Here is a 230,686-nt window from a genome sequence, read left to right as displayed (position 1 = left end):
TGGGGAATTGGGGAAGTGGGGAATTGGGGAAGTGGGGAATTGGGGAATTGGGGAATTGGGGAATTGGGGAAGTGGGGAAGTGGGGAATTGGGGAATTGGGGAAGTGGGGAATTGGGGAAGTGGGGAAGCTGTCTCATCACCCTATCACCCCAAAACCCTATCACCCCAAAACCCTATCACCCTATTTCCTGACTCCTGCCTACCGACGGCTAAAATAACTGACTTCGTCTCCCTCCCCGGTCAAGATGGAAAGCGATAAGCTAGAGTGTGAGGAGTGAAAACTTTTTAATCTCGTTTCGCCCCTAGAGGATAATAGCTCGATGTTGCGAATTATCACAGAGCCATGGTCAGCCAGAACGGAACTGAGACGAATTCGGGAACGGTTCGACGATCCGGAAATTCGGGAAAAAGAATCGCTTGTCCGAGAGATTGTCGAGCAGGTGCGACTTTCTGGCGATCGCTCGTTGGTGGATTACACGGAAAAATTCTACCAACAGTCCCTTAATCTACAACAACTGAAGGTGAGTGGCTCGGAACTCGATGCTGCTTATCAACAGGTGTCGCAGGATTTATTAAATGCGATCGCCGTTGCCTGTGAAAAAATGGAGGCTTTTCATCGTCAGCGTCTTCCCAAAGCTTGGGTCCAGTTTCCTGAGGATGGTACGGTTCGGGGGAAACGTTATCAACCGGTTAACAGCGTGGGAATTGTCGTTCCCGATGGGAAACGGGCCTATCTCAGTTTATTGCTCCAACAGGCGATTCCAGCCAAAATAGCGGGGGTTAAACGGATTGTCATGGTATCTCCTGCCGATGAGGATTTACGCATCCATCCGGCGATTTTAGTGGCAGCCCAATCGGTGGGTATTAGTGAGATTTATCGGGTGGCTGGACCACAGGCGATCGCTGCTTTAGCCTACGGCACAAAAACGATCGCTCCCGTGGAGATGATTGCCGGAATAGGTGATTTTTATACTAATTTGGCTAAAAAACTGGTTTCTGACCATGTAAAAATCGATTATCTCTCTATTACTTCTGATTTGGTTATTATTGCCGATAGTCAAGCCAATCCTAGACAGTTGGCCCTAGATCTATTAGCGCAAGCGGAACAGTATTCCCTAGCGGCAGCGATTTTATTGACGACGGATAAGGCTTTGGCCCTAATAGTACAGGAAGAAGTGCAAAAACAGTTACAGGTACATCCCCAGAGATTGTTAACGGAAAAAGCGATCGCTCATTATGGTTTAATCGTGGTGGTGGAATCATTGGAGAAAGCGATCAAATTATCGAATCTTTTTGCTCCCACCCATTTATCTTTGATGATCGATGAGCCTTGGGAAAAGCTATCTTCTGTGAGACAATCGGGAACTATTCTCCTCGGTTCCACTACTCCAAAAGCGGTGGCTGATTATTTGGGTTGTCCCGTGGGAGTGGAAACTTTTCTCGATTCCGCCACTTTAATCGAATATCCTGCCGATTCTTTCGCCCCCATAGCCCACAATCTGCAAATATTAGCGCAAGCGGAGGGATTTACGGCAACGGACGGGGCTATAGAATCCCGAGGTCAGGACAAGAGCTAGAAAAAGTATAGACCTCTTGTAAAAATCGAAAATCTGGCTCTTCGTTACTATTTATGCTAAATTAACAGACAAAATGCCAAGACAACATACTTCTAACCAAAAAATTACGAAAGTTTCTCAAGCCATAGCCTCTCCGTTTTATTAGTTTAAGTTTATTGTTGATTCCCTCGACCCGACCTTCGTTGTTCTTCGCTCGAAATAACTAATGATTTCTCCACACCAGTTTCGGATTGTTTGACAACTCTTGGTAAATATACTGGCCGATTTTGCCCACCATTCCGAGATGGATAGCGGTTCTTCTATCCTGTTCTTCGAGGTTTCATAAATCTTTCTAAATTCTTCCTTTAATTCCTGCATCTCTTTCAAATTTGGGAACTTTTCTTTGATAGCTTCTAGTTTAATTTTTTGGGGTTCCGTTCAATCTTCTTGATTTTTTAACAGGCTATATTTACTTGGCTTTAAAACTTCTAGCTTCGCTTCTTTTTTTTGCTTCATATTTTTTATATTTCTGCGCTTCTGATGATTTTGGGGTAGTTTATCCCTCTCTAACCCACAACGAGGGCAGGTCGCTTTTTTATTTTTCGATTCGCTCCGGAAGACTATAGGGATGGAAGCGTCTGGGCTCTTCTCGACTTTGTGTGATAATTTTTGCTTATAGAATCGTGAAATGTTTACTGGGAAAGACTTTTAGGACTATTTTGCTGAAGAAACTATCAGTATAGACCCCGTTTCCACACAGAAACCAGAAGAGCCGCGTCTGCGGCGGGCGGACAATGGGAGTTCTCTGAGTTACGATTGACTTTCTCGGAAAGCTGCTCTTGAGATGATTGTAATTCTTTGAGATGCTGCTCTAGCTGTTCTATCTTCAAACCTCACCCCACTACTAGCTGTCTGACGCTGGCGGTCGGTTGGTCTGACCCAATCCTCTGCGCCAATTCCTGGTATCAACCGTAGGTGTTTCTCATCCATAGGTCTGAGATTACCAGATTTCGTTCCCCTCTGAACGGTTACAGCAGATTTTTTCTGGAATCAAAAATCTCCTCATGTATTAAGCTATATTACGACCAAATTACATTCGTGACCAGATTGACTACAATGGAAAACGAGGATGGGTGGCCTGCTTATAGGAATAGGGATGAATTCGAGTTCGACAATTCGTTGGCAAAAATCGACATCAGTTTGTCAGTGATTTCCCCAACTAAGCAATTTGCCCTAGTTACCTTTATCTGGAGAAAAATCAGCGGCTTTGGCATAGAGCAAATCTCAGTGTGATGGTCAGAAAGTCAAAGCCAAAGCAGATAAGTATTTTTCGGTCAGCCTCTCCAAATCCTTGCTAGTTACTGGCTGGTGCTGACTAGGGGCTGTTTGACCGTAAGTGTTGAAAACATGAAAAAATAAGATTTTCTTTGAATTCAAGGAGTTGATCATGGCTAGTAATATAACTCAACAGGGAAGCTTGACTCTCAATGATTTTATCTTTATACAAGGAGCAAATCCCACCAGAGCAGATGAATATCTGGTCACTTTTACTGCTTTTAACCAGCCCGTGCAGATATCTTTAATTTCTGCTAACAATACCACTTATGATCCTATCGTCCAAATTATTGATGCCAGAACCAACACAATAGTTGCCAGCGATGACGATAGCGGTAACGGCAATAATTCACTCATTGCTAATTTTCTGCCCCAAGGCGGAGTTGTTTATAAAATTCGAGTCACCAGCTTCAATACTATTAACACAGAGATCGAACATCCCTACACCTTACAGGTTAACTCTGTAGTGGGCGATGTGGTGCTTGAGGAAAGATTATCGAGCTTCGGCAACCCCCAAACAGGTCAAGTGGTTACTTTTCAGGGGGTATTAGACAGCAGAGACTATACTTTTCCCTCTCCTAGCACAGCTGCACCCTCTTTGGCGGATGAATATAAGTTGGCAGTGACTGCCTTTAATCAACCCATCCAAGTATCACTTACGTCCTCAAACACCGGTGTTTACGATCCCTTCCTACAGATTGTCAATGCCAGAACAGGGGCTGTAGTGGCTTTCGATGATGACAGTGGTGACGGACTCAATTCTTTAATTGCCAATTTCTTACCGCAAGGTGGGGTGGATTACCGGATTCGGGTAAGTAGTTTCAATACTATCACGCTGCCGCAGACCAATCCCGCCACCTATACATTGCAAGTGAGCGCTCAAGTGGGACAGGCAGCCGTAACCCCAAGAGTCCCCGGTATTATTCCTCCACCCAATACCAGTCCCCTAACCCTGACTGGTGACACGGCGCAAATCGCTTACGTTGTCTATTATGGACGACCGGCGGATAATTCTGGACTCACTTTCTGGGACACTACCTTGACGAGTGCTGGTATTAGTTATTCTCCGAGACAGGGAGATGGATTAACTGGCAGTGAAGCTGGTGCTTATAATCAAATTGTCAACGACTTTGGCAACTCGTCCGAAGCTGATAACCTTTTCGGTCAATTGAATAATCGGGACAAAGTGAATAAAGTTTATAACTTTGCTTTTAACCGTAACGCAGAACAAGAAGGTTTAAACTATTGGGCAGAGCGCCTAGATAGTGGTGCCATCACCCTAGCTAATTTTGCTCTGGAGATCGGATTGGGTGCCCAGGGCGACGATATTATTGCCCTACGCAATAAACTGACCAGCGCCGATCTGTTTACGAATTCACTGGATTTGCCCGAAGAAAGGGCGGCCTACTCGGGCGAAAGTGCGGCACTTTTCGGACGCAATTGGCTCAGTGATTTCGGCACGACCGTAAGTACCCAGGCTTGGGTTGATGCCGCTATCTCTAGCTTAGTAAGCTAAACGGCGCTTAACCTGCATGATCCAACAGCTATAACCCTTTTGGAGTCTATATCGGTGATCCGAAGTAAAAGCCGTTTAGCTTATCTATCTAGGGCGGGCTGAATATCAGTAGAAGCTTTGCTAGAAAAGGGTTTTGGTCTTTTTTTACCCAAAAAGTGCCAGAAACAAACGTTGAGAAATCGAAATAGGGACTCAAAACCCTGGCACTTTTGTGAGCGATGGCGAAGGGTTCCGCTTTGCAGTACGCGAGGTCATTCTGTTATTCTGACTTCCCCGACCGACGACCGACTCGGAGACTGATGACTCCTAACCCCACCAGCCAACTTTTTCAGCAAGCCCTAGATATTCTGATACCATTTTTCTAAAGTAATGGCAGAGATAGTTAATTACCCTCACCCCCCCCCAACCCCCCCCCTGACAGGTGTAGGTATTTTACAAGTAAGAGGAAGGGGAGTAGTAAAAAGCGTCAACGGGGGTGGGAGGGAAAGAACTCCAACGATGAAGGTGAATCGACAAACCTTTTAGTAAATCAGCAATTAGGGTAATAGAACCCACATTCCGCACCCTAGTCGGTTGAAACCAACAGTTGCTCTAGCCCTTGTATAGCTGGACTTCCCCCATACAGAAATACTAAAAAATCAACAAAACCCTTACTGCCTGGAGCTTCTCAGAAAAAATTGACAAGCCGCTACTGGGTACATTTTTCGCTTGAAAATGGCTGTACCGTTGACTGTATCTGGAGTAGAGCGATTCCGTAGAGTTGGCTGTATAGTGATCGCTAACCTCATTGTAACAGATGGTGTCATTAATCTCTAGAGTCAGCGATTCCCTCTGTAGCCATGTTTTTGATGGTTTTCTGCCCCGAAACAAGCTATAATGGTCGAAAGGTCAAATTTGAAAATTTTTGCCTCAAACCCTATCAGCGTAAGGACTTCAGGAGTTTGTGTCCAGTAGTCCATTAGTATTATATGGCTTTAACTCAGGCTCTATAAGACTTTTAGCCATAGCTAGTATGTTTATACGGGGGAAGTCCAGGTATAGTAAGACTTTTAGCGATTACTAAGAATCGTGAAGTGTCACACTCTAGTCAGCGCTCGCCAGCTTAATGAGAGTCCATCTCAATAATTTGGTATCAGAGCTATCAGATTTTTAGCGCCAATTGTGCATCTGCTGGGCAAACAAATTAGCCTGTAATTCAGAGCCGGCAATCGTTTTGACGATTTAGATAAAATTTTCAATGTGACACTTTAGGGTGCGGAATGTGGGTTTGTTGTTTAGCATTGTCTTTCGCTATGCTCCTCTAAATCTCTAGCTTGATTTTCTCGCCATGAGTGTGTGACTGCTCACCTCTTTGTAATAAACCTACACCTGTCAGGGTGGGAGAGGGGACTATGATGCCTGCCACGAATAAGGAAAAATGGTATGACCTGATAGCAGCTCAAGAGCTTACTTTTGTCAGAAGTCCTATAATCTTCTCAAAGCAACGATTGGATCTAATTTAGCGGCACGATGAGCGGGAACAACACCGAAAATCAGACCGATGGCACTAGAAACTCCTAAAGCGAGAATTATCGCAGGGATTGAGACACTGGTGGTTAAAGCGGCAAAAATTCCCGCTAGATACATTCCTTGAATGCCGACAAAAATCCCGATAATTCCGCCAGTGGTAGCTAAAATCACCGATTCAATGAGAAATTGACCTTTTATATCCCCTTCTTTGGCTCCTAAAGCCTTTCTTAACCCGATTTCTTGGGTTCTTTCCGTGACTGACACGAGCATAATATTCATGACACCGATTCCCCCGACAAAAAGGGAAATACTGGCGATCGAGGCTAACATTCTAGTTAAACTATCGTTAGTCTCTTTGGCCATTTCTAAGACTGTGGTTTGGAGGAAAACCTGCACATAATTCTCGTCGCTGACCTGATGACGCATTTGCAGCAGGTTGCTAATCTGAAACTGAGCGGCTTTAATTTGGGCAGAGTTTTTGGCCAAGACAGAAATATGAGTCAGGGGAATGCCATAGATAGAATTGCGCCCTAAAACCTGATTAGACATGGTAGTTAGGGGAATTAAAGCTCGATCGTCCTGATTAGCCTCAAATAAGGAGCCTTTCGCCTGTAAAACTCCAATGACTTGAAAACTAAGATTGCCGATGCGAAGATTTTCGCCGACGGGATTGCGATTACCAAAGAGATTTTTAGCTAATTCCGATCCCAAGACAATCACCCGATTATCCCGTTTCAGGTCAGATTCCATAATAAATCTACCTTTAGACAGTTGACGGTTACGCACATTTAGGTATTCGGCTCCCACCCCAATCAGGGGGCTATTACTGGTTCTATTACCGAAGGATAAAATTCTTTTACCGCTCAATTCGGGAGAAATGGCGGCAATGGCGGGAACTTGAGATGCGATCGCTTGAGCATCTTCGTAGGTGAGAGGCCGGGGATTAGGAATTGTCCGCCGGACATTGCGCGAGGAGGTGGAAACAAATAAAACATTCGGTCCGAGAGCTTCAAACTGCTCGAGGGCGACTTTTTGCGCTCCTTCACCCACCCCCACTAGGGCAATGACGGAGGCGTTACCGATAGCAATTCCTAGCATGGTCAGACCACTACGCAGTTTATTGCCCATCAAAGCGGAAAAAGCCATTTTCAGGTTTTCTAGCATTTCCATGGTTGGTTACATTCAGTGATCAGTAAACAGGGATAAAGATAAAGATAACTAACTAATTAACTTAAAACTTACATCTGATAACTGATAACTGATAACTGATAACTGATAACTGATTAGCGGGTAGAGATTTGGAGCGTTTCCGGTTTGCTTAAATCGCCGGTAATAGTTAAACTGCGCCGATTAGCGTTGAGATGACGGACAATTTTATAGATAGCTTCAACTTGGTCACTAGCGCCGATTTTGGCCGCTAGAGTGGCTAGGTCGAGAGAAGTTCCCGTTTCCCGAACAACTTGCACGATTTTTCTTTGTAAATCCAGAATAGAAGCGGCGGCTTTTTTCCCTGCTTCTACCCCGGGTTGATGGTAGGCGTTAATATTAACTAAACTAGCATAGAAACTAACGGCCCGTTCGTAGAGGGCAATTAAAGCCCCTACCTGACGGGGAGTGACCTCTGGGATAGTGATAGTGATAGAGTGACGACTATTTTCGTATAAAGCTTGTCGAGTACCTTGCAGTAATCCTGAGAGGAAATCGCCGGCAGTGGAGCCAGTTTCCACTTCTATCGAATCTCCTTGCCGGTCTTTTAACACTTCAATAAAAGTGGCGAAGAAATTGGGAACACCTTCTCGTAATTGTTGGACGTAGGCGTGTTGGTCCGTAGAACCTTTGTTACCATAGACGGCGATCCCTTGGTACACCTTATTACCATCGAGGTCTTTTTCTTTACCGAGGGACTCCATTACCAATTGTTGCAGATAGCGGCTAAAGAGATAGAGACTGTCTTTGTAGGGCAGAATCACCATATCTTTCTCTCCCTTGCCCTTGCCCTCATGATACCAAGCTAGAGCAAGTAGGGCGCTAGGGTTTTTTTTCAGGTTATGGACGCGGGTGGCCATGTCCATTTCTTTGGCCCCGGCTAACATTTCATCAATGTCGATACCCTGCAAAGCGGCCGGGAGAAGACCGACGGCGGATAGTTCTGATGTACGACCACCGACCCAATCCTGCATGGGGAAACGAGTTAGCCAATCTTGGGCGTATTTGTCTAGTTGGCTACCCGGCATAGTGACGGCGACTGCGTGTTGCGGAAAGTCTAAATCCAGTTTTTCGTAAGCGTTGCGGACCTCTAACATTCCGTTTCTCGCTTCGGGAGTGCCGCCGGATTTACTGGTGACGATAACGAGGGTGGTAGCTAAGGGTAAATGGGCTAGGGTGCGATCGATACCTTTGGGGTCGGTATTATCAATAAAAGCAATCTCTAAGGGGGGATTAAGGGGGGATAGAGCCTCGGCAACGAATTGGGGACCCAAAGCAGACCCCCCGATGCCTACACAGAGAATATGGCTAAATTTTGCCCGATTGGGCGGCTTAATCGCTCCAGAGTGAATTTTCTTGACAAATTCTTTGATCTGTGCTATCGGTTCGGTGATTTCGTCCCGCAATTCCTGGTTAGGAGCGAGTTCAGGAGCGCGCAGCCAGTAGTGGCCGACCATACGCTGTTCGTCGGGATTTGCGATCGCACCCTGTTCTAAAGCTGCCATATCTTGGAAAGCGCGCTCAAATTTTGCTTCTAGACCTTTGAGAAAAGCCTCATCGAAGGGAATCCGACTGACATCGAGATAAAGTTCTAGGTTAGGGTGATAGTATAACCAATCTTGGTAACGTTGCCAGAGTTGCAGATTATCCATAAAAAAAAGCGAAATTTTTGTTTAATTACTCGTTTAGGGGAGATAGGATTCTATCCTCTCCAATCATCATACAGGTAGTTTTAGACTAGAAGATGACGGTTAAGCATATATTAGGGGTTGGCAAAATACTAACAGTGACGGACAGTGACGGAACTATCCCCTAATTGTTCGGTTTGCTGGTGTTGGCTGTTGATTTTTTAACTGGTTCTATGGCTATCTACTCATCCCCTCTCAAAATCGGTAACTTAGAAGTGCATAGCCGCGTCTTGCAATCACCTTTATCCGGTGTCACCGATTTAGTTTTTCGGTGCTTGGTGAGACGCTTTGCTCCTGATTCCATGCTCTATACCGAGATGGTCAATGCGACAGAAATCTCCCGGCTGCAAGAGTTACCGCAATTGATGGTTAAGCTAAAACGCACTTAAACCACCTAAAATAGAAATAGTAATTTTAGAAAAATCCTACTTATGCCAGCAAAAGATTTCCTAGACTTAGAAGAAAAGAAAAACTTACAAAAAGCTCTTAAAGAAGAAGAAAGAGCAGAGGTTAGGGAAAGAATTTTAATGTTTCTCTTGCTAAACGACGGAAAAACTCAACGAGAAATAGCTGACTTTATTGGCTGTTCACTCAAAACGGTCGCCCCTTGGTGTGTTCACGGTGATCCTAACAATTTAGAAAGTCTAGAAGATGGGAGAAAAAATGGAAATCATAAAAAAGCCACAGAGGAATATATTAATTTACTATTAAAAATAGTTGATGAAGACCCGAAGGAATTTGGATATGAATTCGGGAGATGGACAGCGGCAAGATTAGCAGAGCATCTAGAAAAGGAAACAAGAATTAAACTGAGTGGCTCGCAAGTGAGAAGAATATTGAGAAGAAAAAAGTATGTGTATATCTGGGCGAAATATAGTCTAGAAGATAAGCAAGACAAGAAATTAAGAAAAGCATTTAAAGAAAAATTAGATGAATATTTAAGGTTGGCTAAAGAAAAGCCAGAGTCAATCCAGGTATGGTTTTGGGACGGGGCTTTCAAGGTGGCGACGCAGGTTCGCCACACAGCCCCTCATGAGTGTGGATTTAGTTTGAGAGTAATAAGAAGGAGAGCTTGGACAAAAAAAGGAAAGCGAAAAAAAGTGAATGGACAAAGAAAAAGAGGAAGGGTGAATGTGATGGGAGCCTTAAGATATAATGACAAAAAACGAGTCTGTTTTATGATCAAAAAAGGAAATTCAGAAACTTTCCATGAACAATTAAAGAAACTTCATGAAGAGATTCGTCAAGAATGGATAAACTTGGGAAATCTGCCCGAAGATTTTCGAGAAAAAGGACCGAAAATTATCATCATATTAGACAATGCTAGTTATCACAAAAAGAAAGATGTTATTGAGCAGGTGGAAAAAGAGTTGCCCAATATTAGGCTAGAGTTTTTACCAGCTTATAGTCCAGATTACAACCTAATAGAATTAGTGTGGCATTCCGCTAAAGAGTACATAGCTAATCGAGAATTTGAAAATAAAGAAGAACTGGAAAAAGTAGTCAATCAGCTTTTAAATGAAGGGGGATTGATTATTAAATGGAGTAGAAAACTTAAAAATAAGGGTAATGCTGTCAATGTAACTTAAATGCGTAAAAGCTTATCGGGGACAAAGAACAACCAATTAGTATGCAATTATTTGATTGCCGTCCCGATTTTATGGCTGTGGCGGCGGAAAAAGCGGTTAAAGAAGGAGCGATGACCATCGATATTAATATGGGTTGTCCAGTTAATAAAATTACTAAAAAAGGCGGCGGTTCTTCGCTTTTACGACAGCCAGAAATTGCCGAGCAAATTGTTAGGGAAGTGGTGGGAGCGGTATCGGTGCCGGTAACGGTGAAAACTCGCTTGGGATGGAACGCTCAGGAGATTAATATTATCGATTTTGCCCGTCGTTTGGAAGATGCGGGAGCGCAAATGTTGACCCTGCACGCACGCACTAGGGAACAGGGTTATCACGGGCCGGCCGATTGGCAATGGATTAAACGGGTGAAGGAGGTTTTATCGATTCCTGTCATTGCTAATGGTGATATTGTTTCTGTGGAAGCGGCGATTAATTGTTTGGAATTTACCCGGGCCGATGGGGTGATGTGTTCGCGGGGAACTCTCGGTTATCCCTATTTGGTGGGGGAAATCGATTATTACCTCAAAACAGGCAAAAAGTTGCCGAAACCCACCTCTATTGACCTGTTAAGCCTAGCTAAAGAGCATTTACAGGGGCTATGGCTATACAAGGGACAACGCGGTATTTGGCAAGCACGGAAACATCTGGCTTGGTATTGTCAGGATTTTACCGGTGCGGCGGTTTGGCGCGATCGGTTTTCGCGCATCGAATCCCTGGCGGAGGGCTGTGATTTAATTGATAGAGCTATTGCCCAATTAAACCTTGAAAACGAGAATATTTAGGTAACGGTGCTACAAGCTGTAGGACCTGACGAACCTTTTGCTGGTTCGTCAGCATCATCGACAAGGTACATTGAATACCTAAGCCCGCTCACGGGTTTCAGCCTTATGGCGCAATTGGCTTGCCTGCTCCTGACTATCGCTAATATCAGGTCGGGGGCCAATAACCCCAACGCTTTCCCAATAAGCAACTAGCTCCAGCCCTGTTTTAGGAGGATTTTGAAGATAACTCATTCTCTAGCTCTGAAGGTAGATCTAGGCTGATGTTCACGGTATTTCCTTAACGTTCAATGACTTGTCTTTGATCATCGAAAATTTGGGTCTGAAACCCCGTCGTTCTACGACGGCTTTACTGTTAAATATTAGCACATTTACGAAATATATGCTAAAATGTGAGGTATGGAAAAAGCCTATTCGTTTCGATTTTACCCCACACCAACACAAGAGTCGCTATTGCGGCGCACATTGGGCTGTGTAAGATTGGTTTACAATAAGGCACTCCATCTCAGAACACAAGCTTGGTATGAAAGACAAGAAAGAGTAGGATATACTGAAACTTCTTCAATGTTGACCGATTGGAAAAAACAAGAAGAATTAGACTTTTTAAACGAAGTTAGCTGTGTACCTTTACAACAAGGGTTAAGACATTTACAAACAGCTTTTACTAATTTCTTTGCTGGTCGGACTAAGTATCCTAACTTTAAGAAAAAACATCAAGGAGGAAGTGCCGAATTTACCAAATCTGCTTTTAAATTTAAAGACAGACAAATCTATTTAGCTAAATGCACAGAACCTTTACCTATTCGATGGTCAAGACAAATACCAGAAAGCTGTGAACCAAGCACAGTAACAGTCAGATTACATCCCTCAGGACGTTGGCATATCTCAATTAGATTTGATGACCCAACGATTAAGCCATTACCAGTAACAGATAAAGCCATTGGAATTGACTTAGGAATTAGTAGCCTCGTGATTACCAGCGATGGCGATAAAGTGTCTAATCCCAAGCATTTTAAAAAGCATTATCGGAGACTGCGAAAGGCCCAAAAAAGCCTTTCTAGAAAACAGAAAGGGTCAAAAAATCGGGAAAAAGCAAGAATCAAAGTAGCCAAGATTCACGCTCAAATCACCGATAGCAGAAAAGACCATTTACATAAGCTAACCACTCAATTAGTTCGTGAAAACCAACCGGTTGTGGTTGAGAACTTAGCCGTCAAGAATATGGTCAAAAACCCGAAATTATCTCAGGCAATATCTGATGTAAGCTGGGGAGAAATTACCCGACAATTAGCCTATAAATGCCGTTGGTATGGAAGAAATTACATCGAAATAGATAGATGGTTTCCTAGCTCTAAAAGATGTAGTAATTGTGGGCATATTGCTGAGAAAATGCCGTTAAATGTTCGAGAGTGGGACTGTCCAGACTGTGGGACGCACCATGACCGAGATATTAACGCGAGTAAAAATATTTTGGCCGCAGGGCTTGCGGTGTCAGTCTGTAGAGCGACCATAAGACCAGAACAGAGTAAATCTGTTAAGGCAGGTGCGAAAAATCCTTCGGGAAAGAAGCAGAAACCCAAATCGTGAGGTTTGGGAATCGCCGTCCGTTTTACGGCGGCGAGGATGTCAAATCCGATATATTCAGTTAAACGAAGGGGTTGGGTTTCCTTGCGTCAAACCAGCCTAGGGCTGTGATTTAATTGATAGAGCTATTGCCCAATTAAACCTTGAAAACGAGAATAAGCTTTTACGCATTTAAGTTACATTGACAGCATTACCCTTATTTTTAAGTTTTCTACTCCATTTAACCCACATTCCGCACCCTCAACTGTCACATTGAAAATTTTATCTAAATCGTCAAAACGATTGCCGGCTCTGAATTACAGGCTAGTTTGTTTGCCCAGCCGATGCACAATTAGCCCTAAAAATCTGATAGTTCTGATACTAAATTATTGAGAGAAACTCTCATTAAGCTGGCGATCGCTGACTAGAGTGTGACACTTCATAATTCTTAGTAATCGCTAAAAGTCTTACTATACAAGGGCTAGAGCAACTTTTGATTTCAACAACTAGGGTGCGGAATGTGGGATTTAATAATCAATCCCCCTTCATTTAAAAGCTGATTGACTACTTTTTCCAGTTCTTCTTTATTTTCAAATTCTCGATTAGCTATACTTTAGACGTTCATAATCTGAGATTTATTAAACTTCTGAAATCGTAGAGTGAGCAAGGAATCCAGTTCTTTTTTATGTTTCAGGTGGGCATCATTCAGACATTCATAAATAGCTGAAGAAAAGTCAGAAAAGTTTTCATAATATTTACCATACAAACATTTCTTTTTGACAAATTTCCACAGCCTTTCAATTAAATTTAGATTAGGCGAATAAGACGGAAGATACAGTAGCTCTATTGACAAAGAAAGAGCCAATTCTTCAACAATTTTACATTTTTGATAGCGGGCATTATCTAAGACTAGAGTGATGGGAATAGTTATTCCTAAAGCAGCTATTTTTTTAAGAAGTTCACAGACTTGAGCTGCTGTAATATAAGTGTCATTAGTAACCAGAATAACTTCATGAGTTATCGCATTTAATGCTCCTAAAACATTGAAGCGTTTACGCCCGCTCGGTGACTTAACGAAAAGTCTCTCAAAACACCAAACAAAACCGAGAAATGCTCCCATGACGAAGTGAGCGGCATCAACAAAAAAAACAGCCCTTTTTCCTTCTTTAGCCTCATTTAGTCTGGGTTCTAGCTTTTTTTCTTTGTAGTCCTCTTGTTCATCTGGGTCAGCTTTAGAAGGAAGAGAACCTACTTTTAAACATTTCATTCCCAAGGATTTTAAGAATTTTCTCACTTGGGTAGGACTTCGTTTTATTCCTGTCAATTTTTCTCTTCTATATACAGCTTCATTTATTGTGGCTGGTGGATTTTTCTCGAAATATTTTTTGAGCGTTTCTCTTTGAGACTCTAATTCACTTTTAGGGCGATATAAGTTGATTTCTTTTAATTTTTCTATTCCGCCTTCTTCATAATCTCGAAGATAGGTTAATAAGGTATTTGGCGAGATTCCTGCTAACTGACAAATTTTTTTGTGCGGTATCTTTTGGCTCTTTAACCAGAGAACTTCCATCTTCAGTTGAACCCGGGGATGGGGATGATGAAATCTTTCATAATACAGTGAGTTCTTTTCTTCTTCCGTGAATTCTAGGTTAATCATGTTTTTAATGAGTGCTTTGCTTCTAATTATGACTCTTAAACTATATTATTGTCCTTGAGGAAAAAATGCAAGTTGTAGCCGTGCAAAGTATATGTATTCTTTAGCGGAATGCCATACTAATTCTATTAGGTTGTAATCTGGACCTCAGTACAGGACAAAAAGCTTGAAAAGTAGGCGAGAGTAGTGTTTTATGAGAAATAGAACCAATCTCTAAAACCCTATGAACCAGTATAGCGCCTTAAAGCAAGCCCTTAAACCCCATCTGGCATGGCATGGAGCCAGGCTCTCGTTTCTAGCACTGTTCCTACTAGCCTTAATTAAAGTCAAAACCGTCAATCTGAGCGAGTTAGCAGTAGGATTTGGAGGTAAAGCCCTCAAAGAATCCAACTACAAGAGATTACAACGCTTTTTCCGCAACTTCGAGCTTGATTATTCTGAAATTGCGAAAATTGTCGTGGGTTGGTTGAAGCTCCCCCAGCCTTGGGTGTTGAGTCTTGACCGGACTACCTGGGAGTTGGGCGAGCATTGCTAAGCTTTTACGCATTTAAGTTACATTGACAGCATTACCCTTATTTTTAAGTTTTCTACTCCATTTAATAATCAATCCCCCTTCATTTAAAAGCTGATTGACTACTTTTTCCAGTTCTTCTTTATTTTCAAATTCTCGATTAGCTATGTACTCTTTAGCGGAATGCCACACTAATTCTATTAGGTTGTAATCTGGACTATAAGCTGGTAAAAACTCTAGCCTAATATTGGGCAACTCTTTTTCCACCTGCTCAATAACATCTTTCTTTTTGTGATAACTAGCATTGTCTAATATGATGATAATTTTCGGTCCTTTTTCTCGAAAATCTTCGGGCAGATTTCCCAAGTTTATCCATTCTTGACGAATCTCTTCATGAAGTTTCTTTAATTGTTCATGGAAAGTTTCTGAATTTCCTTTTTTGATCATAAAACAGACTCGTTTTTTGTCATTATATCTTAAGGCTCCCATCACATTCACCCTTCCTCTTTTTCTTTGTCCATTCACTTTTTTTCGCTTTCCTTTTTTTGTCCAAGCTCTCCTTCTTATTACTCTCAAACTAAATCCACACTCATGAGGGGCTGTGTGGCGAACCTGCGTCGCCACCTTGAAAGCCCCGTCCCAAAACCATACCTGGATTGACTCTGGCTTTTCTTTAGCCAACCTTAAATATTCATCTAATTTTTCTTTAAATGCTTTTCTTAATTTCTTGTCTTGCTTATCTTCTAGACTATATTTCGCCCAGATATACACATACTTTTTTCTTCTCAATATTCTTCTCACTTGCGAGCCACTCAGTTTAATTCTTGTTTCCTTTTCTAGATGCTCTGCTAATCTTGCCGCTGTCCATCTCCCGAATTCATATCCAAATTCCTTCGGGTCTTCATCAACTATTTTTAATAGTAAATTAATATATTCCTCTGTGGCTTTTTTATGATTTCCATTTTTTCTCCCATCTTCTAGACTTTCTAAATTGTTAGGATCACCGTGAACACACCAAGGGGCGACCGTTTTGAGTGAACAGCCAATAAACTCAGCTATTTCTCGTTGAGTTTTTCCGTCGTTTAGCAAGAGAAACATTAAAATTCTTTCCCTAACTTCTGCTCTTTCTTCTTCTTTAAGAGCTTTTTGTAAGTTTTTCTTTTCTTCTAAATCTAGGAAATCTTTGGCTGGCATAAGTAGAATTTTTCTCAAGTTACTATTTCTATTTTAGGTGGTTTAAGTGCGTTTTAGCTTAGCAGCATCCACCTTACCCATCCAAAGAAAAGACTTGACCTCCTCAATCCTCTGGAATGACCCCCCAACTTTATAGAGGTTTTCGATTAAATGATACCAATCCAATATTTCAATTCTTTCCTGTTTCTCTCCTATCTCACGAAATAAATTCCAGATACCATCATGTCCATCTCCTAAACAAATTAAAGGTTTAGCCAAAACTTGAGAATCAACCAAATCTAATAAAGCCGAGTTATCTTGAAAAAAAGCCGCTACCCCCAGTTGATGAAAACTCACTGCTTTATAATCACGCCAAATTAAGGCTTCTCCCTTGGCAGTTCTCAGTCGTACCTTACCGCCATCTATGCTCATTTCTTCGACTTCGACTTCTGGGTTAGACGGTAATTCTCCAAAAGCATAGCGATGCACGAGGCGTTGTTGGGTACTGTGAGAAACAGCAATCCCTGTCAATGATTTGATTTTCTGCGCCGATTTCTCGTAGGATTCATCGCCACTTAATAGCAAACAGTTCTTCTCTAACATTGGACTCATCTGAGTCCGAGGCTTTACTTCTAACTTCTTCGCTTGTTTTTCTGTAGTTGGTAATTCCCCCAAAATACTTTTCACTTTTCTCGTCCGACCGGCGGTTTCTTCTGTGCTTGTTTTGACAAAAAAATACCGATTTCTGGGTTGACATAATGAATCATTAAATCTCTGACTGTCTCCTCTATCTCTCCCAAGTTATTAAATTTCTTAATTTGGGATTGCTCATAGAGACATTGCCCTAACTCTTGACATAACTCTTTAATTCTTTTTTCATTTTCTGATAACATTGAATTATTCCTCCCATCGAGCCATATTCTGAATTGTAAGCTATAACTATTATAATCTCATTTCTCTTTGTGATCAAGTTGAAGATTTTCTAGTTGTTGACGGCTATAAGCATTAATACTCATTGCATAAGTGAGATGCTCCCCGACTGTTTTGAGTGAACAGCCAATAAACTCAGCTATTTCTCGTTGAGTTTTTCCGTCGTTTAGCAAGAGAAACATTAAAATTCTTTCCCTAACCTCTGCTCTTTCTTCTTCTTTAAGAGCTTTTTGTAAGTTTTTCTTTTCTTCTAAGTCTAGGAAATCTTTGGCTGGCATAAGTAGGATTTTTCTCAAGTTACTATTTCTATTTTAGGTGGTTTAAGTGCGTTTTAGCTTACAACATCCTGACTGTAGGCATAGTCTCCGAGGGGGTTGCCATTCCCGTACTGTGGTGGATGCTCAAAAAAAAAGGAAACTCGAACAGTGATGAGCGTATGCGTTTCTTGGAGGAGATGCTCAAAATTTTTCCCGACGCTCAAATTCGTTGTCTGTGTGCCGACCGGGAGTTGATCGGTCAAGCTTGGTTGCGTTATTGGGACTTAAACAAATTTCAAGCCCAAACAAAGCCTAAACTGGCTTTGTAAGCGGCAAACACATCCCGATTCTCGGTCAGCCACTCAAAGAAACGGAAAGACATCGCTGTCCGAAAAGCTTCCAAGGCTTCCACAAAAGTGTTTAAAGGTCGATTCGCCCACCGCCTTTGCAATCCCCCAGTTAACTTATGCCACAGGATAAATGTATAGGCACAAAACACCAGGATAAAATGACGAAGTAAGCTTCGTTTATCCCTGACTTGATATTCCCTTAACCCTAACCATCCTTTGGCTTCTCGGTAGAATACTTCCACCCAATTTCTTTCGGTGTAAGTCCTCACTATCCACGAAGCTGTTACTGTATCTGCCTCAACTACATTGGTGATGAAATAGTCCACCTCTGTGGCTTTTTCCATTGAACTTGCATTCATGACGATCGCCAAGTTCCTTTCTCCTTCTAGTTGAGATATTTTCGCTCTGAATACCGCTACCCAAACCGTTTTTTCTTTATCTAGATTTAGGGTGATTTTCTCCCAATCCTTTTCTGATAGGCTTTTTGCTAGTTGCTCAAGCTGGATTGTTTCTTCCACACCCCCTTCTTTTTCAATAATTACTTTTCGATTTTTTGCCAATCCTCCTAAGTATTTTAGCTTTCTTTCTTCCAGGGCTTTGAGAAAATTTGTGTTGTTGCCATAACCAGCATCTATTAAGACGATTTTCGGTCGATAGCCTCTGGTTAAGCTCCGGTCAATTAAATCTATCGCTATCTCTGGTTTCTTCTTAAATTCTTTGTCTTCTTTCCCCTCGGCTAAGGAACTAGCCGGTTGATAAATTTCAATGTCTAGGGGGACACTTTTTTTGCCGTCGTAGAGATGGGTAGTGACGGCGACTATTCCGTTGTCTGTCTTGCCAATTTCTCCTAGGTACTGCCTGCCAACTCCGGCGGTCAGATTGCCACTTTTTCGATGTCCTGAGTCATCGACAATCAGGGAAAATCCTCGGGGGATTTGCGTCTGGCGGCATTGGTTCATCACTTGCAACCGACATTCATTCACCTGACGGTCTGACCAGGGAGATTCGGTCAAAAAGTGATGTAATCGGTTATAAACTACTCCGACGGCATTATTGGCCATTTGAGTGAGGTTTTTCCGCTCACTTTCCCCTAATAATCCTCCTAAATATTGTCTGAAGCCGTTTTTTTGCGCTTCGTTTTTGAAGCAATTGTCAAACCGCCGACACCATCGGTCAAAGCATGGGGGCATCGCGGCTGGGGTTGTCTCTTTCATCGCTGATCTTTCAACGTAAAGTGCTTACTCTTTAACGATTATACTCGATTTGATCTTTATTTGGCGTTTAAGTCCCATTATCTTCTCCTCGAACCTTCTCTGCCTTTCCGAATCCGGATTCGGGCTACCGACAAGATCGAACGGTCCGGGAAAGCCTTAGCCGCTCAAGTCGTTTTTGCCCATCTGGTTCGGGGAGAATCTCAACAACTCCAAGAGGATTGTCGGGTGTGGGGTGATCAGGTTTCCGTTGAAGCTCTGCGTTTGGACGACGGAGACCTCTTGGTAGTGATCGCTCCGACCCATACGGTCGGACTTGTTCGCGATTACGCTCTACGCTGGGGGATTGAAACCCTTTTCGGGATTCTCAAGACTCGTGGGTTTTGTTTGGAATCTACTCACTCTACTGATCCCGAACGCCTTCGTAAGTAGGTGGGTGGAATTAAATATAAGATGAACGTAGCGACTGTCTTGATTGTCAAGGGGTAACTCAAAAAACAATCAAGGAGTTGCTGTCGAACCTAAAATCTCAAGCCAGAAAAAAGCGCAGCAAAAACTAAGTCGCTCAGGTTAAACCAAAGCAAGCGCAACCCTTGATCAGAGATAACAAAAAGTGTGAATCTCTAGTGGGACTTAGGCGTTTTCGGTCAGCAAAAAAGGCTCAAACCATTACGGGACAAAGGGTTAACCTCGATTTATGATTTTCCTTGATATATCTGGGTTTCAGCGATTTTGGGCTTCTCGAAGTAAATCCCAAGCGGGGATTGGAGTTGAGGCTTTTCTCGATTTGTTTTTTGTCTAAGTCCCAATAGGAGATCAATTGGACAAAGAAGTTGCTGTAATAACAGTTATTTGTGCAGAAAAGTGATTAGTTTTGCTTGTTCCAAGGTTCTGCCTTGGAACATATCAAACCAATTTGGCAGCGATCGCCCTTGACAATCACAAAAAGGTTAGAAGAACAAGGAAATAATCATCCTGTTGCTTGGCTACGGAATATGGCGCAACAGTTGGGGACATATCTCAACCGTCAAGCGGGAACTATAGAGGAATATCAGGGGTTTTTATTAGAAGTATTACAAGCAGAAGCAGAGATTAATGATGGCCGTGCTATAATAACTGACAACGATTATTATTATAAAAATATGCAGTATAAAGTCAGTCTTAAGCAAACAGAAGAAGGATATGCTGTTTGGTGTCCCGGTTTACCCGGCTGTGCTTCTCAAGGTACAACAAAAGAAGAAGCTCTCAATAATATTCAAGATGCTATTGTGTCTTATTTAGAAGTTGCCGAGGAATTGAATCAAGGTGTAGAATCTTGTTATGTGGAAGTTGAATTAAATCATGCCTAGTCTTCCCAGAATTAATCATCAACGAGCCATTAAAGCCTTTGAAAAAGCAGGATTTAGGATTGTTCGACAGGGTAAACATATTACAATGACTGATGGAGATCATATCTTAACAATTCCCAGAGCTAATCCAATTAATGCTTATACAATGGGAACAATTATTAAAGGTGCCGGAATGTCTATTGAAGAATTTAAAAAACTTTTGTAAAAGCGTCGGATTAAGGTTATGGACGAAAAACGCACTCAAGCTTATCTAAATATCATCGAATCAGCCTCAAAAAAAAATCACAGTCTATCACATAATCACATCAATCACAGTACAGACAATGGATGAACAACGCGCCCAAGCTTATGTTAATTTAATTGAACAGTTACTCGCTTGTACTGAGGGTGAGGAACCCAATATCCTGCAAGCTAATCAGGAATTGATTGACCCCGAATTTTTGCAGATGATGGAAAACTATGCAACAGGGTTAGAATAATAAGGATACAATAACCATGCAGATTGATTTAACACAACACTTTGGGCAATATCTCAACCCTCAAGCGAGAAATATAGAAGAATATGAGGCGTTTTTAACTGTTGGGGACATTGACAACAGGCTAAGGTGTTGTTAGTATATCCAACATGAAGGCTACCGCTCTCATTCGTCGTCGCGTCATCTTGGCCCCAGACGCATTCGCAGAAGTCACTGTCTGGCGTGTTTCCCAACCAGTTCTGCCATCGGAGCATCCTTACAAATATCGTCTCGCTTACATAGTCAACGGCAAATGTGTGTTGCGATATGATAACGAACGCGGTAAAGGCGATCACCGTCATTTCGATGGTGTGGAGTCTCTTTATGCTTTCTCTTCGCCAGACCAATTGATGGCCGACTTCAACTCTGACATTTTGAGGTGGAATTATGAACACGGTCGTTCTTGAAGTTCGCTCCTTGACTGACACCCTTGCCGATGCCGTTCAAGCGATGAAAACTGGTCGAGCAGAAAAAGAAGTTCGTATCAGTTTTGCTACCCCCGAACTTCTCTGGAAAGTTCTGACTGCCAAGCGGTGGGAACTCCTCAAAGCTATGTGCGGTGCTGGCCCCATTTCTATCCGTGAGGCGGCGAGGCGAGTACATCGGGATGTAAAAGCAGTACATGGAGATATTACGGCACTTTTAAATGTCGGTATTCTGAGTCGTGTAGCAGATGGGAGCGTAGAGTTCCCTTTTGAAGCGATCAAGGTTGAATTCATGTTGCAAGCCGTTTGATCGCCGGATTAGTAGCGATCGCCAATAAAGAGGATACCTGAAGCAAAAGTATTATCATTCTCTCGAAATTATTAAGGATATCCTAAGAATAAATTTTGAAAAGTATGGGTATCCTGCCAGCGATAGATTGAAAAATCGCGGCGATCTGACGTTAAAATTTTCCCATGCCCTAAGTTTTCAGCTAATACTACTAATGAAGCATCAGCTAGATCCATTGGTATATCTTCATAACGTTTCATAAGTTGTTGCATTCGTCTAACATGATTTGATTGTAATTCAAATACTTCAAAACCACCTGCTAAGAAATTTTGGATAAATAGCAGTTGAGCATGATTACCGATACGAGTTAGCAAAAGGTAACAAGTTTCGGTGACAACACACCAGGTTGTTATTAGGGGTTCTCGCAATCTTTGAATTACAAGCTGTGCTTGTTGATGATGATTATCTTGCTCATTGGCGAGGGCCAACCAGAAGCCTGTATCAACTATAATCATGTTTGGCTGACCATTCTTCCTTGAGGATGGTTTTATAGTTAGTAGAAAGATCGGGCGAACCTTGTCCACACCCAATAAAACCGCTTTCTTTCAGCACTTTAAGAGGCTCTGAGTTACGCGGGTGTAGTTTGGTATATTGTTGCTCAATAACTTGATTGAGCAGGGTAGTGATATCCTGATCGCTATGTTGTTGGATGTAGGCGAGTTTTTCCCTTTGTTCTTGGCTAAGATGAATGGTGATGTCCATAGTCCTTCTCCTTAATAATGTCTAAACTATGATTAGAATGATTGAATGATCGACTATGATTAGGTTATCCTTTGTCCTTGACAATCACGAATATTTATTGTATCACACTATATCATAAGGTCGCTCTCTCTCAAAAAAAATCACAGTCCATCACATAATCACATCAATCACAGTACAGACAATGAATGAACAACGCGCCCAAGCTTATGTTAATTTAATTGAACAGTTGCTCACTTCTGCTGATGGTGAGGAACTCAATAAGATTCTGCAAGCTAATCAGGAATTGATTGATCCCGAATTTTTGCAGGTGATGGAAAACTATGCAACAGGGTTAGAACAACAAGGACATAATAATCCTGCGGCTTGGTTACGGAACATAGCGCAACAGTTGGGGCAGTTTCTCAACCCTCAAGCGAGAAGTATAGAGGAATATCAGGGGTTTTTATTAGAAGTATTACAAGCAGAAGCAGAGATTAATGATGGCCGTGCTATAATAACTGACAACGATTATTATTATAAAAATATGCAGTATAAAGTCAGTCTTAAGCAAACAGAAGAAGGATATGCTGTTTGGTGTCCCGGTTTACCCGGCTGTGCTTCTCAAGGTACAACAAAAGAAGAAGCTCTCAATAATATTCAAGATGCTATTGTGTCTTATTTAGAAGTTGCCGAGGAATTGAATCAAGGTGTAGAATCTTGTTATGTGGAAGTTGAATTAAATCATGCCTAGTCTTCCCGGAATTAATCATCAACGAGCCATTAAAGCCTTTGAAAAAGCAGGATTTAGGATTGTTCGACAGGGTAAACATATTACAATGACTGATGGAGAGCATATCTTAACAATTCCCAGAGCTAATCCAATTAATGCTTATACAATGGGAACAATTATTAAAGGTGCCGGAATGTCTATTGAAGAATTTAAAAAACTTTTGTGAAAGCATCGGATTAAGGTTATGGACGAAAAACGCACCCAAGCTTATCTAAATATCATCGAGTCGTTCTCTCGAAAAAATCACAATCCATCACATAATCAGATCAATCACAGTACAGACAATGAATGAACAACACGCCCAAGCTTATGTTAATTTAATTGAACAGTTGCTCACTTCTGCTGATGATGAGGAACGAACTAATATTCTGCAAGCTAATATGGAATTAATTTACCCTCAATTTTTGCAGGTGATGGAAAACTATGCAACGGGGTTAAAATAATAAGGATACAATAATAACCATACAGATTGATTTAACACAAAACTTTGGGCAATATCTCAACCCTCAAGCGAGAAATATAGAAGAATATGAGGCGTTTTTAACTGTTGGGGACATTGACAATAGGCTAAGGTGTTGTTAGTATGTCCAACATGAAGGCTACCGCGATCATTTGTCGTCGCGTCATCTTGGCCCCAGACGCATTCGCAGAAGTCCCTGTCTGGCCTGTTCCCCAACCAGTTCTGCCATTGGAGCATCCTTACGTCATATACTTAAAAGTAGGATAAGAAATTGTTTAGAGAGTGATCCAAAACTTTAAAGATAAAGAAGCTCAAAAAGTTTTTGAACGTAAACATTCGCGTAAATTGCCATTAGATATCCAACAAGTGGCATTGCGAAAATTGCGGATGCTTAATCGTGCGGAAACCCTGCAAGATCTTCGTGTCCCACCAGCAAATCGATTGGAACGTCTGGTTGGTGACAGGGAAGGTCAATATAGCATTCGGGTTAACGATCAATGGCAAATTTGCTTTGTCTGGCAAAACGGTGATGCTCTAGACGTAGAAATCGTTGATTATCATTGAGGTAAAATAATGAATGAAGATAAACTAATGCCAATTCATCCCGGTGAGGTTCTTTTAGAGGAATTTATCAAGCCAATGAACCTTAGTCAGAATCAAATAGCTCTGGCTCTTGGAGTTCCTGAACAATGTATTAACGAAATCGTTCACGGAAAGCGGTGTATCACGGCGGATATAGCTCTTCGGTTAGCTCGTTATTTTGATATGTCACCGCGATTTTGGCTGGGATTACAAATGGATTACGATCTGGACGTTGTTGAAGATGAAATAGGAGATCAATTGGACAAAGAAGTTGCTGTAATGACAGTTATTTGTGCAGAAAAGTAATTTGTTTGATATGTTCTAAGGCAGAAACTTGGAATATATCAAACAAATTTGGCAGCGACCCCCCTTGACAATCACGAATATTTATTGTATCACGTTAAATCATAAGGTTGGTCTCTCTCAAAAAAAATCACAGTTCATCACATAATCACATCAATCACAGTACAGACAATGATGGAAGACTATGCAACAGGGTTAGAAGAACAAAGAAATAATACTCCTGTTGCTTGGTTACGGGATATAAAGTATAGAATCTTGTTATGTAGAAGTCTAAAGCATGATCTATATGATTATTTAATTGACTGTCATTCTAGCCTGACCTATAATCATGGAAAGCTCAATCAGGAAAGTGAAAATGAGACAGGTACTTACAGCGAGAATTTTTCAAGAAGATAATTGGTTTGTTGCCCAATGTTTAGAGGTTGATGTTGCTAGTCAAGGGGAAACAGAAACCGAGGCGTTAAACAATCTGCAAGAGGCTTTAGAATTACATTTTGAACCGCCTTGTGCGACAGTTATTCCCCAATTACAGAAGATAGAGGTAGAAATCAATGCCGCTTAAGCCTTTATCTTATCGTGAGATTAAACGCAAGTTGGAAGCGGCAGGGTTTGAAGTTATTAGTCAAAAGGGGAGTCATGTTAAGTTTGCCAAGGATACTCCCGAAGGAAAAATGACAACGATTGTTCCCTGTTATAAGGAGGTAACAATCGGTACAATTAGCAGTATTTTAAGGCAAGCGGGATTAAGGGTTGATGAGTTTGAGCGTTTATAGTTAATATCCTCTATAGCATTCTGTGTCATAATCGCCCTATATCAAGGGGACTCATCCTATAATAGAGTCATCCGCCAAAAAACATCATAGTCCCTCATTCAATCATTCTAATCACAGTACAGACAATGAATGAACAACGCGCCCAAGCTTATGTTAATTTAATAGAAAAGTTGCTCGCTTGTACTGATGATGAGGAACTCAATAATATTCTACAAGCAAATCAGGAATTAATTGATCCCCAATTTTTGCAGGTGATGGAAGACTATGCAACTTGGTTAGAACAACAAGGAAATCATAATCCTGTTGCTTGGTTACGGAATATGGCGCAACAGTTGGGGCAATATCTCAACCCTCAAGCGGGAAGTATAGAGGAATATCAGGAGTTTTTATTAGAATTATTACAAGCAGAACATGAGAGTAATGATCCTGCTCCTGCGGTGGTTTATCCTATCCTACAACGCTGTCAACATCTGTTAGATGATACTTTTGCCCAAGTGTTGCAACAATACGCTAGAAATGTGTTTTCTCAAAGGAAGGCAGAAGATGTGGCAGTTATTGCTAGGGTGATTCAAAATTTATGTAATAAGATTAAACAGTTTCCCTTGGGAAGTCGGGCTAATAATCTGGAAATTGCTATTACAGGTTATCACACCCTGTTAGAAGTTTATACCCGTGAAGCCTTTCCTAAACAATGGGCAATGACACAAAATAATCTGGGGACTGCTTATAATTATCGCATCAGAGGGGAAAGGGCAGATAATCTAGAGTTAGCGATCGCAGCTTATAACCTATCTTTAGAAGTCTATACCCGTGAAGCCTTTCCTTATGAATGGGCAAAGATACAAAATAATCTGGGGTTTGCTTACGGAAATCGCATTAGAGGGGAAAGGGCAGATAATCTAGAGTTAGCGATCGCAGCTTGTAACCAGTCATTAGAAGTATATACCCGTGATGGCTTTCCTTATGAATGGGCAAACACACAAAATAATCTGGGGAATGCTTATCTATATCGCATCAGAGGGGAAAGGGCAGATAATCTAGAGTTAGCCATCGCAGCTTATAACCAGTCATTAGAAATATATACCCGTGAAGCTTTTCCTGAAGATTGGGCAAGGATACAAAATAATCTGGGGTCTGCTTATGGAACTCGCATTAGAGGTGAAAAGGCAGATAATCTAGAGAAAGCGATCGCAGTTTATAACCTGTCATTAGAAGTATATACCCATGAAGCTTTTCCTGATGAATGGGCAAGGTCACAAAATAATCTGGGTAATGCTTATAGAAATCGCATCAGAGGGGAAAGGGCAGATAATCTAGAGTTAGCGATTAAAGCTTATAACCTGTCTTTAGAAGTATACACTCGTGAAGCTTTTCCTGAAGATTGGGCAGGTACACAAGATAATCTGGGTAATGCTTATAGAAATCGCATCAGAGGGGAAAGGGCAGATAATCTAGAGTTAGCCATCGCAGCTTATAACCTGTCTTTAAAAGTAAGAACCCGTGAAGCTTTTCCCGAATATTGGGCAACGACACAAAATAATCTGGGGTTAGCTTATACAGATCGCATCAGAGGGGAAAGGGCAGATAATCTAGAGTTAGCGATTAAAGCTTATAACCTGTCTTTAGAAGTCTGTACCCGTGAAGCCTTTCCTGAAAATTGGGCAAGGTCACAAAATAATCTGGGGAATGCTTATCTATATCGCATCAGAGGGGAAAAGGCTGAAAATCTAGAGAAGGCGATCTCAGTTTATAATCTGTCATTAGAAGTAGATACCCGTGAAGCCTTTCCTGAAGATTGGGCAAGGTCACAAAATAATCTGGGGGGTGCTTATCTATATCGCATTCTTGGGGAAGAGGCAGATAATCTAGAGTTAGCTATTGCAGCTTTTAAACTGTCTTTAGAAGTATATACCCGTGATAGCTTTCCTGAACAATGGGCAAAGTCACAAAATAATCTAGGGACTGCTTATCTATATCGCATTCTTGGGGAAAGGGTAGATAATCTAGAGTTAGCTATTGCAGCTTATAACCTGTCTTTAGAAGTATTTACCCCGACTGCTTTTCCCATAGACTGTTTACGAACAGGACGTAACTTAGGAATTACTGCTAACCTGATCGAAGACTGGGAAACCGCCATCAAAGGCTACAACTTAGCCATCGAAGCAGTAGAAAATACCCGACTCCAAGCCTTAAACCCCCAACGACAACAAGAAATCCTCTCCGATGCAATGGATGTTTATCATGGCATCGTTCAATCCTATCTCAACCTCAATCAACCAGATCGCGCCTTAGAATACGTTGAACGCAGCAAAACCCGCTATCTAGTCCAATTGCTTACTGACCGAGATATCTATCCTAAAGGTAATATCCCCCCAACTATTATTACCGAATTAGATCGCCTCCGTCGTGCCATTATTGGGGAAGAACAACAGTTAGCGATCCAAGAACAAACCCGCAATCGGGGAGTAACTTTAACCCTAGATGAACAAAAACAACCCATCTTAAATGACTATACTCACCTTAATCATTTAAAACAAGAATTAAATCAATTCATTGATCGTGAAATAACCCCCATAGATCCCACTTTTAGCTTAACTCAAAAAGTTCAAACCATTCCCTTAAGTGAGATTCAATCCTTAATTGATCAAGATACTGCCATCTTAGAATGGTATATTGCAGGGGATAGTATTATGGCGTTTATTGTTACTAATGAGGGTTTGATCCCCCCTAACCCCCCTTCAAAAGGTTTGATCCCCCCTAACCCCCCTTCAAAAGGTTTGATCCCCCCTAACCCCCCTTCAAAAGGGGGGAATAGTGAGGTGAAAGGGGTTAAAGTTTGGCAATCTTCAGCAGAAGATCGAGAAAAATTGATTAATTTTATTAAAAATTATCGTGATGCTTATGAAAATAATAAAACCGAGTGGATTAATAATCTTAATGATTGTTTAAATCAACTCTCAGAAATTCTCCACATTGATGAACTGTTAGAACTGATTCCTCAATCTTGCTCTCGTCTCATCCTAATTCCCCATTGGTTTTTACATATTATTCCCCTTCATTGTTTACCAATCGAAAACGGACAATTTCTCTATCAATGCTTTTCTAAAGGGGTAGGATATGTTCCCAGTTGCCAACTTTTAAAACTGGTAAAATTATCACAGCGAGAAAACTTTACTCGTCTTTTTGCCATTAAAAACCCCACCAGAAAAGACCTAAAACCTCTCTTAGGTGCAAATCTAGAAATCGAGAGAATTAGTCAAGGATTTGCCACTGAAAAAACCATTATTATTGGGGAATTAGAAGCATCAGAACAAACCCTAGAAAACCGTCGTCAAGAATTACAAGCATCCCATTGTCTTCACTTTTCCTGTCATGGTAAATTTGATGATGACTCCCCTAGAGACTCTGCTTTATTCTTAGCAGATCCAGAAGGTAATTTAGGAAAATCAGCTAACCTAACCCTAGCAGAAGTATTTGAAAAATTTGACTTAAGAGAATGCCGCTTAGTTACTTTTTCTGCTTGTGAAAGTGGTATAATTGAAAGTAAAGCTGATAGTATTAGTGATGAATATGTGGGTTTACCTAGTGGTTTTCTATTTGCAGGTAGTTCTAGTGTTGTTAGCACCCTTTGGACAGTAGATCCCCTAGCAACTACGTTATTTATGACTAAATTTTATCACGATCTTAAACGGATTTCTATCCAAGATCAAGGAAGTATTGCCATTGTTTTAAATAATACACAAACATGGTTAAGAACATTGAACAGTAAAAAATTAGCCAGAATTAAAAATAGTCAAAAATTCCAACAATTACTCGATCGAGTCTTTGAAAGTAAACGGGATAGAAGAAAATTCCAAGACTTATTAGAAGCTGCGGTTAAACGTGAACCCTATCCCTTTGCCAATCCCTATTATTGGACGGCATTTATCGCAACAGGGGTTTAATCTATTGTTCCTTGAGAATACAATTAAGTTGAGGTATTCTCCCCCCTTTTTAAGGTGGGTGGGGGGGGATCACTTTGATTTAAGAATCGGAAGAAGTTTGACAAAATTTATCCATTCCTTCCTCTTGAATATAAATAGCAACTGGAGTTGATAAAAGTCCTGCTACTCCAGGCGGACACATAAAACATCCTGCGATAATATCTGTTAAAGGGGGAATAAGTGCAGGTAAATATGTTTCTCGCAAAGTTTCATACTTCGGTTGACAAATAGAATCACGACATTTATTAAGAATAATAACAAACCAACGAAAATTAGCATTATCTTCTACCCCTTCAATCCCGTTACGAGTGGCAATAGACTCAGCAGCATCTGCTAAATCTCCCTCCCATTCCTCAATAACATCAAGTGCAATTAAAGCGTTCTCATTGTCCGCAAATTCAATACGGTACTGAGCAATTTTTTCCGGTGTTAACTGCGTTGCGTCTGACATAATACCATCCTTAAAGCTAAAACCAATTTTTTCCCATTATCTCACCTTATAATCGTCTCGTCGCTAAAGGTTTTGACTTTACCGATGGCAAGTTAATCCAGTCAAGATTAGCTTAGAAGACTAAGAATAAGCTAATTTTTTGGGGTGAGAATTTACTTTTGTCAAAAATCATTACATATTCGCAACAAAATAAACTTTTTTGGTCAAACTAATATACCCTACTTAGACAAGGCGATCGATTATTTTGTCCCAAGAATTACGCGCTAAACTTATCTCCTGTTATCCCGAAAGTCAGGAAAAAGAGGAAGTCTTAATGAAGATGATTTCTGAACATTAATCAATTGAGGATAGGGAGAGGTTGCTAACGGTCAATATTGCCACCTGAATCGCTTTTTCAATGGCCTGTTGTTTGCTTTCTAAACTAATCCCTTCCTCTTTGTTTCTTTGGGCAATCACAGCACAAATACAAGCGGCAGTAAATCCATAAACCCCCGCCATTTTAAATAAAGTTCCCGCTTCCATTTCATAATTGAGAATATTTAAACGTCGATATTCTTCCGTAATTCCCTCTAAGTGACGCTGAAGATAAGGGTTAGCAGAAGACAGGATTCTTTCTTGTCCTTCATAAAAACTATCCACAGAAGCGGTAATACCTACATGATAATTTACTCCCAAAAATTGAGCCGATTTGACTAGAGCAACTGTTAAAAAAGGATCCGCCACTGCTGGATATTCCGGAGGAGCAATATCATTAGCTGCACCTTGCCTACATAAAGCTGCTTGCGAGATAATAATATCACCAATTTTTATTCTATTTTGAATTGCGCCACAAGTACCAATACGAATAATAGTTTTAATTCCCACCTGTATTAATTCATTAACCACAATACTCAAAGATGGCGCACCCATGCCACTGGTAGCCAGAAGAATTGGGGTAGAATTATCTAGATAGCCAAGATAACTATTTAATCCGCGATAATCCGATAGTAAACGTGCATTTTGTAAATAAGTTTCAGCAATATAGCGCGAGCGTTCTGGTTCCCCCGATAATAGGGTGATAGTCGGTTTTGCCGTGCCTAAATCCTCACTGCTAAAGTTGAGATGATAGGGTTTTTGGTGGGATAAGTTATTGGACATTTAAATCAAATTAAGAGCAGTTACTTTGGTTAAATAGGCTTTTAGTTATTATAACAACTTTAGGTTTTAATTAAAATTAAATATTTAATTATTGACAAAAGAGAATCAAGCTTAAGGACGACTATTGATGTTAAGTTCTTGCACTAATTCCTGTACTGTGGTTGAGGGATTGGCATCAAAAGGATGTTTTTTGGCTTCATCTCTATCTTGAATAAGTTTTGCTGCATTAGTGATTGCTGTTGTCTGGTATGGCTTTAATTTTTCGTACATATCCTCTCGATTTTTTGCATATTGTTCTTTTTCGTTTAATAATTTACACTTTTTCATCTGAGTATTTAAAATTTTTGGGTATTCACTTCGGGATGTGGCAATATCCAGATATTGAAAGTGTAAAATAAACCAAATTTCAAAAGCTTCATTAGAATAGGCAATCTTGATATTTTGTTCTTTAGCCAGTCCTTCTGCTTGATTAAATTGCTCTTTAGAACAGTTATCTTTATCAAAAACACACCAGATTTGATCGAATGAGTCATCTTGTTTTAGATTATCTATAATCTGAATAGCTTTGTTGACTAAACTCAAGCTATTTTTACCTTCACCTTTCACCGTAACTGCAATTTTCTTAGGAACAGTAAAAGCCTTAAAATAGTTAACTTCAGTTTTTTCTCCCTCGCAAACAATTAAAAATCTTTTTCTTGTTTCTCTAGTCTTAGTTTGGCGACGCAAATAATCGGAAGTATTCCTGTTGTTACTCATACTAATTACCAATAATTGTACTTAAATCACCAATAAAAGGTATTGCTCCATAACGACCTTGAATATAATCTTTTTCAAAGGTATTATTATTATTAATATCAGCAAATTCCACCAAAGAATATAAATCTGTTGCTCCTTGATGATTTTTTTCGGTAAACCAAATTTGATCCCTCCTTAAAAATTTATGACTAAGTAAATTAATATCGTGAGTAGTAAAAATAAGTTGAGCATTTTTGGGATTAGTTTTCTGAGAATTAAATAATTCGATTATATTTCTAGTCATTAAAGGATGAAGTCTGGCATCCAATTCATCAATTACTAAAACTTCCCCTCTTTGCAAAGTGTCTAAAATCGGTGCTGACAGAGCCAAAATCTTTTTAGTTCCATCAGATTCATGTTTGTCCATATCAAAAATTTCTAACTCAATCATTTTACCTGTTGAGTCATACTTTGGATGATAGGTTTTTATGGTAGCGGACTTTATTTCACCGCTAGAGTGACTGATGATATTTCTGACAACATCCGGTAGATCTTGCGGGAGACTGTCTAAGGAAATTTTTCTGGTTTCTGTTTCTAGGTTGAGATTGTCAATACTTAAATCTAATTTTTTAATTAACTTAGTCACATCATCAATCAAATCTTGTCTATTAGAAAGATGCTCAAGCGTAATCGCTTTTAATAATTCCACATCTAAAAAAGACACAACACCTAAGTGACTAAACCAAGAGACAATTTCCACCGCTAGAGAATTATTAAATTGAGCCGCTAGTGATAAAAACAGAGTATTTTTTTTTGTCAATCCTCTTAGTATATTACCTTGTTCAATATTTTTGCTATATTCTATTTTATCGCCTTGCCGATTAAAAATTTGAGTTTCACGACTTCTGGGCGTACAAAATAACCATTCGGAAACTACTCGCTTTTGAGTTACTTCAAATCCATATCTATAAGTTTTGTTTTTTAGCTGAAAAACTATTTCAAAAAAGGATGATTTATCAACAGTTTCGGTACTTAATCTAAAGTCTTCCACATCTATTTTGTCAGTGATTTGTAATTTTGCAGAATTCATGACAAACCGTCGCATAAAATTGAATGCCAGAATTAAATTACTCTTACCACTGGCATTTGCTCCATAAATAGCGGCACTTTTCAGTAAACTAAATTGTTGATTAACCTTAAAAACATTATTTTTATCAAGCTCATCATTACCACAGGCATCCTCCGCAGCTACCATGCTGAGAGTGACTACATCTTTAAAAGAGCGATAATTGCCGACACTAAATCCGATGAGCATTGCATATTAACCCTAACAGTCTCTAAAGAATAAAGGAGACGATACTTTTATTTTATGCACTTGTTGAGCATTTGAACAAGAATTGTCCTCAGAATCAGCAAACAATCACTGAAAAAGGTAAGGAATTGATTTTCCTTACCTAAGAATTGTACACTTTTGACAACAAATTTACACTTTTGCTGACTCTTTAACTAACTTATCCCAACCCAATTCCTTGAGGTTATTGTTGCGACGCAGGGGACGAGTAGCTAATTCTAAAATATCTCGCGCATTGGTAAAACCATGAATTTGAGCAAAAGTAAATTCTACCGACCATTTAGTGTTAATTCCCCGCGCTTCTAAGGGATTTGCATGGGCCATTCCTGTAATCACTAAATCGGGTTTTAACTCGTAAATGCGCTGAATCTGATTGTAGTTATCAGGTTTTTCGATAATTTTCGGGATGGGAACACCCATATCATTACAGGTTTTTTCTAGTAATGCTAATTCGGCCGCTTGGTAGCGTTTATCCATGTAAGGAATACCGATTTCATCACAAGTCATCCCGCAACGAATTAGGAAACGTGCCAGAGAAATTTCTAGTAAATTATCCCCCATAAAGAAGACCGATTTACCGCGCACAAGTTGCAGATAATCCTCTAAACTTTCCCAAATTTTTGCCTCTCTTTCTTCTAATCCCTGCGGTTGTACTCCCAAAACCGAACAGATTTTTTCTATCCAAGCGCGGGTTCCATCCGGACCGATGGGAAAGGGTGCGCCAATTAATTTACACTTACGACGACGCATTAAAGTGGTGGCAGTTCGTGATAGAAAAGGATTGACACCAGCCACATAATAACCTTCTTCAATTACCGGTAATTCAGTAAAGCGCTTGGCTGGCAACCAACCATCTATTTTAACTCCTTGTTTCTTTAATTCTAGGGTTAAATTGGTCACAATCGGGTCGGGAACAGAACCAAATAAAACTAAAGGAGGATGGTCTTTATATTCCGATTCTTCCTGTTTAATTTCTTCTTTTTTACGTCCAAAAGTTAAGAGTTTCTGGATGGCATTCCGTTCTTCTTTTTCATCTTCGTGCTTAACTTTTTCGGGACATTTATGCACCATGGAAGCGAGGACGGTATCTTCCCCTTGGGTAAAGGCATAATCTAAACCATTAGCGCGCGCTGTCACAATAGGAATACCGATTTCTGACTCCAGTTTTGGTGCTAATCCTTCTAAGTCCATTTTGATGATTTCGGTGGTACAAGTACCAATAAAAACGATAACGCTAGGGTTTCTATCTCGTTTAATTTGTAAGCAGAGGCGTTTTAGTTCTTCGTAGTCTTTTAGTTGAGCGGAAATATCCCCTTCTTCTAATTCAGCCATAGCATAACGCGGTTCAGCAAAAATCATCACCCCCATAGCATTTTGCAGGAAGTAACCACAGGTTTTTGTGCCGATAACAAGGAAGAAACTATCTTCGATTTTTTGGTATAACCAAGCAACACAGCTAATCGGACAAAAGGTGTGATAGTTGCCAGTTTCACAATCAAATTGTAAAGCGCTCGGTTCTTGGGTGGCGGTCATGTTTTTGGGTTCTCCTTTAACTTGGTTTATTTAGGTTTTCTCGTTGTAACTCTTGGCGGATTTTTTGCAGTACAGGATCCTCAGTAGGATATAAAGAATTACTTAATTCTCTTTCTTTCTTTTCTAGTTGTTTTTTCTCAGGATCAAAATTTAATCCTAAAACTTCTAGAAGTTTGTCTCCATCGGAACTAAGTTGACAAAAGGGATACATCCACACTGATAATTGAGATTCTAAAACGGTCATTGCACCTATAATGATGTCGGAATTCGGACGTTTACCACCGTCGGGAGTTTTTCGCCACGAATCTTTAGAATCCATTAAAGACTTAATCCACGGTTGATTGTTTTGGTAGTAATCTAACCATTTATCTGGTAAGATTTTTAGCAATTCCTCAAAAATAATTACTTTGTTTTTTTCGACTGATAATTGTTTTTCTCGGAATCCGTTGAGATATTCAGTGTGCGAATTAGAAATCAGTAATTCTTTTTCCGATTTTTCCAACTCCTTTTTTTCAGAATCAAAATTTAGTCCTAAGACTTCTACCAGTTTGTCCCCATCGGAACTAAGTTGACAAAAGGGATACATCCACACTGATAACTTAGGTTCTAAAGCTGTTGCTGCCGCTATAATTATGTCAGCACTGGGACGTTTACCACCGTCGGGAGTTTTTCGCCACCAGCCTCTAGAATCCATTAAAGACTTAATCCAAGCTTGATTATTTTGGTAGTAATCTAACCATTGCCGCGGTAAGGTGGCTTTTAATTCCTCAAAGTTGCTCATTTTGTCCCCTTGGCTAAATAATGATGTTTTCCCTATTAGAATTCCCAATGAGAGGAAAAAATGATCATTATCAAGTCCTCGATAAAATTCGTGGGTAGGGTGGGTTAGGTGACGATAAGTTAGGCTATTAACTAATAAGTTAATTCTTCGCCGTAACCCACCCAGAAAAAGAGTTTATTGGTGATTATTGGTGGTTATTGGTGGGTTACGCTGTCCCTAACCCACCCTACAAAATAATCTAAACCATCATCAGGTCTAATTCTTCCTCGGCGTTAACTTTGGGTTTATCGGCATTAAGATAGAAATCCGATAATAAAGTGAATAATTCCCGGTCGGCAGATTCTTTGGGAATAACTCCTTCTGGTTTGGCTAAAATCTGATCGGCAATGTTGAGATAATAGTCACAAACATAACTTAACATCGGATCCTTGTCGGCCATTTCAAAGAGAGTTTGACCTTTAACTCTGGAGACGCGAATATCTTCAATTAAGGGTAAAACTTCTAACACTGGCATGGGAACATGATCTACATATTTATTAATTAAATCCCGTTTTGAGGTGCGATTACCAATTAATCCGGCTAGTCGCAGGGGATGGGTGCGCGCTTTTTCCCGGACGGAAGCGGCGATGCGATTGGCGGCAAAAAGAGCGTCAAAGCCGTTATCTGTGACAATTATGCAGTAATCGGCGTAATTTAAGGGTGCGGCAAATCCTCCACAGACCACATCCCCCAAAACATCGAACAAAATCACGTCAAATTCATCAAAAGCGTTCAATTCTTTTAATAATTTCACCGTTTCCCCGACGACGTAACCGCCACAACCGGCACCGGCCGGAGGGCCCCCCGCTTCCACGCATTTGACACCACCGTAACCGTCATAGATAACGTCTTCAGGCCAGATGTCTTCGTAGTGAAAATCTTTTTCTTGCAGGGTATCGATGATTGTGGGAATCAGAAAGCCTGTCAGGGTGAAGGTGCTATCATGCTTGGGGTCACAGCCTATTTGTAGGACTTTTTTGCCTCTTTTGGCTAAAGCAGCCGAAATATTACAGCTTGTTGTCGATTTACCGATGCCACCTTTTCCGTAGACTGCGAGTGTTAAAGGCATGGAAGTTCTCCTAAATGTGCGCTTGAATGGTGAGTTTGTTTATCAGTGCTTTGATCCCAATTATTGACCATCTCCCCACCCCTTGGAAAGAGGCTCAATTTTTATCTGCTATAGCTAGAGTGAGATTAAACGCTTAAAAATTATATAAATAATTTTTTAGAGCTTATAAAGTTTTTTAAAGTCATAAAAACTTATAAAAACAGCTTTGTTTATACATTTACTTTAAATACAAACAATAAACAAAAAATCGCCAAAGCTTTACAAAAACTCGATAAACAGGGTTTTACCGTGCCAAACCCAGACAAAAAAGGTCAAGATAGAGGCAGTCTAGAGACTGATGTCAGATTTTCGTGAATAATCATTACAATTTTCCCCGTCAGCAGATTAAATAAATCGATCCTGAAAAGGATGCTGAAAAAAGCTGTAGTACAATTAGAACAAAGTACCTGTAGGGTTTCCTATGCGAGTTAAGCAAAAAACGCTGACTACACTCTTATTAGAAAATAAGGCTCCTAAATATCGTCCTTTTCTGGCGTTTTTTCTCGCTGGTTTTCCCTTGCTGTTTTTAGCATATTTGGTTTCCTTCCAGCGCGCTTATCTCAACTGCATGAGGTTAGGCACAAAAAGAATAGATTGTCAATATGTCCAAGAGTATAATTTTCCTGTTTCTAGTCGGGAAAATTTTTCTTTAACTCACATTAAAGCTACGGCTGTCTATCAAGAAGTTTTTATCAGTGTTGAGCAGAAAAAAACTGTTAATAACACGGTTTTATTGGTCGGGAGAAATAACTATCTCTACATCGAAAATTTTCGGGATGTGCAGTCAGCTAGTGATTTTAAAACTCGATTTGAGAGTTTTGTGAATAGATATCAAGCTCAGGAAATTATTGCCAAAAGTCCCCTAGATACCTTGTCAGCACTGCTAGAACACCACCATAATTATCCCTATTATCTCTGGGGTATGTTATGCTTATTGTCAGGTCTGTTATTACTTTATGATGTCAGCTATTGGGAGAGTTATGTCTTTAATCAGGGTACCGCTACCCTAACCCGTAGGCGACAACATTTAACTTTTAGAAGTGAAAGTGATTATCTTCTAGAGAGAATTGTTGAGGCAAAAGTAGAAGAGTACAAAGGCTTTTTGGGGTCTAATTACCGACGGATTATTTTAACCTTATCCAACGGGGAAAAAATTATCCTCAATTGCCGGTTACTGGAATCTATCAGTAACGGAAAAAGGGAAGAAAAAATCCTAGCAATGATTGTCGAAAAGTTAAACTTAAGTCAAGAGGAACTGTTAATCTAAGTAAATGCGCTCTAGTTATTTAAAGTCTCTTTTTTTCGGTTTCCTATTAGTGACCGTGTTAGTTTATATATTGCGCGGCATGGGAATATTATCTTTTTTACCCGGAGGATTAATTTTGTTATTAATTCTCTCTTCCATGGTGACGGGAATTATCTACGGAATCGATAAAACCCGCCGTTTTTAGGAAAATATTGGCTCTTACGAGAAGAGCCGAACGGTTCTAACGTCAATGTCAAGATTGCGGTAGTTACAGCGTTTCTCAGATAGATGAGGTTCGTTCTTGCGTCTAAAACACTTGATTAGCAAGGATTACTGTATGCTTCACCTTTACGAGAAAGGTTGTAGGGTTTGCTGAATAAATCTGATACCAAATCCCTTTTTAATAGTGTGATTAACTCTCAAGTTATGAATTGTTTCTCCCCACACCCCACACCCCACACCCCACACCCCACACCCTGTCCCCATGAAAAACTTTTTCAGCAGACCCTAGTTAGTTTCTGAGCAATCCCACTGAGAAAAATATCAGCTGCATCTCCTATTTTTGCTATGAGATGCAGCCGTTGCCAAAGGCTAACACCTAGGCTACTTAACCGGGGACTAAAGAAGATTTGAACGCAAAAATTTTCTCGATTACCTCTTCTACCACCTTATCAGGAGTGGAAGCGCCAGAAGTCACTCCGACGACAATTTTTCCCTCATTTAACCAGTTATCAGTGATAATTAAATCGTCCCCTAAAGGTTTATGTTCGATGCGATTACCGGGGAGAATGCGCTCGGCACTATCGATATGATAGGAGGGAATGGCACGCTCGATCGCTATTTCCTGTAGGTGAGTGGTATTAGAGGAATTATAACCGCCAATTACCACCATTAAAGAAAGCGGTTCTTTCACCAGTTCAAAAATGGCATCTTGACGCTCTTGAGTGGCATCACAGATGGTATTAAAACTCATGAAATGATCTTTAAAATCGATCGGTCCGTACTTTCTCAACATAGTATGCTCGAAGAGTTTGCCAATTTCCTCCGTTTCACTTTTCAGCATCGTGGTTTGATTGGCAATACCGATATAATCTAGATCGCGATCGGGATCGAAACCCTGGGAATGGGCATTTTTAAACTTCTCTAAGAACTCATTTTTATCGCCACCGTGGAGAATATAATTAGCGACATAATTAGCTTGATCCAAATTTAAAACGATTAGATAAGTGCCAGCAAAAGAGCTAGTGGCGATCGTTTCTTCGTGATTATATTTGCCGTGAATAATCGAAGTGTGGTCGCTTTTTTTGTGCTTTTCCACGGAATTCCACACCTTAGAAACCCAGGGACAAGTGGTGTCCACAATCATGCAACCCTTATCGTTAAGTATTTGCATTTCCGAGACACTGGCCCCAAAAGCAGGTAAAATCACCACATCCCCCGATTCCACCACAGTAAAGTCTTTTTGGCCATTTTCGACCGGAATAAAACCCACGGCCATGGAGCGCAGACGCTGATTAACCGAGGGATTGTGAATAATTTCGTTAGTAATCCAGATACGTTCCTGGGGAAAATGTTGACGAGTTTCGTAGGCCATGGCGACAGCGCGTTCTACCCCCCAACAAAAACCAAAAGCTTGAGCGAGATAGATCGTCACGTCCCCCCGTTGTAAACGATAATTATTTTCACGAATTTCTTGGATCAGGTCGCTTTGATACTCATTGGTCATCGCATCCATTACTTCCTCTTTATGACCGAATCCCTTGCGGTTATAGTTATCCGATTGCTGTAGGGTACGTTTAAAGGATTTTGTATCCATGATTCTCTGATAGGGGTATTGGTGGCGCTAAATTGGGCGAGACAGTAGCTTGTCATATATTAAACATACCTTATCTAGTCAGCGCAGGAGGCTTTTAGAGACTAGAGAGAAATTCCTCGTCGATATCGTAACCAAACTGTTGAGCGAAAAATTTTAAGCGAGATAAAGCAGGAATTTGCTGACTTTTCAGCCAATCAGACAAAATAAAGAGTTTTTGCATCACAAAAATCTCTAAAGCTTCGGGGTTATATTGAATTCCTTCCCCGCGATGGAATTGATGGGGGACCAACATAGCAGCATAACGGGCGATTTCTCCCTGTTTTGGGTCAAGAATAAAAATTAGCCAGGGATAAACCGCATCTAAACGCAGAAACCACAGCCTAACTTCCGCTATCTCCGATAATTCCCGCATATCACCCTCCGCGCGAGGATAATCTATCTCTAATTGTAGAGCTTGTTCCAGTTCGGCGATCGCTGATCGGGACCGATAATCTTGAATAATAGTCTCTAAAGATGATAGATCCAGATTTTGAATCTGATTGGGGTTAAGAGCGATTTTGACAGTCATAGGGGCAAATAAAAGGTTATATCGGGCAAAATTACGGTTTTTTATCCCCAGATCGGCAATGATCTATCTCAGAAAATACTCTCGATCGGGACAAAAAAACTAAGTATGACTATTCTCTCACTCCGGAGCGAGAGAGGGAAACTGGACTAAAATAGACCTCTTGTAAAAATCAAAAATTGTTGTTAGGGTTAGGAGTCAGTAGTCAGTAGTCAGTAGTCAGGAGAATTAAGAATGAATAATAATCAATTAAATGGTCTATTTACAAATTTTATGCAATTTAATCCTTATTTTTGCCGTTTTTGAACCATCAAAAATTAATTATGCAAGAGGTTTAATCCTCATGATTGGATTTCTCCTACAATTTAACCTCGGTTGAACACTGGGGTTTTTTACTCGGCAAAATCGGGAACTCAGGTTATTGATAACTATTAGCTTGACGGGTAAACATAAGGTGATATTGTCCTCGTTTGCTCATCAGTTCCCCTTGACAAAGAGCTAATCGATGACTAATTAGGGTTTGCTGAAAAAGCTTTTCCTAGGGGCAGGGTGTGGGGTGTGGGGTGTGGGGTGTGGGGTTTTACCGATTTTCAGGTGGTCAACTACCTAATTTTCAGGGAAAAAGTACCTGAATTTTCCCCCGATCCCCGCAATGGCTGGCACTTTTTGAGGGGAAAAAAGTCCAAAAGTCTTATCCAACAAGGTTTTTAGATTTATTCAGCAAACCCTAATTACTATTGATAGATTTCCTATTCTGCATTAGCAGCAGGGGAGGCTGTCGGTTCCTCAAAAATGACCAATTCTCAGGATAATTATTCTAGAGAATTTAACCCTTTTTCTCTTAACTTAATTAAGGGCAATCCATCGGTATTATCAAAGAGAGTGATATCGGGGAAATTAGCTACTTTATCAATTACTTTACCCCAGACAAATCCTCGAACTTGATCGCACAAAGAGGCAAAGAGTAAACCGGTAATCGTGCTGAGGGAATCGGTCAACAAGCTAAGGAAAATTAATCCGCTTACACTTGCGACTACCTTTAAAACAAACAACGGTTCAGTCTTGTCTGACGAATAATACACATTATTACAGTCCCCGGCACTCGAACCAGGGATAAAGGTACAATAGAACTGTAGAGATCTGGAGGGTTGCTATGTTTACACACAACTTAGATGACAAAAAACTGTCCCTCGATCTAGAAGGGAAAGCACCGCAAAAACTCACCTATCGTTCACCAAAAATCTACCACCTCGATCGCCCTAGCAATTTATCAACAGAAAGGAATTCAAGGACTGCGGGATTTAGAAGGAAAATTTGCCCTCGTTATTTTTGATGGAAGTCCTGCGGCAACATTCCCTAGGCATTGCTGATGTCGAAAGTGGCAGTCGCATCGGCAGTTCCCTAGCTGTGATCCCATGGTTGCCACCAAGCAACTGAAGTAGGACGGGGATATCATCCCGGAGCGGGAAGGGAAACTGGACTAAAATCGCCAAGGTTTGGATTTCTCCTACAATTTAATCTCCCCTGCACACCGGGGGTTTTTTAGTCAGCAAAATCGGTAACTAGGGACACGAATAAACCAGTCAATTTATGGGAAAATAAGCTCATCTTCTCCGCTTTTATCCCATGCAAGCCGACTTTTTTACTAATATCCTCTTACCCGTTGGCCTAGGCGTTTTAATGTTAGGCATGGGATTGGGATTAATTCTCGCCGATTTTCAGCGTATCACCCGTTATCCCAAAGCAGTCCTGATCGGTTTAGTCAATCAAATTATTATTCTACCGATCGTCGGCTTTATTATTGCTTCTCTTTTGCCTCTCCGGCCAGAAATTGCCGTCGGTTTAATGATTGTCGCCATTTGCCCCGGCGGTCCTTCCTCCAATGTTTTAACCTATAGTCATTTCAATTAAGATTGAGAATATCAATGCCAGAGTTCATAAGGGTTTAACTGGTCTAGAGTGTATCAGACTTATCTGAAATGACTATATTTAGCTAAGGGAGATGTGGCTCTTTCTGTTACTTTAACCGCTTTTAGCAGCATCATCACCATTTTCACAATACCTTTTTTAGCTAGTTTCACTCTCCAGCATTTTATGGGTGAAAGTGCCGCCATCTCCCTACCCATTGGTTCCACTATGGCGCAGATATTTTTGATTATAGTTTTACCCATGGTTATGGGTATGACTATCCGCCATTACTTCCCTTTACTGGCGACAAGTCTCGAACCGATAACTAATCGTTTAGCCGTGATTTTTCTAGCAGTTATTATCTGCTTATTAATCCTGAGAGAATGGCAACGTTTACCTTTATTTATCGCTCAAACTGGCCTGGCAGTGATTATTTTAAACACGATTGCTTCCCTAATTGGCTTTTTCAGTGGTCGTTTATTTCAATTAACTATTCCCCAAAGAATTTGTATTGCGATTGAAGTGGGTATTCAAAGCGGCACTTTAGCTATTGGCATCACTGCCGGTTTATTAAAGAATCCCGATCTGGCTATTCCCGCAATTGTCTATAGTTTATGGATGTATGTCAGCGCTTTTGTCGCTGTTTATTATGGTCGCAAAAAAGCAGCTTTGGCAAAATAGCTAAATCGGGTGATAGGATCTAGCTAAAAACTGATAACTGATTATGTTAATTGGTAAATATTTAACCCTAGAAGAATTATCTACCTGTTCCCAAACCTATCAAAAGTACGCAGCACAAATCGATCCCTACCCAAAAAATCCCGCAACGATAACCGCTTGGCAAAATCTCGCTCACTTTATTATCGATCCAATTATTGATAATTTTGGTCGAGAAAAATTTCAATTAACCTATGGATTTTGTTCCAATGATCTGAGAAAATTTCTCCAAAAAAAAGACCCAATCACTGGCTTAAAAAACGGTAGAATCGATCCCAGTCGTGATCAACATTGCGCCCACGAAATTAATCAAAAAGGTCAATATTATTGTCAGCGATTGGGGGCAGCCTGTGATTTTCGGATTATCGATTTAACTAGCGATCGCCTGATAGATTGGATTTTAAACCAAAAATTACCCTTTGACTCTCTCTATTTTTACGGAATTAATCGCCCGATTCATATCAGCTACGGACCCCAACATAAACGAGATCTATGGACTTTTACCACTAAAGGAACACCGACTAAAAAAGGTTTACAATCATGGTTAGAAGCCGCTCAATCTGGGTAAAATCTCGGTTTTTCCCCAAGTATTACCTAATTAGGGTTTGCTGAATAATGGTAAAACCCTTTTAAAATGTCGTAGTATAATTTGGTATCGACGACTGGCCCCCCAAAACAAAAACTTCCTACCTCACTATACTATTAGATAACTGATATAACTAGCCTCAATCGCTTTTAATATTTATTCCATAGTAGTGGATTTTGAGATCATTTTTGTCTCTAAAAACTGTAATCCATAACCTCCACAACCAGCAAGGATAAAGGACACAATAATCTGAATCTCTGGAGAAACAATATCCAGAGAAAAAGGGCCCGGTAAACGGGTAGAATAGGGTTGAAGTTTTGTCAATAAATCAGACAGATCAGGATACTTTTCTTTGACTTGAGACAGTAATTTCTCGAAAGATTGCTGCTGGACTTGTTGCATTTCCCGTTTTTGAGGTATTTGCACAACTAAAACAAGACTAAACATAATAGCTGTCAGAAAGGAAATACTATTCATCACTGGGTAAAATTTGCCCATAATGCTAAACCTCAAAAGCAATCAATCTAGATCAAATCAAAATTACTGTCTATAGCCAACTAATTAGGGACTGCTGCCAGGATTAGCAATCGTTTTAGGTTTAGTAGGTGCAGATTGCGACCCTGTAGCTTCCGCAAATTTCTGAACAAATTTCCCACCAAAAGCTGCTCCCAGAAAAGCGTAAATAATTGCCATTCCTTCTTCACCTTTTTCTGTTTGATTGAGTTGGTCAAGTCGCTCCACACTGCTTATTATTCGCTCTAAATCAGGAGCGTCTTTCGAGACTTCTTGCTCGATTAACTTAAGGTATCTACCTTGCTCTGTGGCTTTTTCTGTATAGTTTTGATTGATGCGCCAAAACACTGCACAGCTAAAGGCGATCGCTGAACATAAAGAGATAATTGCCATCAACCTCATAGATGAATTATTACCCTGATCATCTTGTAAAAATCCTACCGGTTTTGTTGCAATGTTAGTATCTTGTGGCGTACCGACCATGATATAATTCTCCTGTCTAGAGTAAAAATGATGAATTATTAACTAAGAATTTAGTTGACTGATTTCGAGGTTCTTTGAACAATTTTGGAGCCAAAAGCCGTCCCTAATAAAGCATAGGTTGCCTCTGCTTCTGCTGCCTGAGTATGACCTAAAACTGTCAATCCTCCCAAGATAATTGCTGCCAAGAGTGCCGTAAAACTGCCTAATCTGACGGGAGAGAGAGCATTATTAAGTTGATCATCTTCAAAAAAACCAGCTGGTTCCCAGAAATCTTCCTCATTATCAAGGGGAATTGAGGAATTTATCGGTGGTAACTGCACTATTTTTGCATCGGGGTTTACCACAGGAGTAGTAATTAGTTTTGCCGATGAACCAGGGGTTGGTTCCCAGATTTCCTCCTCTTCTTCATAATCAGAAACTGGCTCTGAGTTTTCTAATTTAGTATCCTCACCCGATTCGATCAATTCTTCTTCTTGAGATTCTTCCTCTCCAGAAAAAGATAAATCCTGAGCGGAATGATCATTGTTAATTACACAACCTGGTTCCATAACTTCTTCGTCCTCATCGGCAGTAATCACCTCCGATTCTATTGGGTTTAGGTTGACATTATTGTGATGATGACCACTAATCAAATCTCCGATTTTATCTAGAAAATTTTTTAGACAGGGAATCTGCAAATCGGAATTTTCTAAGGTTATTTGTCCCGTATAGCTCATGAGTAAAACCCTCCTGAATTGACTCGGTTAATCGAGCTTTAAACCTGCCCGTTGACAATAGAAAATCTCGATTAACCCTTTACTATTTTCTGAGAAAATCTCTCTTGTTGGATAGAAATTAAGACTGCTTACACAAATCTTTGACTAACTTTTTTGGTGGCATCACCCACAGTAACAAATCCTTTTACTGGTGGACCATCTAACCCTCGATTTTGCTGATAACTGATAGTACCTTGGCGGAAAAGCACATGATTTGGCCCCTTGCCAATAGCGGCAGGATAGAGAATTGCCATATAGACATCTTCTAAAGTTTTAAGGCGATTTCTGTAAGGCCAGAAGTATTTTTTAACATAATCGAGTTGTTCTTCTGGACTCATTTTCGCTAAGGCAGTGGTAGTTGTTCCTAAAGAATGGGCTGTGGGTCTCATAAATTGAATTAATCCCGTGGCACCACTACCGGAGAAACTGCGGATAGCAGGGCTAAAAGTACCGCCAGTTTCAAAACTCATAGCGGCCATGAGGTAATTAGGATCAACTCCCAATTCTTTAGCAATTTCAACAACTTTATTGCGGAAGGAAATTGAGGTTTTGTCTATGCCAACAACCCGACGCAAATTGGGAGCGCTTACACCAGCAACAGATGCCGATTCTTTGGATTTGAGAACAATTTCAATGGCGGCACTATCGATTAGACGACCAGAGGCATCAATTCCTTCTGCAACAATTTTGCGAGTGCCTCCCGTGCTGAATTTAAATTCGTGTTGCCAACGCCCATTATCTACGGGGATGTCTTTTCCTAAAAAGAAATTTTTATTAGCAAAGGGAGTTCTCAATTTAATCGTCTGGATGAGAGGATCCTCGGCAACCCCCTCAAATATGACTGACGATTCTAAATCTAATTCTTGATTAATTTTGGGACTGGTAATACGGACAGTATCCACATCGTTATTACCATCGGGATCGAGATTAATGATCACATCTGTGCTGTCAATAACCTGATCGTTGCTATCTAGTCCCTCGATAAAAATTTTGCGATCACCACCCGTTTGAAATTGATAGGAGGAACGCCATTGACCATTAATAACGGGTACTTTTCCGCCTAGGAGAAATTCTGCCCCACCCCAAGTGGTGCAGAGTTGAATTTTGACTACACCATTTTTGGCACTACCACTAAATTGTACGGGATGGTGCAGGGGATAACGAACGCGATCAACGGGTTGGTCAACAGATAAATTGCCTTGAGATTGCTTGGGTTGTCGCCAAGAGGCGTTCCAAGTGTCTCGACCGATAACACCATCCACTTCTAATTTCATTTTTGCTTGGAATTCTCGGCAGATTCGCTCTGAATTCGGTCCATACTCGCCATCAACTTCGATGGGATAGCCCCGTTCTTTCATGCACTTCTGCCAGAGACGAATACTTTCCGATTCCATCGGGGGACTGGTCAGAAATATATATTCTCCATCCCAAGAGGTAATTTCTCCCGCTTGAGTGTGCGCTGTGCCATTATAATCTGGTCGTCCGTAACCGAGAATCTGATTTCTCGTTCTTGTCCGTCGCATGACGGTGCCGCCGTTATCGTTGCTGGAAGTGCTGGTATTGCCTTCAATAGCTTGAATTTGACCATTTCCTAGCACTTTCTCCACAATACCCACATGGTCAGATACCCCTCCTCTTTTATTAAACATATAGAAGACGACATCGCCGGGGCGGGGGTTTTCCGTGTGCCATCGGCCTTGGTCTTTAAACCACTTTACCCCATAGGGACAATAGGCAAATCCTTTGCTCGTTCCTAAATCTTTTGGGAATTTGAAGGTTAAACCGGCATTATCAAAACAGTAGGAAACAAACATGGCACACCAAGGGGCGCGGTCCATGCCGTACCACTTGCCATATTTGTTACTATTCGTACCCGGAGGACTTTCTTTTGTACCTATTTGTCGGCGGGCAACTTGCAAAACGTCTTCTGCTGTAGTCATTGAGATTACCTCGACTTTCCTCTGTGTTGCTTATAAGTAGTCGGACATAAGTTTTCGCTGCTGTATAAAGTTTTGTAAATAGGGTAGAAAGCTGTATGCAGCACCGAAAACCGCCTATTTTACATTTCTTAACATAGTGTTGTTTATTTATGTCCGACTAATTACTCCAGATTATAAAAGATGATTCCAGAAGACTTTTGAAAACAACTATATCTTTTAAGAATTCTTGATTATCTCCTCGGAATTATCGCTATTTTTTAACATTACTTTTCTCTGATTGATATTTTTTAATCTTTTTGGGTTCTTCGGTTTGTCTTATGCAACGGACAGGATTATAAGAGATGAAACCCTTATAGAGAAAGACATTTGGTGATTTTTGTCAATTGTTTTCGCTCTAGAGCGAACTAATCAATTAAATCTCTTGCCAGATAAGGATTTAGTCGATTTATGCCCCCATATCGAACCATACCAAGTAACGAAGAGCCTCTTTTTGATTGACAAATTTTAAGATAAGTGGTTTACAAAATAAGTTTTTTAGTCCTGAGATGCACAAGGGAACGGCCAACAGAAAAGAAATAGAGCGATTCCAGCCGTAGGAGGAAATAGGCAATTAATTTTGTTTAGGAATATTCTAAACCTAAGGAGTAGCACTATAGAATTGCCATGATCTAGTCCAAAAAAATCCCCCAAAATAGGGGGATAACCAAGACCTAAAACCCTCTTCTTTTAGATTTCTGGTTCCTCATCGTCCCCCTCGTCCTCATCGGCAGGTTCCGTGGGGAAAGGAACCGAACCCATGTCTAATTTATCCCGCAATAACTTCTCAATTTCTGCCGCTACTTCTGGCCTTTCTTCGAGATATTTAACGGCATTATCGCGACCCTGGGCAATATTTTCGCCATTATAGCTATACCATGCCCCTTTACGAGTAACCACGTTAGTTTGTTCGGCGATATCGAGCATACAACCCACTTGGGAAATGCCTTTACCGAAGATAATATCAAATTCAGCAATCCGGAAAGGAGGCGCAACTTTATTTTTAGCCACCTTAACTTTAGCCCGAATTCCGTATTCCCCTTCCGTGCCTTTTTTCAAAGTTTGAATGCGACGGATATCTAAACGCACCGAGGCATAAAATTTTAAGGCCGTTCCTCCGGTGGTCACTTCAGGATTGCCGTAGGTGACACCGATTTTTTGCCGCAGTTGGTTGAGGAAAATCACCACACAACCGGATTTACCAATATTACCAGCAATTTTTCGCAGGGCTTTACTCATCAAACGGGCCTGCAAACCCACCTGATTATCCCCCATTTCCCCTTCAATTTCCGCCCGCGGCACTAAAGCGGCCACCGAGTCGATGACAACGATATCCACGGCCGAAGAACGCACTAACTGGTCAACTATTTCTAAGGCAGCCTCCCCCGTATCCGGTTGTGCCACCAGTAAATTATTGATATCTACCCCTAAATCTTCCGAATAGGTGGGATCTAAAGCGTGTTCCGCATCGACAAAGGCCGCCACTCCCCCAGCTTTCTGCACTTCTGCGATCGCATGGAGGGCTAAGGTGGTTTTTCCAGAACTTTCTGGCCCGTAAATTTCGACGATACGGCCTTTCGGTAAACCGCCACCCAAGGCCATATCTAGGGTTAAAGCACCACTAGGCACGGTTTCCACCCGCATCCGGGTGGCGTCTCCCAAACGCATGATCGAACCTTTGCCAAAGTTGCGCTCGATTTGATTTAAGACTAGGCCTAAGGCTTTATCTCGATCGGAATTATTTGTCATTGTCGCCATTAATTTTCTCCCCAGTTTTCTTAAGTAGTACAGCAGTATGCAAAGATTGTAGCCTGTTTTAATCTTGATCACCAAAAAGTTAGAGACTTTTTCCAGAATGGTGATCAAAAATCAAAAGTTTTGATTTTTACAGCCAAGGCCGGCTCATCTGTTCTAATTGCGTCACCTCTCGCGCTTCTAAACTCCATCCTAACGCCCCGGCATTTTCCCTCGCTTGGGCCGCAGTTTTTGCCCCCGGGATGGGAATTACATCCCCTTGGGCGATTAACCAATTGAGGGCGACTTGTGCGGGGGTTTTTTGGTATTTTGCGCCCAATTCTTGCAGTACCCTTAAAATTGGGGCTATTTTCTCCAAACCTTCTTTTTTGAACCGTGAGTCAACTTTTCTGGCTCCATCGGGCAAATTCTGGCTTTCTGGGCTATATTTACCAGTCAGTAGTCCTTGAGCGAGGGGGCTGTAGGCGAGGATGGTGACACCTAATTCCTTGGCCGTGGCTAAAATTCCCTTAGTTTCTATTTTGCGATACAAAAGCGAATACTGCACCTGATTGACCGCTAAGGGAACCTCTTTTTTCGCCAAAATCTGGCTTGCTTGACGCATTTGCTCGGCGGAATAATTACTTACACCCACGGAACCAATGCGGCCGCGTTTTACTTCTTCAGCTAGGGCATTCATTAGGGTTTCTTGGCTAATCAGGAAGGTGAAGGGCCAATGTACTTGGTAAAGGGCAATTTTATCGGTTTGTAGACGGTTTAAGCTCTCGGTAATGGCATTATGAACCGCATTCGCCCCAAATCGCCACGGTACGGGGGCAAATTTGCTGGCAATATCGATGGGAATATCGGTCTGTTGGGTAAATTTTCCTAAGAGTCGTTCCGATTCCCCCAGTCCATAGACTTCGGCAGTGTCAAAAAAGGTGATTCCTGCCTCTACTGCCGCTTTAAAGGCCTCCTCTACCTGACTAGCTCCGTATTCCTTGCCATAGTTCCAGAATAGTTTATCTCCCCATGCCCAAGTCCCGATTCCCAAAGCACTGACGGCAATTCCTGTTTGTCCGAGATTAGCGGTTTGTCTAGTCATATTCCCTACAAAGAATGACAGCGTTTCCCTTTTAAAGATGAAGTGTAACCTATATTTGGTCTGACTCACCACTAACCCCCTTTTTTGATTCCGGGAAATTCGCACCCATAAGTAATGGGAAAGGACTTGACTTTGCCGGCGACTTGCGCTATGCTTTTCTTATAATGGAAATCTGTGCAATTTTTTTTTAGACGCAAAGATTTCCATTATGAATAAAATCCTTTAAAAATATTATCGCAAAATCTCCCGATAAAAGCAAGCGAAATTTTGCCGATAATTGTTAAGTTTTGTTAACAAAGAAATACAGAAAGGTAAAAAAATCGAAATCTCTTGCTGATCTTGTTTGTCGCTTAACCTATGATTAGGTTAGGCGAATTTTGCGCTTTGACTAATTGTTAGTGCTAACTTCCGTGGTTTCAACAATTGCCGTCGGACAGACATTGCTGAGATTTTTGTCAATTGTTTTCGATAATCTTTCTAAATTTTTCTCCTGTTGAGCTTATTTTAAGTAGCTGGTTATAATTAAATTAAAAATGGATTTTAGGTTCGATCCCCCCTGCCCCCCTTGATAAGGGGGGTGCCGATAGGCGGGGGGATCCCCCTTGATAAGGGGGGTGCCGATAGGCGGGGGGATCCCCCTTGATAAGGGGGGTGCCGATAGGCGGGGGGATCCCCCTTGATAAGGGGGGTGCCGATAGGCGGGGGGATCCCCCTTGATAAGGGGGGTGCCGATAGGCGGGGGGATCCCCCTTGATAAGGGGGGTGCCGATAGGCGGGGGGATCCCCCTTGATAAGGGTAGGGTTGATTCATTTAAATTAAGTACAGCTGATTTTGAGTCAATAAATTTGAATGAAAATTCTCAAGTTTATCTTTTTCTAATCAAAAGAGTTAGTGACAATAACTAATCTTTAATCCTCTGCCAATATTGATTATGAATAAATTGATAAAGCTTGTTTCCAAGCCACTAAAAGCCTATCTCTCTTCAAATTTTCTGAGAGTACATCCTGTTAATTTAGCTAATTTTTCTGCTTCTTACGTCGATAAAACTATCAGTTTTTCCCAACGTTCAGCTAACCACCTCTGTCCCTCTGTTATTGAGAGAAAACCCAAACCTCTGAAAAGATTCAATCCTATAGTTGTGAGAATTGACCAATTGCTGGCCGCTTGAAAATCACTTATCTCGCTTTTATCTTCCTCAAAAATTACATCTTTTACCCAATGTAACTGATTTTCTATTTTCCAATGTCCTCGAATAATTTTAGCAAATACTTGGGCGGATTCGGTTAGGCTACTGATATAGTAAGCTGTTTCTTCATAAGTTTTATCCCCGCGACTACCCCTTCTTTCTACTTTAATAATTCGGCGCAGATTTTCAAACCCTTGTCTTTCATTTTTCCTCACTTTAAAAACTTCTATTTTTCTGGATATTTTTCGTCCATGACTATTGTCTTGTTCAAGAAAACAACTTTCTGGCTTTGAGGAATTACTCAGGTCTTGTATTCGCTTATAAAGATTTTTCTGATTTCCTTTAACGGTGATAACATAGTCATTTTTACTCTTGGCTATTAAGCTGATTGTTTTTTTCTGACAGTGTAAAGCATCCCCAGTAAAAACTTTATTTTGAAGAGTGCAATCCTCAATTATAGCTTGACCTTCGTCGATTTCAGACCCTTTTTTGTTTTCAATTCTTTTTAAGTGTAATACCAAGCCACTTTCTTGACTAAACAATGAGACAAACATAATAAAATTTTCTTGTTCATTGTTAGGATTCTTTAGAGTGTTTTTGAGACTTTTTCCATCTATGTCTAGCCAATTTATATCACTTCTTTGTCCATATTCTTGTAATGCCCATTCCTTAAACATTTTTAACAAAATCTGCCATTCAACTCCCATCATTACCCTTCTAATTGTTGAATAGGATGGGACTCTTTCTGGAATTATGTTAAATTCTTGACTGAGCCTGTGCCGATTATTTTTAGCAAACTCTCCTAGCTCTCTATAACCTGAGTATCCTAGCATTGTTCCCCGTATTATTACTACTAATACTATCCATAAAGGGTGTCTTTTTCCTTTATCTTTCCGAAAGTCCTTGACTTGTTTCAGTTTTTCTATTAAGCTCAACATATATTTGAAAAGTTGCCGGTCACTCCTCATTTTACAAAGACAGTGATCGCTTTTACTTTTGATATTCTGATGGGAGAATGAAACAGCCCTACCTTGATAAGGGGGGTGTCTGATAATTTTTAACGCCTACCTACTTATGACAATAATGTTGTCAACTTTCTCTGATTAAGATTAACCCACCGCAAACCCTGTATATTCTCTGACTAGGGGTTCATGAAAGGCTAAAACAATATCCTCTTTAGGAACACCTAAATTAACTAATTCATTGGCAATTCCCACCTCAGTGCCATCATGTTGTATCCAGATTTTACCCTTTTTAATATCGAGATGCAAAACACAACCATGATATCTTCGTCTATTTTTCCAGCCAACATACATCAATTGATAGTGATCGCCAACTGTATCAAAAATCAATTGTTGTTCAATCGGATCTTTAGATGAACCTATCTGAGAATATTCAGTAATGACTTGCTTGACATAGTGACGATATTGTTCTAATTTTTCCATTCGACAATTACCTCCCCAATCGGATCATAAATAATCAGGTAAATTTGAAATCTTTTAACGACAGTTTGAATAAATCGCAATTCAAAAAAACTATAATAAATATCTAAGGGAACAGCTAAATATAACTGTCTTTTAGGTTCTTTTTCTTCTAAAGCAACACGATAATTAAAGAATTGTCCAATGGCAGTATGAAATTCTGAAATGCTGGATTTACCGATAAAACTTTTAATTTCAACGGCTATCTTTTCATTGTCTTTTTCTGCGGCTATCAGTTGCTCTGCTCCTAAATCGACATACATTTCTACATCACCCACTTCAATCCTTAAAGGGTCATCCGTAATGATCCAACCCTCTTTTTCTAATCCTTTTCTCACTGCACCATGAAAACGATCTTTAGCAGACATGAATCTTGAGGTTAGCAGGCATAATAATTATTAATTATAACATTTAAGTAAGTAGGCGTTAAAACTTATCAGATGCCCCTCTTATCAAGGGGGATCCCCCCGCCTATCGGCACCCCCCTTATCAAGGGGGGCAGGGGGGATCGAACCTAAAATCGATTTTTAATTTAATTATAACCAGCTACTTAGTCTTGACATCCTCACCGCCGTGAACGGACGGTGATTCCCAAACCTCACGATTTAGGTTTCTGCTTCTTTCCCGAAGGATTTTTCGCACCTGCCTTAACAGATTTACTCTGTTCTGGTCTTATGGTCGCGACCCGGACTGACACCGCAAGCCCTGCGGCCAAAATATTTTTACTGGCGTTAATATCTCGGTCATGGTGTGTTCCACAGTCTGGACAGTCCCATTCTCGAACATTTAACGGCATTTTCAAGGGCAATATACCCGCAATTACTACACCTTTTAGAGCTAGGAAACCATCTATCTATTTCGATGTAATTTCTTCCATACCAACGGCATTTATAGGCTAATTGTCGGGTAATTTCTCCCCAGCTTACATCAGATATTGCCTGAGATAATTTCGGGTTTTTGACCATATTCTTGACGGCTAAGTTCTCAACCACAACCGTTTGGTTTTCACGAACTAATTGAGTGGTTAGCTTATGTAAATGGTCTTTTCTGCTATCGGTGATTTGAGCGTGAATCTTGGCTACTTTGATTCTTGCTTTTTCCCGATTTTTTGACCCTTTCTGTTTTCTAGAAAGGCTTTTTTGGGCCTTTCGCAGTCTCCGATAATGCTTTTTAAAATGCTTGGGATTAGACACTTTATCGCCATCGCTGGTAATCACGAGGCTACTAATTCCTAAGTCAATTCCAATGGCTTTATCTGTTACTGGTAAAGGCTTAATCGTTGGGTCATCAAATCTAATTGAAATATGCCAACGTCCTGAGGGATGTAATCTGACTGTTACTGTGCTTGGTTCACAGCTTTCTGGTATTTTTCTTGACCATCGAATAGGTAAAGGTTCTGTGCATTTGGCTAAATAGATTTGTTTGTCTTTAAATTTAAAGGCTGATTTGGTAAATTCGGCACTTCCTCCTTGATGTTTTTTCTTAAAGTTGGGATACTTAGTACGACCAGCAAAGAAATTAGTAAAAGCTGTTTGTAAATGTCTTAACCCTTGTTGTAAAGGTACACAGCTTACCTCATTGAGAAAGTCTAATTCTTCTTGCTTTTTCCAATCGGTTAGCATTGAAGAAGTTTGAGCGTAGCCTACTCTTTCTTGTCTTTCGTACCATGCTTGTGTTCTGACATGGAGAGCTTTGTTGTAAACCAATCTTACACAGCCCAAAGTGCGCCGCAATAGCGACTCTTGTTCGGGTGTGGGGTAAAATCGGAACGAGTAGGCTTTTTCCATGTCTCACATTCTAGCATATATTTCGTAAATGTTCTAATATTTAACAGTAAAGCCGTCGTAGAACGACGGGGTTTCAGACCCAAATTTTCGATGACGAGCGACAGGGTGAGAGCATCTCAAACCCTATTGACAATTGGCCAATTTTGTGATCCGCGTGGGCATTTCAAGTGATAAGCTAAGACGTATTTAAACCGCTTATTCTGAGATTAGCCCCCCCTTGCCTGATCTCAACAAGCAATTTGAATTAAGAACAGCTTAACTAGCTGACATCCATCGTGATAAAATCGGCCTTGTCTTTCTTCTGCCAGCGCAACGCCGAGCGGCGGTATGTTGAGCTTATTTCCCCTTTTACTTTTTACTTGGTATAACTCGTGCAGGTTTTCATTTATCATACTCCCGAACTTACCCCCGTCCATACTCTACCCGATTGCGCCGTCGTTATCGATGTTTTAAGAGCAACAACCACGATCGCCACTGCCCTCAATGCCGGTGCGGAAGCAGTGCAAACCTTCAGCGATCTGAAAACCCTGATGCAGGTGAGTGATACCTGGCAACCGGAAAAACGTCTCCGAGCAGGAGAAAGAGGTGGCGCGAAAGTGGAAGGCTGCGATCTGGGCAATTCTCCCCTCGATTGTACCCCTGATTTAATGAAAGGTCGTCGTCTGTTTATCAGCACCACTAACGGCACTCGCGCTCTGCAAAGGGTGGAAGAATCCCCGATCGTGATCACTGCGGCTATGATCAATCGGCAAGCTGCCGTTAATTACTTATTGGATAAGCAGCCCGATACCGTCTGGATTGTTGGCTCTGGTTGGGAAGGGGGTTATTCTCTGGAAGATACGGCCTGTGCTGGAGCGATCGCCGATGCGCTACAAGAACAATCGGGGCAAATGGCGATCGGGAATGATGAGGTTATCGCCTCGATCGCTCTTTATCGTCAATGGCAAAATGATCTTTTAGGAATGTTCCACAGTTGTAGTCATGGTCAGCGCCTCTTGCGTCTCCACTGTCAAGAAGATTTAAAATACTGCGCTAATATTGACTCTCTTGATGTTTTACCGATCCAAAAAGAACCGAGCATTTTAGTCAAACTTTAGACATTATCACCCACAGAAAGGGTCATCAGTGCCGGTAGGAGTATCGATCCTAGCCGGATTCCTTTATTTAGGGTCTGCTGAATAAATCTAAAAACCTTGTTGGATAAAACTTTTAGACCTTTTTGAAATCCAAAAGTGCCTCGTCTGGGAGTGATCAGGGGGAAAATCCCTGGACTTTTTCCCTGAAAATTAGGTAATTGAGCAGATGAAAATCGGTAAAACCCCACACCCCACACCCCACACCCCACACCCTACCCCCACCGAAAAACTTTTTGCCGCAAACCCTATTTATAGTTTGCCAACCATGACTATCGATTCTTTACTGCAACCTTTTCAGCGTTTTGGTGTCAATCTCGGTTTAGAAAGAATAAAAAATCTGCTGGAGATTTTAGGCAATCCCCAAGATAAAATTCCGATTATTCATGTCACGGGAACTAATGGCAAAGGTTCAGTTTGTGCCTATCTATCCTCTATTCTCAGTACCGCCGGTTACAAAGTCGGACGTTATATTTCTCCCCATTTAATTGCTTGGACAGAAAGAATCTCTATTAATGGCGAAAATATTGAAACCGCGACTTTAGAAAACCTGCTTAAATATATACAATCGCTTATCGATCCCCAGCAGGAAAGTCCTACTCAATTTGAGGTAATTACTGCCGCTGCTTGGCTGTATTTTGCTCAGGAAAAGGTGGATATTGCCGTGATGGAAGTGGGTTTAGGAGGAAGATTAGATGCGACTAATGTTTGCGCTCAACCTTTAGTTACTGTCATCACTTCTATTAGTCGGGAACATTGGCAAAATTTAGGTCACACGGTTGCCGATATTGCCGGGGAGAAAGCGGGGATATTAAAAGCGAATTGTCCCGCAGTTATCGGACAATTACCGGAATCAGCGCAGGGAGTAGTTAGGGAGAGAATCAAGCTGTTAAATTGTCCGACGGTATGGGTAGAAGCTGCCGAAAAAATTGCCGATAATCGGGCCAAATATCAAGGGTTGGAATATCCTTTATCCTTAGCGGGAGATTTTCAATTAACTAATTCCGCTATAGCGATCGCTGTTGTTAATATTTTACGTCAGCAAGGTTGGCAAATTAGCGATGAAGTCGTGCAAGAAGGAATGGCAAAAACTCGCTGGTTAGGACGTTTACAAACCGTTAATTGGTGTCAGCGAGAAATTTTAATAGATGGCGCTCATAATCCCGCTGCTGCCATGGGTTTAAGGCAGTATGTAGATAGTTTAAAGGCTCCAAAAATTATCTGGGTGATGGGTATTTTATCGACTAAAGATCATCGAGAAATATTCCAAGCTTTATTAAGAAAAGGCGATAGTTTATATTTAGTTCCTGTCCCAGATCATAGCAGTGCCAATCCTGAAACCTTAGCGGAATTAGCGGCTTCAATTTGTCCAGAATTATCTCACCTAGAGACTTGTTCCGATGTATTTTTAGGACTAAAAAAAGCCATCCAAGAATCTGCCGATAGTCGGATAATTCTCTGTGGATCGCTTTATCTAGTCGGTTACTTTTTAGGGAGTTTGTTTCAGGGAAAATAAAACATCAATTTTACTGGTGGTTTTATCAGGCATAGTGGCAGTAATTCCGATCCCGCGTACCGATTCTAAAAAGGCCTTTGCTTCCGGGGTTAATTCCGTGGCAGGAAGATTATTAATTCCCCCTGCTTTAGCAATAATTTGCTCCACATCGATGAAAAAATAACCGAGATTATTTTTAGGCAAATTTGCGATCGATGCTTGGAAATTCTCACTTTGGCTAATCGGTTGATTCGGTTGCGGTTGATAGGGAATTCCGACGGTCATTTTTAGGGTATCATTATTAGGCCAAGCATAGGTTAAAATCGCTTGTTCTTCCGCTTTCCATTCAGTCACATCTTGGCCAGAAATTTGACTGTTTTTTATGGTGATAAAGGGAACAGTTTTCACCAATTCATTTAACTTATCGAGGGTAGTTTTTGCCGCTTTATGATCGCCGGTTTGCCAGATCATCATTCCCCCAAAACCTAACCCTCCCACTGCTTGCTGGTTGGGGATAATTCCGAAGGCAAATTCTCGATCCATCCAGTTAAAAACTTCTTTATCCGCGTCAAGGGTTGCCATCTGAAAATTCTCACGGATCTGACGCAGAAAAACTTGTAATTCTGGGTTAGTTTGGGACTGTTTTTCTGCTTCTTCCCATCCCTGTTTAAGATTATTACCACTCCAAAGTGCGATGGTATCTCCGGGTAAATAATTTAAAACTTGATTTTTGCTAGGGGAAGGTAGGGTAGAAATAGTTTCAGGGGCCAATTTAGCCACCATTTGTAACTGTAATCCCGTATCGGTGACACCCACTCCTGCGACAACATCTTGAATTTTTGCTAATTCTTGCCGACTTTGGGGAGATAAATTAGCATCTGGTCCCAAGATTGCGGCATAATCATCGATATAAATTGTCGCTAGGGTATTGGGGAGGTTGAGGGATTGGGAAAGCAGTTTTCTCACTTCCGGTTTACTGCTAAAAGATGGCTGTCCTCGGTAGGTATCGATCGCCGCTTCTAACACCTTTTTATCGTAGGATATCAACAAAAAATCGCCAGTAACAGCAGTATAAATAGTGGTGTTATCCTGCCAATCTATAGCAGTAATTTTAACACCTTTGTAGTCACTGGTGCTAGTTTTGCGATTAACTTGTTGTCCTAGTTTTTTCTCGAATTCTGACGCTTTAATTTTATCTTTGATGCCGATAACCGTTAATAATCCCGATTGTCCGGGGGTAGTTGCGGGAAGGAAAGCAAAGCTGATACTACCGATCCAAGGTTCGATATCCCGTTGATAATCAATCTTATCGGTGAAGATATTTTTTTGTAATTCTTCTAGTCCTTGACTAACCGCAGTTCGCGATTCTGGTGTACCATATTTAGCTAACACTGACCAAGCTTTTGCATCCGTGGAGACAAAACTACTAGCAAAGGCAGTTTCTGGGATAACTTTTGCCGATTCTAAGGGGGTGAATCTTTGCCAAGGAAGTTGTCCTCGTAGATAAAGATAGACACCTCCTGCGGTTACTGCTGTTAGTCCTAGGACGACTAAACAACCGGGTAAAAATGATTTTTTTGACATAGAATTGTGGTTTGGTTAAAAAGTTCAATACTTGGCGATCAATTTTTATCTAGCTGTAGTCTCTAGATCAGTCCTATTGTAGTTATCTTAATTATCTTATCTTATCCCCAAAGGTAACAGATAACATTTTAGCTAATTTTTGCGAAATTATTGCTAATTACCGGAGAAAATTGGCTCATTCTTGGTTAGCTTGCCAACCCACCGCTTGATTAATATTAGTCAACCCATTAGCCTCTAATTTTTCTGTTAATCCTTGTAAAATATTTGATACTAGCCAGGGTCCTCGGTATAACCAACCGGTATAAATCTGTAATAAACTCGCACCGGCGGTAATTTTTTCCCAAGCATCATCGAGAGAAAAAATTCCTCCCACTCCAATTATTGGTAAATTGCCTTGGGTTTGCCGATAGATAAAACGGATCACTTCCGTGGCACGTTCCCCCAAAGGTTTGCCACTAATTCCCCCTGCTTCTTCAGTGATTGGTTTACCAGTTTCAGGCAGAATTGTGGTTTTTAATCCCGTGCGTTTAGTGGTGGTATTAGTAGCGACAATTCCGGCTAACTCATAGGAGAAAGCTAGATCAATAATTGTTCTGATATCTTCCCATTCCAAATCGGGAGAAATTTTCACTAATAGGGGTTTTCTGCCTTGATTTTCTGTTTGTAAAATGTCGAGAATTTTATCGAGTTGTTCACCACTTTGCAGGGAACGCAAACCTGGAGTATTGGGAGAACTAACATTAACGACAAAATAATCAGCATGGGGGAATAAATAGCGAAAACTGCCTAAATAGTCCTCCGGAGCCTTTTCTAGGGGCGTATTTTTCGATTTACAGAGGTTAATGCCGATGGGAATCTGTCGGGGTTGTCGTTGCCAAGATTGTTGGAGGGTTGCCGCTAGAACCGGCGCACCGAGGTTATTTGCCCCCATACGGTTTAATCCGGCCAAATCTTCCGGTAAACGAAATAATCTCGGTTTTGGGTTGCCCGGTTGCCCTTCTAGGGTGACAGCACCCACCTCGGCAAAACCAAAGCCGAAACTAGGCCAAAGTCCTGCCCCTAAACCGTCTTTATCGAATCCTGCCGCTAATCCGACGGGATTGGGGAAATTTAACCCCCAGAGGCTTTGAGATAGGCGAGAATCGCTAAAACAGAGGGATTCTGCTAATTGGGAGATTAACCATTGTCCCCAAAATTCCCCCCGCGAGCGATCAATTTTTTGCAGAGTATTTAATAATTGTTTTTGTGTTCCCTCTAAATTGCCCCGAATAGCCTTGAAAGCTAGAGGATAAAAAGGTTTAATTGTGTCAATTATATTTGTCATAAGAAGACAGGAATTAAGGGTTAGGTGTAGGGTGGGTTAGGCAAGAACAAGTTATGTTTTTGACAAAAAATTTCCAATTTGCCGTAACCCACCCCTAGCATAATCTTTATAAACCTTGACGAGGATTAAAAGTTTCGATCGCCCGTATTTTTTGATAAAGTTCTAATTCTTCAGGGCTAGGATTGGGAGGATTAACTAATATAATTTCCACTAATTGATCGCCCCTTTCTCCTTGGGAAGTGGGATAACCTTTGTTAGCCAAACGTAATCTTTGACCACTTTTTAATCCCTTAGGAATCATCATTTTAACTAACCCGTCAATGGTAGAAATTTCCACAAAACCGCCCACAATTGCCTCGCTAGGAGTAATCGGTACTTGACAGACAATATCAGAACCTTGAATCCTAAAAAAAGGATGCCTAGCGATAGTTATTTTTAAATATAAATCACCCCCTTCAATACCCTGACCTTTGAGACGAATTTTCTGCCCATCGATCATAGCTGCTGGCATATCAACCTCTATTGATCTACCATCTTCCAGACGAATTCTTTGTCTGCCACCTTGATAGGCTTTCTCTAAAGGTAAAGTTAATTTTGCTTCCACATCTCGACGAGTTAAACGGGGAGAGGAGGCAATTTTAGCGCGCTTAGTATTAGGGTTATTAAAATCTCTAAACTTCCATAAATCCTGTTCTGTACGGGGTATTTTTCCATTCCCGTTACTATTGGCTTTTTCCCCCGGACGTATCCCGCGGCGTTTATTTCCTGTCAAGGAACGATTATACTCAACCCGTTTTTCTTCATCGGAGAGAACATCATAAGCTTCATTAATATCTTTAAACTTTTCTTCGGCCGATTTATCCCCCGGATTAACATCAGGATGATATTGACGCGCCAGTCGTCGAAAAGCCTTTTTGATCTCGTCACCAGTAGCCGTGCGAGATACTCCTAAAACATCATAATAATTAACTAATTGTGGCATATATTCAGTTATCAGTTATCAGTTATCAGTTATCAGTTATCAGTTATCGGTTATCAGTGATCAGATTTGAGTTCTAAGTGAGCAGTATGTATTAAGCGAGCAGTATTAAATAGTAGTTTCCCACTGTCTTTTTACTGATTACTGTTTACTGATTACTGTTTACTGTTTACTGATCACTGTTTACTGATCACTGATTAAAACCAATCATCATCGTCATCATCCCAGTTATTTTGGGGGGGAATATTGCGGGAACGATTGCCGCCGCTGCGGTTACTTTTACTATTGTTATAACTTTTTTCCTCCGAACGGGGGGAACTTTGCCAATCGCTATCGCGGCCATTGTAGTAATTGTCCTGATTGCGGGGGCGATAACTATCTTGATTAGCCGAATAATTGGGTCGATAATCACTTTGATAACCCGGTGTACTGGGACGATAATCCTGGCGATAACGATCGCGGCGCGGTTCGGAGGGAAGATCATCTTCCTTATCCCCGGTAAAAGTCTTGCGAATAGCGCTAAAAAAGCCCTCATCTTCCTCGTCGTATTGTAGCCGTACCTCGCGATTTAATTCATAGATAACATCCTGTAGATCCGCCTGGGCGCGATCAAGGCGACGGTCATCATTTTTCTCCAAAGCGTCGATAATTTCCGTACTCAAAGACTCAATTTGACGACGATAGGAACGGGTAAACTCATTACCAAAATCGAGAGTAACATCTTTTAAGCGTCGTTGGGCTTGATCCACCAGAGAGCGGGCGCGATTGCGTTTATCGACCTTTTCGCGACGGGTACGATCTGCTTCGGCAAATCGGGCAGCATCGCCGATCATGCGGTTAATTTCCCCTTCGCTGAGGGTAGAAGCGCCTTGAATGGTGACACTTTGCTCCCGTCCGGTCATTTTATCCCTAGCGGTGACTTGTAGAATACCGTTAGCATCGATATCGAGGGACACCTGCACTTGCGGAATACCCCGGGGCGCGGGGGGGATACCGGTTAATTTAAAACGTCCCAGGGATTTATTATCGCTGGCCATTTCCCTTTCCCCCTGCAAAACGTGGATTTCCACCACAGTTTGATTATTTTCGGAAGTGGAAAAAAGGTCAGCTCTGCGGACGGGAATAGTGGTATTGCGGGGGATTAACTTTTTCATCACACCGCCGATGGTTTCTAAACCCAAGGATAAAGGGGTAACATCGAGGAGCAGCACGTCTTTGACCTCGCCGCCCAAAATTCCCGCTTGAATAGCCGCCCCGACCGCTACAACCTCATCAGGGTTAACATTTTGATTGGGTTCCCTATCGATAAAACTCCGCACCAAATCCTTAACCACCGGCATCCGCGTGCCGCCGCCCACCAGTACCACTTCGTCTAGTTGGACGGGGGACAAACCGGCATCAGAAAGGGCGCGTTTGAGAGGACGACGGAGACGACTGATTAAATCGCCGCATAATTCCTCAAATTGGGCCCGACTCAGGCGAGTTTCGATGTGTTTGGGTCCGTCTTCCGTGGCGATGATAAAGGGCAGATTAATATCGGTGACGCTGACACCAGACAGTTCTATTTTGGCTTTTTCTGCCGCTTCTGTGAGTCTTTGTAGGGCTTGCCGGTCTTGGCGCAGCTCCACGCCTTCCTGTTCCAAAAATTGATTGGCTAACCAATCGACGATTCTTTTATCGAAATCATTTCCGCCTAATTGGGTGTCGCCACTGGTGGCTTTCACCTCAAAAACGCCGTCACCCACTTCCAGGATAGAAACATCAAAAGTACCGCCTCCCAGGTCAAAAACGAGGATTTTCTTGCTTTCTTGTTCATCGAGACCGTAGGCCAGGGCGGCGGCGGTGGGTTCGTTGAGAATCCGCATCACTTCTAACCCCGCAATTCGGCCCGCATCCCGGGTGGCTTGACGTTGGGAGTCGTTAAAATAGGCGGGGACGGTGATTACGGCCCCGGTAACTTCTTCCCCCAGATAACGGCTGGCTTCTTCGGCTAATCGGCGTAAAATTAGGGCGGAAATTTCTTCGGGGGCGAATTCTTTTTGCAGACGGGGGCATTTAATTTTGATATTGCCCATCTCGTCCCGGCGGATGGTGTAGGGGACGCGCTTCGATTCGGGGTTTAATTCCGAGTAGCGACGACCTATGTAGCGTTTGACTCCATAGTAGGTGTTTTGGGGATTGAGTACCCCTTGTCGCCGGGCCATTTGACCGACCACTAACTCCCCATCTTTATTAAAACCGACCACAGAAGGGGTGGTTCTCATGCCCTCCGAGTTGGCGATGACCACTGGCTTTCCGCCTTCCATCACGGCGACGACGGAGTTAGTTGTCCCTAGATCAATGCCTACTACTCTACCCATGCTTGTTTTTGTCTCCCCCTAGATTTCGATAACTTCGGGACTTTTACCTTCGATCGATAGTTTAAATCGCTTAATGCTTGTTGACAATATTGTATCGAATTGTCTTAGTTTCTCGCTCTCGGTTCGGGGCGATTGAGGGTGTGATTACCGAAGTGGTCTTTTAGTGATCGCTGGCGATCGGGCTTGGGGGGTTTTCAATAGGGTCTGCGGCAAAAAGTTTTTCCTGGGGGCAGGGTGTAGGGTGTAGGGTGTGGGGTGTGGGGTGTGGGGTGTGGGGTGTGGGGTGTGGGGTGTGGGGTGTAGGGTGTAGGGTTTTAGCGATTTTGAGGGGGTCAATTACCTAATTTTCAGGGAAAAAGTACCTGAATTTTCCACCCGATCACTCCGGGATCTGGCACTTTTTGGTTTCCAAAAAGTCTAAAAGTCTTACCCAACAAGGTTTTTAGATTTATTCAGCCAGCCCTATCCACTAATTCCGGCGGGGCCTGACAACAAATAGAGATTCTTTCCCCTGTACTGGGATGATTAAAAACGATTTGATTGGCATGGAGATAATAACCACAATCTCCCGGTACTGCATCCGGTCGCGGTAATCCCCCCAGACCATACAAGGGATCACCGATTAAAGGATAGCCAAAAAAGGCCAGATGAATGCGAATTTGATGGGGTCTGCCCGTAAAAATTCTTACTTCTAATAGGGTACTATCGGGATGTTTTTTTAAGACTCGACCATCACTGCGGGCCGATAACCCATCTGTGAGCGCACCGTAAACATGGCCTAAAATGGGATGGGCGATTTTCCCGATCGCTTGATTAATAGTAAAATTATCTGGTATGTCGCCCTGACCAACTAAAGCTCGATATATTTTAGTAATTTTCCCCTCCCGCATCTGTTGACTCAATTTAGCTCTAGCGGGCTTTGATTTCGCCATTAAGACTATGCCCGAAGTGCCGCGACCAAGACGATGAATTGGATAGGGAGTGACCTCGGCATAATGCTGATGTACCAGATGGATGAGAGTATGTTCGAGAAATCCACCCCCCGCTAACACCGGTAATCCCGAAGGTTTCGCCACCACTAACACCTCGGCATCCTCGTAGAGTACCTCAAAAAAGAGCGGCACTTCCGGTTCTGTCCACGGCGGGCGCTGATAGGTCAATTGCTGCCCGATTTCCAAGACTGTATCGGGGCAAGCGGGACGACCGTTGACTAGAATTGCTGCCGATAAAATGCGATCGAGCCATTCTTCTGGGCTAGAATGGCAATATTTGCCCGTATAGTAGGCTAATAAGCTTAATCCTGCCTGATTTTTGCTAATTTTATCTCGATAAATCCAACCTTGATTGGGCATTGGGGTAGTGGGTGTGGGGTGTGGGGTGTGGGGTGTGGGGTGTAGGGTGTGGGGTGTGGGGTGTAGGGTGTGGGGTGTGGGGTGTAGGAAGAATAAATAAAAATAATCTCCTGACTCCTGACTCCTGACTTCTGACTCCTATCTCCTAACTCAATGTTCGACAAAGATAAGCAAAAATTATTTATTGACCCCAAAAGCTTGAGAATATTTAAATTAACATTCCGCAATATTTACAAATTCTTAAGAATTAATTGAGAAAGATTTTTATTTAACAACGATGTTACAATGGTTACAGCGATTTTACTGAATTTCATAATGGGTTATTCTTGGCTTTTTTGGACAGCAATGGTTGAAACCCTTGCCACACCTACAAGGTAATCCCAATTAAGACAGGTAAATCAGTCAATTTCACCCACAACGATGATCTTTTTTTTGTGTAGTTTTATTGCAAAGAAAAAGTTTTTTTGACAAAAAGCACAAAGTATGTAGGAGTAGTTATGGCAGAGTGGGAAGTGGGGAAGTGGGGAAGTGGGGAAGTGGGGAAGTGGGGAAGTGGGGAAGTGGGGAAGTGGGGAAGTGGGGTGTGGGGTGTGGGGTGTGGGGTGTGGGGTGTGGGGTGTGGGGTGTGGGATGTAGGGTGTGGGGAGACGGAGTAGGGGAGCAGGGAGAAAAAACTGATGACTGATGACTGATTACTGATAACTGATTACTGATAACTGATAACTGACCCCTCATAGATTTTTACTTAACTTTATGTCTTTGGTAATTTGTACGGGTTTTCATGATTCTAGATTGACCGAGGATTTTTTAGGACATCTGGGGAGCAAATCGGTCAAATTACCTTCCTATATTATTATTTCGCCTTTTTCTTGCTTAAATGAAGCTTTTTCACCGGGAGAAGCTCTAACCTTGATTGGGTTTAGTGCGGGGGTGGTAAATGCGATCGCTTTAGCTCATTATTGGCAAGCTCAAGGGGCAAAAATTGCCGCTTTAATAGCTCTGGACGGGTGGGGAGTGCCATTAATCGGTAATTTTCCCATTTATCGCCTTAGTCACGATTATTTTACCCATTGGAGTTCCTGTTTATTGGGTAGCGGTCAAGAAAATTTTTATGCAGATCCACCTGTAGATCATCTTAGCCTCTGGTCGTCCCCCGATCGAGTGACTGGTTGGTCTATCAATGGTAATTTTGTCCAACGCACCACAGCGTTAACTTTTTTATTAAATCGGTTAGGCAAGAATCAATTAACTATAATTAGGTAGTCCCCTCCCTATCTTTCCTATTTCTTTACCGCTGCTGATTTATGAGTACATCCGTTCCGAGTTCTTCAATTCTCTTGGTGGGAATTGAGGAGAATATCGCTAAACTAGCTAGTGCGGACTTGAAAGAAGCAGGTTATCGTCCCCTGATCGTGCCTAGCATTGATATCGCTTTCCCAGAAGTGAAAAGTTGGCAGCCAGCGATGATTATACTCGATCGCTTCCTCGCAGCGGAGGCCGGTGTGAATTTTTGTAGTCGTTTACGTTCCCAGGGAAGTCGCGTTTATATTATTTTGTTAGTATCTCAAGAAACCCTAGAAGAACGTCTCGCCTGTTTGGAAGCGGGAGCCGACGATTATTTTCTCAAACCCTATAATTCGCAATCTTTTCTCAAATTAATCCGTTTTTACCTGCAACCTCTGGAAATTACCCCCGAACAATTGGGTTTCGGTGACTTAGTATTAGATTTAGCCAGTCGTCGTCTCTCCTATAAAAACAAAAATATTGAGTTGACGATGAAGGAATTTGAACTGCTGCGCTACCTCATGATTCACCCCAAAGAAGTATTATCGAGGGATCAAATTCTCGAAAATGTCTGGGGAGACGAATTTCAAGGAGAATCAAACGTTATTGAGGTGTATATTCGCTATTTACGCCTGAAGATGGAGGCTGGTGGTCAAAAACGCCTCATTCATACCGTGCGTGGTGTGGGCTACGTTTTACGGGAATCTTAACAGTAATCAGTAATCAGTGATCAGTGATCAGTGATCAGTAGATTGCTTTTATTTAATCTCCCGTTACAGTAGAGCAGGAAGTCGCCTTCCCACCCCCTGCTTCAAAACCGGACTTACGACTTTCGCCGTATCCGGCTCCTGAGTAACTAGGCTACTGTCATTAGTAGAATAATAATGGGAATTATTATTTCCTTGTCTATTCAACCCTCTTGGCTGTATCCCCACCAGACAAGATTGTTGGTTTTAGGGCGTATATGACCGTTGATTGTTGCTTAGACTTCCTAGTTACCCGTCCTTTGTCAGCATATCTTTGATATTACTCAAAGCCTTGGCTTTTAAGGACATCCTCTCCCTCTATTGACTTGCGGATGGTTTCCTACTGCCCCGAACGGGCAGAGTCAATCAGGGTTACTTCGTTCCCTATAACCATTGGTTGAACCCTTAGGATGATACTGTCCACAACAGAGTAACGGGAATGCCTTACTGATAGTGGTATGAGCTATCAGCCCCAACTCTGTTAACTTTTGTTTCGAGCCTGTCAGCCTTTTGGCTCGTGGGTGTTGACGATGGTTAATTCGTATCTTCGCCCCAGGGCTATCCATAGGTTCTGGCTCAACGGGTTTCTGATTTAGGCTATCAGATACCGCTTTTTTTTCCTCGCTCACTACCTCAGATGTACCAAGTCTAAAGCAGCAGGAAATGCCGTCACTCTAGGCATCTAGAGGACAGGACTAAGGTTATTACTAACCCGCACCTGTAGGGTTATAAAGTTATCAAGGTACTACATTTACCAAGCGGCTAATCCTCTAAACGTCTTACTGTCTAGTTTCTAGCCAACGAATCGCACGTTACAGTAGAGCAGGAAGTCGCCTTCCCACCCCCTGCTTCAAAACCGGACTTACGACTTTCGCCGTATCCGGCTCCTGAGTAACTAGGCTACTGTCATTAGTAGAATAATAATGGGAATTATTATTTCCTTGTCTATTCAACCCTCTTGGCTGTATCCCCACCAGACAAGATTGTTGGTTTTAGGGCGTATATGACCGTTGATTGTTGCTTAGACTTCCTAGTTACCCGTCCTTTGTCAGCATATCTTTGATATTACTCAAAGCCTTGGCTTTTAAGGACATCCTCTCCCTCTATTGACTTGCGGATGGTTTCCTACTGCCCCGAACGGGCAGAGTCAATCAGGGTTACTTCGTTCCCTATAACCATTGGTTGAACCCTTAGGATGATACTGTCCACAACAGAGTAACGGGAATGCCTTACTGATAGTGGTATGAGCTATCAGCCCCAACTCTGTTAACTTTTGTTTCGAGCCTGTCAGCCTTTTGGCTCGTGGGTGTTGACGATGGTTAATTCGTATCTTCGCCCCAGGGCTATCCATAGGTTCTGGCTCAACGGGTTTCTGATTTAGGCTATCAGATACCGCTTTTTTTTCCTCGCTCACTACCTCAGATGTACCAAGTCTAAAGCAGCAGGAAATGCCGTCACTCTAGGCATCTAGAGGACAGGACTAAGGTTATTACTAACCCGCACCTGTAGGGTTATAAAGTTATCAAGGTACTACATTTACCAAGCGGCTAATCCTCTAAACGTCTTACTGTCTAGTTTCTAGCCAACGAATCGCACCACACCCCACACCCTACACCCCACACCCTACACCCCACACCCCACACCCTACACCCCACACCCCACACCCCACACCCTACACCCCACACCCTACACCCCAAACCCCACCAGCCTAGTCAAGCGCTGCTATTCAATCTGGATGGAGTTGGGGGAATCGATAGGAGGGGTGGAACTTCCCGGGGTGATAGTTTGACGGTATTGACTATAAAGACGGTCGCGCCAAGCAAAAAAGCCCTCGTAGGCGCTATTATCGGCTAACCCCGGAATCCCCTTGCCTTGCAATTCCCTGGGCAAGTTGAGATAGGAACCCTGGGGAAACTGAAGCAGTACACTTAATCCCGCCACGGCTAAATCGGCTAAAGTGGGCTGATCACCGACTAAATAGGGACGATTGGTTAAAATGAGGTTCAAAGCCTCTAAATCCTGTTGTAGCCCCTTTTTCGCTGTATTGATAGCATCTTTTCCCAGACCTACACCTGCCCCCAAAATATCAATTAATTCCCCCGGCATAGAACCCAGCAACAAGCGCATAAAACCGGGAGTTTCCTGGGGTAAAAAAGCGGTACGAAAGTTTTGATTTTGGGCAAAAGCGCCGAGAAAAGCGGTTCTTCCTTTTAATCCCAGGGATTCATCGGCCCATTCTTCGATTAATAAACATTGACCCCGTTGTAGGGGATCTGTGGGGATAATTGGTTTTTCAGGATACTTGCGATCGAGATAAAAAGCAATCTCCGTCGAGTCAGCAATATAAGTATCGCCATCCTTGAGGACGGGAACCTGTCGCTGTCCGGAAAGACGGAATAATTCCAATTGTCCCACCCCCGGCACCACGTCCCTTTTTTTATAGGCAAGTCCTTTATAGTCGAGGATGAGACGGACTTTCTCACAATAGGCAGATAATTCAAATTGGTAGAGTTCTAGCATGGGATGATATGGCCTCTCGATAAATCAGTTTCTCCCTGATTACTCTAACCCTATCGGGCATCGGTCGTCTAAACTTAAAGACTTTACTCCGATTTTGTCTGAACATTTGTACTAAAAACGAGCCAGGCGAAAAAATAATCGTTTGCTAATTTTAGGAATTAGGCTGGGTACTCTTAGGGAAGATAGACCAGATCCAGCAACCCCAACTCAATAGTGCCACGCTTTTAGGTTAGGATATTTTCAGGCACTAAAAGCGAGGAATAACTTATATATTCTGGCAAGCTGACTCGCGAGAGACCAATAGCATACCGCTATAGTAGAGGCGTGCGAGGGCTGGCTCCTTTCTCGGATCAGAGGTTACTATGCAATTATCCATCGACGTTTTTAATGATGTAGTTCGCTATCTCGACAGCCACGAAGAAAAATTACGGATCAAAAAATTAATCTTTTGTATCTGTAAAAAATATTGGGAAAATGAGCCTAATATTTTGAACACTGTGGCTATGGAAGACTTGGTGAAGGAGTTAGTGCAACTGAAAACCAATAAAGAACAATTAACTTTTTCTGTTTATAAATTAGTTAAAACCCTCAATCGTCCTAAAGTTTATCTGGGAGTAGCCACGGTTATTATCGAGCAAATCAGTCAATTATATAGTAATATTGCTGCCGCCTACGACAATCAATTATTACTGGTAGAGCCAGAAGTTAACCCTAGCTTCACCACCGTTAATAATGATGTCAACAACGAGGAAGATAATTTATTAAGACAGGTGGTTAGTGGAATAGAAAATCATCGAGAGACAGCGAGAATTCAAAAATTAATGTTTGCCGCTTGTAAAAATCGTTGGGAAAACGATCAAGCGGTGATTAATAATTATGGCTTAAAAAATATTGTTTTAGAACTTCAGCGAAACAATCCCAATTTCCTAAGCTTGCGACAAACTTTCAAGCAAGTTGCCGAAAAGATTAATAAAAAAGCTCTCTACCTAGCCCTAGCCGATATTATTCTTACCGAACTAGAGCCTCTTTACGATAATGATAACGATGACGAAGAAGAGGATAATGAGTCAAAAAGTCAAATCTTGAACAATCAAATAGTTCATCTAAAGAATGATTCTGATTCTGCGGCTAAAACCAGATGTTTCTCCCCCTCTAGAAGTGAACCTGTGGATTTTGCCTCTTCGATTATCAATCTAAATGAACCGCAAGTAGGAATGGAATTGCCCTTGGCCGAGCCGGCTTCCTCAAATAACAATACCAGTAATTTCCCACAAATTACCGCCTATGACCCCTTTGAAACTCGTTTAGAAATTTTCCAGTATGCTAATCCTTTACGAGCCAAAATATTGATTTTCTCGCTCCTATTTCATCCTTGGGATCGGAGCGGTCAAGATTGGTCAACTCTGCGAAGTTATACCCTAGAAGATTTACTACAACAACTCATCCAAAGTGGGAAATCTCTCAAGGATATCGAAATTCAACTATACAATATTGCTCAAACCCAAATGGATCCGGATGCTAACGTTCAAACCGTCAGTATTCTGGTGCAAACTTTACGAAAAATTCTTTAATTTTTTACTAAAATTTATCTGGATATTCTACCTATGAAACCCAACGAATTAATTGCACGTTATGCCGCGGGAGAAACTCAATTTAGTGGCTTAAAATTACCAGGAGTTAATTTAGTTGGTGCTGACTTAATTGGCATTGTTTTAAATGAAGCAGATCTGCACGGAGCCAATCTTCTCTTTACCTATCTTAACCGGGCTAATCTCGCTCAAGCTAATCTTGTGACAGCTAATTTAAGCGGTGCTAGTCTCAACCAAGCTGACTTAAATGGGGCAGATTTACGCAGTGCCAATTTACACGGAGCGATGCTACAAGGGGCTAATCTTCGTGATACCGATATAACCCTAGCGACGTTACTTGATGCTAACTTAATCGGGGCGGATTTACGGGGGGCTAATTTAAGTGGTGCTAACCTCACTGGTGCTTGTTTGCGGGGAACAAATATGCGTCAGGAAAATAAAAATCATAACACTAATTTACAAGGAGCTAATTTCTCCTGCGCCGACCTGCAAGGGGCTAATATGAAAGGGGTTGATCTGGTGCGAGCAAATCTAGTAGGAGCCAATTTAAAGGAGGCTAATTTGTGCAATGTTGACCTCAGAAAAGCGGATTTAACTAATGCTAATCTCCAAGATGCTTTACTTACTGATGCTAATTTAATCGGGGCGCATTTAGTGGGGGCAAATCTAGCGGGAGCCAATTTAGTGCGGTCAAAAATGACCGATACGGAAGCAATGCAGGCAAATTTCCATAGTGCAATTATGACTCAAATAAAATTCGAGCGAGCTAATCTTAGTCAAGCTAATTTTCAAGCAGCAAGAATGAATCATGCTGACTTAAGAAGGGCTAATCTTTCAGGAGTTAATTTCAGCGAAGCGTATTTAGTCGATGCTTTCTTGGCTAGAGCAAATCTCACCGGTGCCGATTTAAGCAATGCTAATCTAACTCGTGCCGAGTTAATGAGTGCTAATCTGATGGGAGTTAACTTCCGCGGTGCAATTATGCCCGATGGCCGGATTAATAATTAAAATTACCAGACAGTGTTGTTGGCAATTATTCCGGTATAATTGAAGGTAGAATTGAGGGTAATCTTATGGTTGAGCCAGCAGTTATTACAGAAGATATGGGCAAAATCTACACCAGCATTACAGTTATTAATCGCGCCGATCAAATTCGTGCGGAGGATGGTATGATCGCACCGGAACAAATTCGCTCTCTTACCCTAGAAAATGTCTTGGTGGATACGGGGGCAACTACTCTTTGTCTGGTGCCGGAAGTCATCTCCCGCTTGGGTTTACAGCTTTTAAAAGAAGTAGATGTGGCTACGGCTAAAGGCATAGGAAAAGCGAGAATTTTTCGCGATGCCACCTTGATTATTGCGGGACGGGAAGGGACTTTTGAATGTTTGGAATTACCTGGAGGTCAAAACAACTTATTAGGAGTAATTCCTTTAGAAGCTTTGGGATTAGAACCAGATCTTCGCAGCCAAAAACTACGAGTTTTACCCACGGAATCTAACGAGACTTATTTAACAATTTTATCGAACAAAATAGCTCTATAAAATCACTTTTTGTCTGACTGTTCCGGCTCTTTCAGCTATAGCGATAATCTCGATTTCTTGACCAGAAACTCCTTTAATCACCCATTCCACCGTACAGCGATAATCTAAACCATGAGCGAGGCTACTATATACTTTATTTGATCGCCCTTCTAAGTGACCGATTTCCTGCTCTAATTTTCCCACTATTAAACTCACCTCATCGGCTAAATTTAACTTGACTTGAATGGGACGAACGATCTTTCTTTCCAGTGCCTTTTTACTGGTATAAGTGGGTAAAAATCCCTGATTTTCTAACTGTAAAACCAGATGATAAATACCATTTCCCTCCGACTTAAGATCAAGACGAGAGATAGCTAAAAGAGGTGACATTAAAGCATGGGCAATAGTAAACTGACATTGTTTCTCACATAAATCTGGTAAATACTTTTCTGGGGCATTTTGCCAGACATTTTTAAAGTCCCAACCGCCAATTTCCACCTCTCCCAATTGGGGGTGATCAAAACTTTGCCAATTAATAAAACCCTTTCCCGCCAAATTCTCATCATTCCAACGCTGTAACTTCAATTCATCTTCCAAAGGATGCCAGCGAAACCATTGAATATAATCATCTTTTTTCACTCCCGCTTGGGTGGGTGCATCCCATAACTCCACCGTAAAACCATACCAACCAAAATGATCGTAACCGTAATCATCCATGGCACCGTTAGTCACTTCTTTGGGATGATAACGAAAATCGTGATAGACAGAAACGCATTCATAACCAGTCATTGCTTTTCCCTTGTCAGCAATATATTTATACATTTCTAAGTCTTCCACGGGGAAATATTCATCGGGATGGGTGCTATAGGGACGCAACATGACTGCTGAATAGGTATGATAGGTAACGAAGCCATTAATATTAGTGTTATTTGCCCAAAATTCCGCTTCTGCACGGGTTTCTGGCTCCGAAAAAGGAAAATCTCCGGCCCCCTGTTGTTCCCCTTCAGGAACCCAATAAACGGGATAATTGCGGTTAAAATCCAGGCCCTCTAGGGTGGGGGCAGTGGTAAAATTATAGCCATCGTAATCGCGGATTAAACCTTCGGTGAGCAAAGTGTAAAAAGTTCCCTCAAATTCCTCCGGTTCGCGACGCACCATAATGCGAGGATCTTGTTCAGAAATTTTCCAAGCGCCACAGGTATCTTTTTGGCGCATTTGTAGAATTAAACCATCGCCGTTAATATCTTCAGGATATAGCCCCGGTTTCTCATCCGTGTGGGGATAGGGGCGAATACTCGAGCGTAACAGATAGGGAGTAGTGAGATATTTTTCCGCTCCATCCACGGCTAATCGCGGCAAAATATAGACAGTGTAATGGTCAAGAAGTCTGGTAATTTGGGAATTATGACCGTATTGGCGCAAAAGATGGGAGATAGTGTAGAGAGCGACGGCAGAGCCTGTTACTTCCCCCGCATGGGTGTTAGCATCGATCCAATAGGCAGGTTTTTCTAAATAATGGCCTGTGGCTTGATTTGTTAGGGTAGTTAACCAGATATCTCGATTTTCGTAGCTTTTACCGATCGAGGTGAGGCTAATTAAATTAGGATAGGATGAGGCTAGGTTTTTGAGGAAAGAAACTAATTCGGCGTAGGGGTAATAGTGGCTAAAATCAAACATAATCTTCTGCAACTAAAAAAAAGGAGTCTCAGGTTAATTTGACAAAATATAGGATAATAACAGTAAAAACTATGGATAGTCAGGATATTGCTCGCTATATTGAAGAAACTAACGGTATTTCTAAGCCTTGGCTGTTGGTGCAATTGCGTCTCAAAAAACTGCAAGAACGTCGCGCTAGTCTTTCCCAACAGGAATATATCCAAGAATTGGATGATATTCAGCAAGACTTAATGAAATTGGGCGAATGGTGGCGAGGAATCGAGTCAGAAGTCTTTAAACCCTAAGCGGTGGCGATAATCTGTAATACTCGCGGTAAATCCTCAAATTCGCCGATGATGCGTTTCACCGGTTGCGGCCAAACCCGGACTAAAGTGGGAATAGCAGAGACATGATTAGATTCCGCTTGTTCTGGATGCTTAGAGATATCGATCACTTTCAGGGTATAGGGATGGTGTAATTCTCGCTCTAGAAGCTGATGGATCGATTCTAGGGTGTGTTTAGTATTGGCATTATTGCCGGAGACAAATAACCGCAAAACATAACCCTTGGGACTAGGGTTAGTATAGTCAGAGTCAGCACTAATCCCCGAAGTCGTTGCGGGGCGCTCCTGATAACGGAGAATCAGATCGTGGGATTGCCAAAGTTGGGGAAACTGCTGACGATAGGTTTCTAAGATAGTGGGATTAGAGGATTGTTCCTGCCAAGGTACAGTAAACCAAGCTCGCTCGTCCGTGGCGAAAATAGCATTTAATAAAGGCTGATAGCGACGGACAAGGGGATAGACTTCGGCTCTAGTATGAATACGGTGACTGTAGGGATCTCGCCAGCGATCGATGGTAGCGGTAAAACTAGGAACTAAAAAATGGGGGGGTTCTGGCAACCCTAAAGCGGACTGGAGAGCAGCGCAGAGATTCAGATGCCAATGAGTTTGTTTATCAGGATCGATACAGTAAATCAGGTCGCCCCCGGGGGTAAACAGGGCGATGCCTTTAAAAATATCGGGCAACACAATCGCGGAAGTGGTCACTTGAGGGGTTCCCCTAGGGAATCAATAGGAGCTTCTATTTTTCTAGACTACTAAACTCTTGACCCCTCAAGGATTTCCTTCAGGGTTTTTCTAGATTCTACCCCGCAGCATCATCGCCATTTCATTGGGAACCGGGGACATTTCCAGGGCGACCTCATCGCTAATCCGTCCCTCTTGATAGAGGTTAAACAGAGATTGATTAGTGGTAATCATGCCATCATATTCGCCATCTCTCATTAATTCGATAATTTCGTCATTTTTGCCGCTGCAAATGTAATCTTTGACGGTTTCTGTGTTGACGAGAATATCGTGAAAAGCGGTCCGTTTACTGTCGGTGGTGCGACATAAACCCTGGGAAATAATACAAACCAAGGATTCTGCGATCGCCACCCGCATCGATTCCCGTTCCTCGGCGGTATAAAGAGTTAAAATCCGCTCCAGGGTTTTAACGGCGCTGTTGGTGTGCAGGGTTCCCATAACTAAGTGACCAGTTTGGGCAGCTTTCAGGGCAGTATTAACGGTGGATTTGTCCCGCATCTCCCCCACCAGAATAATATCTGGGTCTTCCCGCAAAGAGGCTTTTAGGGCATTATCGAACTCATGGGTGTGTATTCCCACTTCCTTTTGTTTGATCAAACTGCGACGACTTTGATGGACAAATTCGATCGGGTCTTCGATGGTGATAATATGTTTGGCGTGTTCTTTATTTATGTAATCGACCATGGCTGCTAGGGTGGTGGATTTCCCTGAACCCGTCGGACCGGTGATTAAAATCAATCCCTTATGCACATCGCACACATTCCGGAACACAGCCGGTAAGCCCAATTGTTCCACAGTGAGGATTTTCAGGGGAATTAGACGCAAAACCATCCCCGGACCGCGCAGACTTTCAAAGATATTAATCCGCACCCTAGCGAATTCGTACTGAGTTGCACCGTCAAACTCTAGATCTTTTTTAAAGCGAAGGATTTCTTCTTCTCCTAGGATTTCCCGTAACCAACTATAAAAAGTGTTGATGTCAATTTCAGGATAGTTGAGAATAATCATTTCACCACGATCCCGCATCCGGGGTTGTTCTCCAACTCCTAGGTGAACGTCCGAATAACCCCGATCAAAGGCCATCCGGATCAAATGTTCTAAGGTGGGTTGATTGGGAGCGCGACCCGGCCGGGGTGGGGTTTGGGGAGAAGCAGCCTGACTGGGAGCGCGATTTTGGGGAGGACGTGGGGCGTAAATTTGACCATTTTGCGGCATATTCGGCACGTTTTTGGTCGGTGTCGCCACTTGTTGCGTCATTTCTTGAGTTGTCCCCGTGCTGGTTCCCGTGATTTCTGAGGGAGGTATCGGCATGGAGGGAACCGGCAGCGGCTGCAGTGGTCGCGAGGAAGAATTGGGATTTTGACTCATGAGCAATAGGGGGTTTTTTCTTTACTATTCCCCGATTGTACTAACATCCTATCAAATCATCCTCAATTTCTCAATTCCTCACAGACGCTAGATTGAGGAGCAAGGAGCCAGTAGTCTCCGAGTCAAGAGACAGGAGACAGGAGACAGGAGACAGGAGACAGGAGACAGGAGACAGGAGATTATTTTTATTTATTCTTCCCACTTCCCTACTTCCCCACTTCCCTACTTCCCCACTTCCCCACTTCCCCACTTCCCCACTTCCCCACTTCCCCACTTCATAATTTATAATTCCCCCTCTCCTATACCTTTTAAACAGGATTTAGACCCTAAAATTGTTACAATCGAGGTTTAGGGCTGATGATTTTGACTACTCATTTCTGTTTGATCGTCAGTTTTAGGAGAGGTAAATACGTTGACATCCTCACCGCCGTGAACGGACGGTGATTCCCAAACCTCACGATTTAGGTTTCTGTTTCTTTCCCGAAGGATTTTTCGCACCTGCCTTAACAGATTTACTCTGTTCTGGTCTTATAGTCGCGACCCGGACTGACACCGCAAGCCCTGCGGCCAAAATATTTTTACTGGCGTTAATATCTCGGTCATGGTGAGTCCCACAGTCTGGACAGTCCCACTCTCGAACATTTAACGGCATTTTCAAGGGCAATATACCCGCAATTACTACACCTTTTAGAGCTAGGAAACCATCTATCTATTTCGATGTAATTTCTCCCATACCAACGGCATTTATAGGCTAATTGTCGGGTAATTTCTCCCCAGCTTACATCAGATATTGCCTGAGATAATTTCGGGTTTTTGACCATATTCTTGACGGCTAAATTCTCAACCACAATCGTTTGGTTTTCACGAACTAATTGAGTGGTTAGCTTGTGTAAATGGTCTTTTCTGTTATCGGTGATTCGAGCGTGAATCTTGGCTACTTTGATTCTCGCTTTTTCCCGATTTTTTGACCCTTTCTGTTTTCGAGAAAGACTTTTAGATGCTCTTCGCAGTCTCCGATAATGCTTTTTAAAATGCTTGGGATTAGATACTTTATCGCCATCGCTGGTAATCACGAGGCTACTAATTCCTAAGTCAATTCCGATGGCTTTATCTGTTACTGGTAGAGGCTTAATCGTTGGGTCATCAAATCTAATTGAAATATGCCAACGTCCAGAAGGATGTAATCTGACTGTTACTGTGCTTGGTTCACATCCGTCTGGTATTTGTCTTGACCACCGAATAGGTAAAGGTTCTGTGCATTTAGCTAAATAGATTTGTTTGTCTTTAAATTTAAAAGCAGATTTGGTAAATTCGGCACTTCCTCCCTGATGTTTTTTCTTAAAGTTAGGATACTTAGTACGACCAGCAAAGAAATTAGTAAAAGCTGTTTGTAAATGTCTTAAGCCTTGTTGTAAAGGTACACAGCTTACTTCATTGAGAAAGTCTAATTCTTCTTGCTTTTTCCACTCGGTCAACATTGAAGAAGTTTCAGTATATCCTACTCTTTCTTGTCTTTCATACCAAGCTTGTGTTCTGAGATGGAGTGCCTTATTGTAAACCAATCTTACACAGCCCAAAGTGCGCCGCAATAGCGACTCTTGTTCTGGTGTGGGGTAAAATCGGTAAGAATAGGCTTTTTCCATGTCTCACATTCTAGCATATATTTCGTAAATGTTCTAATATTTAACAGTAAAGCCGTCGTAGAACGACGGGGTTTCAGACCCAAATTTTCGATGAATAGTCTGCCAAGTTCAGTCGAACGGGAAAATTTAGGACAATTTTTGTTAGAAAATCTGCAAGATATTACAGATAAACTCGATCGAATTGTCACCGATTCTGATCGAATCATACTGGATAATTTACTACAAGAAACTAAAATTTTATTTGAGCAAGTTAAGGATAACTCTAAAACTTATCAAGCAAGAGCCGATATATTTTGTCAAATTAATCAACTATGGTTTCAGGTATGGGAACAATATAAGAATGAGGTTTCGGCACTGGAATTAATCCAATATATAGACCAATTTACTAATCAAATTACTGCCTATAATCAATTATTTATCAGCCTTGCTCAGATCAATGAGGGAAAGACTGGTGAGGAAAAAGCCGATTTAATCAGAGTGGTGGAAGGTTCACGCATTCTCTCGGAAACGATAGATGTGTTTATTGATATGTTTGCCGATTCAGAATTAGAGCAAATTTACCAGGGAGCTAAAAATGCTCTATCGGTTTCTCATCGTACTATAACCGAATATTTCCAAGATACTGACAAATCTTTAGTCACCCAACTGAGAGCCTATTACAGTTTAATAATTTTCAGAATTCAAGAGCGATTTAATCCTAAGAATGTATCCTCAGAAACTACCTCTCATTCCCTAACAGATAATTTCAATGATATTGATGCCTCTACACAAAATTTAACAGGTTTGGTCGATTTAGAAACTGAAAAATCTTCGTCTGAAAACTGGTTAGATAATCTTTCTGGATCAATTTCTGATCAGGAGGTTTTTGAGAAAGCATTAGAATATGGGCGTGTTTTTCGTCAGAATGTATCCTCAGAAACTACTTCTCATTCCCTAACAGATGACTTAAGCGATCTTGATCCTTGGACAAGAGACTTAGTGGGGGTTGTCGATTTAAGACCAGAAGACCCAAAAGAATCGTATATTGATTATTTAGTGGAGAAGTATCGGTGAAACGAGTCCTATTCGATAGTGATGTATTGCTAGATGTTTTGGGTAAGCGTGAACCACATTTTCAAGCATCTGTACAAGCATTAAATACAGTTAAGACAGGTAAAACTCAAGGATATATTTCTGGTCATGCCGTCACTAATATTTATTATATTTTGTCTAGAGAAAATGGAAGAGAAAGCTCAAGAAAGTTGGTGATAATTCTTCTAGAGAATTTGCAAGTTGCTAGGGTGACAGATGCAATAATTAGGCAAGCATTGGCAAGTCAGATGAAAGATTTTGAAGATGCCGTTACCAGTGCCGTTGCTGAATCGGAAAAGCTAGAAATAATCATAATGCGAAACCTAAGAGATTTTGCCGCTGCCCCTGTTCCCGCAATGCTACCAGCCGATTTTTTATCGATTCTTTAACTAATGCTTCGGTAAACGTAAACCATCCGAGCGCATAGGGATTAAAATCTGAGTTAAACTGCGTAATTGTTCGGCCGTTCCCATACAAATTAACAGATCCCCGGCCATTAATTCCGTATCGCCAGTCGGTCCCCCGATTAGCGTACCATCAGCGCGACGTATAGCCAAAACTAAAGCCCCCGATCGAGATCTTAAATGTGCTTGACTAAGACTTAAACCGACACAGGGACAAGTCCTCGGATCGATTAAAAATTCTTCCATATAAAATGATCGATCGGTTCCAGTTAAAATCCCATCAACAAAATCCATCACCTGGGGTCGTAGGGCCGCGGCCGCTAATCTTCTACCGCCGGTAATATAGGGAGATACCACCGCATCGGCCCCGGCCCGTTGTAATTTTTGTACTGCTTCTTCGGTACTGGCCCTAGCAATGGCGCGGATTTTCGGATTAAGAGTTTTAGCAGACAAAACTGTATATAAATTCTCCGCATCGGAAGTTAAAGCGGCCACAATACAAATAGCGCGTTCGATTCCTGCCATTTGTAAAGATTTATCTAAGGTAGCATCTCCTTGAACAACAATATAATTTAATTCTTTGGCCCGATTTACCTGTAGGGGGTCCGTATCAATAACTACAAAAGGAATATTTTCGGCGTAAAATTCGATCGCCACCTGTCTCCCCGTGCGACCCAAACCACAGATGATATAGTGTTCCGATAGTCGATCGATCACGCGTTTCTCCTGTCTCTGTTTGAGTCCCTCTTGAAAATAGCCTTGAATTAAAGCTTCGGTCAAGCGATTAACAATATAACCGATCGTGATTACTCCCATCACGATCAAAACCATTGTAAACAGTCGTCCCCGTTCACCTAGGGGATTAATTTCGCCAAAACCGACGGTAGCGAGGGTACTAATCGTCATATAGGCCGAATCTAGCCAACTCCAACCCTCGATCAGATGATACCAAAGCGTACCCAGCAAAAACACCACAATCAGGGCAAAAATTCCCCCGATTAATTCCTGACGCAGACGACGATATTTATCTTCACTGATGGACAAGCAAAATTCACCCCTAAGACTGTCTAGTAAATTACAATAAAATCAGTTTTTAATCTAAATAACCCGTCCTTCTCAGACGGATTTGATTATAATTTCCCCTATGTCTAATCGCGCAGGAGTTCCCCAGTGAGTCCAGAAACCCTTTTAGAACCAACCCTAGTTGATCCCACTCCCAATTTAAACCCGAATCAACCCTTCGATCGAGATAGTTTTAACAGCTATGTGATGAATACTTATGGTCGTTTTCCCATTGCGATCGCCAAAGGGTTAGGCTGTCTTCTCTGGGATACTTCCGGGAAACAATACCTTGATTTTGTCGCAGGAATTGCCACCTGTACCCTCGGTCACGCGCACCCTGCTTTAATTGAAGTGGTTAGTCAGCAAATCCAAAAACTCCATCATGTCTCGAATTTATACTATATTCCCGAACAAGGGGAACTAGCTAAATGGATTGTCGATCATTCCTGCGCTGATAAAGTCTTTTTCTGTAATTCTGGTGCGGAAGCGAACGAAGCGGCGATTAAATTAGTACGGAAATATGCCCATACGGTGCTAGATTTCCTCGAACAGCCAGTTATTTTAACCGCTCACGCTAGTTTTCACGGTCGGACTTTAGCCACCATCACCGCAACCGGTCAACCGAAGTATCAAAAAGACTTTGAACCCCTGATGCCGGGGTTTGCCTATATTCCCTATAATGATATCGAAGCGGTGGAAAATGCGATCGCTGATCTCGATGAGGGTAATCGTCGTGTGGCTGCGATTATGTTGGAACCCTTGCAGGGTGAAGGGGGAGTTCGTCCAGGGGATATCGAATATTTCCAACGTTTACGGCAAATTTGCGACGAAAATAACATTTTGCTTGTCTTTGATGAAGTACAGGTGGGAGTCGGAAGAACTGGTAAACTCTGGGGTTATGAGAATTTAGGAGTGGAACCGGATATTTTCACTTCTGCTAAGGGTTTAGCGGGTGGTATTCCCATCGGTGCGATGATGTGCAGAAAATTCTGTGATGTGTTTGAACCGGGTAGTCATGCGAGTACCTTTGGAGGTAATCCTTTCGCTTGTGCCTCAGCTTTAACAGTATTACAAACCATTGAACGGGATCATCTTCTCGAAAATGTCCAGCAGCGAGGGGAACAATTACGCAGCCGTTTACGCGTGATTGCTTCTCAATATCCCCATCTATTTGTCGATGTGCGCGGTTGGGGTTTAATTAATGGTATGGAAATTAATTCAGAAAGTGAGTTGGTTTCATCTACTATTGTTAATGCAGCCTTGGCAGAGGGTTTATTAATTGCCCCCGCAGGTCCGAAAGTTCTCCGTTTTGTACCTCCTTTAATTGTCTCGGAAACAGAAGTAGATGAGGCTATGGATAAGCTAGAAGCAGCCATCGCTAAAGTGGTTTAATGGGGGTCAGATGCGTTAGGCAATCATTGATTTTTTGGCAACAAAAATTATCTTTCTCTTGTCCTAACGCATCAGTTTGTTGTAGGATAAGAAGGCTGATGTAGAAACAGGATAAAAATATGAATGAGGAAATCAAGTATCATCTCAGAAACTTAGTCACTTTAAGAACGTTTGCTCCAAGATTTTCTGGCAACTTGTTTTTTATTTTTGGCTGTCAAAGAAGTGGAACAAATTTACTACTATCTATTCTCAACGCTCATCCCCAGATTCACAGTATAGATGAATCAGAATTTCCTAGTCCCTATCCTTTTCCCTCAGCTCAACGATTGATGTTAGCTAAGTTAAAGAAAGAGTACCTTTGCTTGAAAATGTTGGAGCATTCTAATAAACTAGACTTTTTGAAAAAGTTTTATCTTAAAGCAAAAATAGTTTGGCCTGTGAGAAATCCCTATAGCGCAATTGCCTCAATGCTTAATCTGGTTAATTCTCGTTCACGAACTAATTGGATTGAAAGATGTGCCAAAACAGAAATTGAGCGCCTCAAACCGTTTTATCCTGAAACTTTAGGACAGTACGATCTCGATAAACTATCAACAATTGAATTAGGAGCAATTTACTGGTCTTATAAAAATAGCTATACTAAGTTTATGGAAGATAGTGGCTTTAGTGTTTTTAAGTTGTCCTATGAAAATTTAATAACCAATCCTCGGGAAACTTTAGAAGATATAGTTAACTTTCTAGAGATTGAGTGGCATGATAATTTGCTTAATTTTCATGAGGTAAATCCTAGTAAATCTTTAGCCGGTGGGACAAGAACTTATCGACCGATCAATCCTACAAAAACCAATAGCTTAAAAGGTTTAAATGAACAAGATGTCGAGACAATTAATCAAATTTGTCAATCAGTGATGCAAGATTATAACTACCCAATACTTGACAAATTATCAAGTAATTAAATAAATTCTATCATTCCTCACTTATTTTTTTTGTAAGTAATGCACTAAGATTAAATATTTTCAAGGTGTGTTACAATTCGTTAACACACCCTAAGTTTTTTATGTGGCATCCTGACGCTTATCAAGCTTTAATTGCCGAAGATTATCCTCAAGTTGCGGCAATCTACGAGGAACTAATCGATAACAATTCCGAAAATATTTCTGACTATTGGTACTTGGGAGTTGCCTATCTTCTGCAAAATTTAGAAGCAGCAGCACAGGTAATGTGGCAAAGTATTTTAAGCGAAGGTAATCTGGAAGAAGTTAAGCAATGGCAAGCAGAATTAGAAGCGGTTTTAGACGCAGAAGCGCGACGACAACAAAGAAAAGGTGATCTGGCAGCTGTAGAATATTTTCGCTATCATCTACAGGAAATTGTTCCCAAGTCAATTAATAATTTATTAGCTTTATTCGACTTAGCTTTAGATTTAGAAATATTTGATCCTGAAGAACTACTTAATTATCCTATTCAAGAGAATCTCAGATCTAATCCCGATCGAGAATTACTTTTAAATGTAGTTCTCAAAAGTCTTTTATATCCCCATGAATTAACTTTAGACTTAGCTCAAGCAAGTTTACCCTACCTGGAGGAATTAGCCGATAGTTTTATCCCGCAAGCTTTTCAGATAGCAGCACGAGTCACCAACGAGCAACAAAGTCCCACTTTTGGAGTGGAAATTATTAAACTTTGTCTGCAATTAAGACCAAATGATCTGAGTCTTTTGGAACAATTGGTTAACCTCTATATTTTAGCAGAAGACTTTGATAATTCTTTGATAACTGCCTATCAATTCCGAGAAATTTGTCTAACTCCAACCCTAAAGTTATACAGTAATTATCTGATTTTGTTAATACTTTTGCGCTGGGGAGTTTGGCAAGAAATTGATCATATTTATCAAGAATATCATGATTTATTACAGGAATTAACCCGTCAGAAAAATATCACTTTAGAACCGATTATTAAAACTAGCTTTCTCAATGTTTCTAGTCCCCTACCCTACCTAGGCGATCGAGCTTTAGCCAATCGACAATTAACTAATCGCATCGCCGAAATTTTCCTTGATAATAATAGCTTAAAAACTCCTTTGGTTACTATCAAAAAAGTTCCAGAAAAACTAACGATCGGTTATCTTGCCAGTACCTTAAAACATCATTCTGTCGGTTGGTTAAGTCGTTGGTTAATTCACCATCATGATCGAGAAAAATTGCAAATAGCCATCTATACTATTAACCAAGAAGAAGATGAAATTACCCGTCAATGGTTCCGGGATAGCCGAGATATTATCCGTCATTTTCCCTACGCTCAAAATCCCCTAGAAGTTGCCCAACAAATTCAACAGGATCAGATAGATATTCTAGTAGATTTAGATAGTTTAACCCATAATCTCACCAATCAGATTATCGCCCTGAAACCCGCAGCAAAACAAGTGACTTGGTTAGGTTGGGATGCTTCTGGATTAGCAACTATTGATTACTATATCGCCGATCCCTACGTTTTACCCCAGCAAGCGGAGGAATATTATCGAGAAAAAATCTATCGTTTACCAGAGACATATTTAGCAGTGGATGGTTTTGAAATCGGTACTCCTAATCTCCGTCGAGAAGATTTAGAAATTCCCCCCGATGCTACCATCTATTTTTCCGTACAAAGTGGCATGAAACGTCATCCTGATACTATTAAACTTCAGATGAAAATTCTCGCACAAGTGCCTAATAGTTATTTTCTGATTAAGGGAGTCGGTAAGACTGAAAAAATTCAAGAATTATTTACTGAAATAGCGATTCTGGAGGGAGTTAATCCCCAAAGATTGCGATTTTTACCGAGAGATATAGATGAATATACCCATCGCGCTAATTTACAGATTGCTGATGTGGTGTTAGATACCTATCCCTACAATGGCGCTACCACCACCTTAGAAGTTTTATGGCAAGGAATCCCTTTAGTTACACTGGTAGGAGAACAATTTTCCGCGCGCAATAGTTATACTTTTATGATTAATGCCGGTATTGAAGCCGGAATTGGCTGGAATGAGGCAGAATATATCGACTGGGGAGTAAAATTAGGACTCGATCGCTCCCTTCGTCAAGACATCAGCCATCAACTGTTAGGAAATCGTGACACAGCCCCCCTCTGGCAAGGGAAAAAATTCGCTGAAAATATGGAAAATGCCTATTTAAAAATCTGGGAGGGAAGTTGATATTGACATCCTCGCCGCCCTAAAAGTGCGGCGATTCCTAAACCTCACGATTTAAGTTTCTGCTTCCACCACCGTCGCATACCACAGTTAAAAAACCATGTACTGTCTTACACAGAGTCCACAGACTTTCGCCCCATTTCAGAAGCCCGATTCCGTGTGTCCCACGGTACGTTGACCGCCTATAGCTTCTTGTACTTGTTGCGCGCGACTTTTTACCCGGCCAAGCTTTTCTGGTCGGAACCCCCTAAGCCGAGTTTTCAAGGTGCTGCGCCGTCCACTTGGTTTTCGAGACTGGCCTTTTAATTCTAACGTAAAGCCAACCTAGAACGGCGGGGTTTCAGACCCAAAATTTCCGATGAGAAAGTTATCCGCAATCAATAAAGTATCGAATCGGGGCAAGAAAAATTCAACTAAGAGGAGTTTAACTGATGACAGCCGCCACTGAAAAAGATTTAAAAAGATTGGAGGATTTAATTATCGGCATTGCCAACGGACAAAAAGCGATCGAAAACCGACTAACCACCATGGAAAACCGACTAACCACCATAGAAAACGGACAGAAGAATTTAGAGTTAGGGCAGTCGGAAATTAAAGGCGATATCCGAACCCTAGACGCGAAGATAGAGGGTTTAAGCGATCGAGTTAAAGTCAAAGAGAACGCGGCGGGAAAAACCACCGATCTCGCCGAAAAAGTCGGAGAATTGAAAAACTGGAAACAGATCGGGGTAGTGGTGATCACCGCTTCGCTCAGTTCGATCCTCAGTGGTGTTACGGGTGGGGTAATCGGTTGGCTAATCCGAGCGGCGAAAGTTAATCCCTAATGGGGTTGCTGAATCAAGAATATGAATGCTGATTTTGCACCTGTCCACCAGTCAACCTCGTCCTAGGTTTTAAAAATTGCCCAAAAAGACAGGTGATAATTAGACTTTGCTGAATAAATCTAAAAACCTTGTTGGGTAAGACTTTTAGACTTTTTTCCCCTTAAAAAGTGCCAGCCATTGGAGGGAGCGGGGGGAAAATTCCAGGACTTTTTCTCTGAAAATTAGGTAATTGACCAGATGAGAATCGGTAAAAACCTACACCCCACACCCCACACCCCACACCCTGTCCCCACGAAAAACTTTTTCAGCAGGCCCTAATTATCCCCAAAATACTCTAGGGAGTAACCTAAATAACCAACCTTAAAAAAACTCGCTGCTACACTTGAGTTAGTAGATGCACCCTGATGAAAAAGGAGAGTCAAAGAAAGCTCTCCTTTTTTTTTGAGAAAGCAATCCGGGGGGGATTTAGCCGCGGTTAGCAGGTAGTTTCGCTTTGCGCGCCATGTCTTTGAAACCATTCAAACTTGGACCAGGGCGACGGCGAGACATACTAGGAGTAATCAAGTATTTTGTCGCAAATTCCACTTCTTGCGGCTCTACTTTACCGTTAGTGGGGGCTACGGGGGCCGGTGCGCTCACAGGAGCGGCGGGAGTTTCTTTTGCTTGCTTTTCTTTCTTAACAGAAGTTTTTTTCGCTTTTTTCTCGGCTACAGGGGCGGCAGCAGACTCCACAGCAGGGGCGGGCGCTTCCACAACAGGCGCGGCTGCTGCCGTGGTTGCTGTTGCTTTTTGTTCACCATCGGTTTCTTTTAGTTCTAGGTAAAAGTCAGATTTTTTGCCACCAAAGAGATTTTTTAACATCGGGGATCACTCCGAGAGTTGGGAAAATGTAAAAGACTAGGTATTTTAAAATTTATCATTGACCGGGATCAGGCAGCAAACAAGATTATTGTCTTGACGATTTCTCTCTTTCATCTATTTTTTTCTGGATAATCCCTATCAGAAAAAGTGTTTTAAAACAAGTTAAATTTACAAAAATTTACAAAAATCTAGAACGAGAAACCCCGACGCAAACAATGGCAAAAACTGCTAGTGGGACTTAAACAAATTTCAAGCCCAAACAAAGCCTAAACTGGCTTTGTAAGCGGCAAACACATCCCGATTCTCGGTCAGCCACTCAAAGAAACGGAAAGACATCGCTGTCCGAAAAGCTTCCAAGGCTTCCACAAAAGTGTTTAAAGGTCGATTCGCCCACTGCCTTTGCAATCCCCCAGTTAACTTATGCCACAGGATAAATGTATAGGCACAAAACACCAGGATAAAATGACGAAGTAAGCTTCGTTTATCCCTGACTTGATATTCCCTTAACCCTAACCATCCTTTGGCTTCTCGGTAGAATACTTCCACCCAATTTCTTTCGGTGTAAGTCCTCACTATCCACGAAGCTGTTACTGTATCTGCCTCAACTACATTGGTGATGAAATAGTCCACCTCTGTGGCTTTTTCCATTGAACTTGCATTCATGACGATCGCCAAGTTCCTTTCTCCTTCTAGTTGAGATATTTTCGCTCTGAATACCGCTACCCAAACCGTTTTTTCTTTATCTAGATTTAGGGTGATTTTCTCCCAATCCTTTTCTGATAGGCTTTTTGCTAGTTGCTCAAGCTGGATTGTTTCTTCCACACCCCCTTCTTTTTCAATAATTACTTTTCGATTTTTTGCCAATCCTCCTAAGTATTTTAGCTTTCTTTCTTCCAGGGCTTTGAGAAAATTTGTGTTGTTGCCATAACCAGCATCTATTAAGACGATTTTCGGTCGATAGCCTCTGGTTAAGCTCCGGTCAATTAAATCTATCGCTATCTCTGGTTTCTTCTTAAATTCTTTGTCTTCTTTCCCCTCGGCTAAGGAACTAGCCGGTTGATAAATTTCAATGTCTAGGGGGACACTTTTTTTGCCGTCGTAGAGATGGGTAGTGACGGCGACTATTCCGTTGTCTGTCTTGCCAATTTCTCCTAGGTACTGCCTGCCAACTCCGGCGGTCAGATTGCCACTTTTTCGATGTCCTGAGTCATCGACAATCAGGGAAAATCCTCGGGGGATTTGCGTCTGGCGGCATTGGTTCATCACTTGCAACCGACATTCATTCACCTGACGGTCTGACCAGGGAGATTCGGTCAAAAAGTGATGTAATCGGTTATAAACTACTCCGACGGCATTATTGGCCATTTGAGTGAGGTTTTTCCTCTCACTTTCCCCTAATAATCCTCCTAAATATTGTCTGAAGCCGTTTTTTTGCGCTTCGTTTTTGAAGCAATTGTCAAACCGCCGACACCATCGGTCAAAGCATGGGGGCATCGCGGCTGGGGTTGTCTCTTTCATCGCTGATCTTTCAACGTAAAGTGCTTACTCTTTAACGATTATACTCGATTTGATCTTTATTTGGCGTTTAAGTCCCACTAGAGACGTTGCTGACAACGTCTCTAGATTATTTAGGGTTTGCTGAATAAATCTAAAAACCTTGTTGGATAAGGTTTTTAGACTTTTTTTCCCTCAAAAAGTGCCGACCATTGGAGTGATTGGGGGGAAAATTCAGGTACTTTTTCCCTGAAAATTAGGTAGTTGACCACCTGAAAATCGATAAAACCCCACACCCCACACCCCACACCCCACACCCCACACCCTGCCCCCAGGAAAAACTTTTTCAGCAAGCCCTATTTATTGGGGATTTGGTCGGATTTAGCTGGCTGCGGGTACACGGCTGCCGCTAACTCCGGGGACAGGACCACGACGAATGTTGGTTTCCGCTTCGATGGGAACGAATTCAATATGATTGAGGAGGGTAGTAACGAAAGCAAAGAGTAAAAAAGGCAAAGAGAGGACGACGACTAACCCCACGGTAGCGAGGGCGAAAATTTGTCTAGTGCTACTCCAAAGAGCTAGAGTGGAAGCGAGAGTGAGAAAAATAACGATTAACCAGACGATTATTTGTCCGTAAATATCTCCGAAGGTGAGGGTGCAAACCATGCGATAGTTACGAAAATCCTTATCCATAACAGTAAACCCGTAGATAGTCAGTTATTGTTTCAGGGTAAGTCTAGAATCGTCACCTTGGTCAATATTTAAAGGTTTTTATAAACACTTGTTGATAAATCTTTACAATTCTGCGCCGAGCGGGTGGCCAAATCTAGAAGTAAGAGCGGTATTGTTTGGTTGCCCTTCCGGAAAACTAAGTTGATATTATAAGAATTGATAAGAATTGCTAAGAATTACCGAAAAACTGGCCAGAATTTTGGCGAACGCTCTTTACAATTAAGTTAGAAAGGCAAGGAGGAGCAAGCCTAATGAAAACTTTTGTTGAGCGTTATTGGTCTTGGTTTAATTGGACAACCCTAGCCATGGTTGTTCTTGGTTTCTGGTTAAGTGCCAGTTTCGTCATCGATTTAATCATTATCCCCAGCTTATCCGTAGCTGGCATGATGACACAAAATGGCTTTGCCAGTGCCGGTTACTTGCTATTTGGCATTTTTAACCATCTGGAATTAGTTTGTGCGGCGATTGTGCTGTGTAGCTTTGTTGTCTTCCACCGCTATCATACCTTAATCCATCTCCCCGAACATCGATCGCTTCTATTCGCCGGTGTTCTCTTAGTAATCACCCTAATTTACACCTATTTTCTCACTCCCAATCTGAGCGCTATGGGTTTACTGGCTCCCGTTACTGCGTCGGGAATGTCGGGAGAAATGATGTCCTTGCAGATTGGTTACTGGTTTCTAGAAGTGGTTAAAGGTTTGATAGCTTTTACCCTGTTGCGCTGGTGTTGGCGAGATGCCTTTAAGTTGGCTTAGTTTTTGATGACAAGCGGGGTTCAACCCGCTTTTTTTAGTTCTAGCAATATAATCCGCCTATTGGATTCGTGAACGGAGTGGCACCACAACTAGGGAAGCCAAGAATAGAGGTCGTAAATATTTTACATTTCATTTAGGCAGACTAGGGACAAAAAGAATCAAGGAAATTTTTAAACCATACTTTCAGTGAGGACAAGGATTTTCTTCAGTAATGCCGATGGGGTAGGCGAATTGACAATTCCAGACACTGGCAAAGGAAAGATGGTTCTTCTCGTTTCTGTAGGGATAATTTTCTTTCCAGAAAGATAGTCTTCAAAGCCTTGCCTAGCAAGACTCCTACCAATGATAAGGGACCTGCGCTTTGATAATGTACCTTTTGGGCGAACGCAGTTCGCCCCTACATTGTGGACAAAATCCGTTACTGTAGGGGCGCAAAGCTTGCGCCCTCCGATCAATTGGGATATTATTCCCACGCAAGTCCCTAAGCAATGATTATCATACAGAGAACGCAACTTTGATAACTTGCTATCTAAAAATAAATCAGTTACAATTCTGGCCAATTAACTTCGTCTGTGAGGAAAGCTGGAAGTGTTATTAAAAAAAGCCAAAAGAAACAGCCAGATGAGACAGATATTTTCTGGAGGAATTTTCATCACATCCTGTGTGGGGACAGCCATACTTTGTGATGGGATGAAGGCCCTTCCTTCCCCCTTAGACATTGACGCTGCTTCTATTCGGGTATCCCGGGAAAAAATTATCCTTAATTCCCCCGTGGAATTAGAGAGGACGGACAGAATTCTGACCACCAATTCCTTCTCGACAACAGAGGGATTAGCCGATAGTAATCTGCCCTCATCCTTAGAAAATAAACTAGGGAAATCTTCCCTCGATACTTTAGCAACAGAAAAGACCGGGACAATTTCAACCCTAGAAGAATGGAAGGCGAATCTAGGGACAATGCAAGCGAGTCAGCTTTTCCCAGCAGGGGGTAATAACTCGCCAGAAGTCGAAAAATGGCAAGCGCAAGCATCCACCCCAGTTGATACCAATGTTTCCCCCGAATTACAGCGTTTACGTCAAGATTTTCTGATTGAGGAACCGAAAACCCTTTCTGCGAAACTGGCGGAATTTGTGGTTGCCCCTAGTGGCAGTATCTCTACTCCCATCGGTTTTGGAGCGAATTTTGGGCAGATTTTCGGTGGTTTCGCTTTCCAGTCGAGAACCCGTTTTACCAATCAAGCAGATGGCGGGTTAGCCCTAGGGGTCGGTTTAGGAGAACGCCAGAAAATTGTCGGTTTAGATGTAACTCTGGCGATTTTGAGCCTTTTTGGTGATAACGCCGGACGGGGTAGTTTTAGCTTTAAAATTCACCGTTCTCTGCCAGAAGGTTTTGCTGTGGCCCTAGGATTTGAAAACGCCATTCGCTGGGGTGGGACAGATGCCGGTAGCAGTATCTACGGGGTGGTGAGCAAATTTTTTCAGTTCACAGAAACAACGAAAGAACCCTTTAGTCAATTGACGCTCTCCTTGGGTGTTGGTGGTGGTCGTTTTCGCTCGGAAGGAGCCATCGAAGATGGGGTAAATTCCCTCGGTGTCTTTGCTAGTGCGGGTTTACGAATTGTTGAACCGGTCTCGGCCATTGTCGAATGGTCGGGTCAAGATTTAAACGCAGGTATTTCCCTGATTCCCTTCCCGAAAGTCCCCTTGACGGTTAACCTTGCCGGTGCTGATTTAACGGGCAATGCCGGGGACGGCGCTCGCTTCGTCATGAGTATCGGCTACAATTACTTTTTCCCCCGTTAGTCAGTTTTTAGATTGTCTAATTTAGCTTTTTGAATGAGGATTAAGACCATGTTGATGAAATGGTTGACTAATTGGCAAGTTTCCCTAGTGGCGGCGGTTTTGCTGACCAATGCCCTAGTCTCTCCCGCTATGGCGCAAACCGGCAACCAATCCGATGCCACTGGGCCAATTCTTTCCACCGGTGATTTTGCCGGTCAAACTTTCCCCAGCACCACGACGGTAACGGGATTTCAGGGGGGAGAACCGGCTCAAATCGCTGTTAATCAGGCGGCTGCTTCTCTGAATATTCTGTTAGCTGATAATAATTTAACCTCCCCCACGGGTACCCCGATTCCCGCAGCCGTTCAGCAATCGCTACTGAGCATCTTAACAGGGGATGCACAGGCGGGTAATAATATCAATGCTGTCATTGCCGCTCTTTACTCAGCCCCCGGCACAGCGCCTTTAAATGTTATTGAAGACTTATTGGCCAGCTTAGAGAAACTGACCAAAGATAAGAAGGTAGTTCCAGCTAAATTGCTGGCGGCGGTGCGGGCCTATAATGCGATGATTTTAGCCAGTAACGAAGAGTTTCTCCGCAATCCTCCCGCAGAACTACGAGCAATTCAAGCATTCTTAGCTAAATTGGTGCAACCCACTATTAGCTAACCGCATTTTCCCTACTCACTTCACCATAGTCTCCTTGGATTAGAGGGCTGTGGTGAAGGCTCCACGGTGGGCGCGGTGGTTGGCTGTGAGGGGGTTAGAGAAGGGGTATTTCTTCCCCCTAAAGATTCTTGGAGCTTGTCGCGCAGTTTTTTGGCGGTATCGGAGTCAGGATTAATTTTGAGAGCTTGTTCGTAGGCGGCCAGCGCCTCTTGGGAGCGTTTCCAGTAGGTCAAGACCAGACCTTTACCGTACCAAGCTTGATAGAGTTGAGCATCGAGTTGCAAGGCTTTTTCATAGGCGGCATAGGCGAGGGCTAATTGTCCTAACCGCCACATTTTATTGCCTTGATTAAGCCAGTTGAGGGGATTAGTATCGTTATTATTGGGAACTTCAAAAGCCTTGTATAATTCATCACCAATTTCTTGCAAAGATAAGGCATTGGGGGGCGAATTTTCGACATTTATCTGCCCTTGAATGCCAGACTGGGGTGCTAATTTCAAAAAAGTAGTGATGGGAATAGCGAGACTAAAGCCAATTGGCACGGGAACCTTTTCGATTTTTTCGGCTTCATTTTGTCCGTGAACCGCGATGACTCGTCCATTTATATCTAACACTGGACCGCCACTCATGCCCCCATAGGTGACACTGGTATAAACTATCTCATACCCCAACTCTGGGGGAAATATTTTCAGCAAGGGTGTAATGTATTTGGGCAGCACTTTCCCCACATTGAACAATCGTTTCCGCTTGCCGATAAATTTCGGGTCGGGCCATCCAGAAGCAAAAATAAATTGTTCGTCAGCTACTTGATAGTTAGCCAAGGTCGCTAACTGATAATTTTGGTCGCTCTGAAACTGCACGAGAGCTAGATCTACTCCGGGTAATTTTTTGATGCTATTGTAATCGAGCGGATATTGCTTGCCATCCCAGGTAATAATTTTAAGTTGATCGTAATAGAACTTGCAGGCATCTCTAGCATCTTTACAGATCACATGACTGGCAGTAAGAACAGTATAAACTTTTCCTTCTTTGGCAATAATTGATCCAGAGCCATTAGCAGTAATTTTCCCATTCGCCCCCTCTTCTTCTGAGGGGATTAAAACGGTAATCTTTTCAGCAATTTTTTCTATCTGCTCAGTTGTTGATGCCTTAGCAATCTGAGGAGAAACCACAAACACCGCTATACTAACTAGGGCGGCGGAAATTTTCAAGAAATTGTTGCTCATCTGGTTTAAAAATACAGTTGAGTGGAATTTACCAGAGGGGTGTGGGAGCGGGATTCTTTTCTCTTGGGGTTGACGAGGATGGAGAAGGAAAATCTTCCGAGAAAGTGGTTTCTCTATGGGTGGGAAGCGGTGGGGGTGACACTGCGGGCCGTTGCCGACTGGAAGCAGATGGAGAAGATGACCCCGATTGTAAAAAAGTCCCGATAGGAATCGCCCAACTTAATCGACTCATTTGTTCCCACAGTGCTGGTGAAGTCACTGTTCCATCAGCAAAAACGTAGGATTTACCCCAGAGAGGATAAGCATGAATCCCGTTAATACCAATAACTTTACCTTGCCGATTCAGCAGCGGTCCGCCACTCATGCCATTTTTAATCTTATTGGTGTAGCCGATTTGGTAGCCCCCCGAAAAGGATTTATCACTCAAAAGCGACACTTTACCCAGGGTGAAGGTAAATCCTTGTTCTGTCGGGCGATCGCCATCGAAGGGAAAGCCAGCGGCGAAAACTTCATCTCCGATAGCGAGATCATCGACATTAGCCAAATCAGCAATAGAATAAACTTGGCTACTGCGAAAAGAAACTAAGCCTAAATCATAATCATTCAAGCGAACTGTTCTGACCAACTCACCCCGATGTATCTTGCCGTCAGGGGTTTGTATTTGCCAACCCCGATAGCGATACCGCCCTAAAACATGGTCATTCGTGAGGACTTTGTAGGAAGCACCCTGCTTTTCAACTAAAATGCCCGAACCCCAGCCTTGCCCTGATAACACCTTAACAGTAATTGCTCTGGCTAACTGACGCAGCTGTTGTTCCGAAAGTTGTTGAGAGCTATAGGCATTGGCCTGGTTAGGTTCCAGAGCGGGAGCATAGCTTTGGACAGCAAGCAAAGGTGTGGACAGTCCCAATAATAAACTGCCCGCACCAGCCAAAATTCTTTTTATAGGCCGACTCACTTGATTACTATGCTCCTATCTATAGAACTAGAAAAGTTTACCAAACAGAACCGCCCGATGGTTTTTGGGGGGGTTGTTCGGGAGAAGTCTCCGGCAGTGGAGAGGGGGACGAACCAGTAGCCAGATTTGTTTCCACGGGAGCATTTTCTAGGAATTTATTGAAATAGACAATGACAGAATCCGATGAGCTTTCAAACAAAGGCTCGGTGTAGTGTCCCGCCCGGAGGTCAAATAGCAGTTGGATTTTCTGGGTTGCGTCTTCCCCTCTCTTGAGGGTAAATAACAGGTTACTGCTATTTGCCCGTTCTCGTCCATGACTAGGGGAATAGATGACCGGCAGACCATTGAGATAGCCAGTGGTAATAATATCAATTCCTCTAGGTCGAGCATCAAGGGTATTGAATCGTTTAGTTACTTCTAGACACCGTTGCTGGGGAGTGTAACCGGAACCGCTAGAATAACGAGAAACCCAACGAATCACAGGTTTGCGTTCATTAGAGCCGACTTTGGCATAGGTTGTGGGAACTCCTACATAGCGGCCTGTTACTGGTAAAAGACACTCGAATCTGGCTTGAGCTTGGCTCGGTGATTGTAAGGTCAAGGCAGGTCCTACACCAATCAGAGCAATAGTCAGAGTTTTTGTCAAAGTTTGTAATTTCATTGTCCTTATTCTAATCCTGCAAAGGGACTCTACTATACACTTCAAAGGTAGCTATTATCTCTCCGCAAAACCAACAAAAGCAAGGCTTTTGCAACAATTCTTATTTTTTGGGATTACCCTTTCTTCAAACTCCTTTAAGAGAGCAATCAGATGAGTTCGTTTACCCCAAGGCCGACCAAACTTCTAACTTACTGACCACGCGACGAATCACCTCATCGGTAAACTCACTCATGGTCATTTGTCCCCCTAAATCGGGGGTTTTTTTGCCCTCGTGAATAGTTTCAAAGACACTTTCATAAATTGCCCTGGAAGCTTTACGCGCTTCGTTAGTTTCGATATAACCTAACAAAGCTGCCGCGGCTAAAATCATCGCCATGGGATTAGCGATATTTTTGCCCTCTAAAGCGGGGGCAGTGCCGTGGGGAGCTTCTGCCATAATAGTTTTAACCGCTAAGGTCTCCTCATCAAATCCCAAAACTAAACTTTCGGCCCCGGCAATACTGCCATAGAGTTGCAAGACAAAATCAGATAATAAATCGCCATCGCGATTAAGTGCCGGAATCACCAAAGCTTCGCCGTCGGTTTGTAAAAGTAGGGCAAAAGTTGCATCAATTAACAGGGGTTGATAACGCACTTCCGGATGTCTTTGGGCCGCCGCGTCTAATTCCTCTTTAAACATCCCTTCGTAGGTGGCACTAACGGTGAATTTTGGGCCGCCAAATACCCGCGCCCCGGTTTTTTTGGCCTGTTGAAAGGTAAACTCGGCCACAGCGCGACTGGTAGCCCTAGAAATGCGCGAGGTGCGATAGGCAATTTCATCGCCGGTGGCAGTGGTTTCTCGCCATTCTTTGGCCCCATAGGCATCATCAACGGCCATGCGGACAATGGCAATGGGAGAATAAACGCCCCCAATCGGACGAATACCGGGGATACGGCGACCGATGCGGAGAATTACCTGAGAATTCATTGCTTCTCTTAAAATAGCGTTAGGACTGCCCACATCTCCTTTAATTTCTGGGGTAATGGTGGCAGCTTTGAGAGCTAATCCGGTTTTTAGAGTCGCTTCGGCGGCCTCATGAACCACTTGATTGTTACTCTGGCGACGCTGGGCTAAACTAAGATCAAAATCGGCAAAGTTAAGCGGTTGACGAATTATCGAGGGTTGCAATACTCTCAGGGCTTCTAGTAATAGTTCTTCTCCAGTTTGGTCGCCGTGCATGACCACAATAGTGGGGATATTTTCAGTCATAATTTTTGAGTTTTAATAAAAATTTTCAAGTATATCTTAATGCTTAATTGACCGTTTAATCGGCTAAAAAAGATACTTTTTACCTTAATTAATTCTGTAATTTTATCAATCTTGCAGAAAAAGATATATAATACCAAATCTGGTTATTAAAAACTGATTATTTATTCTCCCTTTTGCATAAGTGCCTCTTGCATGAGTGCCTCTTGCCTTAAACCCTAATTAATATTATGCCCGATCGCTAATTAAATTAGCAATCGGGCAGTGGTGAGAATTAATTAACCCAAGATTTAGAAAGCTTGTTCAACTTCGGCAATTTCGGGAATCACTTCCCGGAGACGACGTTCGATGCCCATTTTTAGGGTCATGGTGGAACTGGGACAGGAACCGCAAGCGCCTTGAAGACGCAGTTTGACGACTGGCCCGTCGATTTCGACTAATTCCACGTTACCACCATCCGCCATCAGGTAGGGGCGCATTTCATCTAAAACTTGTTCGACGTTATTGGGAGTCAGTGTTAAAGACATAATCAGCTTCTGGTCAGAGATTTATTACAGTGTAAGTAAGTGGTTTCAATTAAATTGAAGATAGATATTGTCTTTGATCCCCCCTGCCCCCCTTGATAAGGGGGGTGCCGATAGGCGGGGGGATCTACCCTTGATAAGGGGGGTGCCGATAGGCGGGGGGATCTACCCTTGATAAGGGGGGTTTGATCCCCCCTGCCCCCCTTGATAAGGGGGGTGCCGATAGGCGGGGGGATCCGACAATTTTTAACACCCACCTACTTAGTTACTTCGATCCTAACGCTTTTTGGGCGGGGATAACCCTTAAGATTCTAAAAGCTGCAGATTGATAAAAGTAAATTCTGTGGTGGATTTTTCGCCCCCGGCATCGATTGCGTTAATCACTTGACAGGAGGGTAAATAATAATTACCGATTTTTTCGTAGGTTTCCTTAAAGTCACGTTTTCCCTTTAATTCATCGGTTTTGGCATTGCGGAAAATGGCATTATAGCGAATAGAAATATAACCTTCTCCCGTATCGAGACTTTCCTCGGTATTAATAGTAAAAGCCATCGGTCCCATGACTCGACTGACTTGACAGATTTCCTGGCCGCGGACCTTATAATTAGACCCCATAGCATCGCCGGTGACAAGAATTTCTACTGCACCGGTGGGATCATCTTGCCCGAAATTAAACTGGTTTTTGCCGTGGGAGGCATCAAAATTGCCTCTTTTGCGGTGAGTAACGATGTCGCGCATTTGATTATAGATACTTTCTTGCACTTTCTCGTCATCAATGCCCGTTACTTCCACACTATAATCGGCATTAACTTGAATTTTGCCCGTATGGACTTCCTCTCCTTGGGTGAGGATAATATCAGCAGTGTAACCGGGGAATCGTTCATCCCAAGTGTAACGGTTTTCGTAGGCGGAGCGGAAAATATCTCGGGCGTTCGTCGTGGCTACAGTCATAATCGCTTTACTTGTGTTGATAACTCCATTTATATCATTGTCGCTGATTTTTTCGCCTCTGGCCGAGATTTCTAGAAAACTAGATGAATTTGACAACTTAACTACCTAGGCGTATCGCGATAGTATTTGATGATCAAAAATCGGACTAAAATAGAAAAAACTCACCCTCAGCGACCACGGCGATGGCAGAAGAAACGGCGAAAATCAAGCTTTATCGGAAAACCTATCAACTTCCCCAACTAAATCGCCCCGATTTATTAATTTTGCAGGATCAGATTCAAGAAAGACAGCAACTGATTAAAACTGGAAAACGGGTCCGCAATACATGGTTAGGATTGAGGAAAAAAGAAGAACCCCTCAATTTCGAGGAAACTTTTCAAGAATTAGAAAGATTAGTCGGGGACTATAACCAGTTAATCAGATTTCTCACCGACCATAAGGATGAATACCGGCGGTTTTTCCAGTCACTGACCGAGGAAATCAAGGAGGCAGTGGCGGTTAAATGCCAGAAATTGGCAGAAACAGAGCGAAAACGCCAATCTTTGGAGAATAGCATCGGCTCGGCTGAACTGCGAGATACCCTGAGACTACAGAAACAGCAGATTTTCCGCACTGTGATTCTTGTTGGTCGCGCCAGCTTGCTCATGCTCAAGAAAATCGACCTAATCAGCGAAAGTATCCAGAAATTAGCTGAAGATCAGGATACACAAAAACGGGTTTTCTCGAAAATGATCGGCGAGTTGAACGGGTACAAACAAGTGTATCAGTTGCAGCTGGAGTTAGATAATCTGGAAAAAGAAGCGATCGAAATGGCCAAAGTAGCCATTAATCTAGAACAATACCTAAAACCAATTATCGGACAGTTTCAAGGCTTAATCGATCAAGTAGCGACCATTGACGGGGAACTTTCCCGCAGTGTCAGCGAGGTGGAATCCCTTGTCCAGAACATTCTCAGTTCCGAATCGGCGGTATCTTTCCGCAAAAACGAGAATCTATCGGCTAGTTTGCTCAATTTCCTCGTCACCAGCGAAGAAAAGCGCGGCCGTTTAGCGATCGCACTAGAGCGAGCCGAGCAGGAAGGATGGCAATGGACGGAAGTGGAAATCCCCGACGAGGAAATCGAACTCGAAACCGCCATTCAACGCATCAACAACCATGTAATCGAGAGAGTTGGGAATTTTAGCACCTCCGTCGTCGGTGACTCTCCTATTCCTCCCCTTCCTCAACCAGAGACACCCCTAGACAATAAAACTCCTTCTTCTCCATCAGATTGGATGATTGCATCTAAATCTGCTCAACCAGAGACACCCCTAGACAATAAAACTTCATTTATCGAAAACCTACCCAATGGGATAACACTGAAGATGGTGAGCTTACCAGCAGGTCAATTTCTCATGGGATCTGCTGACAGTGATAATGAAAAGCCTCAACACCAAGTTAAAGTCAACAGTTTTGCGATTGGTAAATATCCAGTGACTCAGGCACAATATGAAGCGGTAATGGGAACCAATCCCTCTGAGTTTAAAAACAATCCCCAAAATCCGGTAGAAATGGTTAGTTGGAACGATGCTCAAGCCTTTTGTCAGAAATTGAGTCAAATAACAGGAAAAACCTATCGCCTACCGACGGAAGCGGAATGGGAATATGCCTGTCGTGCGGGGACTACTACTCGCTATTATTTCGGTGATGATGCTAATCAGTTAGGAAATTACGCTTGGTATAAAGGAAATTCTCAGGAGACAACTCATCCTGTGGGCCAGAAAAAGCCCAATGCTTGGGGACTGTATGACATGATTGGCAATGTTTGGGAGTGGTGCGAGGACGATTGGCATAGTACCTATGAGAATGCGCCAAGGGATGGCAGTGCTTGGATAAAAAATGGTAATGATAATTGTTCTCCAGTGCGGGGCGGTTCCTGGGGCTTCTATCCTATTCTCTGCCGTTCCGCGATTCGCAACTACTACTTCCGCCGCGTCAGCCGCAACAGCATTCTCGGTTTTCGGGTAGTCTGCGTATTCGGGAGGACTCTGTAGCCCTTTTTCCCTTTTTACCCTTTTTACCCTTTTTCTCTTTTTCTCTTTTTCCCGCCGCTAGGCGGGTCGATTTTTTTTTGAGCCGTAGGTTGGGTTGAGGAACGAAACCCAACCCAATTATTTAAAAGTGTTGGGTTTCACTATCGTTCAACCCAACCTTGTATCTTGAGAAGTAGGCAACCCGTCCCAACCTAGGTAAAAAATACCGCTTTGTAGCTTGGGTGCCTATATTCTGAAAAAGGGCGTGGACATCCAGTTCAACCGAGGTGCTTGACACCGTTGGGTAGCCACCGGAGCCACGCCGTCATCCCGATGAGACAAGCTCGAACAATCGCTGGAGGATTAACCTCGTATTCGCAAGGACGAGTTACCAAAGGGACAAAATAACTTAACCCCAGCATAAACGATGACAGAAGAAAAAACATGGGTAGGGATCGATGTCAGTAAAGAGGTTCTAGATATCTACGTGTTGCCGCAAGGTCTGACCTTGCAACAACCCAACAGCGACGTTGGCGTTCAATCGCTGATTGAACAATTACATCCTCTCTCACCGAGTTTGGTGGTGGTGGAATCGACGGGTGGATTAGAGCGCGCACTCGTATCGGGCTTACAAGCCGCCACAATACCGGTAGCGATCGCCAACCCCCGCAAGGTCAAAGGGTTTGCGACGGCATTGGGGAAAGCAAAAACGGACAAATTGGACGCACAGGTAATCGCTCAATTCGCACGAGCCGTGCAACCCCAACCCCAACCCGTGGTTGCCCCCCAAGCCCAACAATTGAGCGACCTAGTACGACGACGACAGCAGTTGGTGGAGATGCAGGTGGCGGAGAAAAACCGCCTCAGTCGTGCGTCTGAGACGGTGCAACTAGATATCAAAGCCCATATTGAGGAAATCCAACAGCGTATTGAAAGCCTCAACGAGCAGATTCAGTCCCTCGCCCAACAGCAAGCCGATTGGCAACGCAAAAATGAAATCTTACAATCCGTTAAAGGGATCGGCAAAGTTTCATCTGCCCTATGTTTGGCGGAATTACCCGAGATGGGAACACTCTGGCGAAAAACAGATTGCCCGGCTGGTCGGGGTCGCTCCTATCAACCACGATAGTGGCCAGCACAAGGGTAAACGCATGATTTCGGGGGGACGCACCTCGGTTCGCTGTGGCTTGTACATGGCCACATTGGTAGCCATTCGTCATAACCCGGTGATTCGGAAGTTCTACGAACGGTTGTTGACCAATGGCAAGTTGAAAAAGGTGGCCTTAGTTGCCTGTATGAGGAAATTGCTGGTTATCCTCAATGCCATGATTCGTGATAATAAATGCTGGCAAGCACCCGCTTAGTCCAGTTTTCCGAACAATTTCATCGCTGACAAAACGGATGACTGGTGCCGTTACTTTGTCTTGCCTATTTGGGGTACAAAAGATTTTCTTTATTCCCCTTGACTTTTAAGACAATCGCTACGATCTACTGATTATTTATTCCCCTTTTTGCATGAGTGCATGAGTAGAAAACGGGTTTCTCGGAGAAACCGGTTTTCTGTGGGTTACTCAAGGGATTTAGGATAATATTGGTGCGTTACGTCGCCTATGTAATTAATGTAAATTAAATAATATTGTCGCGCTCCTAACGCACCCTACTGGACTGTTTCAGCTAAAATAGGGCAATAGCTCGAACAAGCAGAGGACATCAATCATGGGAAGAGGTCGGCGAGATAAAGTCAATCTAACAGGGGAACAAAGAGAAAACCTCGAACAAATCAGTCGTAATGGCTATGCACCAGCTAAAAAAATTCTCCACGCTCGGATTTTGCTGATGTGTGACGAGGGAGAACAGGCGAAAAGGAAATGGACAGATGAAGAAATAGGCGAAGCTTTAGAAGTTCATAGAAATACAGTGGGACGTATTCGTCAAAGATTTCTTCAAAAAGGCGAAAAACCAGCATTAGAACGGAAATCGAGAAAAACTCCCCCCACTCCGGCAAAAGTTGATGGAGCCGCCGCCGCCCAAATCATTGCCCTGTGCTGTTCGGAGCCACCATCTGGCCGAGCCGAGTGGACAATCCGACTATTAACCTCGGAACTCAAACAAAGACAAATTATCACCGAGATTTCCAGTCCAACGGTGTGGCGTACTCTAAAAAAAACCAATTACGCCCTTGGAAAACCCAAAGATACTGTATTCCGGAACAGGATTTAGCCCGATTTGTTGCCCAGATGGAAGTTGTCCTTGACCTGTATGGCACTCAGCCATCGGAAGAAGAACCGTTAATCGCGATGGATGAAGCATCAAAGCAACTACTTGGAGAAGTTTACCCTCCGATACCCATGCAACCTGGACAAGATAAAAAAGAAGACTATCACTATAGTCGTGAAGGGGTTCAAGCCTTGTTCATGTTTTTTGACCCCCATCGAGGATGGAGACGGGTGAGTAACCGAGATAGTCGAACCCGAATAGATTGGGCAGAAGAAATTCGTCAATTATTGGATGTGGACTATCCAAAGGCTCGAAAAGTCAAGCTCGTCTGTGATAATCTCAACACTCATAACATAGCCTCGCTTTATGAAGCATTTCCAGCACCCGTTGCTCATCGTTTAGCTAGAAGACTGGAAATTTATTACACACCTCGTAATGGTAGCTGGTTAAATGTAGCCGAAACTGAACTAAGCGTCTTATCGAGGCAATGTTTAGATAGAAGGATTTCTAGCAAGGAAGAACTGAAAAGGGAGATAGAAACCTGGCAAAAAGAACGTAATCAGACTGCATCTACAGTAATATGGACGTTTACGACCAGCGATGCTAGGGTCAAGCTGAAACATCTTTATCCTGTGTTTGAGGAGGAGGAATCGGGAGAATCTATTGCACCAAATTAGCTGAAACAGTCCACTACCTACTCATTTCCCTTGTTTCAAGGCTCTGCCTTAAAGCAATATTCAGGTAGAACCGGGGAACGAGATAATGCTCTCATCGACCAACTCAAACAAGGAGCGATCGCCGATCTCGGAAGGGGGCGTTAATGTTATGTAATGCACCTCAACTAACCTATTTTAGCTAATCCTTGTAGTAAAATGAAACAGGACACTCGACTTAACCCTTAACCTTACAAAAGTCATCATGAATATTCAACTAAAACCCAATCAAGAACAATTTATCCAAAAACAGTTAAAAAGTGGCAGATTTAATAATTCAGAACAAGTCATAGATACCGCTTTTTACTTGCTAGAAATCCTCGGTCAAGATTACTTACAATGGGTAGAAGAAACTCGTCAAAAAATTGACGTTGCCATAGCAGAATTAGATAATGGAGAGGGATTAGATGGAGAAAAAGTTATAAATGATATACTCGAAAAATTTAAAAAAGCGCAACAAAAATAATTATGAATCGTTATATTATTGCGCCTTCAGCCAATCAAGATTTAAACAAGATTGCCGATTATTTTTTAGTAGTAAATATTGAAGCAGGTGAAAAACTATTCAGAAAATTTTACAAAAAGTGTCAACAATTAGTACAATTTCCCAAGTTAGGACGCAGCTATAGTCATATTAAACCATCCTTGAGAGGTTTACCTTTAGATGGATATATTATTTTCTATCGAGTAATTAATGAAACGGTGGAAATTTTAAGAATTGTTAATGGTCGTCAAGATTTAGATGCTTTATTCTCTGAGATCAAATAAAGGTTGAATGATGCAATCACCTGTAGGAGAAAAAGAACGCCTGAAAAAAGCACAGGAGATCGCAAAAGAGCAACAATAAATACCAAAAAGGAGATAAATGATTATGACAGAATATACTATTATTTCGGGAAACATTTTTGAAGACTTAGGCTTTGCTAATGCAGAAGAAAAACTCGCTAAAGTCAAGCTGGCTTCAGTGATTTACGATCTGATTACTGAACAAGAATTAAGCCAGCAGGAGGTCAGTCAAATTTTGGGGATTGACGAGGCTAAAATTTCTAACTTAAAAAATGGCAGATTGCAAAAATTTTCTCTTGAGCAGATGTTTGACTTTCTAGTAGCATTAGGTCAGAAGATAGAAATCTTAGTAACTCCCCAAGCCTTAGCAAACTCTAGTTTAAGTATCCAGGTCATGTATGATTCAGCAACGCCGACACAGCTAGTCTCTCTGCTATAGTATAAAAGTCGTTTAGCATGATACGCTAAGTAGCTGGTTATAATTAAATTAAAAATGGATTTTAGGTTCGATCCCCCCTGCCCCCCTTGATAAGGGGGGTGCCGATAGGCGGGGGGATCCCCCCTTAATCCCCCCTTAATAAGGGGGGCATCTGACAACTTTTAACGCCTACCTACTTATCTAACCTTAGTGCGATCGCGTTGAACTTTTCCTATTCCCCTTGAGTTGCTTGTCTAACCTGTTCGATTTCTAATTCTAAAGCCTGTGCTATCTGTTCAAAGTTTAATCCTAAGGCCAATAAACGAGGAATAGAGGCTAATTTTGCCGCTAATTCACCTTCTTGTCGGCCTTCTTCTAAAGCTTCCTGATACACTTTAGTTTGTTTTAAATCACTTAAACTAAACATCGCTTCTATCTCCTTTCTACTGACTTGGGGTAACTTATAAACCAAAATTGTCTCTATCAATTCTAAAAGTTCTTGCTGTTGTTTGACCTTAGGGAATTCTTGTCTAATCCGTGGAATTAATTGTTTTCCCTGCTCGATCGCTCTGGCGGTTGGTGCTATAATTAATTGTAACATCGATATTCCCAGGGATTCCACTTCCCTTAATTCCTCGAGATAAAAACGTAAAATTCTGCCTGAGTTGATTAACTCCCCATAACGAGCCGTCTCTACGCTTTCCACTGAACGCCGAGGATAAATAACTACTCCCTGCCAGTTGTTGCTTAAGTCCGTTTGGTGGAGATAGAGAAAGATTTCACTGAAGAAACGGGAATAAAACCTATTATCTTTCTGAAATTGTACTTCGAGGAAATAGATAGGCTGATTGGGTGTATCAGGCAAAAAGACTCCATCGAGACGAAAGGACAATTGTTTAACTTCCACCGAGGAGAATTGATAAGAATTGGCGGTTTCGGGAGGAAGGTTCAACAAATCAAAGAAACAAGCGGGAAATCTTTGTAAGAGTTGATAGAAAATACTGTCAGTTTTCACGCAATTAAACTCAAAAAGAGGCCTCTAGTTTAGCAGAAGTTTTTTATTGTGTTCTTCAGTAAGCTCCTGTTTTTGAGCAATTGGGATGAGGACTGTTACCCAACACCATCGGAACCAAGATTAAATAGGGTATGATGGACATTGGATAGATTTTCTCCTATCGCCGTGAGCGAAACCGTCTATATTGAAACCAGTATCTTAGGCTACCTCAACGAAATTTCACCTGGTTTCGGGTTCCTCAATTATATCTAATACCTCCTGCTCAACCAATCTAGAACGGAGAAGTTCTAACGCGTCTTGGTCTGCTAATTCGATAATCTCGACAAGATAACGTCCCACCTGTTCAACAGTTGCCGGTTGCCATTGACGCAGTTTAATTTCCAGTTCTTGAATCAGGGCATCCATATTTTAGTTTTGAAAGCCAATATTATCAGGATAACACGGCTATAACTACTAACTCTCAGGATAATGACTGTGGAAAATAGAGGAGTATTTTTTGCTCAAAGGTTAGTCAAGCTCTGGTTAAATATCATCTTCGTTTAAGCCCGCATCTTTTAAAATACCTTTGAGAGTTCCTATCGGTAAATCTCTATTGCCATGAATAGGAACAACGATAATAGTGGTCGTATTCTGTCTTGTATAGATATAATGACTGCCTTTAATTCTTACCAATATCCAACCAAGTTTCTCAAGAACTTTGCAGAGTTTTTTCCCCGAAATTGATTTCATAAGGAAATTTCCACTAATTTTTGTTCTGGATTAGGCAACTCCTGTTCATTAGCCACTTCTAACCATCCTTCCACCGCTTCTTTGACCATTGCCATTAAATGTTCATAACTTTCTCCCCAAGTATGACAACCGGGGAAAGCTGGAACGGTGGCACACCATAAATCATCTTCTTGCCAAACAATAACTTTAATATTCATCTTTAACTTTTTTGTCTTTTACTAAGCAGTATAACTCGATCTCATCAGACGTTATACAATGAATGTTGTCCCTCGATCGCATTGTCCCATGACTACCCCCTTCACTGCCGCAGAAATTGCCTCAGAAGGCATCAAACCCGAAGAATACGAAGAAATAGTCAAAAGACTGGGAAGACACCCCAACAAAGCCGAATTAGGAATGTTTGGCGTGATGTGGTCGGAACACTGCTGTTATAAAAACTCCCGGCCGCTGCTCAAACAATTCCCCACCACCGGCGAAAAAATTCTCGTCGGACCGGGGGAAAATGCCGGAGTAGTGGATTTAGGCGATGGATTGCGATTAGCCTTTAAAATCGAGTCCCATAATCATCCTTCTGCGGTGGAACCGTTCCAAGGTGCCGCTACTGGAGTCGGAGGCATCCTGCGGGATATTTTTACCATGGGGGCCCGGCCCATTGCTATCCTCAACTCCCTCCGTTTTGGTAACTTGCAAGATGCCCGCAATCGTCGCATTTTTGCCGGAGTTGTGGAAGGAATAAGTCATTATGGCAATAGTGTCGGCGTTCCCACGGTGGGCGGTGAGATATACTTCGATAATGCCTACAATGGCAATCCCCTCGTTAATGCCATGGCTTTAGGGCTAATGGAAACCGAGGAAATCGTTAAATCCGGGGCAAAAGGTCTGGGAAACCCAGTTTTATACGTTGGTTCTACCACCGGCCGCGACGGTATGGGAGGGGCGAGTTTTGCCAGCGCCGAATTAACCGATAAATCGATGGATGACCGGCCCGCGGTGCAAGTGGGCGACCCTTTTCTGGAAAAATCCCTGATAGAAGCTTGTTTAGAGGCATTTAAGACCGGCGCGGTGGTGGCGGCCCAGGATATGGGGGCCGCTGGGATCACCTGTTCTACCTCCGAGATGGCGGCCAAGGGAGGGGTGGGAATTGAATTAGACCTCGATAAAATCCCCGTCCGGGAAACCGGGATGGTCCCCTACGAATATCTGCTATCGGAATCCCAAGAAAGAATGTTATTTGTGGCAGCATCGGGACGAGAAGGCGAATTAATCGAGATTTTCCATCGTTGGGGACTTCAGGCTGTGGTCGCTGGCCGGGTAATTGCAGAACCGATCGTCCGTATATTATTTAAAGGGGAAATTGCCGCCGAAATTCCGGCCGCGGCCCTAGCGGATAATACTCCGATTTATCATCGGGAATTACTAACAGAACCGCCAGAATACGCCCAAAAAGCTCAATTATGGCAAGATAGCACGATTCCTATTCCCGAATCCTATAACGAGATTTTATTAAAACTACTGGATAGTCCCTCGATTGCCTCAAAACGCTGGGTTTATCGTCAATATGATCATCAAGTCCAGAATAACACCGTTATTCTCCCCGGAGGAGCCGATGCGGCCGTGATTCGCGTGCGTCCTCTGGGTGCTAATCCCGCCAATTCTCGGCGAGGTGTAGCGGCGACTACAGATTGTAATCCGCGATACGTTTATCTTGATCCCTATAACGGAGCTAAGTTGGCCGTGGCGGAAGCGGCCAGAAACCTTAGCTGTGTTGGGGCCGACCCCATTGCTGTCACGGATAATCTCAATTTCGGAAGTCCAGAGAATTCAATCGGTTATTGGCAATTAGCCACTGCTTGTCAGGGTATTGCTGAAGCTTGTCGGGAAATGAATACACCGGTGACTGGGGGTAATGTCTCTTTGTACAACGAAACCGTTGATGCAGCTGGCAGCCCCCAGTCTATTTATCCGACTCCCGTGATTGGTATGGTGGGATTAGTGCCGGATATCGGGCAAATTTGCGGGCAAGGTTGGCAAAAAGCGGGGGATTTAATCTATCTTTTGGGTTTCTCCTTGCCAACTATCGGCGCATCGGAATATTTAGCCGTTATTCACGGTTTGGTGACGGGAAAACCGCCGGTAATTGATTTTGAATTAGAAAGAAAGGTACAAGCGGCCTGTCGTTGGGGAATCCGCGCCGGTTGGGTGAAATCTGCCCACGATTGCGCGGAGGGAGGTTTAGCCACTGCTCTGGCAGAATGCTGTATTAGTGGCCAATTAGGGGCGGAAATTGACCTTTCTTGGCAGCATCAGGGCCGTTTTGACGCGGTGTTATTCGGAGAATTAGCTAGTTGCATTATCGTCTCCGTTTCCTCCGAAAATCGGCAAGATTGGGAAGAATACCTAAAGACACAATTAGGAGACTATTGGCAAATAACTGGCAAAGTTAGCGAAAAAAGCGAGAATCTTCGGATTTTTGACCGGGATAAACAACCGGCGATCGATGTTAGTCTAGAAACTATACAGCAAGTTTGGTCAAAAGCGATCGAAAGAAGGCTTTAGGGAAGGAAACAGGAGTCGGTCGTCGGGAGTGAGGAAATGGGGAAATGGGGAAATGGGGAAATGGGGAATTTCAGCTAAAACCCTAACACCCTAACACCCCAAAACCCCAAAACCCCAAAACCCTAAAACCCCAAAACCCTAAAACCCAACAACCCAACACCTGATAACTGTTCCCCACCCCCCAAATCCCCATAAATAAGGTGTTAAAAAGAGATTAAGATAAGTTAAGATTTTGTCTCAAAAGTAGCCCCAAGCCCCAACCCTCCCATGTCTAGCCATCCCGACTCATCCCTATTCTTGAACCGCGTCGATAAGCCTGAAGAAGCCTGTGGAGTTTTTGGACTCTATGCCCCCGAGGAAGAAGTAGCAAAACTGACCTATTTCGGACTCTATGCCCTGCAACACCGAGGACAGGAATCGGCAGGTATTGCCACCTACGACGGGGAAACGGTGCATTGTTACAAAGAAATGGGCTTAGTTTCCCAAGTTTTTAGCGAAACTGTCCTTAAAACCTTGCCGGGTACTCACGCCGTCGGTCATACTCGTTACTCTACCACCGGTTCTAGCCGTCGGGCCAATGCCCAACCTGCTGTGATCGAAACCCGTTTGGGTAAACTTTCCCTAGCACATAACGGCAATTTAGTCAATACTTTTGAGTTAAGAAATGTATTAGAAAAGCGCGGTTGCGATCTCGTCACCACCACCGACTCGGAAATGATCGCCGTCGCTATCGGTCAGGAGGTGGATAGTGGCAAGGATTGGATAGAAGCGGCGATCGATGCCTTTAGCTATTGTAGCGGGGCTTATAGCCTTGTTATCGGCACACCGACGGGAATTATCGGGGCGCGGGATCCCAATGGTGTCAGACCCTTAGTAATTGGGGTTTTGCAAGAAGAAGGTAATCCCTCCCGTTATGTTTTGGCTTCGGAAACCTGCGGATTAGATATTATCGGGGCCGATTATCTGCGGGATGTGCAGCCGGGGGAATTAGTTTGGATTAGTGAAGATGGCTTATCTTCGGTGGATTGGGCCATTAAACCGGAGAAAAAATTATGCGTTTTCGAGATGATTTATTTTGCCCGTCCCGATAGCATTGTTCACGAGGAATCTTTATATACTTATCGGGTACGTTTGGGGGAACAATTAGCCAAAGAGTCGCCGGTAGAAGCAGATATGGTGATGGGAGTTCCCGATTCAGGTATTCCGGCTGCGATCGGATTTTCGCGCATTTCTGATATTCCCTATGCGGAAGGATTGATTAAAAATCGTTATGTGGGACGGACTTTTATTCAACCAACCCAACACATGAGAGAGTCGGGGATTAAGATGAAATTGAATCCTTTAAAGGATGTTTTACAGGGAAAAAGAGTTATTATTGTTGATGATTCGATCGTGCGGGGAACCACTAGCCGGAAATTAGTTAAAGCTTTACGCGATGCCGGAGCAAGAGAAGTTCACATGAGAATATCTTCACCTCCGGTGACTCATCCTTGTTTTTATGGCATTGATACGGACAACCAAGAGCAATTAATTGCGGCAACTAAATCGGTGGCCCAAATTCAGGCACAAATCGGGGTGGATAGTTTAGCTTATCTCAGTCACGATGGAATGTTAACAGCAACGAAGGAAGATCCGAAAACCTTCTGTACTGCCTGTTTTAATGGCGATTATCCGATTCCTGTACCCGATAATGTTAAGCGATCGAAGTTGATCTTAGAAACAGTTAAATAGGGGTTGCTGAAAAAGTTTGTTGGTGGGGTTAGGAGTCAGGAGTCAGGAGTCAGTAGCCGGTCGTTTCAGGTTTTGTTGTCCTCTTTTTTTTGTACCAGTTTGTGTACTCAAAGAAGGATAATGCAAGGTTTTTGAAGGTCTTAATCCTATTTTCGCAGCATGAACATCGGATTTTAGCAGGTCAAAAGCCTTATTTTAAAAGGGTTTTACCATTATTCAGCAAACCCTAAATAGCCTCACGGCTAAATCCTCTGAAAACAATCGGCAATTTCCTGGGGAGTTAAAAGAGAATTAGGATAACCGGAAAGTTGTCCTAATTTTTGTGCTAATAAAACTGCTTGGGGTGGAGTTAGATAGGTTTTGGCCAAGAGATCGGTTTGATGATAAGCTTGCCGGATTGGGGCATCTAAAAGAATAGTTCCTTGACCCATAATAATTACTCTTTCGGCGTATTCTGGCATTAAATAGAGGTGATGGGTGATCACAATCACGGTTTTGCCCATCTGGTGTAATTGACGACTCACCTCTAAAATTGCCTTAGCTCCTTGGTAATCTTGGCCAGTGGTGGGTTCATCAAAGACCACTATACGCGGTTCCATGGCTAAAATTGCCGCAATCACTACCCGCGCTCGATCGCCTTTCGGTAAGGAGAGAGGATGATAGGATCGATATTCTAGCAATCCCATGGCTTCTAGACTTGCTTTCGTGCGTTGGGTAACGATTTCTGGAGGATAACCGAGATTAGTCAGGGCAAATGATACTTCTTTCTCGACAGTGGTGTTAAAAATCTGATTATCGGGATTTTGGGCTACATAACCGATCGAACGAGCTAAATCACTGACAGAAAAGCTACCGGTCGAACGTCCGTCAATCATAACTTGACCGGTGGTCGCCGAGAGAAGATTGAGAAAATGCTTGACTAAAGTGCTTTTTCCTGCGCCATTTTGACCGATAATCAGCAGATATTCCCCTTCGGCAATATCGAGGGACACATCCCGCAAGGCGGTAGTACCATCGGGATAGGTATGGCAGAGATTTTTTACCCTCAGTATGGGGTTTAAGGGGTCAGAAACCGACGATAAGGGAGGGGTTGGGGTTCTATGATGGTAAAAGGATTTAAGCTCGTTTAAACGGGCAAAACTGCGGTCTAGGGTGACAGGAATAGAATTTATCGCCCCGATTTTTTGATTGATCAAGGCAAAAGTAGTGGCCACTTGCGGGGGACGCAGGGCATTTTCCTGTAAAAGTTGTACTTGGGAGTAGATCTCTGCTGGGGTTCCCATGGCTTCGATCGCACCCTCCCTTAATAGTACCAGGCGATCGGCATATTCGGCCATTTCCTCGGCCGCGTGGGAGACCATCACAATAGTGACACCGAGATGGCGATTTAATTCCTTAATGGTGGCGAAAACTTCTTGGGCTCCCACCGGATCCAGTTGGGAGGTGGGTTCATCGAGAATTAACAAAGCGGGCTGAACTGCGAGAGCGGCGGCGATCGCTAATCGTTGTTTTTGTCCTCCCGATAGTTCCCCCGGCGATTTTTTTTCCATTCCCTCTAACCGGACTGCCGCTAAAACTTTGGGAATGCGCGCTTTAATTTCCTCTCGCGGTAGCCGTAAATTTTCTAGGGTAAAAGCGATTTCATTTTCTATGGAAGTGGCTAAAAGTTGTGTTTCGGGATCTTCAAATACTGCCCCCACATAGCGGGCCAAGGTGCTAACGGGATGGGTTAAAGTATCTAAACCGGCTACCGTTGCATAACCAAAAAAACGCCCTCCGTAAAATTGGGGGACAATACCGTTAAGAGTTAAACAGAGAGTAGTTTTTCCCGCACCTGTGGGCCCGATAATACCTAAAAATTCGCCTCGATGAATTGCTAAAGAGATATTTTTAAGCACTAGATTGGAGGATTCGGGATAAATATAGGAAACTTTCTCTAATTGGGCGATGATTTCCATTATCGGTGGGGAATAGAAGACGGGAGTGGGGTAGATGGGGAGATATTTTTCAGGGAAATTTGAATTAGGGACGCTTCTATTTTTCGCTACCTCGATCGATGAACTTGATTATCACACAGGTGGCCCACTACTCTGTGATTTATCCTGCAATTGTACCAGTTACCCTTCGCCCGTTCGCAGAAAAACTTAATATTTTCACTCTTGACAAATTTGCTGTAAGGTGCTAAAGAAATCGGGGTAGGAAATGCCAGCCGCTTCAGCGCGATGGATAGTGGTGGGTTGACGGGAATTGAGGGCAGCGATCGCTAGACTCATGGCAATGCGATGATCGGTAAAACTGTCCACTTCCGTGCCGAATAGGCCTGTACCGCCGGTAATCTCTAAACCATCGGGTAATTCCCTTACTTTTGCCCCTAGGCGATCAAGTTGGGTGGCCATCACCGTCAGGCGATCGCTTTCCTTCACCCGTAGTTCCTCGGCATCCTTGATAATTGTCGTTCCTTGGGCAAAAACCGCCGCTACTGCCAAAATCGGAATTTCATCGATCAGACGGGGTATAATCTCACCAGCGATCGTGGTTGCCTGTAGTGGACTGGATTTCACCCGCAGATCCGCCACCGGTTCCCCCGTCACCACCCGTTGATTTTCGAGGGTGATATCTGCTCCCATTGCCTGTAAAACCTGTAAAACTCCGGTTCTAGTCGGGTTTATTCCCACATTTTCGATTAATAACTCGGAATTAGGCACAATTGCTCCCGCTACCAACCAAAAGGCCGCCGAACTGATATCCCCGGGTACAATCACCGTTTGTCCAGTTAAAGTGGGATAACCCGTCACCGTGACGCTATTAGTCTCCCCATCCACCTCAATATTTGCCCCAAAAGCGCGCAGCATCCGTTCACTGTGATCGCGAGATAAAGCGGGTTCCGTGATCGTGGTTTTCCCCTCCGTTAACAGTCCTGCGAGGAGAAGACAGGATTTCACCTGTGCAGAAGCGACGGGAGAATAGTAGTGGATCGGTTGCAGAGATTCCCCAGAAACGGCTAAAGGAGCCAAAGAATTGGCTTTTCTGCCCCAAATTTGCGCCCCCATTTCTTTGAGGGGTTTCACCACCCTGGACATGGGACGCGATCGCAGGGAAGCATCACCGGTAACGACAAAAAAACGGTCTTGATGACCAGCCAATAATCCTAACATTAAGCGGATCGTCGTGCCGGAATTGCCCGCGTCGAGGATTTCTAAGGGTTCCTCAAGATTGCCTAAACCCCTACCTTTAACGATCACTTTCTCGCTGTTGAGTTGGGAAATTTCCACACCCATGGCACGAAAACAACTAGCGGTACTGCGGGGATCTTCGCCCAATAATAACCCATGAATAACGGTTTCTCCTTCGGCGATCGCTCCTAACATCAGGGAGCGATGGGATATAGATTTATCGCCTGGGATGGTGATTTTTCCCCGTAATCCCGTGATTTTACCCGGATCGATGACTAAATCTTGATGGGATTGAAGGGGGTTAAGGGTGACAATAGACATGATCGTTAGGCAGATGAAGACAAGCTCGATCTATTTTCCCTCTTTACCTCGCCCTTTCCTTGTCAAGTTATGTAAAGAATATTAAGCTAGAAGCATTCAGTCATCAGTTTTTTGTTATGCCCACTACTGCCCAAGAAGTTTATAATCAAGTGGTTTGTCACTTATCATCCGGGGAACGTTTGCGATTGGCCACAATCATTCTCAATGAACTTGTCGGACAACAACAACAACCATCGCTCGATCAAAGTGATACCTGGACTGAGGAGGATCAGATCGATCTTGTCAATTTTTCCCTAAACTATGCGGCCAAAACTTTCTCTGATGTGGAGGGGGGTTGATTGGTGACGTTTTCCACTGGAGATGTGGTGACAGTTGATTTTCCCGGTGTGACAGGAATTAAGCGCCGTCCGGCTGTGGTTTTGTCATCGAAAATTTGGGTCTGAAACCCCGTCGTTCTACGACGGCTTTACTGTTAAATATGAGCATCGTTTACGAAATATATGCTAAAATGTGAGACATGGAAAAAGCCTACTCGTTCCGATTTTACCCCACACCCGAACAAGAGTCGCTATTGCGGCGCACTTTGGGCTGTGTAAGATTAGTTTACAATAAAGCTCTCCATCTCAGAACACAAGCTTGGTACGAAAAGCAAGAAAGAGTAGGCTACGCTCAAACTTCTTCAATGTTGACCGATTGGAAAAAACAAGAAGAATTAAACTTTTTAAACGAAGTAAGCTGTGTACCTTTACAACAAGGGTTAAGACACCTACAAACAGCTTTTACTAACTTCTTTGCTGGTCGTACTAAGTATCCTAACTTTAAGAAAAAACATCAGGGAGGAAGTGCCGAATTTACCAAGTCTGCTTTTAAATTTAAAGACAGACAAATCTATTTAGCTAAATGCACAGAACCTTTACCTATTCGATGGTCAAGAAAAATACCAGACGGATGTGAACCAAGCACAGTAACAGTCAGATTACATCCCTCAGGACGTTGGCATATTTCAATTAGATTTGATGACCCAACGATTAAGCCATTACCAGTAACAGATAAAGCCATCGGAATTGACTTAGGAATTAGTAGCCTCGTGATTACCAGCGATGGCGATAAAGTGTCTAATCCCAAGCATTTTAAAAAGCATTATCGGAGACTGCGAAAGGCCCAAAAAAGCCTTTCTAGAAAACAGAAAGGGTCAAAAAATCGGGAAAAAGCAAGAATCAAAGTAGCCAAGATTCACGCTCAAATCACCGATAGCAGAAAAGACCATTTACATAAGCTAACCACTCAATTAGTTCGTGAAAACCAAACGATTGTGGTTGAGAATTTAGCCGTCAAGAATATGGTCAAAAAACCCAAGTTATCTCAGGCAATATCTGATGTAAGCTGGGGAGAAATCACTCGACAATTAGCCTATAAATGCCGTTGGTATGGGAGAAATTACATCGAAATAGATAGATGGTTTCCTAGCTCTAAAAGGTGTAGTAATTGTGGGCATATTGCTGAGAAAATGCCGTTAAATGTTCGAGAATGGGACTGTCCAGACTGTGGGACTCACCATGACCGAGATATTAACGCCAGTAAAAATATTTTGGCCGCAGGGCTTGCGGTGTCAGTCCGGGTCGCGACTATAAGACCAGAACAGAGTAAATCTGTTAAGGCAGGTGCGGAACCCCGCAAGGGAAAGAAACAGAAACCTAAATCGTGAGGTTTGGGAATCACCGTCCGTTCACGGCGGTGAGGATGTCAACAGACTGATGTAATAGTTGGACTGATCACAACTCAGTCAAAAGTGCTAGGAATCACTGATTATGCGCTTCAGGATTGGGTCTGGGCCGGGTTACGGGTCGCTGCGATATTTCGTTGTTTTATCGTAACTTTGCCACCATCTGCAAATTTAGCTGTGATTGGACATTGATCAGAGCGTGACTGGCAAGGAATCAAGGCTTGTGTTAGAATTTCCCTCACAAGTTTGGAGGAAACAAAACCCTAGTCGATTACTTAATCTTCTTTTTTTATAGAAGGAGAGAAGATTTTGAAAAAATTAGTCAATGTTACTCACTAATTGGGATAATAAGTTATGAATGGATTACGAACAAATTCTCAAGCTGGTTGGTTAAATATAGAGCAGGAATTAGTCTTACTTTTAACAGCAACAATTAATATTAAAGGTATGCCGAATGCCTATCCAACTGTTCCTGAACAAAGACAGGAAGATTACTATAATTCCCTGAAGTATTATATTAATTTTCATCCTCGTATCAAAAAAATACTATTTGTGGAAAATTCTGGTTGGCCTCTTGATCGACTGCAAGAAACGACTCAAGAAAATCCCCATAACAAACAAATTGAGTTTATTTCACTAGATGCCAATGATTTTCCTCGTGATTTTGGCAAAGGTTACGGCGAAACCTTATTAATAGAGCAGGGAATTTTAAAATCAGCACTAATAAAAGATTCTTCTTATATTGCCAAGATAACTGGGAGAATTTATCTGCTTAATATGACCGATATTTTAGAGGCGATTAAACATCAATTTGAATGTTTGTGTGATTTTAAGTGGCCAATTTTGCAACAATTACGGAACAAACAAAATAATCCTTCTTATGCAGATACTCGTTTCCTTGTCTTTAGCAAATACTTCTATGAAAGATACCTGCATCCGATGCACAAAAATCATCAGCAGGGTTGTTTTTACAGTGAACATCGATATTATCAAGCTATTAATTTAGCATCACAATCGGCTAATGTTTGTAAAAGGTTTCCGGTTGAACCGAAATTTTCTGGTATTGCGGGACATTTTGAAGGAAAAGACTATAATAGTCGTTCCGAACAGTTGAAATACGCAATTCGTGTCTTGACTCGTCAAACTATGCCTTGGCTATATCTGTAAAGGGTCGTGCTTAGTGGTGTATCAAAGTCAGTGGCAATAAGGCGGTAAAAGCTGTAAAATAAGCGCACAGGATGCTGGATTTTCAGGATTTTATCTTTTCGCTTCCCGTCCCCTGTGAACTAGGAAAGCCTTACTTTGCAAAGGTTTTACACCAATTGTGGATGCAAAATTCCCTTTCGCATTTCACTACATGGAAAAAAACTACCAAAAGCTGATAACTGATAACTGATAACTGATAACTAATAACTGATTATGTCTCGTCGTCAACTGTTGAGTTTTTTAATTGCAGTAATTCTGGCATTTTTTGCCTTTATTCCCGATGCTAACGCTTTAGGTGGCCCCCAACCCCCTTTAAATCAACTGGCACCCGATTTTACCCTACCGACTAACACGGGAGAAGGAAATATTTCCCTATCGGACTATCGGGGTAAATGGGTGGTTTTGTATTTTTATCCCAAGGATTTTACCCCCGGCTGTACCCTAGAAGCGCGGCGTTTTCAGCAGGATTTGCCGAAATATATGGCTAAAAATACGCAAGTTTTAGGGGTAAGTGCCGATGATGTCGATTCTCATGCGGAATTTTGTGACTCGGAGGGTTTAAAATTTCCCTTACTGGCAGATACTACCGGAGATGTTAGTAAAGCTTATGGTTCTTGGATGGGTTATGTTTCCCTGCGTCATACCTATCTTATCGATCCGCAAGGGATTTTAAAAGAGATTTATTTAGGGGTAAATCCTGCCATTCACAGTGCCGAAGTTTTAGCACGTTTAGAGGAATTACAGGCGAGTTCTTGAGATGATTGGTCTTGAATCTAGAAATTATCTTGATAAAAGCTATCTGCAGCCGATGGGATAAAAAAAATCCCGACCACGATTTTTTCATCGGTGGGGGATATAGACTAACAACCTTAACCGAGATAATCAGGACTAATTGCAATTATCGTCCTTATCACCCTTACAGTCACGGTTTTGTAAAATTAGCGGCGAAGAGGAACGGTCAAAATGGTTATCTTGACTATTAACCGCTAAAGTGTGAGGAAGAAAACCTAACAGCAAGGAGACCACAACAAACAAGGTTAACGAGATTTTCATGGTTTTACTCCCTTAGACACCATCAGGTAATTGACCTATTTTTACCATAGGGCTTTTCCGCTCGGATGTCAGTCCCATTGCCAAGAGGGAAAAAGGGGTTAACATGGAAAAAAGGGGAATATAAGTAGAATAAAGTAGAACCGGATGAAACCACAGGGATGGGACGAGTTTCTTAAACATCTAGCTAGAGAATACGGTGTTCAGGGTAAATTAAAGGAGATTTTTTTAGTTCGTTTTGCCTACGAAAATTGGCGCAAACCGGATGAGGAAATTTGGGAAATGGCCGAGGCCGCCAGCCATGAAACCTATAAAAAACAAATGACTAAAATATATAGCTATTTCTCGGCAGATAAAGATAATGGCTGTCCGGAACTAGAATTAGGTAGTAAAGGGCCGGGTAAGTTCCAAATCCTCCGAGAATGGTTCAAAGATATCAAATATCCTGAATGGAGAAATCAACCCACCCCGATACTAGCAGAAAAATCGGTTATAGATAGTTATATTAGCCGCCCTCCCGTCGAAAGCGACTGTTATCAAGAAATTAATCGTCCGGGGTCACTCATTCGCATTAAATCCCCCGAAAAGACCGGTAAAACTTCTCTGCTTAAACATCTGCTCGCTCAGGCAGATAGTTGGGGACATAGCACAGTTTATATTAATTGTCAAGTGGCAGAAAAGGCGATGTTTGCCAGTTTAGACCGATTTTGTCGCTGGTTTTCGGCAAATGTTAGCCGAGAATTGGGTTTAAAGCCGCAATTAGATGAATATTGGGATGAGGAACTATTTGGCAGTTTAATCAGTTGTCAAACCTATTTTCAGTCCTATCTTTTGGAACAGATTAACGGGCCGCTCTTTTTGGCCCTAGATAATTTAGACAGAATTTTCGAGTATCCCGACATCGCTAGGGATTTTCTGCCGCTTTTGCGCTGTTGGCACGAAGAAGCTAATAATTTAGAAATCTGGCAGAATTTGCGGTTAGCGATTGCTAATTCCACGGAAATCTATATTCAATTGGACGCTAATCAATCTCCCTTTAATGTCGGCCGTGCGATTAAATTACCCGGTTTTAGCCTCGAACAACTGGAAAACTTGGCTAGTAGCTACGGATTGCCTAAAAATGACGATAATCAGCGTTTTATCAGCGATTTAATTGCTCTAGTCGCTGGTCATCCCTATCTTAGCCGTTTGGCCCTGGAAGCGCGGGTGCGTGGGGAAAAAAATATTCTCCCTAATGCTGCTACCCAAGGGGGAATTTATGCGGCACACTTGCGTCATCACTGGGATAATCTGCAAAAACAGCCGGAATTATTGACAGGGATGGGGGAAGTGGTTAATTCTTCCGATAAGGGAGCGCGATTAGAACCGATTACTGCCTATAAACTGGAAAGTATGGGTTTAATTCAGTTAAAAGGCGACCTAGCCCAGCCTAGCTGTCAATTATATCAGCTTTACTTCCGAGAGGAACAAACTGGCAGCGATCTCTAGTGGATAATTATACTAAATCCGTTGAGTACAGGCTACATATCAGGACAGGCACTCATGCAAAGGGGAATAAATAATCAGTTTTTAATAACCGGATTTAGTATCACATTTGCAGAAATATCGACAATCAGCAATTATTAGTGACTCTTAAATTATTACAAATATATCAGCAGCTGCGTGTAAGCATCCCACCGAAAAGCTCATGCGCAGGGGGTTCGGGGGAGGCGCTTCGTCCCCCGACGGGGGGTTTGGGTAGGGTTGATTCATTTAAATTAAGTACAGCTGATTTTGAGTCAATAAATTTGAATGAAAATTCTCAAGTTTATCTTTTTCTAATCAAAAGAGTTAGTGACAATAACTAATCTTTAATCCTCTGCCAATATTGATTATGAATAAATTGATAAAGCTTGTTCCCAAGCCACTAAAAGCCTATCTCTCTTGAAATTTTCTGAGAGTACATCCTGTTAATTTAGCTAATTTTTCTGCTTCTTACGTCGATAAAACTATCAGTTTTTCCCAACGTTCAGCTAACCACCTCTGTCCCTCTGTTATTGAGAGAAAACCCAAACCTCTGAAAAGATTCAATCCTATAGTTGTGAGAATTGACCAATTGCTGGCCGCTTGAAAATCACTTATCTCGCTTTTATCTTCCTCAAAAATTACATCTTTTACCCAATGTAACTGATTTTCTATTTTCCAATGTCCTCGAATAATTTTAGCAAATACTTGGGCGGATTCGGTTAGGCTACTGATATAGTAAGCTGTTTCTTCATAAGTTTTATCCCCGCGACTACCCCTTCTTTCTACTTTAATAATTCGGCGCAGATTTTCAAACCCTTGTCTTTCATTTTTCCTCACTTTAAAAACTTCTATTTTTCTTGATATTTTTCGTCCATGACTATTATCTTGTTCAAGAAAACAACTTTCTGGCTTTGAGGAACTACTCAGGTCTTGTATTCGCTTATAAAGATTTTTCTGATTTCCTTTAACTGTGATAACATAATCATTTTTACTCTTGGTTATTAGGCTGATTGTTTTTTTCTGGCAGTGTAAAGCATCCCCAGTAAAAACTTTATTTTGGAGAGTGCAATCTTCAATTATAGCTTGACCTTCGTCGATTTCAGACCCTTTTTTGTTTTCGATTCTTTTTAAGTGTAATACCAAGCCACTTTCTTGACTAAACAATGAGATAAACATGATAAAATTTTGTTGTTCATTGTTAGGATTCTTTAGGGTGTTTTTGAGACTTTTTCCATCTATGTCTAGCCAATTTATATCATCTCTTTGTCCATATTCTTGTAATGCCCATTCATTAAACATTTTTAACAAAATCTGCCATTCTACTCCCATCATTACCCTTCTAATTGTTGAATAGGATGGGACTTTTTCTGGAATTATGTTAAATTCTTGACTGAGCCTGTGCCGATTATTTTTAGCAAACTCTCCTAGCTCTCTATAACCTGAGTATCCTAGCATTGTTCCCAGTATTATTACTACTAATACTATCCATAAAGGGTGTCTTTTTCCTTTATCTTTCCGAAAGTCCTTGACTTGTTTCAGTTTTTCTATTAAGCTCAACATATATTTGAAAAGTTGCCGGTCACTCCTCATTTTACAAAGACAGTGATCGCTTTTACTTTTGATATTCTGATGGGAGAATGAAACAGCCCTAGGGGTTTGGGGGGTAGAACCCCCCAAAAGCTTGGATTGAGTAATAAAATCGGAAGTAACGATCAATTTTGGCAGATAGTTTCCCTTTAAAAATCCCAACTTAGTAGATTTACAAAAATGAGATGCACCCGCTCAAAGATTGCTCAACTTGCTAAAGATTGTAGTTCGGAAGTGCCATAAACTCTCACGATTTTGTCTTGGCAGGCCGTGGCGATATAATTACCATCGGGACTAAAACAAACCGAATAGATTTTCTGGGGATGGGGAATAGAAATAATCGCTTTTCCTGCTTTTAAATCCCATAATTTTAAGCTTTTATCATCACTACCACTGGCTAATAGTTGATTATTAGTACTAACACTAACTGAATTGATATGATCACTATGTTCGCTGAGAGTTTTTACCTCTGTACCTCTTTTAATATCCCAGATTTTAATAGTTTTGTCTTTGCTGCCACTGGCTAAAAATTTGTTATTACTGCCGAAATCTACCGATAAAATACCTCCAAACCAATCGGAATGACCTTTTAAGGTAATACTGCTCTTTTCTCCCAGATTCCAAATGATTACCGTTTTGTCATTTTCGCCGCCACCACTGGCTAAAAGTTGACCATTTTGACTAAATTTAACTGTTAGGACTTTATCGCTATGACCTTGTAATGTGGCCAGAATTTCTCCAGTTTTTACTGACCATATTTTCACCGTTTTATCTTCACTGCCACTAGCAATAATTTCCCCATCGGGATGAACAGCTACTGCTGTAACTTTGTCTTGGTGTCCCGTTAAGGTAGAGATTAATTCTTTAGTTTCCAGTGACCAAATTCTTACGGTTTGATCATCTCCTCCACTAACCAAAAATCCTTGACAGGGACTAAAAGCAACAGAATTAACTCCCTTGTCCCACCAACCGGCTTTTTCATGTCCTTGTAAACTAAATTTTTGATTTTTTTGCCAATCCCAAACAATAACAGTTAACTCGTTATCTCCACTAGCCAAAAATTTACCATCTTGGGAAAAAGTTAGACATTTAACCTCACCTTCATGGCCTTCTAAGGATTTAAAAGATACTAAACGATTAAACATAGTGAAAACATTAGTTAATCAGTATTTTTCGGCATTACCCGATGTTAGTGGTTCTGTAGGGGACTACTTCATCCCTGAGATAACTTTTTCCGCTCACCACAAGTACGGGGAAGCTATTGTTCCCTGATTATAACTAATTACAGTGTTTCTCGTCAAGGAGATGCAGCTAATCTAAGGATAGCCTATTAAAATAGGTCTTAGCTGATAAGTACCCGTTGACAATCATAGTAATAGGGTAGGTGAGGGGACAATAATCGAAAAAATTGCCCGATAAATTAAGTATTCCCTGTAACCTAGCCCAAAAAAGCTGCTATTTAGGGACGCTATAGGGTAAGATTAACTATTAGGGTGGAGTTTATTGCCGATTTTAATCTTGTCCTAAGCGAGCAAAATTGACAATTGAATCTGTAATTTTAAAAATATCTATCCCGTCAATCTCATCTAACCGCAAATGCTTAAAATTTTAGTTGATGGTACACCGATAAGACAAAATCCTAGTGGAATTGGATTATATGCTTATCACCTGATTGCCGAATTAGCTAAATTACAAAACCAAGAAAACTTTTCCCTGTCCCTCTGTTTTCAACCATCGGTAAAAAACTGGCTGCGGGGTAATCTTTCTATCCCCGAAAAACTGCAATCCTATCCAGAGGTTAAATGTTTACCAATTCCCGTCAGTCTTAGCAATATCTTAACCCGATTTCCTAATCCTCTAATTACCTATCTAGAAAACTTTCTTGATTCTCCCGATATTCTCCACGGATTGGATCATGTGGTGTATCCTTGTCGTCAGAGTCGCAAAGTTATGACTATTCATGATGTTACTTTTATTAAATATCCTGAGTTTGTCACGGGGATTGTCAAAACCTACACCCAACGCATTAAACAATCTCTACAATGGACAGATTTAGTTATTGCTAACTCCGCAAGTACCAAACGAGATATTATTGAATATTTAGATGTAACCCCAGAGAAAATTTTTGTTACTCCCCTCGCAAGTCGTTATTCTTCTCTCCCCAATTATCCCTCATCTCTAACCATCACTAAACCCTATTTACTCTTTGTTAGTACCCTAGAACCACGAAAAAATATTATTAATCTTATCGATGCTTTTAACTATCTTAAGGACAGGTATAAATTAGACCATAATCTGATTCTGATTGGCAAAAAAGGATGGAAGTATCAACCAATTTTCGAGAAAATATCTCAGTCTCCCTTTCGAGATAGTATTCAACATCTTGATTATCTTGCTGATGACTTAGTTGCGGATTATTATCAAAAAGCCGATGTTTTTGTCTATCCTTCCTTTTATGAAGGTTTTGGATTACCAGTTTTAGAAGCGATGACTTTAGGTTGTCCCGTGGTAACTGCTAATACTGCATCCTTACCCGAAGTCACGGGAGAATCGGCAATATTAATTAATCCCGATAATCCCCTAGAAATTGCTGCGGCAATCTATCAGGTGATTAGTGATACCTCTCTCCGTCAAGAATTAATCACTAAAGGAAAAAAACAAGCGGCAAAGTTCTCTTGGCAAAAAACTGCACAAGCTACCATAAAAGCTTATCGTTCTCTTTTATAATAAGTAAGTAGTTATAATTAAATTGAAGATGGATCCCCCCTTAATCCCCCCTTGATAAGGGGGGTACTGATCACCCCTTAATCCCCCCTTGATAAGGGGGGTACTGATCACCCCTTAATCCCCCCTTGATAAGGGGGGTGTCTGACAACTTTTAACACCTACCTACTTAAGTAGCTAATATCTATGAATAGGAATCATCAATTATTAATCAATCTCGCTTTTCTCGGTACTAAATATACTGGGTTGACTACCTATACTAAAAATCTCATTCCCCAATTAGCTAACTTAAATCCTACCCTAATCACTTCTAATAGTTACCCAGATTTTAACACCTATCCTGTGTCGGCAAACCTCACCCAAGAGCAGGGAACCAAAGGCAATATTAAGCGCTTAATTTGGACAGAAACCCAACTCTATCAAACCTATCAACAATTGCAGTCTTCCCTGCTATTTACCCCCATTCCCGAAGCACCTATTTATGGAAATTGCCGCTATATTGTCACAGTCCATGATTTAATTCCCCTGCGATTTCCGAAATTTTCTCCCCTAACTTTTTATAATAAATACTATTTACCCCAAGTCCTGAAAAAAGCCACACATATTATCGCTGTTTCCCACGCAACGGCCGCCGATATTAATAAGTTTTTTAACATACCTCTTGACAAAATAACCGTGATTCTTTCTGGATATGATGCTGATAATTTTCGTCCGCTAAATCTGGCGACTCGTCCCTATTTTCTCTATCTTGGTCGTTATGATCCTCATAAAAATCTCGGTCGTTTAATTACTGCTTTTTCCCAAATCGATCCCGAATATCAATTATTAATTGTCGGTCAATTTGACCCCCGTTTTACGCCGGCTCTACAGCAACAGGTAGAAGCATTATCAATCTCTCAACGAGTGCAATTTTTAAACTATGTTTCCTATGAAGAATTGCCGCAACTTTTAAACCAAGCAACTGCTTTAGTTTATCCCTCCCTTTGGGAAGGTTTCGGATTACCTGTACTAGAAGCGATCGCCTGTGGAACTCCTGTAATTACTTCTAATCTTTCCTCTCTCCCGGAAGTCACAGGAGATGCGGCAATTTTAATTAATCCCTATAGTATCGATGAGATGAGAGAGGCAATGCAGCAAATCGCTAAAAATAACCAATTGCGTCTTAAATTAAAATCCCTGAGTCGCCAACGCGCCGAGCTTTTTAGTTGGGAAAAAACCGGTCAAGAAACCGCCACAATTCTGCAAAGTTTTCTCTAAAAATGGTGACAAAAAAACTTATCAATCATTGCAGGATGGGTTAGACGGCACTAAGCATTAAAACCCAAGGATATGAGAGCAAAAACCTGTACTCTCCTGGGGAGATTGAGTGTTACTTCCTATATATTATTGTGCCATTCTTCGGGAATTTGAGCGACTTTTTCTTGGCCAGTGGGCTGATGAATAGGTTTTCCTAAAGGACGAATTTTGAGATTTCCTTGCAAATAAGCGGCGATTCTTTCTTGGGCAATTTTCACATATTCTGCTTCTTTTTCACTCCCCATCACTCGACGATTGTGCATAATACTAGCAATCAGAGAAGTTCCAACCCCAGCAAAAGGATCGAAAACCCAATCCCCCTCATTTGTCAAGGCTAAAACACATCTTTCTACTAATTCGATCGGATATTGACAAGGATGGATAGTTTTCTCTGGATGATTAGATTTAACGTTAGGAATATCCCATAGTAACTCATCCCATTCTTGTGCTAAAAACTCCCAAACATCGCTGGGATTTTTCCCTAAAGGATTACCAGAGGGTTTACCGATATTTTTACCTTTAAAATGGCGCTTACCAGGGTATTTAGCGGGGATTCTCACCGGATCAAGATTAAAGATATATTTATCGGTTTTTGTCAACCATAAAATAGTTTCATATCTGCCAGAAAATCTTTTAGAAGTATGTAATCCATGACCAAAATGCCAGACAATTCTATTTCTTAAAAAGAAACCCATTTGTTTAAATAGCTGATAATAAAAAATATCTAAAGGATAAACTTCTCCCTCTTGAACGAAATTTCCCACCTGCCAGCAAATACTGCCATTATCTTGCAAGATTCTAGAGAATTCTCGCATAATTTTGGTTTGGGTTTCCAGATAAGTATCCAAAGAGATTTTTTTTTCGTAGTCTTTTCCTAAATTGTAGGGAGGAGAAGTAATAATCAAGCTCACAGAATTATCTGGTATAGTCTTGATAAAATTATTGCTATCTCCTTGATAAAGAATTATTTCGGCATCAGGTTGATAAAAGTCTCGCACTGATTTTGATTGAGAAAATAAGGGCAACTGATTCATAGAAAATTTAGCAGAGAAGAGCCACTTTTAATTAGGGTTTGCTGAAAAAGTTTTTCCTGGGGGCAGGGTGTGGGGTGTGGGGTGTGGGGTTTTACCCATTTTACATCCAATATTCAAGAGAGCCAGTTTTTTCAAACAATTAATGTTATCTGTAGCCAGCAAAGATATAACAAAAATTCTACTTTTTTAGATAAAAATCGGGAAGAAAATTTTAACTTTTTTCTATTCTTCCCTTAACTCAGATTAGCTCAAACCAGGGACGCACTCGCCTAATTCCACCGTAAAAGGTTGCCAAGGACGAGGATCAATTACTTTTGTCGGCAAAGCATGGGATGTTAATAATTCTTGAAAAGATTCGGGACTACCCTCGGCACTTAACACCGCCATCAATAAACCTTTAAACTCGATATCACCACCGGCAGCCGTAGAAATAATATATTGAGGCTGCAAGCGTTGACAGACTGCTAAGGCGCTTTCTTGTCCTTTGATTACCGGTCCGAGGAAAGGTATTTTTAAGTCAATCAAAGGGGTAATAATCACGGAGATTTTACCAAGAGAATCGAGGCTAGGAGAATGATAACCGTGGGGTTCGTAGTAGATACTCTGATTTGTCGCTAATTCCTTGATAACATAACCATTTTCCACCAGAGTCGGCCCGACTGGAGAACCGGGGACAGCAGTAATTTCGATCGCATTGTCAAAGATATAACTAGAGCCGTGGTTTAAAGGGATGCGATGGGTATAATTGAGCGCTCGAACCACTTTTTCGGCATTAGGAGAAGCTACCACGGGAATTTGGCGATCGAGTACCTGTAAAGTGGGAGGATGAGCGTGATCTTCCAAACCTTGGGAGAGAAGAATCAGATCGATATTTTGGGGAATGGCATGATTAGCGGTTTTTTTGCCCTCAAATAGCCAAGTTAAATTACCAAAAGTCAGGGAACCTACCAACCAAGGATCGAGAAGCAGGCGTTTTCCCCCGATTTCGATTAACCAAGAATTACTATCAAGCCAAGTTAACTGCATATAAGAAGAATGAGGATTTTCTTAATTTAATTTAACATTACCATTAATTTTTCTGCGCTTGGGGGTTTTTCAGTCATCAGTGAATGCCATTTATAGCAGTTATCTTAATGGTGAGGTAGGAAGTCTCTGGTTTTAGGGAACGGGCAACAGTAGCCAGTCGTCAGGGGATGATACCAAATTAGGTTACACTTCATCTTGAGGAGAAACGCTGTAACACTCCTCACTTAATGCTGCTCACTGAAAACCCAAATCTGATCACTGATTACTGATCACTGATCACTGATCACTGATTAGTCAAGGCTTAAGAAATAGGGAAAGTTTAGCTATCTTAGGGAAAGTAGGCGCTAAAAGGGGAAGAAGAACGCATCAGCCGAGACTGAATTTCTATGACTAAACGTACCTTCGGTGTTATCGGACTAGCTGTCATGGGAGAAAATCTCGCTCTCAATGTGGAGAGTCGGGGTTTTCCTATAGCTGTTTACAATCGCACCGCCAGCAAAACTAAAGAATTTATGGAAACTCGCGCCGTCGGCAAGGATGTCAAGGCGGCCTATAGTTTAGAAGAATTCGTCCAAATTTTAGAGCGTCCCCGCAAAATTCTGGTCATGGTAAAAGCTGGCCCGCCGGTGGATGCCGTGATTGAACAATTAAAACCCCTTCTCGAAGAAGGAGATATGATTATCGATGGCGGTAACTCCCTCTACGAGGACACAGAAAGACGCACCCGCGACCTAGAATCGACCACTAAACTCGGTTTTGTCGGTATGGGGGTCAGTGGTGGCGAAGAAGGTGCTCTGCACGGTCCTTCCCTGATGCCGGGGGGTACAGAGTTCGCCTATCGGGAATTAGAGCCGATTTTAACCAAAATTGCCGCCCAAGTCGATGATGGTCCCTGTGTCACCTACGTGGGACCCGGGGGTGCGGGCCATTATGTGAAAATGGTTCACAATGGCATCGAGTACGGCGATATGCAGTTAATTGCTGAAGCCTACGATGTGCTGAAAAATGGTCTAGGACTAAGCAATCAGCAGTTACATGAAACTTTCGCCGAGTGGAATCGCACCGATGAGCTTAATTCTTATTTAATTGAAATTACCGCCGATATCTTTAAGTATGTTGACCCAGAAACCGGTCATCATTTGGTAGATTTAATCTTGGATTCGGCGGGACAAAAGGGAACCGGACGCTGGACCGTGTTAAGTTCCTTGGAGTTGGGGGTGTCAATTCCGACTATTTATGCTGCGGTTAATGCTCGCGTGATGTCCGCTTATAAGGATGAACGGGTGGCAGCCGCCAAAGAGTTACCCGGACCTGGGGAAACCTATCCGGGGGATGCGGCACTATTTGTGAATAAGGTGGGTGATGCCCTTTACTGCTCGAAAATGTGTTCCTATGCCCAGGGTATGGCCTTAATCGCTAAAGCTTCTCAGGAGTTTAAATATAATATCAGTCTGCCGGAATCAGCCCGGATCTGGAAGGGCGGCTGTATTATTCGGGCCGGTTTCTTGGATAAAATTCGCAAAGCTTTTGCGGAAAATCCGGGCCTGCCGAATTTGTTGTTAGCACCGGAATTTAAGCAAAGTATCCTCGATCGCCAAGAAGCATGGCGTGAGGTGTTAGTCTTGGCTAATAAGTTGGGAATTCCCGTCCCGGCTTTTAGTTCTTCTTTGGACTATTTTGATAGTTATCGTCGGGCCAATTTACCGCAAAATCTCACCCAAGCACAACGGGATTATTTTGGCGCTCATACCTATGAACGTACCGATAAACCCAGAGGTGAGTTTTTCCATACGGAATGGATGGCTGAATCGTAAAGCTATCTAATATCTTCTCCCCTTTTTATTTCTGGTAAAAAGGGGAATTTTTTGGCTATCGGTCAAGAAATTTCGATAACCCTTGGGCAAATTGTTCGGCAGTCATGCTCCAACCGCGGTTGGCAGGGACTAAAAGAGAGCCGGTGCTGAGAAGTAAGTCCATAGTTGCCAATCGCTTCTAGGTGTTGAGCAGTGCCATAACCCTTGTGACGAGCGAGTCCATAATCGGGATAGCGTCTGTGCCAACGAGTAATTAAGTCATCGCGCCAGACTTTGGCCACGATACTAGCCGCCGCAATTACCGGGGATTGTTGATCTCCCTGAATTACCGCCTTTTGGGGGATTGACAAATCTTTAATAATGTGCTTGCCATCGACCCAGCAGAGACTGGGGGAAAGGGGTAATTTCCCGATAGCTCTGCTCATCGCCAGTAGGGAGGCATGAAAAATATTCAAGCGATCGATCTCTTTCACCGTAGCATAACCGATGCGACAAACAAAATCCCGTTGTATTTGCCGGCTCAACTTTTGCCGTTTTTGGGGGCTAAGTTGCTTACTATCCTTCACCCCCAACTCCCACAGCCGTGCAAAACCAGAGGGGACAGTGACCACTACCGCCGCCACCACGGGGCCAAATAAAGCCCCGCGCCCCACCTCATCGACACCGGCAATTAAGGGTTCTGCGCTCATGACTCATCGACAGTGGCGGAGGAACGACGACGACGACGACGCAGCACCGCGGTTTCAGCCTCTAGTTGTGGCTCCTCTGTCACCTCGGCGCTCACCGGGGTCTCTAAAGGAATGACTTCGCCCAGAAAAACTGGAGTTTCGGTCGTAATCGGTTCGGGCGTAAAAGTCACTGGTGGACTAGCTTCTTGGTTGATTTCCTGACTAACTTCGCTAGTGGTGGAACGACGACGACGGCGCACCAAGGAACGATTTTCGGCTTCCTCGCCGGTTTCCGTCGCTTCTACCGGGGTGTCCTCGACTTCTAGGGTAGGAGTCAAGGATATTTCAGGAGTAACAGGCATTTCTGGGTTTTCCGCTTCTCTTTCCCCTGCCAGTTTCACGGAAACAATCACCGATTTCGGGTCTTTAAACTCCTTATCCACCAGAATCAGGGGAGAAATGCCCATTAAAGAATAAACTTCCTGTTCTACCGGGGTCATTTCCACGGAAACCCGCTCCCGTTCGCTGACGGGGATATTTTTGGCGGCGCTGGCATCTTCTCCCCGTTTCGAGAGACGGGCGGGGCGTTCTCGTTTTTCCTCAAAGCGTTGGGGTTCTGATTCCGGCTCGATTTCGTTGTTAACACCGTTAGTAGAGGCTTTTTCGCTCCGTTCCTCTTTTAGTAACAGTTCCGAGGGACGACGGCGACGGCGACGGCGAGAATTATTAACCTGTTCTTGATAGTTGGGATGGAAGGAAAGATCCATCCCTTGGGCGTTTTCTTCGGCCTCAAATTCGGAGAAAACTTCTAGATAGGGTTCGGCCGCCGCAACGCTAGGAGCGCTCTTATCGGGTAGAACTTTTGTATTAGTCGGAGCGACGATAAAGGTTTCTTTTTCCGCGCGGCTAACGGTGGGGGTTTCTAGGGCGATGGCGTTGCCTTCTCCGGGTAGATGGGCTAAATGGCCCAGTCCGCCGCAATGGTCACAGGTTTTGCCGAATAATTCATAAATGTTTTTCCCCTGACGCTTACGAGTTAATTCCACTAACCCCAATTCCGATAATTGGGCAATCTGGGGCCGGGCCTTATCGCTTTTCAGGGCCTTATTAAACAATTCCAGCAGTTTCAACTGGTCGCGACGGGAATCCATATCGATGAAGTCCACCACCACCACACCGCCGATATTTCTCAAGCGCAGTTGTCGGGCGATTTCTGTGGCGGCCTCGCTATTAGTCCAGAGTACGGTTTCTCGGGCCGTGGCCGAACGGGTAAAGGAACCGGAGTTAACATCAATTACCGTTAAAGCTTCCGTCGGTTCGATGATAATGTAGCCGCCGGAGGGTAAATCAACCCGGGGTTTGAGGGCCTCGCGAATGGCAGCGTTAACCCGGAAATAGTCGAGAATTGGCTGGGTTTCCCGATGGGAGTCGATATAAACCCCTTCGAGAGCTTTGCCGCCGCCCCAGTTCGTCAATTGCTGTTTAACTCGTTTTACCGCCACCGGGTTATCCACAACAATGCGATTGACATCGGCACTGTACATATCCCGCAAAACCCTTTGAATAAAGTCATCATCGCGGTTAAGCAGGGCCGGGGCCCTGGTGCTGACGGCCATCTGTTGGATGCTCTCCCACTGTTTTTGCAGAAATTCCAAATCCTCGATAATCGCCTCTTCCGCTTTGCCTTCGGCCTCGGTGCGTACCAGCAACCCCATCCCCGCCGGTTTGACCAAAATCGCTAAAGCTCGTAAACGGGAGCGCTCGTCTTCACTGCGGATGCGACGGGAAAGATTCACCCCGCGACCATTGGGCATCAATACCAGATAACGACCAGGGAGAGTGACATTTCCCGTTAGCCGCGGTCCCTTGTTGCCAGTGGGTTCCTTCATTACCTGTACCAGCACTTTTTGCTGGGGGGCCAGTAATTCCGTGATAGCACCGGCGGTTTTTTTCAGTCTTAAGGGACCCAGGTCGGTGACATGGATAAAGCCATTGCGTTCCGCATCGCCAATATTGACAAAGGCTGCATCTATCCCGGGGATGACATTTTCTACTAATCCTAGATAGATGTCGGCCACCTGCTGATTACCTGTGGCTACAACTAATTCCTGAATTTGATCTTCCCAAAAAACAGCCGCTATATGGTGTTGTTCGGCTATGATTATTTGTTTTGGCATTCAATTTCCTCAATCTTTCGGTTTCAAAAGCGACGGACCATGGGCTATTTGTCTATGCTTTGAGGCTACTTCTGGAAATCTGGTCTTGTTAAGAAAGTTCTAAGAAGATGAGTCCGCATCGTTAAAGCCTCATCTTGATGTTCATCTGCCTCTCAGACGTGGGAACTGAGTCTTGGTTTCAGTTGTTAAGTCTGTTTGGCAACTGCCGGCTTGACCCACAATTAGGTAAGCACAGCCAGGAGACGAGATTTTCAATTAATCCCTGAGTCTTGCTCGATAACAGCATTTTTTATCCGTTTCCGCCGGTTCTGTCTATCAGAATCTAGGAAAAAAGGAGTTTTTGAGTTACTCCCCTCGGCAACGGGTTTCTGTGGAAGGGAAAATAGCGCACTTTTCGATTTTCCAAAAACCACGATTCTTTTAAGAAATGCTTTAATCGAGTCTTATAGACGACTATAACTCACTCGGTCACTCTCTGACAAGACGATGATCCCCTGACCAAGATAAATTTTTCGGGGCAAGAAAGGAGTCAATAGCTAGAATTCAGGATTCAGGAGCAATGATAGGCAATAAAATAGACCTAAAAAGCTATATAGCTGACTTTTTAGGCTAAAATTTTCTTTTTATCTCCTTTTGGCTTTCTAAAGAATTAATTAACCCGCTAGTCCAGCTAGGATTATTCATGAGATGACCGGATTGACGGTTTCCTTAATCCCTTAATTCCCGTTCAGGCAAGGCGATAACGTTCAAAATTCCCTGTAAATCGGCTTCTGACTCGATTTCTAGCAATTCTTGCAGGTAGGGACGATAACGGTATAGTCGATAACCTTTCCCCTCTAACCATCGGGCCACAGCTAAATTACTGCCTTGATTAGCGGCAATATTTTCGTAGAGAATAATCGGGGCAAAACGCTCAATTAAAAGTTGACTACCTTCTAAAACCGGTACTTCGTGGCCTTCCGCATCAATTTTGAGTAAATCCACCCTTTCTAACTGATAGGTATCAATTAAACTATCGAGGGTAAAACAGGGAACTGGTTCGTAATTGTCTGACTTTAATTGGGCTGCATCGGTAACGACTTCATTTAATTCACTAGCTTGATACAGGGATAAATAAACATTTCCCCCTTGATTACTGGCTGCTCCTCGACAGGGATAAACCCAAGAAAATTGATTAACCCGACAGGTTTCTTCTAGCAACTGGATACATTGGGAAAAAGGTTCGATAGCGATAACTTTTCCCGTTTTTCCGACTCGATGAGCGGCACTAAAAGTATAAACTCCGGCATTTGCCCCCACATCAATAACCGTCATTCCTTCCCTAATACTATGGCGCCAAAATTCCATTTCTGCTTCAAACCAATCCCCTTGGGCGAGTAAAACTCCCGTGACAAAACTGCGAAAACTTGCTTCTACAGCTAGGGTAATATCCCGATCAAAATCGAGATAGGTAAAGGGCTGATTTATATCTAAATTTGTCCAACTTTTCCCCGTTACTTTCGCTGTTTCTAACCAAAAATTAGCTAATTGTTGTTGTCCTAATCCCCGATAGGCTAAATAAAGAGCTTGCAAATTGTCAGCATCTTCCGGATCGAGATTAACGGCGCGATGGAGATTAAATAAACCTTCTAGCTGTTGATTAATTAATTTGGCGATACCTAATTGACGATTGAGATGACAAGAATTGGGGTTAACATGATTAGCTAATTCCAAAAATCTTACCCCATTTTGATTATAAAAAGCCAGGGATGAGCGATATAATATTTCTGTAGATAAAAACAAGGTCTGCTCGCTATAATTAGCGGTTTCCAATAAATCCCTTAATAACTCCTGTCGGTTATGGGCAGGAAAATAATAAATTAACCCCGGGGGATAATTAGCATTCACCGATGATAGCACTTGGACTAAAGCATTAAAAGCATTTTGTGCCGCTAAATCTCGATCGCCTACTAGATAATAAACTAGAGCTAAATGGGCAGTAGCAAGGGGATAAACCGCCATTTCTAGGACTCTTTGCAGAGATTGAAAAGCCATCTCCACATACATCGATCGCATTGGGGAATTTTCCGCTTCAATTAAAGCCATCACCGCACAGTTATGAAAATCTAAAGCCGTTTCTGGTTCATCCCAATTAGTAGATAGATTTTCTGCGATTAAAAACTCTCCATCCAGTGCCGGATTAATTGACTGGAGATACTGACGATAAAGCGCTAAATAATCACTCATAATCTAGTATGACCTGCACCCATTTGGGCGGACGAGAAATCGGATTACCGAGGCGATCAAGAACTAATAACGCCACTAAATGCACGGCAAATAAGTATAATAAACTATTGACAAATATGCCCACAACTGCTATCGATTGCACTTGCAGCAGCGTCGGTTTAGCGAGAATCCCTAACTGGGTGAAAATCCAATCGATAAAATTAGTCGCTTGGGTAATCACATATAACCAGAGATTTTCGCCTAAAAGAATTGAAAACAGCCAAAAACGAAAGAAGAAACCAAAAGCACCCAACAGTCCCCCAGTCAAGATAGAAAATTCCCAGCGCGCACCCCGGCGCCAGCATAGCCCCAATTGTAACCCCATCAAGCCGTGGGGAATCAAAAAGACGATACTGCGAGTCGGTCCCATTAACACCGACAAAAGTAAACTGGAAACTAATGCTGTCATGGAAGCACAACGAGCGCCCCAACGTAAATAGGCTAAAGCGATAGGAATCGGGAAGAAAACCCTTAATAACGGTCCGAGGGGAAAATAATAGTCAATTAACCAGATTAAACTGGTAGCACTGGCCAAAAAAGCCGTCTCCACCGTGATCAGGGTAGCGATAGACTTGAGAGGAGATGGTTGGATAGGTTTGGCAGTGGGTTTATCTAGGGGTTTCTCCTCTTCCCCCAGATCTACCCAATTGGTTTCATCTATTGTCTCTTCTGAGGATTGAGCGGGAGAATTAGCGTTAGAATCATTCATTCTATCAGTTATCCGGTGGTCGGGACGGGTTGGCAAGCTATTCTTAGCTTAGACTTGTGACTCCCAGTCAGGCAAGAGGCAAAAAATACTAAGCTGTTGACTATCTAAATGGGAGAGGAGAGTGAGGTGTTAGGGGTGGGGGAATTTACGGAAAATATTCCTATTTTCACTGAAAAAAAACGGCTCTAAATACCTTCTAAATCGGCTCCTAACTCGCGTAAGCGAGATTTTAATTGTTCTATTTGTTGTAAAGCTAAAACCTTCTCTTGACGTTCCTGTTTAGCCACTTCTGCGGGGGTAGGAATTAATTCACCCTCCCTATTGAAATAGCGTAATTGTTGTTGATAAATACCCAGAAATAAGCCTAAGAGATCGCTCCATAGCCAACCCCTGTCCGTCGGTTCAATTGCTTGATATTGCCCTTCCATTAGCCGAAATCCTTGTAATTCTAAGGTTTCAGGATCGAACCAAAAATAATCGGGAGTGCGAAAAATATCTTGATAAATTTGTTTTTTCTCGCCGCGATCTATTTTGGCGGTACTAGGAGACAGAATTTCCACGATAACATCGGGATATTTGCCCCCTTCTCCCCAAACTACCCAACTTTTTCGATCTAAGCGTCTTTCTGTTCCCAAAACGACAAAAAAATCTGGTCCGCGAAAATACTCAGATTTTTTCTGATTAGGACTATAATAAATGGTCAAATTAGCGGCGGCAAAATAATCATTACGCTCTTGCCATAACCATTCTAAACACTGAAGTAAAATCAGAATTTGTTGTAAATGAGCGTAGCTTTCCAAGGGGGGTTCCTCACTCCAGATATCCCCGGGGGGAAATTTTACCTCATCCGCACAAAACTCGTTATTGTCGATGATGGGAAAAGTGGTCATCTTTTTTGAGGTTGGGTGTCGGTCATCTCATTATATCAAAAAAGGTGGGCGATAAACCCACCAGAAAAATAATCAAAAAACCTCAACGATAATTAGGACTTTGGATATCTCTAAGACGCGCTTCGGGGCGTTTAAATCTGTCCATTTGTGCCTCAAAGAATTGACGATTTTTGAGTAAATGTTTGGGATTAGGATCGTCGAGGGGATAGAGTAAAGCAGTGCGTAGAGCTTGAATAACTGCCGAAGTAACATTATACATCGATCGCTGGAAACTAATCCCCAATTGAATCAAAATATCATCTTGCCCCCGGCATTGTTGCTGATAGTAATCGATCAGATATTGGGGTAAAAAATGATACATATCATCCATTAACAACGTGGGGGGAATTCCCGCAGTACCCACGGGGAAAACATCCGCATAAAGAATGCCATAGTGAAAGTCTTTTTGTTCGTCGGGAACCTGTTTGGCTTGGGCATTATAGGACTTTGTACCCCGGAAGGGAGCAGTACGATAAAAGACCGCTTCCACATAGGGTAAAGCCGCTTCATAAAGCCAAGTAAAAGCCTTTGATTTGGGGATAATTTCGTAGCATTGACCATCAATATAAACGTGATGATAAATCGGCCGGCCAGCGATGGCAAAAATACCATTAACGAGGAAATTCATGGCATCAGGAACACCTTTAAACCCGCCTTCATCGTAGATATCAGACATCTCGAAAAATACCGGGGCCATCACTTCCCAGAATAGTCCTAAATTGGAGTAGTAGGACATCATCCGCACCTGTTCCAAGAACATATCGGGGAACAGGTCATAAAGTTTCATCATCACGGGGTTTTTCTTGAAATAGGCCTTAATAGCGCGGTCGGCATTTTGGCGATATTCTTCTGAATCAAGATAGGCATCAAATAAACCCCAACCCATATCGCGGCCATGCCATAACATGGCTTGCATACAGGCTTCAGCAAATTCCATATTAATGCGATCATGCCAAAGATGATGGATTAATCTGGGCATTTTTCTGGTTTTACCTTTATCCATGAATTCTAACAATTCAGGGTGAGCAGAACCCGTGCCGCGCCAGATGCGTAAATCGGCATTATCGCCAGCGTAATGATTTTGTAGGTCTAGGTATTCTTGGGGCAGAAAATATTTAAAAAAGGGCAAAGGATCGAGGAAAACTCGTTCGGCAATATAGAGCAGATCTCGCCAATAAAAATCCATCGGCACGGCATAAGCTTTATAAATGCCGATAATTTGCATCAGGTTTTCGGGAGTATCCGGCAACATGGATCCACCCGCTTCTAAACGATGGATAATGTCGGCGAATTCGTGAGTAGAAGGGGGAATTTTGGCTTTGATTAATGTCCCAGTCATAGTTTTAGGTAAAGTAATTAGCAGCGGTTACAATAATTCGGAAACAGCGAGGGATAACTAACTAGGGTCTGCTGAAAAAGTTTTTCGTGGGGGCAGGGTGTGGGGTGTGGGGTGTGGGGTGTAGGGTTTTACCCATTTTCAGACGGTCAATTACCTAATTTTCAGGAAAAAAGTCCCGGAATTTTCGCCCCGATCACTCTCGGCTGGCACTTTTTGAGGTCAAAAAAGTCTAAAAGTTTTATCCAACAAGGTTTTTAGATTTATTCAGCCAACCCTAACTATTACTCAAAAATTTACCCCGATTCAACCAGTTGGTTTTTGAGGACTTTTGCGAAGATTTTTTGAGGACAAAACTAGGTTTTGCTTCTCCCGATAAGCTGGCAACCATCGAGTTAGTGGTGGGTTCAATCCAACGGACTAAATAATTGGGTTGAATGCCTAAAAAGACGATTAATACCATTAGAACAAAAGCGGGGATAGTTTCCGATTTCAGGACTTTGGGATAGTAGGCAAGTTTATTATCCAATTTGCCAAAACAGGTGCGATTAAGCAGGATAACAAAGTAAACCGCCGTTAAACCGGAAGCGATGATACAGAGAACCGTCTGCACGGGAAAACGGGAAAAACTACCCTGAAAAACGATAAATTCCGCCACAAATCCCACTAATCCAGGGATACCAGCGCTGGCCATACCGGCGAGAATTAAGAGGGCGCTAACCAAGGGTAAACCGCGAATTGGGTTCATTAAACCGTTTAAAACGTCTAAATCTCTAGTTCCGGCTTTGCGTTCGACAATGCCCACCAGATAGAATAAGAGGGCGAGAATAAGACCGTGGCTAATCATTTGCGCGACGGCACCAAGGACGCTTAAACCCGTGCCGGCGGCGGCTGCTACCAGTATATAGCCCATGTGACCGATCGAACTGTAGGCTACCATGCGTTTAATGTCTTTTTGGGCAATAGCGCTCAAGGCCCCGTAAATAACGCTAATAACGCCGACAATTGCCAGTCCGGGGGCGATTAAAGACCAAGTTTCCGGGAATAATTGCAGACCAAAGCGAACTAAGCCATAAGTACCGAGTTTAGCGAGGATACCACCTAGTAAAATGGCTGTAGCGGGGGAAGCTTCCGTGTAGGCATCCGGTAGCCAAGTATGGAGAGGTACGAGGGGGATTTTGATGCCAAATCCCACTAACAGCAGAGTTAAGAGTAGTAACTGGGTTTTTTGGGAGAAATCGGCGGTGGAGAGGGAGGAATAGTCAAAAGTACCACCGTTGAGGAAACCTATGCCTAAAAATGCCGCTAGGACTAATAACCCGGAGACAGCAGTGTAGAGAAGAAATTTAATCGAAGCATAGCCACGTTTTTCGCCTCCCCAGATAGCAATCATCAGATAAAAGGGGATTAATTCTAGTTCATAGAAAACGATGAACAGCAGCAGGTTTTTGGCCATTAATGCCCCAGAAACCCCGGCGTTAATCAGGAGGATTAGGATGTAATAAAGTCGGGGACGCTCTATTTTTTCTTCGCTACTATAGATAGCTATTCCTGTCAAGAAACAGTTTAAAATAATTAACAGTAAGGACAAACCATCGACTCCGAGGTTATAACTTAAACCGATTGGTTTTGCCCATTCGCGGTATTCAGAAAATTGAAAGCCATTACTGGTTAAGTTATATTGGGTCAGCAGATATAAAGACCAAAAGAGGACGGCGGCAACAAAAAAGAGGGTAATTTGACGTAATTTTGCTGGGGCAAATTTATCGGGGAAAAGACCGACGATAATTGCTCCAATTATTGGCAACCAAAGCAGGGTACTGAGCATATTGGTATCGATCGAATTTATAATGACTGGGATGAGAAAAGGATTAGCCAACCGACACGATGACTAATCTAGAATTGACTAAATTAAACTCACTTTGCCGGTATCGAGATCGTAGTAGGCTCCAACAATTTTTAATTGTTTTTTATCTACTAAATCACCCATGACCGGGGATTTGCCCAATTTCTCTACTTGATAGATAACATTGGATTTAATTGCTCGCTCAAGTTTGTTGGAACCGGGTTGTCTTTCGGCCCGATCAACTCCCACCTGTAGGCCATCGATTAAACGACCGATTTGTCCAGGGAAACGACCCCCTTCAATGGTGGCTTTTACCGCTCCACAACGAGAATGGCCGAGGACAACAATTACCTTAGCTCCTAACACCAACGTGCCGAATTCGAGGCTACCAATTTCTTCGGAAGTGGCTAAATTTCCCGCTACCCGACAAACAAATAGATCTCCTAATCCTTGATCAAAAACGATTTCTGCCGGCACGCGAGAATCGGCACAGCCCAAAATTGCCGCAAAAGGGGCTTGACTTTCGGCCACTTCTGTGAGTCGAGCTTGATCGCGGTTAGGACTTTTTTTTCTTCGTTCCCAGAAACGTTGATTGCCTTCCATGAGCATAGTTAAGGCCTGGTCTGGGTTCAATCCTTGATTTTGAGCGGTCAGCCATGGCTCAGAATTAACAGCAGTTTGGGCGTTAGTTTGGGACAACTGAGAACCCAAAACAGTAGCGGCCAGACCGGTTCCCAAAAAACCACCACCATAACGGATTAATTGGCGACGAGAGGTATTGAACATAGGTAATTGTTTCCATATAATCAGGACAAATCCTATTGTCAGGGCTAGGGATGCTAAAGAAAAGCCTAAGTTATCAAATCTTTAACTGAAAACTAGAGAAATTTGTGCTAGTAGGGGCCAGCAGATGATAATACCAATCAAAGCCACCCCCAAAATAATCGACAGAAAGTAAAATTGGGTTTGGCCCGAGACGTTATATTTCAAACTCTGACCACCAAAAACCGTGGCTAATCCCACCAGGTTAACGATGCCATCCACCAGAAAGGTATCGATCCAGTTAATAATTTGCGAGATTAATCCGACGACAAAAACGATGGTGACTTTATACAATTGGGCCGTATAAAGGTCGTTGGCAAAGAAATCTTGAAGGGCTTTCGGTTGAAAAACGATCGGTTTGGAGATATTTTCATTCAGATAAATATAGGCTGCCGGAATTACGCCCCCAGCAGTGGAAAGCACCAAGAGAAAAGCCACTCCCAGATTTAAGTTACTTGGTAATAAATGCCATTGCGCTAATAAAATCGGCAGATGAAGGGCGAAACCCATGGTCACAGTCATGGGGATAACTAAGGGCCAAAGAGCTTCCGGAGAGCGCAGGGTCATTGGTTTGATTTTACCGCCAAAGAAAACGCAAAATTCTCTAGTGACACTAAAAGCAGTTAAAGCATTGACCAACAATAGCACTAATAACAGTAAACCACTGATTTCTGCGAGGCGATCGCCCATGCGCGCTAATGCCCAAAAACCACCAAAGGGAGGCAGTGCGACCAAACTAGCGGCACCGACGAGATAACAAATACCAGAAACGGGACGACGGGACCATAAACCGCCGTATTGGCTTAAATCTTGGCTGATATTATTCCAAATGATGTTACCCACCACCATGACTAACAGGGACATAGCGATCGCATAAGTAAAGAGTAACACTAAAGCGGTTTCCGTTTGTCCGGTGGCCACAGCGATAAAAATCAGTCCCATGTAGGCGCTGACGGAATAGGAGAGGGAGCGCTTGACATCGATCTGGGCGATCGCAATTAACCCCGCACCGATGGCAGTAACAGAGCCAACAATGATCATTACTTGCAAGGTTAAGGGCGATAATTGCAGCACTGGCTCTAATTTCACCAATAACCAAGCGCCGGTGGAAACGACGACCGTATTCCGCAGAATTGTCGCTGGCATCGGTCCTTCCATGGCCTCATCTAGCCATAAATGCAGGGGAAATTGAGCGCATTTGCCCATTGGACCTGCAATCAGGGCTAAACAGAGTAAATTAGCCACATTGGGGTTTAAATTGGCTGTAGCCGCCCATTGTGCTAATTGGTCAAAGTTCCAGGTTCCCGCCAGGGGTAAAAGGGCCACCACTCCCATCAACAGGATTAAATCGCCAATCCGTTTAGTCAGAAAAGCGTCCCGCGCCCCCGTCACTACCAGAGATTGATTGAACCAGAAACCAATCAGCAGATAAGTGCCGAGAGTCAGAACTTCTAGCACACAATAGCTGAAAAATAGCGAATTACAGATAACTAGGGCGCACATACCCCCTTCAAAGAGGGCGACGAGAGAATAAAACCTTGCCCAACCCCAATCCATTTCTAGATAGGCGATCGCATATACCTGGGCGGCGAGGTTTAAGCCGGTAATTAGCAGTAAAGCCCCGATATTAACGGCCGAAATCTGCACATCTAAAGATATGCTTAAATCTGCGGCATTTAGCCAATTAAATGCTATAGATTGGGGCGGACGACCCCAAACGGCGATTAAAGCAAAAAGGCTATGCAAAAAAGCCCAGCAGGTCATGATCAAGTTCAGATAACCGGCCGGTCGGGGGCCGGTTTGCCGGATAATACCGGGAGACCAGGGTAGAGCGAGAAGTGCGCCCGCAAAGGCGTAAAGAGGTACCAACCAGATAGTCTGGCTGAAGGACTCGAACATATAAACACCTCAAGAAGAAAAATGATCCTGAATTAAAGTTTAAGGTTTAATGGCTCACTAATAAGCTGTCACCATTTTTTAACGAGGCATTAATCGGGATAGTTTGACTAGCTTCCAGCAGGTATTTTAAAAAAGCATCGGCAATCACGGAAAGTTGTTTTCCGGCCAGATAACAAACGTACCAATTGCGCTGAATCGGAAAATGTTCCACGTCGAGGATGGCTAATTCGCCGTTTTCCCCTTCCGAGATGAGAGTATGCTTAGATAGTACCGATAGTCCCAAACCACCAGAAATAGCCTGTTTAATGGCTTCGTTACTGCCTAATTCCAAGCGCACCTTAACTTTAATATCGTGGAGATTAAATAATTTTTGTACCGCTTGGCGGGTTCCAGATCCCGATTCGCGCATAATAAAAGGTTGCTGGTTGAGGCACTCAAGGGGCAGATTTTTCTGGCCCACCAAAGGATGATCTCGTCGCGCCACCACCACTAGGGGATTTTCGAGGAAAGACTGAGAACACAGTTCCACTTCTTCCGGCGGTTGACTGAGAATATAGAGGTCATCCTCGTTATTTAACATTCGCTCTTGCAGTTTCTGGTGATTAGTCACCTGTAGAGCGATGTCGATACCGGGATACTGTTGACAAAATGCCCCCAGTAATCGCGGCACAAAGTATTTAGCGGTAGTAATTACGCCTAAAGTCAGTTTTCCCTGTCTAGTTCCCTTAATATCGGCCACTTTCATCTGAAAGTTGTCCAATTTATTAAAAATCTCTTGACAGGTGAACAGTAATTCCTGACCCGCTTCGGTTAAAAATAAACGTTTGCCAATTTGCTCGAATAGCGGTAAACCCACGGCTTTTGTGAGTTGTTTGACTTGGGTTGAGACGGTAGGTTGAGTGATAAATAACTCCTCGGCCGCCTTGGTAAAGCTACTGTGTCGAGCGGTAGCCTCGAAAACCCTTAACTGGTGCAGGGTTGCCTGTATCAAGTTCTTATCCCCTTCTCAATAACAACTATTTGTCACCATCAATCCTAACGCTTTTATAGATTCTAGTCAATTAACTTTTTGATAAATATAGACTTTAATAGATATAACCGCCGCTTAAGACCTTTTGTCAGCCATCAGCTTTTTTCTCCCTTCTCCCCTCCTCCCCACTCCCCCATTACCCCATCTCCCCCACTCCCCCACTCCCCCATTACCCCATCTCCCCAATTCATAATTCATAATTAATAATTAATAATTGATAATTGATAATTCATAATTCATAATTATCTTGCTATAATCAGAAAACAACCATCTATTAAAATTAAAAGACAATGGTTAGTTATCTTGATATTGACGACGATCTTCTTTTCCCCGATAGCGATGGTCAACCGATGGCAGATAATACCGAACAATATGAGTGGATTGTCAAAATTAAGGAGAATTTAGAGATTATCTTTGCCGATGACCCTAAGGTGTTTATTGCCGGAGATTTACTCTGGTATCCTCTGCGTTCTACTTTGGTTTCACCGGTTGCTCCCGATGTGATTGTAGCTTTTGGCCGTCCCAAAGGACGAAGGGGTTCCTATCGTCAATGGCAGGAAGAAAATATCGCTCCTCAAGTGGTTTTTGAAATTCTATCACCGAAGAATACAAAAGCAGAGATGAGTCGAAAATTAGAGTTTTATGACACATATAGTGTAGAAGAATACTATTTATATAACCCGATGCGCTGTCGTTTACAAGGATGGCAAAGACAGGGAAAAACTTTAAGAGAAATTATCCCCATCAATGACTGGATAAGTCCCCGTTTAGGTGTGCGTTTTATCTGGAATAAATCTAGTTTAGAATTGTATCGTCCTGATGGAGAGAAATTTTTAACAACTGTTGAGTTAGAGTCTCAAATGCGTCAAGAAAAGAAACGTGCCGATAAAGAAAAGAAACGTGCCGATAAAGAAAAGAAACGTGCCGATAAAGAAAAGAAACGTGCGGATCGACTAGCGGAACGCTTACAGGCGTTAGGATTAAGTTTAGAAGAAGAATAATACCATTTTTCTTTATTCGTAGCAGGCATGACCATCTCTGTCGTTACTTTGGAAAAATGGTATTTAGGGTTTGCTGAAAGAGTTTTTCGTGGGGGCAGGGTGTGGGGTGTGGGGTGTGGGGTGTGGGGTGTAGGGTTTTACCCATTTTCAGGGGGTCAATTACCTAATTTTCAGGGAAAAAGTGCCTAAATTTCCCCCCCGATCACCCCAATGTCTGGCACTTTTTGATGGGAAAAAAGTCTAAAATTCTTATCCAACAAGGTTTTTAGATTTATTCAGCAGACCCTATTTAGATCAGGTTTGTTTCATAAGTTATTAGTAAACAGTAATCAGTGAACTGATAACTGATAACTGATAACTGATTACTGATTACTGATTACTGATAGCTAAAAAAATCTTTAAACTTCTAATAAATTTTCTAGGCGATCAAGAACTATATCGGTGATACACTTAATCCGGTATAAACAGGCTTTAGTATCTGTGGAGTTGAAAGTGCCATTTTCCCAATATTTGTTACTACCGGCCCCCCCCCCGCAAACCCCAAAATAATCGCATTTTTGCCGACATAAATCGACTCCACCGCACATATCAGCGTAAATTTTTTGAAATTTCTCAGTTTCACAGATAGATTCCAGGGAATCGGTCAAAACATTACCAAAGATAAAATCGCCGTAGGGTTGGGTTTTAATCGATAGTAATTCCGGATCAAAGGTGGAAAAATTACCTTGATTATCAAAATTGACAATCATAAAAGGTCGATTCATATCGGTATTTTCTAAGCGTTCATCGGCATAAATTAAACTACAGATCGATTCAAATTCCCGCAGCTTAAATTCTCCTTGTTTGGCCGTGACTAACTCCCAAAATCTGGCGATAAACTGGCGATAACGTTGTTCAATACCTAATTTATCTAAGGAAGATTGCGAATGAATACCCTCGGTTTCTTCCATATTAAAAGCCACATCGGTAAGACCATGATCCCAAAAAAAGTTAAAAATTTCGTCGGGATAGTCGAGAGAATCTTCTGTTAAAACAGCGATGACACTCACATCAATTTCATGTTTTTGCAAGAAAGAAATCCCCCGCATTGTAGCAGCATGACTGCCAGTTCCCTTGCGGTTTTGCCGGTGGATATCGTGAATAAAGGCCGGTCCATCAAGACTGACTCCCACATAAACATCATGCTTTTTAAATAATTGACACCAAGCATCGTTAATATAAGTGGCGTTAGTTTGTACTGAATGACGAAAACAGTAACCCTGCTGATTATATTTCTCGCTAACTTCCGCAATTTTGGCGAAAGCACTTTCATAAAAACTGATGGGAACTGCTAACGGTTCGCCGGCGTGCCAGCAAATGGTAAAATCATCTTGGAGAAAACGACTACTAAAAACCCTCTGAAAAATCGGCTCGATTAAATCTAAGGATAAGGTATTTTTTAAGTGGCGATCGGGTAAATAACAGTAATCACAATTGAGATTACAAAAAGAAGTCGGCTGCACGACTACTAAAGTAATTGGACCACAATCCGACCAATCTATATTTGTGTTTTTTTCCATCATTCTATTTTTAAAATTCTCCCTTAAATATGATAACCGATAACCGATTCTGGGAATTGTATCTTAATTCTACCTATACTATTTCCTATTCCCTCAATAATAAATAATATAATTGACCGGGAGTATTAATTAAACCGGCTCGCTCACCCGCATTTTTTCCTGTTCCCATAAAAATATCTACCCTCCCAGTACCTTTAATCGCACTGCCAGTATCTTGATCGAGAACATAGCGACTAACTAATTTTTTATTAAGATTTCCCTGGGGAATTTCTGTCTCAATTACTGCTAAAGCACCGGGGGGAAAAATACTTTTATCTGTAGCGATCGATCTTTCCGGTAAAACCGGAACTCCAATACTACCAGTGGCAGCTGCGCCGTGGGTTTCTCGAAAGAAAATAAACCGATTATTGCGGGGAATATAATTCTTTAATTGCTCAGGATTATTTCTGAGAAAATCCAAAACCATTGGTAAGGTTAAACCCTCAGCAGGAAAAATACCATCGGCAATCATTTCTTTTCCCAGACTTGTGTAGGGATGCTCGGTATTGCCATCAAAACCGATGCTCATAATTTGACCATTAGGTAAACGTAATTTCGCCGAACCTTGCACATGAACTAAATAAGCTTCTAAGCGATCTTTTAACCAGACTAATTCGTATCTCGAGAGACGGCTATTTTCCCCCAGTAAACCATCTTTTCCCTCTAATTCTACCCTAGCTGGATGGGGTTTTGACCAGCGAGAAAAGTTAGCAGGTCGGCGATAAAGAGGATATTTATACTCGGCGGTTTTTTGCCGACTTGCTTGATAAATTGGCTCAAAATAACCAGTAAATTTAACATTTCCCTGGCTATCATTACCCAAAGAACGATACCAAATAAATTCTTTTTTAACTGCCTTTTGTAGAGCTGCGGGAGTGGGAGAATTCTGCACTAATTGACGAAAACGGACTAAGGAACGCTGCACTCGCTGACGATTTATTTCAGGAATAGGATAATTTTGATAGGCGCGGATCGCCGCCGAGCTATTCAGATAACGTAAACTATGATCGATCGCTTGTAGGAGGGTTTTTTTGTCCGTTAGCAGTCGTTCATCGTATCCCGTAGATGTTCCTAATTGTGAGATTTCAAAACGTTCTAGGGGCAAATTTGCGGGGGTGAGGGCAATTAATCCCAAGCTGAGGGGGAGGAGTGTCAAAAGGTGTTTCATGGTGACAGGAGTGGGCAGCTATTGACTCGATTAACAATCAAGAAGGATAAATGAGAAAAGTTGTTTCTTGTTTATATCATGAGGATAGTTGTTGCCGATAAATCTTAATTTGTTCCAAGCGAGGGCCGACCTTAGAAATGATGGTAAATTCTAAATTTTGGTAATATAATTGTTCTCCCACCTTCGGTATTTTTTGCCAATGATGGAGGACAAAACCAGCTAGGGTTTGGTATTCATCGGCCAAGGGTAAACTTAAATTTAATGCTTTGTTCACGTCCTCTAAATTCATTTGTGCTTGTACGAGAAAAGTCGATTCATCGAGGAGTTGATATTTTACTGTTCCTGATTCATCACTAGGGGAAAAAGTTCCCAGAATCTCACCGATTAAATCTTTTAGGGTTAATAAACCGGCTGTTCTGCCAAATTCATCGACAATGATAACCATCTTTAAGGATGATTCCCGCATCACTGTTAGTAATTCATTTAAAGCAGTGGTTTCGGGGAAAAAACGCACAGGTTTTAACCAAGGTTTAATCGGGGTTGTTAAATTTAACTGACCCTGAGCAAGGGGTAAAGCTAAATCTTTAAAATCGATCAGACCACGGATATCATCACCGGAATCTCCTTCCACAGGATAACAAGAATAGCCACTGTTAACTACTTGGAGCAATAATTCCTCAAAAGTTGCGGTCGAGGAAATAGCTACTAAACGGTTATGGGGAACCATGATTTCCGCGGCAGTGATTTCGCTAAACTGGAAAACATTATTTAAAATTTTCCTTTCCGCTGCTTCTAATCCCGTTAATTCCCCTTCCATGCTGATAATTAATTGTAATTCCTCGGAAGTTACCCGACTAGAACGCTGTAGATCTACTTCGGGGATACGGGTTAAAACCAATAAAAAACGAGTTGATTGGTTAAGAATACCGATAAAAGGCTTAAAAATTCGGGAAATAACGCCAATAGGTGCCGCTAATAATCGCGCCATTGGTTCGGCATAAATTAAAGCGAGGGATTTGGGATAAAGTTCCCCAAAAACTATCTGGAGATAGGCCACGATTAAAAAAGCTAGACAAAGAGAGAAACCATGGGAGAGAAGATTTTGCCAGTTTAAGGAAAAGGGTAAAAAACTTAGTAATTTCCTCACAAAAACGGTCATGGTACTCTCCCCGATCCAACCTAAAGCTAAACTAGAAAGGGTGATACCTAATTGGGTAGTGGAAAGTAAGCGATCGAGACTTCTTTGTAGAGATTGGACCGTCTGCGCTGGCACATCTCCCGCAGCCACTAGCTGACTGATGCGGGTACGACGGACAGACACGAGCGAAAATTCGGCCGCTACGAAAAAAGCATTGAGGACGATTAGTAAAAAGACTAAAATTAAACGAGTCAATAAATCCTGATTATCCATAGCGAAAAGGCAAAATTCGCCTTTTTTAAAGCCTATCCTTTGGTTTCATCCTTTGATTGCGGTTGGTTTTTCTGTTGTTGCATATAAACTCTCACTCTTTTCAGCACCTCTTCTTCTTTCACGGGGATAAAAGTTTGATTGCGACCATAACTGGTGCGATCGTTGGTAAACTTTTTAGCAGGGTTGATATCCGGTTGACTGACTCCCTTCAGGGAGGCGATTCCCAATTGATAGGCTACCCAACCGCTACCGAAGCCGGCGGCTAACATGGCTACCATCAAAAGGAGTCCTAACTGCAAGGAGGTGCTGATTGCAAATTTTTTCATCTTGGTGGGGCTGGATTTTCACGTTCGGAGTGATTACCGATCTATAATGAGTTAATAGTATAACCCAGGGTTGGCCGAGCGGTTGAGGCAACGAACTCATAATTCGTGCTAGGCAGGTTCAACTCCTGCACCCTGGATAGTTTTGATGGCTTCGGGTGATCGGCTTTGACTGCACTAGAGTAGGCGGCGGTGACAGATTACCTGACCATTTTCAGCTACTTTGAGAACAGAAATACAATCATTAATTTTATCCTTTTCATTTTTCAGGAAAGCTAAAAAAACACAAGAATCCCAGTAGTGTAGCTTTTTTGATGAACGAATCAATTCCCCAATGCTGGGTAATAGCAAATCCTGTTTTGAAAAGCTGACAACAATCAATCATATAGTCATTGCCAAAAAGCTCGAACCATTAAAAATTTGATTTCCCCAAAACTTTGCGCTTTAAAGCGAGAACACGAGGACGCGCACCTTGACTAGAAAATCCTAACCCTTCACGGAATATTTCGGGCATATAATAACGAACTGCATCTTCTTTATCCTTGTCCTCGTAAATTACTCCCATTTGCTCAAGAATATTGACTGTAGTAGCATCCAGATTAAACTGTTCTAGAGAAAAAGGAATTTTTTTATCACTATATTCATGTAACCTTTCTTGTACCCAGATTTTAAATATAGGATATTCTTCCTTAGACTCGTCAACTTTTTCTTCACTACAGGGTTTAAGCGCTCGTCGAATCGCTTGGGGAGGTAACAGTCTAGTATTCGACCATTTAGTAAATTGTATTTCTTCTTTTTTTTCTACAGTAATATTAGCAGCATGGTACAAAAATCTCACAATATCCCGCGCTTGTAGTCTTCCATTAAAATCGGTTAAAGCGGCAAAAATCCAATTGTCTGACTTAGCTTCCCTTGCATTATCTGCTCCTAATTTTTTGCCCCAAAGTCGTTCTAGTTTTCCTTTTAAATCTTCAATTGAACAATCGAATAAATCTTGAGGGTTAGCATTAATAACCGATGATTGTATGCAGAGCCAATAGGAAAGTTTAAGAAACGATTCTAGATTCCAAGATAGATCATAATTACGATATAAGTTTTCAAATTGTTGCGAGTTTTGTGTGATTGTATATCTCAAGAAATCTCGACGCAGAAAGACAATCAAGCCGAGATTAGATTGCCGAATTTCTGATAATTTATTGGGTAAATGATCGATCAAAGCTTTCAAGGCTTTTCGTTGAAGGTTATCCTTATCATTGGCAACATTAGGAAAATCATCTTCTAATCCATCAAATAAAAATATAATCTTCGAGTTTTTTTGTTGAAGGTATTCATGCAGTTTATGTAATTGACAATTTTCAGGATTATAACCTAAAACTCTCGAAATTTCTTTGATCCAAAAATTTGTCCAATCAACCTCATTCCAATCCTGATTTGATAGCGACTGCGTGATTCTGTCTCTTAAATCCGAGAAGGAAAATTGATAATCATTATTAAGAAAATTATTAACATTTTGCCGTGCTTGCTCAAGAATATCTTTGGCATCCTCTGCTAAATTTTTTGATTGCAGTAAAGGAAATATTAAACCGAGATTTTCTCGGGAATTTTCTTGATTTTGAGGATCAACTTTATTTAAAAAATTTTCCCAAGACTGTAGGCGAGATAGCTGAATATAATTAAAGGTTTTTCCCGCACCTTTAGCACCAATTGAGATAACATTAGGTAGTTTATCTTGAAAATTACGAGCGAGATTTTTCAATGGCTCGGTAATGAGTAAATCTTCCCCTTCTCCCTTTTCTGCATAAATATATTTATTGCAAGTATCCCTGAGTTTTTTCACATCATCTAAGGAGTTATCTGAAGGTGTGGCTGATGCAATGCTATTATTAGATAATTCATCTTCTGCCCATTGTCTTGCCAGTTCCATCAAGGAAGTTGAACTTAATTTGTTTTGAGCTTCGTCCCAATTGTTAACATATAGTAACTCTTGGGCGAAATAAGTTTCTTTAATATCCAGTCTAGTAGTATATAAACTCTCATTTTTGGGTTGAACATAAGCCGACTGTAATTGCTCTAAAATATTCTCAAATGCTGATAAATTTCTGACTTCTGGGGTTAAAAAACTAATAATTATCGAAGGATCATAATAATTATCATCCTTTACTTTTGAGTCACTGGGAGCTAGTAAGCCAATTTTTTCTAAAACCATCCTGACACCTCGCCAAGATTGCTCATTAACTGTTGTTACTAAAAATCTTTGGATTCTAGAGTCAAATAAAATTGGGCTAGAAATTTCACTTAATCCTGCTCTTAAATCAATAAATATATAATCTACTGCTAATTTTTGCCCTAATTGATGAATTGCATCCCCTACCTCCCAAGCACCCGACGGATTTCTGGCTAAATTTTCTGGCAGTATAGGAGTATCTAAGAGTTCTTCTTCTTCAATAAAAGCGGGTAAAAAATATAAAGTTGATTTATTTTGCTGTTTGGCAGTTTTCTTAATTTCTTGAGTTACCCAAGAGAGTGCCACCTCTAGAGATGGCTTGGGATATTGATAAACTTCTAAAAAATTGCTCAAAGATACGGTTGCCTCTTGACTTTCATACCTTTGCCAATAGGTTAACCCCGGAGCCTCTAAATCTGAGTCAATAACTAAAATTTTAATTGGTTTATTTATATCTTTTGCTCTTGCTAAGAGAGCAAGAATATAAGCGGCTAAATGTAGGGTTCTTCCCACACCACCTTTAAAAGAATAAAAAGCAATAATTTCTGGCTTATCTTGATAAGCATTGGGTAAAAAATTATCCGATTGCTCTGAATCTGTATTTTCTTTTAAATAAGCGACTTCCTGCCAAAAAGGTCGAATCGATGGAGAAAAATAAGAACTATTATCTATTAAAATAAATTCTACAGGAATAGAAGCATTATCAATATCTAGCTGAATAATTTGTTCTGATTCTTGATACCAATCTCCGAACCATTCTTTTAATATTGAGTTAGCTTTTGGTTGATCATTTTGACTTTGAATACCAATCTCTAAAGCACTACTAAAACAACTAATTTTAACAATACTATCAGGTAAGTCATTTCCGTTAGCGGTTTCGCGAGCAATTTTTCTTTTAATATCAAACCAAGTTAGTAATGGCCGTCTTCTCATAGTCCCTGCAACTCCTGTGCAATCCAACTTAATATATCTAACAATTTTTTTTCTAATTCACCATCCTTGATATTTTCACAGCATCCCCCATATCGCCACATTTGATTAATTTCACCGGAAGAAAGCTCTCTCTCTTGATTATTTTTTAAAGGTTTCATACTTAATTGTGAGGGAAGTTTTAGTTTTTCTCCCGCAGCTAGTTTGTCTAGTAACTTATTTATATCATGCCGCACTTCAAGTAATTCTCGACAAGAATCGGTGCAATCTTTACTTTGTCTTTTCAGTAAAACCGCTTTGAGACCACATTCAACGGAGTAAAATAGCAATAAACGATGAGCGTTAGTTATGGTTTTGACCTTTGCCGCTCGTTGATTTTCTCTCCATGCTTTTTGTAGTTCTCTGTCTGTAAAAGGAATCACCCAGTCAACCCTTTGCACGATAGGGTTAGATCCTAGCACAAAAAAACCCGCTGGCGCGGGCTTTTTCCACAAAACCAAAGTTTTAATTAACCTAACAACGCTTTTGCCTTCGCTACCACGTTATCCACGGTAAAACCGAACTTCTCTGACATTCCTAGATAAAATATCGTAATTTTGTTAAAATAATCTCAAAGAAAAGCCTCTAAAATCAAAGGTAATGTCCAAAATCGCTAAAAAACTTAGTAATTCTCCTTTTCGTTATCCTGGCGGTAAATTTTATGCCCGTAAGCTAATCTTAGCTTGTCTTCCTAGTCACCATAAGTATTGTGAACCCTTTGCGGGGGGAGCATCTATATTCTTTGCTAAGGAAAGTGTAGCAGAGAATATTCTCAATGACAAAGATGAGGAATTAATGAACTGTTATCGACATATCAAAGATCATCTTGATAGTCTAATTGAATTATTAAAAGATCTAAACGCTACCAAAGAATTACACAATTATTATAAAAATGAATTTCAACCAGCCAATGACCTAGAAAGAGCCATGCGTTGGTATTATCTAAATAGAACTTCCTACTCAGGAATTATGAAACTTGAAAATTGTTATTGGGGCTATGGTGATAAGTATTCTATGCGTCCTGAAAACTGGCCTTCTCACCTAAAAACCACTTCGGAAAAACTGCAAAATGTCAATTTATCTTGTTTAGATTTTGAAGATTTAATCAATCAATTACCCGATGATTACTTTTTATTTGTCGATCCTCCTTACTTTCAAGCAGATCAAAATAAATTCTATTCCTGCTTCTTCAGTCTAGAAGATCATGAAAGGTTATGTAAGACGTTGAAAAAACATCAACATCGATTTAAATTTCTTTTGACTTATGATAATTGCTCCGAAATTAGAGAAATGTATGATTGGTGTATTTCTTTACAAGATAATGAATGGAATTACACTATTAATCGAACTGATGATCAAAAAAATGGTTTAAAATTAGAACATGGTTATCAGAGTGAAAGACGCAAGGGCAAGGAGGTATTTATTGCTAATTATGATCTTCAGAAACCTGCAAGATTTACACCTCTACAATTAAGTTTATTCGATGTATCTTGATTCCTAATTTTAATCAAGTAAATCCTCTATTTTTTCTATCGGTAGCCATGGTTGTAGAGGTTCAGCCGTATTAACATCAAAGAAAATTTTGGGATAATTAGGGATGAAATTACAGTTGTTATCGTGGCATTTCTGGCGAGAACAATTGATATTATTGGTTTGATTTGCTGTTAAATCTTTACTTCTGGCAACGTACATTTTTAAAAGGGCTTCTTCTTGATTATTAATATTAATTTTGCTTAAAAATATTTGCTCTTTTGGTGTGGGCTTCCAAACAAATAGTCCCGTTTCTAAATTGGTCTGAAAAAAAGCATTGGCAAGAGATGTAATCACTAAATCAAAATCTGTTTCAATATATTGATCTTTGTGAATATTTAGGCTTGTTGAAGGTATTCCTATCAATTTAGACCTTTGTTCTGCTGCTTTGTCTCCTAAGGTTCTTGATCTCATACATTTGACTTCAATAAAAGGTCTGATACCTCCCTGAAGACGGAAACTACCTTTTTTGGCTAACTTACATTCAGCAGAGTATTTTTTGGCGTTTTTTTGATTGATAATAGCTACATCTATATCGTGAGAACCAGCTTGAGGATTTAAGCGAGGATTAGTAACTAAATAATTATTTGCGAGTATTTTTGACAGTTCATCTTGTACAGTGAACTCAAAAAACTTGCCACGAATCATAGGAATAACTTTTGGATCATTGAGAACTTCTGTAATATATTTGATATTCAAACTATAACTCTTACAAAAACTTTCTATTTTTTCAAACCATTCCCATTCAAGCTCGTTATCATGCAAAAACTGCTCAAGCAATTTAATCAAATCTTCTGACATCATCAGTATTTACATCGGAATTTATAGACATAGTGTTAAAAAGCTCCGAAAGACTTATGTTTAATGCTCTACATAAAGAAATCAAGCATAGTAAAGAAGGATTCCTTTTACCACGTTCAAGAAGACTGATGTAAGTTCTATCCAAATTGGCCGCTTCGGCCAACCTTTCTTGGGATAAACCCTTTTGAATGCGAGCATTATGTAAACATCTGCCAAATTGAGCTAAATTGTCCTTTGCCATGCTTCGATTAAACTGCCTGACGTGACCCCTAGTCCACTGACTGACAGTCACAATAGAAAAACAAAAAAATGAGCCAGATTTTTCTGACTCATTACAGCTAAGATTTCAGGTAATTAACCTAACAACGCTTTTGCCTTCGCTACCACGTTATTCACGGTAAAACCGAACTTCTCTAGAATCACACCTCCTGGAGCAGAAGCGCCGAAGGTATCAACCCCCAACACATCCCCCTCATCGGTGATGTAACGATGCCAACCCATGGTTGAACCCGCTTCCACTGCGAGACGTTTTTTCACTGCTTTCGGCAGTACCGATTCTTTGTATTCTGCCGATTGTTCCTCGAATAGCTCCCAACAGGGCATAGAAACGACGCGAGCTTTAATTCCTGCTTCTTTTAACACCGCAGCCGCTTTATCGCAGAGATACAACTCGCCACCCGTACCGATGAGAATGACATCGGGAGTACCTTCAGAATCGGTGATAATATAAGCACCTTTAGCCACACCATCGAGGGAAGTTCCCGCTAAATTGGGCAGATTTTGACGGGATAATGCTAGTAACGTCGGGCGCTTAGTTTCGCTCACCGCTACTTTATAAGCACCGGAAGTTTCCGTACCATCCCCCGGACGCATGACTAAGAGGTTAGGAATAGCGCGCAGAGAAGCAACGTGTTCCACGGGTTGGTGAGTCGGTCCATCTTCCCCTAAGGCAATGGAATCGTGAGTCATTACCCAGATGACGCGGGTTTCTGACAATGCCGATAAACGGATAGAATTCCGCATATAGTCGGTGAAAATCAGGAAAGTCGCCCCGTAGGGAATCAATCCCGTGTTATGGAGAGCAATCCCGTTACAAATCGCCCCCATCGCGTGTTCCCGCACGCCAAAATGGACGTTACGCTCCTGATAACTGCCTTTTTGGAAATTACCAAAATGCTCTAATTCGGTGTAGTTAGAGTGGGTTAAATCCGCCGAACCACCGATTAAACCGGGTAAAACCCCCGCAAGCGCATTTAAGCAGATTTCCGAGTGTTTACGACTAGCGAGCGCCTTATCTTCGGGTTTATAAACCGGTAAAGCTTGCTCCCAACCTTCCGGCAGTTGACCGGTGGTTAACTGTTCAAATAAAGCCGCTTCTGCGGGATATTTGGCCTGATATTCGTTAAATAACTTATTCCAGTCCGTTTCTGCCGTCGCTCCCTTGTCCACTGCTTGCCGGAAACGATTTAACACCTCATCGGGAACCACAAACGGCTCGTATTCCCAACCTAATGCTTTTCGGGTTAACTCGATTTCTGTTGCTCCCAAAGCTGCCCCGTGAACATCGGCGGTATTAGACTTATTGGGGGAACCATAACCGATGGTGGTGGTGATTTTAATCATCGAGGGTTTATCGGTGACAGCTTTGGCGGCTGCGATCGCATTGGCAATGGCATCTAAATCGGTGTTACCATTCTCGACGTGCTGAACGTGCCAACCGTAGGCTTCAAAACGCTTGCTCACGTCTTCGGTGAAAGCGATATCGGTGGAACCATCGATCGAGATATGGTTATCATCGTAGAGAGCGATTAACTTGCCTAAACCCCAGTGACCGGCTAAAGAACAAGCTTCCCCGGAAATACCCTCCATATTGCAACCATCACCCAAAATCACATAGGTGTAATGGTCGATAATTTTGGCATCCGGCTTGTTGAAACGGGCCGCTAAATGGGCTTCTGCTAGGGCCAAACCGACACCATTAGCAATCCCTTGACCCAGAGGACCAGTGGTCACTTCTACCCCTTCCGTGACGAAATTTTCGGGGTGGCCAGGGGTTTTCGATTTCCACTGCCGGAATTGTTTAATTTCCTCTAGGGGGACGCTATCGTATCCGGTCAGGTACATCAAAGCATACTGCAGCATACAACCGTGACCGGCGGAGAGAACAAAACGATCGCGATTGACCCATTGGGGGTTTTTCGGGTTAAAACGCAGGAATTGATCCCAGAGGACAAAGGCCATGGGTGCGGCCCCCATCGGCAGTCCGGGGTGTCCCGATTTAGCTTTTTCTACGGCATCCACCGCTAAAAAACGCACCGCATTAATACAAAGTTCTTCGAGGGATTGGGAGGCGACAACCATAATGTTTTTTAGAATGAACTACAAAAATAAGACCAGGTTAAAGAGGGAGCCACTCAAAGATTACTCTTTCGGGGGCATCGACTCAAGCATATTTTCTAAAAGCTAAGGTGACGTTATGGCCACCAAATCCAAAGGAGTTGGAGAGGGCAGCGTTAACTATCTGCTGACGACTTTCGTAGGGGACGTAATCAAGATCACAATCGGGGTCAGGATTGTCAAGGTTGAGAGTCGGGGGAATCCGCTCATTAGCGATCGCCATTACCGTGGCCACGGCTTCAATGCCGCCAGAACCGCCTAAAAGGTGGCCTGTCATCGATTTGGTGGAACTGACGGGGATTTGGTAGGCCGATTCTCCTAAAGCTTTTTTAATCGCCTTGGTTTCCGTGGGATCATTGGCCCCTGTACTGGTGCCGTGGGCGTTGATATAGCTAATTTCCGCCGGAGTCAAACCGGCATCTTTGATCGCTAATTCGATCGCTCTGGTGGCCCCACGACCATCGGGAACCGGTGCCGTCATGTGATAGGCATCGCAAGTCAGACCATAACCGATCATTTCGGCGTAAATCCGCGCCCCACGGGCTAAGGCCGTTTCTAATTCCTCTATAATCAAGATTCCTGCCCCTTCCCCCATAACAAAACCATCCCGATCCTTGTCAAAGGGACGACTGGCCCGGGTGGGGTCATCGTTGCGGGTGGACAGGGCCTTAGCGGAGGCAAAACCAGCCAATCCTAGGGGGGTAACGGCGGCCTCCGTCCCACCGCAGATCATCGCTTTGGCCAAACCCCTTTGTACTAGACGAAAAGCATCGCCGATGGCATTGGAACCGGCGGCGCAAGCGGTCACGGTGCAGTTACTCGGTCCTTTGGCCCCCGTGTGGATGGCGGTTAAACCAGCGGCCATATTGGCAATCATCATCGGGATCATGAAGGGACTACACCGGCCCGGACCTTTTGTCAAGTAAATTTCCTGTTGATCCTCAAGCACTTTTATGCCACCCACGCCCGTACCGATTAGTACGCCTATATCATCGGCATTGAGAGCGTCGATAACTAATCGAGAATCTTGCAGTGCTTGCAAACTGGCGGCGACGGCAAATTGAGCGAAACGGTCCATGCGCTTTGCCTCTTTGCGATCCACATAGTCGTGGGGGTCAAAACCCCGCACTTCCCCAGCAATGCGACAAGCGTGACGGGAGGCATCAAAGTGTGTAATTAAACCAATGCCACTTTTGCCGTTGATTAAGCCTGTCCAATAGTCTGCTAGATTATTGCCGAGGGGAGTGATTGCACCCATCCCCGTGATGACAACCCTTTTTAATGGCAATTCTGTCATGTTTGTTCAAAAATAAGGGCAGATTTTGCCCCAGATATTTAAGGCTAAATTGTCAATTTTCCCGCAATAATTAGGCGGTTGCTCCTACTTTCTCGCTAATATGGTCAACAGCTTTGCCTACAGTGTCAATTTGTTCGGCCGCTTCGTCGGGAATTTCAATATCAAATTCTTCCTCTAAAGCCATCACTAACTCGACCACATCAAGGGAATCAGCTTGCAGATCATTAGCAAAGCTTGCGTCGGGAGTAACTTTTTCCGGCTCTACTTCTAATTGTTCCACAACAACTTTTTTAACTCGATCGAAAATACCTTCACTCATGGATGTCAATTTTTATCCGCTGGTTTACCGGACTCTAGCCTCTAGGGTCTGGGGAAATGGGGCGGTGTTACCATTTCCGACAATAAATTTCGGTTAGCTTTTTCACTGACCATTTTTCATCTTACTGGAAGTTGTTCCCCTCTTGATGAAGTTTTTTCTCGATCATCGGGGAAGTGGGGTGTGGGGTGTGGGGTGTGGGGTGTGGGGTGTGGGGTGTGGGGTGTGGGGTGTGGAGTGTGGGGGGAAGTGGGGAAGTAGGGTGTGGGGTGTGGGGTGTGGGGGGAAGTGGGGTAGTGGGGTAGTGGAGCATTTGGATGAAATTTCCCTAAACCCCTAAATCCCTATCACCCCAAAACCCTATCACCCTGACTCCTATCTCCTGAATAAAAAGCCAAAATATAACGGATAACTCCGAAATTCAGATAATAATCATCGGAAATTTTGGGTCTGAAACCCCGCCGTTCTAGGTTGGCTTTACGTTAGAATTAAAAGGCCAGTCTCGAAAACCAAGTGGACGGCGCAGCACCTTGAAAACTCGGCTTAGGGGGTTCCGACCAGAAAAGCTTGGCCGGGTAAAAAGTCGCGCGCAACAAGTACAAGAAGCTATAGGCGGTCAACGTACCGTGGGACACACGGAATCGGGCTTCTGAAATGGGGCGAAAGTCTGTGGACTCTGTGTAAGACAGTACATGGTTTTTTAACTGTGGTATGCGACGGTGGTGGAAGCAGAAACTTAAATCGTGAGGTTTAGGAATCGCCGCACTTTTAGGGCGGCGAGGATGTCAAGGCTAACCATTACCCCAATTCTAGAATTATCCGTTTTTTTAGGTTTTCTTGACTACTATTCGGCGGTAGCCAATCCAGTTTCGGTGCTGCCGGTGGTGCGACGACGGGTGAGAGTATTAAAGAGCATAATTCCGATCGCTTTGATCAGATTACCTTCCAACTCTTGGAACATTTTCATGTTCATGCCAAAAGCGGCGTTAGCTTCGGTGACAATGCGATCGGCCATGGCTTGATCCACCGGTAACTCGTCGAGGGTTTGACGATAGTGGTTTTTATAGGCTTTTTCGTCGGAAATATCTTTGAAATCATAGAAAGCCGTGCCACCAGTTTCCAGATTCATCGCTTTTTCGGCGATTTTTTTCAATATTTGCCCCCCGGACAGATCGCCGAGATAACGGGTATAGGAATGGGCGACTAATAATTCGGGTTCTGTTGTGGCGATTTCCCGAATCCGGTTAACGTAGGCCTGACCTGCGGGAGATAAAGCGATCTCGTTGCGCCAATTGGGACCATAATAAAAATATAAATCCTGTTCTAGCGCATTTTTGCGATTGAGTTCAGGAAAACAGATTTTAGAAACGACGGGATGACTAGGAAGTTTTTCCATCTCCTCCTCCATGGCCGAATAGACGAAGTAGAGGTTAGCCACCAGTTTGCGATAGGAAGTTTTTTCTACCACACCTTTGAGAAAACACTTGACAAAACCGACGTTTTCTGCCATGGTGTGGGATTTTTTCGTGCCTTCCCGCAGTTGAGTTGATAAATTAACGCTCATATTATGATCACCTGTTGGGATGAGTGGAATGGATCGGGTTCGTTACAGATGCTTACTAAAACCGTCTATTTTGGTAGATTAAACTGAATCGATCGGTAATTTTATTAAGAATTTTTACAGTGCCGCCGGGGGAGCTTAGGGAGAAAAGTTAGCTCTAGCAGGACTTGACCGCCGGTTGAAACCGGTATCGATCGAGATGGCGCAATTGTAAAGATTAGTGAAAAACTGCTCCCTAGTTGATCTTGTTGAGAGAGAGGGTGTAGTCTAGCGCCAATATCAATCATCGAGCAACATTCTTCACGCTTCTTAAAAATTCTTAACATTCAGGAGACTTATATCAGCAAAATTTCACAAATTAAAACCGAATTTAGCAATCATGCTTATAATCAGTACAGGATTCTTTATGTTGTGCTAAACTCAAGCCCTTGAGAGACAAAGCCCTAGTTGCGATGTCAGCGAGAACACATTTAGCAACCCCCTACCCAAACCCTTAGTCATAACACTCTGGTAATGCCCCGAATACTTGTAATCGATGATGATCCTGCAATCGCGGAATTAGTCTCCATCAACCTGGAGATGGCGGGTTATGACGTTAATCCCGCAGAGGACGGGATTAAAGGCCAGGCCTTGGCCGTCCAGTTACAACCCGATTTAATCATGCTGGATTTAATGCTGCCCAAAGTCGATGGTTTTACTGTCTGTCAGCGTTTGCGACGAGATGAACGCACGTCCGACATCCCGATTTTGATGCTCACAGCCTTAGGACAAACCCAAGATAAAGTGGAAGGTTTTAATGCGGGTGCTGATGATTACCTGACCAAACCTTTCGAGGTGGAGGAAATGTTAGCTAGGGTACGCGCTCTCCTCAGACGCACCGATCGCATTCCCCAAGCCGCTAAACACTCAGAAATACTCAGTTTTGGACCTTTAACCCTGGTTCCCGAACGTTTTGAGGCGGTCTGGTTTGAAAGTGTGGTCAAGTTAACCCATCTAGAATTCGAGTTACTCCACTGTCTTCTCCAACGTCACGGTCAAACCGTTTCCCCTAGTGATATTCTCAAGGAGGTCTGGGGATACGATCCCGATGATGATATCGAGACTATTCGCGTTCATATTCGCCATCTGAGAACGAAACTAGAACCCGATCCCCGTCATCCTCGCTATATTAAAACCGTTTACGGTGCGGGTTATTGTCTGGAGTTACCCACCAATGAACAGGTGGTGCTTGATTCATCGGCGGCAACGGTTTAAACAGGGAGCAATTGTCTAGATAGGCAATAGGGACAATTGTTTCGTCGCTCCTCCTCCTCTTCAGATTGAGAAGGTTTGACCGGCGGTTGGGTTTTGATGGCTATGGCTGAGGCCTCTTTTTGGCCCTGACTATCACAAGGGGTAAGCACCCCCAGCAAGTCAGGACAATGGCAGGAGTAACTAGGGCTGGCTGAATAAATCTAAAAACCTTGTTGGGTAAGACTTTTAGACCTTTTAGAAATCAAAAAGTACCGGATATGGGAGTGATCGGGGGGAAAATTCAGGTACTTTTTCCCTGAAAATTAGGTAATTGACCCCCTCAAAATCGGTAAAACCCTACACCCCACACCCCACACCCCACACCCTGCCCCCACAAAAAACTTTTTCAGCAAGCCCTAACTACTGGTTTAAGGTAAATCCGTCGCCCCCATCAAAAAGCGATCGCATTCTCTGGCGGCCCCGCGACCTTCATTAATCGCCCAAACCACCAAACTTTGACCACGACGACAATCCCCTGCGGCGAACACTTTCGGTAAGCTAGTGGCAAATTGACCGTGTTCGGCCTTGATATTGCTGCGGGCATCCTTTTCTAAGCCTAAATCATCGAGTAAAGGCTGTTCTGGTCCCAAAAATCCCATGGCCAATAGAACCAATTGCGTCGGGATGACTTTTTCTGTTCCTGCTACCGGTTGGGGGATAAACTGCCCTTTTTCGTTGCGTTGCCATTCCACCCGTACCGTGTGAATCCCTGTGACGTTGCCCTCGCTATCCCCCTCGAATTTAGTCGCCGTGGTGGTATAAACCCGGGGGTCATCGCCAAAACGTGCGGCCGCTTCCTCTTGTCCATAGTCCAGACGGTAGATTTTCGGCCATTCGGGCCAGGGATTATCGGCGGCCCGTTCTCGGGGCGGTTGCGGCATAATCTCTAATTGGGTGACGCTACGGCAGTTATGACGCAGGGAAGTCCCCACACAGTCGGTTCCCGTGTCGCCACCGCCGATAATTACCACGTCTTTACCCGCGGCCGAGATAAAATCCTCCCCCGGTTGTCCATCTAATAGTGCTTTTGTATTAGCGGTGAGAAACTCCATGGCGAAGTGAATGCCCTTTAATTGGCGACCTTCGATGTTTAAATCCCGGGGTTTGGTGGCCCCGGTACAGATAACCACGGCATCGTATTCGTTTAATAGGTCTTGGGCGCTGATATCCTTGCCCACTTCCGTGTTACAGACCATTTTTACCCCTTCCTGTTCGAGCATCTGGAGACGACGCAGAACGACTTCTTCCTTATCTAACTTCATGTTGGGGATACCGTACATTAATAGCCCCCCGGGGCGATCGGCCCGTTCATAAACTGTCACCCAGTGACCGGCTTTATTTAACTGGTCGGCGGCTGCTAATCCAGCAGGTCCAGAACCGATCACGGCCACTTTTTTGCCGGTACGGATGGCGGGGGGATTGGCAGTAATCCAACCGGATTCCCAACCTTTGTCAATAATCGAACATTCAATATTTTTGATCGTAACGGGGGGATTATGAATACCGAGAACACAGGAACCCTCACAGGGAGCGGGGCAGACTCTACCGGTAAATTCGGGGAAATTATTGGTTTTATGGAGGCGATCGAGGGCTTCTCGCCACAATCCTCGATAGATTAAATCATTCCATTCGGGAATCAGGTTATTAATCGGGCAACCACTGGCCATGCCACTAATTAGCGTTCCCGTGTGACAAAATGGTGTACCACAATCCATACAACGGGCGGCCTGATTGCGGAGTTTATCTTCTGGCATGGGAAGATGAAACTCATCCCAATTATGAAGGCGATCGAGGGGGGTAAGTTCGGAAGGAAGTTCACGCAGGAATTCGATAAAGCCAGTCGGTTTGCCCATAGTCTTTGTTATCTCTGTCGTTTATTCCCTATCTTCCTTCACAGTTCGATCGATCCCCGCAACTTTACCGATTTCTTTAATCTTATCCGCAACTCAGTGGACTAACAGGCGGTAATTTTGACAAATTCGGGAATTAACTAGGGTCTGCTGAATAAATCTAAAAACTTTGCTGGATAAGACTTTTAGCCTTTTTTGAAATCCAAAAGTACCAGATATGGGAGTGATCAGGGGGAAATTCAGCTACTTTTTCCCTGAAAATTAGGTAATTGACCCCCTCAAAATCGGTAAAACCCCACACCCCACACCCTACACCCTACACCCTGCCCCTAGGAAAAACTTTTTCAGCAGACCCTAACTATTGAGTTAAAAACAGGCGATTTCAAGAGGAAGGGGGCAATTCTAAGGGAATAGCCCCGATGATTCCCTTACGAAAATCATTGAGTAACTGCATGGCTGCCCTTTCTTTATCTTCTTGATATTTGAGATTGGCCAATTTTTCGATAAAATCTTCCCCGGTCATGTCTAGAGTATTCAACCCATAACGAGATTGTAAAAGACCTTCATAGTTTAATTCTACTAATAAATCGACAAAAGCCGCCGCTATCCTTTGGTTATCATAACCAGCATCCCCAATATCCTCACAGATAGCTAATTTCACCGCATCCCTTTGATTATCTAAACGGGAAGGGATCACCCCCGGCGCATCTAATAGTTCTAAGGTGTCGGAAATTCGTACCCATTGTAATTGTCGCGTTACTCCGGCCCTGCGGGCGCTGGCGACGACTTTTCGCCCTAATAAACGGTTAATCAGGGCAGATTTGCCCACATTGGGAAACCCGATCACCACGGCGCGCACTGGACGCGGTAACATTCCTCTCAGTTGGCGTTTTTGGTTAATTTCATCGCCAATTTTTTCCGCCGCTTTGATAATTGCTTTAACTCTTTCTCCCTGTTTAGCGTTAGTAAAATAGACGGTTTTTCCTTGACTTTTAAACCATGTTACCCATTGTTGATGGGCAGATTCGGGAATCATATCGAGACGATTTAAGATTAACAAGCGCGGTTTATTGCCAATCCAATCGTCCACCTGCGGATGATGGGAAGCTAAGGGAATGCGAGCATCGCGCACTTCTAAGACCACATCCACGAGTTTAAGATGTTCCTTGAGTTTTCTTTCCGCTTTGGCAATATGACCGGGATACCATTGAATTAACGACATGGGAGATGGGAGTATAAAATTAAATCTTATCAGAAATAGTCCCTAGATAGCTATAATTATCTGAGAAAAAGTTTAGTAATTTCACTGCAATTATAACAGGATTGTCGATGACTAATTTAAAAAAATGGCAAATTATTAAATCCGAGCTAGTTTTTCATAATCGTTGGTGTCAAGTCCGTCAAGACGCAGTGAAGTTATCCTCTGGACAAGTTATCGATGATTATTTCGTTAATATTCGTCCTGAAATTGTTTTAGTTGTTCCAGTTACTGGGGATAATCAATTGGTTTTTGTCCGTCAATATCGTCACGGAGTTAAGGAAATTTTATTGGAATTTCCCGCCGGGGCAGTAGATGCGGGTGAAGATGATATTACTGCGGCAGCGCGTCGGGAATTCGAGGAGGAAACCGGTTATCAAAGTGATTCTCTAATACCTCTGGCTGTTTTGTACGATAATCCCGTTAAAGATACTAACAGAATTCATATTTTTTTGGCTCTTAATGCTACTCCCACAGGTCAACAAAAGTTAGATATTACCGAGGAAATTGAAGTTATTCTTCGACCTTTACAGGAAATTAATCCACAGGAAATTACCGTCTCTGGTAGTTTAGCTGCTTTCTATCTAGCGAGGGATTTTTTAAAGCAAAATTAAGGAGTTATAGCAGTTATATTAATGGGGATGTAGGAAGTTTTCGTTTATTCCCACTTCCCCACTTCCCGCTCTCCTACCTCTGCGCTTTTCTCTACTGTTTGAACAGGATTTGTATTACTTTAAGTTTTATTTTTTTCACTTGTCTATGAGTAATTTTTTGATGATTGCTGGCTTTATCCTATCAGCTTATGCGATTGTTGCCAACGATTCCCTACAAACTTTAGGGACTTTTTTAAGTGCCAATGAAGAACGTCCTTGGTGGATTTTATGGCTGTACACCAGTATAATCTTAGCCTCGATTTTTATCGCTGGTTGGTATATTAATCAGGGAGATGTGGCTTATAATCGACTAGAAATGATTCCCTTCCCAGAAACTTTTACTTGGATTTATATCGTTCCTCCCTTAGCAATTTTAATTCTCACCACTTGGGGAATACCTGTGAGTACAACCTTTTTGGTTTTAACAGTTTTTGCTCCCCAATCTCTAGATGAAATGTTAATTAAATCTGCTTGGGGTTATGCTATTGCTGTTATAGTGGGGTTAGTCATCTATCGAATTATTTATCAATTAGAAAACTTTTTCCTAGAAACAGTTAATCAAGAACCTCAAAAAATCTGGGTGGTTTTACAGTGGTTATCCACCGGGTTTCTCTGGAGTCAATGGTTAATGCAAGATTTTGCTAATATTTTCGCCTATCTTCCCAGAAAGTTAGCGGCAACATGGTTAGTTTTATCTCTAACAGTTATGCTACTCCTGCAAACCATCATTTTTATTAATCACGGTGGTCAAATCGAGAAAATTGTCACTAGCAAAACTAACGCCCATGATCTGCGTTCTGCAACAATTATTAACTTAATTTATGGTCTAATTTTACTGTTTTTCGTTGGCTATAATCATATTCCCATGAGTACCACTTGGGTATTTTTAGGTTTATTAGGAGGTCGAGAAATTTCTCTGACTTTAACCAGAGAAACCCCTAATTTAGCCGCCACGGGTAAACTGGTTTTAGGGGATGCCTTAAAAGCTTTTATCGGTATGATAGTTAGTGTTACTATCGCTCTTGCTTTACCTCTACTCGCTCAAAAAATTAACTATCTATAGGAAGTGGGGTGTGGGGAGATGTAAATTAAGAATAACAAGATTGGGGAGATAGGCGATCGATTGATGACCCGGAGTGATAAAGTTTTCTATTACTGATAATCTCGAAATTATCGTTCAACCAGATTAAAGATGCTTCTGTGACTAGACCTTCTTCAAGAGTGACTAGGGAAAAATTGCGAGATTTACCCGTATCGGAGTGGAGAATACGAGGGACACTGGCAGCATTCAGATAAACAGTTCCCATCTCGGAAGTGACCACGGGATTGCGTAAACGGGAAGTAGTATGACGGAGACGGTGGTGCATATGACCGAAACTGACGAGAGGAACCTGTTTTCCTAATAGCTGTGCTTGTTCGATGGCCGCTGCTAAATCCGGGTCCCCGTGGTCCCCTCCCAAGGGTTGCCAATCGCGACCACAGATAGCTTCCGCTTCCTTTCCCAGTCCGGCCGGACCATTGTGACCTAAAAAAATCAGGTTATTATAGGCAGTATCTTGAATATTAGCGATAATTTTGGCGGTAGATTCGGCAAAACTGCTGATATTATAGCGTTCTTGAAAAAATTCTCCATTTTTCCACTCGGATCCCCCCCAAGTAAAGGGACGACCCCCAACAATCGAAAGCTCTAAACTGGGTAGGTCTAGTTTTGAGTAACCCACATGAGCAACCCCTAATAATTCTAACTGGGCGGTGACACGATCTTCCTTGTTGCGATCGTAGGGACATTTTTTTCGTCCCCAGGAGGTGGCACTATACCAAGCGTCGTGATTACCGAGAATAACGGCTTTTGGTAAGGACAAACTAGCAATCCGGCCGACAATTTCTAGGGATTCATTGCCAAAATCGCCGACAAATAGGGCTAAATCCACTTGTAAAGCTTCTAGAGCTAAATTATCTTCTATTTCCCATTGGTCGTGAACGTCACCGATGACGGCGATTTTATAGGTGCGAGGGAAAGAACTTACCATTACCAGTTATCAACTATCATTTACCATTAAAGATCATAACTAGGGTTTGCGGCAAAAAGTACGGGCGAAGCATTCGGATAGAAAATCTCCGGTTTCAGCGATAGGTTATTGCCCGAATGCTTCGCCCCTACAGGACGCGGGCCGATGAAGACGCAAGGTTTTGAACCACGATTCTCTCAAAATCTTGCATCTGTGGCGGCGAAACAGAACCCTAAAACCCTTACCTCGTCTATATTTCACATTTATTCAGCAAACCCTAACTAGGATTGGTAGTCGAAAACCGTGGGCAAGAAAGAGAGATTTTTTCTCAAACTACCAATGAAAAGGTAAAGATTTAAAACAAAGTCACCCACAGTCATCGGTTTGTTTGTAAATTTAGATACAGAATTATCAGGGTGATCTGTGTATGTCTTTACTACAATACCGCACTACTGCCGTTGTTACTTGCCCCCAAGCAAACACATGGGTACAACTCAGAATGCTTCCCTCTCCATACAGCTTTGATGAAGCACTACTACTCTGTGAACAGGATCAGGGCCGTTGGGTGGCATGGATTCCCGATTTTGGCGAAATTATCTTGATCGAAGGGCAATTTGAGGGATAAACTAACTCTTGCTAACAATTAAGGCAGATAAACAGCGATCAATCACTTGTTTTAATACTAGAGCCGTCCAATCGATATCGGCTGCGCTGGTGTCCCTTCCCAGGGTTAAACGAATTCCCGCCAATGCTTCTCGATCGCTGTAGCCCATAGCTTTTAAAATTGGACTGGGGGAAAGTTTGCCACTATGACAGGCGGATCCGGAACTAATGCCGATTCCTGCTAAATTAAGCTGACGAACTAGCTGTTTTCCCGTGATGTGACTGTCATCGTCCGGACGGACAATAAAGCTGACGTGGTGGGGTAAACGATAGAATCGGTCCCCCGTGGGCAGCAGATAAGGATAATCGGCGAAGAGGTCAAATAATCGATCTCGCAGGGCTATTAAACGCATTTTTTCGCTAATTAAGTCTTTTTGGGCTAATTCGGCCGCTAAACCGAAAGCAGCGATCGCTGGTACGGCTGGGGTTCCCGATCGCAGACCTTTTTCCTGACCACCGCCCCGCAGTAATGGTAAAATATCGACACCCGCTCTGACGTATAAAGCTCCCGATCCTTGCATTCCATAAATTTTATGGCTAGAAAGAGATGATAAATCTACGGGCAGTTTCCGCACATCAATATCGCATCTTGCCGCCACCTGCACCGCATCGGTGTGAAAAAGAACACCCCTTTCTCTGGCAATGCTGCCCAATTCTTCAATCGGTTGTAAGGTTCCCACCTCACTTTGTCCGTAAATAATGGAGATTAAGACCGTATCGCTTTGAATTGCGGCTTTTAGGTCTAAAGGATTAACTCTACCTTGACGATTGACGGGAAGACGAGTAATTTGCCAACCTTGCTGCTCTAATTGTTTACAGGGTTCAGCGATCGCAGAATGTTCCACACTAGAAATAATAATATGACGGGGGCGGTTATACTGTTGAGCAACCCCGATAATTGCTAAATTATCCGCTTCCGTGCCGCCAGAAGTGAAGATAATCTGGTCCGGATTGGCATTAATTAACCCTGCCACCTGTTCTCTGGCCATTTCGATGACTGTCGCCGTATCCTGTCCCCAAGTGTGTAAACTGGAGGGATTGCCCCAATGATGCTGGAGAATAGTGGCAACCCGCTCGATTACTTGGGGATGAGTGGGGGTAGTGGCGCTATAGTCAAGATAAATTTGCATTATTTTACAATCTGAGAAATGAGAGCCAAGGACAAGCAGCTATGTTCAGTTTAGCGGCTTAGGTTTAACGCTCGATCGATTGTCGGGGCAGTTAAATCTTCCCCTGTCAAAAAACAGAGATGCCGGTTAAAGCATCCCCACAGAGTCGATTTTACCTCTCTTGTGTCAATCTCGGCAGCAGACCAGCAAAAGTCATCTCAAAGACAGAGCAAATATCGTCAACAATCAAAGTCATAAAACCGTTCTAAAAGCCTAGTAAACCCGAAAGATAGTGAGGAACGGGGAAACTTTGAGCCATCTTAAAATGAAATGACAACAGATAAAACGCTGTAGAATAATTGAAGGTTATTTAAGAGATTTTTTCAGCCCTTTCCTGAATCCCAGACAGCCAGTTTTTGATAAGAGTCTGGGATAGGTGCGACAGCTGAGAGGGGGACAAGCGAGCTAGAAGGTAGATAGGGCAAGCGATATCGCTCTTTGTCCTTTGATGTAATCCTTCAACCGATAGCGGCTAATTTGCATTAGCTCTTCTATATTTTTTGGGAACATTTGATGTAGCTGGAGCCAATGATAGAGATGTTGACCCACATAAAAACTGCTGTGTCTGCGTTGACGTTTATATCTTTTTTCAGGTCTTGTAACATATTTTTGGATTCCCATATCCTTAATTTTTTTACCTTGTAGTGTGGCACTTGTATAGGCGATAGCTATAACAATTATCAGCTTTGATAGGTATTTCGGTGCTAATTGAGAACCTTCTAAGCTATAGCCTCCCGACTTAAAATCTCGGAACATCTCCTCAATATCAAATCTTTTTTGATAGGCCATTATTGCCGTCTCTAAATCTCCAAAGTTAGTCAGAATATACCAAGGCTCTTTTGTTGGAAAACCCCGATAAGTTTTTTTCCACTTACCCGCTAAGTTAAACTCGCCAAATCCCTTCTCTTTTGTAATATTAACATCATTTAAAAATAGTTTAGTTCCTGGACTTAAACCTAAGGCTCTCATTTCTTGATAAATTCCTTCTTTTGTCTTGACATTTGTACTTTTTTTTTGTCTTAAGCAAAAGTATAAACTCTGCTTCTGAAGCCACTTTCCAAGACTGACCGAGCAAAATTCTCTATCTCCTAACACCACTATTTTATGACCTGATAGCACGGTCAATGTTTTTTCTAATACTCGCTGCTGTTCTTCGAGATTACTACTTCCTTTTTTATCTAATATCTCCCAATAGATTGGCATGGCTCTCTTGTCATAAATTAGACTCACCATCAAGATATTTATTGCTCCCCAACTTGTCCGGTCTATAGCAATATACGCTAATCCTTTTGTTGTGAATCTCTGCTGCTGTTTTAACATCTCTTTTAGGACCGGAAACCAGATTTTTTCAATATTCAGAATTTCCAGCTTTAAAAATCTTTTTAGTTTTTTTCTCCGACTCTCAAACAGGATTGGTATTGGTAAGGCTTCAGCTAATATCTCTAACTTAGCTTGCTTTAGTATTTGCAAGGTTCCAACTATCATTAACAACAGTAGATATCTGGCTCGTCCCAGTTCATTTTCTAACACTTTCTGGTATAGTTCACTTATCATTTTCGTTATTTAGGTCATATATGGTAAATATGACTTATCTTTTTTTGGAGTCTGTGTCTGTATTTTATGCTACATAAGCTTTTCAGCTTGCTTGTCCCCCTGTCAGTGCGACAGTAAGGATTAAAAGTATCGTGATCAAGACCAACGATCAAATAGGCACAGATGACTAACTGCCACTATTGACAATATTCCTAAGCATCTAATCAAGGGGAAACATCGATCGATAATAATATGCTTTCGCCCTTGGCAAGTTCCAAAGCATAACAGAGATTGTCTCAAGCTGGTCGCGTCGCTAATACTTGCGGCGATTTTTCAGTCATCGGTAAACATTAACCAGTAATCAGTGAACGGCAAACTCAAATCTGATAACTGAGTCAAGATAGCTAAAAAACCCCCATCGCCCCACCATGCGTTTCAGACAAATTTTTATGCTTTTATGACATGGCTGACAATATTTTGTAACAATCTATACGAATTTTCCTGTTGAAGACTGTAAATTTAAGTTAATTACTTTGGTAATAACCCTGAAATAAAGTGATCTTTCTAGCCCAGATGACCAAAAACCGCCCCTATCTATCTATCCACTCCTCAAAACTGTTATGCTTCTAAAAAAAAATCTCTTAGACAAAAACTATTGCTAAATCTCCCTAGATGGAGAAGCAAAAGCGATCGAGAGATAAAAATAGTTAAAGCCGCCTTACTGAATCAACAGTTACTTTCAAGAAATTTTCTCGGTTATCACCGCAGTCAGTTAGGGGAAGTAATGAGAATTTTTCACCGTTTCATCACCTTTGTTTAGTTTCTAATCACGATTTTTTAGTCCATGAGTAAACTTTCTAGACGTAGATTTATCTTCACTGCCGGGGCAACTGCCGTAGGAACAGCAATTCTCCACGGTTGCGCCACTCCCAATAATACCGCAACCAGTCCCTCCCCGGCCGGCAGTCCTGCCGCTTCCCCCGCTGCCAGTGGAGAAACTCCCGAAGTCACCACCGCTAAACTAGGTTTTATTGCCCTCACCGACGCTGCCCCCTTAATTATCGCTAAAGAAAAAGGTTTATTCGCTAAACACGGGATGCCCGATGTGCAAGTGATGAAACAAGCTTCTTGGGCTGCAACCCGGGATAACCTCGAATTAGGTTCGGCGGGTAACGGTATCGACGGGTCCCACATCCTCAGCCCCATGCCCTACCTAATGACCTTGGGCAAAATCACCAAACAGCCCGTACCGATGTATATTCTGGCACGTTTGAATACCAACGGTCAGGCGATATCGATCTCCAAATCCCACGCGGATTTAAAACTCGACCTCGACAGTTCTAAACTCAAAGAAACCCTCACCAAAGCGAAATCTGCCGGCAAAGAAATGAAAGCTGCCGTCACCTTTCCGGGGGGCAACCACGACCTGTTCATGCGTTACTGGCTATCTGCGGGCGGCATCGATCCCAATAATGACATCTCCCTCATCGTCGTTCCCCCGCCGCAGATGGTGGCCAATATGAAAGTCGGCACCATGGACGCGTTCTGTGTCGGCGAACCGTGGAACGCCCAAATCGTCTCCAAAGGCCTCGGGTACACTGCCCTGATCACTGGAGAATTCTGGAAGGATCACCCTGAAAAAGCCTTCGCTTTACGCGCCGATTGGGTGGATAAAAATCCCAAGGCGGCAAAAGCTTTAACCATGGCTGTTCTGGAAGCGCAGCAATGGTGCAACGATCCCGCTAATGTTAAGGAAATGTGCGAGATTATTTCAGGACGGGAATGGCTGAAAATTGACCCCGCCGATATCTTGGGAAGAATGCAAGGTAATATCGATTTCGGTGATGGTCGCAAAATTGAAAATAGCCCCGTAGCCATGAAATTCTGGGCTGATAACGCTTCCTATCCCTACAAGAGTCATGATACTTGGTTTGTGACTGAAGACATCCGTTGGGGCTATATTCCCGCCGATACGGACATCAAAGCTTTAGTTGATAAGGTTAACCGGGAAGATATCTGGAGGGAAGCCGCTAAAGCCCTCAATGTTCCCGCCGACCAAATTCCCACCTCTACCTCTCGCGGCGTGGAAACTTTCTTTGATGGCGTGAAATTTGACCCCGAAAATCCCCAAGCCTACCTCGATTCCCTCAAGATCAAGAAGATTTAAATCAGTGATCACTAATCAGTAATCAGTAACCCGTCAACAGTTAAAGATGATTTGCTGATAACTGGTAATTAATAACTGATAACTGAAATTCTTGCGGAGCAAGCCAAGATAAAAGCTGATCACTGAACCACTGAACCACTGAACCACTGATAACTCAACCACTGATAACTCAACCACTGATAACTGATAACTGATTATGGCTGTTTCTATTTCTCGTCGTTCTCAAGGTTCAAAATGGGTAAAAGACCTGAAAAAAAAATTACCCAAACTAGCAACTTCGGCGATTGCTTTATTAATTTTCCTTGCCATCTGGCAAATACTCTGTTTTAGTCCCGATGCCCCCCTCCCTAGTCCCACTAAAGTGGTTAGCGATACCTGGGAATTAATTATTAATCCCTTCTTCAATAATGGTGGCACGGATGTGGGGTTATTCTGGCAAATTTTCGCCAGTTTACAACGGGTGGCCGTCGGTTTTACCCTAGCCGCTATTGTCGGCATCGCCGTAGGAATTTTAATCGGTAGTAACGCCCTAATTTATGATGCGATCGATCCGATTTTCCAAATCCTGCGTACCGTTCCCCCCCTAGCTTGGCTACCCATCTCCCTAGCGGCTTTTCGTAATAACGAACCTAGTGCCATATTTGTAATTTTTATTACAGCAATTTGGCCAATTATTATTAACACGGCCGTGGGAGTACAGCAGGTTCCCCAAGACTATAAAAACGTCTCTAGAGTGCTAAAATTATCCAAAGTTGAATACTTTTTCAATATTCTTTTTCCCGCTACTGTTCCCTACGTTTTCACGGGATTAAGAATCGGTATCGGTTTATCTTGGTTGGCGATTGTAGCGGCGGAAATGCTGATCGGTGGCGTGGGAATTGGCTTCTTTATCTGGGATGCTTGGAATAGTTCCATGATCAGTGAAATTATCCTCGCCCTGATTTATGTGGGTATTGTTGGTTTCTTACTCGATCGCCTCATGGCCTACATCGCTAAATTAGTTGTACCCGAAGAAAATAAATAGGGTTTGCGGCAAAAAGTTTTTCGGTGGGGGCAGGGTGTGGGGTGTGGGGTGTGGGGTGTGGGGAGCTTTTTAAGTAAACAGTAAACAGTAAACTAAAAACTCACATCTGATAACTGATAACTGATAACTAATAACTGATAACTGAAAATGTCTGCATTTATTGAAGTCGATCACATTGATAAGGTTTTCCCTCTGCCCGATGGCCGTCAATATATTGCCCTGAAAAATATCGATCTCAGCGTTACTCAAGGGGAATTTATCTCTTTAATCGGTCACTCCGGTTGCGGGAAATCCACCCTCTTAAATATGGTCGCTGGACTCGATCGCCCGACGGTGGGAGGGGTAATTTTAGAGGGAAAAGAAATTAAAGGTCCCGGTCCCGATCGCATGGTGGTGTTCCAGAATTATTCGCTGCTGCCGTGGTTAACCGTCCGGGAAAATATCGCCCTAGGAGTTAACCGTGTGCTGCGTCATCTGCCGGCTGCTGAACGCAAAAGTGTCATCGAACATAGTATCGATATGGTACACCTGCGCCATGCGGCCAACAAACGACCGGGAGAATTATCGGGAGGCATGAAACAACGGGTAGCGATCGCCCGCGCTTTAGCCCTACGGCCAAAAGTTCTGCTACTCGATGAACCCTTTGGGGCGCTGGATGCGTTAACCAGAGGCAATTTACAGGAACGTTTGATGGAAATCGTCGAGGAAAGCCACGTTACCTGTATCATGGTCACGCACGATGTGGATGAAGCCCTATTACTATCCGATCGAGTGGTGATGTTAACCACCGGTCCGGAGGCCCATATCGGTCAGATTCTCGATGTTCCCATTCCCCGGCCCCGGCATCGTTTAGAAGTAGTTAACCACCCCAGTTACTACTCCCTCCGTAACGAGATCGTTTATTTCCTCAACCAACAGAAGCGATCGAAGAAAGTCGGCCAACCCAGCGAACCAGTAACAGTGATCGGCCAAGCTACCCGACTGAAAACCAATCCTACCATCGGTTTTATCCCCCTCACCGATTGCGCCCCGATTATTATTGCCAAAGAGAAAGGTTTCTTCGCCGAGGAAGGATTAGAGGATGTTATCCTGCAACGGGAACCCAACTGGAAAGCACTCGCCCAAGGAGTGGCCACCGGTCGTCTCGATGCGGCCCAGATGGTGGCGGGAATGCCCCTGAGCATGACCATTGGGGCCGGCAATAAGCCCTCTGTCCCCGTGATTAGCGCTTTGGTACTCAGTCGCAACGGTAACGCCATCACCCTCAGCAATAAATACAGGGAATTGGGGGTAGAAAAACTCGAGGACTTAAAGGATGCCCTCCAGCAAAGTCCCGATAAAATCGCCACTTTCGGCATGGTTCACCCTGCTTCCATGCACAATCTACTGTTACGCTACTGGTTAGCTAGTGGCGGCATCGATCCCGATAGTGATGTGAATTTAGCCGTAATTCCGCCGCCTCAGATGGTTTCCCTACTAAAAGCGGGTAAGATCGACGGTTATTGTGTGGGGGAACCCTGGAACTCCTACGCCGTTCACGAAAAATTAGGCTACGTTATCGCCACCGATCTTGATATTTGGCCCGGACACCAGGAAAAAGTCCTCGGAGTCAAGGAAACTTGGGCAGCGAAACATCCCGAAACCCATATCGCCATGGTGAAAGCTTTAATTAAAGCCTGCGAATACTGCGATGATCAGCGTAATCGAGAACATATCGTTAATATTCTCAGTCAGCCCCAGTATGTGGGTGTGGATAGGGCAATTATCCGCCCCGGTTTCCTCGATGGTTATGATCGCGGTTTAGGAACTGCCCCCGAACCCCTATTCCGATTTAATCAGTTTTACGTCGATCAAGCTAACTGTCCGGGCCGAAGTGAGGCCCTATGGACCCTTACTCAGCTTGCCCGTTGGGGTTACGCGCCTTTCCCTCGCAACTGGGTGGAAGTGATTGAACGCGTCCGTCGTCCCGATCTATTTGGCGAAGCTTGCAGGTCCCTGGGCCTTCCCGATTTGGAACCCAATCGCCACAGTTTTGCCCTCTTTGATCATCTTATTTTCAATCCCGACGATCCGATCGGCTATCTGGAACGTTTTTCGATCCGTCGCGATTATCGCGTCTCGGAAGTTCTCCTCGATGATCCCGTCGCTAATTAATGGTTGTGGTGGGCAAAGCCCACCTTAAAATAAATCTAGGACGAATATGCAAACTTTTACCGATAAGACCGTGAATTCCAGCACCACCACCCAGCCTTTTTTATTAGTTAGTAATGTTGCCAAAGAATACCCCTCTCCCGAAGGGGTTTACACCGTTTTAGACGGTGTGGAGCTGCAAGTCAATGAGGGGGAATTTGTCTGCATTATCGGTCACTCCGGCTGCGGTAAATCGACTCTTTTAAATATGGTGGCGGGGTTTTCTTCTCCTAGTCGTGGGCAAGTGCTGCTACAGGATAAAGAGGTTAAGGAACCGGGACCGGACCGGATGATGGTATTCCAAAATTATTCGCTTTTGCCCTGGAAAACTGCCTTTGAGAACGTTTATATCGGGGTTAGTTCGGTTTATCCCCAAAAATCTCACGCTGAGAAGGTGAGGATCGTGGAAGAAAATCTATCCCTAGTGGGATTGACAGAAGCAGCCCAGAAAAAACCCCCCCAATTATCGGGAGGCATGAAACAACGGGTTGCGATCGCCCGCGCCCTGGCCATTCGTCCCCAAGTCCTCATCCTCGATGAACCCTTTGGGGCCTTAGATGCGATCACCAAAGAGGAATTACAGGAAGAATTGCTGAAAATCTGGCAAGAACACCAGTTAACTGTGTTGATGATTACCCACGATATCGATGAGGCTTTGTTCTTGTGCGATCGCTTGGTGATGATGACCAACGGCCCGAGCGCTAAAATCGGTGAGGTGTTAAAGATGCCTTTTGCTCGTCCCCGGGTTCGTTCCCAAATCACCGAGGATCCCCGTTACTACGAACTCCGCAATGAAGCCCTCGATTTCCTCTACAATCGTTTTGCCCATTCGGAGGATCCCAACGAGGATGCCCCCGAAGAACCCCGCACAGAAAATCTCGTGGGTAAAATTGTTGCTACTATCGGTGGCATAGCCTTACTCGCTTTTGTCGGTTTTAGTCTGATACAAATGTTCACCAGCAAGACTCCCAATACCGCTAATCCCGCTACCATAGAGGCCCCCAGATAGGTAGGGTTTGCTGAAAAAGTTTGTCGTGGGGGCAGGGTGTGGGGTGTGGGGTGTAGGGTTTTACCGATTTTGAGGTAGAACGTAGGTTGGGTTGAAGCATGAAACCCAACGCCCGCATAGTTTACGCTACCGCTAACCCATCCTACAAATATAGCGGTTCTCACACCTGTGTGGCACAGTTAAACCTTTGCTAATTAAGCTTTTCAACATCGATAATGTACCTCTTGCGAACAGTAAACGCTATAATTGTGCCTCCCTACTTAGTTGAGACTCCGAGACTCCGAGACAGTTATCAGTTCATCAATGGTTAAGATGTTCAAAGACTGATTTATCACCGATATCGTTGGGGAGAGGTTGGCTTAACTTTCTCAGAGCAAAGATCAAGAATAAAGTCGCCCAGAGAATTAATAGCCCCTTTTCCCAATTTAAGGGCAATATCCCCAAAAGATGACCGAGTAAAAGGGTGGGAACTAGAGGGGTTAAAAACTTGGTTTCTAGACGATTAAAACAAAAAGCTTCTTTGAAATAAATCCCCGTGAGACTAGCAAAAATAAAGCCCACACCGAATAAACTCACCGGATGGTTATAGACAAATTCTAGGGGAGAAAGGTGAGAATAGAGGCTGAAAATTAGGGAAGTAATCGCCCCAATTAGCCAAAAAACTTGCAGGAGACGATGGAGGGGAATTAAATAAATATGGATAGTCAATAAACTGATGCCTAACCCCAGACAAAAACCCATGTATAAAAGGTTAGTCAGGGGCAGTAATTGCGGTCGGGTGAGAACTATAATTGTAGCGACAGCGAAACTAAAAGCCGCTAAATTTAAACCCAGACGGTAGAGACGCACCCCTAGGCGATCGCTATCCGTAATCGTAAACTCTCCGAATTGACCTTGATAAACTCGATCGACAGCAGGGGAAGTCATAATGCTCTAAAGAAAAAGGGAAGCTTAGAAAAGATTGACTAAAAATCATCTTAATCTTAAATTATGCCAGTAGCCTCACTTCTCCCTCCTCTCGGCTGACTAATTGCGAGTTAGGATCAAGGTTACATTTCCTTTAGATTTTTAAGCCATGTCGTTGAACCAAGAATCCCTCGCTTTTAGCCATGGGAGGGTCAAGAACTCAACTAGCGAAATTTTGATCGTGGGCGGTGGTATCATCGGATTAGCGATCGCCGTCGATTTGCAATTGCGCGGGGCAAAAGTTACCCTCCTAGTTCGAGATATAGCTCAGGCCGCTAGTCGTGCGGCTGCGGGAATGTTGGCCCCCCATGCGGAGGGGATTCCCCCGGGTCCGTTTCTCGATCTTTGTTTACAATCGCGCTGGCTATATCCAGAGTGGAGCCGCAAAATCGAGGATTTAACGGGAATAAACAGCGGCTACTATCCCTGTGGTATTCTTGCTCCCGTTTACGAGCTAGATCAGCCTTTTACTACCGAGGAAGTTAATAAAATTTGGTTAGACAGCAATGCAGTTCACCTCTACCAACCCGGACTAGGTAAAGATGTGGTCGGTGGTTGGTGGTATCCTGACGATGGACAAGTGGACAACCGGCAGCTAGTGACTGGGCTGCAACAAGCGGCCGAAAATTTAGGGGTAGAAATTCGCCAAGGCATAGAAGTCCACGCCATACAGCAAAAGCAGGGAAAAGTCAAGAGTATTTATACCTCAATTGGGGAATTAGAAGCAAAAATTTACATTTTAGCGGCGGGAGCCTGGACGAGTCAACTTTTACCCCTCCCTATCCATCCCGTCAAAGGTCAAATGGCCGCAGTAAAAATGCCCCCTAACCAGACCTTAGCTAGGGTTTTATTCGGTCCGCAAACCTATCTAGTTCCCCGTCGCAATGGTCGTTTAATTATCGGGGCCACTTCCGAAAAAGTGGCCTGGCAAACGGGTAATACACCCCAAGGACTACAAACCCTTTTTGAGCGGGCCACCCGTCTCTATCCCCCTTTAGCTGACTGGGAAATCGAGGAAATGTGGTGGGGATTCCGTCCGGGTACAGCGGATGAATTACCCATTTTAGGCCGCAGTAGCTGTGATAACCTGATTTTAGCCACCGGTCACTATCGCAATGGCATTTTACTCGCCCCTGTCACTGCTTCCTTAATCGCTGACCTGGTGATTAATGACAAAGTTAATCCCATTTTGACCCATTTTAGCTGCGATCGCTTTAAGCGACCATCACCCCTTACTATTCCACCTATGTCCTTAACTATTATTGAGAATAAACCCCAAGCACTTTTATCGCCCCAGAATGATCGCCTCACCATTGCAGGGAAAACCTTTCACTCCCGCTTGATGACTGGGACTGGCAAATATGCCAATCTGACCACTATGCAGGAAAGTATTACTGCCAGTGAATGTCAGATCGTCACCGTCGCCGTTAGACGAGTACAAACGAACGCACCCGGCCATGAGGGATTAGCAGCGGCGATCGATTGGTCGAAAATCTGGATGTTACCCAACACTGCTGGTTGTCAAACGGCCGAAGAAGCGATTCGGGTGGCCCGTTTAGGGCGAGAAATGGCCAAATTATTGGGACAGGAAGACAATAACTTTATTAAACTCGAAGTTATTCCCGATCCTAAATATTTATTACCCGATCCGATCGGAACTTTGCAAGCGGCCGAACAATTAGTTAAAGAAGGTTTTGCCGTACTGCCCTATATTAACGCCGATCCTCTCTTGGCCAAACGTTTAGAGGAGGCTGGCTGCGCCACGGTTATGCCGCTGGGATCGCCGATCGGGTCGGGACAGGGCCTTAAAAATGAGGCAAATATCGCGATTATCATCGAATCGGCCCAAATTCCCGTGGTGGTAGATGCCGGGATCGGTACACCCTCAGAAGCGGCCCGGGCCATGGAAATGGGTGCGGATGCTTTATTAATTAACAGTGCGATCGCTATGGCGGCCAATCCGGCTATGATGGCCCAAGCCATGGCAATGGCGGCAAAAGCGGGACGTTTAGCCTATTTAGCGGGAAGAATGCCGATTAAGTCCTATGCTAGTCCTAGTTCCCCCCTGACGGGAACGATCGCCTAACCCAGTGATCTTAAGCTGGCAATGGGCTGTTTTCAGCTATCGTGGGCGGGGCGAGAAAAATTGACTAGAATAAAAGAGGTGGAATCACGATCGAGAGTCTGCCGGGTAATTACCGTCATGGCCGCCAATGCTGAGACTACATTTTTTGATCACCGAGGTATATTGGCGATGATCACTAAAAATTCTTTATTATCAGGTTTGTTTCTGGGTCTGGGTTGGGTTTGCGTTAGCGGCAACCTAGTCTTGGCCCAATTGCCTATCAGTGAGCGTTGTTTAGCGGGGGCTGAATCCTGCGCTTACCAAAAATATCCCCAATACAATCAGCAATTAAACTTTCGCACCAGTCCCCAAATCGAGCAGCGGCGACAGAACACGATCGAAAATCAATGCGGTAGCATTAATTCCTCTCGTTGTAATAATCTGCGTCCGCAGGTGCAAGAGCTACAGGAAACTCCCACCCTGCAGCAATTGCGGGAACAACAGATTAGAATTATCCAAACTCGTTAAAATAGGGGAGATTTGGCTATCTCCCCCCACACCACACCGCGATAAATCCCACAATTAACGCACTTCAAACAAACGATTATCCGGTAAATTACTAATCGCTCGCTGGAGACTATTCAAGGATCTATTGTAATCGACGATCGCCTGTAGATAACGGCTTCTGGCATCGGTTAAATCCCGTTGGGAGTTGATCACATCCGTTTGGGTTCCCACACCCGCCTGAAAGCGTAAACGGGCTAATCGCAGACTTTCCGTGGCGGATTCAATGCTTTTTTGCGAAGTTTTGATGTTTTCTTGGTTAGAAATCAAACTATAGTAGGATTCCTCCACTTGAAGGCGAATTTCATTGCGACGGGTTGAAAATTCCGTATCGGCGCGATCGATATTTCTTTCCGCTTGACGAGCGCGAGCAAAAGCACGACCACCATCAAAGAAAGTCCAACGAATCCGGCCACCGACCCTAAAACCATCGCCAAAACCAGCTTCATCACTGAGATCGTTGAGGACATTATACTCGCCCAGAAGGTCCACTTGGGGAATCACCGCCGAAATGGCGATCGAGCGGTCTTCTGCGCTAATTTCCCGTTGTAAGAGTTGTTGTTCTAATTCTGCGCGATTTTTGTAGGCCAAAACGATACTATCATCAAGACTCAAGCCCCAAGTTCCCGCCTCGCGAATCTCATCGGCAGCGGTTAACTCGATGTGCTGACCGACACTTAATATCTGTGCCAGTCGCCGTCGGGAAATACGCTGGTTAGAAATCGCCCGGGTTAAGTCTTGGTTAGCGTTGGCTAGGTCAACTTCCGCCTGTAGGACAGCAAATCGGGTTCCTAGTCCCGCTTGCTCCAATAATTGAGCATCCCGTAAACTTTGACTAGCATCTTCGATCGAGGCTTGGGCGATCGCTACCTGAGCGTCACCCCTTTGTAATTCATAATAGGCATCGGTGGCATCAAAACGAGTTTGTTCCGAGACTCGTTCCACCTCTAATTCCTGTTGCCGGATCACTTTTTCGGCCCTTTTGATCTGGGCTGCCCGTTCACCCCCTGTATAAACCCCATAGACGATCTGAACACTACCCTGAAGGTTGGTACTATCCTCGGGTGTAACTGCTGGGATGCCCTGTTGACGAGCCAAATTATTCTGTCTTTGGGCAGCTGCCGATTGATCTTGAGTGAGACTGGTTTCCGCCTGGGCAGTGGGCAATAAAGCCGCCTGTTGTTCCTTTAATTGGGCGCGAGCGATTTCCAAATTAATCCGGGCGGTCTGTAAGGTCTGATTATTTTTTAAAGCTAATTCGATCGCTTGATTTAAGGTGAGCGGTTGTACTACCCTAATATTCACCTCATCCGGTTTGGTGGGAAAAATTAGGGGATTGCCACTAGGATTAAGATAATTAGGGGCTTTGGGATCCGCTTCCGTGGTTGCCGGTGCCGCCGATGGACCGGGTAATTGAGAAACTGGATTGGCAGTAGGTTGCGGTTTCTTCAATAAATCGGCAGCGGACTGAGTTTGTGCCTTAACCGAGGATTCAGCCAAGAAAATCAACCCAAGCACCGCACTCACGGTAATACCATAACGCAAGAGCAACATGAGTATCTCGAAAGTAAACAGTAAACGATAAGAAGTAAATAAGCTCACACCACTATGTTGGCCGATTACTAATTACCGATAGTAACACGGGAGCATGAAAGCCACCGTCTTTTAAGCACCAGCTAAAATAAGATTCGATTGATTTTGAACGGGACATTAGAACAGCATTAGATTTAGCCCAATACTTATAGGAGGTTCTCTATGGCTACAATTCAGACTTATCCTTGGGATGCAGCAGATCATTTGAAAACAAAAGAAAATATCGCCGCTTATCTGGAAGCTGCCCTCGAAGAGGGCGATCCTAGCTTAGTAGTGGCAGCATTAGGCGATATTGCTCGTGAGACGGGTTTGGGACGGGAGAGTCTCTATAAATCTTTGTCGAATCAGGGTAATCCAGAGTTTGCTACAGTTCTTAAGGTTTTGCCAGCACTTGGGTTACGCCTGCAAGTTGTACCCATTACCTAAAAATCCCTAATCACTAATCCTACTCCATCCCGACGCGGATCGCCCGTAGCGGTTAATTCCCCCCGATCATTCACTGCCACCCCATGCACACCCCCAAAAAACATATTTTGTTCTTGCCAACGGGATACTTGAGTATTTGCGGGTAAAACCAGATTTTTGAGCATATTTTCCCGATCTTCTAAAGGTTCAATTCCTAATTGTTGATTTTCCCAATGTATGCGCGAGGCAGCGATCGCATCAGCTAAAGATTGCCGAAAATCGATTAAATTGCTAATAACCTGCAAAATAGCGGTGCGAATGCGATTGGAACCCCCAGAACCGAGAACAAATCGCGGCTTTCCTTCCTCTAAAATCATCGTCGGGGACATCATTGAGGATAAACGACGATCAACCGGCCAATTGTGAAAACCAAAGGGATTTAAGTCCGCTTCCCCGATCATATTATTGAGCATAATTCCCGTCCCCGGCACGGTATAAGCTGATCCTTCCCCGTTGGAAAAGGTGGCACTGGCGGCATTACCTTCCCCATCGATAACACTAATATGGGTGGTACTGCCCCATTTATTGGGATATTTGCCTAAAAATTCCGACGAGAGGAATTGCTCTTCGATTCCCTCCTGATGGATAAAATTATCGTAGCCTTGGGCGCGCGCTTGATTGGTTAAGGCCATCACCTCCGTTAAAATTTGCAGATGTTTGGCTCCTAGATGCTCTAAAGCCGATAAATTAACTGCTTCTAGTAATTTTAGGGCAAAAGCTAGGAGAATTCCCCCAGAACTAGGAGGCGGATTAGTCAGTATTTCGTAACCCCGATATTCGGTTTTTAGGGGTTTTCTCTCAAGGACTTGGTAATGATTTAAATCCTCTAGGGTGAGATAACCACCCTCCTGCATATCCTTGGCGATTTGGTGGGCGATTTCTCCCTCATAAAAGTCTTTTACGCCTTTTTTGCTTAATTCCTCTAAGCTGTTGGCAAAATCCCTCATCACACAGCGATCGCCAGCTTGGAGGAGTTTTCCTTGGGGAGCATAGACTTTTAAGCCCTCTCTATCTTTGAGCAGGATCGAAGCGAGTAAACCCAGGCAAAAGCCGTTATATTGGCTCAAAATGTAGCCTTGTCGAGCATATTCGATCGCTGGTTCCGCTACCACGGCAAAGGGCAATTTTCCCAGTTTTTTCTGCACTGTTTCCAATCCCCGTAACGCCCCAGTCGTAGCGATCGCACCTCGGCCAATGTGAAAATCTTGACTAGCACCACCAAAATCGATCGCCACTGGGTAAAAGTCGATATTTGTCAAGGGTTTTTTATATTTTGGAGTTTGACAAAAAAAATCAAAAAGGGTATTGACTTTTTCTTTGGTATGTGCTAGTAAAAAACCGCCGCCCCCCGCCGAAGCGAGGGTGAATTCGACCACGAAAGCCGCTAAAATCGAGCCAACTATCGCATCGAAGGCATTTCCGCCCATTTCTAAGATTAATTGTCCAGCTTCGGCAGTTTTTGGATGTCCTGCGGCGATAGCGCCCTTGCTTTTGCGAGTCACTTTGATCGGGGTGTGGGGTGTGGGGTGTAGGGTGTGGGGTGTGGGAAGTGGGGTGTGGGGTGTGGTGCGATTCGTTGGCTAGAAACTAGACAGTAAGACGTTTAGAGGATTAGCCGCTTGGTAAATGTAGTACCTTGATAACTTTATAACCCTACAGGTGCGGGTTAGTAATAACCTTAGTCCTGTCCTCTAGATGCCTAGAGTGACGGCATTTCCTGCTGCTTTAGACTTGGTACATCTGAGGTAGTGAGCGAGGAAAAAAAGCGGTATCTGATAGCCTAAATCAGAAACCCGTTGAGCCAGAACCTATGGATAGCCCTGGGGCGAAGATACGAATTAACCATCGTCAACACCCACGAGCCAAAAGGCTGACAGGCTCGAAACAAAAGTTAACAGAGTTGGGGCTGATAGCTCATACCACTATCAGTAAGGCATTCCCGTTACTCTGTTGTGGACAGTATCATCCTAATGGTTCAACCAATGGTTATAGGGAACGAAGTAACCCTGATTGACTCTGCCCGTTTGGGGCAGTAGGAAACCATCCGCAAGTCAATAGAGGGAGAGGATGTCCTTAAAAGCCAAGGCTTTGAGTAATATCAAAGATATGCTGACAAAGGACGGGTAACTAGGAAGTCTAAGCAACAATCAACGGTCATATACGCCCTAAAACCAACAATCTTGTCTGGTGGGGATACAGCCAAGAGGGTTGAATAGACAAGGAAATAATAATTCCCATTATTATTCTACTAATGACAGTAGCCTAGTTACTCAGGAGCCGGATACGGCGAAAGTCGTAAGTCCGGTTTTGAAGCAGGGGGTGGGAAGGCGACTTCCTGCTCTACTGTAACGGAAGTGGGGTGTGGGGAAGTGGGGAAGTGGGGAAGTGGGGAGAAGGGAGAATAAATAAAAATAATCTCCTGTCTCCTGTCTCCTGTCTCCTGTCCCCTGAATAGGGCTATTTTTTCAACTGCTTAACCGCTTGATAGATTTCGGGTAAACGCTTGTAAGCGGCTGCTACCTTGAGGAATAGTTTATGCGGCATAGCGGGAGAGCCAGAAACCACTTCTCCTGCCCCGATATCGTTGTGAATGCCAGTTTGGGCGGTTGCGATCGCACCATCCCCGATCGCTGCTTGATTGGCAATGCCCACCTGTCCTGCTAAAATAACGCGATTGCCCAATTTTACGCCTCCTGCCATGCCCACCTGTCCTGCTAGGGCGCAAGCTTGGCCAATTTGGCAATTATGGGCAATATGGACGAGATTATCGATCTTAGTCTGGCTACCGATGCGGGTTTCTCCCACTGCCGGGCGATCAACGGTGCTATTACAGCCAATTTCTACCCCATCTTCTAAGACCACGATACCGGATTGTTCCATCTTAAACCAGCCTTCGGGAACCGGCACAAAACCGAAGCCCTCAGCACCGATAACGGCGCCACTGTGGATAACGCAATCATTGCCGATTTGTACCCGTTCATGGATGGTACAGTTAGCGTGGAGAATTGTGCGATCACCAATATGCACCCCGGGGTAAATAACGGCGTTAGGATGAATGCAAACACCATCACCGAGGGTGACATTGGCTTCTACCACGGCATGGGCCCCGATGGCGACTTTATGGCCGATTTTAGCCGATGGATGCACCACGGCGGTGGCGTGAATGTAGGGTTGGGGCTGAAAGGGTTGATAGAATAATTTGATGGCGTGGGCGAATAAAAGTCGGGGATTGGCACTAGCTAACCAAGCGATGCCGCGTTCGTCGGCCTGTTGTTGTAAATTGCTATCCAGGGGCAGAATTAGGGCAGTAGCGTCAGTTTTGGCGACAAAGGAAGCAAATTTTCCCCCTTCGATATAGCTAATGGTATCGACTAGGGCGGTTTCGATGGGAGTTATGGCTTTAATTTGGGGATTTCTGTCGGGATAGGCGGTCAAACTCTGGGATTGTACTAAAGGACTTAATTTTTGGGCAATTTCACTAAATTTCATAAATATATATTGCGATCGAGATAGGGCTTATCCTAGGATAGTTTAAAACTATACCGATAATCTTGTCGTTATTATAGTCAAAAAAGTTGCCAGTTTTTCAGGGAATAATCCCTTAGTTTGATAAGGATATCATGTCAAGATAACTATGATTTTTGATCAAGTTTTGTCTTGAGATTTATATTTAATATCAAGCCGTTTTCGCTGCTGATGAGGATTTTGAACTAGACGAAAGCGATCAAGTTTTCTTGATCGCTTTCCTGTTATCTAGCATCGATCTGTTAGATGGAGTTCAGTGTAACAAAAATGTAGAGCTAATGTAGAGCGATTGCATTATTTTTGAAACTATCTACATCGTCAGTAATAAATTAGCCAAGTATTAATCAAGAGAAGATTGGCTCTTCGGGACTTGGTATGGTTCGATAGGGGGGCATAAATCGACTAAATCCTTATCTGGCAAGGGATTTAATTGATTAGTTCGCTCTAGATCGAAAATAATTGACAAAAATTGCGGTAATGTCTGTCTCTATAAGGGTTTCATTCCTTATAACCCCCGTCTATTGCATAACACAAACCGAAGAGCCAGAAGATTCGATTATTTTTCATAGTTCTGTAATTTTTGTTCGTATTTTGTGGTGCAATCAAATTTTATAATCTTGCGACAAGTTTTTTAATCACACTATGGCATTTTGTTCTCTGGTCTTTCGAGACCTGTATATCTTCTTTATAAACTAAATAATGAGGTGTATCTAACATTTTGCTCAAGGGTAATCCTTGATTGGCGGATACTACTCCAGCACTATTAAAATCTCTTATTTCATAGTTATATGCTTTTTCAAACTGTGCTTCATCATAGTTGTATTTGTCCCCATCAACAAAACGACATTTATTTCTTTGATACTCTGAAAACATTTTTCTGACAGCCTCTTCTGACAATGCTTTAAAAGCGTGGGCGGTACCACTTTTCTGAGTAAATCTATTTCCCAAAAGCAAGGCGATTTTGGGTCTCTCTAGCCCATACTTATGAACTTTATTGGCAAATGTATAATTACCATATACGGGATGTTCTTTTTCTGTTCCCCAAACTAGATTAAACAACCCAGATATGGCATAAATTGAAGAATCATCAGCATTTATAGGAATCAATAGTTTCTGTCCTGATAAAATTGCAATTTGTGTATAAATTGAAAAACTAGGATTAGTATCAATAAAAAATGTAGTGGGCTTACCAAAAATAGAGCGTTCTGTAAAGTTCTTCATAATAGAATGTATTTCAACCCAGGGAGAATCTGCACTTGATAGGGGTACTGTGTTTGCTCTGTCTGCTAAAAGAGGCGCAATTAACTCAAGATTTCCATCACCACACATTAAAAAAATATTTGGTGACAAATTATCATTAATTGCTTTTAATTGAAGCAAGTATCGATTAGCATCACTTGTATCTTTCTTTAAAGCACTATCTGTCAAATAGCCAACTACGGTTCTAGGAGTCTCTTTAATAATTAGCTCTTGAAGATAGTTTTCAGCTTTCATTCCACCGCCCATAAGCATTACCGAGGAATTTGCTTGTGGACACATATCTATAACTACAACATTTCGATCTAAGTTTTCTTCTGCATACATAGATGCAACGTGAAAAGTAATAGTGCTTTTGCCAACTCCGCCTTTATTGTTCCAAATAACGTAGCTTTTATTCATAAATACCTTTAGTGCTAATTTTCATTCTCGCCTAACCTAATATGACAAGCGAAGTGTTCTGATTGTATCATAGACTAAAAATAATTGTCTATGGGACAGTGTTTTCTATAAGTGTTACAGCAGCTATCTTAATGGTGAGATGCGAAGTTGTCGTTTTAGTGAGTCAGGAGTCAGGAGCTAGGAGTCAATTTTAGGAGAAAGGCTGTAAAAAAGCACAAATAAAAGATGATAGACCGAAAAAAGCGAGCCAAAGAAGGCAGAAATCTGGAAAACTAGCTCAAATCTAGGCCAAGATTAAAGACAATCAGCCTGATTTCTTGCAGAAACTATCTACTAGAATTGTCCGTGAGAACTAAACGATAGTTCTAGAAAATTTAGAGATGGTAAGCGTCTCGATCGAGCATCAACCTAGGCGAAGATCGTTTATTTAAGCCCGTTTGAGCTGCCAGTCATCACCGCCACGGAGAGCGCGGTGAGGAGGTCAGATTTACAATACCAGATTTTGCAGTGGGGAATCTGGGTTAAAATAGACCGAGAAAGTTAACAAAAAAATTGTCTCGCTCAAGTGGGCGAAAATCAGCTTATGACCCTTGCGGTGGCGATCGAAAAGTTAAAAAAATCCTACGGTCAGACAGCAGCGGTTAAAGATATCTCCTTTACCGTGGCAGCGGCAGAAATCTTCGGTTTACTCGGTCCCAATGGTGCGGGGAAAACCACCACGATTCGCTGTCTTTGTACCCTTGCTAAACCCGATGGCGGCAAAATCGAGGTGGGGGGTGTCGATGCCCTGAATAACCCCAAATCCGCCCGTAAACGCCTGGGTTACGTTGCCCAAGAAGTCGCCCTTGATAAAATGCTCACGGGCCGGGAACTGTTGCAACTACAAGCGGCTATCTATCACATTCCTGCTCAAAAGTCAAGAGAGCGCATCAAAGAATTAATAAATCTTTTAGGATTAGAGGAATACGCCGACAAAAAAACAGGAACCTATTCCGGCGGCATCAAAAAACGGCTGGATTTAGCGGCGGGATTACTGCATCAGCCGGAAGTTTTGGTGCTGGATGAACCGACTGTGGGACTCGATATCGAAAGTCGTTTGATTGTCTGGGATTTTCTGCGACAATTGCGGGCGGCCGGAACCAGTGTGTTAATTACCAGCCATTATCTCGAAGAAATTGACGCCTTGGCCGATAACTTGGCAATTATCGACAATGGTATCGTCATCGCTCGCGGTACCCCCTCACAACTGAAGGAGCAACTGGGCGGCGATCGCATTACCCTAAAAGTGCGAGAATTTTCCCCAGAGGAAGAAGCCCTAAAAGCGAAAGAGTTATTATCCCGTCTGCCTTTTGTCGAGGAAGTGATCGTTAATACCGTCCAGGGTAACTCCCTGAATCTCATCGTGGCGGCCAATAGCAATCCTTTAAGCAAAATTGAACAAACCCTAGCCGAATCGGGATTACCCGTGTTCAGCATGGCCCAATCCCGTCCTAGTCTCGATGATGTCTATCTGGCGGCCACCGGACGCACCCTGATGGATGCGGAAATTGCCGCCGCCAGCAGTCGCGACCTCAAGGCGGAGAAAAAACAAGCGATGAAGGAATCCTAGCCCGGCGAGAAAGGCTGTAATATTGCCTAATTGCCCGGTTAAATCATCTATAATTGGAGCGATCGATTATATATCAATCAATATGAAAGATAAACGGGTATTGCTGACCGGCGGTACGGGAGGACTGGGTTTAGGAGTCACTCCGGCGGTTTTACACCATGGCGGTCATCTAACCATGACCTATCGGGAGGAAAGGGAGGTAGGTCGTCTGAAATCTCGGCTGAGTGCGGCGGAATTTGAGCGTATTCGCTTTGTCAGGGTGGATTTAACCCAAGAAACTGCCGTGGCTAGATTAATTGATGATCTCGGTCGGGTCGATGTCTTAATTCATCTAGTCGGGGGTTTTACCATGGGGGCGACGGAGGAGTTTAGTTATGAAGATTGGCTAAAAATGTTCGATTTAAACCTCCATAGCACTTTTTTACTGTGTAAACACTGTTTACGCTCGATGAAACTTCATAATTATGGTCGTATCGTCACTATCGGTTCTCGTGGTGCCGTACAACCGGGGGCAAATTTGGCCGCCTATTGTGCCTCGAAAGCGGCGGTAGTGGCTTTAACTCAAGCGATCGCAGAAGAAACCAAACAGACTAATATTACCGCTAACGTGGTTTTGCCCAGCATTATCGATACTCCGGGCAACCGGGAAGCGATGGGAGAGGCAAATGCCAAGGACTGGGTAAGTCCCCAATCTCTAGCCGAGGTGATCTGTTTTCTGGCAGGGGAAGGGGCGAAAGACTTGCGCGGGGCGGCAATTCCCGTCTATGGTTCCCTGTGAGTGGTTTTTTGTCTTCGGGCTGATACACTGATAACGGCGCTCGCTCTTGCTAAAAATTGGGGTTAATTTATGCTTATTCCGATTCTTATCAGTCTTACTATCTTACTTTTATCCTATCTGCTCGGTTCGATTCCCACGGGTTATTTAATCGGTAAATACAGCAAAGGTATCGATATTCGTGACTATGGTTCCGGTTCCACTGGGGCCACCAATGTGTTGAGAACTCTGGGAAAAACTGCCGGGGCGACGGTGTTATTAATTGATATGTTAAAGGGAATGGTGGCGGTGGCCCTGGTACGAGGACTATATTTTATTGATGTCAATCCTCTCCCAGAAAGTTGGTATTATTGGTTAATTATCGGGGCAGCATTGGGTGCAGTCATCGGTCATAGTAAATCGATTTTCTTGAATTTTAGTGGTGGTAAATCCGTCGCCACCAGTTTAGGGGTTTTATTAGTGATGAATCCCCTAGTGGCTTGCGTAACTTTGGCGAGTTTTTTAGTTATTCTGGCACTTTTCCGGATTGTTTCTTTAGGTTCGATTATCGGGGCGCTGGTGGTGAATATTTTAATGGTTGTTTTGGGTCAACCTCTCCCCTATATTTTATTTAGTTTGATGGGGGGAATCTATGTGATTGTTCGTCATCAGGGTAATATTAAAAGATTGTTGGCAGGGACGGAACCAAAAATAGGTCAGAAAGTACAGCAATCATCGGAAGTAAGTTAATAACTTTCTCAAGTCAGAATAACCACTGTGAAATGAAGTTGACGGCTCATCAGTTCTTTTATGAATAGGCTAAGACGCATTTTAACCGCCTATCCTTAGATTAGCTAAATCTCCCCCCGACGTCGGGTAGGGTTGGGGGGGTGTTGCCTCTTTCCCCATCTCAACAAGCAATCTTGTCTTTGAGGTTTAATTAAGACTGTCTGCTGTGGTTTTTAACCAAAGGATAAAACTATTAATATCTTCTTGGACTTGTCGCCATGTATTATAATAGTTATTAACCAGATTTTCTAGTTTTTGTTTTTCCAATTCAAAACCGTAGATATTGCGAACAACGTGCCGAAAGCTTAGGTATTCATTAAGTTTATGCACGGTATCTTCTCGTAATACAGCAGGACGATAATCTTGAGGTTTGCTCATACGATTTAATAGCCTTCTATGCCAGTCATAACTAGATGGTAAGCCACCATTTAACTCAGAAGCGATAATTTGAAAAATTCGTTCACATCCTGTATAGAAGTTATCGAGTTTTAGGGCTAAACTTTCGGCACAAATATCGGCTAGTGCCGGGTTGGTTAGCATTTCCGCTTGAACTAAACGCATTTGGCTTTCTAGCCGATTTAATCTATTAACTTCAGTGGCAATATCAAGGGCGATTTCTTGTAATTCACTGGCACTCATCGGACGCATAAAGACATTCTCCTGTTTGCAAAACTCTTTTAAGAAAATGAGGTTCTAAGTCTTCTATAGGCTTTAAATCAATCCAGCGAGCGCTAATTAAATTAACTTTTCCTAAAGCTTGAAAAAAACTTTCTGGGGGTATGCCAGCAACTGCTAGATCAATATCAGAAGTTTCCTGAAATTTACCTTTAACTAGAGAACCAAACAGGATAATTTTTGTAATTGGGAAATTTTCTTTTAAATAATCAATAACTGGCGGAAGATTTTTCCTTGCCTCTTGAGCTAATTTTTGATTATATTCCTGCTGTTCTTTTTGGCGTTTTTGCCAGTATTCAAGATAGGGATTATTGACCGACATAATAATTATAATAGCGATTATTTAGCTTAACTTTCTGCCCATTGTTCAAAGAAAATTTGAATATCTTTTTCTAAGTTTCTGTAGATTTTTCTTGCCCTGTCTAAATTAACTTTCAATTGCTCATAATCAATATTTGTGCCGTAGGCATGACGAAAAAAGTGCCGAAATCCTCGCAAACTATTTAACAAAGCGGCGGTTTCTGAAGAAATAAAAGCAGGACGAATTCCGGGGATAGGGACAGTCATTCTGTTTAATAAGGCTGTATGCCATTGCCGAGTATCGGCAATATGATTTTCAAAACAGGTAGCCACTATTTTAAGTAAATCCTCAGTGGCACTGTATAAATTATGGATTTGATAGGCAATGCTTTCTAGGCGAATGACATCATCGGGATTAACACCTTCGGCTCTAACAGCTAGTTTACCATCGATCGCTTTGATTAGCTGTAATTGAGCATTTATATCAGCTTTCAACAGAATTAGTTGTCGGTTGTCCATAAAATTCCTTCTTCCCGAATTCGGTGGGCAAAATGACAGTTTTTCAGCAGAATAATATCCACCTCTCTCCCCAGATAATAGGAAAGAATACTAATAGCCTCAAAGTGCAGTTCGGGATTGATATTTTCGACGGCAATATCCACATCAGAACCGGGGTGAAATTTATAGGGACGAGTCACGGAGCCAAAGATATAAGCTCGATTAATTCCGTATTTTACGGCATTTTCATGAAGCCATTGTTGAGTTTTCGCCAGCAGGGTTTGTCTTTGCTGTTCTCCTTGAATATCTTTTTCTTTGAGGATTTTATCGAGTTCTGGGGTAGGAAAAGCGCTCATGAGCTTATTTTACCATTGAGTTTAGGTAAGCGGTTCTAATTAAATAGAAGATAGATTTTGCCTTCGATCCCCCCTACTACCTTGATCAGGGGGGTGCCGAACTGTTTGGTACTTTATTGATGACGACAATGCCCAATTAGCAAAGGTTTGAGCTATCACCACTACAATAAAATCACTACCTATCTTGATTTAGAGGATTTTTTCTAAACCGTAGACGAGGGATTGCAGCTGAGTAACTTTACGGATAGAGAGGAGAACCCCCGGCATATAACAGGAGCGATCGCTGGTATCATGACGAAGGGTATAGATTTCCCCGGGGGAACCGAAAATGACTTCTTGGTGGGCAATTAAACCGGGTAGACGCACGCTATGAATACGGATGTTCTCAGCAGTTAAACCGCCTCTAGCGCCGGGGATAGTTTCTTTTTCGGAAACTTGGGCAGGATTAAAGGTTTTACCTAATTCTGCCAGTAATTCGGCGGTTTTGAGCGCCGTTCCACTGGGTGCGTCTGCTTTTTGATTGTGATGCAGTTCGATAATTTCCACATGATCAAAGTAGCGGGATGCTTGCAGGGCAGCCTGTTGTAGTAAAACCATGCCAATGGAAAAATTGGGGATAACTAAACAGCCGGTGCTGGCTTTTTCGGCAAATTCGGCTAAATCTTGTAGTTGTGCCGCCGATAATCCCGTAGTTCCCACCACGGGACGCACTCCATAGGCGATCGCACTGCGGGTATTGTCATAAACACCGTCGGGATGGGTAAAATCCACCATCACCCCTTGCACTTTTTCCTGAGTTGCCAGGACTAAAACACTCGGTAAATCGTCGAGAATCGGCACTTCTAGGGGTTCACAACCGGCCACTTCCCCCACATCTTGACCTCGAAAAGCTGGATTTCGATCCACTGCACCCACTAAGATCATATCGTCGGCACGAGCAACGGCTTTAATGACTTCCCGTCCCATTTTACCGGCTGCACCGTTGACAACTACAGGAATCGGTCCTCTATTTTCGGTCATGGTTAATTATTCTCCTTATATATAACCTGAGTTCGGGATAAGAAAAGGGAGAAGTGATCTGCTGAAAAACAGAAAACCATTCAGCCACCTTGCCCTAGGGTTAGTATAGATGCTTTATTCTGTCCTGTCGATGATTTTTGCCAATAATTTGCGCCTCAATGCTCAAAAAGCTTACTTGCTTATGGACTGAAGACTCGACAACGAAAAATAAGCTTATGTCTGGGGGAAATTATGACGATTTTAATCGCTTTTCATACGGCGGATTCAGGCTCAGTCTGGTACATCTTCTAAGTGGAAAGGCTTATCCAATAATACTAAATCCGGTTATTAAAAACTGATTATTTAGGGTTTGCTGAATAATGGTAAAACCCTTTTAAAATAAGGCTTTTGACCTGTTAAAATCCGATGTTCATGCTGCGAAAATCGGATTGGGACCATCAAAAACCTTGCATTATCCTTCTTGTAGTACATAAGTTGGTACAAAAAGAGAGGGCAACAAAGCCTGAAACTCCCGACTCCTGACTCGGAGACTCCTGACGACCGACTCCTAACCCCACCAACAAACTTTTTCAGCAAACCCTATTTAGACCATGTAGCTGAATACTGGAGCGATGCTTGTGCCAATTTACCCAGTTATCAGCACTTTGTTGAGTGGATTCCTGTAACTTTGATTACTTTTTGCCTCTATCTCAAACATTGCTGCTGATGCGTTTCAAATTTGAATTGGCGTACCAAGATTGGCCATCTCAAAACTTTGAAAACCGCAAAAGCCCTCAATTTTTAGGGATTGTAACATGAGTGATTACCCCGGATTTTCAGGTATTAAATCTAGTTTATCTCAACCCCAGAAAACACCTCAATTAATGACAGAGCAGCACCATGGCGATACCGATACCCAAACTTAAACCGACCAGCACTTGAAAAGGAGTATGACCAATTAATTCCTTTAAACGTTCCTCGTTAAATTCCTTGCCCTCCTGGAACATTTCATCGATAATTTGATTGAGAATCCGGGCCTGTTTTCCTGCTGCCTGACGCACTCCAGCCGCATCATACATAACAATAACCGCAAAAAGCGCCGCAATCGCAAATTCGGGACTAGACCAACCCATCTGTAATCCTACCCCAGTAGCCAAGGCCCCCACCAGCGCCGAGTGAGCGCTAGGCATTCCTCCCGACGAGACTAGATAGCGCAGACTCACCTTACCATCGCGGATTAACTCAATCAGCGCTTTTAATCCCTGGGCAGTGAAACAAGCTAAAAGAGAGACTAGCAGTATTTGATTGTGTAACACCTGCTCGAAGTCCTGCATAATCTCATTCGTTTAATTTAATTTTTACGATTAACAATATACTCGGCGATGGCCCGTAAAGGTTCAGCGGCCTCATCGTAGCCACTCAATTCACCGATGGCACTATCTATTAACTGTTGAGCTTGCTGGCGGGACTCTTCTATCCCCCAGAGACTAGGATAGGTGGCTTTTTGTGCCTGTAGATCCTTACCGGCGGTTTTGCCCAATTCCTCCTTTGTCGCCGTGATATCGAGAACATCATCGATAATTTGGAAAGCCAAGCCAATATTTTGGGCATAACGGGCTAATTTAGCTATATCTTCCGCTTTTGCCCCCGCTAAAACTGCCCCCGACACCACAGAAGTCTCCAACAAGGCCCCCGTTTTCTGAGTATGGATAAAACCGAGAGTTTCTGCCGAAATATCGGGTTTTCCTGCGGATTCCAAGTCTAAAACCTGACCTCCCACTAAACCCGCTGCCCCGACAGTGCGACCTAAACGGGCAATTACCTCTAAAATCTGTAGGGGAGGTACATTACGAGTCTGGGTAGCCACATACTCGAAAGCGTAGGCTAGGAGACCATCCCCGGCTAAAATAGCGATATCTTCGCCAAAAACCTTATGATTGGTTAATTTCCCGCGTCGGTAATCATCGTTATCCATGGCGGGTAAATCGTCATGAATTAATGACATAGTGTGAATCATTTCCAGGGCGCAAGCGGTGGGTAAAGCCATCTCTAGGGAACCCCCCATCAATTCACAGGTAGCCAGACATAAAATCGGCCGCAGACGTTTGCCGCCAGCGAGGAGAGAATAGCGCATCGCCTCGTAGATTTTGGCAGGATTGCCGATAACTAAAGAGCTATCTAAAGCTGACTCGACAATTAACCGCTTTTCCTCCAGATAGGAAGCCAGAGAAAAGCTCTCGTTTTTCCTCACTTCTACCCCTTGTTCGCCCCTAGTAACCATGTCTTTTTGTCTTGAACCGACTGCTTTTAAAACTATATCAGGAAACTCCACCTCGATGGGAATTAAACTGGCTGCTCCCTTGTACACTAAGCTGTTGACTATCTAAATTACTCCTTCAGACTGCATGGCAGCACCGGAGTTGACAGTCTGAACATTTGTACTAAAATTTCCCAGACGGAGATGGGCCAATTTTCTTTTCTGATGCCTATTTTCTCTTTTAACCTGAAAAAATACATCCCTCAGCCCAGTCCAGGAATTGGCGAAAAACGGGCGATACAATTGAATTTCGCCGCAGTTATCCTGGGAGACGCTAAAGTTTTGATGATTCGGTCAAACTTCCGTTTTGTTAGCTTGCGGTTGAGAAATTTCTCGATTAGCCTAGAATTAGGATTATCCTAGGAATATATTGTATGCTGCCAGGGCAAATTTTAGGCGATCGATACCAAATCCAAAGTCAGTTAGGTAAACAAACCGGAAGACGCACTTTTCTCGCCCAAGATCTAAAAACGGGCGCTACTGTTGTCGTCAAATTATTAATCTTCAGTCCCGATTTTGAATGGACAGATTTAAAACTTTTTAAACGGGAAGCCGAAACTCTTAAACATCTAGATTGTCGCTCGATTCCTGAATATATCGACTATTTTGAAGTTCGCACCGATACCTATCAAGGTTTTGCCCTTGTTCAGAGTTATATCGAGGCTAAATCTCTCAAGGAACAGGTAGAAACCGGTCGCAAATTTACTGAAGCAGACCTACAAGAATTAGCTAAATCTATCCTAGGTATTTTAATTTATCTCCATGGACTTAATCCGCCAATTATCCACCGGGATTTGAAACCTAGTAATATCTTATTAAAAGATCGCTCGGGCCATAGTATCGGCAATGTTTATTTAATTGATTTTGGTTCTGTCCAGACTGTTGCCCAACAGGAACAGGCCACTTTAACTATTGTCGGAACCTACGGTTATATGCCCCCCGAACAATTCGGTGGTCGCACCGTTGCCGCTTCTGATTTATACAGTTTAGGAGCCACTTTAATCTATCTAGCTACAGGCATTCATCCCGCCGATTTACCCCAAAAAGATGGCAAGATTCAATTAAATAATTTAGCCAATTTAAGCCCTGCTTTTGTTCATTGGTTAGGGCAATTACTTGAACCTAGTCTCGAGAAAAGGTTTATTTCAGCACAAGCAGCAAATCAAGCTTTAAATACTCTCCACGAAATTCAATTAACTGCCTCGAACCTTGAAAAACCCGCAGGGAGTCGGGTACAGTTGCAAAAAAGCGAGGAGAAAATTAAAATATCTTTACCTCCCGAAGGTTTTACCCCTAAATTAATTTTTCTTGGAGCCTTTGCCATCGCTTGGAACGCTTTTTTATTAGTATGGACAGGAGGAGCAGTTTCCATTCCTCTGTGGATAAGTTGGTTTTTTCTGCTCTTTTCCTTGCCTTTTTGGTTTGTGGGTTTAGGAATGCTTTACCAGATTATTTATTGTCTCAAAGGGGAGGAAATTATCACTATTGATAGTCAAGAAATTGTTGCCATTCAGCGAATTTGGGGTTTGACACTTCCGGGCAAAAATAAAATGGCACGGCAACATATTAATAAACTGGTGAAAGCTGATGGTTATCATAGCAAAGATGGTGATGGCGATCAAGTTTATGTACCGATGGCTTTAACTATTTGGGTGGGGACTAAAGAATATACTATTAGCAGTAAAACAAAAGAATATCTGAGTCAACCCGAAATTGAATGGTTAGCAGCGGAATTAAGCCAATGGCTAGGAATACCAATTACTAATAAGTAGCCGGTTGCAATCAGCTTTTTTCTCCCTTCTCCCTTCTCCCCACTCCCCCACGGATTACTGTTTACTGCTTACTGATAACTGAAAAATCTCCCCACTCCCCCACTTCCCACCCCCTGATATGGACGAACTGTCTGTGAGCGGTGTAAAATTTTATGAAGGGTCTGGGTTTTTTTCTCCCTTTTCCTGAGAAATCCCCCAGAGCCAGTGACTAAGATCAAAATTGTGCATCCCATCGATAATTAAGTTTATGAGCGCCACTATTACCGTAGAAAAACGCAAATTAGAAAAACCCCCTTTAGAACTGCATTATCTCGGCGATCGAGTCCTGCGTCAACCGGCCAAGCGGATTGCTAAAGTCGATGACAGCATCCGCCAATTAGCCAGAGAAATGCTGCAAACTATGTATAGTTCCAATGGTATCGGTTTAGCGGCTCCGCAAGTGGCAGTCAATAAACAATTGATTGTCATCGATTGTGAACACGATAAACCGGAAAATCCGCCCCTAATTCTGATTAATCCCCAAATTATCGGTTATAGTCGGGAATTGTGCAAAGCGGAAGAGGGTTGTTTGAGTATTCCCGATGTGTTTTTAGATGTCATCCGTCCCCAAGCGATCGAAGTGAGTTATAAAGATGAACAGGGGAAACCGCGAAAACTGCAAGCTAACGGTTTACTAGCGCGGGTAATTCAACACGAAATGGACCATCTTAATGGTGTCATGTTCGTGGACAGAGTAGATAACGATTTGGCACTCAATGAAGAATTAAAAAAACACGGTTTTTCCGTGCAAGCGGTGAAACCGGTCGAGAAAGTGACAAAATAAAGGCATTAGTTAATTTAGGTGAGGAGTGAAGATGACCCCGAAAAGCGGCGTTTTATTGTTATTATCCTGTATTGCAGCGATCGCTGGTGTGGGTTGTGTCTTTGAAATTAGTTCGGGAGAACCGGATTTAGGCAATACCACCACTGGCCTAATTCTAGCGGCAAGTGTACCATTAACAGCCCTATTTTTTTGGGCGGCGGTTAAAGACACGAGAGCCAATTACAAATAGAATAACTTCCCCTCGGTTGCAGAAGAGAGAATTTATTTCTCTCTTTTGTTTGTTTTAACTACAGGACAAATTGCCAGAAAAAGTTACTACTTTTGAGGACTTTAAGTAGCTGGTTATAATTAAATTAAAAATAGTTTTTAGGTTCGATACCCCCTTAGTACTAGGGTTGATTCATAGTAGGGTTGATTCATGAATCAACCCTACCCTTAGTCCCCCGTTGATAAGGGTGGTGTCTGATAATTTTTAACGCCTACCTACTTATCATCTTTCATGACAATCAATTATCTGCCGACCGGTGAAAATCTGATTAGGTAAAGATTTCCCCCCTCTCTCCTCTATCCGCAATCTAGAATGATAAAATAGGTGAAGTTCAAAGCATCATTCATTAGCTATGACCACAACCTACAAAGTAGAAATTTCTCATTTAGGAACCACACAAACGATCGAAGTTAGGGAAGATCAAACTATACTACAGGCGGCCTACGATGCGGGGATTGACTTACCCAGTTCTTGCAATGCGGGCGTATGTACTACCTGCGCCGCTCAACTTTCCCAGGGTAGCGTCGAACAAGGTGAGGGCATGGGATTATCCCCCGACCTGCAAAAAGAAGGCTATGCTTTGTTATGTGTGGCCTATCCTCGCTCCGATATTAAACTGGAATCTGGCAAGGAAGAAGTAGTTTATCAACGTCAATTCGGGAAACCCTAGGACAAACTGGGGGTAATATGAGAAATTTTCGGGGGTTTCCCCCCAAAAAACCAGATTTTGAGCCAATAGAACCGGCGAACCCTAACTGACAGCCGAATGCTGACTACTCAGGGAGAACTTTTCCTCTCTACCCTTGAGGGCCGCTTTCATGAAACCAGAAAAGAGAGGATGAGCTTTATTGGGACGAGAGCGAAATTCGGGGTGAAATTGGGTAGCAATAAAGAAAGGATGTTTTGGTAGTTCGATAATTTCCACCAAACGACCATCGGGAGAAGTGCCACTCACCAGATAACCAGTCTCGAAAAAGAGACTACGATAGGCATTATTGAACTCGTAACGGTGACGATGGCGCTCATAGATAACCTCTTGACCGTAGAGGGAGAAAGCCAGACTATCGGGATTTAAACGGCAGGGATAGAGACCTAAGCGCATTGTTCCCCCTAAATCCACCACATCTGCCTGTTCTGGCAGTAAATTAATCACTGGATTCGGTGTATCCTCTTCAAATTCGGAACTATTGGCCCTTTCTAATCGGGCCACATTGCGACCCCATTCGATAATCGAACACTGCATCCCTAAACAGAGACCCAAGAAAGGAATATTATTGACCCTAGCATACTCGATCGCCTTAATTTTGCCATCCACACCCCTAATACCAAAACCACCTGGTACAACAATACCGTCAACACCGCTTAAATGAGCTTCGGCCGAATCGTTATCCACATCTTCGGCACTTACCCAACGCAATTCTATCTCGCTATTAAGGGCAATAGCAGCGTGTTTGAGGGCCTCCACCACCGAGAGATAAGCATCCCCCAATTGCACATATTTACCAACGATAGCTATCTCTAATTTTTGACCGGGGGATTGCATCTGTCGGATGAGATTTTCCCACTCCTCCAGATGGGGGTATCGGGGACCCAGGTTTAATAATTCTAGGGTTTGTTGCGCTAATCCCTCTTTTTCCAGATTGAGGGGAACTTCGTAGATACTGCTGGCATCCTGAGCAGTAATCACCGATTCCACCGGCACATCACAGAAAGCTGAGAGTTTTTCTTTTAACCCCGGTTGTAGGGGTAGATGACAACGACAGACTAACACATCCGGTTGAATCCCGATCGATCTTAATTCCTTAACCGAGTGTTGCGTCGGTTTAGTTTTCATCTCCTTCGCGGCCGGAATCCAAGGAATTAGGGTAACGTGCATATAAACCACGTTATTTCGACCTACATCCTTCCTAAATTGCCTAATTGCTTCTAAAAAAGGCAAAGATTCGATATCTCCCACCGTACCACCAATTTCTGTAATGACAATATCGGGGTTGGTATCTTTGGCCACCCGGAGAATCCTTTCCTTGATTTCGTTGGTAACATGGGGAATTACCTGCACGGTTCCCCCCATATAAGCACCACGGCGCTCTTTATTCAATACCGCTTGATAAATCGAGCCAGTAGTCACGCTATTGAGACGGGAGAGTTCCGTATCGGTAAAACGTTCGTAGTGGCCAAGGTCGAGGTCGGTTTCGGCCCCATCATCGGTGACAAATACCTCTCCGTGTTGAAAAGGACTCATCGTACCCGGATCCACGTTGATATAGGGGTCTAATTTCAGAATTGAGACGGAATAATCCCGACTTTTTAACAATCTTCCCAAACTAGCAGCGACAATCCCTTTCCCAATACTGGAGACGACTCCCCCAGTGACAAAGACAAATTTACTCATAAAATTCTTCCTGCGATCGATTATACCTAGCAAGGGGTGAGAGTTTTCGGGATGCGGCGGTGTCATTTTCCCAGATTTCATTATAGCTGGATGACCTATACCCCGATCCTCGTTTTAGCTCCCTCTCGAAAATCTATTGCACCACAGCCTTTAGTCACCTTCATGCCGATCATGTAAATTTTCCGCTACAATCGAGAGTACTAAGACTCAGGCAATTGTAAAGTAATATTAATGATAGATTTTAATACCCTCGCTGAATTTTCCCGCAACTATTGCGTCTCGATTTGTGCCTTTTTAGTACCCGCTAACTTAGTAACCACCGTTTTAACAGTTCTTTTTCTCTATTTCGGTCGTCCTACCCGTCAAATCTTCCCCATTGCTTCCCTAGCTTTGTTGTTCGCTATCACCATGTTTCTCCACGTCGCCACCTGGTTGATGATTGGTGTGGTTATGGCCCCCACTTTTATCCTCTTTGGACTGGGTTTAACCTGTTTTGTGATCAATCTTCAAGCCATCAGCGATCGCCAAAGCTTGGAACAGTTATTACACACCGGGGTTAATCGTCTGGCACGCTCATTCAACTAAAGAAAAGCGCCGAGACTTCCCACTCCACCATGAAGATAACCGCTAGATCTGGCTGAATTTTTTTCAGCCAAAGACTTGACAAACTCCAAAATTTCTGCTAACCTTGTAGTATAATGGCAATCCGTGTCGGCCTACGAACGCTCTTTTTAACTCTTTCTTAAGAATAAAAATTTTAACCCGAATTGCCGGTAGTAGCTAAACTAAGAGCAGTACCACGGGAAACGGTGACTATGGAAGTTATTTGTACGCGTCCCCACTGTCCGAGACCGCGTAATCAATGCCCAGACCTAGACGATAGCAATCGCTTAACCTCGATCGAGCAGAAATATTGTACTACTTGCGGGATGCCATTAATTTTAGGGGGACGTTATTTGCCAGAACGTCTATTGGGACAAGGAGGATTTGGGGCGGCATTTTTAGCAGTAGATCGTTATAGTCCCAAAAAAGCTAAATGTGTACTCAAACAATTTCAACCTTCCGGTAATTTAAGTCCGCAAGCTTTAGAAAAAGCGAAAAATTTATTTTTTCAAGAAGCGCACGTTTTAGAAGATTTAGGACGAGAACATCCCCAAATCCCCGATCTCTATGCTTTTTTCCCTTTAACAGTCAAGAATCAATTAACGGGAAAAGAAGAGCAATTTTTCTATCTGGCCCAGGAATATATCGACGGTAAAAACTTAGAAGAAATTCTCCAACAGCAACAAAAACCCTTTCAAGAAAGTGAAGTCAAAAACATTCTCAAAGAATTACTTCTTATCCTCAAATTTATTCATGAAAATGGTTCCATTCACCGGGATATAAAACCATCTAACATCATGCGCTCCCAAAATGGCCGCCTCTATTTACTCGATTTTGGGGCAGTAAAACAGGCTACCAATAACCCTAGTAATACACAAGAGAAATCCACAACAATTTACTCAGCTGGATTTGCTCCTCCCGAACAACAATTAGGCAATCAGGTATCGGCAGCCACAGATTTATATGCCCTAGCAGCTACCTGTGTTATACTCTTAACTAATCGCGATCCTGATGATCTATACGATCCCCAAAAACAGGTCTGGAATTGGCAAAATTATGCCCCCAACATCAGTGCAGATTTAGCAAGAGTATTCAATAAAATGTTACTAGCAAATCCCCTGGATAGATTTCAATCCTGTGGAGAAGTTTTAACCGCTTTAAATACACCTCCCCCATCTCCTCCAGCTTCTCAAATTCCTCCATCTTCCCCATCTCCTCCAGCTTCCCCAATTCCTCCATCCCCTCCAGCTTCTCCAGTGATTAGAAAAACTTCCCGCTTTTCTCTTGGGGAAACCTTCGCTAATGCTGCCTTTACAGGATTTGAGGGGACATTATTAGTAATTGCCTTAAATAGTTTACTCCCCTCGCTAGGAATTGTCATCGCTTTTATGATCTTAGGTGGCTTAGTTTTGGCATTATTTAAAAAAGTGATTGAAGGGAGAGATTTACCGATTCTAGCAGCAATTACCCTCACCCTCATCTTCTTTCTTTCGCAACTGCAAGGAAGCCTAAATTTTCCTGAAATTGCTATCATTGCCGTGATGGCAGCCATCGGAGCAATTGCTATTACCGCCTTTTTCCGGTTAATATATCAGATAATTTTGCGATTATTTTAAAACCCTGAAAGTAGTTAAATTATCATCACTACCGCCGGTAATCGTGCCACCGAGGTCTAAAATAGTTTGCAGATAGTCGAGGATTTCCTGAGAAATTAACTCTCCCGGCATCAAAACGGGAATACCGGGGGGATAGGGACAGATAACATCAGCACTAAGACGATCGAGGGCATTTTTCTGGGATACTATCTCTGTAGGGGCAAAAAAAGCCTTTCTAGGAGAAATAGCCAAATTTCCCGTGACTGGGGGAGGAGTGGGGGGTAAACTGGTAGAGGAAGGGGATTTAAGGCATTGAAAAGCAGTAATTAGGCGATTAATGTGTTCGCGATGATTGCCGATGGAGATAATAAAAGTAAGTTGGCTTAAAGTCGGTAATTCTGCGGTGACGGCGTATTTTTCTCGCAAAATATCGTCTATTTCGTAACCAGTTAAGCCAAAATCTTTGACGATTACCGTTAAACGAGTGCGATCGAACCAGTGACAACCCGGGATAGAATGGGGAAAGTCTAAAACAGAGATATTAGGGATTTTATCGAGTTCTTTTCGGGCCGAAGCGGCTAAATCGAGGGTTTTGGTCAGTAAATCTAGTCCTTGCGTCGCCATTTGCTTTCTAGCACTATCAAGGGAAGCGAGAAGCAAATAACTAGGGCTAGTGGTTTGAACTAATTGTAAGGCTCGATCGACTTTTTCGGAACTAATGCGATCGCTTTTTAAGTGTAACATTGATGCTTGAGTTAAGGCCCCTAAAACCTTATGGGTGGACTGAATAGCCATATCAGCGCCGAGAGACAGGGCAGCCGGAGGTAAATCGGGATGAAAGGCAAAATGCGCCCCGTGAGCCTCATCGACGAGCAGCGGGATAGAATAATGATCGGTAATCTGGGCGATAGTTTCTAAGTCACAGCAAACCCCTTGATAGGTGGGAGAGACTACCATCACCGCTTTGGCGTCGGGATGAAGTTTCAGGGCATTTTCGAGGGATTGGGGGGTTATATTTAAATTTAGATCGATAGTGGGATTATATTCGGGATTGATAAAGATAGGCTGCGCCCCAGAGAGAATTAAGCCCGAAATTGCCGATTTATGAATATTTCTCGCCAAAATAATTTTATCTCCCTCGCCGCAAGTGGCTAAAATCGCCGCAATAATGCCACAACTGGAGCCATTGACTAAAAACCAGCTTTTATCTGCCCCAAATGTCTCGGCTGCTAAAATTTGCGCTTCTTTAATCACCCCCGTCGGGGCAAACAAATTATCAAGGTCGGGTAATTCGGGTAAATCGGCTTTAAAGACGCTTTTTCCCAGTAAATTACTTAAATCTTCCCCGATTCCTTCCCCCTGCTTATGCCCTGGTGCATAAAATGGTACATCTAAACTATTGACTTTTTTTTGCAGTTGTGATAATAGCGGAGCAGATTCTGGCGAAGGCATTGTGAGAAGTGGGAAGTGGGGGATTTGTCAGTGATCAGTAAACAGTAAACAGTAAACAGTAAACAGTAAACAGTAATCAGTAAACAGTAATTAGTGAAGATTGATCGGCGAATAATATCATTTAAAACTTAAAACTTATCACTTATCACTTTAATCTGATAACTGATAACTGATAACCGATCACTGATAACTGTTAACTATCTGTGCCTAACATTTGCAGTTTATATAAACTAGCGTAGAGGCCGTCTTCGGTTAATAAATCTTCATGGGTTCCCGATTCGACTAATTCCCCGCGTTTAAGGACAAGAATTCGATCGACATCGCGAATAGTGGAGAGACGATGGGCGATAATAATAGCAGTACGATTGACTAAAATCTGTTCTAAAGCTTCTTGAATTAATACTTCTGTCCCCACGTCTAAACTAGCGGTAGCTTCATCTAAAACTAAAATTTCGGGGTTACGAATAGCGACTCTCGCAAAAGCGAGTAATTGTTTTTGTCCTCCCGATAAATTTGCGCCTCGTTCCCGTAAAAGGGTATGATAACCATCGGGTAACTCCTCGATAAAGTGATCGATATTAGTTAATTTAGCTGCTGCCTTCACTTGCTCAAAATCATAATTTTCCCCTAAAGTAATATTGCGAGTAACATCTCCGGCAAAGAGAAAAGTTTCTTGGAGAATGACACCGATATAACGTCTTAATTCCGCTTGGGGAAGATAACGGATATCGATACCATCCACTAGAATTCTGCCCTTACTTGGTTCGTAAAGACGACAGAGAAGACGAATAATCGAACTTTTTCCCGCACCGGTGGGACCAACTAAAGCGACTTTTTCCCCTGGATGAATGGTAAAATTGAGACCTTTGATAATATATTCATCGGGTTTATAACCAAACCAAACATTTTCAAAAATAATCTCGCCAGTTTGACGTTTTTCTGGGAAGTAAATCTCTTTATAATTGTTAGAATCGGTGATTTCAATGGGAATACTAATTAATTCACCAATTCGTTCTATAGCAGTAAAACCCGATTGAAACATAGTAAATTTTTCGGCAAACTGACGCAGGGGATTAAAGAGACGTTGGGAGAATAAAATAAAAGCTGATAAAACCCCAAAATCAATGGTTTTCTGGAGAATAAAAATCCCGCCTAACCATAATACTCCTCCCACGGCAATTAATCCGATCCATTCCAAAGTGGCCGAGACAGCAGAATCATAAAAAATTGTTTTATCTAGGGATTGACGATAGTGAGTATTGATAGCGCGAAACATTTCAGCATTAAAGCGTTCGCGGCGAAATAATTGAACAATATTAACTCCGACTATATTTTCCTGTAATTGGGCATTAAGTTTTGATAATTCCTCGCGTACTTGATAGTTAGCGATGCGGTATTGTTTTTGAAAAAAGATAATTAAAGCAGTGACGGGAAATAACATCAACACCAACAATAGAGCTAATTGCCATTGCAGGGTAAACATGGTGATGATAATAACTAAAATATTGACCAAATCACTGACAACTCCGATCGCCCCACTAGCAAAAACTTCTCCTAATGCTTCCACATCGCTGGTTAAACGAGTGACTAAACGTCCCACGGGAGAGCGATCAAAAAAACTGGAGGAAAGGGAGGTGACATGGGTAAATAAATCTTCCCGGACATTAGCAGTAATTGACTGACCGACTTTCTGCACTAGATAACCTTGCATTGTCCCTAAAATCAGTCGTAAAATAATCGAAGCTGACAGGATAATAATTAGGGTATTAATGGCTGCTGTTAAGGGCATTTGAGCCAAAAAATCCCAAGTTTGTTCCTTTTGCAAAAGGGAGACCGCTTGACCGATAATTAAGGGTTGGATCGCCCCCGTGAGAGATAGGGGAAAAAGAAGTATTAATGAGCAAAATAGCAGGGCTTTTTGCTTTTTTGCGTAGGGAAGTAATGTTAATAATAAGCTCCAGTCATTTTCTTTGACCGGAGGGGACACAGGGGAGGATGATAGACTCATGAAGGGGTTTCCAGTGAAATTCTCGGCAGCCAGGGAGAAATTACCCCCCTGTTGTTAACTTTTCTAACAGGCGATCGATCTGGAAATGTTCCTCCATTAATTCTCGAATACAAGCGACTTTTACCTGTTCCTGTAAGCGAATCTTCCCGAAGGCCCGATCGACGATTTCCACGGTGGTGAGAGTATCTAAATTTACCGAGAGAATCGGTACTTCTAAATCCTCGGCCCGGCCCAGAATCAGGGGATCTGGAGAGATGGAACCAGTTAAGATCAAACAGGTGGTAGAAGTTTCTAGGGCAGCTAACTGTAGGTCTGTGCGATCGCCACCCGTAATCACAGCCATATTTTCCCCCTTGCGAAAATATTCTAAAGCGGCGTTGACATTCATTGCCCCGATCGCTAAACTTTCTACCATCCAATCCAAACGATCGGGCCGACATAATACTTTGGCCTCTAAAAGATGGACAATTTCCCGAACACTAATACTGCGCATCAGTTTACTAGCGGGTAACAGTCCTAAAACTTCCACACCTTGGCCAGCGAGATAGGGTTTAAGGAGAGATTGTACTTCATCCCAATCATCGGCGGGGATATCACTAATTACTACCCCCAGCAGCTGATTATTTAATTCCTGTTGCGCTTTCAGCAGACTATCGGCAATCAGGGGAGAACTATAGCGGGCCACCAATAGGATCGGAGTCTGGAGAATTTTGGCCATCTCCCCCATCGATAACTGAAAAATACTCCCTTCCCAGAGAGTCCCCGGCCCTTCGAGGAGGGCAATATCACTGTTAACCCGATCGAGATAGCCAGCAAGAATATTGCCGTAGTCCTGTTTATCTGCACCTTGCAGACGTTTAGCAACGGAATCCATATCCGTATAGATCAGGGGTAAACGCAGCTGCTCGGGGGATAATTCTAGTAATTGCTGGATAAATTCTACATCCTCATCGACCAATTGCCCATCGACGTAGCCCGGACAATTGCCCACTGGTTTGCCGTAACTTATCTCTAGGCCTTTTTGCCGCAAGAGATGCGCTAAACCGACGATAGTTCCCGATTTACCACTGAGGGGTTCCAGGGAAGAGATGAGTATAGATTTGGCTGATTTCGCCACGATTTGCTCCTTTTAACCCGTAAAATCCCGACTTTTATTCTTCAAATCGCAGCAGTTTCCGATAAAATCCCTGCGAAAAGTCGGCCGAACCTAGCTGCTTAAAGGTTTTAATCGCATCGATGAGATATTCGATCAACTCGGCGTTAATAATCGTCATCTCATAGCTTAGGTCGGCCTGTCCTTCAAATTGTAAACGACAACGGGTCAATTCCGAGGGCAATTTTGATACATACCAAGACGCTACAAAGGGAATCCCTTGACTGTTTTCTATGGGACGACGACCTTCTAAAGATCCTGCTTGATACAAAGCGATCGCATAGGGCAGGATACTATGTTTGTCCTTGGCATAGTAGGGCATATATACTACCACATCGGCCTTATTAGCGGGTTCTAATTGTTCGATAGTCGGCATAATTAGTTATAGTTATTTCAAATAAGAACGAGACACTAGGCGACACAATAAGTACGAATAATTTCATCAAGGGGTGTCCCCACAGGAGCATACATTCTTGCCCTCTTTAATGCACTAAAATCATGTTCGATATCATTTAAATCAGGAGAGTATTTTGGCAAAAACACGACCTGATGACCTGCTTCCTCTACCAGTTGTTTAATGACTGTCTTCCGATGAATTGGTGCATTATCCATAATTAATACTGATGTTATGGTTAGAGAGGGCAACAAATATAAAGATAACCACCCTTCAAAACCTTCGGCATTCAGGCTTCTCGTAAATACCATCGGTGCAATAAAGTCTTTTTTTCCCTTTCTTCTACCAGCGACAAGGTTCTCTCTTTTTCCTCGTTTTCCTTGTCTATCTCCAAAGACTTTCTTCCCTTTTTTTGACCAAGCATAAAAACAGGCTTGAAATTCTTCAAACCCTGACTCATCAATAAATACAAGGCTTTCACTTCCATATATTTTAATCAATTCTCTCAGCACTCTGTAGTATTTCATTCTTTCTTCTCGGTTTCTTTCTCTATAACGAAGTTCCTTCTTTTTTCTGGTAACTTTCATGTTTTTTAAGGCATAGCAAATGGCACTTGGTCTCACTCCAAATTTCTCGGCTCTGTCTCTTAATCTTGCCTCGGGATTTTCTTGGACATCTTTTGACAGTGCTTTCCAGTCCAGCTTTCTCTGACGGTGTTTTACCTTTGTTGCTTCCAGTTTTTCCCTACCTAGCCATCTATATATCGTCGCTCTTCCTATATTAAATAGAGCGGCGGCTTTGGTTATGCTTCCCCCATTCTCTACATAATCGATTACTTTTTTTCTCAAGTCTAGGCTATAAGACATTTTTCTGTATGGGTTGCTCGTTTCTCTTGATTTTACCTTATTTTTCCCTCGTCTCACACTTATTTGAAATGACTATAATTCTTTGCTTCACGGCCAAGTTACCAGTAATACTGATATTTTCGATATATTTTAACTGATCGCCCCCGGAATCTCCCGATCGAGAAAATAGGCAGAATTGACGACCAGATCATCCCTCTATACTGAGGTTATCATCGGCTATAACTGGTATATGAACCCGAAAAACCGTGCCGGGGTAGAGGGAACTTGTTTGCTCGGGATTGGGACTGATAAATTCAATCGTCCCCCCCATGCTGGTAATTAATTCTTTAGCGATCGCTAAACCCAATCCTGTACCGGGTATATCTCCCCCTGCTTGCACTCCCCGGTAGTGACGTTGAAAAATTCTTTCTTGATCGCTCCTCGCTATACCATAACCCGTGTCTTTAAAAACAATTTCTACACTATTCTTAACATTCTGCACCTCGACGGTGACTTTTCCGCCAGCAGGAGTATATTTGAGGGCATTATCAATTAAATTGCTGAATACTTCCCGCAAACCGGGGATATTGGCGCAAATAAGTGGTATGTCTTCCCCGTGAATCGTTTCTAGACTGAGATTTCTCTCTTTGGCTACGGCCTGGGCCGAAAGGAGCAGCGGATCGAGAATATCATGGAGATCGATCGGAGCTAGTTGGCCGCTGCCAGCAGGCAAGAGAAAGGCGGTGGGGGAAGATTGCGCTTGCAGGAGAGGAATATCGACGGTGGGGTAATTTTCGCTTTCTTGCTGAATTTGTGCCTCAAATTCGGCGATTAAGTCCCGAACTCGATCGCTTTCCCTCAGAATACCAGTAATGGCGGGATCGTTACCTTCTTCGGCTAAAAGCCTTTTGAGCAGAAGTTTACCAAAGGTTTTTAAAGCGGTGAGGGGATTGCGGATTTGATGGAGAAAGGTATCGAGGCGCTGACGTTGCCATTGTCGATAATAACGTTCTTCTCCTAATTGGCGATCGAGTACACAGGCCAAAGCGAGGGTTTGGGTGATTTTTTCCATCCGGGTTAATTCCCAACTTTGCCAAGGTCGTTTTTCTCTGGTTGTCACCAATAATCCGATCATGCCCTCTTCATACATTAAGGGTAAAAACAAGCGATGACTGCTGACGGTCTCCTGATTACCCCAGAGGTGGGATAAATCTTCTAACTTAACCGCAGTTAACAAGTCTGCCGCCGGTTGCCCCGGTTGTAAGGAAAGCCGCTTTTTTTGGGGAGAAGGGGGATTAAAAGGCGGATAAACAACGACTGGAATTAAATTACTCGATAAAGGTTCAGTTAAATAAACCGCACTTCTGTCCGTTTCCATTTGCTCTCGCAAAAGTTCCATCTGTGTCTGACAGAGGGCAATAAAATCATCACTCAGGGGAGTCCGGGAGGGGGAGGAGAAGGGCATACCAAGAAAGTAAAAAGTAAAAAATCAGAAAACCTAGATACAGCTAGGGTTGCGAGTTTTGTTTCCCAGTTTACATAGGGGAGAATGACCCTCCTCTTGAGTCGAGGGCAACCGGCAAAAAGCAATTAGGACAAGGGTTTGGTCACTATTTTCGGGGTGGATCACGGTATATATTAAAAAAAGTTTAAGAATAATAAGTTTTGTATCGATATTTGTGGGTGTGTTTTTGTAACAAAAACTTAAACCTAGTCTCAGTCTAGCTTCTAGTCAAACTTGTCTGTAATTGGGTTTGTGAGAGACACTTGATTTCTTGGTCTAGAACAGATATAATTGCTACGGCTTTTGTAACTATCATTACAACGATTAGCCAAAACAGGAGGTAATTGGGTTGGCCAGAAAACGGAAACGTAAAAGTCGCCGTCGTCAAGAAGGACGTAAGATACTTGAACTTATACCCCAGTATAGTATTGAAAGTGGCGAAGATAAACCCGTAACTGCGGCGCGTAAGTATATTCAAGCTATAGGCATTAGCCCACCAGCTTTATTGATTGTTAAGCGTAACGAGCATACAACCGATCGCTATTTCTGGGCTGAAAAAGGACTGTTTGGAGCGCAATATGTGGAGGAAAACCACTTCCTTTTCCCAAGTTTGCGCGACCTGCAGCCCCAGCCCCAGCCCGTCAAAGCACCGGTAGCAGTTGCCAAATAATTCCCAGGACTATTAATCATATCATGGAAAGTAAACTCGTTTACGCAAAAGTAAACGAGTTTTTTTTGAGCATAAGAGGAGATGGGGAGACCACTTCGTGCGCGTTGCGGGGGGAGATGGGAGCAGGGAGAAAAAAGCTGACAGCTAACGAATGTTACGATTGTTACAACATCTTGACATTAATTCTGATACCCTGACAATGTGTCAATCTGTGCAGTAATGGGGCAGAAACTCAAGTGGTATCGATCCATATTTCTATTGTTGAGGGCAACCCGCACTTGCGATCGCTATTAGCTTGGCATCTGCAACAGGCCGGTTATTTGGTTAATCAATCGGCAACCCTGCAAAGTGCGCGTCAAACTTTCCTTCATCGTCAACCAACCTTAGCAATTATCGATTCCGACTTGCCAGATGGGGATGGGATCGAACTCTGCCGTTGGCTTTATCAACAAAAACAGTCTTTAATACTGATTCTCTCGGCCCGCAATGGCGAAAAAGATGTGGTCAATGGTTTAAAAGCTGGGGCCGACGACTACCTGAAAAAGCCCTTTGGAATGCAAGAATTTATGGCTAGGGTAGAAGTGTTAACCCGTCGTTTAGGCAGTAGGGCTGCTCCCCTACACTTGGATTATGGGCAATTAAAAATAGATTTAGCCCAAAGACGGGTACAATTTCGCGGGGAGTATATCGAATTAACCCCCCAAGAATTTAGCCTACTCTACGTTTTAGCCCAAGCGGAGGGAACACCCCTATCAAGAGCCGATTTACTGCGTCGCGCTTGGCCCGAGGAAATCGATAATCCCCGGACAATTGATACTCATGTTCTCTCTCTGCGGAAAAAAATCGAAACCGATCCCAGGCAACCTAATTTAATTCAAACCGTCCGCAACGTCGGCTATCGTTTCAATCTAGAAATGTTGGCCGAGATGACTTCAGCTTTAGAAGCTAATATTATTGCCTCCACCAAAGGCAATCATAACGGCCATTCCATTAATAAAATTCCCGCTCACAATGTTAGTCGTTAATTCTGGCTTTGTCCGACTGATTAAGCTAAACGGCTTTTACTTCGGATCACCGATATAGACTCCAAAAGGGTTATAGCTGTTGGATCATGCAGGTTAAGCGCCGTTTAGCTTAGCAGATTGTCTGCTGAAATCGTCTCCTAACCCCTGAATCGAAGCGAGGAGACGAAGGGCAAATTAAACCGTAGTCACCATTGACCGAGCCGCTTGTTGCTGAAATTCCGTCAATAAACGCCGGAATTCGTCGCCGTCAATGGTTTCCTGTTCAATCAGTATATCCACCAAGCGATCAATCGCCACACGATTGTCAAGGATAAGTTTTGTTGCTAAATCGTGGCATTGCTTGACAAGTTCCCGTACTTGTGAATCAATTTTCGCCATCATCGCGAAAGAATGGTCGGCATGATAACCAGCAGCAGCACCACCGAGATAGGAATTGCCCTCCTCCTCTAGAGCAATCAATCCCAATTCCGACATTCCCAGACGCGTTACCATCTGTCGGGCCAGATAGGTGATTTTTTCAATATCATTACCGGCCCCGGTAGTCACTTCATCCTCACCGAAGACACATTCCTCCGCCACCCGTCCCCCTAATAATCCCGCAATTCGGGCTAATAACTGGGAACGACTGGTTAAACCCTGTTCTTCATCAGGAGTGAACCAAGTTAACCCCTGCGCTTGCCCCCGGGGAATCAGGGTGACTTTTTCCACTTGATCGTGACCGGGACAGAGAGTACCGACAATCGCATGGCCGACTTCATGATAGGCGATCAAACGCTTGGCTTTACTATCCACTAAAGCTCGCCCTTCCATACCGGCCACAATCCGATCGATCGCATCGTTGACCTCCTCCATAGTAATCGCCTCTTTGCGCCGTCTAGCGGTAAAAATCGCCGCTTCGTTGAGCATATTCGCCAAATCTGCCCCAGTAAAACCGGGGGTGCGCCGGGCGATCGCCTCCAGAGCCACATCAGCAGCCACCTTTTTATAGCGAGAATGGACCTCCAAAATGGCCAAACGTCCCTTAGAATCTGGATAATCCACCACCACCTGTCGGTCAAAACGACCCGGACGCAGCAAGGCCGAATCCAAAACATCAGGCCTGTTGGTGGCGGCAATGACGATAATGCCAGTATTTCCCTCAAAACCGTCCATTTCCGTCAATAATTGGTTCAGGGTTTGTTCCCGTTCATCATTACCTCCCCCATAACCGATCCCTCTTTGACGACCAACGGCATCAATTTCATCGATAAAAACCAAACAAGGGGCATTTTCCTGGGCTTTTCGGAACAGATCTCGCACTCGCGACGCACCAACCCCGACAAACATCTCCACAAATTCCGACCCGGAGATGCTGAAAAAAGGTACTCCCGCCTCTCCCGCGATCGCTTTAGCCAGTAAAGTTTTTCCCGTCCCCGGGGGACCAATTAACAGGACTCCTTTCGGGATTTTTGCGCCAATAGCCGTAAATTTTTCTGGTTGTTTGAGGAATGTCACCACTTCCTCTAGATCTTCCTTGGCCTCATCCACACCCGCCACATCATTAAATTCTATGCCAGTTTTCGCCTCCATCTGAAACCGCGCCCTTGATTTACCGAAGTTCATCGCTTGACCGGAAGCATTGGCAGAACGACGGATAATAAACACCAATAATCCCAAGACGAGAATAATCACTAACAGGTTAGTGAGAACATTGATCAAGGCCGAATTGTCAGTGCTGGGGAGAATGCCGTACTCAATTTTTTCAGCATCCAGTTTCTTGATTAATTCGGGATTTTGGTCAAATAAATTGACTTCTTTCGGGGGATCCTTGTCCGTTTGACCGACGAGGGTAACTGCTGCCTGCTGCAAAGAAGGATTGATTTCGACCTTTTTTACCTTTCCTTGGTCGATCTTCTCTAACAATTCACCGTAGGTGAGGGTATTTTGGTTTTTTTGACTCCAAGCAGGAGTGACATGGCCAAAGGTTTGCAGAATCATCCAAGTGGTGACAATCCCTTTCCATACTGGCCGACGACCACGATTCTTAGCTGACTTGGCTCTAACTACGGTGAGTGGAGATTTTTGATCCATAATTGACTCTATATCTAGTTACCCTGTATTCATTGTGACAGATCGACTCGATCGTGACCACTGTTCTGTGTTCCCCTAGGCACGACCCCGGTGGCAAATAGTGATGACGGTTTTTTGCTATATTGTATTTAGCTAGGTAGTCTAACAACTGCCTATCCCAATCACTAAAAGTTTAGGGAAGTGGGTTTCGCCCGCTTTTTTTGTTGTCTAAATCATGACCCATCCGCTCATCCCCGACCTGCTGCACCTAGCCATCCCTATCGCTGAAAACTTGGGGCTAGAAGTGGTCGATATCGTTTTCCAAACCAATAAAAGGCCTCCCGTCCTGCGCGTCGATATTCGCAATCTTGCGGGAGATACTGGTTTAGAGGACTGTGAGCAGATGAGTCGGGCCTTAGAAACCGCCCTCGACAGTCAAGAAATCTTACCCGGGGCCTACGTTTTAGAAATATCTAGCCCCGGCATTTCTCGACAACTGAGCAGCGAGCGCGAATTTCAGTCTTTTAAAGGTTTTCCCGTCATCGTTACCGGCCAGGATAGCCAAGGAAAACCGCAAGAATGGCGCGGAAAACTGCAAGGTAGAGATGAGCAATCTATTTATCTTAACCAAAAAGGTCGCTCCCTGACCATCGATCGCACTACTGTCATCAGCGTCCGTTTAGATGAGCGGCGCAGTAATCAGTAATCAGTAATCAGTGATCAGTAATCAGTAATCAGTAATCAGTAATCAGTAATCAGGGATAAAGATGAAGATAAATAAAGGCTCTTCGGTTTGTGTTATGCAATAGACGGGGGTTATAAGGGATGTAACCCTTATATAGAAAGGCATTTGGCGATTTTTGTCAATTGTTTTTGATCTAGAGCGAACTAATCAATTAAGTCTCTTACCAGATAAGGATTTAGTCGATTTATGCTCCCCTATCGAACCATGCCAAGTAACGAAGAACCTAAATAAATAACTAACTGATTAACTTAAAACTTACATCTGATAACTGATAACTGATAACTGATAACTGATAACTGATAAGCTGACGGCTAAAAAACTAATAACTCAAAAGTAAGGAGAAAAAATAATTATGGCTACTGTTAATTTGCCTGGTTTAAAAATAATGCTCGAAGAAATTAGCCAACGACATAATCTGCCCAAAAATGCCGTACAGGAGGCTTTGCGTGAAGCACTTATCAAGGGTTACGAACGTTATCGACGCGCCCAAAGTTTAGAAAAAGCTGCTCAATTCCATGAAGATTATTTCAATAACTTTGATGTGGAATTAGACGTAGAAGAAGAAGGCTTTCGCATCCTTTCTACTAAAACTATTGTCGAAGAAGTGACCAATCCCGACCATCACATCGGTCTCAAAGAAGTGCAAGAAGTGGCCGATGAGGCCCAGTTAGGGGATGAAGTAGTTCTTGATGTCACCCCCGACCAAAAAGAATTTGGTCGCATGGCGGCGATTCAAACTAAACAGGTTTTACTGCAAAAACTGCGGGATAACCAACGCAAATTGATTCAAGAGGAGTTCCAAGATCTGGAAGGAACGGTTTTACAGGCCCGGGTCGTCCGTTTTGAAAGACAGGCCGCTATTGTCATGGTACAAAGCACCTACGGTCAACCGGAAGTGGAAGCAGAACTACCCAAACGGGAACAGCTACCCAACGATAACTATCGCGCTAACGCCACCTTTAAAGTTCTGCTCAAAAAAGTCCTGGAAGGTTCTCACCGCGGCCCGCAATTAATCGTTTCCAGAGCGGCGGCGGGTTTGGTAGTATATTTGTTCGCCAACGAAGTTCCCGAAATCGAGGAGGAAATCGTGCGTATTGTCGCCGTCGCCCGGGAAGCCAATCCCCCCTCCCGTCACGTTGGTTCGCGGACAAAAATCGCCGTCGATACCTTAGAGAGAGACGTGGATCCGGTTGGGGCTTGTATTGGGGCTAGAGGTTCCAGGATTCAAGCCGTGGTTAACGAATTGCGGGGGGAAAAAATCGACGTGATTCGCTGGTCTCCAGATCCCGCCACCTACATCGCCAATGCCCTTAGTCCCGCCCGTATCGACCAAGTTTTGTTCACTAATGCCGAAGAAAGACAAGCATTGGTACTGGTGGCACAGGATCAATTAAGTTTAGCGATTGGCAAAGAAGGGCAGAACGTGCGTCTAGCCGCCCGTCTGACGGGCTGGAAAATCGATATTAAGGATATAGTCCTCTATAAAGGCGAACAAGAGGTAAAAACCGATGAAACCGACCCAGAAGCGCAGGATTTAGACCAAGAATGAACCCCTTCGTCAATTATCGACGCTGTATTAGCTGCCGTCTCTTCGCCCCGAAAGAATCCTTTTGGCGAATTGTCCGACTACACCCGTCCGGACAGATACAATTAGATCAAGGAATGGGAAGGGCTGCCTATATCTGTCCGCAACCTAATTGCCTGCAATTAGCCCGGCAAAAAAATCGTCTCGGACGGGCCCTAAAAGCCAATATTCCCGAAACGCTCTATGAATCCTTGCAAGAGCGCCTCGGGACTGCCAAGCAAGGTCGTTCAAATCAGGATTAAAATTGACGATCATAGCCACAAAATCGTTAGCATGGAAAGGGGGCAGTCCTGAGAGGATCAAAAAATCAGCCAACTTATAGGATCACTAACACTTTAGCCGGGGGATAATGGATGAGTAACACGAAAGTCAGAATTTACGATTTATCAAAAGAATTGAATCTAGACAACAAAGACATTTTGGACATCTGTGACCAGTTGAACATCGAGTACAAGAGCCACAGTAGCACGATCAGCGAAGAGGATGCCCAACGCATCAAAGCAATCGCTGCGAAGGGATTGGCCTCGAGTACCAGTAAAAATAGCACGGGTCAGCGAGAATCGGCTAGTCCTGCCGAAGAAAAAAAACAAAAGATTTTAGCCCTGCATAAACACAACCGCCCCGAAACCGGCGAAGAAGGGGAAAGCTATCCCGGTCAAGCCGGTTCCTCGGCCAAACCGACTTTAATCAGTCCCCCCCGTCCCCCGGTTAAACCCCTCGTTGCTCCCCCAGGGCGCGACGAGGCGGCCGAAAAAACTCCCCCCACTGCAGCAGAGATGCTATCTCATAGCCCCAGTGTTAAAGAAACCCCGACCGAAACCCCGCTAGTGCCAGAAGCAGCCCCCACCTTAATCGCCCCACCTAATCGACCTTCCCTCACCCCGAAACCACGCCCTGAAACTGCCTCGGGACGGCCAGAACCCCGATCTAAAAATGCTCCTGGCAGTAACGACAGGCCCCGGGGAGAAAAACGCGAGCGCGGCGAGAGCGAAAACGCCCCTAGTCCTGAGCGTAGGGTAGGCTTGGCTAAACCAGAAAAACCGACCCTCAACCGCAAACCCGACGGAAAAAGCCCGAAACTGGCGGAACCAGCTAGAGAAGTGCGGGAGACAGTGGAGTTGAAGCGCCCGGTTCGCCCCGGGTTACCCGCTAAAATCTCGGCTACCAGCGAGGAGGAAACCGATACCACCAAGAAATCTGGTGTTGATGGCACAGAAATCGATACAGATACCGGATTGCTCGGAGCAGACGGGCCCAAAAAACTCAAACGACCCACCATGCCCCCTCGCATGGCCAAAAAATCTACCTGGGAAGAAGAAGAAGAGGAAGAAAAAAAAGCGGCCAAAACCGCCAAAACTGCCGGCAAAAACAAACGCCGCACCCAAGCGCTCTTTGAAGATGACGATGATCTAGAATCGGAACTGTCCGGGTTAATTAATACCCCCAGTTTTACCCTCTCCACCGCTCGTCCCCCCAAACCGCCCACCGCTAAAGCTGCCCCCCCCGGCACCCCAACAGCAGTCAAAGTTAAGCGGCCCAGTAAACCAACCGCCCACACCGGCAGCCCGAAAAGCGAGCGCCAAGAACCCCAAGAGGAAAAACGCCCGGAAAGCATCGTTGTCACCGGCAGTCTCACCGTGCGCGACCTCTCGGAATTGATGAAAGTCCCCGAAACTGAGATCATCAGAACCCTATTTTTTAAAGGGATGGCGGTTAATATCACCCAAACTCTCGACGTGGACACGATCGAAATGATCGCCAGGGACTTCGAGATCGCCGTGGAAACCCCCAGCACCCAGTCGGCGGCGATCAAAACCACGGAAATGATCGATGTCTCCGACTGGGAAAGTCTCCAGCGTCGTCCCCCCGTCGTCACCATTATGGGTCACGTTGACCACGGTAAAACCACCCTCCTCGACTCGATCCGCAAAACCAAAGTCGCCCAGGGGGAAGCAGGCGGCATCACCCAGCACATCGGTGCTTACCACGTCGATGTGGAACATAACGGCAAACCGGAACAGATTGTCTTTTTGGATACCCCCGGCCACGAAGCTTTTACCGCTATGCGCGCCCGCGGGGCGAGAGTCACCGATATAGCCGTGCTGGTGGTAGCCGCCGATGACGGCGTACAACCCCAAACGAAAGAGGCAATCAGTCACGCCAGGGCCGCCGAAGTCCCCATCGTGGTGGCGATTAACAAAGTGGATAAACCCTCGGCTAACCCCGACCGGATTAAACAGGAATTGACCGAACAGGGACTGGTGGCCGAAGATTGGGGCGGTGAGACGATCATGGTTCCCGTGAGCGCCCTGCGGGGTGAAAATCTCGATAATCTGCTGGAAATGATCCTCTTGGTGGCAGAAGTGGAGGAATTGGTCGCTAACCCCGACCGCTTGGCGAAGGGAACCGTCATCGAAGCTAACCTCGATCGCACCAAAGGCCCCGTGGCTACCCTGCTCGTCCAGAATGGCACTCTCCGCGTCGGTGATAGCATCGTCGCCGGTTCCGTTTTCGGCAAAATTCGGGCCATGATCGATGATCGCGGTCAAAAAGTCGAAGCGGCCACCCCCTCCTTTGCCGTGGAAATCCTCGGTCTCAGTGATGTGCCGGCCGCTGGCGATGAGTTCGATGTCTATGAAAGTGAGAAAGAGGCCCGATCAATCGCTGATCAACGGGCGATCGAACGACGCAACACCCGTTTACAACAGGCCCTCTCCTCCCGTCGCGTTAGCCTTAGCACCCTCTCTATCCAAGCTCAAGAAGGACAACTCAAGGAACTTAATCTCATCCTCAAGGCAGATGTGCAAGGTTCCGTCGAGGCCATCCTCGGTGCGCTCAAACAGTTACCCCAAAACGAAGTGCAGATTCGCGTTCTCCTCGCCTCTCCGGGGGAAATCACCGAAACCGATGTGGATCTGGCCGCCGCTAGTGGTGCGGTGGTGGTGGGCTTTAATACCACCCTTGCCAGTGGTGCGCGCGCATCCGCCGATCGGGAAGGGGTCGATATCCGCGATTACAATATCATCTACAAGCTTCTCGATGATATTCAAGGGGCGATGGAAGGTCTTCTCGACCCCGAAGAAGTGGAAGAACACCTCGGTTTCGCCGAAGTGCGCGCCGTCTTCACCGTCGGTCGTGGGGCTGTGGCGGGCTGTTATGTCCAATCTGGTAAACTGGTGCGGAACCGCTTCCTGCGCGTGCGTCGCGGCAAGGAAATTGTTTATCAGGGAGTTCTCGATTCCCTCAAACGGATGAAGGAAGATGCCCGGGAAGTAGCTACCGGTTTCGAGTGCGGTGTCGGTGTTTCTAAATTCAATGACTGGAAAGAAGGCGACATTATCGAAGCCTACGAAATGGTCATGAAACGTCGCACTTTATCCAGTTAATTAGACTTGAACCGTCGGGAGTCGGGAGTCAGGAGTCGGGAGTCAGGAGTCAGGAGGCCGCTTTTTTTTCCCCACTCCCCCACTCCCCCACTCCCCTGCTCCCCCACTCCCCCATCTCCCCACTTCCCTCTATGAAATCAGAACCTTTTTTGTGGATTCATCTGGCAGGGTTAGCGGCTTTGCCAATCTTTTTACAAATCGCTTGGATTGGTTTAGCTGTGGGCGATCCCTTGCCTTTTCTTTGGCTAGAATGGCTATTTCTAGGAGCGATCGCTATCATACCCGTCTTTTGGATGCAGTGGACAAAACCTTTTGATATTTTTAGTCTTTTGTTGGTTGCTCTAAAACCGAGTCAACTCACCCCCGAACAGTTAAAAATTCTCTCTCTTTTTAAACGTCCTCGCCATCGTCTTCTTACTCTTTTGGGAGTCGTCCTCTTAATTCTCATCACTTGGCCAATCTACAATTTTGCCCCTCTAGCGGCTGCCGTGGCCGCCTATCTCCCCCAATGGCGGCTTTTAGGTTTAGTAATAGCTGCGATCGCTCTCCTCTTAAGTCACCTATTTCTACAGGTTCCTCTGAGTGTTCTGGGGGTTTTAGCCACTAAGGAAAGTGACTGGACAGCCACCGAAGCTTTAGTTATTGAGCGCATTCCTGAGTTATTTACCATTTTTGGTCTAAAAGTTGATAAAATTATCTAAATTAGCCAAAATGCCGACAATTTCGGCTAGGAATGCAGGATCGAGCGCCCGTTTAAGGGTTGAATATTCCTCGCATTACTCGGAAAAATCTCAGCCAATTGTTGCAGTTGTTGGGGAGAAATTTCGATCGCATTTTGCCAGACTAACCAGAGAACATCCTCGCTACAGGGGGGAGTGGACAAAGAACCCCGATATTCATAAAAATCGCTATTTTCTGGCAGTAAAAGCCCGGCATTGACCCAAGTATCGGGGATAATCATTTCAGGAGAAGGTTCTTGGGGCAAATAAGCCCAAATGGTTTGTAAATAGGGATTATTTGCGCCGATTTCGGCTAAGATACCCACAACTGCTAAATTTCCCTTCCCATTTCGATGCACTAAATGAATTTCTAGAGGGAAAGACTGACCTTTAATCTGATGTTCGCTGGGGTGATGAAAATGAAACTGCAATAAATCCCAGTTTTCGCCGTGAAACCTCATATTTCCACCTTTTTCGGTCTGAACCAAGATTGTACGACCGTTATGGCGAATTTTTAGGGGTACAGGACGATAATTAAAAGTGGGGTGGTATAGCTCTTTTTCAGTCACTATACTCAGATCGATCGGTGTTTGTTGCTTTCCCGTGGTGCAGAGACGATAATTCCTTGATAATTCGCCCCAATGGTCAATATTTTGATAATTCCAAGTAAATTCTGGATTAATAGCCCCAAAAAGAGCGTGAGAGCCAATAAATTGCAGTAATTCTCGTCTATACATGGGATTAAATTCAGCAAACCCTAATTAGAAATTGTCTTGGGGATTTATGCCCAATTCCCGCAATTTAGCCGCTAATTTGCGGCTTTCTGCCTTTCCTGTTGGACTTGATTTCCTGCCTTGCCTGCCGCTTCTGCGGGAGTGGGAACCAATTCACCTTCGGGGGTAAAATAGCGCAAGGTAAGGATTTGGTGGTAGTGGCGTAGCCCTCTTGCTTATCTGGTATGAACTGTGTAAAATATTCATTAACAAAAAAAAATAATTGGAACCCAATCAGTCTTTAAACATCTAGCTTGATGATCAGTTTTCTGATCAATATCTTTTTGTGGTTCGTGTTAGACTTACTCAAATATCAGTCTAACACAGAACAAAATCACCTCTTCGCCTGTATTGCCTTGTCCTAGTTGTGGTTCTCACCATACCATCAAGAGTGGTTCTATTGATAACGGGAAACCCAAACGTTAATGTTAAGAATGTGGTGGCCAGTTTGTCAGCAATCCCACTACTAAAACTTTATGAACACAGCAGAATTAGCCATTGCTACCGTTGGTTTAACCAAACAATTTGACCGCCATGGGGCTGTTAATCAAGTGGATTTACAGATTGAAGCGGGGGAAGTTTACGGGTTAATCGGTCCAAATGGAGCGGGAAAAACCACTTTAATTAGGATGTTAGCGGCAGCGGAAGAACCGACAACGGGAGAAATATATCTGCACGGAGAACGTCTTTTAAGAGATGAGAGTAATCCCCGTCTCAAAAGAAACTTAGGTTATCTACCCGATAATTTTCCCCTCTACGATGACCTAAATGTCTGGAATTATCTGGATTATTTTGCCCGTCTTTATCATATCCCTCGCTCCCAACGTCATCGCCGCATTTATGAGGTTCTAGAACTGGTACAATTAACCGGTAAAAGCCATAATTCGATCGCTACTTTGTCCCGGGGGATGAAACAACGTTTAAGTTTAGCCCGAACGATTATTCATGAACCTTTAATTTTACTTCTCGATGAACCGGTTTCTGGATTAGACCCGATCGCTCGCCTACAATTTCGTGAGATTATTAAAGTCTTACAATCGGCAGGTATGACTATTTTAATTTCCTCCCATGTCCTTAGTGATTTGGCCGAACTTTGTAGTTCTGTGGGCATCATGGAATTAGGTTATCTAGTGGAAAGCACCTCTTTACAAGAATTAAATCAACGTCTAGCTGGCCAATACTTGCAGATCACGACTCTAGGCAATTTAGAAGCCTTAGAAACCGCTCTTAAACAATGTGTTTTTGTGGAAAGTTGGCAAAGAATTATTAATACTAATACTCTCCGAGTTAAATTTACGGGAACCCTAGAAGATAGTGCCGAATTGTTGAAATCTTTAGTGGTTTCTGGCCTGACCTTAAGCGAGTTTTATACTTGCTGCGAAGATTTAGAAACTATTTTCCTAAAACTGGGACATCGACAGGCATCCTAAGGGGAAATAATAATTTTTAAATCTAACCAGATAGTAACTTTTCGACTAATTTAATTTGCTCCTGACTAAAACCAGCTTCCTTCAGATGTGCCAGAAACCATTTTTGTCGATAACGACCGTCTAAATCCCTAGCCTTTTTGTAGGTATCCTGCGCTTTTTTACTATCACCTTGATCTAAATAGACCATTGCCAAAGCCACAAGAGGATGGGGATTATTCGGCTCTAATTTAACTGCTTTTTCAGCGTTAGTAATAGCTGAATTAAAATCTTTTAAGCGATGATAGGCGAGGGACAAATTATAGTAGGCAATTTCATTATCGGGTTTTAAATTAGCGGCTTTAGTATGCGTAACTACGGCCTTTTCAAGATGACCACCGACAAGATAAACAATACCCAAAGCATTATAAGTAGCCACATGATCGGGAGCAATTTTAATCGTTTCTTCGAGGGTTGTTTGTGCCGCTAAAGGTTGTTTAGCTAGGTGTTGTGTCCATCCTAAAATTACTCTCCCGTCTAGATGATTGGGGTTTAACTGTACCGATTTTTTTAAAGCTTCAATACTTTTGATAAAATCTCCCTGTTGACGATACTGTAATCCCAATTGACGATAACGATTAGCAGCTTTAATGTCTGATGCGGAAATAATCGGACTGGGAGAAGGAGGAACAAGCATCTCGGCCGTAGGTTCTTTTTTAAGGGGAGCGGGAGGACTACAGCCCCAAAAAACCGGGGAACTAAACATGATCAAAATAGTCAGGAGTCGATAACTATTCATGGGACAATTAATACCAGTCCAATTGTTAAGGGTGTCATCAAATTATGAATTATTCCCCTGAATCCGTGCAACGGCTGCTCGATTCCGATGATTATGGCGATCGCTTATCGGGAGTTAATCAACTGCGTTATTTAGCCCCAGAAATCGCCTTCGAGATGTTACAGCCTGTAATTAACGATAGTAACGCTAGGGTGCGTTATTCGGCGGTAAGTCAGCTAGATATCCTCGGTCGTCAGAATCCTGATCTGGCCTTAACTATTCTACGCGATCGCTTGTTGCATGATCCCGAAGCAGACGTGAAAGCGGCCGCGGCCGATGCGATCGGGGGGTTAAAATTAACGGCAGCCTACGATGATCTGGTGGCCGTCTATCAACAATCCTGCGACTGGTTAATTCAATTTAGCATTGTGGCAGCTTTGGGCGAATTGGGGGAACCCCGGGGCTTTGAACTGCTCGAAATCGCCCTTAACTCTGATAATGAATTGGTAAAAACGGCCGCCGTTAGTGCTTTCGGGGAACTAGGCGACCCTCGCGCCGTCTCTTTACTCGTTCCCTTGGCTAATGATGATGACTGGCAACTGCGCTATCGTCTCGCTCAAGCTTTAGGCCGCTTAGGGGGGCAAGATGCGATCGCTGTTTTGACCCAGTTAACCGGCGACAAAAGCGCCCAAGTCGCCCAAGAGGCCCGCAATAATCTCGTCCAAGGGTGATGCAGAATAGTTGATTTTTGTCAATACAATTTACAATAAACTTTAATTAAGAATCGTTAACAAAGGTAAAGCGATGAAACAATTTACCCGTTTAATCTTGCTCGTCGGTCTTCTCGCGGGGGGCTGTTTCTCTGCCTCAATTGCGATCGCAGATAATCCGGCGGGGGCAATCGTGAGCAAGGATTCACAGGTTAACGAACTACTGCGTCAAGCGCGGCAATTGGTCAAAAATGGCAATTATGGGGAAGCTATAGCCATTTACGAGCGGGCTGCCGCCCTTGATGGCAATAATGCCAAAATTTTCTCTGGGATTGGCTTTTTACAAACGCGGCAAGGGGATTATAACGCCGCCGCCCAAGCATACCAAAAAGCTTTAAGTCTCGATCCGAGTAATCCCGACTTTTTCCATGCTCTCGGTTATAGTTTGGCTAATATCGGTGATTATGACAATGCAGCCACCGCTTACTACTACGCTATCCAAATAGAACCGAAAAACGTCCAACACTACCTCGGTTTAGGGGTGGTGTTATTACGCCAAAAAAACTATGCTAAAGCGGGCGAAGTTTACCAATGGGTTTTAGCTCTCGACCCCAATAATCAGCAAGCCCACGAAATCATGGGTAAAGCCTTGATCGAACAGAATAAAAGCAGCGAAGCCCTCGATTTTCTCCAAAAATCCCTGCAAAGATTCCCTAACAATAGTGAATTAAGATTGCAACTGGCCAGCCTTTTGCTCAAACAGGGCGATTTAAATGGTGGAACCCAAATTTTAAAGGAAATAGAGCGACAAAGTGCAGGAAATTTTTTAATTCAGCTAAAAATAGGGATTTTACTCGAAAAACAAGAGCGTTTTGACGAGGCTCTCCCCTTTTATCGTCGGGCTGTTTTCCTGCAACCCCAATCTTTGGAAGCACAAGCGGGAATCGGTCGCATCCATCTGGCCAGAAAAGATTATCTTGCAGCAATTATCGCCTATCAAGATTTGGCCGAAATTGCCCCCAATAACGCCGATGTCTATCTTAATCTCGGTCGGGCCTACGCGGGCCGGGGACGAAAAAGAGAAGCGGAGGAAGCTTTTAAGCAAGCGCGAGCGGTTTATGTGCTGAAAAATAATCAATCCGGCCTGGAGGAAGTGGATGCCCTGCTGAAGAAGTTGCTTGAGTAAAACCAGATCAGTGATCAGTTTTCAGATTTGAGTTTTCAGATTTGAGTTTTCAGATTTGAGTTTTTAGTTCACTGATGACTGTTTAGCGATCAAGGAGTGATTTAGATAGTCAATAGTTTATTCCCAATCGATCGGCAGCCATTGATCATCTAAAACCTGTTCGAGATTAAAAATTATCTGACTCGGTAAACCGCCGGGGGATAAACCCATTTTTTTCCGGACGGCCTCTAAAGCTGTATGGTAGGATGGCTCAAAAATCTCCCGAAGATAGGGCTTTAAACTAGGGCTATCCTCCAGTAAATCTTGAATTTCTGCCCGAAAATTATTGATTTCTCCATTCCAATGATTGCCATTCCGGTCTCTTTCCGATTGCCAGTAAGTTAATTTGAGTAAATGTTCTAGGAGACGAGTTAAAAGACTTTTGAGCGCGTGTCTTTCACTTCTCCCCATCGATTCAATCTCCTCAATTAAGTTGTCTAAATCCACCTCGGCAAACTGGCCTTTTTTTAATTGTTCTGCCGTGGTTTTTAGCCAGAGATAAAAATCTTCTTCGTATAGTGTTGGGGTCGCTGTTTCTGTCGCTCTAGTCATGAAGGAACTGCCACAGGTGAAAACTAATCGGGATTCTATATTGTAGCAATTCTCATATCGGTGAGGTACAAAGTCTCTCAAGGCTGAGGACTGACGTTCAAAAAGATCGCACTGCATTGATTGAGTGCGATCGCTTTTAGTGATCGATGTTTAAGTAGGGTTAGCTGAATAAATCTAAAAACCTTGTTGGGTAAGACTTTTAGACTTTTTGTCAATCAAAAAGTACCAGATATGGGAGTGGTCGGGGGGAAAATTCCGGGACTTTTTCCCTGAAAATTAGGTAATTTACCCGATGAAAATGGGTAAAACCCCACACCCCACACCCCACACCCTACACCCTGCCCCTAGGAAAAACTTTTTCAGCAGACCCTCTTTAATAATTTGCGCGTCAAAGCCGAACCTGCACCCAAAGCACCGATGGCAAGTAAGCCTAAGACTGAAGTAGGTTCAGGAACTTTTTCAGGTTCCGGTCCTGGGATCTGGGTTGCTTGCAGCATATTAATCGCCCAGGCTGTTTGCATAGGCGCAGTGCCATAGGAGCCGCCAGACCAATAATCAGAACCGTTTTGGTTGTCAACAAGGTATTGGGAAAATTCCTCCCACCAGTTCCAGGTACTCCCAGGATCGAGGAGATTCGTTCCCTGACCGTAGAGGTTAGTAATTGTGGTCGTATCGTCCAGGCCGATAGTGCTTTCTAACCCCTTATAGACTGCCCACATACCGTAGTAGTCGCCAAAAGTACCAGTAGTTCCAAAGGTTTGCCAATTATTGTTGATATAGGTTAGGGCATTCTGGACGCGGGAACTGCTAGTACCTAGGCCAGCAGCGGACATCTGTACCAATCCCGATCCCGTCCGCAGGGGAGTTGTACTGTTAGGATCAGTATAGCCCAAGCCGCCCGTCGTGTCATTCTGGCTGTAGTCGATCCAGTTCAGTTGCAGATTCTTCACACTGGTAGGCCAGGTAATACCTGCCCCTTGAGCATACAACCCTGCCAGGGCCGGCCATTGGGAGACCGAGTTATCGGAACTGCCATAGTTGGGCGTATAGCGCCAGCCGCCAGCATAACCCCCAGTGCCAGTGTCATTCTGTGCGTCAGCCAGGTAATCGATCGCCGACTGAACCACCTGGCCATAGGTTTTGCCGTTGACGAGGGGGTTTGTCGAGCTAATCACCGTACTCAGGGGAGCCGCCTTGATAATAGCAGGCAGGACTAACCCCGTGTTGTAAACCTGATTGTTATCGTTGGGACCGAACCTCAGCCCCACACCCGCACTTTGGGCGTTGCTGAACAGGTAATTCAGTCCGTTAGTCACATTCGTGCTATAGGTTCCCGATGTCGGGGTGTTTCCCTCCTCGATAAATGCCAGCAGGGCAGCGCCAGTTGCGGCAACATCTCCACTACCTCCGTTGTAAATCCACTTCCCATTAGCTTGCTGTTGGGTTACCAGCCAGGCCAAGCCAGAATCGATCGCCGCTTGTTTTTGGGCATTAGTCGCGGCCTGAGTTGCTGCCGGGAAAGCAACGGCACCGGCTAGAGCAAAACCTAGAGCGATCTTGATTGAGTGACTCACTCGCCCAGAAGAGCCATATTTTTCATTCATCATAACTATCTCCTTAATGATTTTTGTGTCCAATTAAAGCGGAATCGCTTACAAAGAAGATGCTCTTACCCTGCCAAGAGTTGAGTCTGGTTTATACGCCAGTCATCTGTTTATTTCAATGGTCAGACAAAGAGATTTAAGGACTCAATTTATTCCTTAAATATTTCTCACTCAACTTGCCTGAAGTATAGATAATTGTATTTTTAAAATCAAGCGGATTCATGTATTTTTTGGTTTAAATTTAAGTCTTTTTTGGGTGTATTTTATGAAGAAAAATGGACAAAAGTTGACAAAGCTACCCAGATTTTTTCTACAAAGTTGGACATATTTTTAAAGATTTTGTCAAGACGGATTGCAATTGACATAAAAATTAACATTGTATCGATCTTGCAGTTAACGAAACTTGAAGAATTCCCCCTTTTTTTTGTTAAGATTAGTTAATAAAACCAAAAAAAAGAGAGCGCAAGCTCTCCTTTTTGATTATTGGCTAATTTTACTAACTAGCGACAATATATTCCTTGACGTTGGCCCGGCGACGGCGTAAATGAGCCAGGGCCTGGTGTTCTAATTGTCGCACTCGTTCCCGACTGATGTTCATTCTCTGACCAATTTTGGCTAGGGATAACTCTTTGCCATCGGTTAAACCGAAACGGAGAGTAATCACTTCCCGTTGTTGGGGAGTTAATTCGGCCAGGAGATTGGCTAAGTCTTGCCGTAATAATTCTTGGGTGATGAAGGTATCGGGAGACACTCCGCTATCTTCTAATAATTCCGACAATTCCGTATCTTGGTTATCGCCGACGCGCACATCAAGGGAGATGGGTTGACGGGCCATACTGAGATATTCGCGGATTTGAGCGGGTTCTAGCTCTAATTCCAGGGCAATCTCGGCAGGAGTGGCACTTCTCCCCAGTTTTTGGGCGAGTTCGCGCTGGGTTCTTTTGATTTTATTCAGTTTTTCGGTGATATGGATGGGTAAACGAATGGTGCGGGCCTGTTGAGCGATCGCACGAGTAATTGCTTGTCGAATCCACCAGTAAGCATAGGTAGAAAATTTATAACCTTTGGTGGGATCAAATTTCTCTACACCTCTTTCTAATCCCAGACTACCCTCTTGAATTAGATCTAGGAATTCCATGTTCCGCTTTTGATATTTTTTGGCGATCGCAACCACCAAGCGGAGGTTAGCTTCAATCATTTTCCGTTTAGCTCGATCGCCGGTTTTCAAGGCGCGATCCAGTTCATTTTCGCTTAAATTCACCGAATCCGCCCACTCCAAGCGATCTGGTTCCCGTCCTAATTGCTTCGATAGTGCTTCTTTCGTTTCTAACAGGCTCATCATCCGTTGGACTTGTTTGCCGTAAATAATTTCTTGTTCGTGAGTTAGGAGGGGAACTCGCCCAATTTCGTGCAGATAGGTACGCACCATATCGGCATTGAGGGTGGGCTGTGATTGAGTTTGGTTGGTTTTTGCGGTGGGCATTGGTTTGGTGGTGACTCCTTGACACAGAAAAAGTCTGTTACTATTCCGACTCGCGGGTGAGTCTGGCTTATCTGAAGTCGGTATGAGTTTGATCGGAATTTCTTTGATTGTATCCTGCGCTTTTAGACGCGGGCAATCCCCTAAAGGTTCAAAGTTAATTCATTCTTTGGTATGATGTTAAGTTTATGCTTTTTTCTCAACATCCAGAACAAAAGTATTATAGTGTAGGACTATCAACTACAATCGCTTGTTTTTGGGTCGCTTTTTCCTGAATCCTCGGCAGTGCCGCTGATACTGTTAGGTAAGATTACAGGACAAAAAGGTTATTTTCCCGATTAGCTGTAAACAATCTGGCCGACTTTCGACCCTTTCGCCCTCAGCTTTGAGAGCAAAGCAGAACCAGGCTGAAAACTAACAGACGAGAACCGACTTCTATATATATAATGACCGATCAACACCAGCAAAGGGAGAGATAATCATTGCGGATTTCCGAACTATTTTCTGTAGTATTTGCTACAAAATGCCAAATTAGCCGCGATTGAGAATCGGGAAAAATTGTTATAAAAATTAGGATTGCTAGGGGGGTAATAACTATCATAGAGACAGCAGGGCGGAGATCGGGATAAATTATCGTCTAAACCAAGCTCGATCGCACTCTCCACAATACCGTTCTGTGGAACTCCTGAACAATGAGGACTTACTATGACTAAAACCGTCGTTATCGATCCCGTCACCCGGATCGAAGGCCATGCCAAGATCTCGATTTTCCTTGACGATGGGGGGGAAGTGGATGACGTGCGTTTTCATGTGGTCGAGTATCGCGGTTTCGAGAAATTCTGCGAGGGACGGCCGATGTGGGAGATGGCGGGAATTACTGCCCGAATTTGCGGCATTTGCCCCGTTAGTCACCTACTTTGTGCCGCCAAAACTGGTGATAAAATTCTAGCGGTGCAAATCCCCCCCGCGGGGGAAAAACTGCGGCGCTTGATGAATTTGGGACAGTTAACCCAATCCCATGCTTTAAGCTTTTTCCATCTTAGCAGTCCCGATTTTCTGCTTGGTTGGGAAAGTGACGCCGCTAAACGGAATATTTTCGGTTTAATCGCCGCCGATCCCGACCTAGCGCGAGCGGGCATCCGTTTACGTCAATTTGGACAGAAAGTTATTGAACTTTTGGGAGCAAAAAAAATTCACCCCGCTTGGTCTGTCCCGGGAGGTGTGCGTTCTCCCCTGAGCGAAGAAGGGCGACAATGGATTAAAGAACGACTGCCGGAGTCTAAAGCGACTCTTTACACGGCCTTAAACCTATTTAAAGGACTTCTAGACAATTTAACCACAGAAATCGCCGCTTTTGGTAATTTCCCTTCCCTGTTTATGGGATTGGTCGGTAAACGGGACGAGTGGGAACACTACGGCGGTCATATTCGTTTTACCGATAGTCAAGGCAATATTGTGGCCGATAACCTCAGCGAAGACAATTATCGCGATTATATCGGCGAATCAGTAGAAAAATGGTCTTATTTAAAGTTTCCCTACTATAAACCCCTCGGTTATCCCAACGGTATCTATCGGGTTGGTCCGTTGGCGCGCTTAAATGTTTGTTCCCATTTTGGCACGGAGGGAGCGGATATCGAGTTACGGGAATATCGCCATCGGGTCGGTGGTGTAGCCACCTCTTCTTTTTACTATCATTATGCCCGATTAGTGGAGATTTTAGGCTGTTTAGAGCGTATCGAACTTTTAATCGACGATCCCGATATAGTTTCTCCACGCTGCCGCGCCGAAGCAGGAATTAATAATCTGCAAGGGGTGGGAGTTAGTGAAGCGCCCCGGGGTACTTTATTCCATGATTATAAAGTGGATGAAAATGGTTTGATTGAAACGGTGAATTTGATTATTGCCACGGGTAATAATAATTTGGCCATGAATCAAACGGTGAAACAAATCGCCCAACATTATATCCATGGTGGCGAAATTCCCGAAGCGATGTTAAACCGGGTGGAAGCGGGTATTCGTTGCTATGATCCCTGTTTAAGTTGTTCCACTCACGCTATGGGACAAATGCCGCTACAGCTAGAGTTAGTTAATGCAGCCGGTGAGGTGATCAATACTCGACAAAGGGGTTAATTATCTAAGTTGTTGGGGGGTTAGGAAATAGGGCAAATTTCTCCTATAATACCTGACCCCATTTGACTATTTTTACGGCCAAGATTCTAGCTAAGAATTTCTAGGTTTTGATAAAGAATTTCTATCGGACAAGAAAAGTTAATACAGTTAATAGTGATTAAATCTCCCGCGTGATAAATATGGGGAATCCAGAGGTTATTAGATTGACGTTGATATTGTTCGATTAGGACTTGTTTTTGCTCGATCAATAGATATTCCTCTAATTCAGGGATAGTTTGATAATCGGCAAATTTATCGCCTCTATCAAAGGCTGCCGTGGAGTCGGATAAAACCTCGATAATCACTCGCGGATGCAGGATAAAATCTTCCTGGGAAACTCGATCTCGTTGGTCACAAGTAATGGCAAAATCGGGATAATAGAAGATATTTAAGCTAGGGAGACGCACTTTCATATCGGTAGCGTAGGCAAGACAACCACTACCCCGTAAATGATTAATTAATTGGGCTGAAAGATTACCTGTGATGATAACATGGGCTTTACTGGCCCCCGCCATCGCCAAGATTTGCCCTTGCATATATTCATGTTTAATGGGACTAATTTTCTCTATTTCCAGATAGTCTTTTGGAGTAAAATAAGCGTGACTTTTACTGGCTGTCATGGT

At 43.2% G+C, this 230,686-nt stretch carries 208 protein-coding genes, 1 tRNA gene and 14 pseudogenes (1 of these 223 running past the window's edge); 104 read left to right on the top strand and 119 right to left on the bottom strand.

The features are described 5' to 3' along the window. Both MAE_RS33215 and hisD read left to right on the top strand, forming a co-directional pair. On the top strand, positions 1-218 hold the 3' portion of the coding sequence (locus MAE_RS33215) for an isopentenyl pyrophosphate isomerase (RefSeq protein ID WP_158303498.1). Its footprint begins 151 nt before the window's first position; only the last 218 of its 369 coding nucleotides appear in the window; its start codon lies off the left edge, out of view; it ends in the stop codon at positions 216-218. A gap of 102 nt (positions 219-320) precedes the next feature. Then, a complete protein-coding gene (gene hisD / locus MAE_RS07330) occupies positions 321-1,577 on the top strand; it encodes a histidinol dehydrogenase (RefSeq protein ID WP_002798756.1) in 1,257 nt (418 codons plus the stop codon). Between the two features lie 82 nt (positions 1,578-1,659). On the opposite strand, the pseudogene MAE_RS36010 reads toward hisD, so the two are convergent. After that, positions 1,660-1,934: pseudogene (locus tag MAE_RS36010) on the bottom strand (transposase); the annotation flags it as partial. 356 nt (positions 1,935-2,290) lie between these two features. Continuing rightward, on the bottom strand, positions 2,291-2,446 hold the full coding sequence (locus MAE_RS33745) for a V-type ATPase 116kDa subunit family protein (RefSeq protein WP_162467758.1): 156 nt from the start codon (positions 2,444-2,446) through the stop codon (positions 2,291-2,293). Positions 2,447-3,003: 557 nt separating this feature from the next. Here MAE_RS33745 and MAE_RS07325 point away from each other — a divergent pair. Further along, positions 3,004-4,407, top strand: a complete 1,404-nt coding sequence (locus tag MAE_RS07325; protein ID WP_012265002.1) for a DUF4214 domain-containing protein — start codon at positions 3,004-3,006, stop codon at positions 4,405-4,407. Between the two features lie 218 nt (positions 4,408-4,625). Further along, positions 4,626-4,772, top strand: coding sequence for a hypothetical protein (locus MAE_RS33210; protein WP_158303497.1), 147 nt, complete (start codon positions 4,626-4,628; stop codon positions 4,770-4,772). Positions 4,773-5,871: 1,099 nt separating this feature from the next. On the opposite strand, the gene MAE_RS07320 is transcribed toward MAE_RS33210, so the two are convergent. Beyond that, positions 5,872-7,086 (bottom strand): ABC transporter permease, encoded by a 1,215-nt coding sequence (locus MAE_RS07320; RefSeq protein ID WP_002798751.1) that lies wholly within the window; start codon positions 7,084-7,086, stop codon positions 5,872-5,874. Positions 7,087-7,199: 113 nt separating this feature from the next. Next, positions 7,200-8,774, bottom strand: coding sequence for a glucose-6-phosphate isomerase (locus MAE_RS07315; RefSeq protein ID WP_002798750.1), 1,575 nt, complete (start codon positions 8,772-8,774; stop codon positions 7,200-7,202). 209 nt (positions 8,775-8,983) lie between these two features. Between MAE_RS07315 and MAE_RS07310 the strand changes: the two are divergent. The 4 genes and pseudogenes from MAE_RS07310 to MAE_RS07295 form a co-directional block, all read left to right on the top strand. Continuing rightward, positions 8,984-9,181 (top strand): annotated as a pseudogene (locus MAE_RS07310) (tRNA-dihydrouridine synthase); the annotation flags it as partial. Between the two features lie 60 nt (positions 9,182-9,241). Then, complete coding sequence (locus MAE_RS07305; protein ID WP_012264998.1) at positions 9,242-10,399, top strand: IS630-like element ISMae23 family transposase; 1,158 nt, start codon at positions 9,242-9,244, stop codon at positions 10,397-10,399. Between the two features lie 11 nt (positions 10,400-10,410). Beyond that, positions 10,411-11,217 (top strand): annotated as a pseudogene (gene dusB, locus MAE_RS07300) (tRNA dihydrouridine synthase DusB); the annotation flags it as partial. Between the two features lie 396 nt (positions 11,218-11,613). Then, entirely contained in the window at positions 11,614-12,801 is a 1,188-nt protein-coding gene (locus MAE_RS07295; RefSeq protein ID WP_012264995.1) for an RNA-guided endonuclease InsQ/TnpB family protein, read from the top strand. Positions 12,802-13,390: 589 nt separating this feature from the next. On the opposite strand, the gene MAE_RS07290 is transcribed toward MAE_RS07295, so the two are convergent. Further along, entirely contained in the window at positions 13,391-14,434 is a 1,044-nt protein-coding gene (locus MAE_RS07290) for an IS630 family transposase (protein ID WP_012264994.1), read from the bottom strand. Between the two features lie 220 nt (positions 14,435-14,654). Here MAE_RS07290 and MAE_RS07285 point away from each other — a divergent pair. After that, positions 14,655-14,963, top strand: a pseudogene (locus MAE_RS07285) (IS4 family transposase); the annotation flags it as partial. 15 nt (positions 14,964-14,978) lie between these two features. Here the strand turns inward: MAE_RS07285 and MAE_RS07280 are convergent. From MAE_RS07280 to MAE_RS27645, 3 genes and pseudogenes are all read right to left on the bottom strand, one after another. Next, the gene (locus tag MAE_RS07280; protein ID WP_012264992.1) at positions 14,979-16,136 is read right to left on the bottom strand and encodes an IS630-like element ISMae23 family transposase; all 1,158 of its coding nucleotides are present in this window, start codon (positions 16,134-16,136) and stop codon (positions 14,979-14,981) included. Between the two features lie 60 nt (positions 16,137-16,196). Beyond that, a pseudogene (locus MAE_RS28755) lies at positions 16,197-17,008 on the bottom strand (ISKra4 family transposase); the annotation flags it as partial. Positions 17,009-17,152: 144 nt separating this feature from the next. Further along, a pseudogene (locus MAE_RS27645) lies at positions 17,153-17,323 on the bottom strand (helix-turn-helix domain-containing protein); the annotation flags it as partial. Between the two features lie 59 nt (positions 17,324-17,382). Between MAE_RS27645 and MAE_RS07260 the strand changes: the two are divergent. After that, positions 17,383-17,580, top strand: a pseudogene (locus tag MAE_RS07260) (IS4 family transposase); the annotation flags it as partial. Between the two features lie 17 nt (positions 17,581-17,597). On the opposite strand, the gene MAE_RS07255 reads toward MAE_RS07260, so the two are convergent. Further along, positions 17,598-18,866: an IS701-like element ISMae34 family transposase gene (locus MAE_RS07255; RefSeq protein WP_012264988.1), complete on the bottom strand. Its 1,269-nt coding sequence runs from the start codon at positions 18,864-18,866 to the stop codon at positions 17,598-17,600. 78 nt (positions 18,867-18,944) lie between these two features. On the opposite strand from MAE_RS07255, the pseudogene MAE_RS07250 reads away from it, so the two are divergent. The 6 genes and pseudogenes from MAE_RS07250 to MAE_RS07225 all read left to right on the top strand — a co-directional run. Further along, a pseudogene (locus MAE_RS07250) lies at positions 18,945-19,292 on the top strand (IS4 family transposase); the annotation flags it as partial. A gap of 713 nt (positions 19,293-20,005) precedes the next feature. Then, positions 20,006-20,212: a type II toxin-antitoxin system HicB family antitoxin gene (locus MAE_RS07240; protein WP_012264985.1), complete on the top strand. Its 207-nt coding sequence runs from the start codon at positions 20,006-20,008 to the stop codon at positions 20,210-20,212. Beyond that, positions 20,205-20,417, top strand: a complete 213-nt coding sequence (locus MAE_RS07235; RefSeq protein WP_012264984.1) for a type II toxin-antitoxin system HicA family toxin — start codon at positions 20,205-20,207, stop codon at positions 20,415-20,417. Before MAE_RS07240 ends, MAE_RS07235 begins: the two co-directional genes overlap by 8 nt. A gap of 118 nt (positions 20,418-20,535) precedes the next feature. Further along, complete coding sequence (locus MAE_RS34005) at positions 20,536-20,691, top strand: hypothetical protein (protein WP_004163331.1); 156 nt, start codon at positions 20,536-20,538, stop codon at positions 20,689-20,691. A 182-nt stretch (positions 20,692-20,873) separates the two neighbouring features. Further along, complete coding sequence (locus MAE_RS28750; RefSeq protein ID WP_231859740.1) at positions 20,874-21,134, top strand: toxin-antitoxin system TumE family protein; 261 nt, start codon at positions 20,874-20,876, stop codon at positions 21,132-21,134. Continuing rightward, the gene (locus MAE_RS07225) at positions 21,115-21,462 is read left to right on the top strand and encodes a hypothetical protein (RefSeq protein WP_002751511.1); all 348 of its coding nucleotides are present in this window, start codon (positions 21,115-21,117) and stop codon (positions 21,460-21,462) included. Before MAE_RS28750 ends, MAE_RS07225 begins: the two co-directional genes overlap by 20 nt. A gap of 71 nt (positions 21,463-21,533) precedes the next feature. Here MAE_RS07225 and MAE_RS07220 read toward each other — a convergent pair whose 3' ends face one another. Continuing rightward, positions 21,534-21,956 carry a type II toxin-antitoxin system VapC family toxin gene (locus tag MAE_RS07220; RefSeq protein ID WP_012264982.1) on the bottom strand — a complete coding sequence of 141 codons (423 nt, stop codon included), beginning with the start codon at positions 21,954-21,956 and terminating at the stop codon, positions 21,534-21,536. Continuing rightward, positions 21,943-22,203 (bottom strand): hypothetical protein, encoded by a 261-nt coding sequence (locus tag MAE_RS07215; protein ID WP_041803907.1) that lies wholly within the window; start codon positions 22,201-22,203, stop codon positions 21,943-21,945. Before MAE_RS07215 ends, MAE_RS07220 begins: the two co-directional genes overlap by 14 nt. 523 nt (positions 22,204-22,726) lie before the next feature. Between MAE_RS07215 and MAE_RS07205 the strand changes: the two genes are divergently transcribed. The 8 genes from MAE_RS07205 to MAE_RS07175 all read left to right on the top strand — a co-directional run bounded on the left by MAE_RS07205 (position 22,727) and on the right by MAE_RS07175 (position 29,034). Further along, positions 22,727-22,933, top strand: a complete 207-nt coding sequence (locus MAE_RS07205) for a type II toxin-antitoxin system HicB family antitoxin (RefSeq protein ID WP_012264985.1) — start codon at positions 22,727-22,729, stop codon at positions 22,931-22,933. After that, positions 22,926-23,138: a type II toxin-antitoxin system HicA family toxin gene (locus MAE_RS07200; protein WP_002759169.1), complete on the top strand. Its 213-nt coding sequence runs from the start codon at positions 22,926-22,928 to the stop codon at positions 23,136-23,138. Before MAE_RS07205 ends, MAE_RS07200 begins: the two co-directional genes overlap by 8 nt. A gap of 118 nt (positions 23,139-23,256) precedes the next feature. Then, complete coding sequence (locus tag MAE_RS34000) at positions 23,257-23,415, top strand: hypothetical protein (protein ID WP_012264980.1); 159 nt, start codon at positions 23,257-23,259, stop codon at positions 23,413-23,415. Between the two features lie 299 nt (positions 23,416-23,714). Beyond that, positions 23,715-23,996 (top strand): type II toxin-antitoxin system RelE/ParE family toxin, encoded by a 282-nt coding sequence (locus MAE_RS07195; protein ID WP_008206034.1) that lies wholly within the window; start codon positions 23,715-23,717, stop codon positions 23,994-23,996. 9 nt (positions 23,997-24,005) lie between these two features. Continuing rightward, positions 24,006-24,320 (top strand): HigA family addiction module antitoxin, encoded by a 315-nt coding sequence (locus MAE_RS07190; protein WP_002737909.1) that lies wholly within the window; start codon positions 24,006-24,008, stop codon positions 24,318-24,320. A 352-nt stretch (positions 24,321-24,672) separates the two neighbouring features. Then, positions 24,673-24,879: a type II toxin-antitoxin system HicB family antitoxin gene (locus tag MAE_RS07185; protein ID WP_002798743.1), complete on the top strand. Its 207-nt coding sequence runs from the start codon at positions 24,673-24,675 to the stop codon at positions 24,877-24,879. Next, the gene (locus MAE_RS07180; RefSeq protein WP_002800940.1) at positions 24,869-25,090 is read left to right on the top strand and encodes a type II toxin-antitoxin system HicA family toxin; all 222 of its coding nucleotides are present in this window, start codon (positions 24,869-24,871) and stop codon (positions 25,088-25,090) included. The genes MAE_RS07185 and MAE_RS07180 overlap by 11 nt, the downstream gene beginning before the upstream one ends. A 125-nt stretch (positions 25,091-25,215) precedes the next feature. Further along, positions 25,216-29,034 (top strand): CHAT domain-containing protein, encoded by a 3,819-nt coding sequence (locus tag MAE_RS07175; protein WP_012264977.1) that lies wholly within the window; start codon positions 25,216-25,218, stop codon positions 29,032-29,034. Positions 29,035-29,113: 79 nt separating this feature from the next. Here the strand turns inward: MAE_RS07175 and MAE_RS07170 are convergent, their stop codons facing one another. The 7 genes from MAE_RS07170 to bchL all read right to left on the bottom strand — a co-directional run bounded on the left by MAE_RS07170 (position 29,114) and on the right by bchL (position 36,169). Continuing rightward, entirely contained in the window at positions 29,114-29,524 is a 411-nt protein-coding gene (locus MAE_RS07170; protein ID WP_012264976.1) for a hypothetical protein, read from the bottom strand. Positions 29,525-29,857: 333 nt separating this feature from the next. Then, positions 29,858-30,661 (bottom strand): nucleoside phosphorylase, encoded by an 804-nt coding sequence (locus tag MAE_RS07165; protein ID WP_012264975.1) that lies wholly within the window; start codon positions 30,659-30,661, stop codon positions 29,858-29,860. Positions 30,662-30,772: 111 nt separating this feature from the next. Further along, positions 30,773-31,417: an RloB family protein gene (locus tag MAE_RS07160; RefSeq protein WP_012264974.1), complete on the bottom strand. Its 645-nt coding sequence runs from the start codon at positions 31,415-31,417 to the stop codon at positions 30,773-30,775. A gap of 1 nt (position 31,418) precedes the next feature. Beyond that, positions 31,419-32,711: an AAA family ATPase gene (locus tag MAE_RS07155; RefSeq protein ID WP_012264973.1), complete on the bottom strand. Its 1,293-nt coding sequence runs from the start codon at positions 32,709-32,711 to the stop codon at positions 31,419-31,421. A gap of 168 nt (positions 32,712-32,879) precedes the next feature. Next, complete coding sequence (locus MAE_RS07150; RefSeq protein ID WP_002740797.1) at positions 32,880-34,280, bottom strand: ferredoxin:protochlorophyllide reductase (ATP-dependent) subunit N; 1,401 nt, start codon at positions 34,278-34,280, stop codon at positions 32,880-32,882. 16 nt (positions 34,281-34,296) lie between these two features. Continuing rightward, positions 34,297-35,061, bottom strand: a complete 765-nt coding sequence (locus tag MAE_RS07145; RefSeq protein WP_012264972.1) for a DUF5331 domain-containing protein — start codon at positions 35,059-35,061, stop codon at positions 34,297-34,299. 238 nt (positions 35,062-35,299) lie between these two features. Next, on the bottom strand, positions 35,300-36,169 hold the full coding sequence (gene bchL, locus MAE_RS07140; RefSeq protein WP_002759152.1) for a ferredoxin:protochlorophyllide reductase (ATP-dependent) iron-sulfur ATP-binding protein: 870 nt from the start codon (positions 36,167-36,169) through the stop codon (positions 35,300-35,302). A gap of 460 nt (positions 36,170-36,629) precedes the next feature. Here bchL and MAE_RS07135 point away from each other — a divergent pair, with 460 nt between their 5' ends. Both MAE_RS07135 and MAE_RS07130 read left to right on the top strand, forming a co-directional pair. Then, complete coding sequence (locus MAE_RS07135; RefSeq protein WP_012264971.1) at positions 36,630-37,475, top strand: hypothetical protein; 846 nt, start codon at positions 36,630-36,632, stop codon at positions 37,473-37,475. A 4-nt stretch (positions 37,476-37,479) separates the two neighbouring features. Continuing rightward, the gene (locus MAE_RS07130) at positions 37,480-37,659 is read left to right on the top strand and encodes a hypothetical protein (protein WP_012264970.1); all 180 of its coding nucleotides are present in this window, start codon (positions 37,480-37,482) and stop codon (positions 37,657-37,659) included. Between the two features lie 143 nt (positions 37,660-37,802). Here the strand turns inward: MAE_RS07130 and MAE_RS33205 are convergent, their stop codons facing one another. From MAE_RS33205 to MAE_RS07115, 4 genes are all read right to left on the bottom strand, one after another. Then, on the bottom strand, positions 37,803-37,940 hold the full coding sequence (locus MAE_RS33205) for a hypothetical protein (RefSeq protein WP_158303496.1): 138 nt from the start codon (positions 37,938-37,940) through the stop codon (positions 37,803-37,805). Positions 37,941-38,061: 121 nt separating this feature from the next. Beyond that, the gene (locus tag MAE_RS07125) at positions 38,062-39,270 is read right to left on the bottom strand and encodes a 4-hydroxy-3-methylbut-2-enyl diphosphate reductase (protein ID WP_012264968.1); all 1,209 of its coding nucleotides are present in this window, start codon (positions 39,268-39,270) and stop codon (positions 38,062-38,064) included. A gap of 94 nt (positions 39,271-39,364) precedes the next feature. Further along, positions 39,365-39,838, bottom strand: a complete 474-nt coding sequence (locus MAE_RS07120; protein ID WP_002795611.1) for a CRR6 family NdhI maturation factor — start codon at positions 39,836-39,838, stop codon at positions 39,365-39,367. Between the two features lie 809 nt (positions 39,839-40,647). After that, positions 40,648-40,836, bottom strand: coding sequence for a hypothetical protein (locus MAE_RS07115; RefSeq protein ID WP_231859738.1), 189 nt, complete (start codon positions 40,834-40,836; stop codon positions 40,648-40,650). Positions 40,837-40,988: 152 nt separating this feature from the next. Here MAE_RS07115 and MAE_RS31785 point away from each other — a divergent pair, with 152 nt between their 5' ends. The 3 genes and pseudogenes from MAE_RS31785 (at position 40,989) to MAE_RS07105 (ending at position 43,028) form a co-directional block, all read left to right on the top strand. Beyond that, on the top strand, positions 40,989-41,168 hold the full coding sequence (locus tag MAE_RS31785; RefSeq protein ID WP_002759146.1) for a hypothetical protein: 180 nt from the start codon (positions 40,989-40,991) through the stop codon (positions 41,166-41,168). A gap of 293 nt (positions 41,169-41,461) precedes the next feature. Continuing rightward, positions 41,462-42,424 (top strand): annotated as a pseudogene (locus tag MAE_RS07110) (bile acid:sodium symporter family protein). 43 nt (positions 42,425-42,467) lie between these two features. Then, positions 42,468-43,028, top strand: a complete 561-nt coding sequence (locus MAE_RS07105; RefSeq protein WP_012264964.1) for a hypothetical protein — start codon at positions 42,468-42,470, stop codon at positions 43,026-43,028. Positions 43,029-43,202: 174 nt separating this feature from the next. On the opposite strand, the gene MAE_RS07100 is transcribed toward MAE_RS07105, so the two are convergent. The 4 genes from MAE_RS07100 to MAE_RS34480 form a co-directional block, all read right to left on the bottom strand. Next, complete coding sequence (locus MAE_RS07100; RefSeq protein ID WP_012264963.1) at positions 43,203-43,523, bottom strand: hypothetical protein; 321 nt, start codon at positions 43,521-43,523, stop codon at positions 43,203-43,205. A gap of 84 nt (positions 43,524-43,607) precedes the next feature. Next, the gene (locus MAE_RS07095) at positions 43,608-44,042 is read right to left on the bottom strand and encodes a hypothetical protein (RefSeq protein WP_012264962.1); all 435 of its coding nucleotides are present in this window, start codon (positions 44,040-44,042) and stop codon (positions 43,608-43,610) included. Positions 44,043-44,092: 50 nt separating this feature from the next. Next, positions 44,093-44,758 carry a hypothetical protein gene (locus MAE_RS07090; protein WP_012264961.1) on the bottom strand — a complete coding sequence of 222 codons (666 nt, stop codon included), beginning with the start codon at positions 44,756-44,758 and terminating at the stop codon, positions 44,093-44,095. A 128-nt stretch (positions 44,759-44,886) separates the two neighbouring features. Next, entirely contained in the window at positions 44,887-46,737 is a 1,851-nt protein-coding gene (locus MAE_RS34480; RefSeq protein ID WP_012264960.1) for a CHAP domain-containing protein, read from the bottom strand. 376 nt (positions 46,738-47,113) lie between these two features. Here MAE_RS34480 and MAE_RS35625 point away from each other — a divergent pair, with 376 nt between their 5' ends. Next, positions 47,114-47,245 (top strand): hypothetical protein, encoded by a 132-nt coding sequence (locus MAE_RS35625; RefSeq protein ID WP_269453974.1) that lies wholly within the window; start codon positions 47,114-47,116, stop codon positions 47,243-47,245. 218 nt (positions 47,246-47,463) lie between these two features. On the opposite strand, the gene recA is transcribed toward MAE_RS35625, so the two are convergent. The 6 genes and pseudogenes from recA to MAE_RS07045 all read right to left on the bottom strand — a co-directional run bounded on the left by recA (position 47,464) and on the right by MAE_RS07045 (position 54,067). Next, a complete protein-coding gene (gene recA / locus MAE_RS07075) occupies positions 47,464-48,531 on the bottom strand; it encodes a recombinase RecA (RefSeq protein WP_012264958.1) in 1,068 nt (355 codons plus the stop codon). Positions 48,532-48,658: 127 nt separating this feature from the next. After that, entirely contained in the window at positions 48,659-49,612 is a 954-nt protein-coding gene (locus tag MAE_RS07070) for an aldo/keto reductase (protein ID WP_012264957.1), read from the bottom strand. A gap of 1,033 nt (positions 49,613-50,645) precedes the next feature. Beyond that, positions 50,646-51,737 (bottom strand): ISAs1 family transposase, encoded by a 1,092-nt coding sequence (locus MAE_RS07060; protein WP_012264593.1) that lies wholly within the window; start codon positions 51,735-51,737, stop codon positions 50,646-50,648. 171 nt (positions 51,738-51,908) lie between these two features. Further along, entirely contained in the window at positions 51,909-52,244 is a 336-nt protein-coding gene (locus tag MAE_RS07055) for a XisI protein (protein ID WP_002748301.1), read from the bottom strand. Continuing rightward, positions 52,232-52,648: a XisH family protein gene (locus tag MAE_RS07050; protein ID WP_002751648.1), complete on the bottom strand. Its 417-nt coding sequence runs from the start codon at positions 52,646-52,648 to the stop codon at positions 52,232-52,234. The genes MAE_RS07055 and MAE_RS07050 overlap by 13 nt, the downstream gene beginning before the upstream one ends. 230 nt (positions 52,649-52,878) lie before the next feature. Then, positions 52,879-54,067 (bottom strand): annotated as a pseudogene (locus tag MAE_RS07045) (RNA-guided endonuclease InsQ/TnpB family protein). Positions 54,068-54,438: 371 nt separating this feature from the next. Between MAE_RS07045 and MAE_RS07040 the strand changes: the two are divergent. Further along, positions 54,439-55,164, top strand: coding sequence for a 2-phosphosulfolactate phosphatase family protein (locus MAE_RS07040; RefSeq protein WP_002751646.1), 726 nt, complete (start codon positions 54,439-54,441; stop codon positions 55,162-55,164). 304 nt (positions 55,165-55,468) lie between these two features. Further along, positions 55,469-56,716, top strand: coding sequence for a bifunctional folylpolyglutamate synthase/dihydrofolate synthase (locus MAE_RS07030; RefSeq protein WP_012264954.1), 1,248 nt, complete (start codon positions 55,469-55,471; stop codon positions 56,714-56,716). On the opposite strand, the gene MAE_RS07025 is transcribed toward MAE_RS07030, so the two are convergent. From MAE_RS07025 to MAE_RS07005, 5 genes are all read right to left on the bottom strand, one after another. Further along, positions 56,690-58,279 (bottom strand): DUF3352 domain-containing protein, encoded by a 1,590-nt coding sequence (locus MAE_RS07025; protein WP_012264953.1) that lies wholly within the window; start codon positions 58,277-58,279, stop codon positions 56,690-56,692. The two genes, MAE_RS07030 and MAE_RS07025, sit on opposite strands and share 27 nt — an antisense overlap. 175 nt (positions 58,280-58,454) lie before the next feature. Beyond that, complete coding sequence (locus tag MAE_RS07020; protein ID WP_012264952.1) at positions 58,455-59,603, bottom strand: quinone-dependent dihydroorotate dehydrogenase; 1,149 nt, start codon at positions 59,601-59,603, stop codon at positions 58,455-58,457. A gap of 106 nt (positions 59,604-59,709) precedes the next feature. Then, positions 59,710-60,585, bottom strand: a complete 876-nt coding sequence (locus MAE_RS07015; protein ID WP_002798705.1) for a J domain-containing protein — start codon at positions 60,583-60,585, stop codon at positions 59,710-59,712. A gap of 194 nt (positions 60,586-60,779) precedes the next feature. Continuing rightward, positions 60,780-62,942, bottom strand: coding sequence for a molecular chaperone DnaK (gene dnaK / locus MAE_RS07010; protein WP_012264951.1), 2,163 nt, complete (start codon positions 62,940-62,942; stop codon positions 60,780-60,782). A 452-nt stretch (positions 62,943-63,394) separates the two neighbouring features. Then, on the bottom strand, positions 63,395-64,294 hold the full coding sequence (locus tag MAE_RS07005) for an RluA family pseudouridine synthase (protein WP_012264949.1): 900 nt from the start codon (positions 64,292-64,294) through the stop codon (positions 63,395-63,397). Positions 64,295-64,814: 520 nt separating this feature from the next. Here MAE_RS07005 and MAE_RS33200 point away from each other — a divergent pair. From MAE_RS33200 to nblR, 3 genes are all read left to right on the top strand, one after another. Then, positions 64,815-64,979 (top strand): hypothetical protein, encoded by a 165-nt coding sequence (locus MAE_RS33200; RefSeq protein ID WP_158303495.1) that lies wholly within the window; start codon positions 64,815-64,817, stop codon positions 64,977-64,979. 68 nt (positions 64,980-65,047) lie between these two features. Then, positions 65,048-65,557 carry a hypothetical protein gene (locus tag MAE_RS06995; RefSeq protein WP_041803900.1) on the top strand — a complete coding sequence of 170 codons (510 nt, stop codon included), beginning with the start codon at positions 65,048-65,050 and terminating at the stop codon, positions 65,555-65,557. Positions 65,558-65,598: 41 nt separating this feature from the next. Continuing rightward, positions 65,599-66,288, top strand: coding sequence for a response regulator transcription factor NblR (nblR, locus tag MAE_RS06990; RefSeq protein ID WP_012264946.1), 690 nt, complete (start codon positions 65,599-65,601; stop codon positions 66,286-66,288). 1,758 nt (positions 66,289-68,046) lie between these two features. Here the strand turns inward: nblR and MAE_RS06985 are convergent. Next, positions 68,047-68,844 carry a glutathione S-transferase family protein gene (locus MAE_RS06985; protein WP_002798699.1) on the bottom strand — a complete coding sequence of 266 codons (798 nt, stop codon included), beginning with the start codon at positions 68,842-68,844 and terminating at the stop codon, positions 68,047-68,049. A 362-nt stretch (positions 68,845-69,206) separates the two neighbouring features. Between MAE_RS06985 and MAE_RS06980 the strand changes: the two genes are divergently transcribed. From MAE_RS06980 to MAE_RS06970, 3 genes are all read left to right on the top strand, one after another. Further along, complete coding sequence (locus tag MAE_RS06980; protein ID WP_012264945.1) at positions 69,207-70,415, top strand: hypothetical protein; 1,209 nt, start codon at positions 69,207-69,209, stop codon at positions 70,413-70,415. 33 nt (positions 70,416-70,448) lie between these two features. Further along, a complete protein-coding gene (locus MAE_RS06975) occupies positions 70,449-71,441 on the top strand; it encodes a pentapeptide repeat-containing protein (protein WP_012264944.1) in 993 nt (330 codons plus the stop codon). A gap of 65 nt (positions 71,442-71,506) precedes the next feature. After that, positions 71,507-71,974: a retroviral-like aspartic protease family protein gene (locus tag MAE_RS06970; RefSeq protein ID WP_012264943.1), complete on the top strand. Its 468-nt coding sequence runs from the start codon at positions 71,507-71,509 to the stop codon at positions 71,972-71,974. Here the strand turns inward: MAE_RS06970 and MAE_RS06965 are convergent. Further along, the gene (locus MAE_RS06965; RefSeq protein ID WP_012264942.1) at positions 71,969-73,630 is read right to left on the bottom strand and encodes a M14 family metallopeptidase; all 1,662 of its coding nucleotides are present in this window, start codon (positions 73,628-73,630) and stop codon (positions 71,969-71,971) included. The two genes, MAE_RS06970 and MAE_RS06965, sit on opposite strands and share 6 nt — an antisense overlap. 71 nt (positions 73,631-73,701) lie before the next feature. Here MAE_RS06965 and MAE_RS06960 point away from each other — a divergent pair, with 71 nt between their 5' ends. Then, a complete protein-coding gene (locus MAE_RS06960; RefSeq protein ID WP_002751038.1) occupies positions 73,702-73,914 on the top strand; it encodes a hypothetical protein in 213 nt (70 codons plus the stop codon). Here the strand turns inward: MAE_RS06960 and MAE_RS06955 are convergent. The 4 genes and pseudogenes from MAE_RS06955 to MAE_RS06945 form a co-directional block, all read right to left on the bottom strand. Then, a complete protein-coding gene (locus MAE_RS06955) occupies positions 73,911-74,657 on the bottom strand; it encodes a circadian clock KaiB family protein (RefSeq protein ID WP_002758959.1) in 747 nt (248 codons plus the stop codon). The genes MAE_RS06960 and MAE_RS06955 overlap by 4 nt on opposite strands. 90 nt (positions 74,658-74,747) lie before the next feature. Continuing rightward, entirely contained in the window at positions 74,748-76,064 is a 1,317-nt protein-coding gene (locus tag MAE_RS06950; protein ID WP_012264940.1) for a type IV pilus twitching motility protein PilT, read from the bottom strand. A 70-nt stretch (positions 76,065-76,134) separates the two neighbouring features. Next, entirely contained in the window at positions 76,135-76,338 is a 204-nt protein-coding gene (locus MAE_RS28710; protein WP_080506945.1) for a hypothetical protein, read from the bottom strand. A 180-nt stretch (positions 76,339-76,518) separates the two neighbouring features. After that, positions 76,519-77,707 (bottom strand): annotated as a pseudogene (locus tag MAE_RS06945) (RNA-guided endonuclease InsQ/TnpB family protein). Between the two features lie 90 nt (positions 77,708-77,797). On the opposite strand from MAE_RS06945, the gene MAE_RS06940 reads away from it, so the two are divergent. Both MAE_RS06940 and MAE_RS06935 read left to right on the top strand, forming a co-directional pair. After that, positions 77,798-78,760: a hypothetical protein gene (locus tag MAE_RS06940; protein ID WP_012264937.1), complete on the top strand. Its 963-nt coding sequence runs from the start codon at positions 77,798-77,800 to the stop codon at positions 78,758-78,760. Further along, complete coding sequence (locus MAE_RS06935) at positions 78,757-79,167, top strand: PIN domain-containing protein (protein WP_002798691.1); 411 nt, start codon at positions 78,757-78,759, stop codon at positions 79,165-79,167. The genes MAE_RS06940 and MAE_RS06935 overlap by 4 nt, the downstream gene beginning before the upstream one ends. On the opposite strand, the gene MAE_RS06930 is transcribed toward MAE_RS06935, so the two are convergent. Beyond that, positions 79,168-80,226, bottom strand: coding sequence for a potassium channel family protein (locus MAE_RS06930; RefSeq protein WP_002798690.1), 1,059 nt, complete (start codon positions 80,224-80,226; stop codon positions 79,168-79,170). 126 nt (positions 80,227-80,352) lie between these two features. Between MAE_RS06930 and MAE_RS06925 the strand changes: the two genes are divergently transcribed. The 4 genes from MAE_RS06925 to MAE_RS06910 all read left to right on the top strand — a co-directional run bounded on the left by MAE_RS06925 (position 80,353) and on the right by MAE_RS06910 (position 85,650). Beyond that, positions 80,353-81,636 (top strand): aspartate aminotransferase family protein, encoded by a 1,284-nt coding sequence (locus tag MAE_RS06925; protein WP_002798689.1) that lies wholly within the window; start codon positions 80,353-80,355, stop codon positions 81,634-81,636. Between the two features lie 119 nt (positions 81,637-81,755). Beyond that, entirely contained in the window at positions 81,756-82,592 is an 837-nt protein-coding gene (locus MAE_RS06920; RefSeq protein ID WP_012264934.1) for a sulfotransferase family protein, read from the top strand. A 101-nt stretch (positions 82,593-82,693) separates the two neighbouring features. Beyond that, positions 82,694-84,829 carry a hypothetical protein gene (locus tag MAE_RS06915; RefSeq protein WP_012264933.1) on the top strand — a complete coding sequence of 712 codons (2,136 nt, stop codon included), beginning with the start codon at positions 82,694-82,696 and terminating at the stop codon, positions 84,827-84,829. 428 nt (positions 84,830-85,257) lie between these two features. Further along, on the top strand, positions 85,258-85,650 hold the full coding sequence (locus tag MAE_RS06910; RefSeq protein WP_012264932.1) for a hypothetical protein: 393 nt from the start codon (positions 85,258-85,260) through the stop codon (positions 85,648-85,650). A gap of 465 nt (positions 85,651-86,115) precedes the next feature. On the opposite strand, the gene MAE_RS06905 is transcribed toward MAE_RS06910, so the two are convergent. The 4 genes from MAE_RS06905 to MAE_RS06895 form a co-directional block, all read right to left on the bottom strand. Beyond that, complete coding sequence (locus MAE_RS06905) at positions 86,116-86,511, bottom strand: hypothetical protein (protein ID WP_012264931.1); 396 nt, start codon at positions 86,509-86,511, stop codon at positions 86,116-86,118. 249 nt (positions 86,512-86,760) lie between these two features. Further along, positions 86,761-88,029 carry an IS701-like element ISMae34 family transposase gene (locus MAE_RS06900; protein ID WP_012264345.1) on the bottom strand — a complete coding sequence of 423 codons (1,269 nt, stop codon included), beginning with the start codon at positions 88,027-88,029 and terminating at the stop codon, positions 86,761-86,763. Positions 88,030-88,184: 155 nt separating this feature from the next. After that, entirely contained in the window at positions 88,185-88,358 is a 174-nt protein-coding gene (locus tag MAE_RS33740; RefSeq protein ID WP_012264930.1) for a hypothetical protein, read from the bottom strand. A 28-nt stretch (positions 88,359-88,386) separates the two neighbouring features. Continuing rightward, on the bottom strand, positions 88,387-88,701 hold the full coding sequence (locus tag MAE_RS06895; protein ID WP_002735918.1) for a hypothetical protein: 315 nt from the start codon (positions 88,699-88,701) through the stop codon (positions 88,387-88,389). A gap of 290 nt (positions 88,702-88,991) precedes the next feature. Here MAE_RS06895 and MAE_RS06890 point away from each other — a divergent pair, with 290 nt between their 5' ends. The 3 genes from MAE_RS06890 to MAE_RS06880 all read left to right on the top strand — a co-directional run bounded on the left by MAE_RS06890 (position 88,992) and on the right by MAE_RS06880 (position 91,946). Next, complete coding sequence (locus MAE_RS06890; protein WP_002798683.1) at positions 88,992-89,495, top strand: hypothetical protein; 504 nt, start codon at positions 88,992-88,994, stop codon at positions 89,493-89,495. Between the two features lie 588 nt (positions 89,496-90,083). Further along, a complete protein-coding gene (locus MAE_RS06885) occupies positions 90,084-91,298 on the top strand; it encodes a hypothetical protein (protein ID WP_041803897.1) in 1,215 nt (404 codons plus the stop codon). Positions 91,299-91,346: 48 nt separating this feature from the next. Further along, the gene (locus MAE_RS06880) at positions 91,347-91,946 is read left to right on the top strand and encodes a hypothetical protein (RefSeq protein WP_041803896.1); all 600 of its coding nucleotides are present in this window, start codon (positions 91,347-91,349) and stop codon (positions 91,944-91,946) included. Between the two features lie 20 nt (positions 91,947-91,966). Here the strand turns inward: MAE_RS06880 and MAE_RS06875 are convergent, their stop codons facing one another. From MAE_RS06875 to MAE_RS06845, 6 genes are all read right to left on the bottom strand, one after another. Further along, positions 91,967-93,172, bottom strand: coding sequence for a tetratricopeptide repeat-containing S1 family peptidase (locus MAE_RS06875; protein ID WP_012264926.1), 1,206 nt, complete (start codon positions 93,170-93,172; stop codon positions 91,967-91,969). Between the two features lie 28 nt (positions 93,173-93,200). Beyond that, on the bottom strand, positions 93,201-94,130 hold the full coding sequence (locus MAE_RS06870; RefSeq protein WP_012264925.1) for a S1 family peptidase: 930 nt from the start codon (positions 94,128-94,130) through the stop codon (positions 93,201-93,203). A gap of 37 nt (positions 94,131-94,167) precedes the next feature. Next, a complete protein-coding gene (locus MAE_RS06865; RefSeq protein WP_012264924.1) occupies positions 94,168-94,791 on the bottom strand; it encodes a COP23 domain-containing protein in 624 nt (207 codons plus the stop codon). 160 nt (positions 94,792-94,951) lie between these two features. Continuing rightward, complete coding sequence (locus tag MAE_RS06860) at positions 94,952-96,040, bottom strand: isocitrate/isopropylmalate family dehydrogenase (RefSeq protein WP_012264923.1); 1,089 nt, start codon at positions 96,038-96,040, stop codon at positions 94,952-94,954. 287 nt (positions 96,041-96,327) lie between these two features. Then, complete coding sequence (locus tag MAE_RS06855) at positions 96,328-96,564, bottom strand: NifU family protein (RefSeq protein WP_002735229.1); 237 nt, start codon at positions 96,562-96,564, stop codon at positions 96,328-96,330. 300 nt (positions 96,565-96,864) lie between these two features. Next, entirely contained in the window at positions 96,865-97,512 is a 648-nt protein-coding gene (locus MAE_RS06845; protein ID WP_002798675.1) for a DUF3386 domain-containing protein, read from the bottom strand. Between the two features lie 182 nt (positions 97,513-97,694). Between MAE_RS06845 and MAE_RS06840 the strand changes: the two genes are divergently transcribed. The 6 genes and pseudogenes from MAE_RS06840 to MAE_RS06805 all read left to right on the top strand — a co-directional run bounded on the left by MAE_RS06840 (position 97,695) and on the right by MAE_RS06805 (position 103,679). Further along, complete coding sequence (locus MAE_RS06840) at positions 97,695-99,545, top strand: formylglycine-generating enzyme family protein (protein WP_012264921.1); 1,851 nt, start codon at positions 97,695-97,697, stop codon at positions 99,543-99,545. 406 nt (positions 99,546-99,951) lie between these two features. Continuing rightward, positions 99,952-100,888: pseudogene (locus MAE_RS06835) on the top strand (IS110-like element ISMae40 family transposase). A 352-nt stretch (positions 100,889-101,240) separates the two neighbouring features. Further along, positions 101,241-102,418, top strand: a protein-coding gene (locus tag MAE_RS28705) for an IS630-like element ISMae25 family transposase (RefSeq protein ID WP_125730803.1) whose coding sequence is annotated in 2 segments (ribosomal slippage) — positions 101,241-101,682 and positions 101,682-102,418 — 1,179 coding nt in all. Because the reading frame shifts where the segments join, the coding sequence is not laid out codon by codon here. A gap of 241 nt (positions 102,419-102,659) precedes the next feature. Then, positions 102,660-102,920 (top strand): ribbon-helix-helix domain-containing protein, encoded by a 261-nt coding sequence (locus MAE_RS06815; RefSeq protein WP_012264918.1) that lies wholly within the window; start codon positions 102,660-102,662, stop codon positions 102,918-102,920. A gap of 2 nt (positions 102,921-102,922) precedes the next feature. Further along, positions 102,923-103,222, top strand: a complete 300-nt coding sequence (locus MAE_RS06810) for a type II toxin-antitoxin system RelE/ParE family toxin (RefSeq protein WP_012264917.1) — start codon at positions 102,923-102,925, stop codon at positions 103,220-103,222. A gap of 103 nt (positions 103,223-103,325) precedes the next feature. Then, positions 103,326-103,679: a helix-turn-helix domain-containing protein gene (locus MAE_RS06805; RefSeq protein WP_012264916.1), complete on the top strand. Its 354-nt coding sequence runs from the start codon at positions 103,326-103,328 to the stop codon at positions 103,677-103,679. Between the two features lie 211 nt (positions 103,680-103,890). Here the strand turns inward: MAE_RS06805 and MAE_RS06800 are convergent, their stop codons facing one another. From MAE_RS06800 to MAE_RS06785, 4 genes are all read right to left on the bottom strand, one after another. After that, positions 103,891-104,673: an Rpn family recombination-promoting nuclease/putative transposase gene (locus tag MAE_RS06800; protein WP_041803893.1), complete on the bottom strand. Its 783-nt coding sequence runs from the start codon at positions 104,671-104,673 to the stop codon at positions 103,891-103,893. A 219-nt stretch (positions 104,674-104,892) separates the two neighbouring features. Further along, entirely contained in the window at positions 104,893-105,078 is a 186-nt protein-coding gene (locus MAE_RS06795; protein ID WP_002783499.1) for a hypothetical protein, read from the bottom strand. A 117-nt stretch (positions 105,079-105,195) separates the two neighbouring features. Next, positions 105,196-105,402: a type II toxin-antitoxin system HicA family toxin gene (locus MAE_RS06790; RefSeq protein WP_002783497.1), complete on the bottom strand. Its 207-nt coding sequence runs from the start codon at positions 105,400-105,402 to the stop codon at positions 105,196-105,198. Beyond that, entirely contained in the window at positions 105,399-105,599 is a 201-nt protein-coding gene (locus MAE_RS06785) for a type II toxin-antitoxin system HicB family antitoxin (protein WP_002783495.1), read from the bottom strand. The genes MAE_RS06790 and MAE_RS06785 overlap by 4 nt, the downstream gene beginning before the upstream one ends. Before the next feature lie 88 nt (positions 105,600-105,687). Between MAE_RS06785 and purL the strand changes: the two genes are divergently transcribed. Together purL and purF are read left to right on the top strand one after the other, a co-directional pair. Next, entirely contained in the window at positions 105,688-107,958 is a 2,271-nt protein-coding gene (gene purL, locus MAE_RS06780; protein WP_012264914.1) for a phosphoribosylformylglycinamidine synthase subunit PurL, read from the top strand. Positions 107,959-108,225: 267 nt separating this feature from the next. Continuing rightward, a complete protein-coding gene (purF, locus tag MAE_RS06775) occupies positions 108,226-109,689 on the top strand; it encodes an amidophosphoribosyltransferase (protein ID WP_012264913.1) in 1,464 nt (487 codons plus the stop codon). 242 nt (positions 109,690-109,931) lie between these two features. Here the strand turns inward: purF and MAE_RS06770 are convergent, their stop codons facing one another. Continuing rightward, the gene (locus MAE_RS06770) at positions 109,932-111,647 is read right to left on the bottom strand and encodes an ABC transporter ATP-binding protein (RefSeq protein WP_012264912.1); all 1,716 of its coding nucleotides are present in this window, start codon (positions 111,645-111,647) and stop codon (positions 109,932-109,934) included. Positions 111,648-111,842: 195 nt separating this feature from the next. Then, entirely contained in the window at positions 111,843-113,183 is a 1,341-nt protein-coding gene (gene aroA, locus MAE_RS06765) for a 3-phosphoshikimate 1-carboxyvinyltransferase (protein WP_002798668.1), read from the bottom strand. 59 nt (positions 113,184-113,242) lie between these two features. Between aroA and MAE_RS06760 the strand changes: the two genes are divergently transcribed. The 6 genes from MAE_RS06760 (at position 113,243) to MAE_RS06740 (ending at position 118,650) form a co-directional block, all read left to right on the top strand. Continuing rightward, complete coding sequence (locus MAE_RS06760; protein WP_002798667.1) at positions 113,243-113,521, top strand: hypothetical protein; 279 nt, start codon at positions 113,243-113,245, stop codon at positions 113,519-113,521. Positions 113,522-113,524: 3 nt separating this feature from the next. Then, complete coding sequence (locus tag MAE_RS31770) at positions 113,525-113,626, top strand: type II toxin-antitoxin system PemK/MazF family toxin (RefSeq protein ID WP_231859737.1); 102 nt, start codon at positions 113,525-113,527, stop codon at positions 113,624-113,626. 74 nt (positions 113,627-113,700) lie between these two features. Next, on the top strand, positions 113,701-114,888 hold the full coding sequence (locus MAE_RS06755; RefSeq protein ID WP_012264910.1) for an RNA-guided endonuclease InsQ/TnpB family protein: 1,188 nt from the start codon (positions 113,701-113,703) through the stop codon (positions 114,886-114,888). A gap of 372 nt (positions 114,889-115,260) precedes the next feature. Then, positions 115,261-116,073: a hypothetical protein gene (locus tag MAE_RS06750; RefSeq protein ID WP_002777058.1), complete on the top strand. Its 813-nt coding sequence runs from the start codon at positions 115,261-115,263 to the stop codon at positions 116,071-116,073. 252 nt (positions 116,074-116,325) lie between these two features. Further along, positions 116,326-116,868, top strand: coding sequence for a peroxiredoxin (locus MAE_RS06745; protein ID WP_002798666.1), 543 nt, complete (start codon positions 116,326-116,328; stop codon positions 116,866-116,868). Positions 116,869-117,309: 441 nt separating this feature from the next. After that, a complete protein-coding gene (locus MAE_RS06740) occupies positions 117,310-118,650 on the top strand; it encodes an AAA-like domain-containing protein (protein ID WP_012264908.1) in 1,341 nt (446 codons plus the stop codon). Positions 118,651-119,136: 486 nt separating this feature from the next. Here the strand turns inward: MAE_RS06740 and MAE_RS06735 are convergent, their stop codons facing one another. Continuing rightward, the gene (locus MAE_RS06735) at positions 119,137-120,228 is read right to left on the bottom strand and encodes an ISAs1 family transposase (protein ID WP_012264906.1); all 1,092 of its coding nucleotides are present in this window, start codon (positions 120,226-120,228) and stop codon (positions 119,137-119,139) included. Positions 120,229-120,461: 233 nt separating this feature from the next. Next, on the bottom strand, positions 120,462-121,400 hold the full coding sequence (locus MAE_RS06730; RefSeq protein ID WP_012264905.1) for a WD40 repeat domain-containing protein: 939 nt from the start codon (positions 121,398-121,400) through the stop codon (positions 120,462-120,464). A 451-nt stretch (positions 121,401-121,851) separates the two neighbouring features. On the opposite strand from MAE_RS06730, the gene MAE_RS06725 reads away from it, so the two are divergent. Both MAE_RS06725 and MAE_RS06720 read left to right on the top strand, forming a co-directional pair. After that, entirely contained in the window at positions 121,852-122,982 is a 1,131-nt protein-coding gene (locus tag MAE_RS06725) for a glycosyltransferase family 4 protein (RefSeq protein ID WP_012264904.1), read from the top strand. Between the two features lie 183 nt (positions 122,983-123,165). Further along, positions 123,166-124,236, top strand: a complete 1,071-nt coding sequence (locus MAE_RS06720; RefSeq protein ID WP_012264903.1) for a glycosyltransferase family 4 protein — start codon at positions 123,166-123,168, stop codon at positions 124,234-124,236. Positions 124,237-124,355: 119 nt separating this feature from the next. Here MAE_RS06720 and MAE_RS06715 read toward each other — a convergent pair whose 3' ends face one another. Continuing rightward, positions 124,356-125,309: a DNA-methyltransferase gene (locus MAE_RS06715; protein ID WP_012264902.1), complete on the bottom strand. Its 954-nt coding sequence runs from the start codon at positions 125,307-125,309 to the stop codon at positions 124,356-124,358. A gap of 243 nt (positions 125,310-125,552) precedes the next feature. Next, a complete protein-coding gene (locus MAE_RS06710; protein WP_012264900.1) occupies positions 125,553-126,335 on the bottom strand; it encodes an MBL fold metallo-hydrolase in 783 nt (260 codons plus the stop codon). 386 nt (positions 126,336-126,721) lie between these two features. Between MAE_RS06710 and gnd the strand changes: the two genes are divergently transcribed. Beyond that, on the top strand, positions 126,722-128,149 hold the full coding sequence (gene gnd, locus MAE_RS06705) for a decarboxylating NADP(+)-dependent phosphogluconate dehydrogenase (protein ID WP_002798655.1): 1,428 nt from the start codon (positions 126,722-126,724) through the stop codon (positions 128,147-128,149). Between the two features lie 62 nt (positions 128,150-128,211). Here the strand turns inward: gnd and MAE_RS06700 are convergent, their stop codons facing one another. From MAE_RS06700 to MAE_RS06655, 10 genes are all read right to left on the bottom strand, one after another. Then, entirely contained in the window at positions 128,212-128,838 is a 627-nt protein-coding gene (locus MAE_RS06700; RefSeq protein WP_002798654.1) for a ribonuclease HII, read from the bottom strand. Then, positions 128,835-130,994, bottom strand: coding sequence for an Rne/Rng family ribonuclease (locus tag MAE_RS06695; RefSeq protein ID WP_012264899.1), 2,160 nt, complete (start codon positions 130,992-130,994; stop codon positions 128,835-128,837). The genes MAE_RS06700 and MAE_RS06695 overlap by 4 nt, the downstream gene beginning before the upstream one ends. A 708-nt stretch (positions 130,995-131,702) precedes the next feature. Continuing rightward, the gene (locus tag MAE_RS06690; RefSeq protein WP_012264898.1) at positions 131,703-133,220 is read right to left on the bottom strand and encodes an FkbM family methyltransferase; all 1,518 of its coding nucleotides are present in this window, start codon (positions 133,218-133,220) and stop codon (positions 131,703-131,705) included. Continuing rightward, the gene (locus tag MAE_RS06685) at positions 133,213-133,968 is read right to left on the bottom strand and encodes a DUF2232 domain-containing protein (protein WP_080506943.1); all 756 of its coding nucleotides are present in this window, start codon (positions 133,966-133,968) and stop codon (positions 133,213-133,215) included. Before MAE_RS06685 ends, MAE_RS06690 begins: the two co-directional genes overlap by 8 nt. 185 nt (positions 133,969-134,153) lie before the next feature. Then, positions 134,154-134,858, bottom strand: coding sequence for a Uma2 family endonuclease (locus MAE_RS06680; RefSeq protein ID WP_012264896.1), 705 nt, complete (start codon positions 134,856-134,858; stop codon positions 134,154-134,156). 82 nt (positions 134,859-134,940) lie between these two features. After that, entirely contained in the window at positions 134,941-136,236 is a 1,296-nt protein-coding gene (locus tag MAE_RS06675; protein WP_012264895.1) for a CO2 hydration protein, read from the bottom strand. A 274-nt stretch (positions 136,237-136,510) separates the two neighbouring features. Continuing rightward, positions 136,511-138,061, bottom strand: a complete 1,551-nt coding sequence (locus MAE_RS06670; RefSeq protein ID WP_012264893.1) for an NADH-quinone oxidoreductase subunit M — start codon at positions 138,059-138,061, stop codon at positions 136,511-136,513. 78 nt (positions 138,062-138,139) lie between these two features. Then, on the bottom strand, positions 138,140-138,865 hold the full coding sequence (locus MAE_RS06665) for a carbonic anhydrase (RefSeq protein WP_012264892.1): 726 nt from the start codon (positions 138,863-138,865) through the stop codon (positions 138,140-138,142). A gap of 81 nt (positions 138,866-138,946) precedes the next feature. Further along, a complete protein-coding gene (locus tag MAE_RS06660; RefSeq protein ID WP_012264891.1) occupies positions 138,947-140,800 on the bottom strand; it encodes an NAD(P)H-quinone oxidoreductase subunit F in 1,854 nt (617 codons plus the stop codon). 46 nt (positions 140,801-140,846) lie between these two features. Next, on the bottom strand, positions 140,847-141,791 hold the full coding sequence (locus MAE_RS06655) for a LysR family transcriptional regulator (protein WP_012264890.1): 945 nt from the start codon (positions 141,789-141,791) through the stop codon (positions 140,847-140,849). 329 nt (positions 141,792-142,120) lie between these two features. Here MAE_RS06655 and MAE_RS06650 point away from each other — a divergent pair, with 329 nt between their 5' ends. Next, positions 142,121-142,831 (top strand): Uma2 family endonuclease, encoded by a 711-nt coding sequence (locus MAE_RS06650; RefSeq protein WP_012264888.1) that lies wholly within the window; start codon positions 142,121-142,123, stop codon positions 142,829-142,831. 27 nt (positions 142,832-142,858) lie between these two features. Then, positions 142,859-143,020 carry a hypothetical protein gene (locus MAE_RS33195; RefSeq protein ID WP_012264887.1) on the top strand — a complete coding sequence of 54 codons (162 nt, stop codon included), beginning with the start codon at positions 142,859-142,861 and terminating at the stop codon, positions 143,018-143,020. A 209-nt stretch (positions 143,021-143,229) separates the two neighbouring features. On the opposite strand, the gene grrM is transcribed toward MAE_RS33195, so the two are convergent. The 4 genes from grrM to MAE_RS06625 form a co-directional block, all read right to left on the bottom strand. Then, the gene (grrM, locus tag MAE_RS06640) at positions 143,230-144,390 is read right to left on the bottom strand and encodes a cyclophane-forming radical SAM/SPASM peptide maturase GrrM/OscB (RefSeq protein WP_012264886.1); all 1,161 of its coding nucleotides are present in this window, start codon (positions 144,388-144,390) and stop codon (positions 143,230-143,232) included. 85 nt (positions 144,391-144,475) lie between these two features. Then, positions 144,476-145,597, bottom strand: a complete 1,122-nt coding sequence (locus tag MAE_RS06635) for a murein transglycosylase A (RefSeq protein ID WP_012264885.1) — start codon at positions 145,595-145,597, stop codon at positions 144,476-144,478. 76 nt (positions 145,598-145,673) lie between these two features. Continuing rightward, positions 145,674-147,008 (bottom strand): hemolysin family protein, encoded by a 1,335-nt coding sequence (locus MAE_RS06630; protein ID WP_012264884.1) that lies wholly within the window; start codon positions 147,006-147,008, stop codon positions 145,674-145,676. Between the two features lie 32 nt (positions 147,009-147,040). Then, positions 147,041-147,334, bottom strand: coding sequence for a hypothetical protein (locus MAE_RS06625; RefSeq protein ID WP_012264883.1), 294 nt, complete (start codon positions 147,332-147,334; stop codon positions 147,041-147,043). A 64-nt stretch (positions 147,335-147,398) separates the two neighbouring features. Between MAE_RS06625 and MAE_RS06620 the strand changes: the two genes are divergently transcribed. Beyond that, positions 147,399-147,471, top strand: a tRNA-Ile gene (locus tag MAE_RS06620). Between the two features lie 272 nt (positions 147,472-147,743). On the opposite strand, the gene MAE_RS06610 is transcribed toward MAE_RS06620, so the two are convergent. After that, positions 147,744-150,488 carry a KGGVGR-motif variant AAA ATPase gene (locus MAE_RS06610; protein WP_012264882.1) on the bottom strand — a complete coding sequence of 915 codons (2,745 nt, stop codon included), beginning with the start codon at positions 150,486-150,488 and terminating at the stop codon, positions 147,744-147,746. Further along, positions 150,485-150,907, bottom strand: a complete 423-nt coding sequence (locus tag MAE_RS06605) for a hypothetical protein (RefSeq protein ID WP_231859736.1) — start codon at positions 150,905-150,907, stop codon at positions 150,485-150,487. Before MAE_RS06605 ends, MAE_RS06610 begins: the two co-directional genes overlap by 4 nt. A 217-nt stretch (positions 150,908-151,124) precedes the next feature. Between MAE_RS06605 and MAE_RS06600 the strand changes: the two genes are divergently transcribed. Continuing rightward, positions 151,125-152,018, top strand: a complete 894-nt coding sequence (locus MAE_RS06600) for a DNA adenine methylase (RefSeq protein WP_002736931.1) — start codon at positions 151,125-151,127, stop codon at positions 152,016-152,018. A 9-nt stretch (positions 152,019-152,027) separates the two neighbouring features. On the opposite strand, the gene MAE_RS06595 is transcribed toward MAE_RS06600, so the two are convergent. The 5 genes from MAE_RS06595 to acpP form a co-directional block, all read right to left on the bottom strand. Beyond that, positions 152,028-152,855, bottom strand: a complete 828-nt coding sequence (locus MAE_RS06595) for a hypothetical protein (protein ID WP_002735872.1) — start codon at positions 152,853-152,855, stop codon at positions 152,028-152,030. Next, positions 152,836-153,096: a helix-turn-helix domain-containing protein gene (locus MAE_RS34785; protein ID WP_036386251.1), complete on the bottom strand. Its 261-nt coding sequence runs from the start codon at positions 153,094-153,096 to the stop codon at positions 152,836-152,838. Before MAE_RS34785 ends, MAE_RS06595 begins: the two co-directional genes overlap by 20 nt. Positions 153,097-153,209: 113 nt before the next feature. Then, the gene (gene tkt / locus MAE_RS06585; RefSeq protein ID WP_012264879.1) at positions 153,210-155,216 is read right to left on the bottom strand and encodes a transketolase; all 2,007 of its coding nucleotides are present in this window, start codon (positions 155,214-155,216) and stop codon (positions 153,210-153,212) included. An 82-nt stretch (positions 155,217-155,298) separates the two neighbouring features. Further along, positions 155,299-156,549 (bottom strand): beta-ketoacyl-ACP synthase II, encoded by a 1,251-nt coding sequence (gene fabF, locus MAE_RS06580; RefSeq protein ID WP_012264878.1) that lies wholly within the window; start codon positions 156,547-156,549, stop codon positions 155,299-155,301. A 70-nt stretch (positions 156,550-156,619) separates the two neighbouring features. Next, positions 156,620-156,868 carry an acyl carrier protein gene (gene acpP / locus MAE_RS06575; RefSeq protein ID WP_002798625.1) on the bottom strand — a complete coding sequence of 83 codons (249 nt, stop codon included), beginning with the start codon at positions 156,866-156,868 and terminating at the stop codon, positions 156,620-156,622. Positions 156,869-157,013: 145 nt separating this feature from the next. On the opposite strand from acpP, the gene MAE_RS33190 reads away from it, so the two are divergent. Continuing rightward, positions 157,014-157,205: a hypothetical protein gene (locus tag MAE_RS33190; RefSeq protein WP_041803887.1), complete on the top strand. Its 192-nt coding sequence runs from the start codon at positions 157,014-157,016 to the stop codon at positions 157,203-157,205. Positions 157,206-157,709: 504 nt separating this feature from the next. Here MAE_RS33190 and MAE_RS06565 read toward each other — a convergent pair. Further along, on the bottom strand, positions 157,710-158,429 hold the full coding sequence (locus MAE_RS06565; protein ID WP_012264876.1) for a heme oxygenase (biliverdin-producing): 720 nt from the start codon (positions 158,427-158,429) through the stop codon (positions 157,710-157,712). Between the two features lie 510 nt (positions 158,430-158,939). Here MAE_RS06565 and MAE_RS06560 point away from each other — a divergent pair. Then, the gene (locus MAE_RS06560) at positions 158,940-159,680 is read left to right on the top strand and encodes a response regulator transcription factor (RefSeq protein ID WP_002798623.1); all 741 of its coding nucleotides are present in this window, start codon (positions 158,940-158,942) and stop codon (positions 159,678-159,680) included. A gap of 407 nt (positions 159,681-160,087) precedes the next feature. Here MAE_RS06560 and MAE_RS06555 read toward each other — a convergent pair whose 3' ends face one another. Together MAE_RS06555 and ylqF are read right to left on the bottom strand one after the other, a co-directional pair. Continuing rightward, positions 160,088-161,572, bottom strand: a complete 1,485-nt coding sequence (locus tag MAE_RS06555) for a glutamate synthase subunit beta (protein ID WP_002798621.1) — start codon at positions 161,570-161,572, stop codon at positions 160,088-160,090. 379 nt (positions 161,573-161,951) lie between these two features. Further along, positions 161,952-162,791, bottom strand: coding sequence for a ribosome biogenesis GTPase YlqF (ylqF, locus tag MAE_RS06550; protein WP_012264874.1), 840 nt, complete (start codon positions 162,789-162,791; stop codon positions 161,952-161,954). Between the two features lie 107 nt (positions 162,792-162,898). On the opposite strand from ylqF, the gene MAE_RS06545 reads away from it, so the two are divergent. Together MAE_RS06545 and MAE_RS06540 are read left to right on the top strand one after the other, a co-directional pair. After that, positions 162,899-163,441: an NUDIX hydrolase gene (locus MAE_RS06545; protein ID WP_002798619.1), complete on the top strand. Its 543-nt coding sequence runs from the start codon at positions 162,899-162,901 to the stop codon at positions 163,439-163,441. 160 nt (positions 163,442-163,601) lie between these two features. Beyond that, positions 163,602-164,543: a hypothetical protein gene (locus MAE_RS06540; RefSeq protein ID WP_041803885.1), complete on the top strand. Its 942-nt coding sequence runs from the start codon at positions 163,602-163,604 to the stop codon at positions 164,541-164,543. A 25-nt stretch (positions 164,544-164,568) separates the two neighbouring features. Here MAE_RS06540 and MAE_RS06535 read toward each other — a convergent pair whose 3' ends face one another. Then, entirely contained in the window at positions 164,569-165,510 is a 942-nt protein-coding gene (locus MAE_RS06535) for a TIGR04168 family protein (RefSeq protein WP_002798617.1), read from the bottom strand. Positions 165,511-165,916: 406 nt separating this feature from the next. Between MAE_RS06535 and MAE_RS06530 the strand changes: the two genes are divergently transcribed. After that, complete coding sequence (locus MAE_RS06530) at positions 165,917-166,114, top strand: hypothetical protein (RefSeq protein ID WP_012264871.1); 198 nt, start codon at positions 165,917-165,919, stop codon at positions 166,112-166,114. A gap of 1 nt (position 166,115) precedes the next feature. Here MAE_RS06530 and MAE_RS06525 read toward each other — a convergent pair whose 3' ends face one another. Both MAE_RS06525 and MAE_RS06520 read right to left on the bottom strand, forming a co-directional pair. Next, the gene (locus tag MAE_RS06525; RefSeq protein WP_012264870.1) at positions 166,116-167,282 is read right to left on the bottom strand and encodes a cysteine desulfurase family protein; all 1,167 of its coding nucleotides are present in this window, start codon (positions 167,280-167,282) and stop codon (positions 166,116-166,118) included. Positions 167,283-167,726: 444 nt separating this feature from the next. After that, entirely contained in the window at positions 167,727-168,851 is a 1,125-nt protein-coding gene (locus MAE_RS06520) for an IS4 family transposase (protein ID WP_197533166.1), read from the bottom strand. A 658-nt stretch (positions 168,852-169,509) separates the two neighbouring features. Between MAE_RS06520 and MAE_RS33185 the strand changes: the two genes are divergently transcribed. The 5 genes from MAE_RS33185 to MAE_RS06500 all read left to right on the top strand — a co-directional run bounded on the left by MAE_RS33185 (position 169,510) and on the right by MAE_RS06500 (position 175,244). Beyond that, positions 169,510-169,674, top strand: coding sequence for a hypothetical protein (locus MAE_RS33185; RefSeq protein WP_012264868.1), 165 nt, complete (start codon positions 169,510-169,512; stop codon positions 169,672-169,674). Between the two features lie 24 nt (positions 169,675-169,698). Next, the gene (locus MAE_RS06515) at positions 169,699-171,021 is read left to right on the top strand and encodes a CmpA/NrtA family ABC transporter substrate-binding protein (protein ID WP_012264867.1); all 1,323 of its coding nucleotides are present in this window, start codon (positions 169,699-169,701) and stop codon (positions 171,019-171,021) included. 196 nt (positions 171,022-171,217) lie between these two features. Further along, positions 171,218-172,045 (top strand): nitrate ABC transporter permease, encoded by an 828-nt coding sequence (gene ntrB / locus MAE_RS06510; protein WP_012264866.1) that lies wholly within the window; start codon positions 171,218-171,220, stop codon positions 172,043-172,045. Between the two features lie 147 nt (positions 172,046-172,192). Next, positions 172,193-174,199, top strand: coding sequence for a nitrate ABC transporter ATP-binding protein (locus tag MAE_RS06505; protein WP_012264865.1), 2,007 nt, complete (start codon positions 172,193-172,195; stop codon positions 174,197-174,199). A gap of 46 nt (positions 174,200-174,245) precedes the next feature. Next, positions 174,246-175,244 (top strand): ABC transporter ATP-binding protein, encoded by a 999-nt coding sequence (locus tag MAE_RS06500; protein WP_002798612.1) that lies wholly within the window; start codon positions 174,246-174,248, stop codon positions 175,242-175,244. Positions 175,245-175,544: 300 nt separating this feature from the next. On the opposite strand, the gene MAE_RS06495 is transcribed toward MAE_RS06500, so the two are convergent. Beyond that, positions 175,545-176,171, bottom strand: coding sequence for a DUF2301 domain-containing membrane protein (locus tag MAE_RS06495; protein WP_002798611.1), 627 nt, complete (start codon positions 176,169-176,171; stop codon positions 175,545-175,547). A 148-nt stretch (positions 176,172-176,319) separates the two neighbouring features. Between MAE_RS06495 and thiO the strand changes: the two genes are divergently transcribed. Both thiO and MAE_RS06485 read left to right on the top strand, forming a co-directional pair. Continuing rightward, entirely contained in the window at positions 176,320-178,296 is a 1,977-nt protein-coding gene (gene thiO, locus MAE_RS35620) for a glycine oxidase ThiO (RefSeq protein WP_012264864.1), read from the top strand. A 60-nt stretch (positions 178,297-178,356) separates the two neighbouring features. After that, on the top strand, positions 178,357-178,803 hold the full coding sequence (locus MAE_RS06485) for a hypothetical protein (protein WP_231859735.1): 447 nt from the start codon (positions 178,357-178,359) through the stop codon (positions 178,801-178,803). A gap of 54 nt (positions 178,804-178,857) precedes the next feature. Here MAE_RS06485 and MAE_RS06480 read toward each other — a convergent pair whose 3' ends face one another. Further along, positions 178,858-180,393 (bottom strand): TolC family protein, encoded by a 1,536-nt coding sequence (locus MAE_RS06480; protein WP_012264862.1) that lies wholly within the window; start codon positions 180,391-180,393, stop codon positions 178,858-178,860. Positions 180,394-180,594: 201 nt separating this feature from the next. Here MAE_RS06480 and MAE_RS06475 point away from each other — a divergent pair, with 201 nt between their 5' ends. Then, on the top strand, positions 180,595-180,858 hold the full coding sequence (locus MAE_RS06475) for an addiction module antidote protein (RefSeq protein WP_012264861.1): 264 nt from the start codon (positions 180,595-180,597) through the stop codon (positions 180,856-180,858). Here the strand turns inward: MAE_RS06475 and ggt are convergent. From ggt to MAE_RS06460, 4 genes are all read right to left on the bottom strand, one after another. Further along, positions 180,855-182,399, bottom strand: a complete 1,545-nt coding sequence (gene ggt, locus MAE_RS06470; RefSeq protein WP_002798604.1) for a gamma-glutamyltransferase — start codon at positions 182,397-182,399, stop codon at positions 180,855-180,857. The genes MAE_RS06475 and ggt overlap by 4 nt on opposite strands. Before the next feature lie 955 nt (positions 182,400-183,354). Next, complete coding sequence (gene lpxD / locus MAE_RS06465; protein ID WP_002798603.1) at positions 183,355-184,386, bottom strand: UDP-3-O-(3-hydroxymyristoyl)glucosamine N-acyltransferase; 1,032 nt, start codon at positions 184,384-184,386, stop codon at positions 183,355-183,357. Positions 184,387-184,762: 376 nt separating this feature from the next. After that, a complete protein-coding gene (locus tag MAE_RS35615) occupies positions 184,763-184,888 on the bottom strand; it encodes a hypothetical protein (RefSeq protein ID WP_269453971.1) in 126 nt (41 codons plus the stop codon). A 143-nt stretch (positions 184,889-185,031) separates the two neighbouring features. Then, positions 185,032-186,081: a ParA family protein gene (locus MAE_RS06460; RefSeq protein ID WP_012264859.1), complete on the bottom strand. Its 1,050-nt coding sequence runs from the start codon at positions 186,079-186,081 to the stop codon at positions 185,032-185,034. Positions 186,082-186,664: 583 nt separating this feature from the next. Here MAE_RS06460 and MAE_RS06455 point away from each other — a divergent pair. The 3 genes from MAE_RS06455 to plsY all read left to right on the top strand — a co-directional run bounded on the left by MAE_RS06455 (position 186,665) and on the right by plsY (position 189,194). Further along, on the top strand, positions 186,665-187,690 hold the full coding sequence (locus MAE_RS06455; RefSeq protein ID WP_012264858.1) for an ABC transporter ATP-binding protein: 1,026 nt from the start codon (positions 186,665-186,667) through the stop codon (positions 187,688-187,690). A gap of 82 nt (positions 187,691-187,772) precedes the next feature. Continuing rightward, entirely contained in the window at positions 187,773-188,468 is a 696-nt protein-coding gene (gene fabG / locus MAE_RS06450) for a 3-oxoacyl-ACP reductase FabG (RefSeq protein ID WP_002798601.1), read from the top strand. A gap of 69 nt (positions 188,469-188,537) precedes the next feature. Beyond that, a complete protein-coding gene (plsY, locus tag MAE_RS06445) occupies positions 188,538-189,194 on the top strand; it encodes a glycerol-3-phosphate 1-O-acyltransferase PlsY (RefSeq protein WP_002798600.1) in 657 nt (218 codons plus the stop codon). Positions 189,195-189,380: 186 nt separating this feature from the next. Here the strand turns inward: plsY and MAE_RS06440 are convergent, their stop codons facing one another. The 7 genes from MAE_RS06440 to crtE form a co-directional block, all read right to left on the bottom strand. Continuing rightward, complete coding sequence (locus tag MAE_RS06440) at positions 189,381-189,872, bottom strand: hypothetical protein (RefSeq protein WP_231859734.1); 492 nt, start codon at positions 189,870-189,872, stop codon at positions 189,381-189,383. Continuing rightward, entirely contained in the window at positions 189,859-190,230 is a 372-nt protein-coding gene (locus MAE_RS06435) for a nucleotidyltransferase family protein (RefSeq protein WP_012264857.1), read from the bottom strand. The genes MAE_RS06440 and MAE_RS06435 overlap by 14 nt, the downstream gene beginning before the upstream one ends. Before the next feature lie 26 nt (positions 190,231-190,256). Continuing rightward, complete coding sequence (locus MAE_RS06430; RefSeq protein ID WP_004159484.1) at positions 190,257-190,727, bottom strand: hypothetical protein; 471 nt, start codon at positions 190,725-190,727, stop codon at positions 190,257-190,259. Beyond that, positions 190,709-191,062: a nucleotidyltransferase family protein gene (locus tag MAE_RS06425; RefSeq protein WP_002798595.1), complete on the bottom strand. Its 354-nt coding sequence runs from the start codon at positions 191,060-191,062 to the stop codon at positions 190,709-190,711. The genes MAE_RS06430 and MAE_RS06425 overlap by 19 nt, the downstream gene beginning before the upstream one ends. Before the next feature lie 189 nt (positions 191,063-191,251). Further along, positions 191,252-192,082 (bottom strand): 4-hydroxy-tetrahydrodipicolinate reductase, encoded by an 831-nt coding sequence (gene dapB, locus MAE_RS06420; RefSeq protein ID WP_002798593.1) that lies wholly within the window; start codon positions 192,080-192,082, stop codon positions 191,252-191,254. Between the two features lie 860 nt (positions 192,083-192,942). Next, positions 192,943-193,395, bottom strand: coding sequence for a divergent PAP2 family protein (locus tag MAE_RS06415; RefSeq protein ID WP_002733310.1), 453 nt, complete (start codon positions 193,393-193,395; stop codon positions 192,943-192,945). 17 nt (positions 193,396-193,412) lie between these two features. Continuing rightward, a complete protein-coding gene (crtE, locus tag MAE_RS06410; protein ID WP_012264853.1) occupies positions 193,413-194,342 on the bottom strand; it encodes a geranylgeranyl diphosphate synthase CrtE in 930 nt (309 codons plus the stop codon). A gap of 201 nt (positions 194,343-194,543) precedes the next feature. On the opposite strand from crtE, the gene MAE_RS06405 reads away from it, so the two are divergent. From MAE_RS06405 to MAE_RS06385, 5 genes are all read left to right on the top strand, one after another. Continuing rightward, on the top strand, positions 194,544-194,741 hold the full coding sequence (locus tag MAE_RS06405) for a hypothetical protein (RefSeq protein ID WP_012264852.1): 198 nt from the start codon (positions 194,544-194,546) through the stop codon (positions 194,739-194,741). An 11-nt stretch (positions 194,742-194,752) separates the two neighbouring features. Next, entirely contained in the window at positions 194,753-196,150 is a 1,398-nt protein-coding gene (locus MAE_RS06400; RefSeq protein WP_012264851.1) for a serine/threonine protein kinase, read from the top strand. A gap of 247 nt (positions 196,151-196,397) precedes the next feature. Further along, positions 196,398-196,973, top strand: coding sequence for a peptide deformylase (def, locus tag MAE_RS06395; protein ID WP_002748816.1), 576 nt, complete (start codon positions 196,398-196,400; stop codon positions 196,971-196,973). Positions 196,974-197,004: 31 nt separating this feature from the next. Further along, entirely contained in the window at positions 197,005-197,202 is a 198-nt protein-coding gene (locus MAE_RS06390; protein ID WP_002731987.1) for a hypothetical protein, read from the top strand. 391 nt (positions 197,203-197,593) lie between these two features. Next, positions 197,594-197,911 carry a 2Fe-2S iron-sulfur cluster-binding protein gene (locus tag MAE_RS06385; protein WP_002768334.1) on the top strand — a complete coding sequence of 106 codons (318 nt, stop codon included), beginning with the start codon at positions 197,594-197,596 and terminating at the stop codon, positions 197,909-197,911. An 81-nt stretch (positions 197,912-197,992) separates the two neighbouring features. Here MAE_RS06385 and pyrG read toward each other — a convergent pair whose 3' ends face one another. Next, positions 197,993-199,633, bottom strand: coding sequence for a glutamine hydrolyzing CTP synthase (gene pyrG / locus MAE_RS06380; protein WP_012264849.1), 1,641 nt, complete (start codon positions 199,631-199,633; stop codon positions 197,993-197,995). A 231-nt stretch (positions 199,634-199,864) separates the two neighbouring features. On the opposite strand from pyrG, the gene MAE_RS06375 reads away from it, so the two are divergent. After that, positions 199,865-200,218: a hypothetical protein gene (locus MAE_RS06375; RefSeq protein WP_002798561.1), complete on the top strand. Its 354-nt coding sequence runs from the start codon at positions 199,865-199,867 to the stop codon at positions 200,216-200,218. A 230-nt stretch (positions 200,219-200,448) separates the two neighbouring features. Continuing rightward, the gene (locus MAE_RS06370) at positions 200,449-201,852 is read left to right on the top strand and encodes a serine/threonine-protein kinase (RefSeq protein WP_002798560.1); all 1,404 of its coding nucleotides are present in this window, start codon (positions 200,449-200,451) and stop codon (positions 201,850-201,852) included. Here MAE_RS06370 and MAE_RS06365 read toward each other — a convergent pair. The 6 genes from MAE_RS06365 to MAE_RS06340 all read right to left on the bottom strand — a co-directional run bounded on the left by MAE_RS06365 (position 201,844) and on the right by MAE_RS06340 (position 209,148). Further along, positions 201,844-203,283 carry an aminotransferase class I/II-fold pyridoxal phosphate-dependent enzyme gene (locus MAE_RS06365; protein ID WP_012264848.1) on the bottom strand — a complete coding sequence of 480 codons (1,440 nt, stop codon included), beginning with the start codon at positions 203,281-203,283 and terminating at the stop codon, positions 201,844-201,846. The genes MAE_RS06370 and MAE_RS06365 overlap by 9 nt on opposite strands. A 193-nt stretch (positions 203,284-203,476) precedes the next feature. Beyond that, a complete protein-coding gene (locus MAE_RS06360) occupies positions 203,477-205,291 on the bottom strand; it encodes an ABC transporter ATP-binding protein (RefSeq protein WP_012264847.1) in 1,815 nt (604 codons plus the stop codon). A gap of 40 nt (positions 205,292-205,331) precedes the next feature. Continuing rightward, positions 205,332-206,408, bottom strand: coding sequence for a phosphotransacetylase family protein (locus tag MAE_RS06355; protein WP_002798557.1), 1,077 nt, complete (start codon positions 206,406-206,408; stop codon positions 205,332-205,334). Positions 206,409-206,442: 34 nt separating this feature from the next. Then, on the bottom strand, positions 206,443-206,820 hold the full coding sequence (gene ebsA / locus MAE_RS06350; protein WP_002798556.1) for a type IV pilus biogenesis protein EbsA: 378 nt from the start codon (positions 206,818-206,820) through the stop codon (positions 206,443-206,445). A gap of 35 nt (positions 206,821-206,855) precedes the next feature. Beyond that, on the bottom strand, positions 206,856-207,704 hold the full coding sequence (locus MAE_RS28685; RefSeq protein ID WP_012264307.1) for an IS630-like element ISMae21 family transposase: 849 nt from the start codon (positions 207,702-207,704) through the stop codon (positions 206,856-206,858). Between the two features lie 187 nt (positions 207,705-207,891). After that, positions 207,892-209,148 carry a GAF domain-containing sensor histidine kinase gene (locus MAE_RS06340; RefSeq protein WP_002798555.1) on the bottom strand — a complete coding sequence of 419 codons (1,257 nt, stop codon included), beginning with the start codon at positions 209,146-209,148 and terminating at the stop codon, positions 207,892-207,894. A 388-nt stretch (positions 209,149-209,536) separates the two neighbouring features. Between MAE_RS06340 and MAE_RS06335 the strand changes: the two genes are divergently transcribed. Next, positions 209,537-209,857 carry a DUF3155 domain-containing protein gene (locus MAE_RS06335; RefSeq protein WP_002798554.1) on the top strand — a complete coding sequence of 107 codons (321 nt, stop codon included), beginning with the start codon at positions 209,537-209,539 and terminating at the stop codon, positions 209,855-209,857. Positions 209,858-210,093: 236 nt separating this feature from the next. Next, positions 210,094-210,882 (top strand): response regulator transcription factor, encoded by a 789-nt coding sequence (locus MAE_RS06330; RefSeq protein ID WP_002798553.1) that lies wholly within the window; start codon positions 210,094-210,096, stop codon positions 210,880-210,882. Between the two features lie 174 nt (positions 210,883-211,056). On the opposite strand, the gene ftsH is transcribed toward MAE_RS06330, so the two are convergent. Next, complete coding sequence (ftsH, locus tag MAE_RS06325) at positions 211,057-212,952, bottom strand: ATP-dependent zinc metalloprotease FtsH (protein WP_012264845.1); 1,896 nt, start codon at positions 212,950-212,952, stop codon at positions 211,057-211,059. A 214-nt stretch (positions 212,953-213,166) separates the two neighbouring features. On the opposite strand from ftsH, the gene rimP reads away from it, so the two are divergent. From rimP to MAE_RS06300, 5 genes are all read left to right on the top strand, one after another. Beyond that, positions 213,167-213,637 carry a ribosome maturation factor RimP gene (gene rimP / locus MAE_RS06320; protein WP_012264844.1) on the top strand — a complete coding sequence of 157 codons (471 nt, stop codon included), beginning with the start codon at positions 213,167-213,169 and terminating at the stop codon, positions 213,635-213,637. A gap of 391 nt (positions 213,638-214,028) precedes the next feature. After that, entirely contained in the window at positions 214,029-215,225 is a 1,197-nt protein-coding gene (gene nusA / locus MAE_RS06315; RefSeq protein WP_012264843.1) for a transcription termination factor NusA, read from the top strand. Further along, a complete protein-coding gene (locus MAE_RS06310; RefSeq protein ID WP_002768359.1) occupies positions 215,222-215,503 on the top strand; it encodes a YlxR family protein in 282 nt (93 codons plus the stop codon). The genes nusA and MAE_RS06310 overlap by 4 nt, the downstream gene beginning before the upstream one ends. A gap of 111 nt (positions 215,504-215,614) precedes the next feature. Next, positions 215,615-218,647: a translation initiation factor IF-2 gene (gene infB, locus MAE_RS06305; RefSeq protein WP_012264842.1), complete on the top strand. Its 3,033-nt coding sequence runs from the start codon at positions 215,615-215,617 to the stop codon at positions 218,645-218,647. A 131-nt stretch (positions 218,648-218,778) separates the two neighbouring features. Next, on the top strand, positions 218,779-219,348 hold the full coding sequence (locus MAE_RS06300) for a low-complexity tail membrane protein (protein ID WP_012264841.1): 570 nt from the start codon (positions 218,779-218,781) through the stop codon (positions 219,346-219,348). 26 nt (positions 219,349-219,374) lie between these two features. Here MAE_RS06300 and MAE_RS06295 read toward each other — a convergent pair whose 3' ends face one another. Further along, positions 219,375-220,103 (bottom strand): carbonic anhydrase, encoded by a 729-nt coding sequence (locus tag MAE_RS06295; protein WP_012264840.1) that lies wholly within the window; start codon positions 220,101-220,103, stop codon positions 219,375-219,377. A gap of 24 nt (positions 220,104-220,127) precedes the next feature. Beyond that, a pseudogene (locus MAE_RS34770) lies at positions 220,128-220,279 on the bottom strand (Uma2 family endonuclease); the annotation flags it as partial. A gap of 120 nt (positions 220,280-220,399) precedes the next feature. Between MAE_RS34770 and MAE_RS34765 the strand changes: the two are divergent. Together MAE_RS34765 and MAE_RS06290 are read left to right on the top strand one after the other, a co-directional pair. Beyond that, positions 220,400-220,562: pseudogene (locus tag MAE_RS34765) on the top strand (ISNCY family transposase); the annotation flags it as partial. Positions 220,563-220,615: 53 nt separating this feature from the next. After that, positions 220,616-221,569 (top strand): ABC transporter ATP-binding protein, encoded by a 954-nt coding sequence (locus MAE_RS06290; RefSeq protein ID WP_012264839.1) that lies wholly within the window; start codon positions 220,616-220,618, stop codon positions 221,567-221,569. 22 nt (positions 221,570-221,591) lie between these two features. Here MAE_RS06290 and MAE_RS06285 read toward each other — a convergent pair whose 3' ends face one another. Next, complete coding sequence (locus tag MAE_RS06285) at positions 221,592-222,344, bottom strand: tetratricopeptide repeat protein (protein ID WP_041803880.1); 753 nt, start codon at positions 222,342-222,344, stop codon at positions 221,592-221,594. A gap of 44 nt (positions 222,345-222,388) precedes the next feature. On the opposite strand from MAE_RS06285, the gene nblB reads away from it, so the two are divergent. Next, positions 222,389-223,054 carry a phycobilisome degradation protein NblB gene (gene nblB, locus MAE_RS06280; protein WP_012264837.1) on the top strand — a complete coding sequence of 222 codons (666 nt, stop codon included), beginning with the start codon at positions 222,389-222,391 and terminating at the stop codon, positions 223,052-223,054. Between the two features lie 73 nt (positions 223,055-223,127). Further along, positions 223,128-224,219, top strand: a complete 1,092-nt coding sequence (locus MAE_RS06275) for a tetratricopeptide repeat protein (protein WP_002798539.1) — start codon at positions 223,128-223,130, stop codon at positions 224,217-224,219. A 117-nt stretch (positions 224,220-224,336) separates the two neighbouring features. Here the strand turns inward: MAE_RS06275 and MAE_RS06270 are convergent, their stop codons facing one another. The 3 genes from MAE_RS06270 to MAE_RS06260 form a co-directional block, all read right to left on the bottom strand. Beyond that, the gene (locus tag MAE_RS06270) at positions 224,337-224,810 is read right to left on the bottom strand and encodes a DUF29 domain-containing protein (RefSeq protein ID WP_002798538.1); all 474 of its coding nucleotides are present in this window, start codon (positions 224,808-224,810) and stop codon (positions 224,337-224,339) included. Positions 224,811-225,169: 359 nt separating this feature from the next. Beyond that, a complete protein-coding gene (locus MAE_RS06265; RefSeq protein ID WP_231859733.1) occupies positions 225,170-226,447 on the bottom strand; it encodes a prenyltransferase/squalene oxidase repeat-containing protein in 1,278 nt (425 codons plus the stop codon). Positions 226,448-226,910: 463 nt separating this feature from the next. Further along, positions 226,911-227,897, bottom strand: coding sequence for an RNA polymerase sigma factor, RpoD/SigA family (locus tag MAE_RS06260; RefSeq protein WP_012264833.1), 987 nt, complete (start codon positions 227,895-227,897; stop codon positions 226,911-226,913). A 702-nt stretch (positions 227,898-228,599) separates the two neighbouring features. Between MAE_RS06260 and MAE_RS06255 the strand changes: the two genes are divergently transcribed. Next, positions 228,600-230,024 (top strand): Ni/Fe hydrogenase subunit alpha, encoded by a 1,425-nt coding sequence (locus MAE_RS06255; protein ID WP_002798537.1) that lies wholly within the window; start codon positions 228,600-228,602, stop codon positions 230,022-230,024. 86 nt (positions 230,025-230,110) lie between these two features. Here MAE_RS06255 and MAE_RS06250 read toward each other — a convergent pair whose 3' ends face one another. Next, complete coding sequence (locus MAE_RS06250; protein WP_012264831.1) at positions 230,111-230,683, bottom strand: Uma2 family endonuclease; 573 nt, start codon at positions 230,681-230,683, stop codon at positions 230,111-230,113. Positions 230,684-230,686 lie beyond the last annotated feature (3 nt).

It is taken from the genome of Microcystis aeruginosa NIES-843 (assembly GCF_000010625.1).
Classification (GTDB): Bacteria; Cyanobacteriota; Cyanobacteriia; order Cyanobacteriales; family Microcystaceae; genus Microcystis; species Microcystis aeruginosa.
The sequence above is the reverse complement of the archived record's forward strand: the minus strand, read 5'-3'. Positions and strand labels throughout refer to the sequence as shown.

Bases quoted from the DNA above. Each gene is read 5' to 3' on its own strand.
- hisD (WP_002798756.1), top strand. From the start codon at position 321: ATGTTGCGAATTATCACAGAGCCATGGTCAGCCAGAACGGAACTGAGA.
- MAE_RS07325 (WP_012265002.1), top strand. From the start codon at position 3,004: ATGGCTAGTAATATAACTCAACAGGGAAGCTTGACTCTCAATGATTTT.
- MAE_RS33210 (WP_158303497.1), top strand. From the start codon at position 4,626: ATGGCGAAGGGTTCCGCTTTGCAGTACGCGAGGTCATTCTGTTATTCT.
- MAE_RS07320 (WP_002798751.1), bottom strand. From the start codon at position 7,086: ATGGAAATGCTAGAAAACCTGAAAATGGCTTTTTCCGCTTTGATGGGC.
- MAE_RS07315 (WP_002798750.1), bottom strand. From the start codon at position 8,774: ATGGATAATCTGCAACTCTGGCAACGTTACCAAGATTGGTTATACTAT.
- MAE_RS07305 (WP_012264998.1), top strand. From the start codon at position 9,242: ATGCCAGCAAAAGATTTCCTAGACTTAGAAGAAAAGAAAAACTTACAA.
- MAE_RS07295 (WP_012264995.1), top strand. From the start codon at position 11,614: ATGGAAAAAGCCTATTCGTTTCGATTTTACCCCACACCAACACAAGAG.
- MAE_RS07290 (WP_012264994.1), bottom strand. From the start codon at position 14,434: ATGATTAACCTAGAATTCACGGAAGAAGAAAAGAACTCACTGTATTAT.
- MAE_RS07280 (WP_012264992.1), bottom strand. From the start codon at position 16,136: ATGCCAGCCAAAGATTTCCTAGATTTAGAAGAAAAGAAAAACTTACAA.
- MAE_RS07255 (WP_012264988.1), bottom strand. From the start codon at position 18,866: ATGAAAGAGACAACCCCAGCCGCGATGCCCCCATGCTTTGACCGATGG.
- MAE_RS07240 (WP_012264985.1), top strand. From the start codon at position 20,006: ATGCAGTATAAAGTCAGTCTTAAGCAAACAGAAGAAGGATATGCTGTT.
- MAE_RS07235 (WP_012264984.1), top strand. From the start codon at position 20,205: ATGCCTAGTCTTCCCAGAATTAATCATCAACGAGCCATTAAAGCCTTT.
- MAE_RS34005 (WP_004163331.1), top strand. From the start codon at position 20,536: ATGGATGAACAACGCGCCCAAGCTTATGTTAATTTAATTGAACAGTTA.
- MAE_RS07225 (WP_002751511.1), top strand. From the start codon at position 21,115: ATGAACACGGTCGTTCTTGAAGTTCGCTCCTTGACTGACACCCTTGCC.
- MAE_RS07220 (WP_012264982.1), bottom strand. From the start codon at position 21,956: ATGATTATAGTTGATACAGGCTTCTGGTTGGCCCTCGCCAATGAGCAA.
- MAE_RS07215 (WP_041803907.1), bottom strand. From the start codon at position 22,203: ATGGACATCACCATTCATCTTAGCCAAGAACAAAGGGAAAAACTCGCC.
- MAE_RS07205 (WP_012264985.1), top strand. From the start codon at position 22,727: ATGCAGTATAAAGTCAGTCTTAAGCAAACAGAAGAAGGATATGCTGTT.
- MAE_RS07200 (WP_002759169.1), top strand. From the start codon at position 22,926: ATGCCTAGTCTTCCCGGAATTAATCATCAACGAGCCATTAAAGCCTTT.
- MAE_RS34000 (WP_012264980.1), top strand. From the start codon at position 23,257: ATGAATGAACAACACGCCCAAGCTTATGTTAATTTAATTGAACAGTTG.
- MAE_RS07190 (WP_002737909.1), top strand. From the start codon at position 24,006: ATGAATGAAGATAAACTAATGCCAATTCATCCCGGTGAGGTTCTTTTA.
- MAE_RS07185 (WP_002798743.1), top strand. From the start codon at position 24,673: ATGAGACAGGTACTTACAGCGAGAATTTTTCAAGAAGATAATTGGTTT.
- MAE_RS07180 (WP_002800940.1), top strand. From the start codon at position 24,869: ATGCCGCTTAAGCCTTTATCTTATCGTGAGATTAAACGCAAGTTGGAA.
- MAE_RS07175 (WP_012264977.1), top strand. From the start codon at position 25,216: ATGAATGAACAACGCGCCCAAGCTTATGTTAATTTAATAGAAAAGTTG.
- MAE_RS07170 (WP_012264976.1), bottom strand. From the start codon at position 29,524: ATGTCAGACGCAACGCAGTTAACACCGGAAAAAATTGCTCAGTACCGT.
- MAE_RS07165 (WP_012264975.1), bottom strand. From the start codon at position 30,661: ATGTCCAATAACTTATCCCACCAAAAACCCTATCATCTCAACTTTAGC.
- MAE_RS07160 (WP_012264974.1), bottom strand. From the start codon at position 31,417: ATGAGTAACAACAGGAATACTTCCGATTATTTGCGTCGCCAAACTAAG.
- MAE_RS07155 (WP_012264973.1), bottom strand. From the start codon at position 32,711: ATGCTCATCGGATTTAGTGTCGGCAATTATCGCTCTTTTAAAGATGTA.
- MAE_RS07150 (WP_002740797.1), bottom strand. From the start codon at position 34,280: ATGACCGCCACCCAAGAACCGAGCGCTTTACAATTTGATTGTGAAACT.
- MAE_RS07145 (WP_012264972.1), bottom strand. From the start codon at position 35,061: ATGAGCAACTTTGAGGAATTAAAAGCCACCTTACCGCGGCAATGGTTA.
- bchL (WP_002759152.1), bottom strand. From the start codon at position 36,169: ATGCCTTTAACACTCGCAGTCTACGGAAAAGGTGGCATCGGTAAATCG.
- MAE_RS07135 (WP_012264971.1), top strand. From the start codon at position 36,630: ATGCGAGTTAAGCAAAAAACGCTGACTACACTCTTATTAGAAAATAAG.
- MAE_RS07130 (WP_012264970.1), top strand. From the start codon at position 37,480: ATGCGCTCTAGTTATTTAAAGTCTCTTTTTTTCGGTTTCCTATTAGTG.
- MAE_RS33205 (WP_158303496.1), bottom strand. From the start codon at position 37,940: ATGGGGACAGGGTGTGGGGTGTGGGGTGTGGGGTGTGGGGTGTGGGGA.
- MAE_RS07125 (WP_012264968.1), bottom strand. From the start codon at position 39,270: ATGGATACAAAATCCTTTAAACGTACCCTACAGCAATCGGATAACTAT.
- MAE_RS07120 (WP_002795611.1), bottom strand. From the start codon at position 39,838: ATGACTGTCAAAATCGCTCTTAACCCCAATCAGATTCAAAATCTGGAT.
- MAE_RS31785 (WP_002759146.1), top strand. From the start codon at position 40,989: ATGTTTACACACAACTTAGATGACAAAAAACTGTCCCTCGATCTAGAA.
- MAE_RS07105 (WP_012264964.1), top strand. From the start codon at position 42,468: ATGTTAATTGGTAAATATTTAACCCTAGAAGAATTATCTACCTGTTCC.
- MAE_RS07100 (WP_012264963.1), bottom strand. From the start codon at position 43,523: ATGAATAGTATTTCCTTTCTGACAGCTATTATGTTTAGTCTTGTTTTA.
- MAE_RS07095 (WP_012264962.1), bottom strand. From the start codon at position 44,042: ATGGTCGGTACGCCACAAGATACTAACATTGCAACAAAACCGGTAGGA.
- MAE_RS07090 (WP_012264961.1), bottom strand. From the start codon at position 44,758: ATGAGCTATACGGGACAAATAACCTTAGAAAATTCCGATTTGCAGATT.
- MAE_RS34480 (WP_012264960.1), bottom strand. From the start codon at position 46,737: ATGACTACAGCAGAAGACGTTTTGCAAGTTGCCCGCCGACAAATAGGT.
- recA (WP_012264958.1), bottom strand. From the start codon at position 48,531: ATGGCGACAATGACAAATAATTCCGATCGAGATAAAGCCTTAGGCCTA.
- MAE_RS07070 (WP_012264957.1), bottom strand. From the start codon at position 49,612: ATGACTAGACAAACCGCTAATCTCGGACAAACAGGAATTGCCGTCAGT.
- MAE_RS07060 (WP_012264593.1), bottom strand. From the start codon at position 51,737: ATGTTGAGCTTAATAGAAAAACTGAAACAAGTCAAGGACTTTCGGAAA.
- MAE_RS07055 (WP_002748301.1), bottom strand. From the start codon at position 52,244: ATGGAAAAATTAGAACAATATCGTCACTATGTCAAGCAAGTCATTACT.
- MAE_RS07050 (WP_002751648.1), bottom strand. From the start codon at position 52,648: ATGTCTGCTAAAGATCGTTTTCATGGTGCAGTGAGAAAAGGATTAGAA.
- MAE_RS07030 (WP_012264954.1), top strand. From the start codon at position 55,469: ATGACTATCGATTCTTTACTGCAACCTTTTCAGCGTTTTGGTGTCAAT.
- MAE_RS07025 (WP_012264953.1), bottom strand. From the start codon at position 58,279: ATGTCAAAAAAATCATTTTTACCCGGTTGTTTAGTCGTCCTAGGACTA.
- MAE_RS07020 (WP_012264952.1), bottom strand. From the start codon at position 59,603: ATGACAAATATAATTGACACAATTAAACCTTTTTATCCTCTAGCTTTC.
- MAE_RS07015 (WP_002798705.1), bottom strand. From the start codon at position 60,585: ATGCCACAATTAGTTAATTATTATGATGTTTTAGGAGTATCTCGCACG.
- dnaK (WP_012264951.1), bottom strand. From the start codon at position 62,942: ATGGGTAGAGTAGTAGGCATTGATCTAGGGACAACTAACTCCGTCGTC.
- MAE_RS07005 (WP_012264949.1), bottom strand. From the start codon at position 64,294: ATGCCCAATCAAGGTTGGATTTATCGAGATAAAATTAGCAAAAATCAG.
- MAE_RS06995 (WP_041803900.1), top strand. From the start codon at position 65,048: ATGTCTTTGGTAATTTGTACGGGTTTTCATGATTCTAGATTGACCGAG.
- nblR (WP_012264946.1), top strand. From the start codon at position 65,599: ATGAGTACATCCGTTCCGAGTTCTTCAATTCTCTTGGTGGGAATTGAG.
- MAE_RS06985 (WP_002798699.1), bottom strand. From the start codon at position 68,844: ATGCTAGAACTCTACCAATTTGAATTATCTGCCTATTGTGAGAAAGTC.
- MAE_RS06980 (WP_012264945.1), top strand. From the start codon at position 69,207: ATGCAATTATCCATCGACGTTTTTAATGATGTAGTTCGCTATCTCGAC.
- MAE_RS06975 (WP_012264944.1), top strand. From the start codon at position 70,449: ATGAAACCCAACGAATTAATTGCACGTTATGCCGCGGGAGAAACTCAA.
- MAE_RS06970 (WP_012264943.1), top strand. From the start codon at position 71,507: ATGGTTGAGCCAGCAGTTATTACAGAAGATATGGGCAAAATCTACACC.
- MAE_RS06965 (WP_012264942.1), bottom strand. From the start codon at position 73,630: ATGTTTGATTTTAGCCACTATTACCCCTACGCCGAATTAGTTTCTTTC.
- MAE_RS06960 (WP_002751038.1), top strand. From the start codon at position 73,702: ATGGATAGTCAGGATATTGCTCGCTATATTGAAGAAACTAACGGTATT.
- MAE_RS06950 (WP_012264940.1), bottom strand. From the start codon at position 76,064: ATGAGTCAAAATCCCAATTCTTCCTCGCGACCACTGCAGCCGCTGCCG.
- MAE_RS06940 (WP_012264937.1), top strand. From the start codon at position 77,798: ATGAATAGTCTGCCAAGTTCAGTCGAACGGGAAAATTTAGGACAATTT.
- MAE_RS06920 (WP_012264934.1), top strand. From the start codon at position 81,756: ATGAATGAGGAAATCAAGTATCATCTCAGAAACTTAGTCACTTTAAGA.
- MAE_RS06915 (WP_012264933.1), top strand. From the start codon at position 82,694: ATGTGGCATCCTGACGCTTATCAAGCTTTAATTGCCGAAGATTATCCT.
- MAE_RS06910 (WP_012264932.1), top strand. From the start codon at position 85,258: ATGACAGCCGCCACTGAAAAAGATTTAAAAAGATTGGAGGATTTAATT.
- MAE_RS06905 (WP_012264931.1), bottom strand. From the start codon at position 86,511: ATGTTAAAAAATCTCTTTGGTGGCAAAAAATCTGACTTTTACCTAGAA.
- MAE_RS06900 (WP_012264345.1), bottom strand. From the start codon at position 88,029: ATGAAAGAGACAACCCCAGCCGCGATGCCCCCATGCTTTGACCGATGG.
- MAE_RS06895 (WP_002735918.1), bottom strand. From the start codon at position 88,701: ATGGATAAGGATTTTCGTAACTATCGCATGGTTTGCACCCTCACCTTC.
- MAE_RS06890 (WP_002798683.1), top strand. From the start codon at position 88,992: ATGAAAACTTTTGTTGAGCGTTATTGGTCTTGGTTTAATTGGACAACC.
- MAE_RS06880 (WP_041803896.1), top strand. From the start codon at position 91,347: ATGTTGATGAAATGGTTGACTAATTGGCAAGTTTCCCTAGTGGCGGCG.
- MAE_RS06875 (WP_012264926.1), bottom strand. From the start codon at position 93,172: ATGAGCAACAATTTCTTGAAAATTTCCGCCGCCCTAGTTAGTATAGCG.
- MAE_RS06865 (WP_012264924.1), bottom strand. From the start codon at position 94,791: ATGAAATTACAAACTTTGACAAAAACTCTGACTATTGCTCTGATTGGT.
- MAE_RS06860 (WP_012264923.1), bottom strand. From the start codon at position 96,040: ATGACTGAAAATATCCCCACTATTGTGGTCATGCACGGCGACCAAACT.
- MAE_RS06855 (WP_002735229.1), bottom strand. From the start codon at position 96,564: ATGTCTTTAACACTGACTCCCAATAACGTCGAACAAGTTTTAGATGAA.
- MAE_RS06845 (WP_002798675.1), bottom strand. From the start codon at position 97,512: ATGACTGTAGCCACGACGAACGCCCGAGATATTTTCCGCTCCGCCTAC.
- MAE_RS06840 (WP_012264921.1), top strand. From the start codon at position 97,695: ATGGCAGAAGAAACGGCGAAAATCAAGCTTTATCGGAAAACCTATCAA.
- MAE_RS06815 (WP_012264918.1), top strand. From the start codon at position 102,660: ATGAATATTCAACTAAAACCCAATCAAGAACAATTTATCCAAAAACAG.
- MAE_RS06810 (WP_012264917.1), top strand. From the start codon at position 102,923: ATGAATCGTTATATTATTGCGCCTTCAGCCAATCAAGATTTAAACAAG.
- MAE_RS06805 (WP_012264916.1), top strand. From the start codon at position 103,326: ATGACAGAATATACTATTATTTCGGGAAACATTTTTGAAGACTTAGGC.
- MAE_RS06795 (WP_002783499.1), bottom strand. From the start codon at position 105,078: ATGGATGCCCTGATTCAAGAACTGGAAATTAAACTGCGTCAATGGCAA.
- MAE_RS06790 (WP_002783497.1), bottom strand. From the start codon at position 105,402: ATGAAATCAATTTCGGGGAAAAAACTCTGCAAAGTTCTTGAGAAACTT.
- MAE_RS06785 (WP_002783495.1), bottom strand. From the start codon at position 105,599: ATGAATATTAAAGTTATTGTTTGGCAAGAAGATGATTTATGGTGTGCC.
- purL (WP_012264914.1), top strand. From the start codon at position 105,688: ATGACTACCCCCTTCACTGCCGCAGAAATTGCCTCAGAAGGCATCAAA.
- purF (WP_012264913.1), top strand. From the start codon at position 108,226: ATGTCTAGCCATCCCGACTCATCCCTATTCTTGAACCGCGTCGATAAG.
- MAE_RS06770 (WP_012264912.1), bottom strand. From the start codon at position 111,647: ATGGAAATCATCGCCCAATTAGAGAAAGTTTCCTATATTTATCCCGAA.
- aroA (WP_002798668.1), bottom strand. From the start codon at position 113,183: ATGTCTATTGTCACCCTTAACCCCCTTCAATCCCATCAAGATTTAGTC.
- MAE_RS06755 (WP_012264910.1), top strand. From the start codon at position 113,701: ATGGAAAAAGCCTACTCGTTCCGATTTTACCCCACACCCGAACAAGAG.
- MAE_RS06750 (WP_002777058.1), top strand. From the start codon at position 115,261: ATGAATGGATTACGAACAAATTCTCAAGCTGGTTGGTTAAATATAGAG.
- MAE_RS06745 (WP_002798666.1), top strand. From the start codon at position 116,326: ATGTCTCGTCGTCAACTGTTGAGTTTTTTAATTGCAGTAATTCTGGCA.
- MAE_RS06740 (WP_012264908.1), top strand. From the start codon at position 117,310: ATGAAACCACAGGGATGGGACGAGTTTCTTAAACATCTAGCTAGAGAA.
- MAE_RS06735 (WP_012264906.1), bottom strand. From the start codon at position 120,228: ATGTTGAGCTTAATAGAAAAACTGAAACAAGTCAAGGACTTTCGGAAA.
- MAE_RS06730 (WP_012264905.1), bottom strand. From the start codon at position 121,400: ATGTTTAATCGTTTAGTATCTTTTAAATCCTTAGAAGGCCATGAAGGT.
- MAE_RS06725 (WP_012264904.1), top strand. From the start codon at position 121,852: ATGCTTAAAATTTTAGTTGATGGTACACCGATAAGACAAAATCCTAGT.
- MAE_RS06720 (WP_012264903.1), top strand. From the start codon at position 123,166: ATGAATAGGAATCATCAATTATTAATCAATCTCGCTTTTCTCGGTACT.
- MAE_RS06715 (WP_012264902.1), bottom strand. From the start codon at position 125,309: ATGAATCAGTTGCCCTTATTTTCTCAATCAAAATCAGTGCGAGACTTT.
- MAE_RS06710 (WP_012264900.1), bottom strand. From the start codon at position 126,335: ATGCAGTTAACTTGGCTTGATAGTAATTCTTGGTTAATCGAAATCGGG.
- gnd (WP_002798655.1), top strand. From the start codon at position 126,722: ATGACTAAACGTACCTTCGGTGTTATCGGACTAGCTGTCATGGGAGAA.
- MAE_RS06700 (WP_002798654.1), bottom strand. From the start codon at position 128,838: ATGAGCGCAGAACCCTTAATTGCCGGTGTCGATGAGGTGGGGCGCGGG.
- MAE_RS06695 (WP_012264899.1), bottom strand. From the start codon at position 130,994: ATGCCAAAACAAATAATCATAGCCGAACAACACCATATAGCGGCTGTT.
- MAE_RS06690 (WP_012264898.1), bottom strand. From the start codon at position 133,220: ATGAGTGATTATTTAGCGCTTTATCGTCAGTATCTCCAGTCAATTAAT.
- MAE_RS06685 (WP_080506943.1), bottom strand. From the start codon at position 133,968: ATGAATGATTCTAACGCTAATTCTCCCGCTCAATCCTCAGAAGAGACA.
- MAE_RS06680 (WP_012264896.1), bottom strand. From the start codon at position 134,858: ATGACCACTTTTCCCATCATCGACAATAACGAGTTTTGTGCGGATGAG.
- MAE_RS06675 (WP_012264895.1), bottom strand. From the start codon at position 136,236: ATGACTGGGACATTAATCAAAGCCAAAATTCCCCCTTCTACTCACGAA.
- MAE_RS06670 (WP_012264893.1), bottom strand. From the start codon at position 138,061: ATGCTCAGTACCCTGCTTTGGTTGCCAATAATTGGAGCAATTATCGTC.
- MAE_RS06665 (WP_012264892.1), bottom strand. From the start codon at position 138,865: ATGTTCAATACCTCTCGTCGCCAATTAATCCGTTATGGTGGTGGTTTT.
- MAE_RS06660 (WP_012264891.1), bottom strand. From the start codon at position 140,800: ATGTTCGAGTCCTTCAGCCAGACTATCTGGTTGGTACCTCTTTACGCC.
- MAE_RS06650 (WP_012264888.1), top strand. From the start codon at position 142,121: ATGGTTAGTTATCTTGATATTGACGACGATCTTCTTTTCCCCGATAGC.
- MAE_RS33195 (WP_012264887.1), top strand. From the start codon at position 142,859: ATGACCATCTCTGTCGTTACTTTGGAAAAATGGTATTTAGGGTTTGCT.
- grrM (WP_012264886.1), bottom strand. From the start codon at position 144,390: ATGGAAAAAAACACAAATATAGATTGGTCGGATTGTGGTCCAATTACT.
- MAE_RS06635 (WP_012264885.1), bottom strand. From the start codon at position 145,597: ATGAAACACCTTTTGACACTCCTCCCCCTCAGCTTGGGATTAATTGCC.
- MAE_RS06630 (WP_012264884.1), bottom strand. From the start codon at position 147,008: ATGGATAATCAGGATTTATTGACTCGTTTAATTTTAGTCTTTTTACTA.
- MAE_RS06625 (WP_012264883.1), bottom strand. From the start codon at position 147,334: ATGAAAAAATTTGCAATCAGCACCTCCTTGCAGTTAGGACTCCTTTTG.
- MAE_RS06610 (WP_012264882.1), bottom strand. From the start codon at position 150,488: ATGAGAAGACGGCCATTACTAACTTGGTTTGATATTAAAAGAAAAATT.
- MAE_RS06600 (WP_002736931.1), top strand. From the start codon at position 151,125: ATGTCCAAAATCGCTAAAAAACTTAGTAATTCTCCTTTTCGTTATCCT.
- MAE_RS06595 (WP_002735872.1), bottom strand. From the start codon at position 152,855: ATGTCAGAAGATTTGATTAAATTGCTTGAGCAGTTTTTGCATGATAAC.
- MAE_RS34785 (WP_036386251.1), bottom strand. From the start codon at position 153,096: ATGGCAAAGGACAATTTAGCTCAATTTGGCAGATGTTTACATAATGCT.
- tkt (WP_012264879.1), bottom strand. From the start codon at position 155,216: ATGGTTGTCGCCTCCCAATCCCTCGAAGAACTTTGTATTAATGCGGTG.
- fabF (WP_012264878.1), bottom strand. From the start codon at position 156,549: ATGACAGAATTGCCATTAAAAAGGGTTGTCATCACGGGGATGGGTGCA.
- acpP (WP_002798625.1), bottom strand. From the start codon at position 156,868: ATGAGTGAAGGTATTTTCGATCGAGTTAAAAAAGTTGTTGTGGAACAA.
- MAE_RS33190 (WP_041803887.1), top strand. From the start codon at position 157,014: ATGAAGTTTTTTCTCGATCATCGGGGAAGTGGGGTGTGGGGTGTGGGG.
- MAE_RS06565 (WP_012264876.1), bottom strand. From the start codon at position 158,429: ATGAGCGTTAATTTATCAACTCAACTGCGGGAAGGCACGAAAAAATCC.
- MAE_RS06560 (WP_002798623.1), top strand. From the start codon at position 158,940: ATGCCCCGAATACTTGTAATCGATGATGATCCTGCAATCGCGGAATTA.
- MAE_RS06555 (WP_002798621.1), bottom strand. From the start codon at position 161,572: ATGGGCAAACCGACTGGCTTTATCGAATTCCTGCGTGAACTTCCTTCC.
- ylqF (WP_012264874.1), bottom strand. From the start codon at position 162,791: ATGTCGTTAATTCAATGGTATCCCGGTCATATTGCCAAAGCGGAAAGA.
- MAE_RS06545 (WP_002798619.1), top strand. From the start codon at position 162,899: ATGACTAATTTAAAAAAATGGCAAATTATTAAATCCGAGCTAGTTTTT.
- MAE_RS06540 (WP_041803885.1), top strand. From the start codon at position 163,602: ATGATTGCTGGCTTTATCCTATCAGCTTATGCGATTGTTGCCAACGAT.
- MAE_RS06535 (WP_002798617.1), bottom strand. From the start codon at position 165,510: ATGGTAAGTTCTTTCCCTCGCACCTATAAAATCGCCGTCATCGGTGAC.
- MAE_RS06530 (WP_012264871.1), top strand. From the start codon at position 165,917: ATGTCTTTACTACAATACCGCACTACTGCCGTTGTTACTTGCCCCCAA.
- MAE_RS06525 (WP_012264870.1), bottom strand. From the start codon at position 167,282: ATGCAAATTTATCTTGACTATAGCGCCACTACCCCCACTCATCCCCAA.
- MAE_RS06515 (WP_012264867.1), top strand. From the start codon at position 169,699: ATGAGTAAACTTTCTAGACGTAGATTTATCTTCACTGCCGGGGCAACT.
- ntrB (WP_012264866.1), top strand. From the start codon at position 171,218: ATGGCTGTTTCTATTTCTCGTCGTTCTCAAGGTTCAAAATGGGTAAAA.
- MAE_RS06505 (WP_012264865.1), top strand. From the start codon at position 172,193: ATGTCTGCATTTATTGAAGTCGATCACATTGATAAGGTTTTCCCTCTG.
- MAE_RS06500 (WP_002798612.1), top strand. From the start codon at position 174,246: ATGCAAACTTTTACCGATAAGACCGTGAATTCCAGCACCACCACCCAG.
- MAE_RS06495 (WP_002798611.1), bottom strand. From the start codon at position 176,171: ATGACTTCCCCTGCTGTCGATCGAGTTTATCAAGGTCAATTCGGAGAG.
- thiO (WP_012264864.1), top strand. From the start codon at position 176,320: ATGTCGTTGAACCAAGAATCCCTCGCTTTTAGCCATGGGAGGGTCAAG.
- MAE_RS06480 (WP_012264862.1), bottom strand. From the start codon at position 180,393: ATGTTGCTCTTGCGTTATGGTATTACCGTGAGTGCGGTGCTTGGGTTG.
- MAE_RS06475 (WP_012264861.1), top strand. From the start codon at position 180,595: ATGGCTACAATTCAGACTTATCCTTGGGATGCAGCAGATCATTTGAAA.
- lpxD (WP_002798603.1), bottom strand. From the start codon at position 184,386: ATGAAATTTAGTGAAATTGCCCAAAAATTAAGTCCTTTAGTACAATCC.
- MAE_RS06460 (WP_012264859.1), bottom strand. From the start codon at position 186,081: ATGAATAAAAGCTACGTTATTTGGAACAATAAAGGCGGAGTTGGCAAA.
- MAE_RS06455 (WP_012264858.1), top strand. From the start codon at position 186,665: ATGACCCTTGCGGTGGCGATCGAAAAGTTAAAAAAATCCTACGGTCAG.
- fabG (WP_002798601.1), top strand. From the start codon at position 187,773: ATGAAAGATAAACGGGTATTGCTGACCGGCGGTACGGGAGGACTGGGT.
- plsY (WP_002798600.1), top strand. From the start codon at position 188,538: ATGCTTATTCCGATTCTTATCAGTCTTACTATCTTACTTTTATCCTAT.
- MAE_RS06440 (WP_231859734.1), bottom strand. From the start codon at position 189,872: ATGAGTGCCAGTGAATTACAAGAAATCGCCCTTGATATTGCCACTGAA.
- MAE_RS06435 (WP_012264857.1), bottom strand. From the start codon at position 190,230: ATGTCGGTCAATAATCCCTATCTTGAATACTGGCAAAAACGCCAAAAA.
- MAE_RS06430 (WP_004159484.1), bottom strand. From the start codon at position 190,727: ATGGACAACCGACAACTAATTCTGTTGAAAGCTGATATAAATGCTCAA.
- MAE_RS06425 (WP_002798595.1), bottom strand. From the start codon at position 191,062: ATGAGCGCTTTTCCTACCCCAGAACTCGATAAAATCCTCAAAGAAAAA.
- dapB (WP_002798593.1), bottom strand. From the start codon at position 192,082: ATGACCGAAAATAGAGGACCGATTCCTGTAGTTGTCAACGGTGCAGCC.
- MAE_RS06415 (WP_002733310.1), bottom strand. From the start codon at position 193,395: ATGCAGGACTTCGAGCAGGTGTTACACAATCAAATACTGCTAGTCTCT.
- crtE (WP_012264853.1), bottom strand. From the start codon at position 194,342: ATGGTTACTAGGGGCGAACAAGGGGTAGAAGTGAGGAAAAACGAGAGC.
- MAE_RS06405 (WP_012264852.1), top strand. From the start codon at position 194,544: ATGCCTATTTTCTCTTTTAACCTGAAAAAATACATCCCTCAGCCCAGT.
- MAE_RS06400 (WP_012264851.1), top strand. From the start codon at position 194,753: ATGCTGCCAGGGCAAATTTTAGGCGATCGATACCAAATCCAAAGTCAG.
- def (WP_002748816.1), top strand. From the start codon at position 196,398: ATGAGCGCCACTATTACCGTAGAAAAACGCAAATTAGAAAAACCCCCT.
- MAE_RS06390 (WP_002731987.1), top strand. From the start codon at position 197,005: ATGACCCCGAAAAGCGGCGTTTTATTGTTATTATCCTGTATTGCAGCG.
- MAE_RS06385 (WP_002768334.1), top strand. From the start codon at position 197,594: ATGACCACAACCTACAAAGTAGAAATTTCTCATTTAGGAACCACACAA.
- pyrG (WP_012264849.1), bottom strand. From the start codon at position 199,633: ATGAGTAAATTTGTCTTTGTCACTGGGGGAGTCGTCTCCAGTATTGGG.
- MAE_RS06375 (WP_002798561.1), top strand. From the start codon at position 199,865: ATGATAGATTTTAATACCCTCGCTGAATTTTCCCGCAACTATTGCGTC.
- MAE_RS06370 (WP_002798560.1), top strand. From the start codon at position 200,449: ATGGAAGTTATTTGTACGCGTCCCCACTGTCCGAGACCGCGTAATCAA.
- MAE_RS06365 (WP_012264848.1), bottom strand. From the start codon at position 203,283: ATGCCTTCGCCAGAATCTGCTCCGCTATTATCACAACTGCAAAAAAAA.
- MAE_RS06360 (WP_012264847.1), bottom strand. From the start codon at position 205,291: ATGAGTCTATCATCCTCCCCTGTGTCCCCTCCGGTCAAAGAAAATGAC.
- ebsA (WP_002798556.1), bottom strand. From the start codon at position 206,820: ATGCCGACTATCGAACAATTAGAACCCGCTAATAAGGCCGATGTGGTA.
- MAE_RS28685 (WP_012264307.1), bottom strand. From the start codon at position 207,704: ATGTCTTATAGCCTAGACTTGAGAAAAAAAGTAATCGATTATGTAGAG.
- MAE_RS06340 (WP_002798555.1), bottom strand. From the start codon at position 209,148: ATGCCCTTCTCCTCCCCCTCCCGGACTCCCCTGAGTGATGATTTTATT.
- ftsH (WP_012264845.1), bottom strand. From the start codon at position 212,952: ATGGATCAAAAATCTCCACTCACCGTAGTTAGAGCCAAGTCAGCTAAG.
- rimP (WP_012264844.1), top strand. From the start codon at position 213,167: ATGACCCATCCGCTCATCCCCGACCTGCTGCACCTAGCCATCCCTATC.
- nusA (WP_012264843.1), top strand. From the start codon at position 214,029: ATGGCTACTGTTAATTTGCCTGGTTTAAAAATAATGCTCGAAGAAATT.
- MAE_RS06310 (WP_002768359.1), top strand. From the start codon at position 215,222: ATGAACCCCTTCGTCAATTATCGACGCTGTATTAGCTGCCGTCTCTTC.
- infB (WP_012264842.1), top strand. From the start codon at position 215,615: ATGAGTAACACGAAAGTCAGAATTTACGATTTATCAAAAGAATTGAAT.
- MAE_RS06300 (WP_012264841.1), top strand. From the start codon at position 218,779: ATGAAATCAGAACCTTTTTTGTGGATTCATCTGGCAGGGTTAGCGGCT.
- MAE_RS06295 (WP_012264840.1), bottom strand. From the start codon at position 220,103: ATGTATAGACGAGAATTACTGCAATTTATTGGCTCTCACGCTCTTTTT.
- MAE_RS06290 (WP_012264839.1), top strand. From the start codon at position 220,616: ATGAACACAGCAGAATTAGCCATTGCTACCGTTGGTTTAACCAAACAA.
- MAE_RS06285 (WP_041803880.1), bottom strand. From the start codon at position 222,344: ATGAATAGTTATCGACTCCTGACTATTTTGATCATGTTTAGTTCCCCG.
- nblB (WP_012264837.1), top strand. From the start codon at position 222,389: ATGAATTATTCCCCTGAATCCGTGCAACGGCTGCTCGATTCCGATGAT.
- MAE_RS06275 (WP_002798539.1), top strand. From the start codon at position 223,128: ATGAAACAATTTACCCGTTTAATCTTGCTCGTCGGTCTTCTCGCGGGG.
- MAE_RS06270 (WP_002798538.1), bottom strand. From the start codon at position 224,810: ATGACTAGAGCGACAGAAACAGCGACCCCAACACTATACGAAGAAGAT.
- MAE_RS06260 (WP_012264833.1), bottom strand. From the start codon at position 227,897: ATGCCCACCGCAAAAACCAACCAAACTCAATCACAGCCCACCCTCAAT.
- MAE_RS06255 (WP_002798537.1), top strand. From the start codon at position 228,600: ATGACTAAAACCGTCGTTATCGATCCCGTCACCCGGATCGAAGGCCAT.
- MAE_RS06250 (WP_012264831.1), bottom strand. From the start codon at position 230,683: ATGACAGCCAGTAAAAGTCACGCTTATTTTACTCCAAAAGACTATCTG.